The sequence below is a fragment of the Burkholderia sp. NRF60-BP8 genome, from assembly GCF_001522585.2.
Classification (GTDB): domain Bacteria; phylum Pseudomonadota; class Gammaproteobacteria; order Burkholderiales; family Burkholderiaceae; genus Burkholderia.
Genome location: NZ_CP013373.1, coordinates 3,176,078 through 3,402,645, shown reverse-complemented (window position 1 = coordinate 3,402,645; position 226,568 = coordinate 3,176,078). Strand labels below are relative to the sequence as shown.

The following is a 226,568-nucleotide window of genomic DNA, read 5'->3' as shown; positions in this document are numbered from 1 at the left end:
CGGGAAGCCCGTGACCGAACGATCCGACGGCCCGTTCCAGCTTGCCGTGATCGGCACGTCCGCGAGCGACGGGAAGAACGCGCGCAGGCTCCGTGTGAGCTGCGCCTCGTACGGCGAGCGGCGGTCGAACACCGGCGCGATGCGGCTGCGCCACGAGAACGTGTTGCCGCCCTTGCCGAGCATCAGGCGCCCGTCGGCCGTCGTTCGGTAGTAGTAGACGAAGATCCGCGAATCGAGCACCGACACGCCGTCCACGAGCCCGGTCCGATCGAGTAGCTCGGGGCATTTCTCCGTGATCACCATGTCGCTCGACACGACCGCGATCGTGCGTTCGAACTGCGGGAAACGGCTCGCCATCCACGCATTGATCGCGAACACGAGCTTGCCCGCCGTGACGCTGCCCGACGGCGTGCGCACGACGGCCGGCTGGCCGGGCGTGAAGTCGAGCATCGGCGTGCGTTCGTAGATGCGGATGCCCATCGCGCGCGCGACGCGGCGCAGCCCGCGTACGAGCTTGCCGGGATGCACGGTCGCGGCGATCGGCGAGTAGACGCCGTCGAGATTGCGCGCGGAGCCCGAGCGGCGCGCGACTTCGGCGGGCGGCAGCGGCTCGTAGCTGTGGATGCCGCACGCGGCGAGTGCGTCGAGCACCGGCGCGAGCGTGCCGACCTGCGCGTGGGACGTCGCGGTGTACAACGTGCCGTCGAGCCGCAATTCGGCATCGACGTCGTGCGCGCGGCAGAAATCGGCGATGTGCTGCACCGCCGCTTCCGACGCCTTCACGAGCCGGATCGCCTCGGCTTCGCCGAACAGACGCCGCAGCGTCAGGAATTTCGCGGACCAGGTGAGCAGGCAGCCGCCGTTGCGCCCGCTCGCGCCGGCGCCGCACAGGTCGGCTTCGAGGATCGCGATGTCGAGCGCGGGGTGCTGCTGCTTCGCCTGGATCGCGGTCCAGAGGCCCGTGTAGCCGCCGCCGACGATGCACACGTCGGCCTGCGTCGCGCCTTGCAGCGCGGGGGCGAGATCGCCGTCGTTGAACAGCGCTTGTTCGATCCAGAAGGGGCGCATCGGAAGGTTCGTCGATAAGGTAAGGGGCCGCGCGACGCACGGCCGGGAAAAACGGGCGGCCGCATGCGCGTGCGCACGCGGCCGGGTGCATCGCGTCACCTCGTCACGCCGCCGCTTCGGCCGATACGCGGCGCACGCCCATCGCTTTCAGCGTGTCGGCAATGGCCGCGACGGCGCCCGGAATCCCGGCTTCGCCGAAATGGCCGATGCAGCCGACGCGGAACGTCTCCACTTCGGTCAGCTTGCCCGGATACAGAATGTAGCCGCGCTTTTTGACCTCCTGATAAAACCGCTTGAAATCGTAGTTCGGATCGTCCGGCGCATGGAACGTGACGATGATCGGCGCCTGGATCGCCGGATCGAGGAACGGCCGGAAGCCGAGCGCGCGCATCCTGTCGATCAGCGCGCGACAGTTGCGCTGATAGCGGCCGCCGCGCGCGGCGAGTCCGCCTTCGTCGACGTATTGCGCGACGGCTGCGTCGAGCGCGGCGACCACGTGCGTCGGCGGCGTGAAGCGCCACTGCGTCGTGCGCTGCATGTAGACCCACTGGTCGTACAGGTCCATCGCGAGCGAGTGGCTGTTGCCTTCGCTGCGTTCGAGCGCGCTGCGCTTCGCGATCACGAAGCCGAGCCCCGGCACGCCTTCGAGGCACTTGCCGGACGCGGCGATCACCGCGTCGAACGGCGTCGTGCGCGCGTCGATGTCGATCGCGCCGAACGAGCTCATCGCATCGACGATCAGCGCGCGCCCGTGCTTTGCGACGGCCTGCGCGACGTCGTGCAGCGGGTTCAGCACGCCGGCGCCCGTTTCGCAGTGCACGAGCGCGACGTGCGTGATGGTCGGATCGGCGGCGAGCGCGCGCTCGACGTCGGCCGGATCGACGCGGCGATCCTCGCGGTAGTCGATCGTCGTCAGCCGGCGACCGAGCACGCGGCAGATCTTCGCGAGGCGCTGGCAGTACGCGCCGTTGTTCGGCACGAGCACGTGGCCGTCGCGCGGCACGAGCGTGCCGATCGCCGCCTCGACCGAGAACGTGCCGCTGCCCTGCAGCGGCACGCATTCGTGCGTGCCCTCGCCGTGCACGATCTGCAGCAGCCGTTCGCGCAGCCGCGCGGTGATCGCGTTGAAATCGCCGTCCCACGAGCCCCAGTCGCGCAGCATCGCGTCGCGCGTGCGGTCGGAGGTCGTCAGGGGGCCGGGGGTGAGCAGGATGGGCTGGGCGGCGAGCGTCATGGTGTCTCCTTGATGAAGTCGGGACGTCACGGGAATGCGGCGGGAATTCAACGGCGATGCGGATGGCGCCACGCCTGCGTACGGCGCAGCAGGCGATGCGAGATGCACGCGAACAGCACGCATGCGAACGACGAGGTCGCGAGCACGAGCGTGGCCATCGCGGCGGCCGGGCCCATCTGGCCCGCGTCGTCGAGGTTCAGGATCGCGACCGATGCGGGCTGCGTGTCCGGCGAGTACAGGAACGCGACGGCCGACACCGTCGCCATCCCGTTGACGAACAGGTAGCGCGCGATCAGCAGGATCGCGGGCAGGCACACGGGTACCGTCACCCGCAGGAAGGTCTTGTAGAACGGCACCTTCAGCGATGCGGATACGGCCTCGAACTCGCCGTCGATCTGCCTGAGCGCGGTGACGGCCGTGAGGTGGCTCGACGCGTAGTAGTGGACGACCGTGACGATCGCGAGCAGCCACAGCGATCCGTACAGCCCGTTCAGCGGATTGCCGGGCGCGTTGAACAGGAAGATGTAGCTGATGCCGAGCACGAGCCCCGGCACGCCCATCGGCAAGATCGCGCACAGGCTGATGAAGCCGCGCAGCCAGCGCGCGCCGCGGGTCTTCTCGATCAGGTACGCGGCGCCGAACACGACGATCGTGCCGCCGAGGGCCACCGTCGCGGCCATCCGCAAGCTGTTCTTGTACGCGTCGAAGATGCCGGCCGCGATCAATCCCATCCGGTAGTGCTGCAGCCCGAGACTCATCTGGTACGGCCAGAACTTCACGAACGACGCGACCACCGAGATGCCGACCACCGCGATGAAGAACGCGCACACGAGCGCGCAGTACGCGAGCATCGCGGCGTCGAAGCCGCGCGACGGCTTCGGCTGGTACGGCGTCGAGCGCGCGCCGAGCTGCGACTGCTGGCGACGGCGGACGAAGAAGTCGATGCCGAACGCGACGAGCGCCGGGCACAGCAGCATCAGGCTCACCACCGCGCTGCGGTTGAAATCCTGCAACCCGATGATCAGCTTGTAGATGTCGGTCGACAGCACGTTGTACGAGCCGCCGATCACGACCGGCACGCCGAAGTCGTTGATGCACATCGTGAACGCGACCATCGTCGCGCTGATCAGCCCGTACTTCGCGCCGGGCAGCGTGATCGTGAAGAACTTGCGCATGCGACCCGTGCCCATCGCGTCGGCGGCCTCGTAGAGCCGGCCGTCCGCGAGCGACAGCGCGGTGACGAGGATCATCAGCACGTGCGGGAACGACGCGTACACCATGCTCAGCACGATGCCCGGCAGCCCGTAGATCGAATGGCCGTGCAGCAGCGGCTTGAGCAGCCCCGCGTTGCCGAACCAGTAGATGAACGACACGGCCGACAGCAGCGTCGGCGCGAGCAGCGGCAGCAGCGCGATCGTGCGCGCGGCGTTCTTCAGCGGCATGCACGAGCGCGTCAGCGCATACGCGAACGTGAACGCCATCGGCACGACGATCGCCGTGACGAGCGCGCCGACCGTCAGCGAATGCAACATCGAGCGCAGCACGCCGCTGTCCTCGAGATACTCGACGAAGTTGTGCGCGCCGACGAAACGGCCGTCGGCGTCGACGAAGCATTTCTGCACGACGAGCGCGAGCGGCAGCAGCAGGAACAGCGACATCAGCGCGGCCATCGCGAAGAGCGCGAGCTGGGCGATGCGGTCGTGCCAGTGCGTGATCTGTCGCACGTCGGTGGGGGCGGACGTGCCGCGGCGGCGCTCGGTCAGGACGGTGCTCATTGCAGTCGCTCCTTCGCGCACGGGAACACGCGGACATGCTCGCGATCGAGCGCGAGGTCGATGCGCGCGCCGGCCTGCACGCCGGTGCGGTCGACGTCGCGATACGACAGGTCGGCGACGATCTCCTGGCCGTCGAGCCCGTCGATCCGGAAGCTCACGCGGCAGAACGCGCCGAGGAATTCGAGCTTCTCGACGCGGCCGGCCAGCACGTTGTCGGGCGTCTCGCCCGGCACGCGGATGCGCAGGTCCTCGGGCCGCACGTAGACCGACACCGCCGCGCCCTGCGCGGGGCGGGCCGCACCGTGGCGGCAATCGAGGCCGACCGCGCCCGCGCGCAGCGTGCCGTCGTGCGCGACTTCGGCGGGAATCGTGTTGACGCGGCCGATGAAATCCGCGACGAACGGCGATGCCGGCTGCCGGTAGATTTCGAGCGGGGTGCCGATCTGTTCGATCACGCCGTGGTTCATCACGACGATGCGATCGGCCATCGACAGCGCTTCTTCCTGGTCGTGCGTGACCATGATCGTCGTCACGCCGAGCCGCTGCTGCAGCGCGCGAATTTCCTGGCGCAGCCGCACGCGCACGCGCGCGTCGAGCGCCGACAGCGGCTCGTCGAGCAGCAGCAGGCCGGGCGACGTGGCGAGCGCACGCGCCAGCGCGATGCGCTGCTGCTGACCGCCGGACAATTGACCGGGGTGCTTGCGATGGCTGTCGGGCAAACCGACCAGCGCGAGCAGCGTATGCACGCGCTCGTGGATCGCGTCGCGCTTCATCTTGCGGTTCACGAGCCCGTACGCGACGTTGTCGTACACGGTGAGGTTCGGGAACAGCGCATACGACTGGAACACGATCCCGTAGTCGCGCAACTGCGGCGGCAGCCGCGAGATGTCGCGGCCGTCCTGCATGATGTGGCCGGCGTTCTGCGTCTCGAGCCCCGCGATGATCCGCAGCAGCGTGGTCTTCCCGCAGCCGGACGGCCCGAGAAAGCAGATCATCTCGCCCTTCATCACGCTCAGGTCGATGTCGGTGAGGACTTGCGTGTCGTTGTACCGCTTCTCGATGCGTTCCACGCTCAGATAAGGTGCCATGCGCGCCTCCATGGAGGGGCGGCCCGGGGGCCGGGTTCGACGACGGAAAGGGTGACGCGGGGCGGCGTGCGGCGCGACCCCGCCGCGGGCAGCGTCATTGCTGCGCTTTCGCCCCGTAACGCTTCTGCCACGTATCGAGAATCGACTGGCGGTTCTTGGCCGACCACACGAAGTCGTTCTTCACGAGCAGGTCCGGGTAGTTGTCGGGGATGCCGGCCAGCTTTCGCGCCACGCCCGGATACGCGACGATCGCCCACCAGCGCGCGGTGATCTGGTTCGCTTCCTTGCTCGCCATGAAGTCGGCGAGCTTCCTCGCGGCGTCGGGCTGCTTCGTCGTCTTCATGATCGCCGTGCCTTCCATGTCCCAGCCGAGCCCTTCCTTCGGGAACACGAGATCGATCGGCGCGCCCTGCGCCTGCAGTTCGTGGCCGCGGAACTCGAACGAGATGCCGATCGGGAATTCGCCGGTGCCGGCGAGCGTGCACGGCTTCGAGCCCGAATGCACGTACTGCGCGACGTTCTTGTCGAGCGCGTCCATGAATTTCCAGCCTTTGTCGTCGCCGAAGGTCTGCAGCCATGCGGTCACGTCGAGGTAGCCGGTGCCCGACGACACCGGGCTCGGCATCACGATCGCGCCTTTGTAGACCGGCTTCGTCAGGTCTTCCCACGACGTCGGCTTCGGGATGTTCTTCGCTTGCGCGGCGACGCGGTTGTAGCAGATCGTCGCGCCCCACACGTCCATGCCGACCCAGTGCGGCGGCGTGTTCGCGTCGCTGTACTTGCGCGTGAGCTGGTCGAAGCCCTTCGGCGCGTACGGCATCAGCATGCCTTGCAGGTCGAGCAGCGTGAGGCTCGACGCGGCGAGGCCGAGCACGACGTCCGCGCGCGGGTTGTTCTTCTCCGCGAGCAGCTTCGCGGTGACCGAGCCGGTCGAGTCGCGCACCCAGCGGATCTCGATATCGGGGTTCGCCTTCTCGAATGCGTCCTTGTAGGGCTTCATCGCCTCGTCTTCCAGCGCGGTGTAGACGAGCAGCGACGTCTTCGCGTGCGCCGCCTCAGCGGCGCCGAGCGCGACGGCCACGGCCACCGCGACACGGGCCGCGCCCGTCGCCCATGCATGGAAACGCTTGTGTACCGGCACTTCGTTCATCTTCAGACCCCTTGACTGTAGCGCCGCGGCGCGCGGCGGATGAGTGGAGACCAGCCCTCTTGCTGCACCGTTGTTTTGCTTTCTGTTCTCTGCATGTTGTTGACAATCTACAAATCATCAATTTTAATGTCAAGCATGGAAAACACCTCCCTTCGGCGCGGCGCGGGCGCCGACGGCTCACCCCTTCGACCTGAAAGGAATGAACGTCATGTCTGAAACGCCTGTATCCGTGGAAGTGAACGGCCGCCGCTACAACTGGATGAGCCGGCCCGTGGTGGTCGTCTGCGTCGACGGCTGCGCATACGAATATCTGGAAGAAGCCGCCGAGGCCGGCGTCGCGCCATTCCTGCGCACGTTGCTGAAGCCGGGCACGGCGCTCAAGGGCGAGTGCGTGGTGCCGAGCTTCACGAACCCGAACAACCTGTCGATTGTCACCGGCGTGCCGCCGGCGATCCACGGGATAAGCGGCAACTACTTCTACGATCGCGACACCGGCGCCGAGGTGTTGATGAACGATCCGAAGTACCTGGTCGCGCCCACCGTGCTCGCGACCTTCGCCGAACAGGGCGCGCGCGTCGCGGTCGTCACCGCGAAGGACAAGCTGCGCCGCCTGCTCGGCAAGGGGCTGAAGGGCATCTGCTTCTCGTCGGAGAAGGCCGACGAAGCGAGCATCGAGGAAAACGGCATCGACAACGTGCTCGAGTTGGTCGGCAAGCCGGTGCCGAGCGTGTACAGCGCGGACCTGTCGGAGTTCGTGTTCGCCGCCGGCGTGCGCCTGCTCGAGACGCGCCCGATCGACCTGATGTACCTGTCGACCACCGACTACGTGCAGCACAAGTGCGCGCCCGGCACGCCCGGCGCGAACGCGTTCTACGCGATGATGGACACGTACCTGCGGCGCCTCGACGAACTCGGCGCGATCGTCGCGATCACGGCCGATCACGGAATGAACGCGAAGCACGACGACGAGACCGGCGAGCCGAACGTGATCTACCTGCAGGAGCTGTTCGACGAATGGCTCGGCCACGATGCGGCGCGCGTGATCCTGCCGATCACCGATCCGTACGTCGTGCACCACGGTGCGCTCGGTTCGTTCGCGACCGTCTACGTGCCGGCGACGGCCGATGCCGATGCGCTGCGCGCGCGGCTCGCCGCGGTCGACGGCATCGAAGTCGTGCTGACGGGCGCCGAAGGCTGCGCGCGCTTCGAGCTGCCGCCCGCACGGATGGGCGACCTGATCGTGATCTCGAAGCAGGACGTCGTGCTCGGCACGCGCCGCATCAAGCACGACCTGTCGGGCCTCGACGTGCCGCTGCGCTCGCACGGTGGGATCTCCGAGCAGATCGTGCCGCTGATCTTCAGCAAGCCGGTCGCGACCGACGTCGCGGGCCGCGCGCGGCTGCGCAATTTCGACATCATCGACATCGCGCTCAACCACCTGCAGTGACGCGGACGCATCCGCCAGGAGACACTCATGAACGCCATTGCAGAATCGTCGGATGTCCGCACGCTTCGTCGTGAAGCACTGCGAATCGATGGTGAAAGGATCTACCGCGACGCGGTGATCGACGTGCGCAACCCGTACGACGGCGCGCTGGTCGGCACCGTGCCGAAGGCGACGCTCGACGACGTGCGCCGCGCGTTCGCGGTCGCGCATGCGTACCGGCCGACGCTCACGCGCCACGATCGCGCGGCGATCCTGCGCCGCGCAGCCGACATCGTGCGTGCGCGCACCGCGGAGATCGCGGCGCTGATCACGGCCGAGGCCGGGTTGTGCATCAAGGATTCGACGTACGAAGCCGGCCGCGTGGCCGACGTGCTGACGTTCGGCGCCGGCGAAGTGCTGAAGGACGACGGGCAGATCTTCTCGTGCGATCTGACGCCGCACGGCAAGAAGCGCCGCGTGTACACGCAGCGCGACCCGCTGCTCGGCGTGATTTCGGCGATCACCCCGTTCAATCACCCGATGAACCAGGTCGCGCACAAGATCGTGCCGTCGGTGGCGACCAACAACCGGATCGTCGTGAAGCCGTCGGAGAAGGTGCCGCTGTCGTGCTACCTGTTCGCGGACATCCTGTACGAAGCCGGCCTGCCGCCGCAGATGCTGCAGGTGATCACCGGCGACCCGAAGGAGATCGCCGACGAGCTGATCACGAACCCGGCGATCGATCTCATCACGTTCACCGGCGGCGTGTCGATCGGCAAGTCGATCGCCGCGCGGATGGGCTACCGGCGCGCGGTGCTCGAACTCGGCGGCAACGATCCGATCATCGTGATGGAAGACGCCGATCTCGACGAAGCGAGCACGCTCGCGGTGTCGGGCTCGTACAGGAATTCGGGGCAGCGCTGCACGGCGATCAAGCGGATGCTCGTGCACGAGGCGGTGGCCGATCGCTTCACGGAGCTGGTCGTCGAGAAAACGCGTGCGTGGTCGTACGGCAATCCGTCCGATCCGTCGATCGACATGGGCACCGTGATCGACGAAGCGGCCGCGAAGTTCTGCGAGCAGCAGGTGAACGACGCGATCGCGCGCGGTGCGCGGCTGCTGGTCGGCAACGTGCGCGACGGCGCGCTGTATTCGCCGACGATCGTCGATCGCGTGACGCCCGACATGCCGCTGGTGAAGCATGAAACCTTCGGCCCGGTGTCGCCGATCATGCGCTTTCGCGACATCGACGAAGCGATCCGGATGTCGAACAGCACCGACTACGCGCTGTCGTCGTCGGTGTGCACGAATCGCTTCGACCACATCACGCGCTTCATCACCGAGCTGGAAGTCGGCAGCGTGAACGTGCGCGAGGTGCCGGGCTATCGACTCGAACTGACGCCGTTCGGCGGCGTGAAGGATTCGGGGCTCGGCTACAAGGAGGGCGTGCAGGAGGCGATGAAGAGCTTCACGAATACGAAGACGTATTCGTTGCCGTGGTAAGCGACGTGTCACGCGCCCGCGCCGGCATCGCAGCCGGCGCGGGCGTGGTTCGATCGGCGCGTAGCGTCGGCCGATTCGCGTTTTTGCCGGGCCGCGACGCGTCGGTAGAATTCGCGGACCTCTCGAACGGCGCAGGCGTGCCGGTGTGGTGACGCGAGACGCGGTACCGGCTCAGCGCCGTGCGTACCCGTCGAGCACGGCCGCGACGATCGCTTCCGGCGCATCTTCCTGAACCAGGTGGCCCGCGCGAGGGACGCGGATCAGCTGGCCGTTCGCGATGCGATCGGCCAGGGCCTGTCCTTGCTCGAGCGGAATCCACGCGTCTTCCTCGCCCCACACGATGCGCACCGGAAAGTCCGGCGGCGCGTAGCGGGCCTCCGCTTCCTCGATGTAGCGCTGGCGCATCTGCGCGATCTGGCGATAGAACGCGGCCTGGCCGGCCGGCGTGAGCCACGGCGCACGGTAGATCGACAGCACGTCTTCGCTCAACGGCTGCGCGACCGCGTTGCCGAGATAGGCCGACAGGAGCGCACGATGCGCGTACGCGGGCAAGCCGGTGAACGCGGCTTCGTGCTGCGCGACGTGACGCACGAACGGCGAGCCTTGCGGCGCGATCGCGACCGGGTTCACGAGCGTGAGATCCGCATACGCGATGCCGTCGAGAAAATGCGCGCGCAGCACGGTTGCGCCGCCATAGTCGTGCGCGAGCACGCGCGGCCGCGCGAGTCGCCATTCGTTCAGCAGCGCGCCGAACAGCGCGTTCTGACGGCCCAGCGACACGTCCGCGTCCGGCATGTCGGACTGGCCGTAGCCGAGCAGGTCGTAGAAATACACGCGATGGCGTCGCGCGAGCCACGGCGCGATCCGGCGCCATACCTGCGACGAAAACGGCGTGCCGTGTACGAGCACGAGCGGCGGGCCTTCGCCGAGCGTGCCCCATGCAATCCGGTGGCCTTCGAAATTGAAGCGGTTCGGGAGTTCGAGCATCGGCTTCTCCGTGGTAACCTGTTTTGGTTGTTAACAGGTTACGCCGGATTTTCCGGATGTGAAACCGATAGGCGAGAATAAATGGTTACTCGATCCGACCCGGCGCGACACGGGCATGAATGGCGTGCGGCCGATTTCGTCGGCGGCCATCCGGCGCTCGATTTTCTGAACACCGTGGCCGACACCGGCAAGACGCGCGACGAGGACAAGCTCGTCGACTGGCCGGCCGTGCGCGCATGGGCCGCGAAAGCGGGGTTGCTGGCGCCCGACGATCTGGCGCGGCTGCTGCGTCATCCGCGCCAGGACGGCCCGGACGAGCTCGCGGCGCTGCACCGCTTTCGCGACGACGCGTACGTCGCGATCGCGCATCTGACGGACGCAGGCGGCGGCAGTGCAGGCGCGCGCGCAGCGGACCGGCTCGCGGCGGCGATCCGCGACGCGATCGGGCGCAGCGCGTTCGACGCCATCGGCGGCCGCTTCGCGTGGCGGCCCGACGCGCGCGCGGCGTCGCGCTGGATCGATGCGGTCGCGCTCGGTTTCGAGCATCTGATGCGCAGCGACGATTTCGCGCGCGTGCGGCAGTGCGACCGGTGTACGTGGTTCTTCGTCGATCGCGGCCGCGGCGTCGGGCGGCGGTGGTGCGACATGCGCACGTGCGGGAATCGCGCGAAGGTGGAGGCGTTCAGAGAGCGGTGACGCGTGCGTCGCGACGGTTGCCGCCCCGCGCGTGCGTCATCGGGCGGCTTCGTGCGGCCGGTGGTGGTCGGGCCATAACGTCGCAGCGACGAACAGCCCCGCTGCGAGGAACGGCGCGCCGATCGCGAACAGGATGGCCGTGAGGCCCCAGCGATCCCAGAAGCGGTCGACGAGCGCCCGCTCGGGGGTGACGGGATCGTACAGCACGCTGACCGCGTCGCCTTTGTGCAGGCCCGGCTGCGACGACGCCGAGCCTTGGGCGAACGTGATCAGCCGTCCGCTGTCGGTCGTGAACGCGACGATGGCCGAATACAGCGACGTGCGCGACCGCGACGATCGCCCGTTTTTCGCGATCTCGACCACATGGCCGGTCGAGCGCGCATAGTGGTGGACGATCTGCCACTGACGCAGGCCGGCCGCGCCGGCGCCGGCGAGGAAGCCCGTGCCGATCGCGATCGGAATCAGCACGATCGCGACATCCCAGCGGCGCCGTGCCGGCTTGCGTGCGACGCGGGGCCGCGCCGGCTCCGATTGCCGGCGGCGGCGCTCGCCGGCAATCAGCAGGCTGCCGATCGCGAACGACGCGACGGCGAGCAGCGCCGGCACGGCCACCGGAAACCAGCGTTGCGTGAAATCGTCGATCAGCGCCGGGCGTTCGGGGTGGTCGGGGTCGAGCAGGACGTCGACGTTTTCGCCGATGTCGTAGGCGGGGACCGTCGATGCGGTATTGCCGGCGACTTCGCGCCGCTGGCCGTCGTTCGCGAGGTACGCGACGATCGGCCGGTACGCGCGCATCGCATCGCTGTCCTGGACGATGCGCACGACCGTGCCCGGCACGCGGACCAGATGGCCGGGTTCCCGGCTTGCCGTGACGGCGAGTGCGCCGGTCAGCACGGACAGGACGACACCGATCGTCAGCGCGACCAGCGCGTTCTTACCCGGCATGACGCGATCCGGTTCGTGCGTCGCGCGGGTTCGGGTGTGCCCGGGTGAGCGGCCCGTCGCGACGGACAGGCCGATATTGGCGCGACCACGCCCTCTGAATGGTCGCGTCTCGTTCACATGCTTCCATGTCTGACGTCCCGTGTTCTCTCAGTGCCGGCGGCAGACGACGATACGTGCGCCGGTCGTGTGATTTTGTCGGACGATTCTAGCGGAAACGATGCGCGACGGGCGTGCGGTGACGTACCGCGAAAGGCGCGCGCCGCGAGTGCGGCGCGCCAGAACGAAAAAGGCCGGTCAGCTTTCGCTGACCGGCCTTTGGAATTCCTGGTGGGGCGTGAGTGACTCGAACACTCGACCTACGGATTAAGAGTCCGCTGCTCTACCAACTGAGCTAACGCCCCCAACAGAAGAAAGATTATGCGTGAGTATTTCAGGCTTGGCAAGCCTTTTCTGCAAATATCCTGAAAATATTTCGTCGAGACGGCGGCGGCCGTCGGCGCGATAACGAGCGGTCGCAGTTTGCGCGCTCCCGGTATGATGACGCCACACGCGTTGCGCGGCGGTCGCGCGACGTTTTCTGGACAGTCGAAGATGGACGAAAACGCAGTCCGCGAATTGCTGGATCGCCTGCTGGCCCCGTGGGTCCGCTCGCTGGGTCTGGTCCCCGTGTCGATCGGCGACGACAGCGTCACGCTGCGCCTGCCGTTTTCCGGCGAGTTCCGCCATTCGGGCGGCGTGATCTGCGGCCAGGTGTTCACGGCGGCCGCCGACACCGCGATGGTGGTCGCGATCTCGGCCGCGCTCGGCGAATTCCGGCCGATGACGACGGTGTCGCTGAACACGAACTTCATGCGTCCCGTGCGCAAGGGCGACGTACTCGTCACCGCGCGCGTGCTGCGGATGGGCCGCAATCTCGTGTTCGGCGAAGTCGAGCTGTTCGACGAGGACGGCAAGATGGCCGTCCACGCGACGTCGACCTACGCGCTCGTCGGCTGAGCGGCGCGATGTTCGACCAGATCGTCTTTGCGGGCGGCGGCAATCGGTGCTGGTGGCAGGCCGGCTTCTGGGACGTCGCGCAGCCGGCGCTCGACCTGCGCCCGCGCGTGATCACCGGCATTTCGGCCGGCGCGGCCACCGCGTGCATGCTGTATACGCGCGACGCCGCGTGGGTGATGCGCTATTACGAAGAGGCGCTGCGCCACAACCGGAAGAACGCGTACTGGGGCAACCTGTTTGGGCGCGAGCCGGTGTTTCCGCACTACCGGATCTACCGCCAGGCGTTGCTCGACATCTACGGCGAGCCGTTCGCGAAGCTCGCCGCGGCGCCGGAGATCCGCATCGGCGTGTCGCACGTGCCGCGCTGGCTCGGCGCGCGCAGCGCGGTCGCCGCCGGCCTCGTCGCGTACAACATCGAAAAGTACGTGCGCAAGACGCTGCATCCGACGCTCGGGCGCACACTCGGTTTCCGGCCCGAATTCGTGCGTGCGCAGGCCTGCACGCAAGTCGACGAACTCGCCGACCTGATCCTGCAGTCGTCCTGCACGCCGCCGTTCACGCCGGTGCTGCGGCGCGGCGGCCGGCCGGTGCTCGACGGCGGGATGGTCGACAACGTGCCGGTCGATGCGCTCGACCCGTCACCGGGCGACGTGCTGGTGCTCGTCACGCGCCTGTATCCGCGTCCGCAGATGTTCACGGTCGCGCATGGCGACCAGCGGCGGCTGTACGTGCAGCCGTCGAGCAAGGTACCGATTTCGAGCTGGGATTACACGAGCCCGTCGCAGATGCGGCATGCGTACGATCTCGGTCGGCGCGACGGCGAGCACTTCCTCACGCGTGTCGGCGCGATGACGGGCGGCCGCGTGGCCGCCTGACGATCGGGAATGGAGCAGCGGGGCCGCGCGGCGTGCGCAGCCCGTGCGATCAGCGCTTGCGGATCGGCGTCAGCGCTTCCGGATTCGCGACGCTCGACATGTCGCCGTCGTCGAACGCGAGAATGTTGCGGAATGCGGCACTGAAATACAGCTCGTAGCTTTCGCGTTCGACGTAGCCGATGTGCGGCGTGCAGATCACGTTTTCCATCCGCAGCAGGCTGTAGCCCTGCAGGATCGGCTCGCTTTCGAACACGTCGATCGCGACCATCCCCGGACGGTTGTGCGACAGCGCGTTGACGAGCGCGTTGTCCTCGAGCAACTCGGCGCGGCTCGTGTTGACGAGCAGCGACGTCGGCTTCATCCGCATCAGGTCTTCCTGCTTCACGATCCCGCGCGTGTCGTCGTGCAGGCGCAGGTGCAGCGACAGCACGTCGCTCTGCTCGAACAGCGCTTCGCGACTCTGCGCGGCCGTGTAGCCGTCGGCGCGCGCGGCTTCGAGCGAATGCTCGCGGCCCCAGATCAGCACGTTCATCCCGAACGCCTTGCCGTAGCCGGCGACGAGACGGCCGATCTTGCCGTAGCCCCAGATGCCGAGCGTCTGGCCGCGCAGCACCTGGCCGAGGCCGAAGTTCGGCGGCAGCGCCGACGTCTTCAGGCCCGACTGCTGCCAGGCGCCCTGCTTCAGGTTCGCGACGTACTGCGGAATGCGGCGCTGGGCGGCCATCACGAGCGCCCAGGTCAGCTCGGCCGGCGCGACCGGCGAACCGGTGCCTTCGAGCACTGCGATGCCGCGGTCGGTACACGCGTCGAGATCGATGTGGCTCGACACCCGGCCGGTCTGGCTGATCATGCGCAGGTTCGGCAGCTTCGAGAGCAACTGCGAAGTAATCGGGGTCCGTTCACGAATCAGCACGAGCGCCTCGACTTCCGCCAGACGGCTGGCGAGCTGTCCCAGGCCGCGCACCGTATTGTTGAAGACCTTTACGTCGTGGCCGGCGAGCATCTCGAAGCAGTTCAGCTTGCGGACGGCGTCCTGGTAATCGTCGAGGATGGCAATTTTCATGGTGAACGGGGTGTCGCGCGTTGAAAGCGGCACGGGCGGCGGCGCGCGTTGCGCGCCCGCTCTGCCCGGCCGGGGCCGACATGATGCTACGCCGGCCGCCTTCGTGGTGTCTTTTTAACAGGTTGTTACGCTCCGCCGCAATCGGCGCCAGTCACCCCCGGCGCCACTCGCGCGCCGTGCGAAGCGGTGCGCTGTTGTGTCGCATCAAACACGTCCTTTCTGATTCGGCCGCTTACACGCCGAGGTTCACCCAATTGTTGCTCCAAGCAGAATAATTGGATCAACTATCCGCGGAAGCCGAGGATTTTTGACTATTTTTATCGTCAACCGGCCCCTTGTTGAGCAACTCTGCATCATTTCCGCTGTCGTAGGAGAATTACGCATTTGCTTCATCTTTTTGAAGTTGTAACAGCGGCAGGAGTCGTTTATGGATCATTTGCAGTCGATGCGCGTGTTCGTCAAGGTTGCAGATCTCGGCAGTTTCGCGCGGGCCGCGAGCGCAATGGATATCTCCAACGCGGTCGCGACGCGCCACGTCGCCGATCTGGAAGGCCGGCTCGGCACGCGTTTGCTCAACCGCACCACGCGCAGCCTCTCCCTGACGGAGTCGGGTCAGGTCTATCTCGAGCGTGCCCGCCAGATCCTCGACGAGCTCGAGGACGTCGAGCAGATGGTCGTCGCACGCAATCACGAGCCGGTCGGCACGCTGCGCATCGTTGCGCCGGTCGTGTTCGGCCTGCACAACCTCGCTCCCGTGCTGCAGTCGTACACGGAGAATTTCCCCAAAGTGGTGCCGGATCTCACGCTGGTCGACCGGCAGGTCGATCTCGTCGAGGAAGGCTTCGACGTCGGCATCGTCGTCACGCGCCAGATGCGCAGCGCGAGCATCGTCACGCGGCGTCTCACCACCGGTTGCATGACCGTGTGCGCGACGCCGAGCTATCTGGAGAAGCACGGCGTGCCGATTCATCCGGAACAGCTCGCCGAGCACCCGGCCTTGAGCCTGCCGACCGAATACTGGGGCGACGAGCGCGTGTTCACGGGGCCGGACGGCGAAGTGCGTGTGCGCCCGACCAACGTGATCGTCGCGAACAACACCGCGATGCTGCGCCAGTTCGCGTTGCTCGGAATGGGCGTCGCGATCCTGCCGAGCTACCTGATCGGCAGCGACATCGCGCGCGGCGCGCTCGTGCGGCTGCTGCCGGAATTCCGGCTGCCGCAGGTCGAGATCAACATCGCCTACCCGAGCCGGCGCCACCTGCCGGCCAAGGTGCGCACGTTCATCGACCACCTCGTCGAACATTTCAGCCACTCGACCGACGCGATGATGGGCGAGCAGTGGGCCGCGCAGGGCGCGACGCCGCCGCCGATCGGCGTGGAGATGCGGGCCGAGCAGCCCGAGTCGACCGATCCGAACCTGCAGCCGCGTCTTGCGCGCTCGCCGCGCACGCGCGTGGCGGTGCCGTCGCCGCTGTAACGGCTCGGAGGCCGGCACGAAAAAAACGCGGATCGATCGATCCGCGTTTTTTTATGGCTGCGTACCGGCGCCGGACGCGCCGCAAGCGGCGCCCGGCGGCCGGGACGTCACGAACCCGTCTTGCGCGCCGTCGTCTTGCGTGCGGCGGTCTTGCGGGCCGGTGCCGGTTTCTCTTCGGCGCCTTCGGTCACGGTTTCGGCATCCTTCGCCGCCGATTTGGCCGTCTTCTTCGCGGCGGCCGCCTTCGGCTCCTTCTTCTCGAACTCGAAGCCGATCTTGCCGTCCGGCTGCTTCACGAGGAACGCCTTGAAGTTGCGGCCGGTACGCGACGACTTGAAGTTCGGCAGCAGATCCGTGCGACCGTCGGCAAGCAGCTTGCCCATCTGCTCGCGCGTGATTTCCTGCTGCAGGATCACCTTGCCCGAGCGGAAGTCGCAGGTCTTCGGGTTCGCCACCGAGTGCTCGCACACGTAGCTCATCCCGTGCTCGAACACGCGGCCCTTGCACTTCGGGCACGCGCCGACCGGTTCCTGCGCCGAGAAGTCGGGCGCTTCGCCTTCGTCACCGCCCTGATCCTGGCCGAAATCGAACTCGAGCTTGTAGTTCTTCGTCTCGTCGTCGAACGACAGCTTGAGGATCGCCGAGAACGGGCGGCCCATCTTGCTGCGGAACCCCGACAGCGGCCCGATTTCCTTCTTCTGCAGCAGCTCCTCGACTTCCGGGATCTCGAATTGCCGGCTGCCCGGAATCTTCGAGATCGAGAAATCGCACTTCGTGCACGCAAAGCGGCGGTAGTTTTCCTTCACCTGGCCACCGCAGTTCGGGCACGGTGTCTCGAGGGTCGCGTAGTCGCCGGGGATCGTGTCCGAATCGTATTCCTTCGCGCGCTTGACGATCTGCTGCGTCATGCGGGCGATTTCCTGCATGAACGCGTCGCGGCCGAGATTGCCGCGCTCCATCTGCGACAGCTTGTATTCCCATTCGCCGGTGAGCTCGGGCGCCGTGAGTTCCTTCACGCCGAGGCCGCGCAGCAGCGTCATCAACTGGAATGCCTTCGCGGTCGGAATCAGTTCGCGGCCTTCGCGCAGCAGATACTTCTCGCCGAGCAGGCCTTCGATGATCGCCGCGCGCGTCGCCGGCGTGCCGAGGCCCTTCGCGGCCATCGCCTCGCGCAGCTCGTCGTCCTCGACCAGCTTGCCCGCGCCTTCCATCGCCGACAGCAGCGTCGCTTCCGAGTAGCGTGCGGGCGGCTTCGTCACCAGCGCGACGGCGGCGATCTCGTCCGTCTTCACCTTCTCGTCCTTCTGTACCGGCACGAGGTTCGCGTCCGCGCCTTCGGCGTCGCGGCCGTACACCTGCAGCCAGCCCGGCTCGACGAGCACCTTGCCTTCGGTCTTGAAGTGATGGCCGGCGACTTCGGTGATCCGGGTCGTCACGCGGAATTCGGCTGCCGGGAAGAACACCGCGAGGAAGCGCTTCACGACCATGTCGTACAGCTTCTGCTCCGGCTCGGACAGCGACTTCGGCGCCTGCAGCGTCGGGATGATGGCAAAGTGGTCGCTGATCTTCGAGTTGTCGAAGATCCGCTTGTTCGGCTTCACCCAGCCCTTGTCGAGCACCTGCTTCGCATGCGGCAGATAGTTGTGGCTCTCCTTGAGCATCTCGAGCGTGGACTGGACCGTCGACAGATAGTCTTCCGGCAGCGCGCGCGCATCGGTACGCGGGTAGGTCAGCACCTTGTGCTTTTCATACAGCGCCTGGGCGAGGCCGAGCGTGTTCTTCGCGGAGAAGCCGAAGCGGCTGTTCGCCTCGCGCTGCAGGCTCGTCAGGTCGAACAGCAGCGGCGACAGTTGCGTCGACGGCTTCGATTCCTCGGACACCGTGCCGACCTGGTCGCGACAGGCGGCGACGATCGTTTCGGCGGCCGGCAGGCTCCACAGGCGTGAGTCGCGCTTTTCCGGATCGAATTCGTCGCGCTTGAATTTCGGGTCGAACCACTTGCCTTCGTAGAAGCCGGCCGCGCACGCGAATTCGGCCTTCACTTCCCAGTAGTCGCGCGGGACGAAGCGACGGATTTTCTCTTCACGTTCGACGACGATCGACAACGTTGGCGTCTGAACGCGGCCGACGGTGGTCAGGAAGAAGCCGCCGCCCTTGCTGTTGAACGCGGTCATCGCGCGGGTGCCGTTGATCCCGACGAGCCAGTCGGCTTCCGAGCGGCAGCGGGCGGCGTCGGCGAGCGGTTGCATGTCCGAGTCGCTGCGCAGGTTCGCGAACCCGTCGCGGATCGCCTGCGGCGTCATCGATTGCAGCCACAGACGCTGGACCGGCTGTTTCGCCTTCGCGTGCTGCGCGATCAGGCGGAAAATCAGCTCGCCTTCGCGCCCCGCGTCACATGCGTTGATCAGGCGGTCGACGTCCTTGCGCTTCATCAGTTTCGTGAGCACCTTGAGGCGCGACTCGCTTTTTGCGATCGGGTTCAGGTCGAAATGCGGGGGAATGACGGGCAGATGCGCGAAGCTCCATTTCCCGCGCTTGACCTCGTACTCCTCCGGGGCTGCGATTTCCAGCAGGTGGCCGACAGCGGACGAAAGGACGAAATCGTCGCTCTCGTAATACTCGTCATGCTTGGTAAAGCCGCCCAAAGCGCGTGCGATGTCGTTCGCGACAGAAGGCTTTTCCGCAATGATCAGTGCTTTGGACATGACAGGTGTGTGTTGGTAGACCGGGTTCGCCGGTTGTGGGTCCCTTTTACGACCGCTTTATAGCACACGCCGCAGCGACGGCGGCTCGGCGTGTAAAAAGCGGCTCATCATAGAGGGGGGCCGCAACGGCGGCAAGCGCCCGGCGCGGCGGGGCGCGCAAGCCTGCGCAAAAACTGCCGCTCCGGGCCGCGAATTCAGGCTTCGACGTTCAGGACGTCGCGCAATTTCGGTGCGTGCGGCGCACCGGGCACCGCGCTCAAGTCGGACAGCATGCGCTCGACGATCGCCGCGTGCGGCAGCACCGTGCCGAAGAAGCGTGCGGTGTGGGCGTCCTCGATCAGGATGGTCGGGAAGTTCTCGACGTCGAGATCGTCGAGCCGATCGGCATGGGTTTCGATGTCGATCCAGGCGAAGCAGGCGTCCGGATGCGCGTCGGCGAGCCGGTCGAAGGCGCTCCGGTAGTCGCGGCACGTGCCGCACCACTCGGCGCACAGGCAGGCGACCAGCAACGTGCCGGGATCGGCGAGGCGCTCGGCGATCCGATCCGCATCGGTGTCGAGATTCAGCGCGGGCATGGAATTCCTTGGATATCGTCGGCGGCCGGGCCGCCCCTATGGCGGGGAATGTAGCACGCCCCGCGCGGACGGGGTGGGCGCCGCGTCGAGCCGCGCGAAGCGGCCGCCGGCGACGCTCGCGATGCGGCCGGCCAGTTCCAGCGCGAGCAGCGCGCCATGCAGCACGTCGTCGGGCAGGCCACTGTGCTCGGCGAGCCATTCGTACGTCACGGGGCCGTATCCCAATGCGACGAGCACCGCTCGTTCCGACGGATCGTCCGGTGGCGGGGCTTCGGATCGGGGCGGCGCGGCAGCCGCTGCGGCGCGATCCGCTGGCGCGCTGCCGGCCGTGCCGGGCGCGCGGATTTCGCCGGCGTTCGCGCGCGGGTGGCCGGCGCGCGCCGCGCCGCCCGTGCTGTGCGCCGCCGGCTCGCCGAGCCCGTATTCCTCGAGCACGTCGAGCGGCGCCGCGGTGAGCTTTGCGCCGTCGCGGATCAGCGCGTGGCAGCCCTGCGCGAGCGGCGCGTGGATCGAGCCGGGTATCGCGAACACATCGCGCCCCAGTTCGTTTGCGAGCCGCGCGGTGATCAGCGAGCCCGAGCGCGGGGCGGCCTCGACGACGAGCACGCCGAGCGCGAGCGCGGCGATCAGCCGGTTGCGCTGCGGAAAATGCGCGGCACGGGCCGGCGTGCCGAGCGGCCATTCCGACACGATCGCGCCGTGCGCGGCGATTTCGTGGGCGAGCGCGCGGTGCCGCGCCGGATAGACGAGATCGGCGCCCGTCGCGATCACCGCGACGGTGCCCGACCGGCCGTCGAGCCCGCCGCGATGCGCGGCGCCGTCGATCCCGAGCGCGAGGCCCGAGACGATCGTGAGGCCCGCGTCGGACAACGCGTGGGCGAAATGCGTTGCGTCGGCGAGCCCCTGCGGCGTCGCATGGCGGCTGCCGACCACGGCGAGGCCGTGTGCGTGCAGCAGGTCGAGCCGCCCCTTTACATATAGCAGCGGCGGCGGATCGTGCAGGTCGCGCAGCCGCGGCGGGTAGGCCGGATCGCTCAGCGTGACGAGCACGTTGCCCGGCCCGTCGAGCCACGCGAGTGCGGCGTCGGTGCGCGTATCGAGATCGTCGCGCTCGCTCGCGCGCACGGCTTGCGCGGCGGCGGGGCTGCTCACGGCGGCGATGGCCTGGTCGGACGCGCACAGCACCGCCGCCGGCGAGCCGAATGCCGCGAGCAGCGCCTGCAACACGGCGGGCGAGAGACCGGGCGCATGCGCGAGCTGCAGCCATGCGCGCAGCGCGGAGGGCGTCAGCGCTTGCGGCGACATGAGGCTGCCCTCGAATGTGGCGGCCAGCGCAGCGCGTGGCGCCATGATAAAATTTTCATCATCCGAAATACTCGACAGGGCCGTGCGCGCAGGCGCCCGGCCGATTGCAGGAGGCGCGATCCGCGGCATTGATATGCCACGCATCCGCCTCATCTTGATTGCATCCCGGCGGCGGCGCCAGCCGGCCGGATGGCCGATGCGGCACGCCGCTCCACCGAATACCGAATACCGAACGCCATGGCTTTGCTCAATATTCTTCATTACCCCGACAAGCGGCTGCACAAGGTCGCCAAACCTGTCGACAAGGTCGACGACCGGATCCGCAAGCTCGTCGCCGACATGGCCGAGACCATGTACGCGGCGCCCGGCATCGGCCTGGCGGCCACGCAGGTCGACGTGCACGAGCGCGTGATCGTGATCGACGTCTCCGAGGAGAAGAACGAGCTGCGCGCGTTCATCAACCCGGAGATCGTGTGGTCGAGCGACGCGAAGCAGATCTACGAAGAGGGTTGCCTGTCGGTGCCCGGCATCTACGACGAAGTCGAACGCCCCGACCACGTGCGCGTGCGCGCGCTCAACGAGCAGGGCGAGACGTTCGAGCTCGACTGCGAAGGCCTGCTCGCCGTGTGCGTCCAGCACGAGATGGATCACCTGATGGGCCGCGTATTCGTCGAATACCTGTCGCCGCTCAAGCAGACGCGCATCAAGACGAAGATGAAGAAACTCGAACGCGCGATGTGATGCGCGTACGCCCAGCCCGACCCCGAACGCTGTCATGACCCATACGTTGCGCGTGATTTTTGCCGGCACGCCGGAATTCGCCGCGGCTGCCCTCGCCGCGATCCACGAGGCCGGTTTCCCGGTGCCGCTCGTGCTCACCCAGCCCGATCGCCCGGCCGGCCGCGGGATGAAACTCCAGGCGAGCGCGGTGAAGCGCTACGCCGTCGAGCACGGGATGACCGTCGCGCAGCCGCCGTCGCTGCGCCGCGCGGGCAAGTATCCGGCGGAGGCGGCCGACGCGATCGAGCTGCTGCGCACGACGCCGCACGACGTGATGGTGGTGGCCGCGTACGGCCTGCTGCTGCCGCAGGAGGTGCTCGACATCCCGCGCGCCGGCTGCATCAACATCCACGCGTCGCTGCTGCCGCGCTGGCGCGGCGCCGCACCGATCCATCGCGCGATCGAAGCGGGCGACGCCGAGACCGGCGTCACGCTGATGCAGATGGATGCCGGCCTCGACACCGGCGCGATGATCGACGAGGCGCGCATCGCGATCGCGCCCGACGATACGACCGCGACGCTGCACGACCGGCTCGCCGCCGACGGCGCGCGACTGATCGTCGACGCGCTCGTGCGGCTCGAGCGCGACGGCGCGCTGCCGGCGACGCCGCAGCCGGCCGACGGCGTGAGCTACGCGGAAAAGATCGGCAAGCACGAAGCGGCGCTCGACTGGCGCAAGCCCGCCGACGTGCTCGCGCGGCAGGTGCGTGCGTTCGATCCGTTCCCGGGCGGCGTCGCGACGCTCGACGGCGCGGCCATCAAGCTGTGGGCGGCCGAGCCCGTGGTGGCGCGCGGCGACGCGGCGCCCGGCACGATCGTCGAGGCCGCGCCGGAAGGCGTGGTGGTCGCATGCGGCAGCGGCGCGCTGCGCGTCACGCAGTTGCAGAAGCCGGGCGGCAAGCGGCTGCCCGCGCGCGAATTCCTCGCCGGTTCGCCGCTCGCCGCGGGCCAGCGTTTCGCGCTGCCCGACATCGACTGACACGGCCTGAGCGCCATTCGACCGGATTCGCCGGCCCCGCGCAACTGGCCGGACGGCCGAGTCGCGCGGGGCCGCAGGCACGCGTAGAATTTCCCTGCGCTTTCCGGTTTCGAGGTTTTCATGTTCGGCATCGTCCATTTCGGCTTCTTCGTGTTCGCGGTTTTCCTGCTGAACATCACGCCCGGCCCCGACACGGCCTACATCATCGGCCGCAGCGTCGCGCAGGGGCGCGGCGCGGGGCTGATGTCGGCGTTCGGTATTTCGGCCGGCTGCTGCGTCCACGCGCTCGCATGCGCATTCGGCCTGACGGCGCTGCTGGCGGCGTCGGCAACCGCGTTCACGGTGATCAAGCTGGTCGGCGCCGCGTATCTGATCTATCTCGGCGTGCGGATGATCGTCGCGAAGCAGGCCGCCGCGCCGTCGGATGCCGAAGCCACGCAGGCCGCGGCCGCCAGGCCGCTGCGGCAGCTGTTCATGCAGGGTTTCTGGACCAACGTGCTGAATCCGAAGGTCGTGCTGTTCTTCGTGTCGTTCTTCCCGCAGTTCGTGTCCGCCGACAGTCCGCACAAGGCGTGGGCATTCCTGACCCTCGGCGCGGTGTTCGTCGCGATGAGTACGGTCTGGACGAGTCTCGTTGCGTGGGTGGCGGGCAGCGTCACGCAGCGCTTCGCCGGCAAGCCGGGCGTCAAGAAGTGGCTCGACCGTACGGTCGGCAGCGCTTTCGTCGGCCTCGGCCTTCGTCTGGCGAGCGCGCAACGCTGAGATTGAATTTTTCCGGCGAGACCTTATCTAACAAATCGCTTACAATTTTCCGCCGTGCGCTGTCATGCGCGGCGGGTCCCCTGACGGATAAGGAGTGGGTATGTTCAATTGGGTCAAAACGGCGATGCTGATGGCCGCGATCACGGCCCTGTTCATCGTGATCGGCGGGATGATCGGCGGCTCGCGCGGCATGACGATCGCGCTGCTGTTCGCGCTCGGCATGAATTTCTTCTCGTACTGGTTCTCCGACAAGATGGTGCTGCGCATGTACAACGCGCAGGAAGTCGACGAGAACACGGCACCGCAGTTCTACCGGATGGTGCGCGAGCTGGCCACGCGCGCGAATCTGCCGATGCCGCGCGTCTACCTGATCAACGAGGACGCGCCGAACGCGTTCGCGACGGGCCGCAACCCCGAGCACGCGGCGGTCGCGGCGACGACGGGCATCCTGCGCGTGCTGTCGGAGCGCGAGATGCGCGGCGTGATGGCGCACGAGCTCGCGCACGTGAAGCACCGCGACATCCTGATCTCGACGATCACCGCGACGATGGCGGGCGCGATTTCGGCGCTCGCGAACTTCGCGATGTTCTTCGGCGGACGCGACGAGAACGGCCGGCCGGCCAACCCGATCGCGGGTATCGCGGTCGCGCTGCTCGCCCCGATCGCCGGCGCCTTGATCCAGATGGCGATTTCGCGGGCCCGCGAGTTCGAGGCCGACCGCGGCGGCGCGCAGATTTCCGGCGATCCGCAGTCGCTGGCCACCGCACTCGACAAGATCCATCGCTACGCGGCGGGCATCCCGTTCCAGGCGGCCGAGGCGCATCCGGCCACCGCGCAGATGATGATCATGAACCCGCTGCACGGCGGTGGCCTGCAGAACCTGTTCTCGACGCACCCGGCCACCGAGGAGCGCATCGCGCGCCTGATGGAGATGGCGCGCACCGGCCGCTTCGATTGATGCCCCGGCGTAGCGCGCGGCCGTTGCCGCGCGCAGGCCGCTCCGCCACCCCGCATGCTTCGCGCTGCGGGGTGTTTCATTTGTGCGCGCCGTAAAGGGGCCAAAGGGGGCGGCATGGTCGCACGCTACAATGCGCGGTTTGGGATCGCAGGGCCACTTGGCGGCCGCGATCCCGCCGTTTGCCGCCGCCGCTTGCCGCATTGGTTTGTCGCACCCGATTGTGGCGCTTGTTTGCCGATTCCGCACCGATGACACGACCCCGTTTTTCCGCTCCGACTTCTTCCGGCCGTCCGGCGCGCCTGTCCGCGCTGCACCTGGCGCCCGATTCGCTCGGCTTCGCGCTCGACGCGGCCGCGCAGGCGGTCGATGCGGTGCGACGCGGCACCGCGTTGCCGGCGGCGCTGTCGGCGGTGTTCGCGCAGATGCCGTCCGGTGCGCAGGCGCTCGCGCGCGGCGCGACGCAGGACGTCGCCTACCGGACGATGCGCCGCCTCGGCAGCGCGGACTGGCTGATCGGCAAGTTCGTCGGCAAGGCGCCGCCCGCGCACGTGCACGCGGTGCTCGCCGGCGCGTTCGCGCTGCTGCTCGACCCCGCGGACGAGGCCGCGTACCCGGCGTTCACGGTGGTCGACCAGGCCGTCACGGTCATCGGTGCGCGGCGCGAGTTCGCATTCGCGAAGGGGATGGTCAACGCGGTGCTGCGCCGTTTCCTGCGTGAGCGCGACGCACTCGCCGCGGCGATGCAGGACGACCCGGTCGCGCACTGGAACTACCGCGCGTGGTGGGTCGATGCGGTGAAGCGCGCATGGCCGGATGCGTGGCAGGCGATCCTCGCGGCCGGCGAGCGTCAGGGGCCGTTGACGCTGCGCGTGAATGCGCGTCGCGCGAGCGTCGATGCGTATCTCGACACGTTGCGCGCAAGCGGGATCGACGCGACCGCGATCGGCCGGCATGCGGTGCGGCTCGCATCGGCGCTGCCGGTGGATCGCATTCCGGGATTCGCCGACGGCGTGGTGTCGGTGCAGGACGCCGGCGCGCAGCTCGCGGCCGAATGGCTCGGCGCGCGCGACGGCATGCGCGTGCTCGACGCGTGCGCGGCGCCCGGCGGCAAGACCGGCCATATTCTCGAGCTCGCCGATGCGGACGTCGTGGCGCTCGAAAGCGACGCGACGCGCGCGGCGCGCATCGGCGAGAATCTCGTGCGCCTGTCGCTCGCAGCGAACGTGTGCGTCGGCGACGCGGGCACGCCGCACGCGTGGTACGACGGGCGCCCGTTCGATCGCATCCTGGCCGACGTGCCGTGCTCGGCGTCCGGTATCGTGCGGCGGCATCCCGACATCCGTTGGCTGCGCCGCGAGGCCGACATCCCGGCGCTCGTCGCTGAGCAGCGTCGCATCCTGTCGGCGCTGTGGCCGCTCGTGAAGCCGGGCGGCGAACTGCTTTACGTGACCTGTTCGATCTTTCCCGAGGAAGGCGAATGGCAGGCCCGCTGGTTTGAAGCGGCCTGCGAAGATGCGGTACGATTGGACGCCCCTGGCCAACTGCTGCCGGGCGGCGTGCAGGGGCGGGCGGCCGCCGGCGCACTCGACCAGAACATCGATCACGACGGATTTTTCTACGCGCGGTTTCAGAAACGGTGACGATCAAACACCTTTTTCCATTTCGGCTCGCGGCCGTCTTGCTGGTCGCGTTGACGCTGTGCCTGGCCGTCGTCCGGCCGGCGCATGCCGAATCGATCGCCGTGCAGCGCGCGTCGCTTCAGTCGGACGGAAGCGGCTGGAGCCTGGACGCGCGTTTCGACTTCGAACTGAATCCGAGCCTCGAGGATGCCGTCAACAAGGGCATCCCGCTTTACTTCACGACCGACTTCGAACTGAGCCGCGCGCGCTGGTACTGGTTCGACGAGCAGCCGGTGTCGGTCACGCAGACGATCCGCCTGTCGTTCCAGCCGCTCACGCGCGAGTATCGCGTGTCGACGGGCGGCCTGCAGCTCGGCTTCCCGTCGCTGAAGGATGCGCTCGCGGTGGTCCGCCACATCACGTCGTGGCACGTGATCGACCGCAACCAGGTGCGCGCGGGCGAAACCTACACGGCATCGGTGCGGATGCAGCTCGATACGGCGCTGATGCCGAAGCCGTTCCAGGTCGATGCCGTGAACAACCGCGACTGGACGCTCGGGTCGGACTGGAAGCGCTTCAACTTCACGGTGACCGAACGTGCTAAATAAAGTACGCCGCGCGGCCAGCGGGAAGAGCCTCCTCATCCGCGTGATCGTCTCGACCGTCGCGCTGACCGCGCTGCTGCTGCTCGTCCTGCTCGCGGCCGCGAGCGCGAACACCGAATTCTTCGACCGCTACTACTCGTGGCTGTACGCGACGAACATCGTCGTCGCGCTCGTGTTCCTGCTCGTGGTGCTCGGGCTGATCGGGATGATCGTCGTGCGCCTGCGCAAGGGCAAGTTCGGCACGCGGCTGCTCGCGAAGCTCGCGGTGTTCTTCGCGCTCGTCGGCGTGGTGCCGGGCGGGATCATCTACGTCGTGTCGTACCAGTTCGTGTCGCGCAGTATCGAGTCGTGGTTCGACGTGAACGTCGAGACGGCGCTGACGGCCGGGCTGAACCTCGGCCGCGGGATGCTCGATGCGTCGCTGTCCGATCTGCAGACGAAGGCGCGGCTGATGTCCGACCAGCTCGCGAGCGTCGATGCGAACACGAACGGCACGACGCTCACGCTGCTGCGGCTGCGCGACCAGTTCGGCGTGCAGGACGCGACGATCGTCGAGCCGAGCCGCGGCGGCTCGGGCGCGGCGCCCGACCTGCACATCGTCGCGCAGGCGTCGGGCAATTTCGCGGCGCTGATTCCGGACGACCTGCCGACGCCGCTGATGCTGAGCCAGGCGCGCGAACACGGCGCGTATGCGGCGATCGAGGGCGAAGTCGACGGCGACCCGCGCGCGCATGGCGCGAAGGGCGCGCTGCGGCTGCGCGTCGTGCGGCCGATTCCCGACGCGACGACGTCGCTGCTGCAGCCGGCGGAGCGGTTCCTGCAGCTCACGCAGCCGGTGCCGCCGACGCTCGCGCACAACGCGGACGCCGTGCAGCGCGCGTACCGCGAGTACCAGGAAAAGTCGCTCGGCCGCACGGGCCTGCGCAAGATGTACATCGGCACGCTGACGCTCGCGCTGTTCCTCGCGACCTTCATCGCGATGATGCTCGCGCTCGCGCTCGGCCAGCAGCTCGCGCGGCCGCTGTTCCTGCTCGCGCAGGGCACGAAGGAGATCACGGAAGGCGACTACACGCCGAAGCGCGAGATCAAGACGCGCGACGAACTCGGCTTCCTCACGCAGTCGTTCAACGCGATGACGCGCCAGTTGTCCGAGGCGCGGCTCGCGGTCGAGAAGAACCGCATCGCGCTCGAGCATTCGAAGACGTATCTCGAGAGCATCCTCGCGAACCTGACGGCCGGCGTGTTCGTGCTCGACCGCCAGTTCCGGCTGACGACGGCCAATCGCGGCGCCGAGCGGATCTTCCGGCAACCGTTCAACTCGCTGATCGGCACGACGCTCGACCGGATCGGCGTGGCCGCCGGGTTCGGCGCGATGGTGCGCAAGGCGTTCGCCGATCGCGAGGCGGCGTCCGACGGCGGCAGCGGCGACCGCGGCCACTGGCAGCAGCAGTTCGCGATCGAGGTACCGGGCGAAACCGAGCCGCTGACGCTGCTCGTGCGCGGCACGCGTCTCGTGTCGACGGTCGAGGGGCAGGCCGACGATCCGCAGACGTCCGGTTACGTCGTCGTGTTCGACGACATCTCCGACGTGATTTCCGGGCAGCGTTCGGTCGCGTGGGGCGAGGTCGCGCGGCGGCTCGCGCACGAGATCAAGAATCCGCTGACGCCGATCCAGCTGTCGGCCGAGCGGTTGCAGATGAAGCTGTCCGACAAGCTCGCCCCGCCCGACGCGGACGTGCTCAAGCGCGGCGCGACGATGATCGTGAACCAGGTGGCCGCGATGAAGCGGATGGTCGACGATTTCCGCGAATACGCGCGCACGCCGCCGGCGGTGCTCGCGAACCTGCAGTTGAACGAACTGGCGAGCGAGGTGCTCGGGCTGTACGGCGTCGGCGAAGGCAAGAGCGCGATCGTCGCCGAGCTCGCGCCGTCGCTGCCGGTGATTCGCGGCGACGCGACGCAATTGCGCCAGGTGATTCACAACCTGCTGCAGAATGCGCAGGATTCGGTCGCGGAGTCCGCGCATCCGCGTGTGTTGATCGAAACCAAGACAGTAGAATATGGCGACCCCGACGCCGAGGGCAAAACGCGCGTCGCGGTACGTCTGACCGTGTCCGACAACGGGCCCGGTTTTCCGGCACGCATCCTGACGCGCGCGTTCGAGCCTTACGTGACGACGAAGGCGAAGGGCACGGGGCTCGGGCTGGCCACGGTCAAGAAAATCGTTGACGAGCACGGCGCGCGGATCGATCTGCGCAATCGCATGCACGGCGAGACCGTCGAGGGTGCGCAGGTGTCGATCCTCTTCCTGCAGATGGCGAGCGATACGCCAGGCGCCGAATCCGGTGCACAGGACGGGGCGGCTTCCGCCAAGACAAAAGCAAGTGAGCAGACAAAGGCAGCGTAAATGGCAACCATCCTGGTGGTAGATGATGAAATGGGCATCCGGGAATTGCTCTCGGAGATCCTCAGCGATGAAGGACATGTCGTCGAGGCGGCGGAGAACGCGCAGGCCGCGCGGGAATACCGGCTGAATCAGGCGCCCGATCTCGTGCTGCTCGATATCTGGATGCCCGATACCGACGGCGTCACGCTGCTCAAGGAATGGGCGGCGCAGGGGCTGCTGACGATGCCCGTGATCATGATGTCCGGGCACGCGACGATCGATACCGCCGTCGAGGCGACCAAGATCGGCGCGCTCGATTTCCTCGAGAAACCGATTGCGCTGCAGAAGTTGCTGAAGGCCGTCGAGCACGGTCTCGCACGCGGCGCGGCGCCGGTGTCTGCGAACGCGGCGGCGAAGGCGGGCGGCGGGCAGGCCGCGGGGCCGGCGGCGGTCGCGTCGGCGGCAGCGCTGCCGACGCTCGGCGACGACATGGCGTCGGCGCTCGGCCTCGCGGGCCAGACGGCCGCGATCCCGTTCGACATCCCGTTGCGGGAAGCGCGCGATGCGTTCGAGCGCGCGTACTTCGAATATCACCTCGCGCGCGAGAACGGCAGCATGACGCGCGTCGCGGAGAAGACGGGCCTCGAGCGCACGCACCTGTATCGCAAGCTCAAGCAGCTCGGGGTCGAGCTCGGCAAGAAGCCGTCCGAAGGCGCGCTGTAAAATATTTTGCGAAAGCACTTGCTCGGGGGCCAATAGCTCGATATACTTTCATTCTTCGTTGGCCCGGTAGCTCAGTTGGTAGAGCAGCGGATTGAAAATCCGCGTGTCGATGGTTCGATTCCGTCCCAGGCCACCAGCATTTAAAACCCCAAGAATCGGAAGGTTCTTGGGGTTTTTCGTTTGTGGTGGGTATTGCGTGTCGTGGGCGGCGAGCCCGGCAGCATTCGCCGGAGCATGATAAAATCCGTGCCCGCTCAATGACTTAGCGCATCGCTTCATGCGCATGGCAGGCTGCCCGCGGTGCGCCTGCCGTGGCGCGCGGCAACGATGCCGCGCGATGAGCGGTATAAGCGCGCCGCCGCATTCGCGGCCGACCGCGCTGCCTATACTGGTCGAGCCGGCGCAGGCCGGCCGCGTCGGGCCGCCCGGCGGCAGCCGGCCTCGGGGCGCAGTGCGACGCGAGCCTACACATTCACGGAGTATCACGGTGATTCGGACAGACGCTAAAGACGGCGCGCTCGTGTTGTTTTCCGGCGGGCAGGACTCCGCCACGTGCGTGGCATGGGCCCTCGAGCGCTACCAGACGGTCGAGACGCTGGGCTTCGATTACGGCCAGCGCCATCGCGTCGAACTCGAGTGTCGCGAAGGCGTGCGCGAAGCGCTGAAGCGCAAGTTTCCCGCGTGGTCGGACCGGCTCGGCGACGATCACATGATCGACCTGTCGGTGCTCGGCGCGATCAGCGATACCGCGATGACGCGCACGATCGAGATCGAGACGGCGGCAAACGGCCTGCCGAACACGTTCGTGCCGGGCCGCAACCTGATGTTCATGACGATCGCCGCGGCGATCGCCTATCGCCGCGGGCTGCGCGTGCTGGTCGGCGGGATGTGCGAGACCGACTTTTCGGGCTATCCCGACTGCCGCGACGACACGATGAAGGCGCTGCAGGTCGCGCTGAATCTCGGGATGGATACGCGCATGGTGCTCGAGACGCCGCTGATGTGGCTCGACAAGGCGCAGACGTGGCAGCTCGCCGAACAGCTCGGCGGCGAGACGCTCGTCGAACTGATCCGCGTCGAGACGCACACGTGCTACGTGGGCGAGCGCGCGGAACTGCACGACTGGGGCTTCGGCTGCGGCGAATGCCCGGCCTGCAAGCTGCGCAAGCGCGGCTACGAGGCTTACCTGAAGGGCGAGCGCGTGACCGAAGCGCCGCTGTGACGCGGCTGCGCGGGCAGCGCTTGATGGACAACGGATTCTGATCGACAACGAGCGGCGCAAGCCGGACGAAGCACGATGACTTACGCGGTCAAGGAAATTTTCTACACGTTGCAGGGCGAGGGCGCGAATGCGGGCCGGCCGGCCGTGTTCTGCCGGTTCGCCGGCTGCAACCTGTGGTCGGGCCGCGAAGAGGATCGTGCGGAGGCCGTGTGCCGCTTCTGCGATACGGACTTCGTCGGCACCGACGGCGAGAACGGCGGCAAGTTCAAGGACGCCGCGGCGCTCGTCGCGACGATCGCCGGCCTGTGGCCGGAGGGCGAAGCGCACCGCTTCGTCGTCTGCACGGGCGGCGAGCCGATGTTGCAGCTCGACCAGCCGCTCGTCGACGCGCTGCACGCGGCCGGCTTCGAGATCGCGATCGAGACCAACGGTTCGCTGCCGGTGCTCGAATCGATCGACTGGATCTGCGTGAGCCCGAAGGCCGATGCGCCGCTCGTCGTCACGAAGGGCAACGAACTGAAGGTCGTCGTTCCGCAGGACAACCAGCGGCTGGCCGACTACGCGAAGCTCGATTTCGCGTATTTTCTCGTGCAGCCGATGGACGGCCCGTCGCGCGACCTCAATACGAAGCTCGCGATCGACTGGTGCAAGCGTCATCCGCAGTGGCGGCTGTCGATGCAGACCCATAAATATCTGAACATTCCCTGAGCCACGGCTTTTGACATCGTGCTGATTACCCGAAAACTCGAATTCGACGCGGGCCACCGCATTCCCGATCACCGCAGCCAGTGCAGGAACCTGCACGGCCATCGCTACGTGCTCGAAATCACGCTGCGCGGCGATCTCGTCGATACCGAGGGGGCGCCCGACCGCGGCATGGTGATGGATTTCGCCGACGTGAAGGCGCTCGCGGTCGAGCATCTCGTCAGCAAGTGGGATCACGCGTTCCTGGTCTATGCGCGCGACGAGGTCGTGCGCTCGTTCCTCGAGCAGATGGCCGACCACAAGACCGTCGTGCTCGATCGGATTCCGACCGTCGAGAACCTCGCGGCGATCGCGTTCGACCTCCTCGCGAACGTGTACGACGCGCACTACGGCGTGAACCTGCGCCTCGAGCGCGTGCGCCTGTACGAGACGCCGAACTGCTGGGCCGACGTCGAGCGCCAGCCAGGCCGCTGACCCTGCCCTCCCGCGAGGCAGCCCCGCCGTCCGGCGTGGGCCGCCTCGTCGCTGCCGCCGCCGGCTCGCCTTCCTCCGCGCCGTGCCGGTACGGCTTCCCCCGTCTGTTCCCGCATCGAGCACCCCGCCGCGCTATGATCGTCGTGCGGCACCGAAAAACGCTCGCGTGAGCGATTGCGCGGCCCGCGCTGTCAGATCGGCCGGCCCGGTCCGACTCACGTTCTCCGGCGCGCGATCCGCTGGCGCCGCCATGCTTCGATTGCCCGGCGCCGCGCGTTTCGCTTCGCCTGTTGCTTGTCCCGTTCGATTGCCGTTCCGTTCCGGAGGCCGTATCGATGAGCACGCTCACCAATTCCCTCAAACAACGCCTGCGCGACGGCGACGAGCCGCTGTACGGCCTGTGGCTGTCGCTCGGCAGCGACTCGGCCGCGGAGGCGCTCGCGCATGCCGGTTACGACTGGCTCTGCATCGACATGGAGCATGCGCCGAACGACAGTCGCGACGTGGCGTCGCAACTGTGCGCGATCGCCGCGGCGCACCTGCCGAGCGAGCCGGTCGTGCGCGTGCCGGCGCGGGAGCCGTGGCTCGTGAAGCGCGCGCTCGACGCCGGCGCGCGCACGCTGATGTTTCCGTGTATCGAGACGCCCGACGACGCCGCGCACGCGGTGCGGCTCACGCGCTTTCCGTCGCCGGAATCGCCCGACGGGCTGCGCGGGGTCGCAGGCATGGTGCGCGCGGCGGCGTTCGGCATGCGCCGCGACTATCTGCAGACGGCGAATGCGCAGGTCGCGGTGATCGTGCAGGTCGAATCGGCGCGCGGCGTCGACGAAGTCGAGCGGATCGCGGCGACGCCCGGCGTCGATTGCCTGTTCGTCGGCCCGGCCGATCTCGCGGCGAGCCTCGGGCATCTCGGCGATATCCGCCACCCGGACGTCGAAACCGCGATGGCGCGCGTGCTCGCGGCCGGCAAGCAGGCCGGCGTCGCGGTCGGCATCTTCGCCGGCGACACGGCAGCCGCGCGCCAGTATCGCGAGGCCGGTTACCGGATGATCACGGTGTCGGCCGACGTGAGCTGGCTGCTGCGCGCGACGCGGCAGGCGTTGCAGGAGGTACGGTCATGAACGGCACAGACGGTGCGTGCCGCCGGCGCGCGCGGATCGGGACGATGGTCGGCCTGTGGGCCGTGTGTGCGGCCGCCGCCGCGCAGGGCGCGCCGCAAGCGAAGCCCGATCCGTCGCACGAGACGCAATCGGCGGTCGCCGACTACAACGCCGGCGACTATCGCGCGGCGCTGGTGCAATTCCACGACGCGGCCGAGCGCGGCGATCGCCTTGCGCAGTTCAACTACGCGATGATGCTGCTGACGGGGGAAGGTGTGACGGCGAACGTCGACGAAGGGCTGCGCTGGCTGAAGCGGGCGGCGGACGCGAACATGTCGCATGCGCAGTACGTATACGGCCGGATGTTCGACGACGGCGAGTTCGTCGCGCGCAACCCGGCCGAAGCGCATCGCTGGTTCCTGCGGGCCGCGAAGCAGGGGCACGTGCAGGCCGAGCTGTCGCTCGCGAACCAGTTCCTCGACGGGCGCGGCACGCCGCGCGACAACCGGCAGGCATTCGCGTGGTACAAGCAGGCCGCCGACGCGGGCGAGCCCATCGCGCAGTACGTGACCGCGTCGTTCTACGAGCGCGGCGGCGACGGCGTCGCGCAGAACCTGAACATCGCACGCGCGTATTACGCGGCGGCGGCCGCGCAGGGCGACGAGACGGCCGAGCTGAAATTCAAGGAGTTGAGCGCGCGGCTGAAGGCGCCGACGCCGGCATCGGGCGCCGGCGCCGAGCAAGGCAAGCCGCACGCGCCGCCGCAGTAAGCGGCCCGCGCCCAAGCCATCCAGGCGGTTCATCGAAACACGCCCCAAAAGGTTGGATCGAGTCCAATCTCTGGGCGCGGCTCACGCCAGCATCGTCGTTTCCGAGCGCCGCGGTGCGGGCCGCGCGCTCAGCTTTTCATCAGCCGCCGCTGCCGCCCGACGCTCATGATCATCCCGATCGCGATGCCGAGCGTCGTGAGCGCGGTGCCGCCGTAACTCATGAACGGCAGCGGCACGCCGACGACCGGCAGCACGCCGCTCACCATCCCGATGTTGACGAACGCGTAGACGAAGAACGCGAGCGTGAGCGAGCCCGCGAGCAGCCGGCCGAACAGCGTCGCGCCCTGCGCGGCGATGTAGAGCCCGCGCGCGATCAGCGCCATGTACAGCGTCAGCAGCACGAGGCCGCCGGCGAGCCCCCATTCCTCGGAGAACACCGCGAAGATGAAGTCGGTGTGCTTCTCCGGAATGAATTCGAGGTGTGCCTGCGTGCCTTTCAGGTAACCCTTGCCGAGCACGCCGCCCGAGCCGATCGCGATCACGGCCTGGATCGTGTGGAAGCCCTTGCCGAGCGGGTCGGACGTCGGGTCGAGCAGCGTGCACACACGGTGCTTCTGGTAATCGTGCATCAGCGGCCACTGCACTTCGGGCTGGCAGATGCGCTCCTCGAACACGGCGATCGAGCCGACCGCGATCACGCCCGCGACGAGCACCGGCACGATCAGCTTGAACGACAGGCCGGCGAGGTAGATCACGAAGAAGCCGGCCGCGAACACGAGCAGGCCCGTGCCGAGGTCGGGCTGCTTCGCGATCAGCCCGACCGGCACCAGCAGGATCCCGAACGCGGCGACGAAGTCGTACCAGCGCAGCCCGCCTTCGCGACGCTGGTAGTACCACGCGAGCATCAGCGGCGTCGCGATCTTGAGGATTTCCGACGGCTGGATCACGACGCCGACGTTCAGCCAGCGCTTCGCGCCCTTCTTGGTCATCCCGAACAGCGCGACGGCGATCAGCAGCGTGACCCCGAACGTGTAGAGCGGGACCGCGAAGCGCATCAGCGTGGTCGGCGGGATGTTGGCGATCACCCACATCAGCACGAACGTCAGCAGGATGTTGCGCAACTGGTCCTCGACGCGGCCCGGCACGTCGATCGACGCGCTGTACAGCGTGACGATGCCGACGCACAGCAGCAGGAACACGATGAGCGCGAGCGGGCGGTCGAACCCCGCGAACATCTGCTTGATCTTGTCGAGCCAGGCGCGCTTGTCGAATTGCATGCCTTTCTCCGTCAATGAGCGGTGCCGGCGTCCGCCGCTTTCGCGGGGGCCGTCGCACGGTGGTTGTCGTCCCGCGGCGTGGCGACGAGCGGCTGCGCGTCGCTCGCGGGCCGGCGCGGCCGGTGCGGGCGCCGGATCGGCGGCAGGCTCGCGGCCATCGGCGCCGCGGCGCTCGCGTCGGCCGGCGGCGTGGCAGTGGCGCCGGCGTCGGCCGTGCCGGAGGCCGCCGATGCGGCCGATGCCGCCTCGGCCGCACTGGCCGCCGACGGCACGACCGGCTGCGGCAGCGCGGTGAAGCCGGCCGCGATGGTGGCGGGCTTCGAGGTGTCGCCGACCACGGGCGCGCTCACCGGCTCGGTGGCCGACGCCGCGGCGGCTACGGCCGCGGCCTCGTTCTTCGGGTTCTGGCGCTCGACCAGGTAGTAGTCGAGCACGCGACGCGCGATCGGGCCGGCGGCCTGGGCGCCCCAGCCGCCGTTTTCGACGACCAGCGCGACGGCGATTTGCGGGTGGTCGACCGGCGCGTACGCGATGAACAGCGCGTGGTCGCGCAGATGTTCGGCGAGCAGGTGCCCCTTGTAGTTCGAGCCCTGCAGCGAGAACACCTGCGCGGTGCCGGTCTTGCCGGCGGCGAGGTACGGCGCGCCGCGGAACACCTTGTACGCGGTGCCGGACGGGTTCTCGATCACGTTCTCCATCCCGCGCTTCACGACGTCGATGTCGGCCGCCTTCAGCGGGATCACGTCGCTTTCCTTCGGCACGGTCAGGTGGCGTGCACGCGAGATCGGATCCTCGACTTCCTTCACGAGGTGAGGCTTCATCACGACGCCGTTGTTCGCGAGCGTCGCGGTCGCGTGCGCGAGCTGCAGGATCGTGAACGAGTTGTAGCCCTGGCCGATCCCGAGGCTGATCGTCTCGCCGTCGAACCACTTCTGCTGCGCGGCCTTCTTGAATGCCTTCTTCTTCCAGTCGGTCGACGGCAGGATCCCGCGCGCCTCGCCCTGGATGTCGATACCGGTGATCTGGCCGAAGCCGAACGGTTTCATGAAGTTCGCGATCGCGTTCACGCCGAGGTCGCGCGCGAGCATGTAGAAGTAGGTGTCGTTCGACACCATGATCGCCTTGTTCATGTCGACCCAGCCCTGGCCCGAGCGCACGTCGTTGCGGAACGTGTGGCCGCCGAACGTGAAGTAGCCGGGATCCTGGAAGCCCCAGCCCGGCGTGCGCTTGCCGAGCGTCAGGCCGGCCAGCGCCATGAACGGCTTGTACGTCGAGCCGGGCGGGTAGGTGCCGTGCAGCGGGCGGTTCAGCAGCGGCTTGTCGGGCGAGTTGTTCAGCTCGTCCCAGGTCTGCTGGTCGATGCCGTCGACGAACGAATTCGGGTCGAAGCTCGGCGACGACACGAACGCGAGCACGTCGCCCGTCTTCGGCTCGATCGCGACGAGTGCGCCGCGCTTGCCCGCGAACGCCTGCTCGGCAACCTGCTGCAGCCCGATGTCGAGCGACAGCACGAGGTTGTTGCCGGGCGTCGCCTGCGTGCGCGACAGCGTGCGCACCGGCCGGCCGCCGGCCGTCACCTCGACTTCCTCGAAGCCGGTCAGCCCGTGCAGCTCGGTTTCGTAGCTCTGCTCGACGCCGATCTTGCCGATGTAGTCGGTGCCCTTGTAGTTGTTCGCGTCGCGGCGCGGATCGTAGTGTTCCTGGTCGCTGTCGTTGTCGTCGCTCATCGCGTCGATGCGATCCTGGTCGCGCTTCGAGATCCGGCCGATGTAGCCGATCACGTGCGCGGCCGTCATGCCGAGCGGGTACTGGCGGAACAGCCGCGCGCGCACGTCGACGCCGGGGAACCGGAAACGCTGCGCGGTGAAGCGCGCGACTTCGGCGTCGGTGAGCCGCGTGCGGATCGGCAGGCTCTCGAAGTTCTTCGAGTCTTCCTGCAGCTTCTTGAAGCGGCGGCGGTCGCGTGCGTCGATCGGGACGATCTCGGACAGCTTGTCGATCGTGTTGTCGAGCGTGTCGTCGAGCTTCGACGGCGTGATCTCGAGCGTGTACGCCGAGTAGTTCTTCGCGAGGATCACGCCGTTGCGATCGGTGATGATCCCGCGGTTCGGCACGATCGGCGCGACCGAGATGCGGTTTTCCTCGGCCTGCAGCGCGTATTTGCCGTGCTGCATCAGCTGCAGGTAGAAGAAGCGGCTCGCGAGCAGCCCGAAGCAGACGAACACGAACACGCCCGCCGCCGCGACGCGCAGGCGGAACCTCGAGAGCTGCTGTTGGGTGTCGTTGAATTCGGTCATTTAAGGGCAATCTGGCCCGCGCGCGGGCGCGGGCGAGGTGCCGCCCCGGAGCACGGCGCGCGGCGGGCGTGGGGGCGGCGGGTATTCAAGGTCGGTCCGGCTCAGATCGGGCGCGTATCGTCCGGGTCGACCGGGCGGCGTTGCGGCATCAGCAGCAGATGGCTCGCGATCGGCCACAGCGCGGCTTCGACGAAACCGTCGACCAGATAGCGCCAACCGGGGAACGCGGCGCCCATCAGCAGGCGGATCACGAACGGGACGAGCTGCGCGCCGACCAGCAGCGGCGTGACGTACAGCACCTGCACGCCGATCGGCATCCACAGCACGCGGCGATGGATCGTGATCGCGCCGTACGACAGCAGCGTATAGGCGAGCGCGTGCTCGCCGAGCAGCCCCGCGTCATGCACGTCCATCAGGATGCCGAGCGCGAACGCGACGCCCATCCCGACCTTGCGCGGCTGGTGGACGTTCCAGAACAGCAGCACGAGCGCGACGAAGTCGGGCACGCCGGGCAGGCGGCCCCACGGCATCAGGTTCAGCAGGAACGCGGCGGCGAGGCTGAAGACGATGAAGTACGGATTGACCGGCTGCAGGATGTATTGCGGGCGGTTCATCGCTGGGCTCCCGATTGCCCGGCGGCGGGCTTGGCCGGCGCGGCGGGGGCGGCCGGCGCCGGCTTTGCAACGGCCGGCTGGGCCGCGGCGGCCGGTTTCGCGTTCGCGTCGGCCTTCTCGGCCTTGTCGGCTTTCTCGGCCTTCGCGGCGGCTTTCGCGCCTTTCTTGCCCTTCGCGTTCTTGTCGGCGGCGGGATCGGGCTCGGCCGGGCGCGGCGGGATGTCGTTCCGGTAATGCAGCACGAGCATCTGGCGCGCGCCGCGCACGGCCGCGACCGGGGCGCAGGTCACGCGGGCGAACGCGGTATCGGCGAGCTTGTCGACGCGCACGACCTTCGCGACCGGCAGGCCGGGCGGATAGACGCCGTCGAGGCCGCTCGTGACGAGCTCGTCGCCGGCGACGAGATCCGCGCTCGTCGGCACGAAACGCAGGTCGAGCGAATCGCCCTTCGGCGTGCCGTAGATCACGCTGCGCAGGCCGGTGCGCAGCACCTGCACGGGAATCGCGAGATCGCGGTCGGTGACCAGCGTGACTTCGGATTGCAGCGGGAACACGCGCGTGACCTGGCCGACCACGCCGTCCTCGCTGACGACGGGCGAGCCGTCCTGGATGCCTTGCTGCGAGCCTTGCCCGACCACGATCTTCTGCGTGAACGGGTCGCTCGTGTCGTACTGGATCTCGACCGGCGTCGATTGCGTCGCGATGTGCTGGCGCAGCTCGAGCACCGCGCGCAGGTGCGCGTTTTCCTGCGCGAGCACGGCGGCCTGATTGGCCTGCGTGGACAGCTGCAGGTTGCGCTTGCGCAGGTCGTCGTTCTCGTGGCGCAGCGACGCGCCGGTGACGGCGATGTCGGCCGCGCCCATGAACAGGTCGCGCGGGACGAGCGCCGCGCGTTGCAGCGGATAGAGCACGGTGCCGAGCACGCCGCGGACGATTTCGAGCGTGCTGAAGCGCGCGTCCGACACGAGGAGCGCGATGGCGAGGGCGACGAAGAAGATGAGCCGCGCGAGCGCGGGCGGACCTTGCTTGAAGAGGGGCGGCGGACTGTATTCCATGGTCGGCGCCGGGCGCGTGTGATCGGTTAAATAATGCTCAGACGCGCAAACGGCGCGGCGGTTCGTTCTGAACGAGCGATCCGGCCACGCCGCGCGTGCGTCATATCAAACGGGACTGCCTAGGCGATCACTCGGCGATCACTCGTACGAGAAGATGCTGCCCAGCTTGTCCATGCGCTCGAGCGCCATGCCGGAGCCGCGCACGACGCAGGTCAGCGGATCTTCCGCGACGAGCACCGGCAGGCCGGTTTCTTCCGCGAGCAGGCGATCAAGGTCGCGCAGCAGCGCGCCGCCGCCCGTCAGCATCATCCCGCGTTCGGCGATGTCGGCGCCGAGTTCCGGCGGCGTCTGTTCGAGCGCGATCTTCACCGACGACACGATCTGGTTCAGCGGATCGGTCAGCGCTTCGAGGATTTCGTTGCTGGAGATCGTGAAGCTGCGCGGGATGCCTTCCGACAGGTTGCGGCCCTTCACTTCCATTTCCTTGACTTCGGAGCCCGGGAACGCGGAGCCGATTTCCTTCTTGATCGCCTCGGCGGTTTGCTCGCCGATCAGCATCCCGTAGTTGCGGCGAATGTAGTTGACGATCGCCTCGTCGAACTTGTCGCCGCCGACGCGCACCGAGCCCTTGTAGACGATGCCGCCGAGCGAGATCACGCCGACTTCGGTCGTGCCGCCGCCGATGTCGACGACCATCGAGCCGGTGGCTTCCGACACCGGCAGGCCCGCGCCGATCGCGGCCGCCATCGGCTCCTCGATCAGGTAGACCTGCGACGCGCCGGCGCCGTGCGCCGCTTCCTTGATCGCGCGGCGCTCGACCTGGGTCGAGCCGCACGGCACGCAGATGATGATGCGCGGCGACGGCGAGAACATGCGCGACTCGTGGGCCGTCTTGATGAACTGCTTGATCATCTGCTCGGTGACGGTGAAGTCGGCGATCACGCCGTCCTTCATCGGGCGGATCGCCTCGATGTTGCCCGGCACCTTGCCGAGCATCTGCTTGGCTTCCTTGCCGACCGCCTGGATCGTTTTCTTGCCGTTGGGGCCGCCTTCCTGGCGGATCGACACGACGGACGGCTCATCGAGCACGATGCCCTTGCCGCGCATGTAGATCAGGGTGTTTGCGGTGCCGAGGTCGATCGCGAGATCGTTGGAGAAGTAGCTGCGCAAAAAACCGAACATTCAGAATCCTGTTTCGCTCTGGGCCGGCCCTGCATAGCGAGCGCTGAGGGCGGCAGCGGAAAAAATAACAGCCTCGGGAAGCGTGGCGGAAGCGGCCGCCGCGGCGCACGAAGCTGCGAGTGATGTCTACCGGGGATCGCACGAAGCACGCACGGCTTGCCGAAGGGGGCGAAACGGTGCGGGAAAAGGCTGCCGGGTTTGGGTCGAACGCGTAATGATACCTTATAATTTCTCGGTATTTGAATCGAAACGGGCGGTATTTTTGCCGCTTCGGCCCCGATTTTTGAGGGTGGGATCGCACCCTCCAACCCCCCGCCGCAGTGCTGCTTTCGACGCACTGCGCAGCCTTGTTTTTCCGGTGATCGCATGGCCCTGACCCTGACCGATGTGAAACGCATCGCGCACCTGGCGCGACTCGAAATGGCCGACGCCGACGCCGAGCACATGCTCGGCCAGCTCAATGAATTCTTCGGCCTCGTCGAGCAGATGCAGGCGGTCGACACCGCCGGCATCGCGCCGCTCGCCCACCCGATCGAACAGATCCAGGAAGTCGCGCAGCGCCTGCGCGACGACGCCGTGACGGAAGTCGTCGATCGCGACGACAACCAGCGTCCGGCGCCGGCCGTCCAGGACGGCCTCTATCTCGTGCCGAAGGTGATCGAGTAAGCGTTCGATGACAAGCGCGCCGGCCGCTCGGCGCCGCGCGCCACCCAGAATTCCCAGGAAAACCACTCAATGCACGCAAAAAGCCTGACCGAACTGCGCGCCGCGCTCGCCGCCAAGGAATGCTCGGCCGTCGAGCTCGCGCAGCACTATCTGAAACGGATCGACGCCGCGCGCGACCTGAACGCGTTCATTCAAGTCGACGCCGACCTCACCCTCGCGCAGGCGAAAGCCGCCGACGCCGAACTCGCGCGCGGCGCGGGCGGCGCGTTGACCGGCCTGCCGATCGCGCACAAGGACGTCTTCGTCACGCGCGGCTGGCGCTCGACCGCCGGCTCGAAGATGCTCGCGAATTACGAGAGCCCGTTCGACGCGACCGTCGTCGCCCGCCTGCAGGCGGCCGGCATGGTCACGCTCGGCAAGACCAACATGGACGAGTTCGCGATGGGCTCGTCGAACGAGAATTCCGCGTTCGGTGCGGTGAAGAACCCGTGGGACACGAACGCGGTGCCGGGCGGCAGCTCGGGCGGCAGCTCGGCCGCCGTCGCCGCGCGCCTCGCGCCGGCCGCGACCGGCACCGATACCGGCGGCTCGATCCGCCAGCCCGCGTCGTTCGCGGGCGTGACCGGCATCAAGCCGACCTACGGCCGCGTGTCGCGCTACGGGATGATCGCGTTCGCGTCGTCGCTCGACCAGGGCGGCCCGATGGCGCAGAGCGCGTCCGACTGTGCGCTGCTGCTGAACGCGATGGCCGGCTTCGACGAGCGCGACTCGACGAGCCTCGAGCGCGACGACGAGGACTTCACGCGCCACCTCGGCCAGCCGTGGGCGCCTGGCAACGACGCGGGCAAGCCGCTCGCCGGCCTGCGCATCGGCCTGCCGAACGAGTATTTCGGCGCCGGCCTCGCCGACGACGTGCGCGCGGCGATCGACGCGGCGCTCAAGCAATACGAAGCGCTCGGCGCGACGCTCGTGCCGGTGTCGCTGCCGAAGACGGAACTGTCGATCCCCGTGTACTACGTGATCGCGCCGGCCGAGGCGTCGTCGAACCTGTCGCGTTTCGACGGCGTGCGCTTCGGCCATCGCGCCGCGCAGTACGGCGACCTGCTCGACATGTACAAGAAGTCGCGCGCCGAAGGCTTCGGGCCTGAAGTGAAGCGCCGGATCCTGGTCGGCACCTACGTGCTGTCGCACGGCTATTACGACGCGTACTACCTGCAGGCGCAGAAGATCCGCCGCATCATCGCGAACGATTTCCAGGAAGCGTTCAAGTCCTGCGACGTGATCATGGGCCCGGCGTCGCCGACGGTCGCATGGGATCTCGGCGCGAAGGGCGACGATCCGGTGCAGATGTATCTTGCGGATATCTACACGCTGTCGGTGAGCCTCGCCGGCCTGCCCGGCATGAGCGTGCCGTGCGGCTTCGGCGCCGGCGCGAACGCGAAGCGCCCGGTCGGTCTGCAGATCATCGGCAACTATTTCAACGAAGCCCGGATGCTGCAGGTCGCCGACGCGTTCCAGCGCGCGACCGACTGGCACAAGCAAGTACCGGCAGGGGTGTAAGCATATGGCTACTCAGTGGGAAGTCGTTATCGGTCTCGAGACGCACGCGCAACTGTCGACCGTCTCGAAGATTTTCTCGGGCGCGTCGACGCAGTTCGGCGCCGAGCCGAACACGCAGGCGTGCCCGGTCGACCTGGCGCTGCCGGGCGTGCTGCCGGTGCTGAACCGCGGCGCGGTCGAGCGGGCGATCCGCTTCGGCCTCGCGATCGGCTCGACCATCGCGCCGCGCAGCATCTTCGCGCGCAAGAATTATTTCTACCCCGATCTGCCGAAGGGCTATCAGATCAGCCAGTACGAGATTCCGGTCGTGCAGGGCGGCTCGATCACGATCCAGGTGCCCGCCAACGAGAAGGCCGGCAAGCCCGCGTATGAGAAGACGGTCAACCTGACCCGTGCGCACCTCGAGGAAGACGCAGGCAAGTCGCTGCATGAAGACTTCGCCGGGATGACCGGGATCGACCTGAACCGCGCCGGCACGCCGCTGCTCGAGATCGTCACCGAGCCGGAAATGCGCAGCGCGGCCGAGGCCGTCGCGTACGCGAAGGCGCTGCACGGGCTCGTCGTGTGGCTCGGCATCTGCGACGGCAACATGCAGGAAGGCTCGTTCCGCTGCGACGCGAACGTGTCGGTGCGCCCGGTCGGCCAGGAGAAGTTCGGCACGCGCGCGGAAATCAAGAACCTGAACTCGTTCCGGTTCCTCGAGGAAGCGATCAACTACGAAGTGCGTCGCCAGATCGAGCTGATCGAGGACGGCGGCGAAGTCGTGCAGGAAACGCGCCTGTACGATCCGGACAAGCGCGAGACGCGTTCGATGCGCAGCAAGGAAGACGCGCACGATTACCGCTACTTCCCGGACCCCGACCTGATGCCGCTCGTGATCGGCCAGGACTGGATCGAGCGCGTGCAGTCCGGCATGCCCGAGCTGCCGGCCGCGATGCAACGGCGCTTCGTCGACGAGTACGGGGTGTCCGCGTACGACGCGGGCGTGCTGACGTCGAGCAAGGCGATGGCCGCGTACTTCGAAGCGGTGGTCGCGAAGGCCGGCGCGGCGAACGCGAAGATCGCCGCGAACTGGCTGATGGGCGACGTGTCGTCGCAACTGAACCGCGACGGCATCGAGATCGACGCGATTCCGGTGTCGGCCGCGCAGCTCGCGCTGTTGCTGCAGCGCATCGCCGACGGCACGATCTCGAACAAGATCGCGAAGGAAATCTTCGCGACGATCTGGGACGAGAAGGCGACCGACGACGGCGCGGCCGATCGCATCATCGACGCGAAGGGGCTCAAGCAGATCTCCGACACCGGCGCGCTGGAAGCGATCATCGACGAAGTGCTCGCGGCGAACGCGAAGTCGGTCGAGGAATTCCGCGCGGGCAAGGAAAAGGCGTTCAACGCGCTGATCGGCCAGGCGATGAAGGCGACGAAGGGCAAGGCCAATCCGCAGCAGGTCAACGAACTGCTGAAGAAGAAGCTCGGCTGAGCATGCGCGCGCGCCTGAACCGCGCTTGACGACGGGCCGCTCCGAACCAGTTCGGGGCGGCCCGTTGCGTTTGGTGGATGCGTTATCGTATGCATCGCACCGTCCAACGGAGGAACGAATGGCGAAACAACCGTCGCTCGACGATTTTCGCGTGCCCTACAGCACGCGCGAGAAGGAAGCCGCCGCATTCAAGCTCGACGCGTTCGACCCGGCCGCGAAGCCGTTTTCGTCCGGCTCGAAGGAAGCCGATCGCGAACGGCTGTCGGTCGTGTCGACCGAGCTCGACGTCCAGCAGGAGCGCCTGCACACGCAGCAGAAGAAGCGCGTGCTGCTCGTGCTGCAGGGGATGGACACGAGCGGCAAGGACGGCACCGTGCGCGCGGTGTTTCGCGAGGTCGATCCGCTCGGCCTGCGCATCGTGCCGTTCAAGGCGCCAACGCCGATCGAGGCCGCGCACGACTTCCTGTGGCGCGTGCATGCGCAGGTGCCGGCGGCGGGCGAACTCGCGATCTTCAACCGCAGCCACTACGAAGACGTGCTGGTGCCGCGCGTGCTCGGCGCGATCGGCGACAAGGAGTGCGAGCGCCGCTACCGGCAGATCCGCGATTTCGAGACGATGCTGTTCGAGAACGGTACGACCATCGTCAAGTGCTTCCTGCACATCTCGAAGGACGAGCAGCGCGCGCGGTTGCAGGCGCGCATCGACGACCCGACCAAGCACTGGAAATTCGACATCTCCGATCTCGACGCGCGCAAGCACTGGGACGCTTACCAGTCCGCGTACCGCGACGCGCTCGCCGCGACGTCGGCCGAGCACGCGCCGTGGTACGTGATCCCGGCGAATTCGAAGACGCACCGCAACGTGATGATCGCCGAGCTGCTGCTGCGCACGATGACCGACATGAAGCTGGAATTCCCGCCGCCGAAGCCCGAGCTCGAAGGCGTGAAGATCCGTTAAGCTGCCACCCTGTAAAAACATCGAACTGAACGGAACCCGACATGATGCGAGTGATTACCGCCAACCTGAACGGCATCCGCTCCGCCGCGAAGAAGGGCTTCTTCGACTGGCTTGGCGAGCAGAACGCCGATTGCGTGTGCGTGCAGGAAATCAAGGTATCGGCCGACGACCTGCCGGCCGAATTCGTCGAGCCGCACGGCTTCAAGAGCTATTTCCACCACGCCGAGAAGAAGGGGTACAGCGGCGCGGGCGTGTACAGCCGCCGCGAGCCCGATGACGTGATCATCGGCTTCGGCAGCAGCGAGTTCGATCCCGAAGGGCGCTACGTCGAGGCGCGCTACGGCAAGCTGTCGATCGTGTCGGTGTACGTGCCGTCCGGATCGAGCGGCGAAGAGCGCCAGCAGGCGAAGTACCGCTTCATGGCCGAATTCATGCCGCACCTCGCCGCGCTGAAGAAGAAGCGCGAGGTGATCCTGTGCGGCGACGTGAACATCGTCCACAAGGAAATCGACATCAAGAACTGGAAGAGCAACCAGAAGAATTCGGGCTGCTTGCCGGAGGAGCGCGAGTGGCTCACGAAGCTGTTCGACGACGTCGGCTACGTCGACGTGTTCCGCACGCTCGACCCGCGTCCCGAGCAGTACACGTGGTGGAGCAACCGCGGCCAGGCGTACGCGAAGAACGTCGGGTGGCGGATCGATTACCAGATCGCGACCCCGGGTGTGGCCGGTACCGCGAAAAGCACGTCGATCTTCAAGGACATCAAGTTCAGCGATCATGCGCCGCTGACGGTCGACTACGACTACCAGAAGTGATGGCCGGCGCTGCGCCGCGCGCGCAGCCGCCGGGCGAGTGATCCCGGTCGCCGGATGAAAGACGGGCCGCCTGTTCCGACAGGCGGCCCGTTTCGCTTGGGGCGGCGCTTACTGCTTCAACGACGCCATGTCGATCACGAACCGGTACTTCACGTCGCTCTTCAGCATCCGCTCGTAGGCCGTGTTGATCTGCTGCATCGGAATCGTCTCGATGTCGGACGTGATCCCGTGTTCCGCGCAGAAGTCGAGCATTTCCTGCGTTTCCGCGATGCCGCCGATCAGCGAGCCCGCGAGGCGGCGCCGCTTGAAGATCAGGTTGAACACCTGCGGCGACGGGTGGTCATGCTCCGGCGCGCCGACCAGCGTCATCGTGCCGTCGCGCTTCAGCAGGTGCAGGAACGGATTCAGGTCGTGCTGCGCGGCGACCGTGTTCAGGATGAAGTCGAAGCTGTTCAGATGCGCGTTCATCTGCGCCTCGTCCTTCGAGATCACCACTTCGTGCGCGCCGAGCCGCTTGCCGTCCTCGATCTTCGACGGAGACGTCGTGAACAGCACGACGTGCGCGCCCATCGCGCGCGCGAGCTTCACGCCCATGTGGCCGAGGCCGCCGAGACCGACGATCCCGACCTTCTTGCCGGGGCCGACGTTCCACTGCCGCAGCGGCGAATAGGTCGTGATCCCCGCGCACAGCAGCGGCGCGGCGCCGGCCGGGTCGAGCGTGTCCGGCACGCGCAGCACGAAAGCCTCGTCGACGACGAGCTGCGTCGAATAGCCGCCGTACGTGATGTCGCCGGTGACGCGATCCTGGCCGTTGTAGGTGCCGACGAAGCCGTTCTCGCAATACTGTTCGAGACCTTCCGCGCAGCTCGCGCACGTGCGGCACGAATCGACGAGGCAGCCGACGCCGACCAGCTCGCCGACCTTGAAACGCGACACTTGCGGGCCGGTCGCGGTCACGCGGCCGACGATTTCATGGCCCGGCACGACCGGATAGATCGTGTTGCGCCATTCATTGCGCGCCTGATGAAGATCCGAGTGGCAGACGCCGCAATAGAGGACGTCGATCTGGACGTCGAGGTCGCGCAGCGCGCGACGCTGGAATTCGAACGGGGCGAGCGGCGACTGCGAATCCGTCGCCGCGTAGGCATAGGTTGTGCTCATGCGGTGGGCTCCTTGTCCGGAAAAGATCCGGCGAAACAGACTGCCGTCGCATCGTGTGGCGATGCGGCGAGACAGGTGCCTATCGTAAGGAGCGCACCGCCGCGGTGAAATACCCGAAGGTCTGGAAGATTTGCCTATTCCTCTCGAATTGCCTGCGAACAGCCGTCAAAATGCGTTCGCGGTGCTACATTGCGAGCCAGATTCTCTTGCACGACAGGACGACGCCGATGAGCTTCCAGCCCCTTTTCGACGACTCGGGCGACCGTGTGCGGCGCCGCATGATCGAGCTGCATTCACGCCTCGCGCCGAATGAAGGCGATACGCTGGCGGCGCTCGACGGCGTGCGCTTCATTCGCGTGAGCCGTCCGGTGCCGCGCATGCCGGTGCTGTACGAACCGAGCATCGTCGTCGTGTGCCAGGGCCGCAAGCTCGGTTATCTCGGCGATCGCTCGTTCGTCTACGACGCGCAGCAGTATCTGGTGCTGTCGGTGCCGCTGCCGTTCGAGTGCGAAACCTTCGCGACCATGGACGAGCCGTTTCTCGCGATCTCGATCCGCGTCGATCTCGCGGTGATCGCCGAACTCGCGATCCTGCTCGACGAGACGCTCGGCGCCGCGGTCAGCGAGCCGCACGGCGTCTATTCGACGCCGCTCGATGCGCCGCTCGCCGACGCGGTGGTGCGCCTGCTCGAAACACTCGCGTCGCCGCACGACACGCGCGTGCTCGGGCCCGCGATCATGCGCGAGATCGCGTACCGCGTGCTGACCGGCGCGCAGGGCGACGCGATTCGTGCGGCGCTCGTCCAGCAGCATCATTTCGGCCGCGTCGCGAAGGCGCTGCGCCGCATTCATGCGGACCTGAAGGCCGATCTCGACGTCGAGACGCTCGCGCGCGAGGCCGGGATGAGCGTCGCGGTGTTCCACGCGCAGTTCAAGCACGTGACGGCGACGTCGCCGATGCAGTACGTGAAGGCCGCGCGGCTGCACCAGGCGCGGCTGATGATGGTGCAGGACGGTGTCGGTGCGGGTGCGGCGGCCGCGCGGGTCGGCTATGCGAGCGCGTCGCAGTTCAGCCGCGAGTTCAAGCGGCTGTTCGGCCGCAGCCCCGGAGACGAAGTGCGCTGGATGCGCGACAGCGGCGTGCGCCCGGCGATGGCCGACGTGGACGCGTAGCGTTCGCCGTTTCGCTCGGCGGCTCAGCGCCGCACGATCTTGCGCCGCTGTGCGCTGATGCCCGCGTAGTCGGGCAGCGATTCGACGCGTTTGCCCGTCGCCTTCGCGTACAGCGGCATCAGGTCCGGCAGCCGATTCAGCAGATCCTGGCGGCGCGCGCTGCTGTACGGGTGCGTGTAGATGAAGCCCGACGCCTTGTTCGCGCGCGTCGCGACCGCGAGCTTGTCCCACAGCGTGATCGCCGCGCGCGGATCGAAGCCCGCGCGTGCGGCGATGTCGCCGCCGATCACGTCGGCCTCGGTCTCGTCGGTCGGATCGTAGTGGAGCGACTGCAGGCGCTCGCCGAGGTTCAGCGCCTGCGGCAGCGGATCGCCGACGCCGAACAGCGGCGGCAGCGCGGCCGCGCGCAGCGACGTCTGCGAGGTCATGCTGAAATTGCTGCGCGCGTGTTCGCGCAGCGCATGCGCGATGCCGTGCGCGAGCAGCACGCCGAGCTCGTCGTCGTTCAGGCGCACGCGCTCGAGCATGCCGCCGTACACGAGCACCTTGCCGCCCGGCAGGCAGGTCAGGCGGATGTCGCGCGAGCGAATCGCGTTGACGTCCCACGCCCAGCTTTTCACGCGGTCGTTCCACTTCACCGAATACGGCGCGAGCTTCGCGACGATCGCGCGCAGCCGCTTCACGCGCGGCTGGTTCGCGGGCAGCAGGCGATTGCTGTCGGCGGCCGTCTGCACGATCTGCGCATATTCGTTCGCGGTGAGTTGTTCGAGCAGCGGTGACGGGATCAGCGTGCGGAACGCGATCGCGTTGCCGTAGCGGACCTGCTGCGGCGTCGGCGTATAGGCTTTCGCCGGCACCGCGGCGCCGGTCGGCTGCGCGCCTTCCGCGGCGGACGGCGCAACGGGCGCGGCGGACGTGGCCGGGGCGGGCGGCGTCGCCTGCGCTGCGGCCGGCGCGGAACCCGCTGCCGTCGCGCCGGTGTCGGTCGCGTGCGCGAGCGTCGCGGCGAGCGCCGCGGCGCCGACGCTCAGCGAAGCCGCCGCGTGTGCGAGGCGATGCAGGCGGTTACCGCGCACGGCTGGCCTCGCCGTTGCGTGCGGTACCGTTCCACGGCGCGATCCTGAACAGCAGCAGCATGCCGGGAATCGCAAGCGCGGTACACACGATGAAGTAGTCGTACCAGCCGATCTTCGCGACGACGAAGCCGCTCGCGGCCGATGCGAGCGTGCGCGGCACCGACGCGAGGCTCGTGAACAGCGCGAATTGCGTGGCCGTATAGCGCGGGTCGGTCGTGCTCGCGATGTACGCGACGAACGCGGCCATCGTCAGGCCGGTCGTGAAGGTTTCGAAGCCGTAGACGAGCGCGAGCGCGACCGTCATCGGGCTGAATTGCGGCGCGACGGCGATGCCGAACACCGACAGCGCGGCCGCGATCGCATGGCTCGTCGACATCGTGAAGTCGTACAGCACCGCCAGCACCGGCGAGCCGGGGCCGAGCTGCGCGAGCCACGCGAAGCCGAGTGTCGACACCATCTGCAGCGCGCCGAAGATCCACAGCCCGCGGCCGATGCCGATCCTCACGAGCCAGATGCCGCCGATGATGCCGCCGGCGACGCTCGCGACGAGCGCGGTGGTCTTCGCGACGATGCCGATCTCGGTGCGCGTGAAGCCGATGTCGAGGAAGAACGACGTCGACAGCGTGGTGGCCATCGTGTCGCCGATCTTGAACAGGAAGATGAACGCGATGACGAGCAGCGCGCCGGCCCAGCCGTCGCGCTGGATGAATTCGCGGAACGGCAGCACGATCGCATCGCGCAGGTTGCGCGGCGGCGCGCCGACCACTTCCGGCTCGCGCACGACGAGCGTCATCAGGATGCCCGGCAGCATGAACGCGCCGGTGATCGCGAACACGGCGTCCCACGGCAGGTGGTCCGACAGGATCAGCGCGAGCGAGCCGGGGATCAGCGCGGCGAGCTTGTACGCGTTCACGTGCACCGCGTTGCCGAGCCCCTGCTCGGTGTCGCGCAGCAACTCGCGGCGATACGCGTCGATCACGACGTCGGCGCTCGCGCCGAAGAACGCGACGAGCGTCGTGAGCGCGGCGACCGTCCAGATCGAGTCGCGCGGCGACACGAAGCCGAGTGCGGCGATCGCGCCCGCGACCAGCAACTGCGTGAGCAGCAGCCAGCCGCGCCGACGGCCCGGCCGCCAGCCGGGCAGGTGCGGGACGTAGCGGTCCATCAGCGGCGCCCACAGGAACTTCCACGTATACGGGAACTGGATCAGCGCGAACAGGCCGATTTCCTTCAGGTTCACGCCCTCGGAGCGCAGCCATGCCTGCACGAGGTAGACGAGCGTGAAGAGGGGCAGCCCCGACGTGAAGCCCAGGAACACGCAGATCAGCATGTGCGTGTTCAGATAGGCGCGCCAGCCGGGGTGATCCTCGTGAGCGGTGAGTGCGGGCGCCTCGTGTGGCGTTTTCGACATGGAATGGAACTGGGTAGCGTTGACTGATGGCGGCGGCAGCGCAGGCGGCGCGGACGGCGCAGGAGGGGCGGCCGCGCACGCGGGCGGGCCGGATCTTCCGTCAACGGCTCCCCGGCTCAGCTGCGCTTGACGCGATAGACAGCAAGACTACCACGCCAGTTCGCTCCCCATCGAATCGGCTGGCCTTCGTGCAGCACGACGCGGTCGAGGATCGTGACGCCGACCTCGGGCGCGAGCGCCTCGAAATCCTTGATCGTCAGCACCCGCACGTTCGGCGTGTTGTGCCACTGGTACGGCAGCGATTTCGACACCGGCATGCGGCCCTGCAGCACCGACAGCCGGTGCGACCAGTAGCCGAAGTTCGGGAACGACACGATGCACTCGCGGCCGACGCGCGCCGTTTCGCGCAGGATCGCGGCCGTCTGGTGGATCGTCTGCAGCGTCTGCGACAGGATCGCGATGTCGAAGCTGTGATCCTCGAACAGGCGCAGGCCGTCCTCGAGGTTCTGCTGGATCACGTTGATGCCGTTCTTCGCGCTGGCGAGCACGCCCGCGTCGTTCAGCTCGATGCCGTAGCCGGTGACGTCCAGCTCCTCCATCAGCAGCGCCAGCAGCGAGCCGTCGCCGCAGCCGAGATCGAGCACGGTCGAGCGCGGCTCGACCCAGCGGGCGATCGTGCGGAAGTCCGCGCGCGCGGACAGGGAATTCAGCGCTTGCTGGTTCATGCTCCCACCTCGAGGGCGATTCGTTCGTAATACGCACGGATCAGGTTGTGATAGCGCGCGTCGTCGAGCAGGAACGCGTCGTGGCCGTGCGGCGCATCGATTTCCGCGTAGCTGACCGTGCGCTTGTTGTCGAGCAGCGCCTTCACGATCTCGCGCGAGCGCGCCGGCGCGAAACGCCAGTCGGTCGAGAAGCTCGCGATCAGGTATTTCGCCTGCGTGTGCGCGAGCGCGGCCGTCAGGTTGCCGTCGAACGCCTTCGCCGGGTCGAAGTAATCGAGCGCGCGCGTGATCAGCAGGTAGGTGTTCGCGTCGAAGTAGTCGGCGAACTTGTCGCCCTGGTAGCGCAGGTACGACTCGACCTCGAATTCGACGTCGAAGCTGAAGTTGTACGCATCGAGCGCGCCGTCCGCACGGCGCAGCGCACGGCCGAATTTCTCGGCCATGTCGTCGTCCGACAGGTAGGTGATGTGCCCGATCATCCGCGCGACGCGCAGGCCGCGCTTCGGCTTCACGTCGTGTGCGTAGTAGTCGCCGCCATGGAAATCGGGATCGGACAGGATCGCCGAGCGCGCGACTTCGTTGAACGCGATGTTCTGCGCGGACAGCTTCGGCGTCGACGCGATGTCGATGCAGTGCGCGACGCGCTCCGGATACATCAGGCTCCATGCGAGCGCCTGCATCCCGCCGAGGCTGCCGCCCATCACCGCGGCGAAGCGCTCGATGCCGAACGCATCGGCGACGCGCGCCTGCGCGTGCACCCAGTCCTCGACGGTGACGACCGGGAAGCGCGCGCCGTACGGCTTGCCGGTCGACGGATCGATGCTCATCGGGCCGGTCGAGCCGAAACACGAGCCGAGGTTGTTCACGCCGATCACGAAGAAGCGGTTGGTGTCGAGCGGTTTGCCCGGCCCGACCATGTTGTCCCACCAGCCGGTGCTGCGCGGATCGTCCGCGTAGACGCCGGCGACGTGATGCGACGCGTTCAGCGCGTGGCAGACGAGCACCGCGTTCGAGCGCGCGGCATTGAGCTCGCCGTACGTTTCGACGACGAGCTGATAGTTGCCGAGCGCGCTGCCGCTTTGCAAGCGCAGCGGTTCGGCGAAATGCATGGTCTGTGGAGCGACGATGCCGATCGATTCCATTCGTTCCGCCTTATGACTGGGCGGCTAAACGGTGTCGGCGAGGCGCGGAGTCGGAGATGCGCGGCTGACGACCTCTTTAGCCGCATTTGTAGTGAACCGCCGGGACGAAGACGAAACCTGGGCCCCGGCCGGTTCGCGCGCCCGCAATCGAGTCAGCAAATCGGCGCGCTTCCGACCTGCCGCCACCGGGCGGCAAGTCGGCAAAGTATAGCGGAAATTGCGCGGAACGCCGATTCGGGCGCGCGAGGGGCGCTCGTCGGCCCCGTGTCGACGCCGGGCCGGCGAGAGGCGGCGCCTGGCCGTCGTCGGCATGAAGCGGGAAGCCGGGACCGTGCCGCGTCACCAGCGGTACTTCGCCGCCAACTCGCCCTTGACCACCGCATAGTCGGACAGGTTCGCTTCCACGCCGAACCCGGCCGAGATCGCGAAGCGCTTCGACAACTGGCCTGTCGCACCGATGCGGAACGCCGCACGATCGCGCGGCACACTGAACGAGAACGCGTTGCGATCGAGCGTCAGTGATCGCGAGCCGGGGCCATGCCACCAGTTCGCCTCGACGAACGGCCGCAACTCGCGCCCGGACGGCATCGCGGTCACGCCGTGCACGCGCACGCCGAGCCGGGTCAGCACGTCGGTCGAGCCCTGCCCGTCGAGATGGCCGCCCGGTGTGTCGTGCGCGGCCGCGTGATAGTCGGACACGACGAGTTGCGCCTCGGGCTCGACGAAGAACCGCGTATCGCCGCGTTCGTAGAACGGGATCGAATAGCCGGTCTCCACCGATCCCGTCACGGTGCGAGAGCGGTACGAATCGCCGGCGAGGCTGCCGCCGACGCTGTTCGCGTACGCGCCGTACATGACCCACGTATCGACGTACGGGCCGGACAGGATGTCGCGATTGCCGTACCACGTGCCGTACAGCCCGACGTTGTAGCCCGCGACGCTGCCGCGCGCGGTGGCGTCGGCCATGCGGTGCGTCGCCGCGTTCCACAGCGGGCGGGTCGACCAGCTCGTCTGGCTGCCGTACATGCCCATCGCGCCGACGCGCAGGCTGCCGCCGCGGCCATCGTCGAAGCGGAACAGGTCGGCGCCCGCGTGGATCAGGCGGCCGTTGCCGGACACGCTGCGCGCGCCGCCGGACATCGACGTGAACTGGCCTTCGGCGCGCAGCCACACTGCGCCGTCGAGCGGGCCCGACGTCGAGCCGGCGGTGCGCAGCGTGCGGTCCTCGCGTTGATGCAGGCTGTGGATCGCCATCATCGCAGCCGCGTCGGCGTTCGCCAGATACGCGTCGGGTTCCGGCGCGACGGCGCGCGACGGAGGCGACGGGGGCGATGGGGGCGGCGTCGTCTCCGGCGAGTTGCCGTCGTTGCCCCCTGGCGGCAGCGGTGGCGCCGGCGGCCGGGGCGGTTCGGGCTTCGCGGCCGAAACGAGATACCAGTCTTCCGCTTGGCCGCCGTGCCCGCCGCGCGCGAGCATGTAGTCGTAGCCGCCGGCCGACAGCGTGCCGAAACCTTGACGGTAGCCGTCCGACGCCGCGTCGAGCGCGAATGCCGACGTATCCGTCGTGCCGCCATTGCGCGTTTCGACGACCGGAATGCCGATCGTGGTCTGCGCGCCGTCGCCGCCGGCGTGCTTGACGACGATGTTCGTGTTGCCCGACGCATGGCCGCCGTCGATCACGAGCTTGTCGGTCGGCGACGCATCGTCGCTCAACGTCGTATGGATCAGCAGCTTGCCGTTATGTGCCGCGTAGTCGCCGTTGACGACGAGCCTGCGTGGAGCGCCTGGGACATCCGGAGGCGTGAACGCGATCGTCGAGTCGTTCAGCGCGACGGACGCGACCGTGGAATTCGCGGTGACGAACCATAGACTGTCGGCGTCGAGCGACAGCGCGCGCACGGCGTCGGTTGCGCCGGCCCATACGGCGGCGCGAGACAGCGCGACGTCGGTGACCGCGTGCGTCGCGCTGCCGTCCTCGGTCGGAAGGTTCACGATGTCGCCCTCCGCCTGCGAGCCCGTATCGAGCGTCAGGCGTACGGGTGCGCCGGATTCCGCGTCTACCGCCAGCAGCGTGCCGTTGCCGCCTGCGATGCGCGTGCCGTTGCGCAGCGAAATGACGGCCTCGGACGCGTCGATCGCGCTGTGCTGCGTGCTGACGAGCGTGCTGCCGTCGGCCGTCAGCGTGCCGCCGTGGACGCTTGCGGCCGACGCGCCGGCGCCGGTCGCGAGCACGTCGGCGCGCTGCAGGTCGATCGTGCCATTGACGATGGCACGCAGCGCGGCGGCACGCTTGCCGTGGGTCTCGACGCTCGTGTCGGCGAGGGAGACGAGGGCGCCCGTACCGCCCGCGTACACGCCGAAGGCGCGCTCGCCGCTCGTCGCGATGCCGCCGCGCGTCATTGCGATCCGGCCGCCGTTGAGCGCGAGTACGCCCGCCGAGCGTTCGCCGGTTGTCGTCACGCGCGTATCGATCGCGTCCACGACCGGTGTGTCCGCATACTCCTTCGATGCGTAGAGTCCGTGCGAACTGGTGCCGTGGGTGACGACGTTCGTGCGCGCGAGTTCGACATGACCCTCGCGCGTATCCACGCCGAGCGCGGCATAGCCGTCGGTTTCCAGGTGCGAGTCGCCGAATGTGACCGAGGAAGCTCCCGGCAGGAACAGGGCCGACGCATAGTTTCCGGCGGTACGGATGTCGGTGCGGCTGAGGGTGGCGCGTGCGCCGTCATAGCTGATGCCGAGGCCGTAGGCGAAGTCGCCGCCGGTGCGGATCAGCGTGCGTGCGACGTCGATCGTGCCGCCCGGCACGCCGGTCGCGATGATGCCGTATGCTTCCTTGCCGCGCGTCACGATCACGCTGTCGTCGATGTCGAACCGGCTGTTGCGGTCGGCGAGGGAGACGCCGTGCCCGTAGGCTTGATCGGTATCGATGGAGATGCGTTCCGCGGACACGCTGGCGCCGACGCGGGCCTCGATACCGGCGCTGGAACTTCGCGTCCGGATTTCCGTGTCCCGCAGTTCGATGCGCGAGCCGGCCCCCCATGCCGAGGCACCCGGTGCGGCGTGGCCGGTCGAGAACAGGCGAGTTTTGCCGGTGGTGACCAGCAGGCCGCCGTTGATGGCCGTCAGTACGGGCTGGCCATGCCCGGTCGTCGAGTAGTCGCCCGGCACAAGTTCCAGCACGGTGCCGTCCGCCCTCTGCGGGCCGCCGCCGCTGACCTGGGCCGATGACGGCAAGGGCATCATCGCGCCGGCGAGCAGCGCGGAGTGCGCGATACGCCGGCGGGCGCGCGCTAGAAAAAATGGAAATCCGTCGTTCACCCGTTCACCTCGATTGCACTTGAATGGGTGAAAATTAAACCGATCAGGTGATGCGCGAAATTGGACGAGTTCGAATTTTGCAGTCTGTTCGATCGCACGACCTCATCGTCTTCGCCGGAAGTGCGGCGACGGGGCGGGATTCGTGCACAAGCATGAGCTCCGGTGGGAGGTAGCCAATGGGCCCATGCGACTACTGGTAGCTCGTCGTGAACGTCGCGACACAACCTTGACCGTTCCGGCGGAAACCGGGCCAGTCGCGATGTATTGCGCACGCAGTGGAATATTGGTCGTCGTCGACGCCCTGCCGACGTACCACTGGTTCGGATTGCCGGCCACGCGCGAATCGGGACCGTAGCCTACCGGCGAGCCGTTTCGGAGAATGCGCAGTTTTACGCCTTTTGCGGTGGAGGCGGGGGCCAGCGTCAACTGATCACTCGTGTTGGCGGGGGCGGTCAGGTCGGTGAGCGTCACATACAGGCTCGCGCCGGACTGACATTTCAGGCCGATGTTGAAGCCCGTGTCGCCTGTGGCGGCGCCGATGGAATCCAACTGACGCGTGACGGATCCCGTGGATTCGCGATTCGCGAAAAACAAGCGCGACGCGCGGGCCGCAGTGTGCCCGCGCGCCAGGAGACGATCCGGCGCGCATGGCGCGCGCCGGCGTGTCGATTACTGATACATGATCGAGTACATCACCGACGTATTCACCGTACCCGCCGATGCACCGCCACCCACGGCGACGTATTGCGCGTAGTAAGGCAGCGTGGCCGACCCATTCGCCAGATCAACGGGGATCGAGTTTTCCTGCGCCTTGCCGAGATTGATCTGGCTGTAATCGGAACCGTTGAGCAGGGTGATCTCGATGTTCTTCGCCGTACCCGACGCGTTGAACAGCTGGCCGGTCGTCGAGTTGACGGTCGTGCCTGCCTCGAAGTGGGTGTAGACCTTGCCCGAGGCCGGCGCGCAGTTCTTCAGGCCGATGTTGAATGCCGTGCGGCCTGCGGTCGAGCCGCCGACGCCGAGTGCACTCGTCGAGACCTTCGGCATCTGGACCGTGAAGTCCTTGCCGCCGCCGGCGCCGTTGCCCTCGATCGTGCACGTCTGCGTGCCGACCGCGCCGGTGACAGTGATCGTGCCGTCGGCTGCGTGTGCCATCGTCGGCAGTGCGGCGGCGGCGGCCACGGTCAGTGCTGCGATGCTGGAGAATGCGAGTTTCATATCAATTCCTGTAGGACGTGAGGCAATAAACAAACGGATTCCGTCTTCGCGGCACCTGCATGTCGTAGCCGACGATGCGGGGATACGGGACTTCCTCCAACGATTGTCTTTCGATCTTCAACTGCTCTGGACTGCGAATCGAAAGACGATTGAGGCCGGCGGCTAGGCGACGGCCTGTCGGAAAGCGGCCAGCATGCTCCTGGAATGGCAGGACGCTCTCCGCGATGCTTGTGTCGAGATCATTCGGCGGCTTCGCTCGACGAAGCCGTACGTGCACGTCGACGGCCCGACCTTGCGCTCAATCACCATCTGGCGCGGCCGCGGTAATCGGGCCATCCGATTGGCCGGCCTTCGGTACGCCGTAGTCGCAAACCGCCTCGGCCCGCTCGTACCCGAGCGCTTTGTTCGATGCCGTCGGCAGGCGGTAGGTGAGCGAGCAGACGTCGGTCGCGCGGTTACCCCATTTCGCGGTCAACGCACTGTCGTTCTCCAGACCGCGGACGAACAACGCGCCGCCCTGGCCGACCATCCCGATCGTCTTGCCTTGCGCATCGGTCACGACGCTCCCGAACGGCACGGTCGCGCCGTTGGGCTGACGAATGGTCAGCAGTGCCGCGCGCCCGCTCACCGTCGCAAACTTGATCTTCACCACGGAGTTGGCGCGCGGCGCGATCTGCTCGCTCGTCGATTGCATATCGACATCCAGCGGAATGCCCTTCGGGTCGAGCTCGATCGTGTTCATCTGGTACGGGGTGAGGTACGGCAATACCGCATAGCCGCGCCCGTCGATCTTCACGTCCGTACCGTTCATCACGCGTGCGCCCTTCGCGCCCTTGGCCTCGATGATCGCGACCGTGTCGCCGAGATCGTTCGCGAGCGTGACGCCGCCCGCGTGGGCGACCAGCGCGCCGGACATGCCCGCGGACACGCTCGAATAACCCTTGCCGCCGCTGGCGCTGCCAGAGAAGGAGGCATACGGGCTGCGGTACTGTGCGTTGCCGCCGCCGCTTGTCGAGCCGGACGCATGGCTCGCGTTGACACCGTAGGAGAACGCGTGGGTCTCGCCGAGCGTGCCGGTCAGCGACATCTGCTGGGACGTGCCGCTTTGGTTGTCGCGTGCGATGCTCGTACTCAAAGTCGGCGCGTGCGTGCGGCGGCCGAGCGGGACCGACAGGTTCGCGAACACCTGATTCGACAACTGGCCCGTGTAGCCGTCGCGTTGCCGTGAGACCGACACGTTGTAGCTCAGGTTGACCCCGAACACGCGCATGCTGTTGTTGTAGCCGAGCTGGAATTGCGTCGTCGTACCGTGACGGTTCCAGTAATTGACCGACGATCCCACCGCGTACACGCTGCCGCGCGCTTCGCCGAGATCCTGGTTCAGCGTCAGCTGGACCTGGTTGCGCTGGCGGTACACGTCGTTCGGATCGCGGTTCGACGCCGCTTCCTGGCGGGCGTACAGCGCGTCGCGCATTCCCCAGTAGCCGCTCGACGAGTAGCGGTAAGCCGCGACCGCGATGTTGGTGCCGGTCGTTTCAAGGAACTTGCTGTAGCTCACCCGAACGCTTTGCCCGCTCGTGGACCGCGCACCGGGAATATTTGCGTTGGCCTGCGTGACGTCGACCGCGATCGCGCCGATCCGAGTGTTGAACGCGGCGCCGACGAGGCCGGCGAGGTAGTTTTCCGCGACGATCGCGCCGACATAGCCGGTGATCAGGTTACTGATGCCGCGCTGATAGGTGCCCTGCACGAAATTCGGATGGCGATCCAGCTGGGATTCGCGTACCTGTCCGAGCGCGACGCTGTAGCGCGAGACGCCCGGGCGCAGCGACTGCGCGACCGCCGCATACGGCACCGTGAAGCTGTTCTTGTGCCCGTCGGCTTCGGTCACGGTGACGAGCAGGTCGCCGCCGTAGCCGGTCGGGTACAGGTCGTCGATCTGGAACGGCCCTGGCGCGACCGACGTTTCGTACAGCACGTTGCCGTGCTGCGATACCTGGACATGCGCATTGCTCGCCGCCACGCCGCGGATCAGCGGCGCGTAGCCGCGCATCGAATCCGGGAGCATCCGATCGTCGGTGGCAAGCGTGATGCCGCGCATGCCGATGCTGTCGAGCAGCGAGCCGTCGGTATACGCCTCGCCGATCTTCAACTGGCTGCGCCATGCCGGCAGATCGCGCTGAACGTACGTGTTCATGCTCTGGTAGCGATTGTCGCCACGCGATTGCGCGGTATAGGTGCCGTTGTGCCGGAAATGCCAGTTCCCGATGTTCACGCCGCCGACGAGGCCGAGGTACCCCTGCGTGCTTTCGTAGCCCGACGACGAATTGCGGAACACGTTCGCGTCGTAGCGCAGCGTCGCGGACGGCACGCCCGAGTCCCACAGCTCGGGGCTGACGTATCCGCGCGGATTGCGCAATACAGCCGCCTGCGGAATGCTCACGTTGAGGCGGAATTCGGACATGTCGAATTCATACGAGGCTTCGTCGACCAGCTTCGCGACGTCCGTGCATGTACCGTCTGCCTGCACGCGCGCCAGTTCGGCGCGCCCGGGGGCGGTCAGTGCCTGGTCGTCCAGGCCGAGCCGGGCGACCAGGCCGCGATCGAAGCACGGCTTGGCGCTCGCCACACCCGCTTCCGCGCTGAACCGCACGGTCGAACGGCCGCGCCAGTCCCCGTTCACATGGAGGTCGACCAGATAGTCGCCCGGCGGGACCGGATTGCCTTTGGAGAAGCGCTCGAGGTCGAGCTGCTGCCCGCGCGGCTTCATCATCAACGTGTCGTTGAAGTGAACCTGGGCGACCGTGTAGCCCCCCGCCGGGCCGGTTTGCGTGTCCGCCGCGCGGACCTCGACGCCCCAACTGGCAAGTGCCGCAAGCACGCACAGGTAGCCCGGCTTGAGCGCTACTCGCCCGATGGCCGGCAACGGCGCTATTCGATGATTCGCTCGCATGAATTAAACATTTTGATGCCGCATCGTCATAACGCGAGCGACGGTTTTCCTGCGGCGATGCGATCGCCGCTTCTTCGGTCCTTTCGGGATGTATCGGGCTAGGCGGCTGCCTCAGCGCGTTGGCTTCGGTGCGTAGCGGCCTTCGACGCCGGCGCCGTAATCGTTGAGAAATGTGTAATCGACCTGAATCGGCCCGGTGGGCGCCGACGGCACGTTGCCGACATCGAATTGCGCGGTCGATTTCGGATCGACCATGCCGCCCTGGTCGTTGGTCCAACTTGTGCTGCCGGCCTTGACGGCCAGCTTGCTGAACGTCACGTGGTACGGCGTCGGATTGTTCGCTTCCAGCACGTAGCCGCCACCGGGCTTCGGTGCGAAATGCCAGCTCACCTTTTCGGCCGATTCGTCGGCGACGCCCTGCAGCGAAGCTGGGCGGAAGAACAGCTTGATGCGCGAACGGAACGCGAGTTGCAACAGATTCGGCGCGTCGGGGTTGTCGGCCATCTGGGGTGGAACGTCGAGCACGTTCAGCCAGTACAGCGTCTCCCTGTCTTGCGCCAGCGGCTCTTGCGTATAGATCAGCCGCAGGCTCTGCCCTTTCTTCGGATCGAGGCGGAACAGCGGCGGCGTCACCGTGAACGGGACTTTCGTGTCGTCCGGCAGCGCATTTGCATTGCCGTCGTCCACCCAGCCCTGCACGAGCGACGGTCGATCGCCGTCATTGGTCAGCTTGACCGTGACTTCGCGTTCCTTTTCCGGATACACGACGCGCGTACCGCTGATCACGACGCTCGCATCCGCCGCCGCCGGGCCGAGCAGCGACGCGGCCAGCATCGCGCCGGTCGCACCGATGCGCCAGTTTTTCCGTCTGTTCATCGCTGATTTCTCCCTGGTTTGAACATCGAAGGCATGCGCTTGCATACCTCGTCGGCCCGGATCCGCGATCCGCCGCGAATCCGGGCTGCCGGACCGAGTCCGCGTTACTGGTAGGCGATCGAATACATGACCGACGTGTTCACGGTGCCAGCCGTGGCCGCGCCGCCCATTGCGACGTACTGCGCCGCGTATTCGAGTTCGGCCGAGCCGCCCGTGATCGCGACCACCTGCGAGTTTTGCTGAGCTTGTGCGGCGCCGAGCTTGATGCTCGAGCCGTTCTTGTTCAGCAGGCCGATCTCGACGTTCTTCGCCGTGCCCGTTGCATTCAGCAAATTGCCGGTGCCGGCGTTCACGGTCGTGCCCGGCTCGAAGTACACCGAGACGTTGCCCGAGCCGCCCGTGCAGTTGGTCAGAGAGAGCTTGAAGGGCTTGCGGCCGGCCGTCGTGCCCGTCGAGGACAGCGCGGACGTCGACACGGTGGGCAGGTCCACGGTGAAATCCTTGCCGCCGCCGTTGCCCGAGATCGAGCAGGTTTGCGACGTGATTTCACCCATGAACGTGATCGTGCCGTCTGCTGCGTGGGCCGACGACGCCGCGGTGACGAGACCCGCTGTTGCCAGCAAAATGGAGAGTGCTTTCTTGGACATGTAAGTACCTGTTTGAAATGGTCTTGCGTCGAAAGACGACGCACCGACGTTTCCTTCGCGCTGTCGCCGACCACTGGAGCGCGTGCCGAAAGCAGCGGTGGGAAACAGCCCACATTGTTTCCAAGTAAGCAGTTTGAAAAAATTGGACGATGCTGAAGGTGACGTGGAATTGACTAGTACGCGTACTAATTTTCTTCAGATAGCGTCAACCCGACGGAATACGATTGCAACCGTTACAAGGATTTGACGTTGTCGAATCCGTATGCGGCGTGATGTCCGGACGGGGCGATCGGCGCAAGTGATCCGGACTACGAAATGTTTGCCGTGCCCGGGCGTGGTACGGAAAAGGTATCGATGGTGCCTTCCATTAGCAGAACGTATCGTCTGCGACTGCGCCAAGGGCCCGGCGGCGAATCCGGCGTGGCTTTGCGTGGTGAATCGGCGATACAGGGCGCGGGCCGGGCGTGCCGACACCCGCCCGGAGGCGGCACGCCCGTCAATCTGCGCGCCGGCGGGCGCCGGCGCAGGCCGTGCGCGGGAACGTTACTGCAGAATCAGGCGCAGATGCGCATCGGCCTGTTCGCCGGGCGCGTGCGCGAAGCCGCTGCGCTCGAAGCGATGCCAGCAGCCGATCACGTAGCTGACGAGCAGGCTCGCCCGCACGGCCGGATCGTAATCGCCGGGCAGCGGCACCGCATGGGCGCCATCGCTGCCGCCGTCGCGGCGCGCGCGCGCGTCGAGCAGCGCGACGCGCAGGCTCTGCTTCACGGTCGCCTCGATCCGCTCGACTATCCGGTCGACCCGTTCGGCGAGCCGTTCGTGCTCGCCGACCAGCGCCTCGCCCGTCAGTACGCGTGTCATCCCGGGGTTCTTCGCGGCGAAACCGAGCAGCATCAACGCGATCGCGCGTGCCTGCATGACGCCGTCGGGCTCTTTCGCGGCGATCTGGTTGATCAGCCGGAAGACGGTTTCCTCGATGAATTCGATCAGGCCCTCGAACATCTGGGCCTTGCTGGAGAAGTGGCGATAGAGTGCCGCCTCCGACAGGTCGAGCCGCGCCGCGAGCGCGGCCGTCGTGATCTTCTCGCGCTTCGGCGCCTCGAGCATCGACGCGAGCGTCTGCAGGATGTGCACGCGGCGCTCGCCCGGTTTCGGGCGGGCGCGGCCGGCGACGGTGTGGTCTTCGGTTACGGCTTGGTCCTGCGGGTGAGTCGGCTGCATTTTTGTCGCCCCGATCGAGTGCCCAGTCGCAGCGATTTTAACGAACGAATGCGCTGGTCGACGTAATGCGGCCGGCCCGTGTTCGGCAAATGGCTCGGGAGGTGGCCCGTGATCCATACCGTGCCGACGCCGAGGCGCTTGTAGCGCTTGAGGTGGCTGCGCGTGTCCTCGACGAGAATCGCGTCTGCCAGCCGTGCGTGCGCGGCGCGCAGCGTCCGGCGCAGCATCGCGTGGTCGGGCTTCGCGCGCCACGTGCGGCGGTCGCGCATGTGCTCGATCGCGATCACGCGCTCGAACAGCCGCTCGATGCGCAGCTCGCGCAGCACCGCGCGCGCGTAGTTCTCCGGCGCGTTGGTCAGCACCAGCTTGCGACCCGGCAGCGCGGCGACGATGCGCGCGAGGCCGCGCTCGGCGCGCACCATCGCGGGCAGGTCGGAAAACGTGTGGACCACGCGCAGGAAGTCGTGCGGATCGATCGGGTGATGGCGCGTGAGGCCGAGCAGCGCGGCGCCGTAGCGCTCGGTGTAGCCGTTGCGCAGACGGTCGGCTTCGGCGCGCCCGACCTGCAGCGCGTCGACGATGTATTGCGTCATCGCACGGTTGATCTCGGGAAAGATCGCGTGCGACGCGTGATGAAGCGTGTTGTCGAGATCGAACAGCCAGACCGGCGCGCCAGCGCGCGGCCGGTGGCGCGAGATGCGCCGGCGCCGCAGCGGCGCCGGCAGGTCGGGGCCGGCAGGCGGGCGGCGCGCGCTCAATGCGAGCGGATCATCGTGCCGAACGGCTGCTCGGTCAGGATTTCCAGCAGCACCGAATGCTCGATCCGGCCGTCGACGATGTGCACCGACTTCACGCCGCTCTTCGCGGCGTCGAGCGCTGACGAGATCTTCGGCAGCATGCCGCCGGAGATCGTGCCGTCCTCGAACAGCGCATCGATCTCGCGCGCGGACAGATCGGTCAGCAGGTTGCCGTCCTTGTCCATCACGCCCGGGATGTTGGTCATCATCAGCAGCTTCTCGGCGTTCAGCACGGTCGCGAGCTTGCCCGCGACGAGATCGGCGTTGATGTTGTACGACAGGCCGTCTTCGCCGAAGCCGATCGGCGAGATCACCGGAATGAACGCGTCGTCCTGCAGCGCCTTCACGACCGCCGGGTTGATCGCTTCGACTTCGCCGACCTGGCCGATGTCGATGTACTGGCCCGGGTTGTCGCGGTCCGGCATCAGCAGCTTGCGCGCGTGGATCAGGCCGCCGTCCTTGCCCGTCAGGCCCACCGCATGGCCGCCGAAGTGGTTGATCAGCATCACGATGTCCTGCTGCACTTCGCCGCCGAGCACCCATTCGACGACTTCCATCGTCTCTTCGTCGGTGACGCGCATGCCCTGGATGAAGGTGCCGGCCTTGCCGATCTTCTTCAGCGCGTGATCGATCTGCGGGCCGCCGCCGTGGACGATCACCGGGTTGATGCCGACCAGTTTCAGCAGGATCACGTCGCGCGCGAAGCCCTGCTTGAGCCGCTCTTCCGTCATCGCGTTGCCGCCGTATTTGATGACCACGGTCTTGCCGTGGTAGCGACGGATGTACGGCAGCGCCTCCGCGAGGATTTCTGCTTTCAGCGTGGGGGCGATCTGCGAGAGGTCGATGGGCTCGGACATGGCGGCGGCTCTGGCTGGGAACGGTTGAAACAGGGCGAATTGTACAGGAGTGGCGCAGCGCAGCATCGGGTTTTTGGGCCGGCCGGAACACCGGCGGCGCGGCGCGGCATCGCACGCGGCGGCCCGCCGGCTATGGCGCGGCACGATTCGGGGCGCCGTCGCGCGGCGGGCGCCGGCGGACGGGCGCGCATGCGTTGACGGGCGACCGCGGCCGGGCGGCCGGCGTGCAAAATTCAGCCGCCGCGCTATGCTTGTCGCGTGGGGCGATGTCCCGCCCGCTTCCGCGATCGCGTCATGACCGATTCCGCCGCCGACGCCCGTTCCGTCCCGCGCCGTGCGCGCTGCCCGCACTGCGGGCGCGGCTTCGACTGCGGCGCGCACACGCAGCCGTTCGACTGCTGGTGCGCGTCGATGCCGATGCTGCCCGGCGGCACGCCGCCCGCGGCCGGTGCGCGGTGCCGATGCCCCGAGTGTCTGGCCGACGAGATCGCGCAGCGCATGGCCGGCGAGGCCGGTTGACGCGGCGCGCCGCGCACGCGTGCCGCCCGTTCGCACGCGCGGATCCGGCCCCGCTAGGGGCGCCGGGCGCTAAACGGGTAAACTGCCCGGATGCAACGAATCACCACCACCGGGCGCGTCAACCTCAGTCACCTGTTCTGGCTCCGCAATCTCGCGATCATCGGCCAGCTCGTGACGATCGGCGTCGTGCAGACCTATTTCGGCGTGCACCTGCCGCTGCCGGCGATGCTGATGGTCATCGCGCTCGAAATCGTTTTCAACGCGCTGACCTGGGTGCGCGTGCTGCGCGCGCGGCCCGAGACCAATTTCGAGCTGCTCGGCCAGCTGTGGGTCGACCTCGGCGCGCTGTCCGCGCTGCTGTTCCTGTCGGGCGGCACGACCAATCCGTTCGTGTCGCTGTACCTGCCGTCGCTCGCGATCGCGGCGGCCGTGCTGCCGTGGCACCTGATGATCTGGCTCGCGGCGTTCGCGGTCGCGTGCTACGCGGCGCTGGGCTTCGATTCGGTGCCGCTCAACATGGACAACCCGGCGAACCTGTTCGATTACTACCGGACCGGCATGTGGGCGAACTTCATGGTCAGCGTCGGGCTGATCGCGTGGTTCGTCGCGCGCATGTCGAATGCGCTGCGCCAGCGCGACGCGGCGCTCGGCGAGGCGCAGCAGCACCTGCTGCGTGACGAGCGGGCCGTCGCGCTCGGCGTGCAGGCCGCCACCGTCGCGCACGAAATGGGCACGCCGCTGTCGACGATCGCGATGCTCGCCGAGGAGTTGCGCGACGCGGCGCGCGCCGATCCGGGGCTGGCGCGCTACGAGGCCGACCTGAAGGTGCTCGAGGAACAGATGACGCTCTGCACGTCGGCGCTCGCGCGCCTGCGCAGCCGCGCGAGCGCGCCGGCGAGCCGCCAGCCGGTGGACGACTGGCTCGACACGTTCGTCGAGCACTGGCGTCTGCGGCATCCGCACGTGCAGTTCGAGCTGCTCGGCGCGCGCCCGTCGGGCGTCGCGCTCGACGATACGGTCGCGGCCGGCCAGATCCTGACGATCCTGCTCGACAACGCCGCGCGCGCGAGCCCGCAGCGCGTGACGCTCGCCGCGAAGGTCGCGCACGACCGCGCGACCGACGAAATCGAATTCGAGGTATGCGACGACGGGCCCGGCATTCCGGCCGCGCTGCGCGAATCGCTCGGCGCGATGCCGGTCGACAGCACGCAGGGCGGGCACGGCGTCGGCCTGTATCTCGCGTTCAGTGCGGCCGCGCGGCTGGGCGGCGAGATCGAACTGTCCGATGTCGCGCCGCGTGCGGCCGGCGGCAACGGCCGGGCGGCCGGTGCGGCGAATGGCCACGCGGCGGCCGCATCGGGACAACGCACGGGTGCACGCGCGGCCGAACGGCCAGCCGGCACGCCGGACGGCCGACCGGCCGGCGCCGCGGCCGGGCGCGGCACGCGGGCCGTGCTGCGCCTGCCGGTCGCGCGTGTCGCGATGCCGGCTGCCTCAACCAACACGTAGACGGAGAAACCCCATGAGCGAGAACAATTTCCTGGTGATCGACGACAACGAGGTGTTCGCGGGCACGCTCGCGCGCGGCCTCGAGCGCCGCGGTTACGCGGTCCAGCAGGCGCACGACAAGGAGGCGGCGCTCCGGCTCGCCGCAGGCGGCAAGTTCCAGTTCATCACCGTCGACCTGCATCTCGGCGAGGATTCGGGGCTGAGCCTGATCGCGCCGTTGTGCGACCTGCAGCCCGATGCGCGGATTCTGGTGCTGACCGGCTACGCGAGCATCGCGACCGCCGTGCAGGCCGTGAAGGAGGGCGCCGACAACTACCTCGCGAAGCCCGCGAACGTCGAGTCGATCCTGGCCGCGCTGCAGACCAACGCGAGCGAAGTCCAGGCCGAAGAGGCGCTCGAGAATCCGGTCGTGCTGTCGGTCGACCGGCTCGAATGGGAGCACATCCAGCGCGTGCTGGCCGAGAACAACAACAACATTTCGGCGACCGCGCGGGCGCTGAACATGCACCGCCGCACGCTGCAGCGCAAGCTCGCGAAGAAGCCGGTGCGGCAGTAAGCGGCGCGGCGCCGGCGCGCACGCACGCCGGGTGGCACGAGCGGCACGGGCGTTGCGCGATGCGATTCGGGAGCGACGCAACGCGACGCGCTACGGCGCAGCCGCGCGGCGCTGTCCGGCAGGAAGCCGCGAGCGCGGCCACGGGCGCGCGCCAACGAAAACGGGCGGCCCCGCTCACCCGCGGGGCCGCCCGTTTCGCTTTCGCCGCCGCGCGCGTTACAGCACGTAGCGCGACAGGTCTTCGTCCTGCGACACTTCGCCGAGCGCGCGGTCGACATACTGCGCGTCGATCGTCACGCGCTCGCCGGCGTGGTTGCCGGCCGAGAACGACACTTCCTCGAGCAGCTTCTCGATCACCGTGTACAGCCGGCGTGCGCCGATGTTCTCGGTTTTCTCGTTGACCGCGAACGCGATCTCGGCGAGGCGGCGGATGCCGTCTTCCGCGAATTCCAGTTCCACGTCTTCGGTGGCGAGCAGTGCCTGGTACTGCTTGACGAGGCTCGCGTCGGTCGCGACGAGGATCGCTTCGAAGTCTTCGACCGACAGCGAATCGAGCTCGACACGGATCGGGAAGCGCCCCTGCAGTTCGGGAATCAGGTCGCTCGGCTTCGCGAGGTGGAAGGCGCCGCTCGCGATGAACAGGATGTGATCGGTCTTCACCATCCCGTACTTCGTGTTGACCGTCGTGCCCTCGACGAGCGGCAGCAGGTCGCGCTGCACGCCCTGGCGCGACACTTCGCCGCCGCTGCCTTCGTTGTTGCGCGACGTGATCTTGTCGATCTCGTCGAGGAACACGATGCCGTTCTGCTCGACGTTCTGCACGGCCTTCGTCTTCACTTCCTCTTCGTTCAGCATCTTCGCCGCTTCCTCGTCGGTCAGCAGCTTCAGCGCTTCCTTGATCTTCACCTTGCGGCGCTGCTTCTTGCCGCTGCCGAGGTTCGAGAACATCGAGCGGATCTGCTCGGTCATCTCTTCCATCCCCGGCGGCGCCATGATGTCCATGCCGACGGTCGGCTGCTCGAGGTCGAGCTCGACTTCCTTGTCGTCGAGCTGGCCTTCGCGCAGGCGCTTGCGGAACGTCTGGCGCGTCGCGTTGTTGTCGTCGTTCGCGTGCTCGGCATTGCCGCCGAAGCCCACCGCGCGCGGTTGCGGCAGCAGGATGTCGAGGATGCGGTCCTCAGCCTGGTCGGTCGCCTTGCTGCGTACCTTGCGCATTTCGGATTCGCGCGTCTGCTTGACCGAGATCTCGATCAGGTCGCGCACGATGCTGTCGACGTCGCGGCCGACGTAGCCGACTTCGGTGAACTTGGTCGCCTCGATCTTGATGAACGGCGCATCGGCGAGCTTCGCGAGGCGTCGCGCGATTTCGGTCTTGCCGACGCCCGTCGGCCCGATCATCAGGATGTTCTTCGGGGTGATTTCCTGGCGCAGCGGGTCGGCGACCTGCTGGCGGCGCCAGCGGTTGCGCAGCGCGACGGCGACGGCCTTCTTCGCCTTCGCCTGGCCGATGATGTGCTTGTCGAGTTCCGAGACGATCTCGGCAGGGGTCATGGTGCTCATGGTGCGGTCCTTACTCGATCGTTTCGATGATGCGGTTGTGGTTCGTGTAGATGCACATGTCGCCGGCGATCTCGAGCGATTTCTCGACGATCTCGCGCGGCGACAGCTCGGTGTTCTCGGCGAGCGCGCGGGCCGCGGCCTGCGCGTACGCGCCGCCCGAGCCGATCGCGCAGATCCCGCCTTCCGGATCGAGCACGTCGCCGTTGCCGGTGATCACGAGCGTGGTGGTCGCATCGGCCGTGATCAGCATCGCCTCGAGGCGGCGCAGCATCCGGTCGGTGCGCCAGTCCTTCGCGAGCTCGACGGCCGCGCGGGTGAGATTGCCCTGGTGCTTCTCGAGCTTCGCCTCGAAGCGGTCGAGCAGCGAGAACGCATCGGCGGTGCCGCCCGCGAATCCGACCAGAACCTGGTTGTTGTAGATCCGCCGCACTTTCCGCGCGCCACCCTTCATGACGATGTTGCCGAGGGTTACCTGGCCGTCGCCGCCGAGCGCGACCTTGTCGCCGCGCCGGACCGAAACGATGGTCGTGCCGTGAAATTGCTCCATCTGCGTTCCTTGAGAAAAACGGGGAAGAGTCGGGCGGCGCGAGGGGCCGCCGCGTGAATCCGCGGTGCGCCGGGAAGCGGCCCGGCGCACGTCCGTTTCATTTTAGGGCGGGCGCCGGGATATCAAGAGGGGGAGGCAAATCGGCCGGCGGCCGGGAGCCGGCGCCGGAAAAACAAAAAGCGCGCGGCAGGCCGCGCGCTTCCGGGAAGCAGCGTGTCTGAGCGGAATGCCGCTCGATCAGTCGCCGAACAGCTTCTGGCGCAACTCGCGGCGCTCCTGCGCCTCGAGCGACAGCGTGGCGGTCGGACGCGCGAGCAGGCGCGGAATGCCGATCGGTTCGCCGGTTTCCTCACACCAGCCGTAATCGCCGGAATCGATGCGGGCGAGCGACTGCTGAACCTTCTTGAGGAGCTTGCGTTCGCGATCGCGCGTACGCAGCTCGAGCGCGTGCTCTTCCTCGATCGTCGCGCGGTCGGCGGGATCGGGGACGATCACCGTCTCGCGCAGGTTCTCGGTCGTCTGGCCTGCATTCTTGAGGATGTCCGCCTGCAACTGTTCGAGCCGATTTTTGAAGAAGGCGAGCTGATCCTCATTCATGTAATCCTTGTCGCTCATCTTCAGGATTTCGGCTTCGGTCAAGAGTTTCTTCGTCATCTGCTTGCTTCTTCAATGTGCGGCAAATCAAGAGATAGTGCCTGCACTTTGGGATTACCCGCAACCGCGCTTGCAATCATTTGCGATTTGCCGCCGCGGGGCCGAAAGCCTCTGGAAACCGGTTCTCAAATACCAGGGATAGGCCTGGCGCTGATTTGCGCGCGCTGCGAACCGGTGTGCTGCGCGGCAGATCGCATCGGCCGCGGCCGGGAGGCGGATGGGCGATCCGGCGCGGTTGCGATGCCCGGATATGGTTCAGCAAGAACCGGGCCTGTTTGTTGCCGTACTCCAGCGGGCACGTATTGTAACTGAATCGCAAGCGGGCGCCGTATCGGGTCGATCCCCGTCGGCCACGCCAATATCTTGAAAATATAACGCGCAAATCGCGAAAAAGCGATGACGACGAAACCCTGCCCGGAAAAGGCGCCGCGCGGCTGCCGCGGCCGCCTGCGAAGGCGGCCGGGCAACGGTGGCGGGCAGGCGCCCGCGCGGATCAGGCGAGGCAGGCGTCGAGGCCGTCGGTGATCAGGTCCTGCGGAAGGTCGACGCCGATGAACACCATCTTGTTGGTCTTCTTCTCGGCCGGCAGCCATTTGGCCGCGAGGTCGCTGCCCATCATCTGGTGCACGCCCTGGAACACGACCTTGCGGTCGACGCCCTTCATGTACAGCACGCCCTTGTAGCGCAGCATCCGCTCGCCGTAGATCTGCAGGATGCCGCCGAGGAAGTCTTCCAGCTTGTTCGGATCGAACGGGCGGTCGTTGCGGTACACGAACGACTTGATCTTGTCGTCATGGTGCGCGTGGTGGTGGTCGTGGTGGCCATGGCCGTGATCGTGCGCGCATTGGCCGTGATCGTGGTCGCAATCGGCGTGATCATGATCATGGTCGTGATCGTGGTGGGCGTGCGCGTGATCGTCCTCGGCGAGGAAATCGGGATCGATCTCGAGCTTCGCGTTCAGGTTGAAGCCGCGCAGGTCGAAGATTTCCTTGATGTCCGCTTCGCCGAAATTCACGATCTTGATCGCGGCCTTCGGGTTCATGTGCATCAGGCGGTGCTTGAGGCCGGCGACGGTCTCGCTGTCGACCAGGTCCGACTTCGTGATGAACAGGCGGTCGGCGAAGCCGACCTGGCGCTGCACCACTTCGTGTTCGTCGAGCTGCGCGTTCGCGTGCTTCGCGTCGACCAGCGTGATGACCGCGTCGAGCAGGAAATCGTCGGCGATTTCGCTGTCGATGAAGAAGGTCTGCGCGACGGGGCCCGGGTTCGCGAGGCCGGTCGTCTCGATCACGATGCGGTCGAAGTCGAGCTTGCCTTCGCGCTTTTTCGCGGCCAGATCGCCGAGCGCGCGGGCAAGGTCGCCGCGGATCGTGCAGCAGATGCAGCCGTTGCTCATCTGGATGATCTGCTCGTTCGAATCCTGCACGAGGATTTCGTTGTCGATGTTCTCTTCGCCGAACTCGTTCTCGATCACGGCGATCTTCATGCCGTGCTGTTCGTTCAGGATGCGCTTGAGCAGCGTCGTCTTGCCGCTGCCGAGGAAGCCGGTGAGGATGGTGACGGGAGTGGCCATGTCGGTCGCCTGTGGTTCGTGAATCGGGGTCAAAACCAGGATGTGCGTCGCGCCCTCGCGCTGCGAGCCGGGGCGCACAACCATCCATTGAAACATACCTGTCAAGCCCCCGCCCGTCGTCCGGACGACAGGCGAAAGCGCTGTGCCGCCAACCGGGCGGGGGCGGGCGCGGTCGTCCGCGCTAGATCGGGGCGATCAGACGATTTGCAACAGCAGGCCCTTCAGATATTCGCCCTCCGGGAACGCGGCGAGCAGCGGATGATCGATGCCCGCGCCGAGCCGCTTCAGGATGCGCGCGTCGACCTTCGCGTCGGCGGCCGCGCCCGCGACGATCTTCTGGAACAGGTCCATGTCGATCGCGCCCGAGCACGAGTACGTGAACAGCAGGCCGCCCGGGCGCAGCAGCCTGAAGCCGCTCAGGTTGATGTCCTTGTACGCGCGGGCCGCGCGGTCGACGCTGTCGCGCGTCGGCGCGAACTTCGGCGGATCGAGCACGATCAGGTCGAAACGCTCGCCTTCGTCGACGAGGCGGCGCAGCGTCTTGAACGCATCGGCATCGAGCCAGGTCGCGCGCGCCGCGTCGAAGCCGTTCGCCACGACGTTCTGCTGCGCGAGCGCGAGCGCGTCGCCCGACGAGTCGATCGACACCACGCGTTTCGCGCCGCCCTTGAGCGCCGCGAGCGAGAAGCCGCCGGTGTAGCAGAAGCAGTTCAGCACGTCGCGGCCGGCCGCGTACTGCGCGACGAGCGCGCGGTTGTCGCGCTGGTCGACGTAGAAGCCGGTCTTGTGGCCGTTCGGCACGTCGACGTGATAGCGCACGCCGTTTTCGTTCGCGATCAGCGTCGCGGGCGGCGCGTCGCCGGCCAGCACGCCGGTCGTCTGCTCGAGCCCTTCCTTGTCGCGGATCGACACGTCCGAGCGCTCGTACACGTTCGGGCAGCCGGTCGCGCCGACGAGCGCCGCGACGATCGCGTCCTTCCACGCTTCGACGCCGGCCGCCATGAACTGGCATACGAGCTGGCCGCGCGGCGTCGCGCCGGCTTCGGCGGTATCGGCGACGTAGTGGTCGACGATCAGCCCCGGCAGCCCGTCGGCTTCGCCGAACACGAGCCGCACCGCGCCCGTGCCCGACACCATCGTCGTGCGGTGCGCGACCGCGCGCTGCACGCGGCGCTTGAAGAACGCGTGATCGATCGGCTCGTTCTCGTCGAAGCTCCACACCCGCACGCGGATCTGCGACTGCGGGCTGTACGCGCCGCGCGCGAGAAAGCGGCCGTCGTGCGCGCGCACGAGCACGGTCGCGCCGGGGGCGGGCTTGCCGTCGACGCGGTCGATCGCATTGGCGTAGATCCACGGATGGCGGCGCAGCAGCGATTTTTCCTTGGACGGCTTGAGGGTGACGGTTTGCATGATGAGATCGAAAGGGGGCCGGGCACGACGCCGGCCGATGCCGGCCGCCGCGCGCGGCGGGTAACACGGGACGCGCGTCAGTCGCGCTTCTTCGCGCGCGGATGCGCGCTGTCGTAAATTTTCGCGAGATGCTGGAAGTCGAGCGACGTATAGATTTGCGTCGCGGCGACGCTCGCGTGGCCCAGCAGTTCCTGCACCGCGCGCAGGTCGCCGCTCGACTGCAGCACGTGCGTCGCGAACGAGTGGCGCAGCACGTGCGGGTGGACGTTGGCGGGAATGCCGGCGGCGAGCGCCGCGCGCTTCACGCGCTCGCGCACGACGCCCGGCGACATCCGGTTGCCGCGCACCGACACGAACAGCGGATGCGGATCGTGCTTCACGAATTCGCCGCGCACCGCGAGCCACGCGTTCAGCGCATCGATCGCCTTGCGGCCGACCGGCACCTTGCGCTCCTTGTTGCCCTTGCCGCGCACGGTGACTTCGGCTTCGGCGAGATCGAGCCAGCCGGCCGAGCGGTAGCCGTCGGCCTGCACGTACCCGACATCGAGCCCGACCAGTTCGGCGAGGCGCAGCCCCGACGAATAGAACAGCTCGAGGATCGCGTGGTCGCGGACGCCTTCGGTCGTCTCGGGCAGCGGCGTATCCATGAGGGCGACCGCATCGTCGACCGACAGCGCTTTGGGCAGCGATTTCTCGCGCTTGGGCGCGCGTACCCCGGCCACGGGATTCGCGGGCATCTCGATGCGCTGCGCGAACCAGCGATAGAACGCGCGCCATGCGGAAAGCCGGTGCGAGATCGAGCGCGCGGACAGCCCGGCCGCGTGCGCGCGCACGACCGCGCCGCGCATGTCGGCGGCGGTCAATGCTTCGAGCGGGCGGCCGGCCGCGAGCTTCTTCAGTTCGTCGAGTTCGTGCGCGTACCCGCGCAGCGTGTGTTCCGACAGCTGCCTGACGTGCTTCAGGTTCGACAGGTAGGCGGCGATCGGATCGTCGGTCATCGCGTGCGGCGAATCAGTGCGGCAGCAGGCGCGTGAGCGCGGCGCTCGCGAGCGTCGCGATCTGCGCGAGGAAGTCGGTGGCCATCCCGTCGTGGAAGCGGCGCGGATCGGGCGAACCGAGCACCAGCAGGCCGAACGCGGGCGCGTCGTTGCCGGCGAGCGGCGCACGCAGCGCGAGCAGCGCGACCGATGCGGCCGAGCCGTCGCCGGCCGGCGCGGCTTCGGCGCCCTCCGCCGCGCTCGCGGCCGGGGCGGCGAGCGCGGGCGCGAGCCACTGGGCGGCCTCGAAGCCCGTGTTCGCGCCGCAGTACGGCGTGGACAGGCCGTTCGTGAACAGGCGCACTTCCTCGCCGACCTGGCGTGCGAAGTCGGCTTGCGCGTAGGTGTCGGCCACATCCCACACGCGCACCGCCGTTTGCGGCACGTCGAACACGTCGGCGATGCCGTCGGCGATCGTGCGCGGCAGCGCGTACGGATCGCGCTCCGCGATCACGCGCGCGGTCCAGCGGCTGAACTTCGCGGACAGGCTGTCGTTCTCGTGCCCGTAGCGCACGAGCTCGGCGAGCCGGCGTTCGAGATGCTTGTTCTTGTCGCGCAGCATCTCCATCTGCCGCTCCTGCAGCGAGATCGCGGCCTTGCCGTGCGGGTTCGCGAGACGGATCGTCGCGAGCAGCTCGGCGTGCTGCGCGAAGAATTCGGGATTGGCGAGCAGGTAGTCGGCGACTTCGCGATCGTTCATGTGGCTGGAGCGTTCAGTGTTGTCAAGGACGTTGCAGGGTCAGGCGGTCAGGTCGATCTCGCCTTCGAACACGGTCGCGGCGGGGCCGGCCATCGTCAGCGCGGCGGCTTCGTCGCGCGCGCCGTCCCAGCCGATCGTCAGCGTGCCGCCGTGCGTGTGCACGGTCACGGGCGAATCGAGCAGGCCGCGCCGGATGCCGGCCGCGACCGCCGCGCACGCGCCGGTGCCGCACGCGAGCGTCTCGCCCGCGCCGCGTTCGTACACGCGCAGCTTCACTTCGCGGCGCGACACGATCTGCATGAAACCGGCGTTCACGCGCTGCGGGAAGCGCGCATGGCGCTCGATCAGCGGGCCTTCTTCCAGCACCGGATACGCTTCGGCGTCGTCGACGACCTGCACCGCGTGCGGGTTGCCCATCGATACCGTCGAGATCCAGCGCGTCGCGCCGCCGACGTCGAGCGGCCACAGCGTGTCGTTGCCGTCGGCCCGGCCGTCGAGGCCCGATGCATCGAACGGCACCTGCGCCGGCGCGAACACGGGCGCGCCCATGTCGACGACGACTTCGCCGTTGTCCTGCATCGTCAGCGTGATCAGGCCCTTCATGACCTGCACGCGCACGCTGCGCTTGTCGGTCAGGCCGCGGTCGCTGACGAACTTCACGAAACAGCGCGCGCCGTTGCCGCAGTGCTCGACCTCGCCGCCGTCGCAATTGAAGATCCGGTACTTGAAATCCGCGCCGTCGACGGTCGGTTTCTCGACCAGCAGCAACTGATCGGCGCCGATGCCGAAGTGGCGGTTGGCGAGCGCGCGCACCTGCGCATCGGTGAGCGGCGGCAGCGCGCGCGAATAGCCGTCGAGCACGACGAAGTCGTTGCCCGCGCCGTGCATCTTGGTGAACGAGAGTTTCACTGGGTCCGGAATTCCATGGCGAACGAGGCGGTCGGCACGGACGGCCGGCGGCCACGCCGGGGCGGCCTCGTTCGTCGTGCTGATCTCAACCGCAAATGATACATGCAGCCGACAGGGGCGTCCTGCGCGGGCGACCGGTTTGTACCGCGGGCGAAGGCGGGCAGGGAGCGGTATCTGCCGATCGGTCGACTGGTCGCATGCGAGGCGGGTGGGCAAATTGGTGCGGTGTGGCGAACCTGTCGCGGCGGGCGCAAGGCTCGGCGAAAACAGCGGATGAGCGGGACGCGCACTTTCGTACAGGTCAAATTGACAGCGCAATCAAGCGATTCGTATAGTGTGGCTATACGCATGGGCCATGCTGTCGGCATCGCGACTCGAATGTGGGAGATCCATGATCAAGTCGTGGCAGCACAAGGGGCTGGAAGCGTTTTTCACGAGCGGGAACAAGGCGGGCATCCGGCCCGACCATGCCCCGAGGTTACGGCGCCAGCTCGCACGTCTCGACGCTGCGAGCCGGCCGCTCGACATGAACGTGCCGGGCTGGCGCTTTCACGGCCTGGCCCGAGGGCTGGACGGCCATTACGCGGTGAGCGTGAGCAGCAACGGGCGTTTGACGTTCAGCTTCGACGGAGCCGATGCCGTCCTGGTCGATTACCAGGACTACCATTGAGGTGATTCAAGCCATGACTCGCATCTTCAATCCACCGCATCCGGGCGAAGCGTTGCGCGAGGACGTGCTACCGGCGCTGGGCCTGACTGTCACCGAGGCTGCCGCGCAACTTGGCGTCACGCGCGCGGCGCTGTCGCGCATCCTGCACGGCCATGCAGGAATCTCGCCGGAAATGGCGCTGCGCCTCGAGGCATGGCTCGGCGAGGAGAATGGCGGCCGTGCGGATCTGTGGCTCGCGCAGCAATCCGCCTACGATCTGTGGCAGGCACGCGCGAAAGGCGTGCCGAAGGTAACCCGAGCGCGGACGCGCGCCTGACCGTGCGCCCGCAGGCCGATGCTGCTCAGTCTCAGTAGAGGCTCGGCTCGCCGGGCGGGCGCGTCTTGAAGCGCTTGTGCACCCAGTAATACTGCTCGGGCATCAGCGGAATCTGTTCCTCGAGGAATTCGTTCATCCGCCGCGCGTCGAGATCGTCGTCGCCGGTCGGGTAGTTGTCCCACGGCTTGAACACCTTCAGCCGATAGCCCTTGTAGTTCGGCAGCACCTCGCCGATGAACGGCACGACCTGCGCGCGGCCCGTCTTCGCGAGCCGGCCGACGGCCGTCAGCGTGCACGCCGGCACGCCGAAGAACGGCACGAACGTCGAATTGCGCAGCCCGTAGTCCATGTCGGCGCCGAGCATCACCGGCTTGCGGTCGCGCAGCCAGCGCAGCACGACGCGCGCGCTGTCCGCGCGACCGACCATCTCGGCGTCGAAGCGCCCGCGCGCCTTCTTCGCCTCTTCCTCGAGCACCGCGTTCGAGAACGGCTGGTACAGCGATCCGCAGCGGCGCTGCAGCGACCGGTTGAGCCAGATCGAACCGGCTTCGATGCCGACGAAGTGCAGCCCGAGGAACAGCGTCGGCGGCAGGTCGGGATCGGTGAGATCGACCGCGCTGTCGACCTGGATCAGTTTCGCGAGCTTTTTCTCCGAGCCGAACCACTGCACGCTGCGCTCGACGTAGCTGCGGATCGCATGGCGGAAATGCCGGCCCGCCACGTCCTCGCGCCGCTCGTCGCTCCAGTCGGGGAAGCAGAGTTTCAGATTCGTATGTACGATGCGCTTTCGCCGGCTGGGGATCTGATACAGCAGCCAGCCGAGGCCGTCGCCGAACCGTGCGGTGAGACCGTACGGCAGCAGGGCGAGCAGCTTCAGCAAGCCGATGGCGAGGTGCGTGCCGAGGCGGCCTAGCATGCGGAAGCTCCGTAGGGCCGGCAGGCCGGCACGTTGCGAACAGGGTGGTGAGACAGCGGAAGATGCAGCACGGGCGGCGCTCTGTGACAATTCAGGAAAGCCGCTATAATACGGGCTTCGCCGAGTTAACTGACAACTTGCGGGGCGAAGCCGGCTGGCGCGACACACGCTGCCCGGTCCTGGTAATCCGCTAAAGCGTCGCCGCTTCAGGCCCAACGAAGCTGGCTACGTGAAACCAACCGTAACCACACAGGAGCCTGAAAAAGTGGCAAACGATTATCTCTTCACGTCCGAATCCGTCTCCGAAGGCCATCCGGACAAGGTCGCGGACCAAATCTCGGACGCGATTCTCGACGCCATCCTCGAGCAGGACAAATACTCCCGCGTTGCGGCGGAAACGCTGTGCAACACGGGTCTCGTCGTGCTGGCCGGTGAAATCACCACGACGGCCAACATCGATTACATCCAGATCGCGCGCGACACGATCAAGCGCATCGGCTACGACAACACCGACTACGGCATCGACTACAAGGGCTGCGCGGTGCTCGTCGCGTACGACAAGCAGTCGCCGGACATCGCGCAGGGCGTCGATCGCGCACACGACGACAACCTCGATCAAGGCGCGGGCGACCAGGGCCTGATGTTCGGCTATGCGTGCGACGAAACGCCGGAACTGATGCCGCTGCCGATCTACCTGTCGCATCGCCTCGTCGAGCGCCAGGCCAGCCTGCGCCGCGACGGTCGCCTGCGATGGCTGCGTCCGGACGCGAAGTCGCAGGTCACCGTCCGCTACGTGGACGGCAAGCCCGATTCGATCGACACCGTCGTGCTGTCGACGCAGCACGCACCGGACATCGAGCTGCCCGCGCTGCGCGAAGCCGTGATCGAGGAAATCATCAAGCCGACGCTGCCGGCCGATCTGATCAAGGGCGACATCAAGTTCCTCGTGAACCCGACCGGCCGGTTCGTGATCGGCGGCCCGCAGGGCGATTGCGGCCTGACCGGCCGCAAGATCATCGTCGACACGTACGGCGGTGCCGCACCGCACGGCGGCGGCGCGTTCTCGGGCAAGGATCCGTCGAAGGTCGACCGTTCGGCTGCCTATGCCGGCCGCTACGTCGCGAAGAACATCGTCGCCGCGGGCCTCGCGTCGCGCGCGCTGATCCAGGTGTCGTACGCGATCGGCGTGGCCGAGCCGACCTCGGTGATGGTCAACACGTTCGGCACGGGCCGCGTGTCGGATGCGGTGATCACGAAGCTCGTGCGCGAGCATTTCGACCTGCGTCCGAAGGGCATCATCAAGATGCTCGACCTGCTGCGCCCGATCTACGAGAAGACCGCGGCTTACGGCCACTTCGGCCGCGAAGAGCCGGAATTCTCGTGGGAAGCGACCGACAAGGCGCTCGCGCTGGCCGAAGCGGCCGGTGTGGAGCCGACGGCACGCGTCGCGTAAGCGTCGTTCGCCTGAAATGAAAAACCCCGGCCAGACCGGGGTTTTTTTATGGCTTTCGGTAGCCGATGCAATGGCGGCGATCGGTGCGGGCCATGCCCGCCAACCACTCGCTCAGCGTGCGCCGAACCCGAACCAGCCGTTGCTCGCCGCGAGGCGGCGCGGGCGGTTGACGCGGCGCTGCGGGCCGAGCGTGCGGCGCAGCGCGAGCGCGCGCAGCGACGACGGCTTCTGCAGCAGCGAGCGCAGGCCGGCGCGGCGCGCGAACGTCTGCGCGCTCATCATCGAGAAAAACGCGTGGAACCACGCACGGATGCCGTCCAGCCGGCTGTGCGTGTGCGTACGCTCGGCCAGCGCCTGCGTGCGTGCGCGGTGATGGCGCAGCGAGCGGGCGGGAGCGGACGGCACGACGCGCTTCGCAGCGCGGTTGAAACGGGAAGTCAGACGGAATGGCATGTGAACGATGCTTCGCTTGTATGGATGGCGCCCTGAAGAGCGCACTGGTATGAACGGCCTCGGATGGCACAACGGATCTTATCGGATCCCGCTGCGCGCCGCCCCCGCCAGAATTGACAGGCCGCGTCAGGCTACAGGGGTTTCGTGACGGGCAAAAGTCGCGATAAACCCTTGTGCCGCAACGCGTGTGCCGCATACCGCCTGTCGCTGAGGCAGGTGCCGCGTCGCACAGTTCCCTTGACCCGGATCAAAGCCGCGATTGGCATGCCCCTGCGCACGACAATGGTGCTGTTCGCGGTATCCGGCGTCGATTTACAATCGTCACATTCACACAATAAACGTCTGGCATCCCATGTCGTCTCCATTGCAGTCGGAATCGATCCGCGCGCAAGTCGCGGAATTGCGCGAGCGCGGCTTCGTCGTCGCGCGCGGCCTCGTCGGCGAGGCGCAGTGCGCGGCGCTCAGGCAGATCGCGGAGCGTCAGTTGCGGGAGGCCGCCGAGCCGATCGAGTTCGAGGCCGACCTGCGCTACCCGGGCGCGCCCGAATCGAAGCATGCGCCGGGCGGGCATACGGTGCGGCGGCTGCTCGACGCGTATTCGCGCGATCCGGCGTTTGCCGAGCGCGCGGTGGCCCCTGAAATCGGCGCGTGGATGCGCGAGTATTTCGGTGAAGAGCCCGTGCTGTCGCGCGCGCATCACAACTGCATGATGACGAAGCACCCGGCGTACGGCAGCCTGACCGGCTGGCATCGCGATTTCCGCTACTGGGCGTTCGAGCGCCCCGACATGGTGTCGGTGTGGCTCGCCCTCGGGCCGGAAACCAACGAGAACGGCGCGTTGTGGCTCGTGCCCGGTTCGCATACGGCCGAATTCGGGCCGGAAGCGTTCGACGACGCGAAATTCTTCCGCGGCGATCTGCCGGAAAACCGCAGGATGATCGACGCGGCCACGTGTCCGTCGCTGGGAACGGGCGATGTCGTGTTCTTCCACTGCAACACGCTGCATTCGGCCGGGCAGAACCGTTCCGACCAGGTGAAGTTCTCGCTCGTGTACACGTATCACGGCGCAAGCAACCGGCCGGTGCCCGGCACACGCTCGGCGTCGAAGCCGGAAGTGCAGTTCTAGGTCGGGATCGACGCGGCAGGGTGTTGCCGCTCCGATCACGCGATGCGGCGCGTCGCGGGCGAATGAAGCAACGGGTGGCGTGGCCGCCCGTTTCGTTTGGGGCCCGCGCGCGCGAGGCAGGGCGTGCGGGTGTCGCGATGCGCAGCGATCAGCGCTTGCTGCCCGGCATCGCGAGGCCGATCAGGCCGGCGAACGACGCGACGGCGCCGCCGACGATCAGCAGAATCGTCTTCGTCGCCGGCGAGCCGGTGAAGAAGCGCGACACGTTGTCGTTGATCGAATGGAACGACTGGCCGCCGAAATACAGCAGCACGATGCCGCCGACGAGCAGTGCAACCGAGATGACCCGGGACATACCAACCTCGCTGAAACGGTGATTCGAGACGCCGCAGTGTAGGCGACGGCCGCGGTCGCGTCCATCGCCGTGCCGCCGTGCGCGATCCGGCCGCTTTCGCTACCATAGTCGTCGTATGACTCCTTCGCCGCCGTCGCGCCACGTGCGCGGCCGGCGCGCGTCCCTTCCCCCGATGTCCTGACGGAACAGACTCATGGCCTACGAAGCAGCTTCCGAACGTTATGCCGACATGCAATACCGCACCTGCGGCAAATCCGGGCTCAAACTACCCGCCCTGTCGCTGGGTCTGTGGCACAACTTCGGCGACTCGACGCCGATCTCGACGCAGCGCGAGATCCTGCGCACCGCGTTCGACCTCGGCATCAACCACTTCGACCTCGCGAACAACTACGGGCCGCCGTACGGCAGCGCCGAAATCAATTTCGGCCGGCTGCTGAAGGAGGATTTCCGGCCGTATCGCGACGAGCTGCTGATCTCGACGAAGGCCGGCTGGGACATGTGGCCGGGGCCGTACGGCAGCGGCGGCGGATCGCGCAAGTACGTGCTCGCGAGTCTCGACCAGAGCCTGCAGCGGATGGGGCTCGACTACGTCGACATCTTCTATTCGCACCGATTCGACGCGCACACGCCGCTCGAGGAAACGGCGGGCGCACTCGCGTCGGCCGTGCAGCAGGGCAAGGCGCTCTACATCGGCATCTCGTCGTATTCGGCCGCGAAGACGCGCGAGATGGCCGAGCTGCTCGCGCAATACAAGGTGCCGCTGCTGATTCACCAGCCTTCGTACAACATGCTGAACCGCTGGATCGAGCGCGACCTGCTCGGCACGCTCGACGACGTCGGCGCGGGCAGCATCGCGTTCACGCCGCTCGCGCAGGGCTTGCTGACGTCGAAGTACCTGAATGGCGTGCCGGCCGACGCGCGCGTGAACAAGCCGGGCGGCGGCTCGCTGAAGCAGGAACACCTGAGCGCGGACAACCTCGAGCATGTGCGCAAGCTCAACACGATCGCCGAACGGCGCGGGCAGAGCCTGGCGCAGATGGCCCTGGCGTGGGTGCTGCGTCACGGTCGCGTGACGTCCGCGCTGATCGGCGCGAGCCGCGCGGAGCAGGTGCGCGAGAACGTCGGTGCGTTGAAGAACCTCGAATTCTCGGCGGAGGAGCTCGCGGAGATCGATCGTTACGCGACGGAAGGCGGCATCAATCTGTGGGAAAAGCCGTCCACCGATCAGGCGATCTGATCGCGAGTCGATACGGCATGCGAAACATCGCGTGCCGTGTCGCCGGCCCGCGGACCGTACGTCGCGTCGCGGCGATGCAGCGACGCACGTCGCGCACTGGCGGCGCGCTAGATCAGCGCAGGCAGGCCTTCAACGAGCAGCACCGCGACACCGACGCCGAGAATGACGCCGAGTACGCGCAGCAGGTTGTGACGGAATTGGGTCGCGCACGGCACCGCGCCGAGAAATAGCGCTCCGGCCAGCGCCATCGGAATCAACAGGATGAAGTCGCCGATCGTGAAATAGGTCGTCATGCGTGTCTCCAGTGTCGACCGAAGTGGGCGTTTCGGTGCTTGCCTGGGCTCCATCCTCGCGGGATGTCGGCCGAAGTCGGCATGCGTACGCTCACCCCGGTCCCATGCCGGGCGTTTCTAGTATGGGTCCGGCCCGTTACGTGCAGGCCGTCCATTCGAGTATAGGCAACCGGCGGCGTTTTTCGCTATCCGAACCATTAAAAATCAGCGGAAAGCCCCGAGAAGCACGCGTTTTTCGTGCAAGCAAGACGAACGCCTTGCACGCATCTTTCCCGTTCCTTTCGATTTTCGCGGAATCGTCGTATGTGTCCGATGCGGGCCGCCGCCCCCGCAGGCGCGGCGGCCCGCCCGCTCACGCGCGCTCGGGTTGCGGGCGGCCGGCCGGCGCGCGGAACACGAGCGCGAGCCCGGCGACGATCGCGCCCATGCCGGCGAGCGCGAGCGGCTCGGGCCGGTTGCCGAGCCACACGGCATCCATCAGCGTGGTGACGACGGGCACGAGATAGAACAGGCTCGTCACGTTCACGAGATCGCCGCGCTGCATCAATCGGTAGAACAGCAGTTGCGCGATCACCGAAATCACGATGCCGAGCCACAGCAGCGGCACGACGAACGCCCAGCTCGCGTCGAACGACACCGGCCGGAACGGCGCGATCGCGATGCACAGCGCGAGGCCGATCGCATTCTGCAGCGGCAGCACGTCGGCGGGCGCCGCGCGGACGCGCTTTTGCAGCAGCGAGCCGACGGTCAGCGCGACGAGCGCCGTGAGCGCGCACGCGATGCCGGCAGCCGACAGGCCGCCCTTCCCGCCGCTCATGTCGCTCACGCCACGCCCGACGACGAGCGCGAGGCCGGCGAGCGACAGCGCGAGTCCCGCGATGCGCACCGGCTGCCAGCGACGCTCGACGATCGCGAGCGTGAGGATCGGCTGCACGCCGAGGATCGTCGCGAGCACGCCGGGCGCGATGCCGCGCTCGAGCGCGAGCAGGTAGAAGATCGAATAGCCGCCCATCATCAGCAAGCCGGTCAGCGCGGCCATGCGCCGCTCGCCGCGCGGTGGCAGCCAGCGCCTGCGCACGAAGGCCAGCGCGAGCAGCACGAGCGATGCGAGCGCGAAACGGGCAGTGAGAAAGGCGAACGCGGATGCGTGACGCAGACCGAGTTCAGCGAAGATCGCCCCGCTGCTCCACAGCAGCACGAAGAGCGACGTCGCGCCATGCGCGGCAAGCGCGCGTTTGAACGGAACCATGTGAATCCACCTGTCGAACGGATCGAAACGTTCCATTCGCGCGCGCAGCAACATGCCGTGCGTCACGACGCACGCACCTGCAGCCAACGAGGCGAATGGAAGACGAAAACGGAAGCCGGCCGGTCAGCCGACGCGTGCCGCCGGCGGGGGCGGCGCAGCGCTGACGGGCGGCGGTGCGACAGGAGGGGGAAGGACCGACGGATGCGCGCACGCCTGCGGTCGCGAGTCGAACTGCGGCCGGGATTGGGCGAGGGCGGACGTGAGCGGATGCATCGTGTCGGAATGCGAGTGAACGCGAACGAAAGCCTAAGGTACCGCAAGACAACCGCCGAACGCAACGCCTGTCGGCGGCTGCCTGTCGCGAGCGACATGTTGCGTCGATACGGGCCGACGCCGGTGCGCCGGCCGCTGCGCACGCGAGCATGCGCAAACGGGTGAAAAGCGGTCGGCATGCGGCGCGCGCGACGCGAAGTCGGCGCCGATCGCGGCGCGTGTGCCGACGATCCCGCACGGAAGAAGCGAAGCGGTACGCGCATTGCGTCAATCCGTGCGCGCGGCGGCGCCGGGCGGTTTCGGCGGGCGGTCACATTCGACAGGGTATGATGGGGGTAACCGGGCGGACAAGTACGAGCCCGGCGCAGTGGTTGATTGGAGACATTCGACGAATTCGCGGCACTTCGCGTGCTTCTTCTTCTTTTCGTGCTTCGATAAACCGTGAACAATGGGATCACGCGCAACGCTCCGCCGAGAGCGGCGCGGATCGTGCATTTGCCGGCTCGCCAGCGGGCCGGGTTTCAAGATTCAAGAGTGGGGAACCATCATGCATATCGGGTCGATCGTCTGCACTACCCATATCGCGGTGCCGAAAGGCGCGCGCGGCATCGTCCAGCGCATCCTGGGCGACATGGCCATGGTGACCTGGTACGCGGGCGTGCCGGGCGAGTCGAAAGAACTCAACACCGAGCCCTTCTTTCTCGAGGATCTGATCGACACCGGCGAATCCGTCCTGCCGGCCGGCGCGGCGCTTCACTAGGGCCTGTTCGCGCTTGTAACGGGCTTGCGAACGCACCTTTGCACCCGTCCCCCAAGGGGACTTCCTTCTGGTGCGTGCAAGAAGAGAGGAGGCGCAATAGCCGTCGCCATTGCAACGACGAACGACGCCGCCATGCGGGCGGAAAGGCGCGTTCTCCCGTTTGGAGAAATTCATCCATGGGGCCGGCGCAAGTCCGTTATTAACGTGAACAGACCTTGGCGCATCGCACCGGACGCTCGTCTTTCGGTCCGGCTGACGGCACAATGCGGGGCATGACAGACGCCACTTCCGCTCCCGCTTCTCCCGCCAGCCCGCCGTTCGCCGGCCTCACGCCCGAATGCGTGCTCGACGCGCTCGACAGCGTGCTGATGCCGGCCGGCCTGCGCACCGACGGGCGCCTGCTCGCCCTCAACAGCTACGAAAACCGCGTCTACCAGGTCGGTATCGAAGACGGCCCGCCGGTCGTCGCGAAGTTCTATCGCCCGGCGCGCTGGTCGGACGACGCGATTCTCGAAGAACATGCGTTCGTCGCCGAACTCGCCGCGCGCGAGATTCCGGCGGTGCCCGCGCGATCGTTCGACGGCCGCACGCTGCACGCGTTCGACGGTTTCCGCTTCTCGATCTTCGAGCGGCGCGGCGGCCGCGCCCCCGATCTCGACCGCAGCGACACGCTCGAATGGCTCGGCCGCTTCATCGGCCGCATTCATGCGGTCGGCGCGACGCAGCCGTACGTTGCGCGTCCCGTGCTCGACATCGATACGTTCGGCTACGAGCCGCGCGACTATCTGCTCGCGCACGATTTCATTCCGGACGACGTAAGACCGGCGTACGCGAGCGCGGTCGCGCTCGCGCTCGAAGGCGTCGAGGCTGCGTTCGAGCGCGCCGGAGCGGTTCGCCTGCTGCGCACGCACGGCGACTGTCATCCGAGCAACGTGCTGTGGACCGATGCCGGCCCGCATTTCGTCGACTTCGACGACAGCCGGATGGCGCCGGCCGTCCAGGATCTGTGGCTGCTGCTGCCCGGCGATCGCGAAGGCGCGTCGCGCGCGCTGGCGGACCTGCTCGCCGGCTACGAGGATTTCTGCGAATTCGAGCCGCGCGAGCTGCATCTGGTCGAAGCGCTGCGCACGCTGCGGCTGATCCACTATGCGGCGTGGCTCGCGCGGCGCTGGGACGATCCCGCGTTTCCGGCCGCCTTCCCGTGGTTCAACACGCATCGTTACTGGGAAGCGCGTGTGCTCGAATTGCGCGAGCAAATCGGCGCGATGCAGGAAGGGCCGCTCTGGCCGGTGTGACGGCTGCGTGCGCGGCGTGGCGTGGTGCCGCGCATCAGGCACGCAAGGGCCGCGACGCGATGCGTGCGGCCCGGCCGGCTCAGAATTTCAGCATCAGCTTGATCAGCGCGGCAAAGCGTTTGCCGTACGGCGGCGCGAGCAGGTTGCGTGCGTTCAGCCGCGCCTGCGTGAGCACCGGCTTCATCTTCGAGAACGTCACGAAGCCGTCGTAGCCGTGATACGCGCCCATGCCGCTCGCACCGACGCCGCCGAACGGCAAGCTGCCGCACGCGATGTGCATCAGCGTTTCGTTGATCGATACGCCGCCCGACACCGTTTCGCGCATCACGCGGTCGATCGTGCCGCGATCCTCGTCGAACAGATACAGCGCGAGCGGACGCGGGCGCGCATTGACGTACGCGATCGCCTCGTCGAGCCGCTCGTACGGCACGAGCGGCAGCAGCGGCCCGAAGATCTCCTCCTGCATCAGCGACGACGCGGCCGGCGCCTGCGTGACCGCGCACGGCACGAAGCGGCGCGACACGGGATCGGACTGCGCGTCGGACAGCGGATGCAATTGCGCGCCGGCCGCCTGCGCGTCGCTCGCGAGTTGCTGCAAGCGTGCGTAGTGACGCGGCGACACGATCGTCGTGTAGTCGCCGTTGGCCGCCAGGTCCGGATACAGCTTCGCGAAGCGGGTCCGCGCGCGTTCGATGAACGCGCCTTCCATCCCGCGCGGCAGCAGCACGTAGTCGGGCGCGATGCAGGTCTGGCCGGCGTTCAGCGTCTTGCCGGCGACGATCGCGTCGACGGCCGCGTCGAAGCGCGCATTCGGACCGACGATCGCCGGCGACTTGCCGCCGAGCTCGAGCGTGACGGGCGTGAGGTTGTCGGCCGCCGCGCGCATCACGTGGCGACCGACGTGCGTCGAGCCGGTGAACAGCAGATGATCGAACGGCAACGCGCTGAATGCGGCGCCGACCTCCGCGTCGCCGTTCACGACCGCGACGTGGTCGCGCGCGAAGGTCTTGCCGACGAGCTGCTCGAACAGCGCCGACGTGCGCGGCGTCAGTTCGGACATCTTGACGATCGCGCGGTTGCCGGCGGCGAGCGCGCAGATCAGCGGGCCCGCCGCGAGCAGCACCGGGTAGTTCCACGGCACGACGATGCCGACCACGCCGAGCGGTTGCGGGATCACCTTCGCGCGCGCCGGGCGCAGCCACTTGTTCATCGGCTTGCGGATCGGCTTCATCCAGCGCTTGCCGTGCTTCAGCGCGTCGTCGATCTCTTCCTTCGCCATCCAGATTTCCGACAGCAGCACTTCCTGTTTCGCGCGATGGCCGAAATCGGCGCTGATCGCGTCGGCGAGCGCGTCCGCGTGGTCGATCAGCATCGTGCGCAGCGCGCGCAGGTGCTGCGCACGCGTGTCCCATGCCGGGTACGGTGCGCGCAGGTACGCCGCGCGCTGGTCGTGCAGCAGCGACGTCAGCGCATCGACCGACGGCAGTGCTTGCGGGGCCAGTTCGGGCAGGTCGTTCTTCATGTCGTCTCCTCCAGTTGGGCCTGGCCGATCGGCCGGCCGTCACGCCGCACGCGCACGCTCGGCGAGCGCGGCGACGCGGATCGGGTGATGCGTGTCGCGCGGCACGGGGCCGGATGCGACGGGTGCTCGAAAACCGGTGGCGGCACGCGGCAGGCGTCGTATCCGCGCGACGGTGCGCGCGCCCGAAAATCGTGCCGCACGGCCTGCGCGCGCGACTCGATACGGTGACGAGCGGGCACGCGATACCTTCTCGCGATCGTCTGCCCGCGCACCGCGACCGGGTAGCGCGACGCGTATGCGACCGCGCGCCGCCGTGCATCGTGCAGCGGCGCCGACTCACCGTCCAAACGGTCGACGACGACACGCGCCGTTCGATTTCGACCGACCGCACGCATGATGCCGAGCATCGTCGCGCGGGCCGTCGTTTGAAATGAAATACGGGCCGCGCGCGCGACCTCGTGATCACCCGGTCGACACGCGGCCTGCAGAATCCGGCGCTGCATCGTCGTTCCTCCCGTTTCGCGACGAATCGGCTTCTCGTGGCCGGTACATCGCGCGAAGCGTATCGGTACATCTTAAATTTAGTTCACGCGGGCGTTTAGAGGAATCGCTCTTGAATCCGCGCGCCGCGCACGCGACGGCCATTCCTACAATGCCCGAACACAAGAGGAGACGCGGTCGCGCGGCGGTGCCGGGCGCCTTCCATGACACGACGGAGACGTGACATGCAATACGACTACATCATCGTCGGCGGCGGTTCGGGCGGCTCGAGCCTCGCCGGCCGTCTCGCCGATGCCTGCCCCGATGCGACGATCGCGCTGATCGAGGCCGGCTCGCATACGGAGCGCAACCTGCTCGTCAACATGCCGGTCGGCATCGCGGCGCTGGTGCCGTTCAAGCTCGGCACCAACTACGGCTACGAGACGGTGCCGCAGCCGGGCCTCGGCGGGCGGCGCGGGTATCAACCGCGCGGGCGCGGGATGGGCGGCTCGAGCGCGATCAACGCGATGATCTACACGCGCGGCCACCCGGGCGACTACGACGAGTGGGCGCAACTCGGCGCGACGGGCTGGGGCTGGCAGGACGTGCTGCCGTATTTCCGCCGCGCGGAAGGCAACGAGCGCGGCGCCGACGCGTGGCACGGCGCGGACGGCCCGCTGTCGGTGTCGGATCTGCGCTTTCGCAATCCGTTCTCCGAACGATTCATCCAGGCCGCGCACGCGGCCGGCTATCCGCTGAACGACGACTTCAACGGCGCGAAGCAGGAAGGCGTCGGCTTCTATCAGGTCACGCATCGCGACGGCTCGCGCTGCAGCGTGGCGCGCGCGTACATCTACGGCCGCAACCGGCCGAACCTGCACGTGATCACCGATGCGACGGCGCTGCGCCTCGGGTTCGACGGCAAGCGCGCGGTCGGCGTCGTCGTGTCGCGCAACGGGCGGATCGAGACGCTCGGCGCGCGCGCGGAAGTGATCCTGTCGGCCGGCGCGTTCAATTCGCCGCAACTGCTGATGTGTTCCGGGATCGGCCCGGCGGAGCAATTGCGCCGGCACGGGATCGCGGTCGTGCAGGATGCGCCGGACGTCGGCACGAACCTGATCGACCACATCGACTTCATCATCAACACGCGCGTGAATTCGTCGGAGCTGGTCGGCGTGTGCCTGCGCGGCATCGCGAAGATGACGCCGGCGCTCGCGCGCTATTTCTCGAGCCGCACGGGGATGATGACGAGCAACGTCGCGGAGGCCGGCGGCTTCATCAAGAGCGATCCGTCGCTCGAGCGTCCCGACCTGCAACTGCATTTCTGCACGGCGCTCGTCGACGATCACAACCGCAAGATGCATTGGGGTTTCGGCTATTCGCTGCACGTGTGCGCATTGCGGCCGTTCAGCCGCGGCACGGTCGCGCTCGCGAGCGGCGATGCGCGCGACGCGCCGCTGATCGATCCGCGCTTCTTCAGCGATTCGCGCGATCTCGACCTGCTGGTGCGCGGCGCGCAGGCGATGCGGCGCATCCTGTCGCAGGCGCCGCTCGCGTCGCAGGGCGGGCGCGAGCTGTACACGCGGCCGGACCAGAGCGAAGCGGAACTGCGCGCGACGATCGTCGCGCATGCGGACACGATCTATCACCCGGTCGGCACCTGCCGGATGGGCTCGGATGCGCGCGCGGTCGTCGATCCGCAACTGCGCGTGCGCGGCGTGGACGCGCTGCGCGTGGTGGATGCGTCGGTGATGCCGACGCTGATCGGCGGGAACACGAATGCGCCGTCGGTGATGATCGGCGAACGCGCGGCCGACTTCATCGTCGCGGCGCGGCGCAGCGGCGTGCCGCGCGGCGAGGCGGCTGCCGCGGTGCACGGCCGCTAGACGCGGCGCGCACGGCGGCGGTCATGCTCAGGCAAACGTATCCACGAGGCCGGCGCGGCTCGCGCGTGCGGCGACCGGTGCGGATGGCGCGGCGTCGGCGGGTGCATCGACGGCTGACGGTCCGCCGGTCCCGCGTCGCGACGACTGGCCGCCGGCGAAGGTCTGCTGCGGGTTGGGCTGCTGTTGCTGCGAAGCGAGGCCGCCGTCGCTGACGGTCGCGCTGCCGAGCCCGAGCCCGCCGGCTTCCATCGCCTCGCGCAGCTTCGGCAGCGCGGCTTCGACCGCGTCGCGCACCTGCGCGTGCTGCGACACGAACAGCGCGTGCGCGTGATTGTCCGCGACGCGCAGCACGACCTGCAGCGGCCCGAGATCGGGCGGGTTGAGCGTCAGCTCGGCGCTCTGCTGGTGCGCATTCGACAGGAACACCACTTTCTGGCTCAGCGCATCCGTCCAGTCGGCCGTGCCGACGTGCGGCGCGAGCGCGTGCGCGTTGGCGGCGGCGATCGCGCCGGCGGCCGGCGACAGTTGCAGGTTCGCCTGCGCGGCGGCAGCAGCCGTTGCGCCGGCCGCGAGCGTCGCGCTGGCGGCCGGGTCCGTCGCGTTGCCGGCCGCCGCGAGCGCGTGCTGTGAGCCGGACTGCGCGTTCGCGTCGGCTTGCAGCGCTTGCGGCGTGAACTGAGTCGGCGTCTGCTGGGAGGCGAGCGCGCCTTTCGCATCGGCGAGCGTGCGGTCGAAGGTCGGCACTTTCGGTGTCGGCGGCGCGGCGGCGGTCGACGCGGTCGCTGCCGGCGCCGTCGGCGTGGTGGAGGCGGCCGCGCCGGTCACCGGCATCGCGATCGCGCCCGCGCCGCCCGTCAGCTTGGCGAGCGCCGCTTGCAGTGCGTCGCGGCTCGATGCCGGATCGCTCGGCTCGGCGGCCGCGTCCTGACTCGCGTGGTGGGCGAGCATAGCCGTGGCGTCCGGCTGGCCGGACACGGCCGTCTTTTGCGTCGTGGCAGCAGCGGCAGCGGCGCTCGCCGCGTCGGCCGGCGTCGCAGGGTCCGGGCGTGCCTGCAGTTGGGCCTGTACGGCGGCGGCGGCCGCGAGTGCTGCGGCATCGGGGTTGGCGGCGGCGTTCGCGGTCGTATCGTCGGTCGCGTCGTCGTCGTTCGTGCCGGACGGCTTCGCGCCGGCGGCCGGCTTCGACGAAACCTGTTGGGTCGACACGTCCGGCGTACCGGCGTTGGCCGTATCGCCGCGCGTGGCGACGCTTTGCTTCAGCGTCTGCGCGAACGGCACGGCGCTCGCGGCGGCCGACGCATCGCTGGCGGCGGACGCACTCGAGCCGCGGGCGGCCTTGAGTGCGGCGCCGGCGGTGTCGAGCAGCGCACCGAGCAGGGGCAGGGGAGGCATGGCGGTTCTCTCGTTCGAATGCGGTGGTCGGTTACGACGAACGGGCCGCGTCGGCCCGCATGCGCAGGATCTTCGCGGCATGTTCGTCGGCGTCGCGCTGTTCGCGCCGGGCGTCGCGCCGCGCTTCCTGCGCGATGCCGCGCGCCTGCAGGATTTCATACGAGCCGACGGTACGTTTCTTCTGCTGCCAGTTCGGGCGCGCCTCGTCGATGCGGACTTCGGCCGCGGCGAGCACGGTGCGTTGCTGCGCGATCGCCGCATCGAGCGTGTCGATGAACGCCTGGAAATTGCGCCAGTTGCCGGCCGGCATCCCGCTCTGCGCCGATTGCGCGAAGCGCGCGTGATATTCGTCGCGATAGCGCAGCAGCGCGTCGAGCTGTTCGGCCGCCGCGGTGCGGTCGCGCTGCGCGGTGCCGAGCTGCTTCGCGGCCGAATCGAGGTCTTCCTGCGCGCGGTCGAGCAGCAACTGAAGGGGAAAGCCGTGAGCCATCGGGATCAGCCTCCGTAAGCGTCGAACAGCGCATCGAGCGCGGCGAGGCTCGATGCGAACGGCGCGCATTCGCGAAAGCCCTGCTGCAGGAATGCCTCGATGCGCGGGTAGAGCGCGATCGCGCGGTCGAGCTGGGCGTCGCGGCCGGGTGCGTAGGCGCCGACCGCGATCAGGTCGCGATTGCGCTGGTAGCGCGACAGCATCTGCTTGAACTGCCGCACGTGGTCGAGATGCGTTTCGTCGATCAGCGCGGTCATCGCGCGGCTGATCGACGCCTCGATGTCGATCGCGGGATAGTGGCCGGCCTCGGCGAGCGCGCGCGACAGCACGATGTGGCCGTCGAGGATCGCGCGCGCCGAATCGGCGATCGGGTCCTGCTGGTCGTCGCCTTCGGTCAGCACCGTGTAGAACGCGGTGATCGAGCCGCCGCCTTCGGGCCCGTTGCCGGTGCGCTCGACGAGCGCGGGCAGCTTCGCGAACACCGACGGCGGATAGCCTTTCGTCGCGGGCGGCTCGCCGATCGCCAGCGCGATCTCGCGCTGCGCCATCGCGTAGCGCGTGAGCGAATCCATCAGCAGCAGCACGTGCTTGCCCTGGTCGCGGAAATACTCGGCGAGCGACGTCGCGTACGCGGCGCCCTGCATCCGCAAGAGCGGCGACACGTCGGCCGGCGCCGCGACGACGACCGAGCGCGCGAGCCCGTCCTCGCCGAGGATCTGTTCGATGAATTCCTTCACTTCGCGGCCGCGCTCGCCGATCAGGCCGATCACGATCACTTCCGCGCTCGTGTAGCGCGCCATCGTGCCGAGCAGCACCGACTTGCCGACGCCGGAGCCCGCGAACAGGCCCATCCGCTGGCCGCGGCCGACGGTGAGCAGCGCGTTGATCGCGCGCACGCCGACGTCGAGCACGTGATGGATCGGCTCGCGATCGAGCGGGTTGATCGACGGCGCCGACAGCGGCGCGTCGACCTTCGACGCGAGCGGGCCGAGGCCGTCGAGCGGGCGGCCCGACGCGTCGACGACGCGCCCGAGCATCTCCCAGCCGACCGGCAGCCGCTTCGCGCCCGCGAGCGGATCGGCGACGGGCGCGCTTTCGCGCGGCCACACGCGTGCGCCGGGCAGGACGCCGGCGACGTCGGTGGTCGGCATCAGGAACAGGCGGTCGCCGGCGAACCCGACGACTTCGGCTTCCGCGTGCGGCAGCGTGCTGCCGGGCGGCAGTTCGATCGTGCATTCGGCACCGACCGACAGGCGCAGCCCGATCGCCTCGAGCACGAGGCCGGCCGCGCGCGTGAGGCGTCCGCACGGCCGCAGCGGCAGCGCGTGGCGGCTGCGCGCGGCGAGCCCGTTCAGGTGCGTGCGCCAGTGTGCGAGATGCGGATTGTGCGGCGCGCGCGGGGCGACGGCCGAGGCCGCTGGATGCGGCGCGGTGTCGTGGGCGGGATCGTGCGCGGCCGCCGGCCCGAACGACGCGAGCGCGAGCTCGCGTTCGAGCGGCGTCATGCCGTCGTGCGCGAGCGCGTCGGGCACGCGCGTCACCACGCGCTCACCTTGCCGATCGCGGCGGCGACGCGCTGCCAGCGGGTGGGCAGCGTCGCGTCGACTTCGCCGGTCGCGGCGTGCGCGCGGCAGCCGCCGCGCTCGATCGACGCGTCGGTGCGCACGTTCCAGCCGAGCGTGTCGAGTTCGTCCTGCAGGTACGCTTCGACGACCGGCAGGTCGGCCGGATTCACCGCGAGATGCGGCGCGCCGGACAGCGCGGGCTCGGCCGCGAGCACGTCGCGCACGGCGGCGACCAGCGCGGCCGGGTCGTGTTTCACGTGCTGGCGCACGACCTGCTGCGCGATGTCGAGCGCGAGTTGCGCGAGGTCGGACGCGAGATCGTGTTCGACCGCCGATACGGCTTCGCGGAACGAAGCGGCGAGCGCCGCGAGCTGCGCGGCCTGTTCGCGGGCGTCGGCCCGGCCGGCCTCGAAACCCTGTTCGCGGCCCTGCTCGAAACCGGCCTGGTAGCCGAGCGCCTGGCCTTCGACGTGGCCGGCCGCATGGCCTTCGGCGTGCGCGGCGTCGCGCACGCGCTGCAGTTCCTCCGCGAGCGCGGCGGCGGCGGCGGCCGCGTCGTCGGGCGGCGGCGGGGGCGGCGGCGGGTCGAACGACGCCATCTCCCACCGCTGGTACGCGGTGAGGGTGCCCACGCGCTCGCTCGCCGAATCAGACATACGCGTCTTCCGCCTTGCCGCCGATCGCGATCTGGCCGCTCTCGGCGAGGTTGCGCACGATCTGCAGGATGCGGCGCTGCTGCGTCTCGACTTCGGACACGCGCACCGGGCCGCGCGCGTCGAGATCCTCGGCGAGCAGTTCGGCCGCGCGTTGCGACATGTTCGCCAGGAACTTCTGGCGCAGCGCCGGCGGCGCACCCTTGAGCGCGACGATCAGCGTTTCCGACTCGACTTCCTTCAACACCATCTGGATCGCGCGGTCCTCGAGGTCGAGCAGGTTCTCGAACACGAACATCTGGTCGATGATCTTCTGCGCGAGATCGGCGTCGTACTGGCGCACGCTTTCGAGCACGCCTTCCTCGTGCACGCTCGTCATGAAGTTCAGGATCTCGGCCGCGGTGCGGATGCCGCCCATCGGGCTGCGCTTCAGGTTGTCGCTGCCGGACAGCAGGCCCGTGAGCACGTCGTCGAGCTCGCGCAGCGCGGCCGGCTGGATGCCGTCGAGCGTTGCGATCCGCAGCAGCACGTCGTTACGCAGCCGTTCGGTGAAGCACGACGCGATTTCCGAGGCCTGGTCGCGATCGAGATGCACGAGGATCGTCGCGATGATCTGCGGATGCTCGTTCTTGATCAGTTCGGCCACCGCGCCCGAATCCATCCATTTGAGGCCTTCGATGCCGCTCGTGTCGCTGCCCTGCAGGATACGGTCGATCAGCACGCCGGCCTTGTCCTCGCCGAGCGCCTTCGTCAGCACCGAGCGGATGTACTCGCTCGAATCGAGCGACAGCGCGGTGTGCTGCTCGGCTTCCTTCACGAACTCCTGCAGCACGTCCTCGACCTGCTCGCGCGTGACGTTCTTCAGCGCGGCCATCGCGGCGCCGATCTTCTGGACCTCGCGCGGCGCGAGGAACTTGAATACCTGCGCGGCTTCTTCCTCGCCGATCGACATCAGCAGCAGCGCGCTCTTGGTCAAGCCTTCAGCGTTCATCGGACACCCAGTTCTTCACGACGGTGGCGACGATCTTCGGATCCTGGCGGGCGATCGTGCGCGCGTAGTCGAGGTTGCGTTCGTAGCGGTTCTTCTCGTTTTCGAAGCCGAGCAGCAGCGGATCGGCTTCCTCCGCCGCCTTTTCCGGCGCGGGCAGGCCGTCGAGCGCGACCGCTTCGTCCGGCGCCGCGAGCGCCGGCGCGGCCGGCTCGGGCGGCGGGAACGCGCGGCGCATCGCCGGGCGCACGAACATGAAGTAGAGCGCCGCCGCGGCCGCCGCGATGCCGAGCCACTTCGCGGCTTCCTTCGCCATCGCGATCATGTCGGGCTGGCGCCACCACGGCAGGTCGGCATACGGGTCGCTCGCGGTCGAGAACGCGCTGTTCACGACGTTGACCGAGTCGCCGCGCTTCGCGTCGTAGCCCATCGCGTCCTTCACGAGCTGTTCGACCTGCGCGAGCTTCGCGGGCGGCAGCGGCTGCATCGTCACGTGGCCCTTCGCGTCGGCGACCGGCTGGTAGTTGACGACGACCGCGACCGACAGCCGCTTCACGCTGCCCATCGGCTGTTCGGTATGGCGGATCGTCTTGTCGAGCTCGTAGTTGGTCGTCTGGTCCTTGCGGTCGCTGACCGGCGTCGTCTGCGGCGCGTTCTGGCCGTTGCCGGCGACGATCGGCGCGGAAGCCGGCTGCGGCGGCGTGTTCGACAGCGCGCCCGGCACGCCCGACGCGCCGCCTTGCGCGAGTTCGGTCGCACTGCTGGTCTGCTGGCTGCGGATCGCGGCCTGCTGCGGCGTGCCGTTCGGGCCGTAGCTTTCCGACGTCTGCTCGATCTTCGAGAAATCGAGATCCGCGCTGACCTGCGAACGCGCGTTGCCGGCGCCGAAGATCGGCGCGAGGATCGCGTCGATGCGCTTCTGCGTGTTGTGCTCGACCTGCTGCACGTACTTGAGCTGGCTCGCGTCGAGGCCGGAAGCGGATGCGGTCTGGGTCAGCAGGTTGCCGTCCTGGTCGACGATCGTCACGTTCTTCGCCGGCATGTCGGGCACGCCGGACGACACCATCCGCGTGATCGCCTGCACCTGGCCCTCGTCGAGCACGCGGCCCGGGTAGAGGTCGACGAACACCGACGCGCTCGGCGCTTCCTTGTCGCGCACGAACACCGACGGCTTCGGGATCGCGAGATGCACGCGCGCGCCGCGCACGGCGTTGATCGATTCGATGGTGCGCTGCAGCTCGCCTTCGAGCGCGCGCTGGTAGTTGATCTGCTCGGCGAACTGGCTGATGCCGAATTTCTGGTTGTCCATCAGCTCGAAGCCGACCGAGCCGCCCTTCGGCAGCCCCATCGCGGCGAGCTTCAGCCGCGTTTCGTGCACCTGGTTCGACGGCACGAGGATCGCGCCGCCGGCATCGGCGAACTTGTACGGCACGTTTGCCTGCTGGAGCGCGGCAATGATCGCGCCGCCGTCGCGGTCCGACAGGTTGCTGTACAGCACGCGGTAGTCGGGCGCCCGGCTCCACAGCACGAGCGCGGTGATCGCGGCGATCGCGAACGCGACGGCGATCACGAACGGCAGCTTCGGGTTGCCCTTCATCCGCGAGATGCCGGGAATGCGTTCGGCGAAGCCGCCCAGCCCGAAGTCCGCGCCTGCGCCGCCCGCGCCCGGCAACGCGGCGGCCGCGGCGGCGCCGGGCGCCGGGCTGAGGCCCGCGCGGGCGTCTGGGTTGATCAGCGAGTTGGCCTGCGAATCCATGCGTCGAGTTTCTCCGGAGCGGGGCGACTGAGCTCGCTCGGGCGAGCGGGCGGACAATGACACGATGCGATTATCGTGACCCGCGGCGCACTCCGATCGACCGAAAAGAGCGGGGTTTCCCCCGTACTTTCTCGGCTTTGACGCGCGCCGCGCTGCTATCCTTTTTCGCGATCCGGCATGGTGCGCGTGGTGCGGCGCCGGCGGAAACGCCCGGCGCGTCCGGGTCACTTCTCTAGGTCTGGGGACAGCATGACTGCGAACGTCAGCGGAATCGGTTCGGTGTTGCAACAGATGCAGTCGATGGCCGCGCAGGCGTCCGGCGGCGTCGCGAGCCCGACGGCGGCGCTGGCCGGCTCGGGCGCGGCGACGGCCGGCACGTTCGCGAGCGCGATGAAGGCGTCGCTCGACAAGATCAGCGGCGACCAGCAGCGCGCGCTCGGCGAGGCGAAGGCGTTCGAGGTCGGCGCGCCGAACATCTCGCTGAACGACGTGATGGTCGACATGCAGAAAGCCAATATCGGCTTCCAGTTCGGGCTCCAGGTCCGCAACAAGCTAGTGAGCGCTTACAACGACATCATGCAGATGTCGGTGTGAGGCGACGGGCATCCGGGGGCGGCTATCCGACGACGGGCATCCGGGGGCGGCCTTCCGACGACGGTCCGGCGCTTGCGGAACGGAGCCAACGGGCCGGCGACGCTGGCCCGCCGGCAGCCCCGGCGCACCTAAAGCTTTTCAAATCCCTTCCGATAACTCCGGTGAAGGCCGCGCCGTGCGACGCACGGCGGCGGCTCCCGCATAGCCAAGGCAAATAAAGGAGAAGCGCATGTTTTCCCCAGGACACGCTGGAGCCAGTGCGTACGCGCGTGTCGGCGTCGAGACCGGGGTGATGGGCGCCTCCCCGCATCGGCTGATCGCGATGCTGTACCAGGGGGCGCGGCAGGCGATCGCGCTGGCGCGCATGCATTTGCAGCAAGACAACGTAGCCGGCCGCGGCGAAGCGATCGGCAAGGCGATCCGGATCGTCGAGAGCGGCCTGCAGGCGTCGCTGAACCGCGACGCGGGCGGCGAGATCGCCGACCGGCTCCATGCGCTGTATGCGTATATCGGCCGGCGCCTGCTGGAAGCGAACGCGCAGGCGAGCGACGCGATGCTGGTCGAGGTCGACGGCTTGCTCGCGACGCTCGAGGAAGCATGGACGGGCATCGCCCCGGAAGTCGCGCGGATGGCCGCGCAACAGGCAGCGGAAGCATCACGATGAATCACAAGGCCGAATACTTCGCGCGTTACGAGGCGCTCGCCGCCGTGTCGAGCCGGATGCTCTGCGCCGCGCGCGGCGCCGACTGGAACGCGTTGCCGGAGTTGCAGGCCGAATTCATGCAGCTCGTGGACGGATTGAAGGAGGCCGATCCGGGCGTCGCGCTCGACGAATCGGATCTCGGCCGCAAGCTCGACCTGATCCGCCGCATCCTGGCCGACGACGCCGCGATCCGCGATCTCGTGAGCCCGGACGTCGCGCGGCTGTCCGCGCTGTTCGAGGCGCGGCGCTCGACCCAGGTATTGACCGATCTCTATCGCGCGCGCGGATAGGGCCGTCGTCCGGAAGACGGGCGCGAGGCGCCCGGGCCCGGTGCCGTACGCGGCGCGCGCCGTTCCCGCGGGCGGCGCCGGTGTGCCGCGCCGGATTCGCAACGATGTGTCGGTCCGTTTGCCCACGCAAACGGACCCCAAGGTGAGCAGGCTCCGATCATGACCGGTATCGACTCCGTTGCGGCCGCGCTGCTGGCGAGCCGCCTCGACAGCTTGCTGACCGGCACCGTATCGGCGCCCGCCGGCGGCGGCGCGACCTCGCAGGTCGGCACGCCGGGCGCCGGCGCGTCGTCCTCGCCGTCGGCCGGCAGTCCGCCCGCCGCGCCGCCGGCTTCCACGCAGACCGCGCTGTCCGAGGTCGGGCGCGCGCTCGACGCGATTTCGCGCTCGGGCGGCGATGCGACGCCGGCGATCGTCGGTCGGCTGCCGCTGCTGGCCGATCCCGCCGTGCTGCTCGCCGATACGCCCGCGCCGGCGCGCGTGCCGGCTGCGTCCAGTCCCGCGGCGTCCTCTACGCCCGCTTCCGCCGAAGCGTCGTCCACCGCGGCGGCGCGCGAGGCGGCCGCGCCGCCGCCGGTCGCGGCGTTGCGCGCGGCGCTCGCGCAGGCCGTGAGCGAAAGCGGCCTCTTCTACGAATCCCATCTCGCGCAGTGGCTGGCCGGCCAGCGTCCGCTCGCGGCGCTGTTGCGCGAGCCGCAGGCGCGCCTCGCGACCGCGCTCGCGCCGGCCGACCCGCAAGCCGTTCCGCACGAGCCGACCGACGTGCTCGACGAACTGCTCGCGCAGCGCCCGCCGCTGCCGGCCACCGCACGGGCCAGCGCGCCCCCGCCGCCCCAGGGCGGCGGCGCGCCTGCACGCGACCCGGCGCAGGCCGCGCCGGCGGCCGCCCGGCAGAACGCATCGTCGCCGCTCGACCCCGCCGATCCGCTGGCCGCGCACACCGATACGCGCTGGACGCCCGCGCGGGCCGAGCTGGCCGCCGCCTCGTCCGAGCCGCAGGCGCAGCCGCTCGCGACCGTGCATCCGGCCGCCGTGCCGCTCGTTCGGCAGCAACTCGACGCGCTCGCGACCGACCAGTTTCGCTGGACCGGGGAGGCGTGGCCGGGCGCGCGGCTCGACTGGACGATCGAACCCGACGAGCCGGGCCATCGCGCACCGCGCGGCGGCGACGACACGGGCGACGGCATCGCATGGCGCACGCGCCTGACGCTGACGCTGCCGTCGCTCGGCACGGTCGATGCCGAACTGGTGCTGAACGGCGCGCAGCTCGTCGCGCGGCTGCGCGCGAACCAGACGGGCGCCGACCGTCTCGCGCGCCACGAAGCCGCGCTGCGGCAGCGGCTCGAAGGATCGGGGCTCAGGGTGGGTGGGCTGTCGATCCGCGCGGTCGACGACGGGCCGGACGGCTTCGACCTGTTCGCCGCGCAGGCCGCCGCCGCCGCGTACGCGCGCGGCGCGGCCGGCGGCCCCGACGCGCGGGTGCCGGGCGACGATGACGAGGCGCTGCCATGAGCATGACGTCCCGCAAGCGCGCGGCCGCGCTCGTCTACGATCCGAAAGGCGGCGATGCGGCGCCGCGCGTGGTGGCGAAGGGCTACGGCGTGCTCGCCGAGATGATCGTCGCGCGCGCGCGCGATGCGGGGTTGTACGTGCATACGGCGCCGGAGATGGTGTCGCTGCTGATGCAGGTCGATCTCGACGACCGGATTCCGCCGCAGCTTTATCAGGCGGTCGCGGACCTGCTCGCGTGGCTGTATGCGCTCGATCGCGCCGACCCCGCGCCGGACGACGCCGCGCCGCGTTTTCCGCTGCCGCCGTTGCGCTGAGCGGTCTGCCGACGGGCGGGTTCTTACGAAAGGCTGTCCGTGGCTTGCGGGATCGTTCTGCCGGTATTTTCCATCCATCGTTCGCCTTCGGATTGCAACGTGTGCCTTTCGTCCGAATTTGCGCGTGCGCCGTGCCTCCCGCTCCGTATGCGCACGGATTGAGCCGGCTTCCGATTTATGTAATGATATCCATTCTCATTTTCATGCTGCCCGGGCGGCGCGCACACCCTGCGCGCCGCCCGTCGTTTTGAACGAATGGATACTTTCGCGTGAACGCGCCCGAAACGATCGACCCGCCCAAGACGGGCCTGCCGCTCGCCGGCGTCACCGTGCTGCACCCGGCGGGCCGCCCGCTGACCGACGACGAACTGGCCGCGCGCCGCCAGCGCTCGCGCCGCGCGACCTTCATCAAGTGGCTGCGCAAGGTGCACGGCTGGGTCGGGCTGTGGGGCGCGGTGCTCGGGCTGCTGTTCGGCGTGACGGGCGTGCTGCTGAATCACCGCGCGCCGCCGCTGAAGATTTCGACCGGCGAGCCGCAGGTCGAGGAAATGCAGATCGCGCTGCCGGATCCGGTGCCGAAGACGCCTGCCGCGATGACGAAGTGGCTGCAACAGGAGCTGCATTTCGACGGCAAGCCGGGCCGCATGCGCAAGGAGCCTGCGCAGGCCGTCGCGTGGGGCGACAAGCGCGTGATGCAGCCCGAACACTGGCAATTCGGCGTGTTCGGGCCGCACCAGAACCTGCAGGGCGAGTACTGGGTCGGCAACGGCTACGTGTCCGTGAAACGCACGGGCAACACGTTCCTGACGACGCTGAACAACCTGCATCGCGGCGTCGGGATGAATCTCGGCTGGGTGCTGCTGATGGACACGATCGCAGGCTCGCTGATCCTGCTGTCGCTGACGGGCGTGCTGCTGTGGACCGAGCTGAACAAGCGCCGTACGGTCGGCGTCGTGCTGGTGGTCGGTTCGGTTGCCGCCGCGCTGGCGGCCGGCCTGGCCTGACCGACGTTCGCGCCGGCCGGCGCCGGCGCCCCGCGCGAGCGCGGCCGCCCGCCGCCGTGGGTCAGAGGCCGCAGGCCGCGCCGCCGTTCGCCGCGATTTCGCGTGCGGCCTTCGCGCCTTCGACCTGCAGGATCGTCGGCAGCGACACGTTGTTCTTCGCGGCGGTGATCTCCGCGAGGATCGAGATCGCGATTTCCGGCGGCGTCCGGCTGCCGATGTAGATGCCGGCCGGGCCGTGCAGCCGGGCCAGCTCCGCTTCGCTCAGATCGAATTCGCGCAGCCGCTCGCGCCGCGCCGCGTTGTTGCGCCGCGAGCCGAGCGCGCCCACGTAGAACGCGGGCGTCTTCAGCGCTTCCATCAGCGCGAGATCGTCGAGCTTCGGGTCGTGCGTGAGCGCGATCACGGCCGAACGCGCGTCGAGCTTCATGTCGAGCACCGTATCGTCGGGCATCGTGCGCACGACGCGCGTGCCCGGCACGTCCCACGCATCCGTGTATTCCTCGCGCGGATCGCAGACCGTCACCTGGTAGTCGAGCCCGACCGCGATCTGGCACAGATAGCGCGACAACTGGCCGGCGCCGATCACGAGCATCCGGTAGCGCGGCCCGTGGATCGTCACGAGCCGTTCGCCGTCGAAGGCGAGCCCGTCGGTCGCCTGCGCGGGCGACAGCGACGCGCGGCCGGTCGCGAGCGTCATCGTGCGCGTGACGAGGCGGCCGGCCTCGACTTCCGCGCACAGCGCGGCGATCCCGCTGTCGCGCGTGAGCGGTTCGAGCACGAGCTGGATCGTGCCGCCGCAAGGCAGCCCGAAGCGGTGCGCTTCCTCGGCCGTCACGCCGTACTTGAGCGCTTCCGGGCGCGCATCGGCCGCGATCCCGCTCGCATGCACGCGGGCGATCAGGTCGTCCTCGATGCACCCGCCGGACACGGAGCCGACCACCAGGCCGTCCTCGCGCACCGCGAGCATCGCGCCTTCGGGGCGCGGCGACGAGCCCCACGTCTTCACGACCGTCACGAGCAGCACGCGCCGCCCTTCTTCGAGCCAGCGCGCGCTGGATTTCAGTACATCGAGATCGACGCTTTCCATCGTTTTTCCTGTTGCCGGACGGCCCGTCGTGCGGCGCCGTCGTTCGATGGCGGGATTATGAACCGCCCGGCGCGCGCGTGCAGGCGGCGCGCCGGCCGCGCAGGCAAATCCGGAGAATCGGGCAAGAGATCGCGACGATCGGACAGCGATCGCGCGGTGGCCGAGGGTTCGGGAGAGCGGGGCGGGAGCCGGTGCAGGCTCCGCGTGGGGTGCTCGCGATGGCGCACCGCGCAAGGCGCGCCATCGCGGATGCTCAGTGCGCGTCGGGGTGGCCGTGCGCGAGCTTCGAATGGCGTCGCGAGTACAGCGCGTAGATCGCGAGGCCGATCACGAGCCAGATGCCGAACGCGGCCCACGTGACGGGCTGCAGGTTCAGCATCAGGAACAGGCACGACGCGACCGCGAGGATCGGCACCACGGGCACGCCCGGGCAGCGGAACGCGCGCGGCAGTTCGGGATGCGTGCGGCGCAGCACGAGCACGGCGATCGACACCATCGAGAACGCCGCGAGCGTGCCGATGTTGATCAGCTCGGCGAGCACGTTGAGCGGCACCAGCGCGGCGATCAGCCCGAAGAACAGGCCGACCAGCCAGGTCGTCAGGAACGGCGTCGCGAAGCGCGGATGCACACGCGACAGCGCCGCCGGCAGCAGGCCGTCGCGCGACATCGCGAAGATGATGCGGGTCTGGCCGTAGCTCATCACGAGGATCACGGTCAGCATGCCGAGCACGGCGCCGAGGTCGATGAAGCCCGCGACCCACTTCTCGCCGGCGATCTGCAGCGCGTACGAGATCGGGTGCGAGATGCTCGCGTACTGCGCGGACGGCACGATGCCGGTCGCGACCGCGGCGACCGTCACGTACAGCACCGCGCACACCGCGAGCGACGCGATGATGCCGATCGGCAGGTCGCGCTTCGGGTTCTTCACTTCCTCGGCCGCCGACGACACCGCGTCGAAGCCGATGAACGCGAAGAACATCACGGCGGCCGCGCCGAACACGCCGCTCCAGCCGTGCGGCATGAACGGCTTCCAGTTCGCGGGCGTCACGTGGAACAGGCCGACCGCGATCACGAGCAGCACGACCGACACCTTGATGAACACCATGATGTTGTTGATGCGGGTCGATTCGCGGATGCCGATCGACAGCAGCGTCGTGATCGCGATCATCACGAGGAACGCGGGCAGGTTGAACCACGTGACGACGCCCGGCACCGCGCCGGGCGCGGCGGTGAGCACGGTCGGCAACGTGAGGCCGAAGCCCTGCAGCAGCGACTGCAGGTAGCCGGACCAGCCGACCGACACGGCCGACGACGCGAGGCCGTACTCGAGCATCAGGTCCCAGCCGATGATCCACGCGACGAGCTCGCCGAGCGTCGCGTACGAATACGTGTAAATCGAGCCGGCGACGGGGATCGTCGACGCGAACTCCGCGTACGACAGCGCGGCGAGGCCGCACGCGATCGCGGCGATCACGAACGACAGCATCAGCGCCGGCCCGGCCTGGACGGCGCCGGTGCCGGTCAGCACGAAGATGCCGGTGCCGATGATCGCGCCGATGCCGAGGAAGGTGAGGTCGATCGCGCCGAGCGCTTTCTTGAGCCCGGCGGCTTGCGCGCCGGCGATCATGCGATCGACGTTTTTCTTGCGGAAGAGAGACATTGCGGATGAATCGCCAGCACGCGCAGGCACGGCGCGCCAACTGAGTGAAAACCGATAATTTTAGCCGATTTGGCGTACAAGCCTCGCTGCGGCGCAGCGGGGCGCCGCGAAATCGTCCGATAAAACAAGCGTTTGTGCGCGGCGCGGCCTGCGCCGCGTCGCGGGATCGGACGAATTCGAGGGGGGCCGGGGATCGGATCAGGCGCCGGCCGTGGGCGCCATGTCGACGAGCCGGTTGCTCATCACGTAGAACGTGAGTTCCGCGTTGTTCGACAGCCGCATCTTCTCGAGCAGCCGCGACCGGTACACGCTCACCGTCTTCACCGACAGCGACAGCGTGTTCGCGATATCGGTGAGCCGCTTGCCCGACGCGAGCATGCAGAGCGTCTGGTATTCGCGATCGGACAGCTTCTCGTGCGGCAGCGGTTCGTTCTCGAACGACACGTATTCGGCGAGCGCCTCGGCCATCGCGGGGCTCACGTATTTGCGGCCGGCCGCGACCTGCTGGATCGCGCCGATCATCTGCGCGGCGTTGACCGTCTTCGACAGATAGCCAGCCGCGCCGGCCTTCAGCGCGCGCACCGCGTACTGGTCCTCGCGGTACATCGAGAACATCAGCACCGGCGTGCGCGTCAGCTTGCGCTTGAGCCGCTTGAGCACCTCGATGCCGTTCGTGTCGGGCAGCGAGATGTCGAGCAGGATCACGTCGAATTCCTGCTTGTCGACGGCGGCCATCGCGTCGCCGCCGCTCTCGGCCTCGGTCACGTCGCGTGCGACGCCGCGATCGATCAGCAACTGGCGGATCCCTTGCCGGACGATCGCGTGATCGTCCACGAGCAGGATGTTCAGGCTCATCGCGACCTCACGAAAGCGACGTGCGGCGTGCCGCGCCGGGCACCCCGAGCAGCGAAGCCCACGCGAAGCGCGCGGTGACGCGCGTGCCGCGCCCGGTCGCCGGCGTGGCCGTCTCGAAGCTGCCGCCGAACGCCTCGCAGCGGGCGCGCATGCCGGCCAGGCCGTAGCCGTTGCGGCGGTGCCGGGCGAAACCGGTCCCATCGTCGGCGACACTCAGCGACAGATGCGTGCCGTCGGTGACGATCCGGACGTCGACCGACGTCGCGCGCGCGTGTTTCGCGACGTTCGACAGCGCCTCCTGCGCGACGCGGAACACCGCGAGCGCGCCGGCGCCGGCGAGCTGCGTCAGGCGGGCGTCGGCCGCGCACACGAAGCTCGTGCGCAGGCCGGTGCGCGCCGCATGGGTGTCGATCCACGACGATAGCGCACCGACCATGCCGGCGTCGAGCGCCGGCGCGCCACGCTCGTCGATGAGCCGGCGATTCGCGTCGGTCGCGGCGTCGAGCGCCTGCTGCGCCAGCGCCAGCGCGCGCAGGCAGGCTTCCGGCGCGTCGGCCGGCAGCCATGTTTGAACGTTTGCGAGTGCGAAGCGGGCGGCGGTCAATTCGGCGCCGAGCCCGTCGTGCAGCTCGCCGGCCAAATGGCGGCGGGCCGCTTCGTCGGCGGCGAGAAGCTGGGCGGAAAGTGCCGCGATCCGCGCGGCGGACGCGTCGCGTCCCGACGCTTCGTCGGCGATGGGCGGAGTGGCAGCGCAGCCGGGCATGCGCTGCCGCGACGGGAACGGGGCGTGGGCGCCCAAGGGCGCGTTAAGCGACGTATCCATGACTCTCCCTGCTGTCAGAAAGCGGTTCAGATACCGGCTGGCTGCGTGGGCTGGCTGCCGTTTCGATGACGGTCGCCGCCACGGAATCGCTCCATGCCGAAGTAACAAAAGTTACGTCTTGTAACACTTGCATCCGACCCTTCCACGCTCATCCGCACGGCAACCACGCGCGCCGAATAATATCTCAAAATTTCCGGAAAGATCATGTCAGGCGGTCATTTAAGGGTAAATGTGAATAATCGGAATGAAGGTGTTGTAGGAAAAACACTGACGCCCGAGCACCCTGCGATGACGTATCAAAATGTAACTATTTGAGATGGAATGGTCCCAGTTTGTTACGAATTCGCCAAGTAGGGACGAAAAAAAACCGGAGCTTTCGCTCCGGTTCTTGATGACGCGCAAATTGGGGGATCGATCAGTCCACGAACGCGCGCTCGATCACGTAATGGCCCGGCGCGCTGTTCTTGCCTTCGACGAGGCCAGCCTGCTTCAGCAGCTCGGTCGTGTCCTTCAGCATCGCGGTGCTGCCGCACAGCATCACGCGGTCGTTTTCCGGCGAGAACGCCGGCACGCCGAGATCCGTGAACAGCTTGCCCGTCGCGATCAGGTCGGTGATCCGGCCTTCGTTGTCGAACGCTTCGCGCGTGACCGTCGGGTAGTAGACGAGCTTTTCCTTGATGATGTCGCCCAGGTACTCGTGGCCCGGCAGGTCGTGCTTGATGTAGTCCATGTACGCGAGCTCGCCCTTCAGGCGGCACGTGTGGGTCAGGATCACCTTGTCGAAGCGGTCGTAGATGTCCGGATCGCGGATGATCGACATGAACGGCGCGAGGCCCGTGCCCGTCGACAGCATCCACAGCGTCTTGCCCGGCAGCAGGTTGTCGGCCACCAGCGTGCCCGTCGGCTTCTTGCCGATCAGCACCTTGTCGCCCACCTTCAGATGTTGCAGGCGCGACGTCAGCGGGCCGTTCTGCACCTTGATGCTGAAGAATTCGAGATGCTCTTCGTAGTTCGGGCTGACGATCGAGTAGGCGCGCGCGAGCGGCTTGCCGTCGACTTCGAGGCCGACCATCGTGAATTCGCCGTTGTTGAAGCGCAGGCTCGGCTCGCGGGTGCAGGTGAAGCTGAAAAGCGTGTCGGTCCAGTGATGGACGGATTGGACGGTGGCGGTGTCGTATTTGCTCATGGCTTTGAAAACGGACGCGCGTAGCGGACGCGTGTAACGGGCCCAAAAACGGGCAAAAAACCGAGTGCGTCGGCCCGATCGCGGATCGGCCGGCCGGCGCGTCGGACACGCGCCTTCTCGATGACAGACGTTTGAGGAACTCGTTATTTTACCCTGTTGACGCGGATCGCGGGCTTGACCCCCGCGGCCGCGCGGATTTGGCGCAACATATCCTTTCAACCAACTTTCACCGGTCGGCCGCCCGTTTCGCGCCGAGGCCGACGCGTTCCGGCGGCGCGGCGGCCGGCAACGCGCCCGACCGGGCGACTTACTGCGGATCGAGGCGCAGGCGCGCGATGTACGGCAGGTGGTCCGACAGCCACGCGGCCTCGCCGGACGGCGCGCGCCATTCGAGCGGCGTCAGGCCGCGCACGAACATCTTGTCGAGCGCGAGCGCCGGCGAGAACGCCGGGAACGTGCGGCCCGATTCGCCGAGCAGCGTCGCGACCTCGGACAGCCCGATCTCGCCGAACAGCGCGACCGAATCGTTGCGCCAGTCGTTGAAGTCGCCGGCGAGCATCAGCGGGCCGTCGCCCGCGTTGCGCACGATCCAGTGCGCGATCCAGTGCATCTGGCGCAGCCGCGCGGCGCGCGTGAGCGCGAGATGCGCGCACAGCAGCGTGACCGGGCGTGCGCCCGCGAGCGTCGCGCGCGCGACCAGCAGCCCGCGCCGCTCGAAGCGGTGCGCGGAGATGTCCCAGCGGCCGCCGAGGTCGAGCGGATGCGGCGACAGGATCGCGTTGCCGTGCCGCCACGACGGCTTGAACACGTTGGGCCCTAGCGCGATCTGCCAGTCGAGCGCCTGCGCGATCTCGGTGGCCTGGCAATGCCATACATCGTCGACCGCGTCGTCCATCGGCGCGCCGAAGCCGGGGGCGAGCATCGGGCGCGGCATGCGGCGCGCCATCGCTTCCTGCAGGAAATACACGTCGGCGTGCGTCGACTGCATCCAGTCGCGCATCGCGTTCCACGCGGTGAAGCCGAGCGGCGAGCGGCCCTTGTGCAGGTTCCAGCTGACGGCGGTGATTTCGTCGGGCGCGGCGTGCGGTTCGGCGAACGGCAGCGAGAGGGCGTCGGCGGCCATGACGCTCAGTCCTTCGCGACGTGCGCGCGCACGCGGTAGACGAGATGCGGATGCTGCTCCACGAGCGTCCAGTCGGTCCAGGCGTCGCCGCCGACCGACAGGCCGGGGTGGCTCGCGACGATTTGCCGCGGCGACGCGGGCAGGCACGGATCGCCGCGCGCGCTTTCGTCGTCGAGCGTTTCCTGCACGTCGAGCCCGAGCGACACGGTGTTCGCGCTGGCGTCGACGGCGAGCGGGGCGACCGTCACCGAGCGCGAGCGCTCGGTCGGCACGACGCGCGCGGCATTGCCGCAGCCCACCGGCACGGCGGCCGGATAGCGATGAGTATCGGTGCGGGACTGGCCCACGGTGGTGTTTTGCTGGAACGTGTCGATCGTCTGACCGTCGCGCACCACCTGGATTTCCCATGCGACGACGGCCGGCGCGGGGCTCTGCGCATGGGCGGCGAGCACGACGCTCGCAAGCAGGACGGCCAGGCCGTGTTTCAGCATGAAACGTCTCCGGAAACGCGGGATAGCGGGGAACGGACGCACATCTTACGCCCGATCGATTTCGGTCGCGATGTGACGGGACGCGCCGCGGCAGGTTCGCAGCACGATGCGGTCCTGCTCGACAGGTAAGGCCGCGTCATGCGTTTTCAAGCAAAAAAGCGCGTGAATTCGGCGACGCTCGCGCGCTCGGTGACGAGACGGTTCTCGATCGCGTCGGGGTCGGCATGGCCGAGCGCCATCCCGCAGACGAACTGTTCGTTCGGCGGAATGCCGAGGTGGTCGGCGACGATCCGGTGAAACGGCACGAACGCGGCCTGCGGGCAGGTATCGAGGCCGCGGGCGCGCGCGGCCGTCATCACGCCTTGCAGGAACATCCCGCAATCGAGCCACGCGCCGTGTGTCATGACCCGGTCCAGCGTGAAGAACAGCGCGACCGGCGCATCGAAGAAACGGAAATTGCGCGCGTGCTGCGCGTGCATGCGCGCCTTCTCGTCGCGGCGGATGTTCAACAGGCCGTACAGATCCCAGCCGACCTTGCGGCGCCGGTCGATGTACGGCGACACCCATTCGCGCGGGTAGTAGTCGTATTCGGCGACGTATTTCTCGTCGCGCGCCGGATCGTCGTAGGCCGCGGTGAGCGCGGCGGCGAGTGCGTCGCGCGTGGCGCCCGTCGCGACGTACACGCGCCATGGCTGGATGTTGGTGCCCGACGGCGCGCGGCTCGCGGCTTCGAGGATCGCCTCGATCGTCTCGCGCGGCACGGGCGTCGGCAGGAACGCACGGACCGAACGACGCGACTTGAGCGCGGCGTCGACGGAACGGATCGCGTCGGCGTCGACGCGCGGAGAAGCAGCGGGGATGGACATCGGCAACCCTTCGGGCGAGGCGTCGGGCGAGGTGCGCGGCAGCGTGTGCGCGGCGCGCGGGCGCCATCGGCGAGCCCGGCGCGAGCCTCGTGGACTTTCGATCATACGCCGCGGCGCGCGGCCATGCAGCGTGCGCGCGCTGTTAGCAGCAGACGCGCCCGGCTGCTTGCTTGCATGGCGATGCGGGATCGCTACACTGAAATCGTAAGGGTCTGATGAGTATGTGACGGCAAGTGCAGCGAGGTAGGTATGACGACGGCGATGGTGAAACAGGAACTGGCGGTGGCGTCCTTCAGCACGGTGTACGACCTCGAGCAGGTCGAGACGGCGCTGGGCGACCTGAACGAGAGCGCAAGCGACGCACTGCGCTCGACCTACGAGAAGATGCTCAAGACGGGGAATCTGCGCTTCTGCGTGAAGCCGAACCGGATGCCGTCGTTCGACGCGCTCGGCGAAGCGTTGCCGAATTTCGGCGAGCCGCTCGACGACGTACGCAAGCAGATCGCGCTGTGTCTCGAAACGGACGACCGGCTCGAACTGATGCCGATCCTGCTGCTCGGGCCGCCCGGGATCGGCAAGACGCATTTCGCGAAGGCGCTCGCGCAACTGCTCGGCACCGCGTACCACTACGTGCCGATGAGTTCGCTGACGGCGGGCTGGATCCTGTCGGGCGCATCGTCGCAATGGAAGAACGCGAAGCCCGGCAAGGTGTTCGACGCGCTCGTGAACGGCAGCTACGCGAACCCGGTGATCGCGGTCGACGAGATCGACAAGGCCGGCAGCGATGCGCAATACGATCCGCTCGGCGCGCTGTATGCGTTGCTCGAGCACGACACCGCGCGCGCGTTCGTCGACGAATTCGCGGAAGTGCCGATCAACGCGGGCAACGTGATCTGGATCGCGACCGCGAACGACGCGCACGCGATTCCCGAGCCGCTGCTCAACCGGATGAACGTGTACGAGATCGCGCCGCCCGATGCGGCCGGCGCGCGACGGATCGCGCAGACGATCTACGACGAGATCCGGACGTCGCATGCGTGGGGGCGGCGCTTTCCCGATACGCTCGGCGACGACGCGCTCGACGTGCTGGCCGCGACGCCGCCGCGCACGATGCGCCGCGCGCTGCTGCACGCGTTCGGCGCCGCGCGGCTCGACGGCCGCGACGCGATCGCGCCGGCCGACATCCGCGCCGACGAAGGCGCGGCGAAGCGCCGGCCGATCGGCTTCTGACGCGGGCACGCGCGCACGGCTGCGGCGTGCGCGCGTGGCGCGGGGTGCGCGGTCGGCCGCAGCGTCGCGACACGATGTGCGCGCGTTCGGCAAGCGGGCGAACCGGGACGTACAATTCTTCCCTCTCCCTTCGATGCGCGAGCAGCGCGAAAAGCCATGGAGCAGACGGATTGTGTCGTGATCGGCGCGGGTGTCGTCGGTCTGGCGATCGCGCGCGAACTCGCCGCGCGCGGGCGTGAAACGATCGTGCTCGAGGCGGCCGACGCGATCGGCACGAGCACGAGTTCGCGCAACAGCGAGGTGATTCACGCGGGGCTCTACTATCCGCGCGGTTCGCTGAAGGCGGTGACGTGCGTGCACGGGCGCGACCTGCTGTACGAATTCTGCGACACCCATCACGTGCCGCACCGGCGCACGGGCAAGCTGCTCGTGGCGACCAGTGCCGCGCAGGTTAAGCAGTTGAAGGCGATCGCCGCGCGCGCGGCCGAAAACGGCGTGCTCGACCTGCTGCCGCTCACGCGTGCCGAGGCGCAGACGCTCGAGCCCGCGCTCGAATGCGTGGAGGCGCTGTTCTCGCCGTCGACGGGTATCGTCGACAGCCACCAGCTGATGCTCGCGCTGCTCGGCGATGCGGAACGCGACGGCGCCGTGTGCGCGCTGCAATCGCCGGTCGAAGCGATCGACGTGCTGCGCGGCGGGCGCTTCATCGTGCGCACCGGCGGCGCCGCGCCGACCGAGATCGACGCCGCCTGCGTGATCAATAGCGCGGGCCTCGGCGCGCAGGCGCTCGCACGCCGCACGCGCGGCCTCGACCCGCGCTGGGTGCCGCCGCTCTATCTCGCGCGCGGCAATTATTTCAGCCTGTCGCGTCGTGCGCCGTTCTCGCACCTGATCTATCCGATGCCCGATCGCGCGGGGCTCGGCGTGCACCTGACGCTCGATCTCGGCGGGCAGGCGCGCTTCGGCCCGGACGTCGAGTGGTGCGATGCGTTGCGCTACGACGTCGATCCGGCGCGCGCGGGCGCGTTCTACGCGTCGATTCGCGCATTCTGGCCGGGCCTGCCCGACGATGCGCTGCAGCCGGCGTACGCGGGCATCCGGCCGAAGGTCGCGGGGCCCGGCGAGCCGCCGGCCGACTTCATCGTGCAGGGCGCCGCGCAGCACGGCGTGCGCGGGCTCGTGAACCTGTTCGGCATCGAGTCGCCGGGGCTCACCGCCGCGCTCGCGCTCGCGCAGCGCGTCGGCGACATGGTGTCGCGCGCGTGACGCACGGCCCGCCGCCGCGCGGGCCGGCCGGACGAGCCCGTGTGAAATCCCTTATCTCCGGCATTTCGGCGCGCACATTTATCCGCTTGGGCGTTATTCTGTCGTACGCCGTCGCCAGAACGGCTTTCAAACCGATAACGTTGGAGCGAGTCCCCCATGAAAACATCCCGTCGGAGTTTCCTGATCACGAGCATTGGCGCCGTGTCCGCGCTGGCGCTGTCGCGCGAAGCGCTGGCCGATGCGCCGATGCTGTCGGAAACCGATCCGACCGCGACGGCGCTCGGCTACAAGGCCGATGCCACGAAGGTCGACAAGACGAAGTACCCGAAATACGCAGCGGGCCAGGATTGCGCGGCCTGCATGCTGTATCAGGGCAAGAAGGGCTCGGCTTCGGGCCCGTGCGGCGCGTTCCCCGGCAAGCAGGTGTCGGCGAAGGGCTGGTGCAGCGCGTTCTCGAAGATGGGTTGAGGCCCGGGCGGCATCGTGCGATGCCGCATTGTGGCGAAAACCGCAACACGCTCGCCGTCGTTCGATGGCGGGCGTTTTTTATTGCTTGAAAACGGTTCCGTCGCTTTCTACACTCGCTGCACACCAGCGCGCCGCGGCACGCCGCGCGCCGAACCGCCCGATACGACGTATTCACGAGGACGAGGCACGCATGGCGACGATTGCGAATTCAACGAAAGCGACCCGGCCCGAGCGTGCGCTGAACCGGCGCGCGGTGGTGGCCGCCGTGATCGGCAATGCGCTCGAGTGGTACGACTTCACGGTGTTCGGCTTCATGACGGTCGTGATCGCCGAGCTGTTCTTCCCGACCACCAGCGAATACTCGTCGCTGCTGCTCACCACCGCGACGTTCGGCGTCGCGTTCTTCATGCGCCCGATCGGCGGCATCGTGTTCGGGCTGTACGCGGACCGCGCGGGCCGCAAGGCCGCGCTGTCGCTCGTGATCCTGCTGATGACGGCCGGCATCTTCCTGCTCGCGATCGCGCCGCCCTATGCGGCGATCGGCATCGGCGGGCCGCTCCTGATCGTGCTCGGCCGCCTGCTGCAGGGCTTTTCCGCGGGCGGCGAATTCGGCAGCGCGACGGCGCTGCTGATCGAAGCCGCGCCGTTCTCGAAACGCGGTTTCTACGGCAGCTGGCAGATGGCGAGCCAGGCGGCCGCGCTATTGATCGGCGCGCTCGTCGGCGCGGCCGTCACGCGCGGGCTGTCGCACGACGCGCTGCGCAGCTGGGGCTGGCGCGTGCCGTTCATCCTCGGGCTCGTGATCGGCCCGATCGGCTTCTACATCCGCCGCCATCTCGCGGATTCCGAAGCATTCCTGCATGCGCAGCAAAGCGCGCGCCGCGCGACGCTCGGCGAAGTGTTCACGCGCCACCCGCGCGAGGTGCTGTGCGGGCTCGGCTCGGTGATCGCGCTCACGGTGACGATCTACGTGCTGATCAGCTATCTGCCGACCTTCGCGGTGAAGCAACTGAAGCTGCCTTATGCGGAATCGTTCTACGCGGTGATCGTCGGCAACCTGCTGCTGATGGTGCTGTCGCCGGTCGCCGGCGCGTGGTCGGACCGCATCGGCCGCAAGGGGCTGTCGCTGTGGTCGCTCGTGCTGACGCTCGCGCTGATGTATCCGCTGTTCGCGTGGCTCGACGCGGCGCCGAGCATCGGGCGGCTGATCGCGGTACAGGCCGTGCTGTCGGTGACGCTCGCGGGCTACTACGGACCGTTCGGCGCGATGATCGCCGAGCTGTTCCCGGCCAACGTGCGCTCGACCGGGCTGTCGATCGCGTACAACGTCGCGGTGATGCTGTTCGGCGGCTTCGGCCAGTTCATCGTCACGTGGCTGATCAAGGTCACGGGCACGCCGCTCGCGCCGACCTACTACGTGATGGCGGGGCTCGCGCTGTCGATCGTCGCGGTCGCGTTCGTGCCCGCGCGCAGCGCCGATCTCGATGCGCCGGCGTGACGACGTGACGATTCGAAGACGGTCATCGAATCGTTTCGCAAAACGCAATGATGTGCTGCGGAATGCGGAGGAAACGGGGCGTCGCCCCCTTCGTGTTCGCACCCGAATTGTTTAGTCGTCGAACGAAACATGCCGCGAAATGAACGGAATCGTCGCTCGCGCGCGTTGTCGCATTTTTTACCCACACTAAAAATCGGCAAAAACCCGGCGGGCATCCAGAAGAGTTTTTTCTCCAGCTTGTTGCCGCATCGTTAGCTCAAGTAATATCCGCGTACGCCGGCCCCTGGCGGGGCCGGTTCCGATCTGGAGACCTGGAGGAAACATGGAATACAACCGTCTGTTGCACACCCTGCGTGTTACCGCCATGGCAGGCGTGGCAGCGGCATCGCTCGGCGTCGCGGGCTCTGCATTCGCACAGATCCCGAACAAAACGCTCGTCTACTGCTCAGAAGGCAGCCCGGCGGGTTTCGATTCCGCGCAATTCACGACCGGCGTCGATTTCACCGCCGCCACGTTCACCGTCTACAACCGCCTCGTCGAATTCGAGCGCGGCGGTACGAAGGTCGAGCCCGGCCTCGCCGAGAAGTGGGACGTGTCGTCCGACGGCAAGGTGTACACGTTCCACCTGCGCCATGGCGTGAAGTTCCACACGACCGACTTCTTCAAGCCGACGCGCGAATTCAACGCGGACGACGTCGTGTTCTCGTTCGAGCGCATGCTCGATCCGAACAACGCGTTCCGCAAGGCATACCCGGTGTCGTTCCCGTACTTCACCGACATGGGCCTCGACAAGCTGATCACGAAGATCGAGAAGGTCGACCCGTACACCGTGAAGTTCACGCTGGCCGAGCCGAACGCGCCGTTCATCCAGAACATGGCGATGGAATTCGCGTCGATCCTGTCGGCCGAATACGGCGACCAGTTGATGAAGGCCGGCAAGGCCGCCGACATCAACCAGAAGCCGATCGGCACGGGCCCGTTCATCTTCCGCAGCTACACGAAGGACGCGACGATCCGCTTCGATGGCAATCCTGATTACTGGAAGAAGGGTGCGGTGAAGCTGTCGAAGCTGATCTTCTCGATCACGCCCGATCCGGGCGTGCGCGTGCAGAAGATCAAGCGCAACGAATGCCAGGTGATGAGCTATCCGCGCCCGGCCGACATCGCGACGCTGAAGGCCGATCCGAACGTCGACATGCCGTCGCAGGCCGGCTTCAACCTCGGCTACCTCGCGTACAACGTCGAGCACAAGCCGGTCGACAAGCTCGAAGTGCGTCAGGCGCTCGACATGGCGATCAACAAGAAGGCGATCCTCGAGTCCGTCTACCAGGGCGCCGGCCAGGCCGCGACCGCACCGATGCCGCCGACCCAATGGTCGTACGACAAGAACCTGAAGATGGCCGCGTACGACACCGCGAAGGCGAAGGCGCTGCTCGCGAAGGCGGGCTATCCGAACGGCTTCGAGATCACGCTGTGGGCGATGCCGGTGCAGCGCGCGTACAACCCGAACGCGCGCCTGATGGCCGAAATGATCCAGGCCGACTGGGCGAAGATCGGCGTGAAGGCGAAGATCGTCACGTACGAGTGGGGCGAGTACATCAAGCGCGCGCACGGCGGCGAGCAGGACACGATGCTGATCGGCTGGACGGGCGACAACGGCGATCCGGACAACTGGCTCGGCACGCTGCTCGGCTGCGAGGCGATCAAGGGCAACAACTTCTCGCACTGGTGCTACAAGCCGTTCGACGAGCTGGTCCAGAAGGGCCGCACGACGACGGGCCAGGACGCGCGCACGAAGCTCTACACGCAGGCGCAGCAGATCTTCGCGCAGCAGCTGCCGTTCTCGCCGATCGCGAACTCGACGGTCTATCAGCCGGTGCGCAAGAACGTGGTCGACATGCGTATCGAACCGCTCGGCTATGCCCGTTTCGACGGGGTGAGCGTGAAGTAACGCGCCTGTCGTAAGCTGTCGCGAAGACCGGCTAACTCATCCGGCGGCGGGAGGCCAAAAGCTTCCCGTCGCCGGTCGCACATTTCCCACAAGAAAATACGAGACGCATCATGTTCAGATTCGTGTTGCGCCGCGTGGGGATGGTGATCCCGACCTTCATCGGCATCACCATCCTGGCGTTTGCGCTGATTCACCTGATACCGGGCGACCCCATCGAAGTGATGATGGGCGAGCGCGGCGTCGATCCCGCGATGCACGCAGAGGCGATGAAGCGCCTCGGGCTCGACGAGCCGCTGCCGCTGCAGTACCTCCACTACGTCGGCCGGGCGCTGCATGGCGACCTCGGCATGTCGATCATCACCAACACCAGCGTCGCGGGCGAATTCTTCGCGCGCTTCCCGGCGACCGTCGAACTGTCGCTGTGCGCACTGGTGTTCGCGCTCGTGGTCGGACTGCCGGCCGGCGTGATCGCCGCGCTGCGGCGCGGCTCGGTCATCGATCACGGCGTGATGGGCACCGCGCTCACCGGCTACTCGATGCCGATCTTCTGGTGGGGGCTGATCCTCATCATGGTGTTTTCGTCGTACCTCGGCTGGACGCCCGTGTCGGGGCGCATCGCGGTCGAATACGATTTCCCGCATCCGACCGGCTTCATGCTGATCGACGCGCTGCTCGCGCCGGACGAAGGCTCGTTCAAGTCGGCGGTGAGCCACCTGATCCTGCCCGCGATCGTGCTCGGCACGATCCCGCTCGCGGTGATCGCGCGAATGACGCGCTCGTCGATGCTCGAAGTGCTGCGCGAGGACTACATCCGCACCGCCCGCGCGAAAGGGCTGTCGCCCGTGCGCGTGGTCGTCGTGCATGCGCTGCGCAATGCGCTGATCCCGGTCGTCACCGTGATCGGCCTGCAGATCGGCACGCTGCTTGCCGGCGCCGTGCTGACCGAGACGCTCTTTTCGTGGCCCGGCGTCGGCAAGTGGCTGATCGATGCGATCGGCCGCCGCGATTATCCGGTCGTCCAGGGCGGCATCCTGCTGATCGCGACGCTCGTGATCGTCGTGAACCTGGTCGTCGACCTGCTGTACGGCGTGCTGAATCCGCGCATCCGCCACACGAGGTAATTCCATGAGCAATCTGCAAAATACCCTGCCGAGCGAATCCGCGCCGGCCGGCGGCCGTGCGCTCGCGCTGCGCGAGTTCTGGGCCAATTTCTCGCGCAACCGCGGCGCCGTCGGCGCGGGCATCGTCGTGCTGCTGCTGATCCTGGTCGCGATCCTCGCGCCGCTGATCGCGCCGCACAGCCCGGTCGAGCAATACCGCGACTACGTGAAGATCCCGCCCGCGTGGCTCGCCGGCGGCAACTGGCAATTCATCCTCGGCACCGACGAAGCGGGCCGCGACATCCTTTCGCGGCTGATGTTCGGCGCGCAGATGTCGTTCTGGATCGGCTTCGTGTCGGTCGTGCTCGCGCTGATCCCCGGCATCGTGCTCGGCCTGATCGCCGCGTTCTTCCAGAAGTGGGCCGACACGCCGGTGATGCGGATCATGGACGTGCTGCTCGCGCTGCCGTCGCTGCTGCTCGCGGTCGCGGTCGTCGCGATCATCGGCCCGGGCCTCACCAACACGATGTTCGCGATCGCGATCGTCGCGCTGCCGGCCTACGTGCGCCTCACGCGCGCGTCGGCGCTCGGCGAGCTGCAGAAGGAATACGTGACCGCGTCGCGCGTGGCCGGCGCCGGCACGCTGCGCCTGATGTTCTCGCAGGTGCTGCCGAACTGCACGGCGCCGCTGATCGTGCAGGCAACGCTCGGCTTCTCGTCGGCGATCCTCGACGCGGCCGCGCTCGGCTTCCTCGGCCTCGGCGTGCAGCCGCCGACCGCCGAGTGGGGCGCGATGCTCGCGTCCGCGCGCGACTACATCGACAACGCGTGGTGGATCGTGACGATGCCCGGGCTGTCGATCCTGATTTCGGTGCTCGCGATCAACCTGCTCGGCGACGGGCTGCGCGACGCGCTCGATCCCAAACTGAAGCGGATGGCGTGATATGAAACGACCCCCACACTCTCTTCGTTCGTTGCCCCCCAAGGGGGCGGTCATCCTCCTTGGGGCGGCCCGGCGGAGGATGGCATGACCCAAAATCTACTGACTATCCGCAATCTCGCGGTGAACTTCAACGGCCTGCCCGCGGTCGACCGGATCAACCTGTCTGTCGCGCCGGGCGAGGTGGTGGGCGTCGTCGGCGAATCGGGCTCGGGCAAGAGCGTGACGATGATGGCGCTGATGGGCCTGATCGACGCGCCGGGCAAGGTGACGGCCGACGAGGTCACGTTCGACGGCGTCGACCTGCTGAAGGCGTCGCCGAAGGCGCGCCGCAGGATCGTCGGCAAGGACATCGCGATGGTGTTCCAGGACGCGCTGACGAGCCTGAATCCGAGCTACACGGTCGGCTACCAGATCAAGGAGGTGCTGAAGCTGCACGAAGGCTTGCGCGGCGACGCGCTGCACCGGCGCGCGCTCGAACTGCTCGACCAGGTCGGCATTCCCGATGCGAAGAACCGCATCGCGTCGTTCCCGCATCAGATGTCGGGCGGGATGAACCAGCGCGTGATGATCGCGATGGCGGTCGCGTGCAACCCGAAGCTGCTGATCGCCGACGAGCCGACCACCGCGCTCGACGTGACGATCCAGGCGCAGATCATGGATCTGCTCGTGAAGCTGCAGAAGGAGCGCGGGATGGCGCTCGTGCTGATCTCGCACGATCTGGCGGTGGTATCCGAGGTCGCGCATCGCGTCGCGGTGATGTACGCGGGCGAGATCATCGAGACCAACCGCGTGCCCGACATCTTCCGCGCGCCGCATCATCCGTACACCGAAGCGCTGCTCGCGGCGATTCCCGAGCACAATCAGGGGGCGCGTCGCCTTGCCGCATTGCCGGGCATGGTGCCGGGCCGCGATGATCGCCCGTCCGGCTGCCTGTTCGCGCCGCGCTGCAAGTACGTCGTCGACGATTGCCGCAAGGCGCGGCCGGCGCTCGACACGCTGGTGCCGGGCAACGATGCGATGCGCGCGCGCTGCATCAAGCCGCTCAATCTTTCCACCCTCGATCTGAACGGAGGCGCACGATGAATGCTGTCCACGAAACGCGCCACGCGTCTCGCGACGACGATACGGTGCTGGTCGCCGACGCGCTCGCGAAACACTATTCGGTGAAGCGCGGGATGTTCGGGCAGGGCACGGTGAAGGCGCTGAACGGCGTGTCGTTCTCGCTGAAGCGCGGCAAGACGCTCGCCGTCGTCGGCGAGTCGGGCTGCGGGAAGTCGACGCTCGCGCGCCAGCTCACGATGATCGAGACGCCCACGTCGGGCAGCCTGACGATCGACGGCAAGAACGTGGCCGGCGCGAGCCGCGACACGATCGCCGACCTGCGCCGCCGCGTGCAGATGGTGTTCCAGAACCCGTTCGCGTCGCTCAACCCGCGCAAGACCGTCGAGCAGACGCTCGCCGAGCCGCTCGAGATCAACGCGAACCTGAGCGCCGCCGAGCGCGCCGCCCGCATCGCGCAGATCATGCGCACGGTCGGCCTGCGGCCCGAGCACGCGAAGCGCTATCCGCACATGTTCTCGGGCGGCCAGCGCCAGCGGGTCGCGATCGCGCGCGCGATGATCCTCGATCCGCGCATCGTCGTCGCCGACGAGCCGGTGTCCGCGCTCGACGTGTCGATCCAGGCGCAGATCCTGAACCTGTTCATGGATCTGCAGGAGCAGTTCAAGACGAGCTACGTGTTCATCTCGCACAACCTGTCGGTGGTCGAGCACGTCGCCGACGACGTGATGGTGATGTATTTCGGCAGCGTCGCCGAGCTCGGCGACAAGGCGACGATCTACGCACGGCCGCGCCATCCGTACACGCGGGCGCTGATGTCGGCGACGCCGGCGATCTTCGAGGAAGACCGCCGCGTGCAGATCAAGCTGCAGGGCGAGCTGCCGTCGCCGCTCAATCCGCCGTCGGGCTGCGCGTTTCACCAGCGCTGCCCGTATGCGATCGAGCGGTGCCGTGTAGAGGAGCCGCAATTGCGTGAAGTGGACGGCCGGCGCGTGGCCTGCCATCGCGCTGAGGAGGTCGGGGAGGAGAATGCCTGAAGCGTTGGCGGCGCGCGTGTCCGGCGTGCGCCGTGCGGGGGCCGGCAGCGCGCGCGCGCTGCGCGCGTACCGCTACGCGCGGCGCTGGAGCGTGCGCACCGTCACGGGCGCGGCGCTGGCCGGTGCGTGCGTGGCGGCCAGCGTCGTGGTGCCCGTCGAGCCGGCGCGCGCCGAAGGGCGTGCGCCGGCGACTTCGCCGATTCATCCGTCGCAGGTTCCGCCGCCCGGCATGAGCCTGCCGGGCTTCCACGCGCCGGCCGGAGCGGACGGCACGGTATCGCGCGGCACCGTGCGCGTGCAGCCGGCGCGCATGCCTTTCTACGTCGCGACCAAGGGCAAGGTCACGCTCTACGTGCTCGGCACGCTGCACACGGGCGATCCGTCCGATTACCCGAGCGCGCAGCCATTCCGGCCGCGCATCCTCGCGGCGCTCGCCGCGTCGCCGACGCTCGCGCTCGAACTGTCGCCCGACGACCTGCTCGAATCGCAGGACGACGTGTCGAAGTACGGCGTGTGCCGCTACCCGTGCCTGCAGCGCCTGCTGCCCGAGCCGCTGTGGGAGCGGCTCGCGGCGCGCCTGCGCGGCAATCCGGCCGCGCTCGCCGAGATCCGCAAGATGCGGCCGTGGCTCGCGGCGCTCGTCGTCGAGACCTACGATTCGCTGTCGGCGGGCCTGCAGACCGAATACGGCACCGAGGCGCAACTGCAGAACGTGTTCCTGAAGAAGAAGGGCGGCCGCGTGATCGGACTCGAGACGCTCGCCGAGCAGATGCGCGCGTTCACCGGGCTGACGCTCGCCGAGCAGCGCGAGATGCTCGCGCAGGACATGGTGCAGACGCCCGCGCAGAACGCCGACGACATCAAGGCGCTGCACCGGCTGTGGCGAATTGGCGACGCCGATGCGATCTCCGCATGGGCCGTCGCGAAGAGCGAGCGGCTCGCGCGTTCGAAGGCGCTGTCGGCGTCGCTCGACAACAAGATCGTGTACGAGCGCAACCGGCGCTTCGTTGCACGGATGACGGCAATCGCCGCGCCGAACCGGCCGCTGTTCGTCGCGATCGGCGCGCTGCATCTGGGCGGCCCGCGCGGCGTGCTCGAATTGTTGCGCCAGCAAGGATACCGGGTCGACGCGAACTGATCGCGCCCGCCTGCCCGCATCGATCGTCCCCTGTTTGATCGACGTCGCGCGCACGGCCCACGGCGCCTGCGCGGTGGCGTCGCTCGATAAGGAAAACCCTTGAATCGTCGGAAAATAGCGTTTAAAACGATTGACATCCCGTTCGGCCGATATCTATTCTTCACCCCACAAGTTGAAAAAATGAAAAGAATAGATAAGTTCTACGGGGTAGCAGAAATAAAGCGCGGGGTGAGCGTCGCCGGCACGTGAAGCACGTGCCGGCCGCGGAGAGTCTGCATGCACGGCGGGGCCAATCGTCGTCGAACAACACATGCATGCGGGCCGACTTGCACATAAGCGACGTTCCGTCGTCTGACCGGGGAAGGCAGTGATCGGGCGGCGGCGGACGTTTTTTAATCCGGAATGGTTTTCCGGTCACCGTCGAAAGACGGTTTCGGGGGGCGAATCGACAGACGGCGAAGCCGCAGCGATTGCGCCAACGGAAAAGCGCCACGAGGGCGCTTTTTTCTTTGGTGCGGCCGACGTGTTCCGTTCGTGATCGTGCCCAACTCGATGTGCCGTATACCGCCTCGCGTGCCGGGCACGCCGGCACGTTCTCCTTCGCCTGCCATCTCGGCCGGGCGTCTCTTCCCAAGCTGAATCGAACCTGCCCGACGAGCCGGCGCCACCCGTCCGGGTTCAGCACAATGGACGCTATGCGATTGTGTCGAGATGCCCGAGATGGCACCGTCTACGTCCTACCACGGCGAACGAACAGGGGCGGACGGATGAACGGACGAGGACGGGAGCGCCTGCCGGTGCTGGTGGTCGATGCGCATCCGATCGTTGCGAATGCGATAGGCGGTGCGCTGGTGGACCTCGATGCCCGGCTCGACGTCACGATTTGTCACAGTGCGAGCGGCGCGATGGAAGTGTTTCATCGCGCGCCCGCGTGGTTCCGGATTCTTCTGGATCTTGAGGTGCCTGGCGGCGGGCTGCCGTTTGCGCGGCAGTTTCATGCGTCGGGTGTCGCCGATCGATGCGCGATCGTCACGGCGGGTGTGCGACCGTCGTGGATCGCCGAGGCGAAGCGCCTCGGCATGATCGCCTACCTTGCCAAGGGTGTGCCGCTCGGCGATTTCTCCGACGCACTGCAGTCAGTGCTCGACGGCCGCTCCGCGTATCCGGAGATCGCTGCGCACGCCGAGGCCGACGTGCGGTTGACGGGACGCCAGCGGGATGTGCTGCAGTTGCTCGGCGCCGGGTATTCGACGAAGGAAATCGCGACGGCGCTGACGCTGGCTGTCGGCACGGTCGACAATCACATCGCGAACGTGATGCGGATGCTTGGGGTCAGGAATCGCACGCATGCGATCACGCGAGCGATCGCGCTGGGGATGATCGATGCACGGCAGGGCTTGGGATGGGAAGGCGGGCAGGACGAACCGGTTGCCCGCCAGCGCGATGCGATGTCGCGATGAACGAGCACGTCAATGAGCAGTCGGCACCGTCATTGCCGGCTCAGGTCTATTTCAAGCAAGACCGAATACACGAGAAAACCGACGGTCCCCACGCTCCATTTGAACAGTTCCCATGTGCCGAGCATGTACAGCGCCAGTGCGGACAGTACGGAAAATACGAGGCCTCTGACTGCTCCGCCAGCCAGGATGCCGATCCATCCCCCTCCCAGGCGAGGAGCAAGCGGACCGAGAAAGATGCCGTGCCGAGCCAGTTTTTTCAGGGTTGCAGCGAGGGTTTTGCTTTTCATTGCCTGACGGACCGCGTGGTCGATTCGGACAGGGCCTGATTTCGGCGGTGCCGTCCAACCCGGGGCCGGTCGGTGCGTGTCGGGGTTAGCGTCGATGAACCCATTGGCCGAGCACTTCGCCTGCCAGCATGACGACAAACATCACGGCAGTGGAAGCGAGCCACGACGAAAGTGTTCCGATATCGGTGACGCCGAGTACGACGGCATGGATGATTGCGAACAGCGCGGTTTTTGCTGTGGCGGCCATGACGATTCCCGTGCACCCACCTCCGAAGCGGCGTGCAAGTGGATTGAAATGAATCCAGCGGATCATGAATCGTTTCACGGCATCCATTGCGATTGGGTTTTCGTCGGTTTTAGTCGATTCGAGCATTCTGACGGGGCGCGATGTCAGTGCCGATTTTTTGGGCTCGCGCGAAATTCCTGCCAGATCGAGTAAAGAAGTGCGGACGAGCTGACGATTAGCCATCCAAAGATATTTTCCGATGAGAATGCGTGGAACAGAATTGCATACGGTATCGAAACGATTGCCGACCGGATGATCGCGGCAAGGACGATACCTTTCCAGCCGCCTCCGAAACGGGGAGCCAGAGGGGCAAGAAAAACGCCATAGACCCAGTATCTCTTGAGGATATCGGTGACCGTGCTGAGTTTCATTGGATCGAGCGGTTTGGTTCAGGACACATCTGGCCGAGTACGCAAATCGCCCCGACCGGGTCGATCGGGGCTTCGATCTGGGTCAGAACCGGCAAATTCAGCTTTGGGAGAGGAAGTTGCCGCCGCCAGCGAGAATCGCCATTTGAGGGCCGGCCAGCGCCCCCAATGCCGTTGCGATCGCGAGGTCGGCGAGATTGATCGGATTCGGATTGAGCGTGCAGGTAATCGCGCCGCTGGCTTGGTTGATTTCGTCCTTCGTCAGAACCCGCATGAGTCAAGTTTCCTTTGAATGCGAGAAAACCGATCGGCCATTCCGATTGACTGTCTCGGCCTCAAACTTAACAGCGGCTCAATCGTCTGAAAATATGGAATTTCTCACGGTTTTTTCGAGATAATTCGGCGGAAGACGGGCTGTCTCTCGGGCGACGCGAGCGCCAGCCGCCCCGTCCGGCGAATCGATGCTTCGATGCAGGTCGAAGGAATCAAGGAGCCGACGTGCCGCGCTCTCGAAGGACGGAGCTTGCCGAAAAGAGCCTTCGATGTTGAGGGGAGCGAAATCCGGTGTATTCGTTCGACGATGCGACGAATCCGCAAACCGGCGAAGGCATGCCGCGCCGGATGCCCTTCCGATGCGACGCTCGCGGGTGACGCGGCCTTGCTCGAGAAGCGCTGCACGTAGGCGCAAGAGGCGCCAGTGGAAGTGGAACGACTTAAGCCCCTTCGTCGGCCTGCAGCGCGCCGGGCGCCACGACGTCGACGCCCGCCGCCTCGAGCGCCGCGCGAATCCTTTTCGCGAACGCCAGCGCATGCGGCCCGTCGCCATGCAGGCAGACGGTCTGCGCATTGAGCGGCACCCATTCGCCGCTCAATGCGCGCACCTGCCGGTTGCGCACCATGTCGAGCGTGCGTGCGAGCACCGCCTCTTCATCGTCGATTAACGCGCCGGGCAGGCTGCGCGGCACCAGCGAGCCGTCCGCGCGGTAGCCGCGATCGGCGAACACTTCCTCCACCGCCGCGAGCCCCGCATGTCGCGCGGCCGCGATGAACACGCTGTTCGCGAGCCCGAACACCGCGAGCGACGGATCGAAGTCGTGGATCGCGGACACCACCGCGTCGGCGATCATCGGATCGCGCGCGGCCTGGTTGTACAGCGCGCCATGTGGTTTCACGTGTGCGATGCGCCCGCCCTCGGCCTGCGCGATCGCCGACAGCGCGCCGAGCTGGTACAGCACGCCCGCGTAGATGTCGCCGGCCGGCAACTGCATTTCCTTGCGGCCGAAATTCTCCGGATCGTGAAAGCTCGGATGCGCGCCGATCGACACACCTTTCTGCACGGCCCAGCGCACGCAGTCGCGCATCGCATTCGCGCCGCCTGCATGCCATCCGCATGCGATGTTCGCCGACGTGACGAGGTCGAGCAGCGCCTCGTCCGATCCGCATCCTTCGCCGAGATCGGCATTCAGATCGATTTCCATGATGTTCCTCGTCCACTGGTTGCGTGGCGCGTCCTTCGTGCCGCTTCCGTCATTGTCACGCCGCGCGCGATTGGGCGCCGCGGCGCGCTTCCTCGCGCATCTCGATCGCGACGTCGATCTGCCGCAAGTACGCCCGTTCCGCGACGAGGGCGGCGCGCGCGGCGTCGAGCGTCGTGCGCACGAAGCGGATCGGCAGGTTGAGCCGCGCCTGCGCGAGCTTCCACAGGTCGGCGCGGATCACCGTGCCGATCTTCGGGTAGCCGCCGGTGGTCTGGGCGTCGTGCATCAGCACGATCGGCTGGCCGTTCGGCGGCACCTGGATCGTGCCGGGCAGCACCGCATGCGACAGCAGCTCGACCGGGCGCTCGCGCACGAGCTCGGCGCCGGCGAGCCGATAGCCCATCCGGTTGCTGTTCGCGGTGACGAGCCATTCCTCGTCCCAGAACGCCTGCTGCGAATCGGCCGCGAACGACCCGTAGTCGGGGCCCGGCAGCACGCGCACGGGCATCGCCCACGGCGCGTGCGCGGGGCGGTGGCGGCGCGGCGGCTCGTCGACGCGCACGAACGCGCACCACGCCGGCGCCTTCACGCCGAATTCGGGCGCATCGGCCGCGAGGCAGCCCGCGCCGGCCGGCGGCACGCCGACCGGGAGCCGGTCGCCGTCGCGCAGCGCGCGGCCGCCGAGGCCGCCGAAGCGCGACGCGAGATCGGTGCTGCGCGAGCCGAGCATCGGCAGCACGTCGATGCCGCCCGCGATGCACAGGTAGCCGCGCATGCCCCGTTTCGCGGCCGGCAGCACGAGCGTCTGCCCGGCGCTGACCGGCAGGCTCCACCATGAGTACACGGGCTTGCCGTCGAGCGTCGCGCCGAATTCGGTGCCGGTGATCGCGATGCGCGTGGCGCGCGTGAAGCGGAACGTGGCGGGGCCGATCGTGATTTCGACGGCCGCCGCGTCGGGGCGGTTGCCGACGAGCCGGTTGCCGACCTCGAGCGCGAGGCCGTCGAGCGCGCCGCCCTGCGCGACGCCGAGATGGCGCGTGCCGCGGCGCCCGAGATCCTGCACGGTCGACAGCGGGCCGGCCCGCACGACCTCGATGGTGCCCGGTGCGTGGCTCTGGGTCATCGTGGGTCGACTCCCGCAATGGTGAAGCGGACGCGGTCGCCGGGCAGCAGCAGCGTCGGCTGCGGCCGCGCCGGATCGAACAGCGACTGCGACGTGCGGCCGATCAGTTGCCAGCCGCCGGGCGACGTGGCCGGGTAGATGCCCGTCTGCGCGCCGCCGATGCCGACCGAGCCGGCCGGTACCTCGAGGCGCGGCGCCGCGCGGCGCGGCGTGTGCAGCGACGCGTCGAGGCCGCCGAGATACGCGAAGCCCGGCTGGAATCCGACGAAGAACACGACGTAGGTACCGGCCGCGTGGCGCGCGACGACCTCGTCGGCCGACAGGCCCGTGTGGGCGGCGACGGCGGCCAGGTCGGGGCCGGCGGCCCCGCCGTACTCGACCGGGATCTCGACCTCGCGGCCGTCCGCGTGCTCGATGTCGGCCGTCTCCCAAGCGTCGCGCAGCGCGGGCGTGAGCGAGTCGGCCGTCGCGGCGAGCGCGTCGAACACGATGGTCAGGTTGTTCATGCCGGGGACGACGTCGATCACGTCGGGCCACGCGCGCGCGGCCTCGGCCACGGCCCAGACGCGGCGCTGGCAATCGAGCGTGGCGGGCGGCGGCACCTCGCAGACGAGGGCGGCATCGCCGAGCGGATAAATGCGGGGTTGCGTCATCGGACTGGCACGGTTCGGACGGCAATGTTAGCGCACATTGTCGACAAAATATCGACAACTTATCAATAAGCGTTTTTGCCTAGCCCGTCGGCCGGGGCTTCTGGCGTACACTCGGGCACATCCTGTCATCCGGCTTGCGCCGCCTTTCCATGAAGCGTCCTGCGACCAAGATCGTGTCATCCGAACACCTCGTTTCCGATTCGAGCGCGGAGCTGTCGGAGCTCGAATACGGGCTCATCATGGCCGGCAACGCGTTCAACCGCTGGATGGTCCGCTGCATGTCGGCGGCGGGGGCGAAGGACATGACGGCGGTCGAGGTCTCGCTGCTGCATCACGTCAGCCATCGCGAACGCAAGAAGAAGCTCGCCGACATCTGCTTCGTGCTCAATATCGAGGATACGCACGTCGCGACCTATGCGCTGAAAAAACTGATCGCCCGCGGCTACGTGAAGAGCGAGAAAAGCGGCAAGGAAGTGTTCTTCTTCGCGACCGACGCGGGCCGCGACCTGTGCCTGAAGTACCGCGAGGTTCGCGAGCACTGCCTGATCGAAACGCTGAAGGACAGCGGCCTCACCAACGAGCAGATCGGCGACGCGGCGCAGTTGCTGCGTCATGCCTCGGGCCTCTACGACACGGCCGCGCGCGCGGCGGCATCGCTGTAAGCGTTGGCGGAAACGCTCGCGGAAACGCTCGGGCGCCGCGCCGCGCTCGCAGGCCGGCGGCGACGGTCGCTGCGGCCGCAGCGGCATTATCCGGCGGCCGGATAAAGCGCGCCGTCGGTGACGATCCAGTGCAGCGCGAGATCGTGCGCTTCGGCCGGCAGCGCATCGACTCGGCACGCTTCGTACGCGATGCCGACCGTCACGGGCAGCGCGTCGCCCGGCCACGCGGCGAGCGTGCGGTCGTAGTAGCCGCCGCCGTAGCCGAGCCGGTAGCGCTGCGGATCGAATCCCACGCACGGAATCAGCAAAAGATCGGGCACGACGACGATTCCCGACGCCGGTTCGGGAATCCGGTGATGGCCTTCGCGCATCGGCGTGTGCGTGTCCCACGCGTGGAACGCGAGCGGCGTGTGACGCTCGCCGATCACCGGCAACGCGGCGCACCGGCCGGCCCCCGCCGCGCACCAGGCGAGCACCGCGTCGCGCGCATCGAATTCGCCCGGCAGCGGCCAGTAGAACCCGACCGTGCGCGGCGCCAGACGGTCGAGCAGCGTGCGCAGCCGCGCGTCGAGCGCGGCGTTCGCGGCGGGCTGCGACGCGGCGTCGCGACGGGCGCCGGACAGCGTTTTGCGCAGCGCAACCTTCGGGTTCGGCACAGGGTTGCGTGCTATGCTTTCGCTCACTTCGTGCTCCATTCATAACGATGTCGAACAGCCTTTTTCGAGTATATCGCGCGGTCGCGCTGATGCTTTCGGCCGGCGCGCTCGTCGCGGGCACGGCCGCGTGCGCCGCACCGAACGACGACACGCTCCCCGGGGATGACCAGATCTTCGTGCAGCTTCGCGAAGCCGCACGCCGCAACGACGCCGCGAAGGCCGCGCAGCTCGCGTCGATGATCCCGAACTATCCGGTTCCGTCCTACGTCGAGTATTTCCAGATCAAGCCGCAGCTGTTCGATTCGACGGGCCGCGCGCGTGTCGATGCGCCGGACGCGCCCGTGCAGTCGTTCCTGCAGCGCTACGACGGCCAGGCGATCGCCGATCGGCTGCGCAACGACTACCTGCTCGTGCTCGGCGCGCGCCACGACTGGCGCAATTTCGACGATCAGTACAAGCGCTTCGTGCTCGACGACGACACGCAGGTCAAGTGCTATGCGCTCGAATCGCGCGCGGCGCGCAACGAGAACGTCGCCGACGCGGCGCGCGCGCTGCTCGTCGAGCCGAAGAACTACGGCGATGCGTGCGTCGACCTGATCACCGCGCTCGCCGTGAACCAGCAGTTCACGAGCGACGACGTGTGGCAGCAGGCGCGCCTCGCGTACGAGCAGAACTACACGACGCTCGGCGGCAAGATCGTCGATGCGCTCGGCCCGCGCCCGGCCGGTTTCGACCAGGCGACGAGCGCGCCGCCGCTGTACCTCGCGCGCGGCGTCGGCCCCGATGCCGCGTCGCATCAGCTCGCGCTGATCGCGCTCGGCCGCATGGCGCGCAACGATCCGGACGCCGCCGCCGGGATGCTGACGACGGTCGCGCCTTCGCTGACCAAGCAGGAACAGGCGATCGCGTGGGGCGCGATCGGCTACCAGGGCGCGATCAAGCGCTCGCCGATGGCATCGGTCTGGTATGCGAAATCGGCGAACGCGCCGCTGTCGAACCCGGGCTACGAATGGCGCACGCGCGCCGCGCTGCTCGCCGGCAACTGGCCGATGGTGCGCTGGTCGATCGAGCAGATGCCGCCGTCGCTGCGCAACGATCCGGCGTGGATCTACTGGCATGCGCGCGCGCTCAAGCAAAGCGGCGACACGCTGCAGGCGAACCAGGAATTCGAGCAGGTCGCCGGCCAGTTCAACTTCTACGGGCAGTTGGCCGGCGAAGAGCTCGGCCAGCGCACGACGATCCCGCCGCGCACGAAGGTGAGCGATGCCGAGATCGATGCGATGGGCAAGATCCCCGGCTTCGCGCTCGCGCAGCGTTTCTACGCGCTGAACCTGCGCCTCGAAGGCAATCGCGAATGGAACTGGCCGCTGCGCGGGATGACCGATCGCCAGCTGCTCGCGGCCGCCGAATACGGCAAGCGCGTCGAGCTGCTCGACCGCACGGTCAACACGGCCGACCGCACGAAGGCCGAGCACGACTTCACGCTGCGCTATCCGTCGCCGTACCGCACGACCGTCGAGCGCTACGCGCAATCGACGGGCCTCGACGTCGAGTGGGCGTACGGACTGATCCGCCAGGAATCGCGCTTCATCATCAGCGCGCGTTCGTCGGTGGGCGCGGGCGGCCTGATGCAGTTGATGCCGGCGACGGCCCAGATGGTCGCGAAGAAGCTCGGCCTGGGCACGATCTCGCGTGCGCAGATGCACGACATCGACACCAACATCCAGCTCGGCACCTGGTATCTGGCGGACATCTACAACAACTTCGACAGCTCGCCGGTGCTCGCCACCGCCGGCTACAACGCGGGCCCGGGCCGGCCGCGCCAGTGGCGCCAGGTGTTGACGCAGCCGGTCGAAGGCGCGATCTTCGCGGAGACGATTCCGTTCAACGAGACGCGCGACTACGTGAAGAACGTGCTGTCGAACACGGTCTACTACGCGGCGCTCTTCGAGGGCAAACCGCAGTCGTTGAAGAAACGTCTAGGCATGATCTCGCCCTGATAAGCAATCTTCACACTGCCGCGCGAGACGCGGCAGTGTTTAAGGGGCTGTTCACGCTAATAACGGGCTTGCGAACGAGCCTGGCCGGCTGCAGTGCAAGAAGCAAGGAGCGCCGATTGGCCGGGCCAAACAAGCGACGCGCGACGCCGCAATGCGGTCGGCCAGGTTCGTTCCCCTGACCTGGAAAAATCATGAATGGGGCTGGCCGCCAGAAGGGCCGCTCGCTGCGTCATGCTCCTTGCGAATACGTCGAGTATTCGCTTCGTCGCAATCCTTGCGCTCGGCCCTTCTGGCGGCCAGCGCAAGCCCGTTATTAGCGTGAACAGCCCCTCGGAGGTCCCGAACATGGATCGCCACACCGTCGCGCTGCTGGGCGGCACCGGCTTCATCGGCAGCCGGCTCGTCAATGCGCTGATCGAGGCCGGCAAGCACGTGCGGATCGGCACGCGGCGGCGCGACCACGCGCGCCACCTGCAGATGCTGCCGGTCGACATCGTCGAACTCGATGCGCTCGACACGCGCACGCTCGCGCGCTTCGTCGCCGGCGCGCACGCGGCGATCAACCTGATCGGCGTGCTGCACGGCGGCCGCGGCACGCCGTACGGGCCGGGCTTCGAGCGCGCGCACGTCGCGCTGCCGGCCGCGCTGGCCGCGGCATGCGTCGAGGTCGGCGTGCGGCGCGTGCTGCACATGAGCGCGCTCGGCGCCGATTCGCACGGCGCGAGCATGTACCAGCGCTCGAAGGGCGACGGCGAAGCCGCGCTGCATGCGGTTGCGGCCACCGATTCGCTCGCGCTGACGATCTTCCGTCCGTCGGTCGTGTTCGGCCCGGGCGACGCATTCCTCAACACGTTCGCGAACCTGCAGCGCACGGTGCCCGTGCTGCCGCTCGCGATGCCCGACGCGCGCTTTCAGCCGGTATTCGTCGGCGACGTCGTGCGCGCGTTCGTCAACACGCTCGATCTCGCGGCCGCGCACGGCAAGACTTACGAACTCGGCGGCCCGACTGTCTACACGCTCGAGCAACTGGTGCGCTATTGCGGCACGCTGGTCGGCCGGCAGGCACGCATCGTGCGGCTGCCCGACGCGCTTGCGCGGCTGCAGGCGAGCGTGTTCGAATGCCTGCCCGGCGAGCCGGTGCTCACGCGCGACAATCTCGCGACGATGTCGGTGCCGAACGTGCTGTCGGGGCCGCTCGCGCCGGAACTCGGGATCTCGCCCGCGAGTCTGGAAAGCATTGCGCCCGCGTATCTCGGCGAAGCGACCAGGCGCTCGCGGTTCGACTGGTTCCGCTCGCGTCGCTAGCGCCCGCGCGCGGCGCCGCGGGTCGGCCCTTTTCTTTGTTTGCGTTTTTCGGAACCCCATCATGAAGCTCGTCATCGGAGACAAGAACTATTCGTCGTGGTCGATGCGGCCGTGGCTGCTGCTCGCGCATTTCGGCATCCCGTTCGACGAGATCGTGGTCGAGCTGCGCCGCGACGACTCGGCCGCACGCATCCGCGAATACTCGCCGACCGGCAAGGTGCCGTGCCTGATCGACGATCACGGCATGGCGATCTGGGATTCGCTCGCGATCGCCGAGACGCTCGCCGAGCGCTATCCGCAATTCCCGATGTGGCCGGCCGACCCGCTCGCGCGTGCGCATGCGCGCTGCGTATCGGCCGAGATGCATTCGGGCTTCACGGCGCTGCGCACGCAGATGGGCATGAGCATCCGCGCGTCGATGCCGGGGCGCGGCGCGACGCCCGAGGCGCTCGCCGACGTCGCGCGCATCGACGCGCTGTGGAACGAATGCATCGCGGCATCGGGCGGGCCGTTCCTGTTCGGCGAATTCGGGATCGCCGATGCGATGTATGCGCCCGTCGTGATGCGCTTCAACACGTATGCGCCGGCGCTGTCGCCGGAGGCGGCCGGCTATGCGGCGCGCGTGACGGCGCTGCCGGCGGTGCAGCGCTGGATCGATGCCGCGCGCCGCGAAACCAACGTGATCGCCGAATACGAACCCCAGCCATGAACATCTACGCAGTAGGCGGAGCGATCCGCGACGAATTGCTCGGCGTGCCGGTGCAGGACCGCGACTACGTGGTGGTCGGCGCGACGCCCGAGCAGATGACCGCGCAGGGCTTCCGGCCGGTCGGCAAGGATTTCCCGGTGTTCCTGCATCCGCAGACGCAGGAGGAATACGCGCTGGCGCGTACCGAGCGCAAGACGGCGGCCGGCTATCACGGCTTCCAGTTCCATTACGCGCCGGACGTGACGCTCGACGAGGATCTCGCGCGGCGCGACCTGACGATCAACGCGATGGCGCGCGAGGTGAGCCCGGAGGGTGCGCTGGTCGGCCCGGTGATCGATCCGTTCGACGGGCAGGCCGACCTGCGCGCGCGCGTGTTCCGGCACGTGAGCGACGCGTTCGTCGAGGATCCGGTGCGGATCCTGCGCATTGCGCGCTTCGCCGCGCGGTTCGCGGATTTCACGGTCGCAAACGAAACGCTCGCGCTGATGCGGCGGATGGTCGACGCGGGCGAGGTCGACGCGCTCGTGCCCGAGCGCGTATGGCAGGAGATCGCGCGCGGGCTGATGGAGGCGAAGCCGTCGCGGATGTTCGCGGTGCTGCGCGACTGCGGCGCGCTCGCGCGCATCCTGCCCGAGGTCGACGCACTGTGGGGCGTGCCGCAGCGCCCCGATTACCACCCGGAAGTCGACACCGGCGTGCACGTGATGATGGTCGTCGACTACGCGGCGAAGCAGGGCTACTCGCTGGCGGTGCGCTTCGCGGCGCTCACGCACGATCTCGGCAAGGGGACGACGCCTGCGGACGTGCTGCCGCGCCACGTCGGCCACGAAAGCCGCAGCGTCGAGCTGCTCAAGCCGTTGTGCGAGCGGCTGCGCGTGCCGAACGAATGTCGCGATCTCGCGCTGGTGGTCGCGCGCGAGCACGGCAACCTGCATCGCGTGATGGAAATGGGCGCGGCCGCGCTGGTGCGGCTCTTCGAGCGCAGCGACGCGCTGCGCAAGCCGGCGCGCTTCGCCGAGCTGCTGCAGGCCTGCGAAGCGGATGCGCGCGGCCGGCTCGGGCTCGATGCGCAGCCGTATCCGCAGGCCGAGCGGTTGCGCGTCGCGCTCGCGGCCGCGCGCAGCGTCGATGCCGGCGCGATCGCACGCGGCGTCGGCGCCGACACGGAGAAGATCAAGGAAGCCGTGCATCGCGCGCGGATCCAGGCCGTCGCGCAGGCGCTCGCGATCGGCGAATAGTCGGCGCGCGACCGCGCGCGCGGCATGTGCGCCCGTCGGCCGTTACGGTTTCTTGTTGCGCGCCGGCGTCGCGGCCGCCGGGCGTTTGCCGGCGGCCACGCGCGGTTTCGCCGATACCTTCCTGTCGGCTGCGTCGACCTTGGACGGCCGTGCCGCGGCAGCGTCGCGATCATCCCGTTTGGGCGCCGGCGCGCGGCGGCTCGCGCGCGACTTGCCGGGCTTCGACTGCCTGATTTCCGCCGTCGCGGACACGGATTCCGCCGAACTGTCGTCGAACAGCGGCAGCGTGCTGACGGTGATCAGCTCGGCCGGCCCGTCGCCGACATTGGCCACGCGATGCCGCTTGCGCGCGTCGAAGTGCAGCGAATCGCCGGGCGCCAGCGGGTAATTCTTCTTGCCGACCGTGTAGCAGATGCGGCCGGCCAGCACGTACACGAATTCGTCGCCGCCGTGCGCGACCCATTCCGACCGGTAGCCTTCCATCATCTGCACTTTCAGTGCGTTGATCTGGCTGCCGTCGAACGTGGTGGACAGCCGCTCGTACCACTGCGACGCGGCGTCGAGCGCATACGGCTTGCGGCTGCCCTCGTGCGAATCGGGCTGCACTTGGCGCGGCTGCGCGATCAGCGTGCCGAGCGGCACGCCCAGCGCCTTCGCGACGTTGACGAGCGACGACAGCGAGATGCCCGTCAGATGGCGCTCGACTTGCGACAGGAACCCGACCGACAGGTTCGCCTCGGTCGCGACTTCCAGCAGCGTCTTCTTCGCTTCCCGGCGCAGGCGGCGAATGCGCTGGCCGATACGCATGAGGTCTGAATCCATGAATCTCTTTCGTGGCAACGAGTCGGGGCGCGGGCGCAGCGGCGGGGCGGTCGCCGGGGCGGAGGCCGGCGCATTGTACCGCGCGGCATCGCCGCGCGAATCGGGAATCGGCGTTGTGCCGGGATCCGCAGGCCACGCGCCGATTTTAGTCCTACGAAAATTTTGGCTTGACCTCGATTTCGGCCTGCTCTAGATTCTGTCGCGCATCAAACAAAGTTAAGTGAGACGAAAATTTCCCGAGGGCGGCCGCCGGAACCGCGGTGCGGCCCGGCCGCGCGTCGCGCCAGGCGCGACCTGGGCCGCGGCGACGTGCGCGGGCGGGCAGGCGCGATGCCGCGACGCGCCGCCGGCCGCCGACAACAATGAATAACGGGCATCCGATGATCGATCGACTGAAATACAGCTTTTCCGGCCTTCCCCCGTACGACGCGTCCGTCGCCGAGACCCAGGCCGGCCTGTCGCGCCTGCTCGATGCCGCGCGACTCGACGCGGTGGTGATCACGTCGCAGGACGAATACGTGACCGAGTACCTGCCGCGCAGCAACAACCCGCGCTACGCGGTGTCCGGCTTCGACGGCTCGGCCGGCTGCGGGATCTTCCTGAGCGCGGCGACCGCGCAGGCGCTCGGCGTGCCGCCGTTCGTGCTGTTCGTCGACGGCCGCTATCACTTCCAGGCCGACGAGCAGTGCGATCCGGCGCGCGTGCGGGTGGAGAAGCTCGGCATCGACGTGACGATCTGGCAGGCGATGGCCGACTGGCTGGTCGCGCATGCGAGCCGGCTCGCGCGGGTCGGCTACGACGCGCGGCGGATCAGCGTCGCGCAGCGCGACCGGCTGTTCGATGAGACGCAGGCCGCGTCGCTCGACTGGGCGAGCCTCGCCGATCGCGAGATCGATCGTGCGATCGCGCTGCCGGGCTGGAACGTCGAGCGGCCGATCTTCGAGATCCCTGCAACGGTGACCGGCGTGAGCGTCGCGCAGAACCTCGACGCGCTGAACTGCCGGCTCGCCGCGCATACCGGCGCGGCGGACGGCAAGACGGCGTTCTTCACCTGCGCGTCGGACGATCTCGCGTATCTGCTGAACAGCCGCGGCTATCACATCCCGAATACGTCGTCGCACCTCGGTTTCCTGTTCGCGATCGGCGATCAGGTGGCGCTGTTTTTGCCGGAAGGCTGCGACCGCTGCGAGGTCGCGCTCGATTCGTATCCGGCGCTGCACGTGATCCGCCGCGACGTCGCCGCGCTCGAGCGCTTCCTCGCGCAGTTCGCGGTCGAGCACGTGTGCTATGGCTTCGAATCGGTGAACTGCGCGCTCGTCGACGCGGTGAAACGGGTGTGGCCGCACGCGCGGCACGCCGATTTCAACCCGGTCGAGGCGATGCGCGCGAGCAAGACGTCGGCGGTGCTCGCGCACTTTCGCGACGCGTTCGCGCGCAGCTCCGCGGCGATCGCCGAGACGATGCGCTGGGCGAAGACCGGCGAGCCGGGCGTGCGCCACACCGAGTACGACCTTGCGCGCACGATCAACGACGCGTACGGCGCACGCTCGGCGGTCGCGCTGTCGTTTCCGTCGATCGCGGCGAACGGCGCGAACAGCGCGTTCGCGCATTACACGGCGGCGAGCGCCGACGTCGAGCTGACCGAAGGCGAACTCGTGCTGCTCGACAGCGGCGCGTACTACGAAGCCGGCTTCGCGACGGACTGCACGCGCGTGGTGCTGCGTCGCACGCGGCCGGACACGGTCGCGCAGCCGTGGCAGCGCGAGATATACACGGTCGCGCTGAAGGCCTGCATCAAGGGGCTCGTCGCGCGCTTTCCGGCAAGCGCGACGGGCGGCGACGTCGATGCGCTGGTGCGGCAGGTGTGTCGCGATCATGGCTACGATTTCGGCCACGGTACCGGGCACGGCGTCGGGATTCACGTCCACGAGGGCGGCGTGCGATTCGCGCCGGGCGCGCGGTACGGGCTGGTGCCGAATGCGGTGATTTCGGTCGAGCCGGGCATCTACCTTCCGGGCAAGGGCGGCGTGCGGATCGAGAACATCGTGATCGTGCGGCCGGACGACGCGCAGCCGGGCACCGTGACGTTCGAGAACGTCGTGACGGTCGGCTACGACTGGGATCTGATCGATCTCGACCTGCTGGACGACGCCGAGCGCGCGTATCTGCGCGACTACGAGCGGCTGTGCGCGGAGCGCGGCACGCAGGTCACCGCGTGTCCGCTGTTGTAACGACGGGGGAGGCAGGGGCGCGGCCGCCGGGCGGCCGCGCGGCGCGACGTCAGCGCGTCAGCGCCGAGACGCGTCCGTCGGGGCCGTACACGCCGGCCGGCGCGGGCGCCGAGCGCAGCACCGCGAGCGCGCGCTCGTTGTAGTCTATCCGGATCCGGATCAGCATCCCGTTGTTCGCATTGGCTTGGCGCGCGCGTTCGGCGGCCTGTTGCAGCAGTTGCCAGCGGCCCGCGAGGCGTGCATCGCGCTCGGCCGCCTGGTCCATGCCTTTCTTGCCGGCCGGAAAGCCGAGCGCGGAAAGCTGCGTGTCGCGCGTGCGTTCGAGCTGCGCGAGCCGGTCGATCAGCGCGCTTTTCTTCTCGACGATCCCGGGCAGCATCTCGAGCGGCTCGGCCGTCGTCAGCGCCTTTTCCTCGTAGACGAGCAGGGACGCGAACGCTTCGACCGTCGCGTGTTCGTCGTTGACCGTGGCCAGCAGCTCTTCTCTCATCGCGTCATGCTCGTCGCGCCGGTGCGTGCAGTGCTGCGCGCGCCGGCAAACCGGGTGAACCGGCCACGAGGCCGGGATTAGCTGCCCTGCGGGCGCTGCTGCTGCAGCAGTTCGCGGGCGGTGTTCAATACGCCGTCGGCAATCTTGTTCGCGTCGATCGTCAGCGTGCCGTTGTTCAGCGCGTCCTTGATCGACTGGACCAGGCCCGTGTCGATATCGGCGTCGCCCGACGCGGATACCGAACGCAGCTGGCCCGACAGACCCGACAGGTTCACGGTCGTGTCGCCGCCGGTCGATCCAGCGTCGGCTGCCTGCCCGGACGACTGGGCCGTGCCGGACTGCGCACGGGCCGCGCCGGTGCCGGTCGGCGCGAGGGGGCTCGGTTTCGGAGTGGAATCGATCTTCACGATGGGTTTCCTGTACGGTTTGACCCAGATAACGGCCGGGTCGGCCCGAACTTTAGCATCGCGCGCCCGAAATGCTCCGAATAAACAATTCTTTACATTCTTGCGGCAGATCCGTCCCTACAGCGGAATTTCGACGGTGCCGGCGTCCTTGACGATTGCCGTGACGATCTGCCCGGCCGCCATCCGCACCCGCACCGACTGGCCCGGCGCCGCATTCGCGAGCGCGCTGCCCTCCGCCGAAATCGTGAAGCCGGGGCCGGCCGCGACGACCCGCACCGTCTGGCCGGCCGACACCGACGCGGCGCTCTTCAGCATGTCCTGCCGCAGCGGCAGGCCGGCCGAGATGCGCGCGAGGGCGGTCGCGCCGATCGCCTGCGCCGGATCGGTGATCACCGCGAGCGGCAGCACCGTCAGGTCGCCGTCGCGCGCGACGAGGTCGGCCGCGGACAGCGGCTCGCCGGGCGCGATCTGGCGCGCGGCGACGTAATAGGTGGCCTGCACGGCGACCTTCGCCTGCAGGTAGACGGTCCACGGCCGCTCGCCCGCGCAGCGCACGCCGACCGTCGTGCGGCCCCACAGGCGCGCGCCGGTCGGCAGGAACGGTTCGAGCGTCGTGCACGCGGCGAGCCCGCGCGGAAAGGCGGTCGTGACGGTCGCGGTGGTCTTGCCGGGCAGGCCGGCGATCTGCTGCTGCAGGAACGCGAGCGCCGCGCGCCGGATCGTTTCGGGGTCTTGCCGGCCGGGCGGCGTCGGCTGTGCCGTGGGCTCGGCCGCCGCCGGTGCACGCGGGGCCGGCGCGGATGAAGCGGCGCGCGCCGCGGCGATGCGGGCGGCAAGCGCCTGCCGGGGGGGCGACGCGGATTCGGCGGTACCGGTGCCGGCAACGACGGTCGCGACACCGCCGGGATCGACGGCGCGCGGCGCGCCGTAAGCGGCGTTTGCGGCATTCGCGCGGGCTGCTGCGTAGACGGGGCGTGGTGCTGGCGCCGGTACCGGCGCAGGGGCCGGAACGCTCGTCACCGCCATCGATCCGGCCGGCTGCGCCGTGTAGCCGTTGGCGGTCATGCCGACGGCGCCGGGCATGCCGGAAGCGCCGCCGGCGGCCGCACCGGCCATGCCGATCAACCCGCCGGCACCGCCCGCCGCGACACCCGCCGCACCACCCATGGCCGCATCCGCGCCCGTACCCGCGCTCGTCCCCGCTTTCCCGCCGAACTGCCCGCCGCTCGCCGCATTGGCGTGCGCGAGCGCGGTCTCCGCCGTCTCGCCGCGGCCGGGAATCACGATCGTCCCGTCGTCCGCGTGCGCGGCCGGCACCGCGGCCCACAGCGCCGCGGCGAGCGCGAACGCACGGCGCAGGCGCGTGCCGCGTCCGGCGTATTCGCGAAATGCGCTGCGTGCCATTGCCGTGTCCTCGAAGCCGTTGATCCGATTCGCATTCTAGGGAGGCGAGCCGTCGCGCAAACGATGAATAGAGGGGGGCTTTGCCGCGTTATTCGTCCGATTGCCGGTTGCGTCCCGCGCCTACCATCGCTGTCATGGAAAAAAGCCTCTCGGGTCGCCATCCGGCGCGGGGGGCGTGCAGCGCTTCATACGGAGAGACGCACACATGCTGGACAAACTCGATGCGGAATTCGCGTTCGGCCGACAGGCGCTCGACGTGCGCGCCTACCGGCAGGAACTGCTGTCGTCGAACATCGCGAACGCCGACACGCCCGGCTACCAGGCCCGCGACGTCGATTTCGCGTCGACGCTCGCGCGCTCGCTGAAGCAGGCGAGCGGCGGCCTGGCGCCGAGCAATGCCGCGCAACTGCCGATGGCGCAGCCGGCCGGCGTGACGAGCGGCATGTCGATGGTGTCGACGGCGCCCGGCCACATGGCCGGCACCGCGAAGCTGATCCCGACCGGCGGCCCGTCGGACGACTACGGCCGCGCGCAATACCGGATGCCGTTGCAGCCGTCGCTCGACGGCAACACGGTCGATCTCGACGTCGAGCGCGTGCAGTTCGCGAACAACGCGCTGCACTACGAAACCGGGATGACCGTGATGACCCAGCAGATCAAGGCGATGATCGCCGCGATCACGACGAACTCGTAAGCGCCGTGTCCGAATCCGGACCCCGGCACAAGGAGCCTCCATGCCTTCGTTGATGAACATCTTCGGCGTCGCCGGTTCGGCGCTGTCCGCGCAATCGCAGCGCCTGAACGTCACCGCGTCGAACCTCGCGAACGCCGACAGCGCGACCGGCCCCGACGGCAAGCCGTACAAGGCCAAGCAGGTCGTGTTCGCGACCGATCCGCTCGGCGGCGCGCGCACCGCGTCGGGCCAGGGCGTGGGCGGCGTGCGCGTGACCAAGGTGATGGACGACCCGTCGCCGATGAAATCGACGTACGACCCCGCGAACCCGGCCGCCGACGCGAACGGCTACGTGCAGATGCCGAACGTCGATCCGGTGCAGGAGATGGTGAACATGATCTCGGCGTCGCGCTCGTACCAGGCCAACGTCGAGACGCTGAACACCGCGAAGACGCTGATGCTCAAGACGCTGACGATCGGCTCGTAAGCCGCGCGCCGCCCGACCTTTCCCTACCGAGACCCGGACCGACAGTTCCGACACAAGGCCACCCAGGATGACTTCCTCCAACACGACGATCGGCAGCAACGGCACCAGCGTGTCGACGCTGCCGACCGACACGATGAACACCAACAACGTGTCGTCGACCAACGGCACGTCGGCGAGCGACCTGCAGGCGACGTTCCTGAAGCTGCTCGTCACGCAGCTGCAGAACCAGGATCCGACGAGCCCGGTGGACAGCTCGCAGATGACGTCGCAGCTCGCGCAGATCAACACGGTGAGCGGCATCGCGCAACTGAACACGTCGCTCACGTCGCTGTCGACGCAGCTCGCGGCCGGCCAGCAGACGCAGGCCGCGCTGCTGATCGGCACGAACGTGCTCGCGCCGGGCAACGGCGTCGCGGTGAAGAGCGGCGCGGCGTCGCCGTTCGGCGTGTCGCTCACGAGCAACGTGTCGAACCTGACGATCACCGTGAAGAACTCGGCGGGCGTCGTCGTGAACACGATCAACGCGGGCGCGCAGTCGGCCGGCACCGTGCCGTTCAACTGGACGCCGACCGACGCGGCCGGCAACGCGCTGCCGGACGGCAACTACACGGTTAGCGCGCAGTACACCGGCACCGACGGCAAGACCTACGCGCCGACCGTGCTGGCCGCGTCGCAGGTGCAGAGCGTGATCAAGCAGGCGGACGGCACCGCGGGGCTGGTGCTGTCGAACGGCACGACGGTGGGGCTCACCCAGGTTGCGTCGATCTTCCCGAACACCAAGTCGTCCTCGTCCGGCGACACCACCACCAACTGATCGAGCTTTCTCGTAACGGAGACCGAAATGGGTTATCAACAGGGTCTGAGCGGCCTCGCCGGCGCATCGAACGCACTCGACGTGATCGGCAACAACATCGCGAACGCGAACACGGTCGGCTTCAAGTCGAGCACCGCGCAGTTCGCCGACATGTACGCGAACTCGGTCGCGACGTCGGTCAACACGCAGATCGGCATCGGCACGACGCTGAACTCGGTGCAGCAGCAGTTCGGCCAGGGCACGATCAATACGACGAACTCGTCGCTCGACGTCGCGATCAACGGCAACGGCTTCTTCCAGATGTCGAACAACGGCGTGACGACGTACTCGCGCGACGGCACGTTCCAGCGCGACAAGAACGGCTACATCGTCAACGCGCAGGGCATGAACCTGATGGGGTACATGGCCGACAAGAACGGCGTGATCAACACCGCGCAGACCGTGCCGCTGCAGGCGCCGACCACCAACATCGCGCCGACCGCGACGACCAGGATCACCGGCCAGTTCAACCTGAACTCGCAGGACACGGTGCCGACCAAGACGCCGTTCGACCCGAACGACCACACGACGTACAACTACTCGACTGCGATCCAGGTGTACGACTCGCTCGGCGGTTCGCAGGCGGTCAACATGTATTTCGTGAAGTCGGCGGCCGGCACGTGGGAAGCGTACGCGGGCGTGCAGGGCGGCGCGACGACCGATCTCGGCACGATCACGTTCAATTCGGCCGGGGCGATCTCGAGCACGACGACCGGCACGCCGGCCACGCCGACCGCATCGCTCGGCCAGTTCCAGTTCACCGTGCCGAACACCGACGGCTCGGCGACGCCGCAACAGCTCACGCTCGACCTGACCGGGACGACGCAGTACGGCGGCAAGGACGGCGTGAACAACCTCGCGCAGGACGGCTACGCGAGCGGCACGCTGACGACCTACTCGATCGGCGCCGACGGCAAGCTGACCGGCAACTACTCGAACGGCCAGACCGCCGTGCTCGGCCAGATCGCGCTCGCGAACTTCAACAACCCGAACGGGCTGGTGAACCTCGGCGGCAACCAGTACGCGGAATCCGCCGCGTCGGGCGTGCCGCAGATCTCGGCGCCGGGCAGCACGAACCACGGCACGCTGCAGGGCAGCGCGCTCGAGAACTCGAACGTCGACCTCACGTCGCAGCTCGTCAACCTGATCACCGCGCAGCGCAACTACCAGGCGAACGCGCAGACGATCAAGACGCAGCAGACCGTCGACCAGACGCTCATCAACCTGTAAGCGCGGACAACCGGCAGCCATGGACCGACTGATCTATACGGCGATGACGGGCGCGTCGCAGTCGCTCGACCAGCAGGCGATCGTCGCGAACAACCTCGCGAACGCGTCGACGACGGGTTTTCGCGCGCAGCTCGCGACGTATCGCGCGGTGCCGATGAATTTCGGCGACGGCAGCAACGTCGACCCGGCGACGACGCGCACCTACGTGCTGTCGTCCACGCCCGGCGCCGATTACGCGCCGGGTCCGATCACGCGCACCGGCAATCCGCTCGACGTCGCCGTGCAGGGTCCCGGCTGGCTGTCGGTGCAGACGGCCGACGGCAGCGAGGCGTACACGCGCGCCGGCAACCTGCACGTCGACGAAAACGGCCAGCTCGTCAACGCGAGCAACCTGCCGGTGGTCGGCAACGGCGGCCCGATCTCGGTGCCGCCCAACGCGGAAGTGACGATCGGCAAGGACGGCACGGTGTCCGCGCTGATGCCGGGCGACCCGCCGACGGCGGTCGCGATCGTCGACCAGCTGAAGCTCGTGAACCCCGATCCGGCCACGCTCACGCGCGGCAACGACGGGCTGTTCCGCACCGCCGACGGCAATCCGGCCGACGTCGACCCGAACGTGGTCGTCACGCCGAATTCGCTCGAAGGCAGCAACGTGAACCCGGTGACCGCGATGGTCGCGATGATCGACAACGCGCGCGCGTTCCAGCTTCAGTCGAAGCTGATCCAGACCGCCGACCAGAACGAGCAGACGGCGAACCAGCTGCTCAACTTCAGCTGAGCGCCCGCGCCAGCCTACGCAGGAGACCTGAAAAATGAACCGTTCGCTCTACATCGCCGCCACCGGCATGAATGCGCAGCAGGCGCAGATGGACGTGATTTCGAACAACCTCGCGAACACCAGCACGAACGGCTTCAAGGCGTCGCGCGCGGTGTTCGAGGATCTGCTGTACCAGACCATCCGCCAGCCCGGCGCGAATTCGACGCAGCAGACCGAGCTGCCGTCGGGCCTGCAGCTCGGCACCGGCGTGCAGCAGGTCGCGACCGAGCGCCTGTACACGCAGGGCGGCCTCACGCAGACCGGCAACTCGAAGGACGTCGCGATCAACGGCGCGGGCTTCTTCCAGGTGCTGATGCCGGACGGCACCAACGCGTACACGCGCGACGGGTCGTTCCAGACCAACGCGCAGGGCCAGCTCGTCACGTCGAGCGGCTACCAGGTGCTGCCGGCGATCACCGTGCCGCAGAACGCGCAGTCGCTGACGATCGGCAAGGACGGCGTCGTGTCGGTCACGCAGCCGGGCTCGAACAACGCGGTCCAGATCGGCTCGCTGCAGATCGCGACCTTCATCAACCCGGCCGGCCTCGAGGCGAAGGGCGAGAACCTGTTCGCGGAAACGACGTCGTCGGGCGCGCCGAACGTGTCGCAGCCGGGGCTGAACGGCGCGGGCGTGCTCAACCAGGGCTACGTCGAGGCGTCGAACGTGAACGTCGTGCAGGAACTCGTCAACATGATCCAGACCCAGCGTGCGTACGAGATCAACAGCAAGGCCGTGACGACGTCCGACCAGATGCTGCAGACCGTCACGCAGATGAAGAGCTAACCGGAACGTCCCGTCGTCGCCATGAAGCAGGTTCGCCTCCCCTCGTCAGCCACCGTCCGCGCCGCCTGCGCGGTCGCGGTGGCGGCGCTCGCCGGTTGCGCGCAGATCCCGCGCGATCCGATCATCCAGCAGCCGATGACGGCGCAGCCGCCGATGCCGATGTCGATGCAGGCGCCCGGCTCGATCTACAACCCCGGCTACGCGGGGCGGCCGCTGTTCGAGGATCAGCGGCCGCGCAACGTCGGCGACATCCTGACGATCATGATCGCGGAGAACATCAACGCGACCAAGTCGTCGGGCGCGAACACGAACCGGCAGGGCAACACCGACTTCAACGTGCCGACGGCCGGCTTCCTCGGCGGGCTGTTCGCGAAGGCGAACCTGTCGGCCACCGGCGCGAACAAGTTCGCGGCCACCGGCGGCGCGAGCGCGGCGAACACGTTCAACGGCACGATCACGGTGACCGTCACCAACGTGCTGCCGAACGGCAACCTCGTGGTGAGCGGCGAGAAGCAGATGCTGATCAACCAGGGCAACGAATTCGTGCGCTTCTCGGGGGTCGTCAACCCGAACACGATCTCGGGCGCGAACTCGGTCTATTCGACGCAGGTCGCCGACGCGAAGATCGAATACTCGTCGAAGGGCTACATCAACGAAGCCGAGACGATGGGCTGGCTGCAGCGCTTCTTCCTCAACATCGCGCCGTGGTGACGACGATGCAGACGACCCTGTTCAGCCGCCTGTCGGCCCGCGCGCAGACGGCCGCGCGGCTCGCCGTCGCGTTCGCGGCCGTAGCCGCGTGCGTGCTCGGCGCCGCGCCCGCGCACGCGGAGCGCCTGAAGGATCTCGCGCAGATCCAGGGCGTGCGCGACAACCCGCTGATCGGCTATGGCCTCGTCGTCGGCCTCGACGGCACGGGCGACCAGACGATGCAGACGCCGTTTACGACGCAGACGCTCGCGAACATGCTCGCGAACCTCGGCATCTCGATCAACAACGGTTCGGCCAACGGCGGCCCGTCGTCGCTGAACAACATGCAGTTGAAGAACGTCGCGGCCGTGATGGTGACGGCCACGCTGCCGCCGTTCGCGCGGCCGGGCGAGGCGCTCGACGTGACCGTGTCGTCGCTCGGCAACGCGAAGAGCCTGCGCGGCGGCACGCTGCTGCTCACGCCGCTGAAGGGCGCGGACGGGCAGGTGTACGCGCTTGCGCAGGGCAACATGGCGGTCGGCGGCGCGGGGGCCAGCGCGAACGGCAGCCGCGTGCAGGTGAACCAGCTCGCGGCCGGCCGGATCGTCGGCGGCGCGATCGTCGAGCGCGCGGTGCCGAACGCGGTCGCGCAGATGAACGGCATGCTGCAACTGCAACTGAACGACATGGATTACGGCACCGCGCAGCGGATCGTGTCCGCGGTCAATTCGAGCTTCGGCCCGGGCACCGCGACGGCGCTCGACGGCCGCACGATCCAGCTCGCGGCGCCGGCCGACTCCGCGCAGCAGGTCGCGTTCATGGCGCGGCTGCAGAACCTCGACGTGAGCCCGGACAAGGCCGCCGCGAAGGTGATCCTGAACGCGCGCACCGGCTCGATCGTGATGAACCAGATGGTCACGCTGCAAAGCTGCGCGGTCGCGCACGGCAACCTGTCGGTGGTCGTCAACACGCAGCCGGTGGTGTCGCAGCCGGGGCCGTTCTCGAACGGGCAGACGGTGGTGGCGCAGCAGTCGCAGATCCAGCTCAAGCAGGACAACGGCGCGCTGAAGATGGTGACGGCCGGCGCGAATCTCGCCGACGTCGTGAAGGCGCTGAACACGCTCGGCGCGACGCCCGCGGATCTGATGTCGATCCTGCAGGCGATGAAGGCGGCCGGCGCGCTGCGCGCCGACCTGGAGATCATCTAAATGGCAGCCACGCTCCCCAACGCAAACGACCTCACGCAGCGCTTCGCGCTCGACGTGCAGGGCTTCGATGCGCTGCGCGCGCAGGCGAAGCAGTCGCCGCAGGCCGGCGCGAAGGCGGTGGCCGGCCAGTTCGACGCGATGTTCACGCAGATGATGCTCAAGAGCATGCGCGACGCGTCGCCCGACGGCGGGCTGTTCGATTCGCATACGTCGAAGATGTACACGTCGATGCTCGACCAGCAGCTCGCGCAGCAGATGTCGACGCGCGGGATCGGCGTCGCCGACGCGCTGATGAAGCAGTTGCTGCGCAATGCAGGCGCCGGCGGCGACACGGCGGCCGACGTCGGCGCGGGCGGGCTGGGCGGTATGGGCGCCGGCGGCCTCGGCGCGGCCGGCAACGAAGGCAGCCTCGCCGCGATGAACGCGATGGCCAAGGCGTATGCGAACGCGGCGAACAACGGCGGGCTCGCCGGCGCGCGCGGCTATTCGGCCGGCAGCGCGCTGACGCCGCCGCTGAAGGGCGCGAGCGGCGTGCAGGACGCGGACGCGTTCGTCGACCGGCTCGCGGCCCCCGCGCAGGCGGCCAGTGCGACGACCGGCATCCCGGCGCGTTTCATCGTCGGCCAGGCCGCGCTCGAATCGGGCTGGGGCAAGCGCGAGATCCGCGCGGCGGACGGCTCGACCAGCTACAACGTGTTCGGCATCAAGGCGAACAAGGGCTGGACCGGCCGCACCGTGTCGGCGCTGACCACCGAATACGTGAACGGCACGCCGCGCCGCGTGGTCGCGAAGTTCCGCGCGTACGACTCGTACGAGCACGCGATGACCGATTACGCGAACCTGCTGAAGAACAATCCGCGCTACGCGGGCGTGCTGAGCGCGAGCCGCAGCGTCGAAGGCTTCGCGCACGGCATGCAGAAGGCCGGCTACGCAACCGACCCCAATTACGCGAAGAAGCTGATCTCGATCATGCAGCAGATCGGCTGACGGGCCGCCCGCCACCGCTTCGCCCGCCCTTTCGGACCGCGCCCGGCCCCCCGCCGCGCGCGGTTTCAACGTTTGCGCGAAATAAATCGCCGTTTCGATCTAAACTTTCGGTCAGCACTGCCGCTAAGTGTGAGAGACCTGCGACCGGGCCCCCGTTCTGGCCCGGTTTTATCGCGCACCGGTTGCCCCGGGCGCCCATGACAAGAAAGACCGGCTAGCCATGAATATCGAAACGTCGACGGACCCCAGCCTGGATGCAGGCCACTCCGGGCCCGACTATGCCCGCCGCAATCCGCTGGAAATCGGCGTGCAACTGCGCAACCTCGTGAATCGCGGCGATTTCCTGACCGTCCAGTACCCCGGCGGCCAGCTCGTCACGCGTCTGCTCGAGGTCGACGTCGGCGCGCGGACGTTCACGTTCGACTGGGGTGCGCTGTCCGAGCAGAACGCCGGCATCCTCGGCGCGTCGCACTGCACGTTCGCGGCCGCGCCGGAGGGCGTGCGCGTCGAATTCGCCACGGGCACGCCGCGCGAGACGCGCTACGAGGGGCTGCCCGCGTTCGTCGCCGATTTCCCCGACGTGCTGGTCTGCATCCAGCGCCGCGAATATTTCCGCGTCGACGCGCCGATCGTCGATCCGTTCCTGTGCCGCGGCAAGCTGCCGGACGGCGAAAGCTTCCTGTTCGAGGTGCACAACCTGTCGCTCGGCGGCGTGGGGCTGCGCACGGCCGACGAGCGCGTCGAGGCGCTCGAGGTCGGCACGCTGCTGCCGGACGTCGAGCTCGAGCTGACCGGCCACGGCAAGCTGTCGCTCGACCTGCAGCTGGTGTCGCAGCGTTCGACGCAGATGCCGAACGGGTCGCGACGCTACCAGCTCGGCTTTCGCTACATGTCGCTGCCGGGCAGCGCGGAGAACACGCTGCAGCGGCTGATCACGCAGCTCGAAATGAAGCGCCGCTCGCTCGCGCGGGCCTGACGCGCACCCGGCGGGCGGCCCGTCGCGGGCCGCCCGCGCAACGGCGCCGGCGCGCCCGCCGGCCGCTTCGAGCGGCGCCGCACGCCCGTGCGGCGCGCGTGCATTTTTTCCTCAATTTTTTCGATCCGCGGCCGTTATACCGGGAGTCACGCAACCCGGCGGCCGCAGCGCGGCCGGCTCATCAGGATCGCGCATGTCCAACACACTCATGAACCTCGGCGTCAGCGGCCTGAATGCCGCGCTCTGGGGCCTCACGACGACCGGCCAGAACATCAGCAACGCCGCGACGCCGGGCTATTCGGTCGAACGCCCCGTCTATGCCGAGGCAAGCGGGCAGTACACCAGCAGCGGCTACATGCCGCAGGGCGTGAGTACCGTCACCGTGCAGCGGCAGTACAGCCAGTACCTGAGCGACCAGCTGAACGGCGCGCAGACGCAGGGCGGCGCGCTGTCGACGTGGTATTCGCTCGTCACGCAGCTGAACAACTACATCGGCAGCCCGACGGCCGGCATCTCGACCGCGATCACGAACTACTTCACCGGGATGCAGAACGTCGCGAACAGCGCGTCCGACTCGTCGGTGCGGCAGACCGCGATGAGCAATGCGCAGACGCTCGCGAACCAGATCACGGCCGCCGGCCAGCAGTACGACGCGCTGCGCCAGAGCGTGAACACGCAGCTCACGAACACCGTCACGCAGATCAACGCGTACACCGCGCAGATCGCGCAACTGAACCAGCAGATCGCCGCGGCGAGCAGCCAGGGCCAGCCGCCGAACCAGCTGATGGACCAGCGCGACCTCGCGGTGTCGAACCTGTCGAATCTCGCGGGCGTGCAGGTGGTGCGCAACAGCGACGGCTACAGCGTGTTCATGTCGGGCGGCACGCCGCTCGTCGTCGCGGACAAGAGCTACCAGCTCGCGACCGTCACGTCGCCGTCCGACCCGAGCGAGCTGACCGTCGTGTCGCAGGGCATCGCCGGCGCGAACCCGCCGGGGCCGAACCAGTTCCTGTCCGACACGTCGCTGTCGGGCGGCACGCTCGGCGGCCTGCTCGCGTTCCGCAGCCAGACGCTCGACCCGGCCGAGGCCCAGCTCGGCGCGATCGCGACCAGCTTCGCCGCGCAGGTCAACGCGCAGAACGCGCTCGGCATCGACCTGTCGGGCAAGGTGGGCGGCAACCTGTTTTCGACCGGCGCGCCGATCACGTACGCGAACCAGGGCAATACCGGCAACGCGGCGCTGTCCGTGTCGTTCGCGAACGCCGCGCAGCCGACCACCGGCGACTACACGCTCGCGTACGACGGCACGAACTACACGCTGACCGACCGCGCGAGCGGCACGGTGGTCGGCACGTCGACGTCGATGCCGGCATCGATCGGCGGGCTGAACTTCTCGTTCTCGTCCGGCTCGATGAGCGCCGGCGACAAGTTCACCGTGCAGCCGACGCGCGGCGCGCTGAACGGCTTCGGCCTCGCGACGTCGAGCGGCTCCGCGATCGCGGCGGCTGCGCCGTACGTGCCGTCGGCCACGACGACCAACACCGGCAACGGCACGATCGGCGGGCTGTCGGTCACGAGCGCGACGGCCGCGGCCAACCCGCACAACTACACGATCACGATGGGCGGCACCGCGGCCGCGCCGACCTACACGGTCACCGACAACACGGCCGTGCCGCCGACGACCGGCGCCGCGCAGCCGTACCAGTCCGGCTCGCCGATCACGCTGACGGCGGGCGTCACGGTCACGGTGTCCGGCACGCCGGCGGTGGGCGACACGTTCAAGGTCGTGCCGAACACGGGCGGCACGAACGACGGCAGCAACGCGCTCGCGCTGGCGAAGCTCGTCAACTCGAAGGCGTTCGGCAACGGCTCGACCACGCTGACGGGCGCGTACGCGAACTACGTGAACGGCATCGGCAACACGGCGAGCCAGCTGAAGTCGTCGAGCGCCGCGCAGACCGCGCTGGTCGGCCAGATCACGCAGGCGCAGCAGTCGGTGTCGGGCGTGAACCAGAACGAGGAAGCGGCCAACCTGATGCAGTACCAGCAGCTCTACCAGGCGAACGCGAAGGTGATCCAGACCGCGTCGACGCTGTTCCAGACCGTGCTCGGCCTGTTCAACTGATTTCGGGGTTCCAAGCGATGCGGATTTCCACTGCGCAGTTCTACCAGATGAACGTCGCTCAAATGAGCGACCAGCAGGCGCAGCTCTCGCAGCTGTACCAGCAGATCTCGAGCGGCGTGAGCCTCGCGACGCCGGCCGACAACCCGCTCGGCGCGGCGCAGGCCGTGCAGCTGTCGATGACGTCGGCGACGCTGTCGCAGTACGCGTCGAACCAGAACGCCGCGCTGTCGTCGCTGCAGAAGGAAGACCAGACGCTCATCAGCGTCAACAACCTGCTCAACAGCATTCACACGGTCGTGATCCAGGCCGGCGACGGCTCGCTGTCGGACAGCGACCGCTCCGCGTTGTCGACGCAATTGCAGGGCTATCGCGACCAGTTGCTGACGCTCGCGAATTCGACCGACGGCTCGGGCAACTACCTGTTCGCGGGCTTCCAGTCGGCCACCGCGCCGTTCTCGAACGCGCCGGGCGGCGGCGTGACCTACAGCGGCGACACCGGCTCGCGCCAGGTGCAGATCGCCGACACGCGTTCGATCGCGCAGGGCGACAACGGCGCGAGCGTGTTCCTGTCGGTGCCGATGCTCGGCAGCCAGCCGGTGCCGCTCGCCGGCGCGGGCAACACGGGCACGGGCACGATCGGCGGCGTGACGATCACGAGCCCGTCGGCCGCGTCCAACGCGCACCAGTTCACGATCGCGTTCGGCGGCACGGCCGCGGCGCCCACTTACACGGTGACCGACAACACCGTCGTGCCGCCGACCACGACCCCCGCGCAGCCGTATTCGGACGGCGCCGGGATCGCGCTCGGCAACGGCCTGTCGGTGCCCGTGTCGGGCAAGCCGGCGCCGGGCGACACGTTCACGGTCACGCCCGCGCCGCAGGCCGGCACCGACGTGTTCGCGGCGCTCGACACGATGATCGCCGCGCTGAAGGTGCCGATCAGCAGCAACACGGCCGCCGCGACCGCGCTCGCGAACGCGATGACCACCGGCACGACGAAGCTGAACAACATGATGACGAACGTCCTCACCGTGCAGGCGTCGGTGGGCGGCCGCGAGCAGGAAATCAAGGCGATGCAGGCCGTGAACCAGACCAACACGCTGCAGGTCAGCAGCAACCTGGCCGACCTGACGAGCACCAACATGGTCGCGACGATCAGCCAGTTCCTGCAGATGCAGAACGCGCTGACGGGCTCGCAGAAGGCCTACGCGCAGTTGCAGAACCTGTCGCTGTTCCAGTACATCAACCCCTGATGCACGACGCGCCGGCCGCGATGTGAGCGCGCGCTTACTTCGCCGCCGGCGCGGGCCGCCGCGCGCTGCCCCGCGCGCCTCGCGCCCGGGCGGGCACTTCGCCGGGCCGCGCGGTCGCGCACCGGTTCTCTCACGTGGGCAGACGCTTGCGTACCTGGCCGCACCGCTTGCCGACTCCGCGTACCGGTCCGCTTGCCAGCCCCATTTCCGCTCCGTAAACTCGCGCCAGATTCCAGACCGGCGCATCCCTGGCAGCCGGCGACCGACGACCGACAGGAGCGCTTTCCCCATGTCCGATTCCTACTTCCCGCGCTGGCGGGTCCAACCGACCGGCGCGGCCTCGCGCGTGGTCGGCCCCGACGAGCGCCTCGCGTGGCCGCAGATGGTCGCGATGGGCGTGCAGCACGTCGTCGCGATGTTCGGCTCGACCGTGCTTGCGCCGCTGCTGATGGGCTTCGACCCGAACCTGTGCATCTTCATGTCGGGCATCGGCACGCTGCTGTTCTTCGTGCTGGTGGGCGGCCGCGTGCCGAGCTATCTCGGCTCGAGCTTCGCGTTCATCGGCCTCGTGATCGCGGTGACGGGCTACGGCGGCAGCGGGCCGAACCCGAACATTCCGGTCGCGCTCGGCGGGATCGTCGCGTGCGGCGTCGTGTACGTCGCGCTCGGCGCGCTGGTGCAGGCGATCGGCACGCGCTGGATCGAGACGCTGATGCCGCCGGTCGTGACCGGCGCGGTGGTCGCTGTGATCGGGCTGAACCTCGCGCCGATCGCGGTCAAGGGCGTGTCGGGCTCGACCTTCGAATCGGTGATGGCGCTCGTCACGGTGCTGTGCGTCGGCGGCGTCGCGGTGTTCGCGCGCGGGATGATGCAACGCCTGCTGATCCTCGTCGGGCTCGCGATCGCCTACGCGATCTACGCGATCGCGACCAACGGGATGGGCCTCGGCAAGCCGATCGATTTCGCGATCGTCGCGCAGGCCGCGTGGTTCGGCGTGCCGAGCTTCCGCGCACCGGTGTTCGATCCGCACGCGATGCTGATGCTCGCGCCGATCGCGGTGATCCTGGTCGCGGAGAACCTCGGCCACATCAAGGCCGTCAGCGCGATGACGGGCACCAACCTCGACCGCTACGTCGGCCGCGCGTTCATCGGCGACGGGCTCGCGACGATCGTGTCGGGCAGCGTCGGCGGCACGGGCGTGACCACCTATGCGGAGAACATCGGCGTGATGGCCGTCACGCGGATCTATTCGACGCTGGTGTTCGCGCTCGCCGCGCTGATCGCGATCGGGCTCGGCTTTTCGCCGAAGTTCGGCGCGGTGATCCAGACGATCCCCGGCCCCGTGCTCGGCGGCGTGTCGATCGTCGTGTTCGGGCTGATCGCGGTGACGGGCGCGCGGATCTGGGTCGTCAACAAGGTCGACTTCTCCGACAACCGCAACCTGATCGTCGCGGCCGTCACGCTGGTGCTCGGCGCCGGCGACTTCTCGCTGAAGTTCGGCGGCTTCGGGCTCGGCGGGATCGGCACCGCGACCTTCGGCGCGATCATCCTGTACGCGATCCTGCGCAAGGAAAAGGAACCGGGCCCGGTGGTGTGAGCCGACGGCGGGCGGTGCAGGGCCGCCCGCCGGCGCGCGTTCATGCGCCGGTATTCGACTGCCCCTGCAGCCACGCGCAGAATTGCGCGATGAGCGGATCGTCGGCCGGCGCGCCCGGCGTGATCCACCAGTAGCTGCGCGTCGCGATGCGCGGCCCGTCGAGCGGCATCACCAGGCGCCCGCTCGCGAGTTCGTCGTCGATCAGCGGCAACGGGCCGAGCGCGACGCCGAGCCCGTCGACGGCCGCCTGCAGCGCCAGGTAGAAGTGGTCGAACGACTGCCGCTTGCGCCCCTTCATCGCGACGCCGGCCGCCGCGAACCAGTCGCGCCAGCCTTCCGGCCGCGTATCCGAATGCAGCAGCACGTGCCGCGCGAGATCGTCCGCGCGGCCGATCGGCGCGCGCTTGAGCAGTGCCGGGCTGCACACCGGAATCACGCTTTCGTCGAGGAAGTGGCCGCTCGTGCAGTTCGGCCAGTGGCCGGGGCCACGGCGGATCGCGACGTCGAAGCCGTTCAGCGTGTCGAGCGGCGCGTTCGACGTCGACAGCTTCAGCTCGACGTTCGGCACGTCGCGCTGGAACCGCGACAGCCGCGGCAGCAGCCATTTCATCGCGAAGGTCGGCAGCGCGTTGATGCGCAGCACGCGTGCCGCGCCGGTGTGGCGCAACTGCTCGGTCGCGTGCGCGATGCTGTCGAACGCCGCGCGCACGGTGTCCAGGTAGCGGCGGCCCTCGTCGGTGAGCTTCACGCGCTTGCCGTAGCGGTGGAACACCGGCTTGCCGAGCCACGCCTCGAACCCGGCGATCTGCCGGCTGATGGCACCGTGAGTCACATGCAGCTCGTCGCCGGCGGCGCTGAAGCTTTCATGTCGTGCCGCGGCTTCAAAGGCCCGAAGCGCGGAAAAGGGCGGGAGATCGCGTGCCATGCTTGTGATTCTAGATCACAAGGGCGCGCCGATAAAATCGTTTTGCCGGAATCCCGAACGGCGGTAACCTCGATTCACCGTTTGATGAGGAGCCCCATGCAATCCGCTTTGCCGTCTGCCTCTCCGCCGCCTGCCTCCCCGCCGCCTGCCGCGTCCCCTCGCGGCGTCGGCCTCGCCGAGCTGTTCACCGGTTTCCTGTCGCTCGGCCTGATGTCGTTCGGCGGCGCGCTGCCGTTCGCGCGGCGCACGATCGTCGACGAGCGCAAGTGGCTCTCCGCCGACGAATTCACCGATCTGCTCGGCCTGTGCCAGTTCCTGCCGGGCGGCAACGTGATCAATCTGTCGGTCGCCGTCGGCATGCGATTTCGCGGCGTCGCCGGCGCGTTCGCCGGCATTCTCGGGCTGATCGCGGGCCCGACGCTCGTCGTCGTCGCGCTCGGCGTGCTGTACGCGAAGACCCAGAGCGATCCGCGCGTGCAGCACCTGTTCGCGGGGCTCGCCGCCGCGGCGGCCGGCCTGCTCGTCGCGATGGCCGTGAAGGTCGCGAAGCCGCTGCTGCGGGCGCCGCGCACGGTCGCTGCGATTGCGGTCGTCGCGTTCGTCGCGATCGCGGTGCTGCGCATACCGTTGCTGACCACGATGCTCGTGCTGACGCCCGTCAGCATCTGGCTCGCGTCGCGCCGCCGCGACGCGGGCACGCCGCGGCCGGCGCCGGCCGCCGCGCCCGGCACGTCCGACTCGCCCGATTCGCAACGGAAGGGCCGGCCATGAGCGACACGCTGATCGCCATCGCGACGATCTTCAGCCAGTTGTCGCTGCTCGCGTTCGGCGGCGGCAACACGATCCTGCCGGAGATGCAGCGGCAGGTCGTCGACGTGCATCACTGGATGAGCGCGCACGAGTTCACCGCGCTGTTCGCGCTGGCCCAGGCCGCACCGGGGCCGAACATGATGATCGTGTCGCTGGTCGGCTGGCACGTGGCCGGCTGGGCCGGGCTGCTCGTCGCGTCGCTCGCGAAGTTCGGGCCGTCGTCGATCGTCACCGTGCTCGCGCTGCATGCGTGGGAGCGCTTTCGCGACCGGCCGTGGCGCCGCTACGTGCAGCAGGGGATGATGCCGGTGACGGCCGGGCTCGTCGCGGCGAGCGCGGTGCTGATTTCCGAGGCGTCGAACCGCACCGCGATCCAGTGGGGTATCACGGCCGCGTGCGCGGTGCTGGCGTGGCGCACGCGCATCCATCCGCTGTGGCTGCTCGCGGGCGGCGCGCTGATCGGGCTCACGGGCATCGGGCAGTGAGCGGCTTCGCAAGCCTGCCGCCGCGCAACGCGTCGGCCACCTCGTGCTTCAGCTTCGGCGTGAACGACGGATACGCGGCCACCAGCGCCGCGTACTGGCGCGCATCGATCTCGGCCGATTCGCGGTTGAACTTCCACACGGCCACCAGCGCGATCGCGGCGAACGGGATGACCGTGTAGCGCAGGAAGAACTTCTCGAGTGTCATTCGACGGCCCTGCGAAGAAGGGTGGCGCGGCGCGCGTGGCCGCGCCGGCGCGGGCCGGCCCGGTATACTCGGCCGGTCTTGCGGCGCTGAAAGTCGCGCGGTCGACACGCTCCGGCCGGCTGCGATGCGCGGCGCTCGCCCGTATTCGACGGCAAACATCATATTGACGCGCGGCATGCGACGAAGCCCGGCCGCGCAGTGCCGGCGGCGCGCGTGCCGGCACGACCGACATTCGCACCGCCCGCCGTGCGCGGCGGTGCGGCGCGCACCACGGAGGATCGATGGATCTCGACGGCGCCAGCCGCAATCTCACTGTCGCCGCATTGCTGACGCTGTCCGGTGGCTATCTCGACGCGTATACGTACGTCGGCCACGGCCACGTGTTCGCGAACACGATGACCGGCAACGTCGCGCTGCTCGGCATCAACCTGTCGGCCGGCGAATGGGCCGCCGCGCTGCATCACGTGCCGCCGCTCGGCGGCTTCGTGATCGCGGTGTTCGTCGCGCACCTGCTCGGCCTCGCCGCGCAGCGCGGCTGGATGCGGCATACGGCGTTCGTGAGCCTCATCGTCGAAATCGCGTTCCTCGGCGTCGCCGCGAGCGGCCTCGTCGGCGCGTCGAGCGCGTGGCTGATTCCGGGCATCTCGTTCGTCGCGACATTGCAGACGCTGTCGTTCACCCATCTCGAGGAACTGTCGTACACGTCGGTGATGACGACCGGCAACCTGCGGCGCGCCGCGCAGAAGCTGTTCGTCGGGCTGATCCCGCGCTATGACGCGGGGGCGCTGCACGATTCGGCGCTGCTCGCGACGATCAGCTTCTGTTTCCTGGCCGGCGCGGTGATCGGCGGGCTCGTGACGCGGCTCGCGCCGGACATCGCGCTGTGGGGCGCCGTGCTGCTGCTCGTCGGTGCATTCGCGGAGATCGTGCGACGTGCATGGCGTCGCGCGGGGAACGGCGACGCGGGCAACGGCAGCGACGGGGCGACGCAAACGGCCTGACGGCAGGGCAGGCGGGGCAAGCGGCAGGCCGCAGGCCGCCGCACCGACCGCACCGACCGCACCGACCGCACCGACCGCACCGACCGCACCGACCGCACCGACCGCACCGACCGCACCGACCATTTCGCCGCGCTTCGCGTGAGCGCGCCGCGCCATCGACGAACCTTACAGCGCCGCGCGTGCCCGCCGGCGCCGTCGCGCCCCGTCCCGCCGCCGTGCGAGCGAGGCTCGGCGCGGGAAACGTTGTTCCCGGACGACAATCGCGCGATTGCCGCGTATTTCAATTTCTTTCAGCGTTCGCACTCGTCTTATGATTCAGCCCACATCGCGCTCGCCATGAACGTTCGCGATCGCCACCCGGCTGCGCACGCGGCCGGTCATGAATGGAGACACCTAAAAAAGGAAAGCTCATGAAGCAGACCACCCGACTCGCAGTCATCGCAGGGGGCGCGGCGCTGGCCTTCGCCAGCCAGTACGCATCGGCACAAAGCTCGGTCACGCTCTGGGGCGTCGCCGACGCCAGCATCCGTTACCTGACCAACGCCAACGCGAAGAACGACGGCCTGCTGTCGATGACCAACGGTGCGATCACGAACAGCCGCTTCGGCATCTACGGCACGGAAGACCTCGGCGGCGGCCTGAAGGCCGTGTTCAACCTCGAGAGCGGCGTGAACCTGCAGAACGGCGCGTTCGCCGACAGCGGCCGCCTGTTCAACCGCGCGGCGTACGTCGGCCTGCAGAGCCCGTACGGCACCGTGACCCTCGGCCGTCAGAAGACGCCGCTGTTCGACCTGCTGTCGGATACCTACGATCCGCTCACCGTCGGCAACTACCTCGAAAACGCATGGCTGCCGGTCGCACTCGGCGCCGGCCTGTATGCGGACAACCAGATCAAGTACACGGGCAAGTTCGAGGGCCTGACGGCGAAGGCGATGTACTCGACCGGCACCAACTACGAATCGACCGGCGCGGGCGGCTTCTCGGGCCAGATCCCGGGCTCGCTCGGCAAGGGCAATGCGTGGGGCGTGTCGCTGTCGTACGTGATGGGCCCGCTCAGCATCGCGGCCGGCGCACAGCAGAACAGCGACAACTCGGCGCGCAAGCAGACGATCTACCACGCGAACGTCGTGTACGCGTTCAGCAAGGCGAAGATCTACGCGGGCTACCTGCGCTCGAAGGACGACACGGGCTTCGTCGACAGCCTGCTCGCGCAGCAGACGATTCCGGTCGCGAAGGGCACGGGCCGCATCGACGACGGTCCGTTCGCGGGCGTGAGCTGGCAGGTCAGCACGCCGCTGACGCTGACGGGCGCGTTCTACTACGACCACATGCGCAACGCGATGACCACGAACGGCACGCTCGCGAGCGGCAACCGCTATGCGATCGTCGGCATCGCCGAATACGCGCTGAGCAAGCGCACCGAGATCTACGGCACCGTCGACTTCAACAAGACGAACGGCGCGGCGAACGTCGAGCTGCCCGGCCGCAGCAACCAGACGGGCATCGCGATCGGCCTGCGCAATATCTTCTGACGAACGTCGAAACCCCTGCGCCGGCTCCGTCCGGCGCGCATCGAAGAGGCTCCGCGAGGCGCCTCTTTTTTTTTCGTCGTGCGACCTTCATACGCGCACCCGACTATTCGGCAGGCGCTCCATTGCGGAAGTCGCGCACCGTAAGCGATCCGTCGGCATTCCAGAACATACTTTTACAGTGCGCGCGCACGCTTTCCGCTACGCTGCGTGCATCGCTCGCGGCATGCCGTCAGGCATGCGCGTGCGTCGTTCCGGTGGCGCGCGACGTGCGCTGCCGGCCTGATGCGTAACTTGTGTATCCGGCGATGACAAACGCGGTCGGCCGGTTTCTTTCGTGGGACGATGCGCTCACGATTTTCTTGAAAGGGGATGACGATGGGTATCCTGAACACCGTGGGTGAAATCGCCGGCGCGATCGCCGCCGTCGAAGGCGCGGAAAAGCTGGATCCGGACGCGGGCCTGCTGACCAAGGCGGCCGCGGCCGTCGCCGGTTTCAAGGGCGCCGAGGCGATCGAAGGCATGCTCGAGAAGAAGGAAGAGAAGCCCGAACAGGCGGCGGACGATACGCAGGCGACGGACGGCAGCGACACGTCGCAGGCATGAGCATGGCGGCCGGTCCGGCCGCGGGCGCGCCCTTCGCGCGTCCGGGCGGACCGGTGCCGCGCAATCGGCAGGTCGGGCATGCGGTCGATCGGTGACGCATGGCACAACCGCCGGCCGGTTTGACCGGCGAGAGGCATCGTCTCTCGCCGTTTTTTATTGGACGCGCGGCGCGCGCCATGCGCCGCACGAATTCCCGAATCTTGCTATCGTGCCTCCATTCGAACTGCGATGAGGGGATGCGATGGATTTCGACTACGACCTGTTCGTCATCGGCGCCGGCTCGGGCGGCGTGAGGCTCGCGCGCATGTCCGCGTCGTACGGCGCACGCGTCGGCATCGCGGAAGAAGAGCAGATCGGCGGCACCTGCGTGCTGCGCGGCTGCATCCCGAAGAAACTCCTCGTCTACGCATCGCACTACCCGCACGAAGTCGACGACGCGAAGGGCTTCGGCTGGACCTTCGGCGCCGGCACGCTCGACTGGCCCGCGCTGATCGCCGCGAAGGATCGCGAGATCAACCGGCTGAGCGACATCTACATCAACCTGCTGCTGCAATCGGGCGTCGACATGCACGCCGGTCGCGCGACGCTCGTCGATGCGCACACGGTCGCGGTCGGCGCGCGCACGTTCCGCGCGCGCCACATCGCGATCGCGACCGGCTCGCGGCCGTCGCTGCCGCCGCGGCCCGGCATCGAGCATGCGATCACGTCGCGCGAGGCGCTGTCGCTCGCGGCGCTGCCCAAACGGATCGCGGTGGTCGGCGGCGGCTATATCGCGGTCGAGTTCGCGGGCATCTTCAACGGCTTCGGCAGCCACGTCGACGTGTTCTATCGCGGCGACAAAATCCTGCGCGGCTTCGACGACGACGTGCGCCAGTTCCTGACCGACGAGATGACGAAGCAGGGCGTCGCGATTCATGCGCGCGCGGTGATCGAATCGATCGAGCGCGCGAGCGACGGCACGCTGTTCGTGCGCGTCGGCGACGAGCGGCACGGGCCGTACGATCAGGTGCTCTATGCGACGGGCCGCGTGCCGAACGTCGACGGGCTCGGGCTCGAGCAGGCGGGCATCCTGCTCGATGCGCGCGGCGCGATTGCCGTCGATGCGTATTCGGCGACGTCGGTGCCGTCGATCCATGCGATCGGCGACGTCACGTCGCGGCCGCAGCTCACGCCGGTCGCGACGCGCGACGCCGGGCTGCTCGCGCGCACGCTGTTCGGCGGCTCGCGCGTCGCGGTCGATCACGCGTACGTGCCGTCGGCCGTGTTCAGCCAGCCGGAGGTCGCGACGGTCGGCCTGAGCGAGGCCGATGCGCGGCACGCGCACGGCGACGTCGACATCTACCGCACGTCGTTCAAGGCGCTGCGCCACACGCTGTCGGGCCGCGACGAGCGCACGCTGATGAAGCTCGTCGTCGCGCGCGACAGTCAGCGCGTGGTCGGTGCGCACATGGTCGGCCGCGATGCGGGCGAGATCATCCAGGGCATCGCGATCGCGATCCGCGCGGGCGCGACGAAGGCGCAGTTCGACGACACGATCGGCATTCATCCGACCGCGGCCGAGGAATTCGTGACGATGCGGCAGAAAGTGGCCGATTAGCGGAAACCGTATGCGCGTGTGCGGCTGGAATGCCGGACGGCTTATTGTCGGGATATCGGCCGTTCGGATCGACGGCGCGAATGACGTGTGTCGATATCGCCGGATCGATCGTCAATCCGGCGATATCGCCACGGAAGACCGGCGCAGATCGGTCGCGTGCCGCGCGAGCCCACGCGTGCAACGCTTCGCGCACGAATAAGCGGCGTATTTAATATAAGTGCGAAAATCGTCAATTATTATCAAGATACCCCGTCTTGATAAACAGGCTTGATATGATCGCGAAAAATCATATACGGGGCCGACCATGCACGATCAACAGTGCAGTAACCAGAATAACGAAATCATTCGTGTGCGCGATCCAGGCGCGCATCGCATTCCCCATCCGCGTTTTTGCCGTAACGCATCCGTTGCGCCCCCTTCCCTGACTTACCGCGATCGCCGAACCGGCGATGAGCGCGTGCATGAGCCTCGCGCAGCGGCATCTTTTCCAGCAAGGAGACCAGCAGTGAACATTCAGACACGACGCACCGTCCTCGTGGCGGCAGCGGTCGTCGCGGCGCTGTCCGGCTGCGCGACCGAATCGTCGCGCACGCTCGACGTGCCGGCCGTCAGCAGCGCGCAGAAGCCGTACGCGGGCAAGCCCGTCGCGATCGCCGTCGGCAAGTTCGACAACCGCTCAAGCTACATGCGCGGCATCTTCTCCGACGGCATCGACCGCCTCGGCGGACAGGCGAAGACGATCCTCGTCACGCGCCTGCAGCAGAGCCGCCGCTTCAACGTGCTCGATCGCGAGAACCTCGACGAGATCAAGCAGGAAGCCGGCTTCATGAAGAAAGCGCAGGCCGTGAAGGGCGCGAACTACGTGGTGACGGGCGACGTGACCGAGTTCGGCCGCAAGGACGTCGGCGATCATCAATTGTTCGGCATTCTCGGCCGCGGCAAGACGCAGGTCGCGTACGCGAAGGTCAACCTGAACATCGTCGACACGACGACGTCGGAAGTGATCGCATCGAGCCAGGGCGCGGGCGAGTTCAGCCTGTCGAACCGCGAGGTGATCGGTTTCGGCGGCACGGCCGGCTACGACTCGACGCTCAACGGCAAGGTGCTGGACCTCGCGATCCAGGAAGCCGTGAACCATCTCGTCGACCAGGTCGACGCCGGCGCGCTGAAGGCGGCGCAGTAAATGCCGCGCGCGATACGACACGCACGAATCATTTCACCCACCAGAAGAGACAAGACCATGAAACGGGGAATCTGGCTGCCGGCGACGGCGGCCGCCTTGCTGCTCGCGGGCTGCGCGGCGCCGACCACGCCGCCGCTGTATCAGTGGACCGGCTATCAGCCGCAGGTGTACGAATACTTCAAGGGCCAGCAAGCGCCGCAGCAGCAGATCGATGCGCTCGAAAAGGCGCTGCAGGAAATTCGCGCGAAGGGCCACACGCCGCCGCCGGGTTTCCATGCGCATCTCGGGATGCTGTATGCGAGCGTCGGCAACGAGCAGCAGGCCGAGCAGGAACTGCAGGCCGAGAAGCAATTGTTCCCGGAATCCGCGGCGTATATGGACTTCCTGATGAAGAAGAAGCCCGGTGCATCGAAAGCCGCGCATCCGGCGGCCGCCGGCCAGACGGTTGCCGATCAGAAGCATGCCGATTCGAATCCCGCCAAACAGTGACGCCCTTGCCATGTTCAAGACACTTTCATTCAAGCTGCTGTCCGTGCTGTCGATCGCCGCGCTGCTGAGCGCGTGCGCGCAGCCGGTGCAACGTCCCGACTACACGGCGTTCAAGAAGAGCCAGCCGCGCTCGATCCTCGTGCTGCCGCCGGTCAACGACACCACCGACGTCGGCGCGACCTACGGCGTGCTGTCGCAAATGACGCTGCCGCTCGCCGAGTCCGGCTACTACGTGGTGCCCGTCGCGGTGATGGACGAGACGTTCAAGCAGAACGGCCTGACGAATGCGACCGACATCCAGGCGACGTCGCCGGCGAAGCTGCGCGAGATCTTCGGCGCGGACGCCGCGCTGTATTCGAAGGTCACGCAGTACGGCTCCGTCTACCAGGTGGTCGACAGCACGACGATCGTTTCCGCGTCGGCGAAACTCGTCGACCTGAAGAGCGGCGACGTGCTGTGGCAGGGCGAGGGCCGGGCGACCGGCAAGGAAGTCGGCAACAACATGAGCGTCAATGCGTTCGGGATCGTCGGGGCGCTCGTGCAGGCGGCCGTCAAGCAGGTCGCGCATTCGCTGACCGACGAAGCGCATGACGTCGCCGGGCTGACGAGCACGCGGCTGCTGTCGGCCGGCCCGCCGAACGGGCTGCTGTACGGGCCGCGCTCGCCGAAGTACGGCACCGACTGACGTGCGGCGGCGCCACGCCGCGCCTGTCGTCCGGACGGCCGCTCGAAACGAGCGGCCGTTCTGTTTGCGCGCGGCGATGCCGCGCGCCGGTCAATGCACGCCGAACGCGTCCAGCAGCCGGTACCAGCTCATCGCGAGCACCAGCGCCGGCGTGCGCAGCGTCGCGCCGCCGGGGAAGTCGCGATGCCGGATCCTGTCGAACAGGTCGAAGCGGCTCGCCTGGCCGTCGATCGCCTCGGCGATGAGCTTGCCCGCGAGCGCGGTCGTATTCACGCCGTGCCCCGAAAACCCCTGCGCGAAGTACGTCGTCGGCGTAATGCGGCCGAAATGCGGCGCGCGGTTCATCGTGATGTCGACGAAGCCGCCCCACGCATAGTCGACCTTCACGTCCGCGAGTTGCGGGAACGTCTTCAGCATGTCGGCGCGCATCGCCGCCGCGAGGTCGCGCGGCTCGCGCGTCGAATAGCTGACCTTGCCGCCCCAGACGAGCCGCGTGTCGGGCGCCGGCCGGAAATAGTCGAGCACGAAGCGGCTGTCGCAGATCGCCGCGCGCGCGGGCATCAGCGCGGCGGCGCGCGCTTCGCCGAGCGGTTCGGTCGCGATCACGTAGGTGCCGACCGGCATGATCTTCCTCGCCAGCGCAGGCGCGAGCGTGCCGACGTAGGTGTTGCAGGCGAGCACGACGAAGCGCGCACGCACGTTGCCGCCGCTCGTCTCGACGACGTGGCCGCCGGACACGTCGCGCACGCGCGTCACGCAACTGTCCTCGTGGATGCGCACGCCGGCGTCGACGGCCGCCCGCGCGAGGCCGAGCGTGTAGTTGAGCGGATGGAGATGGCCGCTGTCGGGATCGTACAGGCCGCCGCGATAGCGGGCCGACTGCACGTAGTCGCCGAGTTCGCCGGCTTCGACGAAGTGGAAGCGGTCGTAGCCGAAGCGCTTCGCGGCTTCGTCGCGCCACCGCTGCAGCGCATCGGCGTCGCGTTCGGTGTTGGCGGCGGTCAGGTAGCCGGGCACCAGCGCGCAGTCGATGTCGTGTTGAGCGATGCGCGACTTCACGAGCGACAGCGTTTCGAGCCCCATGTCCCAGATCCGCTTCACGTCGCCTTCGGGCATGAACTGCGCGAACGTGTCGATGTCGCACGCGAAGCCGCCGATCAGCTGGCCGCCGCTGCGGCCGCTCGCCGCCCATCCGACGCGCGACGCTTCGAGCACGGTCACCGAATGGCCGCGCTCGGCGAGATTGAGCGCGGCGGACAGGCCCGTGAGGCCCGCGCCGATCACGCACACGTCGGCGTCGGCCGTGCCGGCGAGCGGCGCGTGGCGGGTCGTATCGTTGGCGGTCGCCGCGTAGTACGACGCGACGTGCGGCTGGTTGGCGAAGGTCTGCATGTTCGGGAAGACGTATCGAGAAGGTTCAGAACAGCTCGCGAACGCGGTGGTACAGCATCCCGAGTTCGAGCGCGGGTTGCCGCCACGCGTCGCCGCCGGGAAAGCGCCGGTGACGCAAGCGCGCGAACAGGTCGAACGCGCGCGCGTCGCCTGCGATCGCGCCGGCGACTGCGCGCCCGGCGATTCCCGTGAGCGCGACGCCGTGTCCGCTGAAACCCTGGACGTAGAAGAAGTTCGGATCGATCGCGCCGAAGTCCGGCGCGCGGTTGCGCGTGACGTCGACGAAGCCGCCCCACGCGTGCTCGACGCGCACGTCGGCGAGCTGCGGAAACACGCCGACCATGCGCTGCCGGATCGCTTCGGCGAGCGCGGCGGGCGACGCGCCGGCCGAATTCGCGCGGCCGCCGAACAGCATCCGGTGGTCGGCCGACAGCCGGAAGTAGTCGAGGAAGAAGTTGTTGTCGCACACGGCCTCGCGCCGTGCGATCAGCGCGTCGGCGCGCGCGCGGCCGAGCGGCTCGGTCGCGATGATGTACGACGCGATCGGCGCGATGCGTGCGGCGGTCGCGGCCGGCAGCACGCCGCCGGGCCCCGCGTTGCAGCACGACACGACGAAACGGCAGCGCACTTCGCCCGACGGCGTGCGCACGACGGGCCGCGCGCCGCGCACGACGTCGAGCGCCGGCGTGTGCGCGTACAGCGCGACGCCTTCGCGGCGCGCGGCATCGGCGAGACCGAGACAGTACTTGAGCGGATGCAGATGGCCCGACAGCGGATCGTGCACGCCGGCCAGATAGCGCGTCGATGCAATGCGCGCCTGGATCTCGCCGGTGTCGAGCCACGCGAGCGACGGATGGCCCCAGCGCGACGTCGCGGCGTTCATCCACGCGCGCAGGTCGTCGATGCGGCGCGGCTTCGTCGCCACCGTCAGGTAGCCGCGCGCGAAGTCGCAATCGATCCCGTGGCGCGCGATGCGCTCGGCGATCAGCGCGACGCCGTCGAGCGACAGCGACCACGCGGCGCGCGCGCCGTCGGCGCCGAGCTGTTTCTCGATCACCTCGTCTTTCGCGAAGCCCGTGATCGCCTGGCCGCCGTTGCGGCCCGACGCGCCCCAGCCGGGCCGGTGCGCATCGAGCACGGCGACGGACAGCCCGTGCGCGCGACAGTCGAGCGCCGTCGACAGGCCCGCGAAGCCGGCGCCGATCACGCAGACGTCGACGTCGATCGCCGCGTCGAGCATCGGATCGTCGGCGACGGGCCGCGCGGCCGTGGCTTCGTAGTACGAGTCGCGCGCGAGCGCATCGGCGCGGCGGGTGAAAGACTGCGTCATCAAACCGACTCCTTCGACAAGGCTGCAACCAGCACGCAGCCGGAAAGCGGCGCGGGACGCCGTGCGTGCGGCACGGCGTCCCGCGCGTCCTGCATCAGAACGAATAGATGAACTGCGTCGCGAGCAGATCGTTGGACTTGCCGTACGACCCGTCGTTGCGCAGGAACACCTTGTTGTTCGCCCAGTCGTGCCGGTATTCGACCTTCACGGTGATCTGCTGGGTCGGATAGAACAGCAGGTCGAGCGCGACGTCCTGGCGCACCGCGCCCTTGCACTCGAAGCCCAGGCCGCCGCCGGCCTTCGACATCGCGAGGCAGTCCGCATCGACGCCGAAGCCGTTGCTCGGGTCCATCCCGTTGCCGTTCAGCGCGATGCCGCCGCCGCCGCCGCCGTTCTTCGAGTTCGCGAGCAGGTCGTAGCGCAGCGTCACGCCCATGCGGCCGACCACCGGCGCGTTGAACTTGCGGTGCGCGAGCAGCGACAGCCCGTACCACTGCGCGAGCCCGCCATTGAACGCCGCATGCTGCTGCCGGCCGTAGTCGACTTCGGCGTTGTACTGCACGTCGGCGAGCGTGTAGGTCGCGTCGAGTTCGCCGAAGAAGAACGAGCCGTAGCCGCTCGGCGCCGCGCCGCCCGGGCCGTAGTGGACGACGCCGTTCTCGTCGATCGCGCTCGACAGCGTCTGGCGGCCGATGTTGAACGAGCCGCCGAGATCGAGCGCGCTCGACCACGTGTAGTCCGCGCGCGCGGTGAAGGTCGGCACCTTGTTGCTGGTGGTGATCGGGTCGCCGAGCGCATTGGTGCCCGTCTGCGTGACCGAACCGTACGTGCGGTACTGCTCGTTGCCGAGGAAGAACTTCCACGCCCAGTTGCCCTTCGTGTAGTTCGCGCCGACACCGACGTAGCTGCCCGGATCGGAGAAATCGTACAGCAGGTTGTGCGTGAGCGTGAGCATCTGGTTCGACTGCTGGACTTCGTAGCCGCCGAAGCTCGGGATCAGGCCGGCGACCAGCGTCGTTTCCGCGGTGATCGGCACGTTGACGACCGCCGTGTTCAGCAGGTTGTCGGTGATCGAGCCGCGCGAGTTCTGCAGCAGCGTGATGCCGTTGCCGCGGTTCGGCATCAGCGTGATTTCGGCCGACGGCGCCATCGGGCCGACGCCGAACGTCTTCTTGATGTCGAGGTAGAGATCGCCGAACGTGCTGTTGAAATAGTTGTACGCGTTCTCGTGGTTCGCGAACAGGAACGACGACGTGCCGGCCGCGCGGTTGTAGATGTAGGTCGGATCGATGTAGCCGGTGACCGACAGGCCGGCGAGCGGGCCCGTGGTGGCCGCGTCGGTCAGCGAGTCGACCTTCAGCTGCTGGTTCGCGATCTGTTGCTTCATTTCGCTGACCTCGTCGTTGGTCAGCATCGCGCGTGCCTTGCCGTAATCCGGCGAGCCCGGGTCGGCGGCGACCGCGACGGCGCCGCCGCCCGCCATGCCGCCGCTCGCGCCGGACGTCGCGACCGCCGCGCCGCCCGGCTTCGCGGCGAGCTGCGCCTGCATCGCCTTCATCTGTTTCTGCAGCGCCGCGACCTGCGCCTGCAGCGCCTTGATTTCGGCGGAGGTGGAACCGGCCAGCGCGATGCCCGGCAACGCGCCGGCCACCAGCAGGCAGATCAGTTTCTTCTTCATTGCGGATTCTCCTAGTCGTGCGCCTGTCAAATCGGGATCGAATCGCGCGCCCCCCCTGAGGCCGCGCGTCATGCTTGTCTGCAGTGCTCGTTGTCTTCGAAGCGGAAGCGGGCCGTCACGCCGCCGCGAATGCCGCCTTCAAGTCGGCCATCCGGCGCCGCTCGCGCGCGATCATCGTCCGGTTCACGACGATCACGCCGATCGTCACGGCGGTGATGAACAGCGTCGCCAGCGCATTCATTTCCGGGTTCAGCCCCAGCCGCACGCGCGAGAACACCACCAGCGGCAGCGTCGTCGACCCCGGCCCGGACAGGAACGCCGACAGCACCAGATCGTCGATCGACAGCGTGAACGACAGCAGCCACCCCGACAGCAGCGCCTGCGAGATCAGCGGCAGCGTCACCACGAAGAACACCTTCAGCGGCGTCGCGCCCAGGTCGAGCGCGGCCTCCTCGAGCGACTTGTTCATCTCCTTCACGCGCGACTGCACGATGATCGCCACGTACGACACGCACAGCATCACGTGGCCGATCCAGATCGTCGCCATCCCGCGCCCCTTCGGCCAGCCGAACATCTGTTCCAGCGCGACGAACAGCAAGAGCAGCGAGATCCCCTGGATCACCTCCGGAATCACCAGCGGCGCGTTGATCATCCCCGTGTACAGCGTGAAGCCCTTGAAGCGGCCGAAGCGCGCGAGCACGAAGCCCGCCCACGTGCCGATCACGACCGACGCGGTGGCCGTCAACAGGCCGATCTTCAGCGACAGCCAGGCGGCGGTCAGCAGCTCGTCGTCGTCCAGCAGCGCCGCGTACCACTTCAGCGAGAAGCCGGACCACACCGTCACCAGCTTCGACTCGTTGAACGAGTACACGACGAGGCTGACGATCGGGATGTACAGGAACAGGAAGCCGAAGGCGAGAACGCCCGTCGACAGCGGTTTGCTCGGCTTGATCATTTCGCGTCCTCCAGTTCCTTGACCTGGTAGTACTGGAACAGCGCCATCGGCACCAGCAACAGCAGCACCATCGCGACCGTCACCGCGGACGCCATCGGCCAGTCCATGTTGTTGAAGAATTCATCCCACATCACGCGGCCGATCATCAGCGTGTCGGCGCCGCCGAGCAGCTCCGGGATCACGTACTCGCCCACCGCCGGGATGAACACCAGCAGGCTGCCGGCGATGATCCCGTTCTTCGACAGCGGCAGCGTGATGCGCGTGAACGCGACCCACGGCTTCGCGCCCAGGTCGTACGCGGCCTCGAGCAGCGTCAGGTCCATCTTCACGAGGTGCGCATAGAGCGGCATCACCATGAACGGCAGGTACGAATAGACCATCCCGATGTAGACGCCCGCATCGCTGTGATAGAGCCGCAGCGGCGTGTGGATGATGCCGAGCGCGATCAGCGTGTGGTTCAGGAGGCCGTCGTCCTTCAGGATGCCGATCCATGCGTACACGCGGATCAGGAACGACGTCCAGAACGGCAGCATCACGGCCATCATCAGCACGTTGCGGCGGTTCGGCTCCGAACGCGCGATGTAGTACGCCATCGGATAGCCGATCAGCAGGCACAGCACCGTCGACACGGCGGCCATCTTCAGCGAGCTGAGATAGGTCGCGATGTACAGGTCGTCCTGCAGCAGGAACGCGTAGTGCGACAGTTGCAACGCGAAGTGCACGACGCCGTCCTTGATCTCGACGAGCGACGTGTACGGCGGGATGCCCATCACCTGGTCGGCGAAGCTGATCTTCAGCACCAGCACGAACGGCAGCGCGAAGAACACGGTCAGCCACAGGAACGGCACGCCGATTGCGACGCTGCGGCCCGACGGCAGGAAGCGCGACAGCGCGGCGAAGCGATTGCCGCGCCGGGAAGCCGGCGTGGCGGCGGGCGCGCCGGTCGACACCGGCGCGGAAGGCGTGGAAGCGGAGGTTCTCATCGCGGCGTCCTCACTGCGTCAGCACGACGCCGCTGGCCGGCGACCACGACACGAACACGTCGTCGTTCCATGCCGGCGCGCCGTCGTTCATCAGGTGCGAGCTCGACAGGTTCGACACCACCGTCTTGCCGCTCGGCAGACGCACGTGGTACAGCGAATAGCTGCCCATGTACGCGATGTCGGTGACGACGCCGCGCGCCCAGTTGTGCTTCGAGCCCGGCTTCTCGCGCGACACGTGCACGCGCTCCGGGCGCACCGAGATACCGACCGGCATCCCGAGCGGGCCGGTCACGCCGTGGCTCACATACATGCGGGCTTCGAGGTCGTCGCTTTCGACGAAGATGTGATCGGGCTCGTCCTCGACGACGCGCCCCTCGAACAGGTTGGTCGAGCCGATGAATTCGGCCGAGAAGCGGCTGTTCGGGTATTCGTAGACTTCGCCGGGCGAGCCGATCTGCACGATCTTGCCTTCGCTCATCACCGCGAGGCGGCTCGCCATCGTCATCGCCTCTTCCTGATCGTGCGTGACCATCACGCAGGTCACGTCGACCTTCTCGATGATGTTCACGAGTTCGAGCTGGGTCTTCTGGCGAATCTTCTTGTCGAGCGCGGACATCGGCTCGTCGAGCAGCAGCAGCTTCGGGCGCTTCACCAGCGAGCGGGCCAGCGCGACGCGCTGCTGCTGGCCGCCCGACAGCTGATGCGGTTTGCGCTGCGCGTACTTGCTCATCTGCACGAGCGCGAGCGCGTCGGCCACGCGCTCCCTGATCTCGTGCTTCGGCGTGCCTTCCTGCTTCAGGCCGAATGCGACGTTCGATTCGACCGTCATGTGCGGGAACAGCGCGTACGACTGGAACATCATGTTGACGGGGCGGCGGTACGGCGGTAGCGACGCGAGGTCCTCGCCGTCGACGAAGATCTTGCCGGAGGTGGCCGTCTCCAGCCCGGCGAGCATGCGCAGCAGCGTGGACTTGCCGCAGCCCGAGCTGCCGAGCAGCGCGAACAGCTCGTTCTTCGCGATCGTCAGGTTCACGTTGTCGACGGCCGTGCTGTCGCCGAATTTCTTCACGACGTTTTCGATGCGCACGAACGCGTCGTTTTGCGTACGGGGCGCCGTGGCCGGTTGGGTCTGTCGTGCGGCAGCGGAAGAGGGTATCGATTGCATGGGAGTCACCATTCGTTCTTCACGGATTGCAGGCGTGAGCGTCCCCGCGCGAGGCGCGCAACGCGACTCGCGGACGACGGCTCGTGCCGGATGGAACAGCGCGCGCGGCGCGCGGGCGGACGGAGGTCCGCGAATGTCAGGCGGGCAGGCGTACCGCGATGCCTGCGCCGCCGCGATGCACGGCGATCAGTGGCCCGTCTTCAACTGGGCCCACAGACGGTTCTCGAGGCGCAGGATGTCGGCCGGCATCGGCTTCATCAGCACCATCTTCTTCAGCACGTCCTCGGGCGGGTAGACGGTCGGGTCCTGCGCGACGGCCGGCGTGACGAATTGATGCGCGGCCTTGTTCGCGGTCGGGTAGAACACCGTGTTGGTGATCGCCGCGTTGACCTTCGGATCGGACACGTAGTTGATCCACTTCATCGCGGCTTCCGGGTGCGGCGCATCCTTCGGGATCACCATCACGTCGAACCACAGCAGGCCGCCTTCCTTCGGGTTCGCGAACTTGATGTCGTACGAGCGTTTCGCTTCGGCCGAACGGCGGTGCGCGATGCCGACGTCGCCCGACCAGCCGAGCACGACGCACACGTCGTTGTTCGCGAGGTCGTTGATGTAGCCGGACGAGTTGAACTGGGTGATGTACGGGCGGACTTTCTTCAGGACTTCGAATGCAGCCTGGTAATCGCCCGGGTTCTTGCTGTTCGGATCCTTGCCCATGTATTGCAGCGTGGCGGCGAACACGTCGACGGCCTGGTCGAGGAACGACACGCCGCAGCTCTTCAGCTTCTCCATGTTGGCCGGATCGAACACCAGCGCCCAGCTGTCGACGGGCGCCTTGTCGCCGAGCGCCTTCTTCACCGCCTGGGCGTTGTAGCCGATGCCGTCCGTGCCGTACGCCCAGGGCACGCCGTACTGGTTGCCCGGATCGGCGTCGGCGATCATCTTCATCAGCAGCGGGTCGAGGTTCGCGAGGTTCGGAATCTTCGACTTGTCGAGCTTCTGGTACACGCCGGCCTGGATCTGCTTGGCCATGTAGTTCGACGTCGGCACGACGATGTCGTAGCCGGAGCTGCCGGCCAGCAGCTTCGCCTGAAGCGTGTCGTCGCTGTCGTAGTTGTCGTACTTGACGTGAATGCCCGTCTGCTTCTGGAAGTTCGGGATCGTGTCCGGCGCGATGTAGTCGGACCAGTTGTAGACGTTCAGCTCGTCGGCATGCGCCGACGGGCTGGCGACCGACGTGAGCGCGGCCGCGGCGGCGAGGGCGGCGACGGAGCAGGCTTGGCGAAGAATACAGGCACGCATGGTGGAGTTCCCCTGGTTATGGCGACGTGCGGCGCCCGCCGCACGCCTGTAGGCAAGGCCGTTACGAAATACCCAGTTGCTGGGCGGTTGCATCGACGGCCTTCTTCGCCTTCGACACGAGTTCATCGATTTCCTGGCGCGAGATCACGAGCGGCGGCGACAGCAGCATCCGGTCGCCGGTCGCGCGCATGATCAGGTTGCCGTTGAAGCAGAAGTCGCGGCAGATCGTGCCGACGTCGCCGCCGTTCGCGAAGCGGCGGCGTTCGGCCGGCGCTTCGGCCAGTTGCAGGCTCGCGACCATCCCGTGGCCGTGCACTTCGCCGACGATCGGATGACGCGCGAAGGTTTCGCGCATCAGCGCCTGGAAGTACGGGCCGGTGTCGGTCTTCACGCGCTCGACGATGCCTTCGTCGCGCAGCAGCTTCAGGTTCGCGACCGCGACGGCGGCCGCCACCGGGTGGCCCGAGTACGTGAGGCCGTGATTGAATTCGCCGTTGTCGATGATCGGGCGCGCGATGCGTTCGTGGATGCCCACCGCACCCATCGGCACGTAGCCCGACGTGAGGCCCTTCGCCATCGTGATCAGGTCCGGCTCGAAGCCGAAGTGCTGGTGCGCGAACCATTCGCCGGTGCGGCCGAACCCGCCGATCACTTCGTCGGCGACGAGCAGCACGTCGTACTTGCGGCAGATCCGCTGGATTTCCGGCCAGTACGTCGACGGCGGGAAGATCACGCCGCCGGCGCCCTGGAACGGCTCGCCGATGAATGCCGCGACGTTCTCCGCGCCGAGTTCGAGGATTTTCGCTTCGAGCTGCTGCGCCCGTGCGAGGCCGAATGCTTCGGGCGTCTCGCCTGCCTGCGCTTCGCCGAAGAAATACGGCTGGTCGATATGCACGATGTGCTCGACCTTCGACGGCATCTGCTCGTGCATGTAGCCCATCCCGCCGAGCGTGCCGCCGGCGATCGTCGAGCCGTGGTAGCCGTTCTTGCGCGAGATCACGTATTTCTTCTGCGGCTTGCCTTGCACGCGCCAGTACTGATGCACGACGCGCAGCACCGTGTCGTTGCCTTCCGAGCCGCTGTTGCAATAGAAGAAGTGGTTGAAGCCGGCGGGCGTCACTTCCGCGAGCATCGCGGAGAGTTCGATCACCGGCGGATGCGTGGTCTTGAAGAACGTGTTGTAGAACGGCAGCTCCTGCAGCTGGCGATACGCGGCGTCGGCGAGTTCCTTGCGGCCGTAGCCGACGTTCACGCACCAGAGGCCGGCCATCCCGTCGATCACCTTGTTGCCGTCCGAGTCCCACAGGTAGACGCCGTCGGCTTTGACGATCACGCGGCTGCCCGCGCGGTTGAGCGCGCCCATGTCCGAGAACGGGTGGATGTGGTGCGCGGCGTCGAGCGCGCGGTATTCGGCGGTCGAGCGTGCCTGCGTCGCGCGCGGCGCGGCGGCCGTCGCGGTCGGCGCGGCCGGCTGGATCCAGGCCGATTCGTTGCGGTAAGTCATGTTTCCTCCGTGATTCCGTATGCGGTTGGCACGCTTACACGTGCAGCAGCAGATGGCGGCGTTCCCACGAGCTGATCACGCGGAAGAACGCTTCGTATTCGGTTTCCTTCAGCGCGAAATACGCCTTCAGGAACTTGTGCCCGAGGATCTCGCCGAGCGGCTCGCACGCGGCCATCAGCGTCAGTCCTTCCTCGAGGTTGCGCGGCAACTGGTACGGCAGGCTGTAGCCGTCGCTGACGAGCGGCTCGGTCGGCTCCAGGCGCTGCGTCATGCCGAGATAGCCGGCCGCGAGCGTCGCCGCGAGCGCGAGGTACGGGTTGCAGTCGACGCCCGGGATGCGGTTTTCGATGCGGCGTGCGGCCGGGCCCGAATGCGGGATGCGGAACCCCACCGTGCGGTTGTCGTAACCCCACTGCACGTTGATCGGCGCGGCCATGAAGCGCGACAGGCGGCGATACGAGTTGATGTACGGCGCGAAGATCGGCATCAGCGCCGGCGTGTACTTCTGCAGCCCGGCGAGATAGTTGTAGAACATCGACGTCGCGCCGCCGGTTTCCGGCGACGTGAACAGGTTCTGGCCCGTTTCCTCGTCGACGATGCTCTGGTGCACGTGCATCGCCGAGCCCGGTTCGTCTTCCATCGGCTTGGCCATGAACGTCGCGTACATGTTGTGACGCAGCGCGGCCTCGCGCACCGTGCGCTTGAACAGGAACACCTGGTCGGCCAGCGACAGCGCGTCGCCGTGCATGAAGTTGATCTCCATCTGCGCGGCGCCGACTTCGTGGATCAGCGTATCGATGTCGAGGTTCTGCGATTCGCAGTACTCGTAGATGTCCTCGAACAGCGGATCGAATTCGTTGACGGCCTCGATCGAATACGACTGGCGGCCCGTTTCGGGGCGGCCCGTGCGGCCGACCGGCGGACGCAGCGGCAGGTCGGGGTCCTTGTTCATGTCGACCAGATAGAACTCGAGCTCGGGGGCGACGACCGGTTTCCAGCCCTTCGCCTTGTACAGGTCGAGCACGCGGCGCAGCACGTAGCGCGGCGAGATCTCGACCGGCGAGCCGTCGAAATGCACGCAATCGTGGATCACCTGCGCGGTCGGGTCGACGGCCCACGGGATCAGGCGGATGGTCGACGTGTCGGGCACGCACACCATGTCGGGGTCGGTCACGCCGGTCAGCGAGCCGTCTTCCGGATAGTCGCCGGTGACGGTCTGCACCATCACGGCCTGCGGCAGCCGCATCGATTCGCCGGACGTGAACTTGTTGCGCGGCGTGATCTTGCCGCGCGCGATGCCGGCCATGTCGGGAATGATCGCTTCGATCTCGGTGATCCGGTGCTGCTTCAGAAAGCCTTCGATGTCTTGCATGTCTGTTCTCGTTGTCTGGTTGGCGCGCTCAGGCGAGCGCGGCGGCGGCCATGGCGCGCGTGCGTTCGGCGCGGCGGGCGCGGCACGCATCGCCGAACGCGCGGAAGATCGCGCTCGACAGCGGGTCCTGCGCGTGTCGCCATTCCGGATGCCACTGCACGGCCAGCGCGAACGCCGGTGCGTCGACGACGCTCACGGCCTCGATCAGGCCATCCGGCGCGACGGCTTCGACGGCGAGGCCCGAGCCGAGCTGCGCGACGCCCTGCTTGTGGAGCGAGTTCACGTGCACTTCGTCGCGGCCGCCGGCGAGCGCATGCAGCTGGCCGCCGGGCGTCAGGCGCACGACGTGCGCGGGGCCGTATTGCGTATCCATCGGCGCGTCGTCGTCCTCGCGGTGATCGGCGAAGCCGGGCACTTCGTGCACGCGCTGGTGCAGCGTGCCGCCGCAAACGACGTTCAGCTCCTGGAAGCCGCGGCACACGGCGAGCACGGGCACGCCCGCGACGATGGCCGCGCGCAAGAGCGGCAGCGTCGTCGCGTCGCGGGCCGGGTCGTGCTTCGTGCCGGGCTCGCTCGGCTCGCCGCCGTACCGATGCGGCTCGACGTTCGAGTAACTGCCGGTAAACAGCAGCCCGTCCACGGCGTCGAGCACGTCGGCGGTCGACTGCCGTTCGCCGAGCGCCGGCAGCACCATCGCGAGCGCCTGCGCGCCGTCGACGATCGCGGCCACGTATTTGTCGCCGACCGTATGCGACGCGTGCGCGCCGATCTGGGTGAGGTCGGCGGTGATGCCGACGAGAGGTTTCCTTTCCATGACGTCAATCAGTAATCCGTAGGGACGTGACGCGCGTCGGCCCGAATGCGGCAAAACGCGGGCGCGACACGACCCCGCAGCCCGGCGCAGAGCGCAGGGCCGCTGGTGAATGGGCGCAACGGGATGGCGTGGCGATCCGCGCTGCGCGCGACGGTCAGGCCGTCGTTCGTTTCATCGCGATACGCGACGCCGCAACGAATGCGCGAACGCGTTCCGTCACCGCACGGACGATGCGGTTGGCGAATCGACGGATGAAACGAACGACGTGAAGAAAGGAGAGGCGCTACGGCAGCAGCGACGCCACTTCGTCGGTATCGACGGCAACGAATGCGCGTGCGGAAACGGCGTTGTGGCGCCGAACGGAACGACGGGACAGGATGGTGTAGATCGACAGGTGAAGCAGGCGAGGACTATGCCAGCCGCAACTGCCGTCGGAAGCGGGAACGGCGCTGCGCAAACTTCGCACATCGCCTCGATCCCACCTCACCAGAGGGCCACGGACTCTCACGATTACACTCGACTGGTTTGTTGAAAGTATTGAACACCTGATCGTTTCGACGCGCGGGGCGTTTAAAATAATCGAGGCGCCGGTCCTGCGTCATTTACGTTGACGGGCATCGATTGCTGCGTTGCGATAACGCTTTTCGAGGCCTGTGAAAGCCAGATGACGCTGACCTGAGAGCCAGCATATACGAGCCAATAACGGCGTCAAATGTTTTTTAATGGTCCTGCATCAGGGCTTTCCCGAGCAGTGCGAACAAAAGATTCGCTAAAGGAATGGTCGACGCGTCGTTCATTATTTCGAACGCCTTTCAGGGTTTTCCCCGCTGATGCGCGGCATAAAGTGATTAGAATATTCAACGGCTGTCCCATGCGTCGTTTCACTTTGTCATCGCACTTATCGTGTCCGAAACCGAATCGATGTCCACCGAAGTCGCCGAGCGCCTGCGTTTCGTGCGCAACAAGCATGGCCTGTCGCAGCGCGAACTCGCGAAACGCGCCGGCGTCACCAACGGCACGATCTCGCTGATCGAACAGGGCCGCGTGAGCCCGTCGGTCGGGTCGCTGAAGAAACTGCTCGAATGCATCCCGATGAGTCTCGCGGAGTTCTTTACGTTCGAGCTCGTCGAGTCGCGCGCGGTCGTGTCGCGTCGCGACGAGATGCCGAACCTCGGCAACGAGTCGCTCGCGTTTCAACTGGTCGGCGCGAACGTGAAGGATCGCAACATGTGCATCCTGCGCGAGATCTACCAGCCGCTGGCCGACACGGGGCCCGAGATGCTGGTGCATGCGGGGCACGAGGGCGGCGTCGTCGTGTCGGGCCGGCTCGAGTTGACCGTCGACGGCGCGACGTGGCTGCTCGACCCCGGAGACGGCTACTACTTCGAAAGCCGTTTGCCGCATCGTTTTCGCAATCCCAGCGCGGAACTGCTCTGCGAGGTTGTGTCGGCCAATTCGCCGGCGACCTTCTGACCGCGCGTCACCGCATTCGCCGCCGGCCGGCTGCGCGCCAGGCGCGCGGCGCGCCGCATCGCGAATGCCAAACCATTGAGGCATCCTGATGAACAAGTTGACTTTGGCTGACTGGCAACACAAGGCGGCGTCGCTCGAGATCGATGGGCGCGCATTCATCGATGGCGCGTCGCGCGACGCGCACGGCGGCAGGACGTTCGACTGCGTGAGCCCGATCGACAGCCGCGTGCTGGCGAAGGTCGCCGACTGCGGCGAAGCGGACGTGAACGCCGCCGTCGCGGCGGCCCGCCGCGCGTTCGACGCCGGGGTGTGGGCCGGCCTGAACCCGCGTGCGCGCAAGGCCGTGCTGCTGCGCTGGGCCACGCTGATGCGCGAGCATCTCGACGAACTGTCGCTGCTCGAAACGCTCGACGCGGGCAAGCCGATCGGCGACACGACGACGGTCGACGTGCCGGGCGCCGCCTACTGCGTCGAATGGTTCGCCGAGGCGATCGACAAGGTCGGCGGCGAGGTCGCGCCGGCCGATCATCATCTCGTCGGCCTCGTCACGCGCGAGCCGGTCGGCGTGGTGGCCGCCGTCGTGCCGTGGAACTTCCCGATCCTGATGGCCGCATGGAAATTCGGTCCCGCGCTCGCGGCCGGCAACAGCGTCGTGCTGAAGCCGTCCGAGAAATCGCCGCTGACCGCGATCCGCGTCGCGCAGCTCGCCTTCGAGGCCGGGATTCCGGCCGGCGTGTTCAACGTCGTGCCGGGCGCGGGCGAGCCGGGCAAGCTGCTCGCGCTGCATCGCGACGTCGACTGCATCGCGTTCACGGGCTCGACGGCGGTCGGCAAGCTGATCATGCAGTACGCGGCGCAGTCGAACCTGAAGCGCGCGTGGCTCGAGCTCGGCGGCAAGTCGCCGAACATCGTGTTGCCCGACTGCCCCGATCTCGACCGCGCAGCGCAAACGGCGGCCGGCGCGATCTTCTACAACATGGGCGAGATGTGCACGGCTGGCTCGCGGCTGCTCGTGCATCGCGACATCAAGGACGCGTTCATCGAGAAGCTCGTCGCGGCCGCGCGCGCGTACGTGCCGGGCAATCCGCTCGATCCGTCGGTATCGATGGGCGCGATCGTCGACGGCATCCAGCTCGAACGCGTGCTCGGTTATATCGAAGCGGGGCGCAGCGAAGGCCGGCTCGTCACCGGCGGTGCGCGCGTGAACGCGGAAACGGGCGGCTTCTACGTGGAGCCGACGGTGTTCGAGGTGAAGCCCGATGCGAAGATCGCGCGCGAGGAAATCTTCGGGCCGGTGTTGTCGGTGATCGTGTTCGACGACGTCGACGAGGCCGTGAGGATCGCGAACGATACCGAATACGGGCTGGCCGCGGCCGTGTGGACGTCGAACCTGACGACCGCGCACGACGTGTCGCGCCGGCTGCGTGCGGGCACCGTGTGGGTGAACTGCTATGACGAGGGCGGCGACATGAACTTCCCGTTCGGCGGCTACAAGCAGTCGGGCAACGGCCGCGACAAGTCGCTGCATGCGCTCGAGAAGTACACCGAACTGAAGTCGACGCTGATCCGGCTGCGTTGACAGGCCGCCGGGGGCGGGCGCGTCGCCGTCCGGTGCTGCGCCCGCAATTGCACCCGCGGCCTGCGGCGCGCGTTACGCGCTGCGCAGTGCGGGATGGAAGCCGGCGGCTTCGATGATCGACCGTACGCGCTCGGCGCCTTGCGCCGAGTCGACCTTGACGATCTTCGCCGCGACGTCGATGTCGAGCTTCGCGGCGGGGTCGGCGGCCGTCACCGCACGCGTGATCGCGTTGGCGCAGCCGCCGCAGGTCATGTCCTGGACTTCGAATTCCATCGTGTTTTCTCCGGTGAATGATTGACGCGTACGTTCAGCATGAAGCTTGCCACGGTGGGAAGGTCAAGCGTCGCATGCGGTGATGACATCGCATTGGCCATTTGTAATGCTGAGGTCTGACGAATCGTTATTTACGTGCGCCCGTCAGTCCGAATTTTTCCCGATTGACGACTGCACATTATCGGCGAAATCCGTCGGCGCCTTGCGCGACAACGCGCGTGCGGGATCGACGGCGCACGATTCCCATGAGCGCAGTGAGGGTACTCCGAGGTGAAAATGCGAATCGATCTTAGTATCGATTCCCTCCAATATTTCCGCTCATTACGCACATGACCCGTTTCGCTATCGGTTTCGCACTGGCCCTGCTGGGCGCCTCGGCCGCGTCCGCCTTCGCTGCCGACGACGTCGTCAACCTGACGTTGAAGGACCACAAGTTTTCGCCCGATGGCGTGACGATCCCCGCCGGCAAGAAGGTGAAGTTCGTCGTGAAGAACCTCGATGCGACGCCCGCGGAATTCGAAAGCGACGACTTCAAGGCGGAGAAGGTCGTGCCGGCCGGCAAGTCGGTCGAGATCCTGGTCGGGCCGCTGAAGGCCGGGACCTACGAGTTCCACGACGAGTATCACGAAGCGCAGTCGAAGACGCACCTGACCGTCAAGTAAGCCGATACCGACATGCTGTCTACTGCCCTGATCGTCTTTCGTGAAGTGCTCGAGGCCGCGCTGGTGGTCTCGATCGTGATGGCCGCCACGAAGGGCGTGCCGCGGCGCGGCTGGTGGGTGGGCGGCGGGCTGGTCGGCGGCGTGGTCGGCGCCGGCCTGATCGCGGCGTTCGCCGACGTGATCTCGCAATGGGCGTCCGGCATGGGCCAGGAAGTCTTCAACGCGGGCGTGATGTTCGTCGCGACGCTGATGCTCGCGTGGCACTGCATCTGGATGAGCCGGCACGGCCGCGAAATGGCGCTGCACATGGGCGAGGTCGGCCGGGCGGTCGCGGCCGGCAGCCGGCCGCTGACGGGGCTCGCGATCGTGGTCGGCGTCGCGGTGCTGCGCGAGGGGTCCGAGGCCGTGCTGTTCCTGTACGGGATCGCGGCGGGCGACCCGGGCCAGACGCCGCAGATGATCGCCGGCGGGCTGCTCGGCGTGCTCGGCGGCGCCGGGCTCGGCTACGCGATGTATGCGGGCCTGCTGCAGATTCCGTTGAAGCGCCTGTTCTCCGTCACCAACGGGCTGATCGTGCTGCTCGCCGCGGGCATGGCGAGCCAGTGCGTCGGCTTCCTGCTGGCCGCCGGCCTCGTGCCGTCGTGGGGCGATGCGGTCTGGGACACGTCGTGGCTGCTCAAGGAGTCGAGCATCGTCGGCAAGGCACTGCATACGCTGATCGGCTATACCGCGCGTCCGGCGGGCATCCAGATCGCCGCGTACGTCGCGACGCTCGCGGCGATCGTCGTGCTGGCACGGCTCGTCGGCCGGCCGCGGCAGACGGTGAGGCCGCCGCACGCCGCGGCTTGAATGTTGCCGAGCTTCCGGGTTCGAATGAAAGAAGGGGCGTCATGGACGCCCCTTCTTTCATTCGGGATGCATGCGCCGGTGTCGGTCAGCTGTGGTTGTCGATCCACGCGCGCGCCCATTCGAGCCCCGCATCGCGTGCTTCGTCCTCGGTGTCGAACACGCCGAGCACGCCCGACGCCTCGACGAGCCGGTTGTTCTGCGTGATCGTGCCGCTCGCCGCGAAGCGCTCGGGCTGCATGATCTCCTCCTGCTGCAGGATCGCATGCCCCCAGATCTGGTAGCCGCGGTAGGTCTGCGCTTCCATTATCGGGTCACCTTCGCGGAGCGGCCTTGCGTGCCGACCTGCAGCACGTTGCCGTCCGGCGTGTATTGACGCGGGATGTCGGAGAAGGTGAGCGCGCGCGTCGTGTCCGGCGCGGCGGGCTGCATCACCGTGAGACGCCCGGGCGCGGGTTGCGCAACGGGGCGCGGGGCGGCCGGGGTGTCGGGCGCGGCGGCGGCCGGGCGGTGCGAGCCGGCTTTCATGGCCTGCGCGACGCGACGCTTGTGCGGTTTCGCGGCGGCTTTCGGCGTGGCGCTCGCGTGCTTCTCCGCGCTCTTGCCGGTGCGCGCGTCGGCGCCCGGGCGGCCGGCCGGCGTGCGGGCATCAGGCGTCCGAGCCGCGGGCTGCCGCGCCTCGGGCGGGTTCCAGACCTCGACGTAGTGCTCGGCGGCCCAGCCCGTCGACGCGAACGTCAGCGCCAGCAATCCGCATCCAAACAGTCTTACCATTGTCTCTCCGTCATATTCGTTGCGGCGCGCCCTGCCGGGGCCGACCCTGTGCATTCGGGGAATGCCGGCTCAGGAGAACACCTCGAGCCCGTGTTTCTCGACGATCTGGAGCATGCGCGCGGCGATGCCGCTCGGCCGCTTGTCGCCCTGTTCCCATTGGCGGATCGTCGATGTCGTCGTGTTCAGGTAGAGCGCGAATACGCTCTGGCTGACGTTGACCGACTTGCGAATGCGGGCGATCGCTTCCGGATCGAATTGCGGCGCGGCTTCGATGCAGAGATCGTCGTATTCGCGCATCGTCTTCTTGTCAATCAATTGCGCACGATAAAGGCCCGACGCGGCGCTATGGATCGCCTCTGTCGCGTCGCTCTTGAATCGACTCTTAGCCATTGCAAATCTCCACCCATTCTTTCAGGGTAACCAACGTCGCGATGTCGCTGTCGGTGTGTCGGCCGACATCCGCGGCGAGCTTTCTGAAGGCGCGCAGTTCGCGTGCGTCGATGTTGTCGCGGTCGCATTTCGCGAACAGGAACACGAACACCCACGTGTGCCCGACCTTGCCCAGCACGATCCCGCGTTGCCGGTTGCCGTCGAGGCGCTTCTTCCAGACGTTGCCGCCGAGATCGACGCCCTGGCCACGGGCAAGCTCCCGCACCGCGCGGCAGAGCTCGTCATCGGCGATTCCCGCTTTTCCGGCTGCCTTGTGAAACCACTTCGTCTTGAAGACGCGTCGTACGGAAGCAGACATGTCGAGCCGGTCGAGTTAGCACAGGATTATATACCACTACGTGGTACATATTTCGACCTGGCCAAACGGCCTGCCTTGCGCCCGCACGCGATCGGGACGGCCCCGGCAAGGGGCCGTCCCGTCGCTCGGTATTACTCCACCGTCACCGATTTCGCGAGGTTGCGCGGCTTGTCGACGTCGGTGCCGCGCGCACACGCGGTGTGATACGCGAGCAGTTGCAGCGGCACGACGTGCAGGATCGGCGACAGTTGCCCGTAGTGCTCCGGCATCCGGATCACGTGCAGGCCGTCGTCGTTGACGATCTGCGTGTCGGCATCGGCGAACACGTACAGCTCGCCGCCGCGCGCGCGCACTTCCTGCATGTTCGACTTCAGCTTCTCGAGCAGCGTGTCGTTCGGCGCGACCGTGACGACCGGCATCGCTTCGGTGACGAGCGCGAGCGGCCCGTGCTTCAGTTCGCCGGCCGGATAAGCCTCGGCGTGGATGTACGAGATTTCCTTCAGCTTGAGCGCCCCTTCGAGCGCGATCGGGTAGTGCAGCCCGCGGCCGAGGAACAGCGCGTTTTCCTTGCGCGCGAATTCTTCCGACCACGCGATGATCTGCGGCTCGAGCGCGAGCACGCTGTTCAGCGCGGCCGGCAGGTGGCGCAGCTCCTTCAGGAATTGCGCTTCCTGCGCGGCGTCGACGTGCCCGCGCAGCTTGCCGAGCGTCGCGGCCAGCACGAACAGCGCGACGAGCTGCGTCGTGAACGCCTTCGTCGACGCGACGCCGATCTCGGTGCCCGCGTGCGTCAGGAACTGCATGTCGGTCAGGCGCACCATCGCGCTCGTCGCGACGTTGCACACGGCGAGCGTATGCGTGTGGCCGAGCGACTGCGCATGCTTGAGCGCCGCGAGCGTGTCGGCCGTCTCGCCGGACTGCGAGATCACCAGCACGAGCTGGCGCGGGTTCGGCACCGACTCGCGGTAGCGGTATTCGCTCGCGATCTCGACCTGGGTCGGGATCTTCGCGATCGATTCGAGCCAGTACTTCGCGGTGAGGCCCGAGTAGTAGCTCGTGCCGCACGCGAGGATCAGCAGGCTGTCGATCTGCGCGAACGCGGCGGGTGCGGCGTCGCCGAACAGCGTCGCGTCGAAGGCGTCCGTCTGCGGCACGGTGTCGCCGATCGCGCGCGGCTGCTCGAAGATTTCCTTCTGCATGAAGTGGCGATAAGGCCCGAGCTCGACCGCGCCGCCGTAGGCGCTGACGACGCGGATCTCGCGCTGCACGGTGGCGCCGTGGCGATCGACGATCGTCACGCCGTCGAGCGACAGCTCGCACACGTCGCCTTCCTCGAGGAACGTGAAGCGGTCGGTGCTGCCCGCGAGCGCGAGCGCATCGGACGCGAGGAAGTTCTCGCCGTCGCCGTGGCCGACGACGAGCGGCGAACCCTGGCGCGCGCCGACGACGGTGTGCGGCTGGTCCTTGTGGATCACGGCGATCGCATACGCGCCGTGCAACTGGTGCACGGCTTCGCGCACCGCGTCGAACAGGTTGCCGCGGTACAGGCTGTGCACGAGGTGCGCGATCACTTCGGTGTCGGTCTGCGACACGAATTCGTAGCCCTTCGCGCGCAGCGCGTCGCGTAGCGGCTCGAAGTTCTCGATGATGCCGTTGTGCACGAGCGCGAGCGCGTTCGACGAGAAGATCGGGTGCGCGTTGTGCGTGACGGGCGCGCCGTGCGTGGCCCAGCGCGTGTGCGCGACGCCGGTCGTGCCTTCGAGGTGCGATTCGCGCACCTGCGCGTCGAGATCGGCGACGCGCGCGACGCTGCGTGCGCGCTTCGGGGCGCCCGGCGTAGGGGCGCCCGGCGTAGGGGCGCCCGGCTCGAGCACGGCGACGCCGCACGAGTCGTAGCCGCGGTATTCGAGGCGCCGCAATCCCTCGATCAGCACCGGAACGATATTACGTTGCGCAACTGCGCCGACAATGCCGCACATGTATGGTCAATCCTGTCAGTCGACGCGGGCGCCGCGCGGGCGCCCGCAAAAGGTTCAGCTCTTCTTCTTGACCGGGCGGACGTAGCCGCTCTTCGCGGTCTGCGTCTTCTCGTTCAATGCGAGGACGCCTTCGGCGACGTCCTTCCAGATCGTCGTGCCGGCGGCGATCGTCACGCCGCGGCCGACGCGCACGGGCGCGACGAGCTGCGTGTCGGAGCCGACGAACACGTCGTCCTCGATCACGGTGCGGAACTTGTTCGCGCCGTCGTAGTTGCAGGTGATCGTGCCCGCGCCGATGTTCACGCGCGCGCCGATGTCGGCGTCGCCGATGTACGTGAGGTGATTCGCCTTCGAGCCGTGGCCGATCACCGCGTTCTTCACCTCGACGAAGTTGCCGACGTGCGCTTCGTCCGCGAGCTGCGCGCCAGGGCGCAGCCGCGCGTACGGGCCGATCACGGTGTGCGCGCCGAGCTCGGCGCCGTCGATGTGCGTGAACGCGTCGATGCGCGTGCCCGCGCCGATCGACGCGTTGCGGATCACGCAGTTCGCGCCGACGGTGACGTTGTCGGCGAGCGTCACGTTGCCTTCGAACACGCAGTTCACGTCGATCGACACGTCGCGGCCGCAGCGCAGCGTGCCGCGCACGTCGACGCGCGCCGGATCGGCGAGCGTGACGCCGTCGGCGAGCAGCGCATCGGCGACGTTACGCTGGTGAATGCGCTCGAGCTCCGCGAGCTGCGCCTTGCTGTTCACGCCGAGCGTTTCCCATTCGTCGTCGGGCTGCGACGTGACGACCTCGAAACCGGCCTCGATCGCGAGTTCGACGACGTCGGTCAGGTAGTACTCGCCCTGCGCGTTTTCGTTCTTCAGCGCGCCGAGCCACATCGACAGCTGGGCCGTCGGCGTGACGATGATGCCGGTGTTGATCTCGGCGATCTTCAGCTCGTCCGGCGACGCATCCTTCTGCTCGACGATGCGCGTGACGAAACCGGACGCGTCGCGCACGATGCGGCCGTAGCCGGTCGGATCGTCGAGCGTGACGGTCAGGATCCCGTAGCGGCCCTCGCGCGCGGCATCGACGAGGCGCCGCAGCGTCGACGCGCGCGTGAGCGGCACGTCGCCGTACAGCACGAGGGTCGGCTGGGCGGGATCGAGCAGCGGCAGCGCCTGACGGACCGCATGGCCGGTGCCGAGCTGCTCGGCCTGCACCGCGAACTGGACGTCGGGTGCGGCGACGGCGGCCTGGACCTGCTCGGCGCCGTGGCCGACGACGACGACGAGCCGGGACGGCTGCAGCGTGCGCGCGGTGTCGATGACGTGGGAGAGGAGCGGCCTGCCGGCCAGGGGGTGAAGCACTTTCGGCAGCGCGGAACGCATGCGCTTGCCGGTGCCTGCCGCCAAAATCACGATATTCATGGCGCGCGCTTGGTCAGGGAGTTCGAAGCCGTCCATTTTAGCATGCGGCCCCCGCCGTTCCGGGCCTGCCGCGGCGGGCGCGCCACGCCGGAAAGGGCGCTCGGCGCCCGCTTCCGGCGGGTGTTCGGGCCCTGCTTACAGGTCGTCGAACTGGATGATCGAGATCGGTTGCGCGGCGCCCGGCGCCGCCGAGTCGTCGCCCGACGCGCACGGCTCCTCGTCGAACGCGATGTCGCCTTGCGGGTCGGCTTCGCCCGTCGCGCGCAGCGACTGGAACGGGTACAGCGTCGTGTCCATCAGATGCGACGGCACGACCTTCGCGAGCGCGTTGAACATGTTGTCGACGCGGCCCGGGAAGCGCTTGTCCCATTCGCGGATCAGCGCCTTCATTTCCGCGCGCTTCAGATTCGGCTGGCTGCCGCACAGATTGCACGGGATGATCGGGAATTCGCGCAGCTCCGCGTATTTCTCGAGGTCGGTTTCCTTCACGTACGCGAGCGGGCGGATCACGATGTTCCTGCCGTCGTCCGACTGCAGCTTCGGCGGCATCCCCTTCAGCTTGCCGCCGTAGAACATGTTGAGCAGCAGCGTCTGCACGATGTCGTCGCGGTGATGGCCGAGCGCGATCTTGGTCGCGCCGAGCTCGCCGGCCACCCGGTACAGGATGCCGCGACGCAGCCGCGAGCACAGCGAGCAGGTCGTCTTGCCTTCCGGCACGAGCCGCTTGACGATGCTGTAGGTGTCCTGGTTCTCGATGTGGAACGGCACGCCGACCTGTTTCAGGTATTCGGGCAGCACGTGCTCGGGGAAGCCCGGCTGCTTCTGGTCGAGGTTCACCGCGACGATGTCGAACTCGATCGGCGCGCGCTCGCGCAGGCGCAGCAGCACGTCGAGCATCGCGTAACTGTCCTTGCCGCCCGACAGGCACACCATCACCTTGTCGCCGTGCTCGATCATGTTGTAGTCGCCGATCGCCTGGCCGACCTGGCGCACGATCCGCTTGAACAGCTTGTTGTTCTCGTACGCTTCCTTCTGCTCGCGGCGCGTCAGCGCCTGGCGGCCGGCCGGGGCGGCGGTTTCGTCCAGCGTGGCGGCGTCGGCCGCCGTGTCGTTCATGTGGGGGGCGTTCATGCGCGCTCCTCGTCCTTGATGCGAAAGACTTCGACGCCGACGGCGTCGCAGTCCGGATAGGCGTCCGGTTTCTCGGTACGGACGCGTACCGCGCGCACGGCGTCGTGCGCCAGCAGGTGCGCGGCGATCGAATCGCACAGCGTTTCCTGCAGGTGGATGTGGCCGCGCGCGAGGCACTGCGCGACGCTCTGCTTCATCAGATCGTAGTCGACGACTTCGTGCAGCCGGTCGTCGACGGGCGTCGACTGCGCGAGCGGCACGAACAGGTCGACGTTGATGACGACGCGCTGCTCGCCGCGCTTCTCGTGTTCGAAGGCCCCGATGTTGATGTGCACCTCGTAGTCGCGCAGGTAGAGCCTGCGGCAATCCGCGAGGCGGGGGTGCAGGAGAGCGGAAAACATGGTCGTCCCAGTCAAATTGGCGTGCGCGCACGCAAAGCGGCGCGGGCGGCGGCGGTCACGCCGCGCCCGCGCGGTTCATTCATTCGGGCCGGCGGCGGGCGGCACCAGGTGCTCGCCGCCGTCGACGGTCAGCGTCGCGCCCGTCACGCCGGGCGCGCTCGCGAGATAGCAGGCGGCCGCCGCGATGTCGTCCGCGTGCGGCGCGTGGCCGCGCACGAGCGCCGCGACCCGCACCTTCGGCGCGAGCGCGAGCGCGAGCGCCGACGTCGCGCGGTTCAACGCGGCCTGCATCAGCGCGTGCGACAGCTGCGCCGGTGCCGGGTGAAACAGGGCCTGATCCAGTACGTGGATCGCGCACGCGCGCAGCGCTTCGTGCTCGCGCGCGGCGTCGGGCGTCGCATCGGCGAGCGCGCGGGCCAGCGCGAGCGGCGCCGTCACGTTGCGCGCGAGCGCGGCGGCGAGCGACGCGGCGTCGACCGTGTGCGCGTCGTCGGCGCCTGCGCTGGCGCTGACGAACACCGCGCACGCGGGCCGGCCGAGCGCGTCGCCGCATGCGGCGACGAGGGCCGCGGCATCGGCTTCCAGGGCCGGATCGGCGTCGAGCACGGCCGCGCGGCGGCCGAGCGCCGCGACTTCGGCGACGAGCGCGTCGGCGGCCGCGCGCGGCGCGCCGTGGCTGCGCTGCAGCGCGACGTCCCAGCCGCGGCGTGCGAAACCCGTCGCGAGCGCGCGGCCGATCGACGCGGCGTCGGCCGTGCTGCCGAGGGCGCCCGTGACGAGCACCACGCGTGGGGTCGACGTATCGGCTGAAACGGTCATTTACAATGCCGGGATGAACCCGAAAGCTCACGAACCCGCTAGTTTACCTGCTCCCGGCCCCGACGCGCTCGCGCAGTCCGAAACCCTTGCCGCGCAACTGCGCGACGAAATCGCGGCGGCCGGCGGCTGGCTGCCGTTCGACCGCTTCATGGAGCGTGCGCTGTATGCGCCGGGGCTCGGCTATTACAGCGGCGGCGCGCGCAAGTTCGGGCGCCGCGCCGACGACGGCAGCGACTTCGTCACCGCCCCCGAGCTGTCGCCGCTGTTCGCGCAGACGCTCGCGCAACCGGTGGCCGAGGCGCTCGCGGCGAGCGGCACGCGCCGCGTGATGGAATTCGGCGCCGGCACCGGCAAGCTCGCGGCCGGGCTGCTGGCGGCGCTCGACTCGCTCGACGCGCCGGGCGTCGAACTCGACGAATACCTGATCGTCGACCTGTCCGGCGAGTTGCGCGAACGGCAGCGCGAGACGATCGAAGCCGCGGTGCCGGCGCTGGCCGCGAAGGTGCGCTGGCTCGACGCGCTGCCCGAGCGGTTCGACGGCGTCGTGGTCGGCAACGAAGTGCTCGACGCGATGCCGGTGCGGCTGTTCGCGAAGGCGGACGGCGCATGGCGCGAGCGCGGCGTCGCGCTCGACGCGCGGCAGGCGTTCGTGTTCGACGACCGGCCGGTCGGCGCAGCCGGCCTGCCGCCGGTGCTCGCGACGCTCGACGTCGACGACGGCTACGTGACCGAGACGCACGAAGCCGCGCTCGCGTTCACGCGCACCGTCTGCACGATGCTCGCGCGCGGCGCGGTGCTGCTGGTCGACTACGGCTTTCCCGCGCACGAGTACTACCACCCGCAGCGCGACCGCGGCACGCTGATGTGCCACTACCGTCATCACGCGCACGACGACCCGTTCGCGTACCCGGGCCTGCAGGACATCACCGCGCACGTCGAATTCACCGGCATCTACGACGCGGGCGTCGCGACCGGCGCCGACCTGCTCGGCTACACGTCGCAGGCGCGCTTCCTGTTGAACGCGGGCATCACCGACGCGCTGGCCGCGATCGACCCGTCCGACATCCGCGCGTTCCTGCCGGCCGCGAACGCGGTGCAGAAATTGATCTCGGAGGCCGAGATGGGCGAGCTGTTCAAGGTGATCGCGTTTTCGCGCGGGATCGACGGCACGCTCGACGCGTTCGCGCGCGGCGACCGCTCGCACGCGCTCTGACCGGAGGGGCGGATGCTGCGCTGGCTGATGGCGTCGTTCGTGGCGGTGATGATCCTGACGCGCTGCTGGCCGTGGCTCGGCAAGCTCGGCGTCGGGCGGATGCCGGGCGACGTCACGCTGACGCTCGGCGGGCGGCGCTATCCGTTCCCGTTCATGTCGACGCTGGTGCTGACGATGCTGGTATCGATGGTGGCGCGGCTGCTCTGAGCCGAAGGCGGCGGCGCGTCGCGGCCGGGCCGCGGCGCGCGCACGAGGGACGATCGATGACGGCGCGCGCGTGACGGCGCGCAGTGCAGTTCGCGCGTTACGGTTCACGCATTACAGTTCGCGCATCACAGTTCAATTTCGCCGAGGATCCGGTGCGCGAGCGCCTTCGCTTCCTCGAACGCTTCTTCCTCGCTCGAACTCGTCGTGTGGACGTCGTAGCGCATGTTCTCCGTCTCGTCGCCGTCGTCCCGCGCGAGGATCACGTAGCCCTGGAACTGGCCGTTGTCGGCGCGGTGCGTGTGCGCCTTGGCCGTGTAGATGCCTTTGGTGAACGTGTTCGTGTCCATCGTGCCTCTCCCGCAATAGGACACTTCATCGTAGCACTGCGGCGCAGCATGTACAGCGCCGCTTATCGGCGACCGATCACCGCGCCGCCCCTGTGCCCGTCACCGTTCCAGCAGCGCCACGACCTCGTCGAGCGTCGGCGCATGCGCGCCCGTGTGCCGGCACGCGGCGGCGCCGGCCGCCAGCGCGAACGCGAGATGCTCGCGCCAGCCGCGCTGCGGCGCGGCCATCAGGCTGAACAGCAGGCCGCCGATCGACGCGTCGCCCGCGCCGACGGTGTCGGCCACCTCGACGCGCGGCGGGCTGGCCTCGTGCACGTCGCCGTCCGCATGGAGCGTCGCTGCCTGCGCGCCGCGCGTGACGAGCACGGCCGCCCGCGGGTTCAGCGCGCGCACCGCCGCGATCGCGTCGGGGCCGTCGCCGCCGAACAGGTGCCGCAGGTCTTCGTCGGACACCTTGATCAGGTCGGCGAGCGCGGCCATCTTCTCCAGCGTCGGCCGGTAGGCGGCCGTCATCAGGTTGCGCACGTTCGGATCGAAGCTGATTTTCACGCCGCGCGCGTGCAGATCGGCCGCGAGCGCGGCCAGCGTGCCCGCGAGCGGCTCGCGCACGAGGCTGATGCAGCCGAAATGCGCCCATTTCACGTGATCGGTCCAGCCGGCCGGCAGCCGGGCGGGATCGAACGCGAGGTCGGCGCTCGCTTCGCCGATGAAGAAGTACGCGGGCGGACGCGTCTCGTGGACGATCGCGAGCAACGGCGGCCGCGCGACGCGCTGCAGGAAGCGCAGGTCGAGCCCGGCCGCTTCGCTCGCGCGCCACAGCACGTCGGAGAAGCAGTCTTCGCCGATCGCGCCGGCGAGCGCGCTCGGCACGCCGAGCCGCGCGACCGCGCGCGCGACGTTCCAGCCGGCGCCGCCCGGCACCGACGTCCACCGCGCGTCGCCCGCGCGCACCATGTCGGTCAGGATGTCGCCCGCCGACACGAAAGCCGGAAACGTGCCGCCGCTCATTGCGTCGGCTCGCTGCGTTGCGTGCGCGCGAGGGTCGCGAGCACGTCGTAGCATGCGCCCATCGTGTGATAGTCGGTCTTGCCGGCCGGGCTCTTCTCGTCGCTGTACTTGCGGTTGTCGCAAGTGAGGATCCGGTACCACGCGCCGTAGCGGTGATCGACGAAATGCGCCCAGCTGTAGCGCCAGATCTCGTCGTACCAGTCCCAGAAGCGCTCGCTGCCGGTGCGCGCGCCGAGCATCGCGGCCGCCGCGAAGGTTTCCGCCTGCACCCAGAAATACTTGTTGTGGTCGCAGATCGTGAAGTCGGGGCCGAAGCCGTAGCAGAGGCCGCCGTGATCGGCATCCCACGCATGCGTGAGCGCCGCGTCGAACAGTTCGGCCGCGCGCGGCGCGAGCCAGTCGAGCGGGCGGTGCCGCTCGAGGATCAGCAGCAGCTTCGCCCATTCGGTCTGATGCCCGGGCTGGAAGCCCCACGGACGGAAGATGTTCGAGCTGTCTTCCTTGTTGTAGTCCCAGTCGATCGACCAGTCCGCATGGTAGTGCTCCCACACGAGCCCGCCCGACAGCGCGGCCTGACGTTGCGTGATGTGGGAGGCGAGCTTTTCCGCGCGATCGAGGTACGTGAGGTGGCCGGTCGCCTCGTAGGCGGCGAGCAGCGCTTCCGTCATGTGCATGTTCGCGTTCTGGCCGCGATACGACGACACGTGCCAGTTCGGCGTCGCGTCGTCCGCATACAGGCCCGCGGCTGCATCCCAGAAGCGGTGCTCGGCGAGTTCGTAGGTGGCGGCGATCAGTGGGCGTGCTTCGTCGATGCCGGCCATCGTCGCGTGCGCGGCCGCGAGCAGCACGAACGCGAGCCCGTAGCAGTGGCGCGTGCCGTCGAGCGTCGCGTGCTTCGCGCCGTCGCGCCAGTCGAGTTCCCAGTCGTAGCCCTGCAGCGCGTCGTCCCAGTGCGCGTCGCGCAGGAAGCGCAGCCCGTGGCGCGCGTACTCGAGGTGGCGCGGGTCGCCGAAATGGCGGTACGCCATCGCGTAGTTGAAGACGAAGCGGCAGCTGCTGACGAGGTGGCGCGACGTGCGGTTGTAGACGCTGCCGTCGTCGCGGAAGTAATGGTGGAAGCCGCCCGTCGGGTCGAATGCGTGGGCCGCGTAGAAGCGCAGCGTGTCTTCGACGTGCGACAGCAGGAACGACGGGTCGCGGAAGCTCGCAACGAACGGCGCCGTTTGTGCGTGGCTGACCGGCGCGGCGGCGCGGGATTGGACCGGGGGCATGTTCATGATTCTTGGACCGTGGCGGGATCGAGTGCCGGGGAGCCGGCGGGCTGGCTGCTGGCCCGCACGATCAGCTCGACGGGCAGGGAAATCTCGGTGCGCTCGGGCGCTTCGGCGAGCAGCAGTTCGACGCCGCGGCGGCCGAGCGCTTCCTTGTCGACCGCGAGCGTCGTGAGCGGCGGGCTCGCGTGCGCGGCGGCCGGGATGTCGTCGAAGCCGACGATCGCGATGTCGTCCGGAATCCGCAGGCCGCGCGCGAGGCACACGCGCTGCGCGGCCAGCGCGGCCGCGTCGTTGTACGCGAACACGGCTTCCGGGCGCGGGCCGGGCGCGTCGAGCAGTTGCTCCATCGCACGTGCGGCGCCCGTGTCGGGGTCGAGCCCCGCGTCGATCGTCACTTCGTAGGCGGGGTCGAACAACCGCCCGGCTTCGAAGAACGCGCGCCGATAACCGATCGCGCGCTGCGCGATGCTGTAGTGCGCGGCCGAGCCGCCGATGAAGGCGATCCGCGAGCGGCCGGTGGCGAGCAGGTGGCGCATCGCGAGCGCCGCGCCCGTCGCGTTGTCGATGTTGACCGAGCGCAACCCGGGCGCCCACAGGTCGATCAGCACGAGCGGGCGGCCGGTCGCGGCGAGCGCCTCGATCGTCTCGGGCTCGATGAAGCCGGCGACCGCGATCGCGTCGGGCGCGTGCGGGCGCATCTGGCGCAGCACGTCGTCGTTCGGGCCGACCGTGAGCAGCGTCGGCACGATGCCGCGCTCGCGGCAGGCGTCCTCGACGCCGTGCAGCACGTGCGAGAAGAACGGGCTCGCGGGAAAGCGGTTGTGCTGGCGGTGCAGCAGGAAGGTGAGCCGGCGGATGCGCGGGCGCAACTGCGCGGAATCGTAGCCGAGCTGCCGCGCGATCTCGACGATGCGCGCACGCGTGGCTTCGGACAGGCCGGGCTGGTTTTTCAGCGCGCGCGACACGGTGCCGATCGAAACCTCTGCCGCCCGCGCCACATCGCGAATGGTCGTACCCATCGTTCGGGGTCCGGTTTGTTTAGGGTGGAAGCGATTGTATAGTAAAAATTATCGCGGAATTCGGGCCGGATAACCGGGGAATACCCGCGAATAACGGCTGTTTAGGCACTAATCTGCGAAAACGCCGTTACTAAAAATACTAAACAAAACGAGAAAAAGGCAAGGTGAGTGGGCGGGTGTCGGGCGGTGCAGCCCGAGCGCAGGAAAAAGCGGCGGCCGCGGGCGCGCGCCGCGGGCGCGTGCCGCGGACCGGCATGACGGTGCGGCGTGCCGCGGCCGTCGCATGCGACGGCGGCAAGCCGTGGCGCCACAGCCCGGCCTTGCGCGGGACGGGCGTCGGGCGGGTCGCCTGGTGCGCGGGCGTTTTCCGTGCGCAACCCGTGCGCCCCCGGGCCACCGTCCGCCGTTCAGCCCGTCGCCATCGCAACGGCCGGCGGTTCGCCGCGATGGCGCAGCGCCGCGCGGCCGGCATCGAGGTCGACGACCGCGAGCCCGTCCGGCCGCTGCTTCGCCCGCCGCTTCGCGAGCGCCGCGACCGACGCGATCTCGTCGCTCCCGTAACGTTTCGCGCCGTGCGCGCCGGCCGGCACGCCGACCGCGCCGATCGCCATCGTCACGAAGCCGAAGAACGCCGGGTTGCCGTGGCGGTCCTCGCCGCGCAGCCCGCCCGCCTGCCGGTCGGCCTGCGTGTAGAAGAGCTGCGCACCGTCGTTGAAGCGCGCGATCGCGTCGGCGGCGCGCTCGCGCCAGTCGTCGCGCTGAAACAGTACGAGGAAATCGTCGCCGCCGACGTGGCCGAGAAAGTCGCGCTGCGGATCGCACACGCCAGCCAGCACCGTCGCGGCGAACTTCAGCACTTCGTCGCCCTGCCAGTAGCCGTACTGGTCGTTGAACGGCTTGAACTGGTTCAGATCGACGTAGCACGCGTGAAAGCCGGCGTCGCGCTGGAGCAGCCGGTCGATGTGCGCGCTGATCGGGATGTTGCCGGGCAGGAACGTCAGCGGATTCGCGTAGCGCGCGGCCTCGATGCGCATCTCGGTCACGGCGCGCACGAGGCTCTCGCCGGTGCCGAGCCCGACATAGCGGCCGTGTTCGGTGATCACGAAGCCGTCCGCGAGATAGCGCTGGTCGTGGCTCGCGAGCAGCATCGCGAGTTGCTCGAAGGTGGTTGCGTTGTCGATCATCAGCGGCGCATCGTTCGCGAACTGCAGGCACGGCTTCTTCCCGAACACTTCGCGGTGATACGGCAGCGCGAAACGGTCGATGAAGCCGCGGCGATTCACGAGCGCGACGGGCCGCCCGCGCTCGACGAGCGCGACCGCGTGCAGGTCGGGCATCCGGTTGAACAGGTCGAGCACGTCGTTGCTGGTCGCGTCGCGCGGCAGCGCCGGGGCGGGCACGAGCATCTTCCCGGCGATCGTGCCGGCCGGCCGCACCGCGCGCGTCACGCCCGGAAACACCGCGATGTGCGGCGTGCGGATCGCGTCGCGCGCGGCCGGCGCGACCACCCGCGACGGCTGCGCGTCCGGCCGGCCGAGCAGAAAGCCCTGCACGCAGCAGATGCCCATGTCGCGCACGACGATCAGATCGCATTCGTTCTCGATGCCTTCCGCGATCAGCTTCGCGCCGCTCGCGTGCGCGAAGTGCTGCATCGCCTTCACGGCTTCGAACTTGAGCGGGTCGTGCGCGATGTCGTGGATGAAGAAGCGGTCGATCTTCACGACGTCCGGGTGCAGGCGCAGCCACAGGTTCATGCTCGCGTTCGCGGTGCCGTAGTCGTCGAGCGCGAACTGGATGCCGGCATCGCGCAGCGACGCGACCGCCGGCCCGATGTCCGCGAGATCGGGAATCGCGTGCTGCTCGGTGAGCTCGATCACGATGCGCTCGGCGCCGATCCGCGCGCGGCCGAGGAACTGGCGTGCGCGCTCGCGTTCGCCGGCGAGCGTGAGGATCGTGCCCGCGCTGAAATTGAGGAACAGCTTGCCGTCGCAGCCGAGCGCCGCGAACGCGTCGAGGCAGGTGAGCGCGGCGGCCCGTTCGAGCGCGATGGTTTCGCCTTCGCGCGCGGCCTGCGCGAACAGGGCGGCGGGCGGCTCGAGGTCGGTGCCCCGTGGCCCGCGGATCAGCCCTTCGTAACCGACGACCGTCCCCGAGCCGAGATCGACGATCGGCTGGAAAACGGCGGCGAGCGCGCGATCCGCGATCAGGCGCGTGGTGCGGGCGACAGCGGGATCGGAGTGGGGCGCGGGCATGGGCGAGGGCAGCCGAATCGACGGGACGCCCAGCTTAACGGCAGCGCTCGCGGAGAATTGAATGAAGATTTTGTGACGCGATGGGCGTTGCCGGTGCAACGTGCCCGGCGGGGCGAGGGTGGGACGGGAGAAGCGGGAGGCGGAAAACGGAAAACGGAAAGCGGAAAGCGGAAAGCGGAAAGCGGAAAGCGGAAAGCGGAAAGCGGAAAGCGGAAAGCGGAAAGCGGAAAGCGGAAAGCGGAAAGCGGAAAGCGGAAAGCGGAAAGCGGAAAGCGGAAGCGGAAGCGGAAGGCGGAAGGCGGAAGGCGGAAGGCGGAAGGCGGAAGGCGGAAGGCGGAAGGCGGAAGGCGGAAGGCGGAAGGCGGAAGGCGGAAGGCGGAAGGCGGAAGGCGGAAGGCGGAAGGCGGAAGGCGGAAGGCGGAAGGCGGAAGGCGGAAGGCGGAAGGCGGAAGGCGGAAGGCGGAAGGCGAGAGGCGAGAGGCGAGAGGCGAGAGGCGAGAGGCGAGAGGCGAGAGGCGAGAAGCCGCCGGCAGCGGCCATCGCGCCCCCGCGGACGCGTCAGCGTTTGCTCGTGCTCAGCGCGCCGGACGCGGCCGTCGCGTCGCCCTCGTCCTCGCCGCTCGTGTCGCGGGCGCCCCAGCGCTGCGCGAGCGCCGCGCACGCCATCAGCTGGATCTGGTGGAACAGCATCAGCGGCAGCACGATCGCGCCGACCGCGTTCGCCGAGAAGATCACCTTCGCCATCGGCACGCCGGCCGCGAGGCTCTTCTTCGATCCGCAGAAAATGATCGTGATCCGGTCGGCGCGGTTGAAGCCGAGCCGCTTGCCGACGAACGCGGTCAGCAGCAGCGCGATCGCGAGCAGCACGACGTTGACGACGAGCAGGCCGCCGAGCGCGCGCGGCGGAATCTGGTGCCACAGCCCCTCGTTGACCGCCTCGCTGAACGCGACGTAGACGACCAGCAGGATCGAGCCCTGGTCGACGAAGCGCAGCACGCCGCGATTGCGGTCGATCCAGCCGCCGATCACGGGCCGCAGCAACTGGCCGGCGATGAACGGCACGAGCAGTTGCATCACGATGCTGCCGACGGTGCTCCACGGCGACGCGGCCGCGGCCGATTGCGACGTGATCATCAGCCCGACGAGCGCCGGCGTGACGAAGATCCCGAGCAGGCTCGACGCCGATGCCGCGCACACGGCGGCCGGCACGTTGCCCTTCGCGATCGACGTGAATGCGATCGACGACTGGACCGTCGACGGCAGCGTGCACAGGAACAGCACGCCCGCATACAGCATCGGCGTGACGAGCGGCTGCAGCACGGGTTTCAGCGCGAGCCCGAGCAGCGGGAACAGCGCGAACGTGCTGAGCAGCACGACCGCGTGCAACCGCCAGTGCGTCGCGCCCGCGACGACGGCTTCGCGCGACAGTTTCGCGCCGTGCAGGAAAAACAGCAGGCCGACGGCGATGTTGGTCGCCCAGTTGAACGCATGGGCGGCCGGGCCGCGGCAAGGGAGCAGGCTCGCGAGCACGACGGTGCCCACGAGCGCGAGCGTGAAGTTGTCGGGAAGAAAACGGGGACGGGCCATCGGGGAAACTCGATTCGGACATGGCGAAGGCGCGCGTCGCGCGCGCGGATGGCGTCATTGTCGCGGTTGGCGATTCACTACACAAATTCATTGTGCGAATCGATTGATGAATCATGTGCATGAGACGCCGGCCGTCGCACCTGCCCGGCCAAGCGTGAAACCGCAGAACAATGTGCTGTCGCGACCGTGCGCCGAAGCGAAAAAACCTAGCAGTAACATGGTGTTACACCGATGCCGGCGACATAACACTTTTTGGCTCGACACACTTTCCGCCCGCTCATAAATTACTGCTGAAAGCCTTGGGTCGGCCGAAAGGAGCCGACGGCGGGCGTCGATGGGCACGGAACGATGACGGAACGGGTGAAACGGAAGATCGGACGATGGGCGGCAGGCGTGCTCGGCGCGCTGCTGATGCCGCTCGCGCTGGCCCAGCCGCCCCACGGCGGTCACGGGTTCGGCGGCGGCGACATGCGTGCGTACGGTCAGCCGGCCGGCGCCGCCGGCGGCGACCCGGTCTGGCGCCGCGTGCCTGCGCCTGCCGGCGTGCGTCCCGGCGGCGTGAGCGCGTCCGGTTCCCGCTGGGGGCTGCGCCCGACGCCGTCGTACGGCCATTACGCCGCGCAAAGCCCGTATCGGCCGATCAGCGCCGAAGTCCGCCAGATGCCGCGCCCGCCGGGCGGCGGCAACGTCCCGCTGCGGGCCGGCTCGATCCGCGCCGACGTCGCTCGCTACAACGAGGAGCGCGGCGGCCGCCCGATGCCGCCGCCCCGCTCGCAGGAAGAGTCCGCGCACTCGCCTTCTTTCTCTTCGTTCTACCGAAACTGAGCGCTGCGGCGCTCGTCCCGTTGCCGGCTGATGCGAATTCGCCACAGTCGCGCGCAGATTTCCGCTGATTTTCCCGCCGCATTGCGCTATCTTTCGCGCCCGGTACGCGCATGCCACGCCGCCGCCCGCCCGTGCGACCGCGTTCGCGCCGGGCCGCCGCGTGCGTCCGGCCATGGACACATTCCGCGAAGTTAATGCTGGCGCTATACCCGCAATAAGTGTGCGCAATTTTGGCCGGGCGAATGATCCGTAAAGATGGCTGCGCCCCACGACGCAAGCACTCGGCTCCAAACAACAACGCTCGCGCCACTCATCGACTATTCGACAAAACCCTGGAGATCCCATGAAAGCATTCGCCCGCCGTGCATCGCGCACGTCCGTCAAGCTGATCGCCGCAGCCGCCTGCGTGGCGGCCGCCGCACCCGTCCATGCGCAGTCGAGCGTCTCGCTCTACGGCCAGGTCGACGAGTGGGTCGGCGCCACCAAGTTTCCGGGCGGCGATCGGGCGTGGAACGTGTCGGGCGGCGGGATGTCGACCTCGTACTGGGGCCTGCACGGCGCCGAGGACCTCGGCAGCGGCTACAAGGCGATCTTCACGCTGGAGAGCTTCTTCCGGGCGCAGAACGGCCAGTACGGCCGCTTCCAGGGCGACACGTTCTTCGCGCGCAACGCGTACGTCGGCATCAGCTCGCCGTACGGCACGGTGACGGCAGGCCGCCTGACGACGCACCTGTTCCTGTCGACGATCCTGTTCAACCCGTTCTACGACTCGTACACCTTCTCGCCGATGGTGTACCACGTGTTCCTCGGCCTCGGCACGTTCCCCACCTATCCGAGCGACCAGGGCGCGGTCGGCGATTCGGGCTGGAACAACGCGGTGGGGTATACGTCGCCTTCGTTCGGTGGCCTGAATTTCGGCGCGATGTACGCACTCGGCAACCAGGCCGGCGACAACCGTTCGAAGAAGTGGAGCGCGCAGTTCAACTACGCGAACGGCCCGTTCGCGGCGACCGCGATGTATCAGTACGTGAACTTCAACAACGGCCCGCAGGATCTGAGCGCGCTCGTGACCGGGATGAAGAGCCAGGGTATCGCGCTGGTCGGCGCGACCTACGACCTGAAGCTCGTGAAGCTGTTCGGCCAGTACATGTATACGAAGAACGATCAGGTCGCGGGCAGCTGGCACGTGAACACCGCGCAAGGCGGCGTGTCGGTGCCGATCGGCGTGGGCAACGCGATGGCGTCGTATGCGTACTCGCGCGACGCGGGTGGCCTCGACCAGACGCGCCAGACCTGGGCCGTCGGCTACGACTATCCGCTGTCCAAGCGCACCGACGTCTACGCGGCGTACATGAACGACCACATCAGCGGCCTGTCGACCGGCAACACGTTCGGCGCCGGCATCCGCGCGAAGTTCTGACGCACCCGCGCGATCGGTGCGCCGGCCGCGCGCGTCGAACGCGCGTGCCGGATGCATGTTTTCCCGCCCGAAACGGCGCCGCCACCCGCGGCGCCGTTTTGCCTTTCTTGACCTTTCTGTTTCCTCGCCTTTGTTACCCTATCTCGTAATTGGTTGATTCCCCCGGGATTGCGAGCTAGTTCGATGGATACCCTCGTCAGCATGAATGTGTTTCGCTACGTCGTCGAAGTGGGCAGCTTCGTCGGCGCGGCCGAGCGCATGCAGATGTCGGCGGCGATGGCGAGCAAGCACGTGATGCACCTCGAGCAGCAGCTCGGCGCGCGGCTGCTGCATCGCACGACACGACGCGTCGCGCCGACCGAGGCGGGACGCGAATACTACGAGCGCCTCGTGCAGGCGCTGTCCGAACTCGACGAAGCCGGCCAGGCCGTCGGCGCCGCGAGCGTGGTGCCGCAGGGCAGGCTGCGCGTGACGTCGCTGTCCGCGTTCGGGCTGCGGCACGTGATGCAGGCCGTCACCGATTACGCGGGCCGCTTCCCGGACGTGACAGTCGACATGACGCTGTCCGATCGCGTGGTCGACCTGATCGAGGAAGGCTACGACGTCGCGGTGCGCGCGGCGCCGAACGGATTGAAGTCGTCGTCGCTGGTCGCGCGGCAGATCGCGACCGCGCACATCCTGCTGGTCGCGTCTCCCGACTATCTCGAGAAGCGCGGCACGCCGCAGACGATCCCCGATCTCGCGAACCACAACTACCTGCGGCGCGATTCGAATTCGACGATGCTCGATTCGCTGATGATCGACGCGGCCGCCGCGTCGCGCGTGAGCCTGAACGGCAACCTGATCGTGAACCATCTCGAAGGGCTGCGCGCGGCCGTGCTCGCCGGCGCGGGCATCGCGCTGCTCGGCACCGAAGTGGTCGGCGACGACATCGAAGCGGGCCGGCTCGTGCCGGTGCTGCTCGATTCGGTGCCGCCGCACGAGGCGCCGATCTATGCGGTGTACGCGAGCCGTCGTCACGTCTCCGCGAAAGTGCGCTCGTTCGTCGATTTCCTGGCTGCGCGTTTCGAAGGGCAGTCGCTGTGCCCGTCGATCGAATCGAGCCTGCGCGTGCTGCCGATCACGCGGATGAAGCGCGCGGTCTGACCCGCATCGTCCGCCGCGGCGGGACAATGAAAAAGCGCGAACCGCTGCGGTTCGCGCTTTTTTTTCGATTCGATGCGCTCGCACCGATGGCGGCCGCGACGGCCGCCGCATCCGTCAACGCGGGATGCCGAGCCGGGCCTTCGCGTCGTCGTACTCGCGCTTGAGCCGCTCGACGAGCGCGCCCACGCTCGGCAGATCGTCCATCAGGCCGACGCCCTGGCCGGCGCCCCAGATGTCCTTCCACGCCTTCGTCTTGTCGCTGCCGAAATTCATCTTGGTCTTGTCGGATTCCGGCAGCGCGTCCGGATCGAGGCCGGCCTTCTCGATGCTCTCGCGGATGTAGTTGCCGTGCACGCCCGTGAAGAGGTTCGTGTAGATGATGTCCGACGATTTCGCGTTCAGGATCGCGTGCTTGTAGTCGTCGATCGCATGCGCTTCCTGCGTCGCGATGAAACGCGTGCCCATGTACGCGAGGTCGGCGCCCATCGCCTGCGCGGCGAGGATCGAGCCGCCGTTCGCGATCGAGCCGGACAGCACGATCGGGCCGTCGAAGATCTTGCGCACTTCGCCGACCAGCGCGAACGGCGACGTCGTGCCCGCGTGGCCGCCCGCGCCGGCCGCGACGAGGATCAGCCCGTCGACGCCGGCTTCGAGCGCTTTCTGCGCGTGGCGCAGGTTGATCACGTCGTGCAGCACGATGCCGCCGTAGCCGTGCACCGCGTCGACGATCTCGCGCGCCGGCGCGCGCAGGCTCGTGATGAAGATCGGCACCTTGTGCTCGACGCACACGCGCACGTCGTGCTCGAGCCGCGCGTTCGACTGGTGGACGATCTGGTTGACCGCGATCGGGCCGATCGTCGCATCGGGGTGCTTCGCCTTGTGGTCGGCGAGTTCCGACTGGATCTGCGTGAGCCACGCGTCGAGCAGTTCGGCCGGACGCGCATTGAGCGCGGGGAACGAACCGACGATGCCCGCCTTGCATTGCGCGAGCACGAGTTCGGGATAGCTGACGATGAACATCGGCGACGCGATGACGGGCAGCGTCAGGTTCTGCAGGACGGTGGGCAATGCCATGTGATGTCTCCAGTCTCCGGGGGCGTTGCGGTCGGACGGTATTCGAGTGTAGCTGCGCGATCGGAAGTTCATATTAATACGAACGGTCGTGCGATTCTACGCGAGCTTAACAAACTCCGCGGTGGGCGGGCAATCGAGTGAGTGTTCTCTTTCTACGGTTTCGGGTGGCGACGCCGCCATGAAGACGCGCCGGCGCTTCTAAAATAGCCGCCATAACAAACCAACGAGAAACAAACCATGTCGTTTGAGGCGTTTGCACCGTTTCGCGTGACGGTGCAGGACACCGACATTTTCGGTGTCAAAGGAGGCGCGGGTCCGCCGCTGCTGTTGCTGCACGGACATCCGCAGACCCACATGATCTGGCATCGCGTTGCCGCGACGCTCGCGAATCACTTCACGGTGATCGTCACCGACCTGCGCGGCTACGGCGCATCGGGCCGGCCGCCGAGCGACGCGCGGCACACGCCGTATTCGAAACGGGCGATGGCGGCGGACCAGGTCGCCGTGATGCGGCATTTCGGCTTCGCGCATTTCCACGTGTGCGCGCACGATCGCGGCGCGCGGGTCGCGCACCGGCTCGCGCTCGATCACGCGGATGCCGTCGAGCGGATGATGCTGCTCGACATCGCGCCGACGCTCGCGATGTACGAGAAAACCGATCGCGCGTTCGCGACCGCGTATTTCCACTGGTTCTTCCTGATCCAGCCCGAGCCGCTGCCCGAGACGCTGATCGGCGCGCACACCGATGCGTACATCGAGCGCGTGATGGGCAACCGGTCGGCCGGGCTCGCGCCGTTCGCGCCGGAGGCGCTCGACGCGTACCGGGCGGCGCTCGCGCAGCCCGGCGCCGTGCATGCGATGTGCGAGGACTACCGCGCGTCGGCGACGATCGATCTCGAGCACGACCGTGCGGATCTCGAACGCGGCAACAAGGTCGCGTGTCCGCTGCGCGTGCTGTGGGGCGAGCACGGCGTCGTCGGCCGCTGCTTCGATCCGCTCGACGAGTGGCGGCGTGTCGCGCGCGACGTCAGCGGCCGCGCACTCGACTGCGGGCACTACATTCCGGAAGAGGCACCCGTCGCGCTGATCGACGAACTGCTCGCATTCTTCGACGCGCGCGAACCGGCCGCGTGACGGTGCGGGCGGCGGCGCGCGCCGTCCGAGGATGGTTGACTGCGCCGCCTGCGGTTGGCGAGGTGGGTCGCCTGCGGTTGGGGAGGTGGGGCGCTCGCGGCTGGGAGGCAGATCGTCTGCGGCTGACGAGGTGCGCCGACCACGGCTGGCGAGGCGAGTCGCCTTCGGCTCAGCGGTGCGCGTGGTCGTCTTCGACGAGCGGCGGCAGGCGCCGCGGCACGGGCGTCGATTTCACGATCGCGGTGCTCGTCTCCGCGCGTTCCGTCACCTTCGACAGGATGTCGTCGAGGTGCTCGATCGTGCGCAGGTAGAGCCGGCAGATGAAGCAATCGTCGCCGGTGACCTTGTCGCATTCGACGAATTCGGGAATCCGCCGCAGCAACTCCTCGACCAGATGCAACTGACCCGGCAGCGGCTTCACGCGGACGATCGCCTGCAGCGTGTAGCCGAGCGCGCGCGGATCGAGCTCGACGGTGAACGCGGCGATCACGCCCTGCGCCTCGAGCCGCCGCACGCGGTCGGCGGTCGCGGGCGCCGACAGCCCGATCTGCCGCGCGAGTTCGCTGGTCGCGATGCGTGCGTCGTCGGCCAGCGCGGCGAGGATCGCGCGGTCGGTCGCGTCGAGCGCCGCGACGACGGGCGGGGAAAGGCGTTTTGGCATGAGCGCTTTGCTTTCGAAGGTGAATCGGCTGATTCACTTCAGTTTAGCCATGGTCGCGGCGAAAGCAAGTTTCTAGAATCGAACTCATCCACTCTCTTGAACGGAGTTCCTGATGGCCTCGAATGAAATTCGCCGCGGCGCCGCCGAGATGATCGTCGCGATGCTGATGTCCGGCACGATCGGCTGGCTCGTGATGTCGTCGCAGCAGCCGCTGACCAATGTCGTGTTCTTCCGCTGCGTGTTCGGCGCCGCGACGCTCGCGATCGTCTGCGCGGCGTTCGGCTTCCTGCGCCGCTCGCTGTTCTCGCCGCGGATGCTCGTGCTCACGACGCTCGGCAGCCTCGCGATCGTCGCGAACTGGCTGCTGCTGTTCGCCGCCTATTCGCGCGCGTCGATCTCGATGGCGACGGCCGTCTACAACACCCAACCGTTCATGCTCGTCGCACTCGGCGCCATCGTGTTCCGCGAGCGGATCACCGCGTCGACGGTCGCATGGCTCACGCTTGCGTTTGCCGGGCTCGTGTTCGTGGTGCGCGTCGAACCGGCCGTGCTCGCGGTGCCCGGCGAGTATCTGGAAGGCGTCGCGCTGTCGCTCGGCGCCGCGTTCCTGTATGCGATCTCGTCGATCATCACGAAGCACCTGAAGGGCACGCCGCCGCATCTCCTCGCGCTGCTGCAGGTCGGCCTCGGCATCCTGCTGCTCGCGCCGTTCGCGCACTTCGACACCTTGCCGGCGACGGCCGGGCAATGGGCCGACCTGATCGTGCTGGGCATCGTCAACACGGGGCTGATGTACGTGCTGCTGTACGGCGCGGTCCAGAAGCTGCCGACCGCGATGACGGGCGCGCTGTCGTTCGTTTATCCGGTCGTCGCGATCGTTGTCGATCGCGTCGCGTTCGGACAGACGCTCGCGTGGACGCAGGTGTTCGGCGCGCTGCTGATCCTGCTCGCGGCGGCCGGCGTGAACCTCGGCTGGCGCATCGTGCCCACGCGTCGCGCGGCGGTCGGCCACTGAAACGGTCATACGATTCGGCGCGGTTGCGCGCGCGCCGCGTGCCGTCGAACGCGCGTGTCGGGAACGGACATTGCACGCCAAATGGCGTCACGCGCGCGTCGCGCGCGGCCGCAAAAAGCGCTGTAAGAAGTTGTAGGGAAACACCCGATGCGATGCGCTCGTATCGCTCGTATGATGCGGGCTGTGACGTTGATCACGTTCACAGGATTCCGATCTCGATGCCGTTCGCCCGTGAGGCTGAACGGCTTTTTTTTATGTCTCGCTGCCCGCGATCAGGCGCCGTCGCGCGTCCAGCCGCGCGAGCAGCGCGCGCCTCGCATCGTCGTCCGACGTACGCCATTCCTTGATCTCGCCGCGCGTGCGCAGGCAACCCGCGCACCAGTCGGTGCGCGGATCGATCCGGCAGACGTCGGTGCACGGCGACGCAACCGTGGCGACCGGCATCGTCGCGTCGCTCATGCGGGTTCCCGCAACGCGACGTCCGCGACCGGCGCGCCCGTCAGCGACACGAGTTCGTGCGGCGACAGGTTGAACACCGCGTGCGGATGGCCGGCGGCGGCCCACAGGCTGTCGAGCGCGAGCAGGTCGGCGTCGATCAGCGTGACGGGTTCGACCAGATGGCCGATCGGGCAGACGCCGCCGATCGCATAGCCGGTGTTGTCGCGCACGAACTTCGCGTCCGCGCGGCCGACCGGGCCGACCTGCGCGGCGACCTTCCTTTCGTCCACGCGGTTGACGCCGCTCGCGACGACCAGCACGGGCGCGCCGTCGGCCTGCCGGCGAAACAGGATCGACTTCGCGATCTGCGCGACCGAGCAGCCGAGCCCGGCCGCGGCCTCGGCCGACGTCTTGCCGGTTTCGGCGAGCATCACGATGCCTTTCGCGTGGCCGCGCTCGCGCAGCAGCAGCGCGACGCGTCGCGCGGAATCGGGGAGGGAATCGAATGAAGCGGGTGTCGTCATGTCGAGGAATCCGTGGAGCGAGGTGATCAGACGCAGTTCGCGGCGTCGGCCGCGCTCTGCGCCTTGGCGAGCAATGCACGACCGGCGCGCGACACGTTTGCGCGCCCGATCGCGTTCGAGATGAAATCGCCGGCCGCGACGACCTGCGCGAGATCGATGCCGGTATCGATGCCGAGGCCCTGCATCAGGTACAGCACGTCCTCGGTCGCGACGTTGCCGGTCGCGCCCTTCGCGTACGGGCAGCCGCCGAGGCCCGCGACCGACGCGTGGAAGATCTCGATGCCTTCGAACAGCGCCGCGTAGATGTTCGCGAGCGCCTGGCCGTAGGTATCGTGGAAGTGGCCCGACAGGCGTTCGCGCGGGAACACGCGCGTGACCGCCGACAGCACTTCGCGCGTACGCTTCGGCGTGCCGACGCCGATCGTGTCCGCGATGTCGATCTCGTCGCAGCCGAGCGCCGCGAAGCGGTCGACGACGTCGACGACCGACGCGACCGGCACCTCGCCCTGGTACGGGCAGCCGAGCGCGCACGACACGCTGCCGCGCAGCCGCAGGCCCGCGTCCTTCGCGGCCTTCGCGACGGGCTCGAAGCGTGCGATGCTCTCGGCGATGCTGCAGTTGATGTTCCGCTGCGAGAACGCCTCGCTCGCCGCGCCGAAGATCACGACTTCGTCCGCGCGTGCGGCGAGCGCATTCTCGAAGCCCTTCAGGTTCGGCGTGAGGACCGAATACACGGTGCCCGCGCGGCGCGCGATGCCGGCCATCACGTCGGCGCCGTCGGCCATCTGCGGCACCCATTTCGGCGACACGAACGACGCGGCCTCGACGTTGCGGAAGCCGGCGCGCGACAGCCGGTCGACGAGCGCGATCTTCACGTCGGTCGGCACGAAGGTCTTCTCGTTCTGCAGCCCGTCGCGCGGGCCGACTTCGACGATCTTGACGGCGGTGGGGAGCGTCATGGTTGTCTCCTGGTTGCTTTTTGTGCGGAATTCAGTAGCCGCGCGCGTAGTCGACGATGCCGCTCACGGGTGCGCCGCGCTCGAACGCGCGGATCTTGCCCGCGATCTGCTCGACGGCTTCCGCGCGCAGCGTCTCGGCCGAGCTGTGCGGCGTGATCGTGATGCGCGGCGCGTGCCAGAACGGATGGTCGTCCGGCAGCGGTTCGTGCTGGAACACGTCGAGCGTGGCCGCGGCGACCTGGCCGCTCGCGAGCGCGTCGAGCAGGTCGGCTTCGACGAGATGCGCGCCGCGCGCGACGTTGACCACGTACGCGCCGCGCGCGAGCCGAGCGAACGTGCGCGCCGACAGGATGCCGTCGGTGTCGCGCGTGCTCGGCAGCAGGTTGACGAGCACCTTCGCGCCGCCGATGCACGCGTCGAATGCGCCGTCGCCGGCGAAGGTCGCGACGCCGTCGAGCTGCTTCGCGCTGCGGCTGTAGCCGCGCACCGGCAGACCGAGCGCGGCGAGCGCGCGGGCGACCTCGGCGCCGAGCACGCCGAGGCCGAGGACCGCGACGGTGAAGCTCGCGCGCGCATGCGGTTCGAGCGGCTGCCAGCGGCGCTCGCGCTGCTGCAGGTCGTATTCGTCGAAACGGCGCAGGTAGCGCAGCACCGCGTGCGTCACGTATTCGACCATCTGCTGCGCCATGCCCGAGTCTTCGAGCCGCACCAACGGCACGTGCGCGGGCAGCGTGCCCGGATGCGCGCGCTCGAACGCGAGCAGCGCATCGACGCCCGCGCCGAGGTTGAAGATCGCGCGCAGGCCGTCGCGCGGTGCGAAGAACTCGCGCGGCGCGCGCCACACGAGCGCGTAGTCGGCGGCGGCCGTATCGCCCGGCTGCCATGCGCGCAGTTCGGCTTCCGGCAGCGCACGCGCGATCTCGTCGCGCCATGCGTCGGCATCCTGATGCGGAGAATGGAACAGGATCTTCATTGCGCGAGCGCGAGCGCGAGCGCGTGCACGCCGGCGCGGCGCGTCACGGGAATGGCGAGCGAAGCCGGGCGCGGCGCGCCGGCGGACGTAGCGGACATCGGGTGTCTCCTGACGACGGCCGGCGCGTCGCGCGCCCGGGCCGGTTCCGTGTGAAGCTGACGGGAAGCCCACATTCTACGGTTTCGCGGCACATTGCGCCGTCGCGGGGCCGTCGCCGGTCGCCGCCGCGCGCAAAAGCAAAGCACAAAATATTGGTTCGGTCGACGCGTACCCGACGCCACAATCGAACCTCGTCTTCAAGCAAGCGAGGGCAATCATGCGCGCATGCAGCAAATCGGCGTGGCCGCCGCGGCTCGTCACCGTTCCGGGCCTGCACGGCAGCGAAGGCGCTCACTGGCAGACGTGGCTCGAGCGGCAGTTCCCGCGCTCGTTGCGCGTCGAGCAGCACGACTGGGATGCGCCCGATCTCGCGGGCTGGGCGCAAGCGGTGCGCGCGCTGCTCGATCGCGAGCGCGGCCCGTTCGTGCTCGCCGCGCACAGCTTCGGCTGCCTCGCGGCCGCGCATGCGCTCGCGCAGTGGCCGCATGTGGGCGATGTGGCAGGCGTGCTGTTCGTCGCGCCGGCCAGCCCGAAGAAATTCACGTTTGCCGGGCCGTTCGACGCGCGCCGGCTCGCGGTGCCGTCGATCATGATCGGCAGCGAGACCGACCCGTGGATGCCGCTCGCCGACGCGCGCGCGCTCGCGCAGCGCCTGGGCAGCGCGTTCGTGAACCTCGGCGATGCCGGGCACATCAACACGGCGGCCGGCTTCGGGCCGTGGCCGCGCGCGAAATACTTCGTCGACACGCTGGTGCATTGCGCGGCGCCGCTGCGCTTTCGCGACGCGGACGACGGCTTCGAGGCCGCGCTCGTCGAGCGCGCGCTCGCGCACGCGGTCTGACGGGCGGGTTGCGCGGCGCATGCCGTGCCGTTGCGCTGGCGACGGCGCGCGGATGCGCCCGACGGCGGCCGGGTTCGACGCGCTCGGCCGGCTGTGCCCGACATGGCCCGCGAAGCGGCGCGACACCGCGCCGTTCGCGCCGTCGCGGATCGTTACGTCATGCCGGTGGCGGCTCGCCGCACGGGCCCGCCACTCTCCCCGGAGCGGTACCGACTCGTATCGCGCGATGGCGGGATCAGCCCGGCGACGACGCGGCGGCGCCCGACGCGGCCGCGTTCGTGGCGGACTTCGCATCGTCGTCGTCATCGGGCGGATAGTGCACGACGGGCGGCGCGAGCGGCGCGGCGTCGGATGCGGCGGCGTTCGCGGTCGCGTCGCTGTTGAACGCGCTGGCGGCGCCGCTCGATGCGCCGGCCTGCGGCGCGGTGTCGGTCGCGTTGGCGTCGTGCGGCGCGTCGTCGCTGCACGCGGCGACGAAAACGGCGGCACACAGAACGACGGCGACGGAAACGCGACGCATGACTTCTCTCCTGGCAGGCTGATCGGGAAACGTTTTCGAGTATGCCGCCGCGATGCGACGTTTCGGTGAATCGTTGGCGGGCGGGGCGCGATCGCGACATGTTTTCGTCAGGCTGACCGAATGCCCTCGCGGCGATCCGCCGGCACGCGTGGCGGAATTTTCCAGCGGCCGCGGATGCTGTGCGCATTTACACGGTGCGCGTCGCCGCGATCCGGCCACGGCGACGCGGGCGTCATGCGCGGCATCGCGCATGCTCCCGGCAACTTGCGACCGACGTGCGGCCGCTCACGCCCAAAAAACCGGTCGTTATTGCCGCTTCGTCAGCGAACGGCCAGCCGCGCGCCAGCGTGGCGTCATGTAGGCGCGCTTGCCGGCGACGCGGGCGGGCCGCCGCGCGTGCGCGCCGCGGACCGGCGCCGGCACCGTGCATCGGCGCGGCGCTCCGCGGGTTCGCGGCACTGGAATTGCTCGTTGCCGATGCGCATGCCGACCGCGCTGCCATCCGGGCGCGGGCGGCCCATCTGCGTCCATCAACCATGGAGCGAGCAGAAGCCATGTCCAGCGATCGATCCGATTCTCCGCCTGCCGAACCGGCGCGCGACGCCGCCCCGTCGCCGCTGGGGCCCGGTCGTTCGGCGGTGCCGCCGTTGCCGCACGATACGCCGTCCAGCGCCGCACGGCGGCGCTTCCTGCAATCCGCGGCGGCGGCAGCGACCGTCGGCGCCGCCCCGCACGTTCACGCGCAGCCGCCGCGCGCGGCATCCGCACCGGCTGCGCCCCGCCGCGATACGGTGCCCGCGCAGCCCGTGCATCTCGACATCAACGGGCGGGCGTACACGCTGCAGCTCGAACCGCGCGTCACGCTGCTCGACGCACTGCGCGAATACGCCGGGCTCACGGGCACGAAAAAGGGCTGCGATCGCGGGCAGTGCGGCGCGTGCACGGTGCTCGTCGACGGGCGGCGCATCAACGCATGCCTGACGCTCGCGGTGATGCACGAAGGCGAGCGAATCACGACCGTCGAAGGGCTGGCGCGCGACGGCGTGCTGAGCCCGGTGCAGCGCGCGTTCGTCGAGTGCGATGCATTCCAGTGCGGCTACTGCACGTCCGGCCAGCTCTGCTCGGCGACCGCGCTGCTCGACGAGTTCGCGGCGGGCGCCGGCAGCGCCGCCAGCGACGACGTGCGGCGCCCGCCCGCGAGCCTGTCGGACGACGAGATCCGCGAGCGCATGAGCGGCAACCTGTGCCGCTGCGGCGCGTACCCGAACATCGTCGCCGCCGTGCGCGCCGCGCATGCGGCGCACGGCTAGCCGACGGAGGGCAGCGCCATGGAAGCAATCTCCTACGAACGCGCGACCGACGTCGCCGGCGCCGTGCGCGCGGCGCAACGGCCCGGTGCGACGTTCATCGGCGGCGGCACGAACCTGCTGGACCTGATGAAAGGCGGCGTCGCGCGACCCGTCGCGCTCATCGACATCACGCGCATCGCCGGCCTCGATACGGTCGAGGCGCTGCCCGGCGGCGGGGTGCGCATCGGTGCGCTCGTGCGCAACAGCGATGCGGCCGATCATCCGCGCATCCGCGCCGACTATCCGCTGCTGTCGCAGGCGCTGCTCGCCGGCGCGTCCGCGCAATTGCGCAACATGGCGACCGTCGGCGGCAACCTGATGCAGCGCACGCGCTGCCCGTATTTCTACGATCCCGCGTTCGCGCAGTGCAACAAGCGCGAGCCGGGCAGCGGCTGCGCGGCGATCGGCGGCCACAACCGGATGCACGCGATCCTCGGCGCGAGCCCGCAGTGCGTGGCGGTGAACCCGTCGGACATGAGCGTCGCGCTCGCCGCGCTCGACGCCGTCGTGCAGGTGAGCGGCCCGCGCGGCGCACGGCAGATCCCGATCGCATCGTTTCACCGGCTGCCGGGCGATCGGCCCGATCTCGACACGACGCTCGAAGCGGGCGAGCTGATCACCGCGGTCGACTTGCCGCCGCCGCGCTTCGCCGACCATGCGCACTATCTGAAAGTGCGGGACCGCGCGAGCTACGCGTTCGCGCTGGTGTCGGTCGCGGCGGCCCTGCGGATGGACGGCCCGCGCGTCGCCGACGCGCGGATCGCGCTCGGCGGCGTCGCGCACAAGCCGTTGCGTGCGATGGAGGCGGAAGCGCATCTCGCGGGCCGCACACCGACCGACGCGACGCTGCGCGAGGCGGCCGCGCTGGCGTTGCGCGATGCGCGACCGCTCGACGGCAATGGATTCAAGGTCGCGCTCGCGCAGCGGGCGATCGTCCGTGCGGTCGAAACGGCCGCCGCGCCGACGGGAGGTGCCGCATGAACACGGTGACGGGACAGCCGCTCGACCGGGTCGACGGCGTGCTCAAGGTGACGGGCGGCGCGCGCTACGCGGCCGAGTTTCCCGATGCGCGGCTCGCGCATGCGGTGCTCGTGACGAGCACGATCGCGTCCGGCCGCATCGAATCGATCGATACGGCGCGCGCCCGCGCGATGCCGGGCGTGCTGATCGTGCTCACGCACGAGAACGCGATGCGGCTGCCCAACGGCGGCCGGCCGCCGCTGTCGCCGCCCGCCGGGCGCCGGCTCACGCTGCTGCAGGACGACACCGTGCGCTACGGCAACGAGCCCGTCGCGGTCGTCGTCGCCGAAACGCTCGAGCAGGCGACCGACGCCGCGGATGCCGTGCGCGTGCGCTATCGCGCGAACGATGCCGCGCTCGATTTCGCGCAGGCGAAGCGCGGCGCGCGCGTGCCGCCGAAGCAGCAGGGGCGCCCGATGGACACGCAGCGCGGCGACGTCGATGCCGGCCTGCGCGAAGGCGCGGTGCGCATCGACGCCACCTATACGACGCCGATGCAGCACCACAACCCGATCGAGCCGCACGCGACGATGGCGCACTGGGACGGCCCGACGCTCACGCTGCACGATGCGACGCAGGGCGTGTCGGGCGCGAGCGCGGCGGTGGCCGCCGTATTCGGCCTCGCGCCGGAACAGGTGCGCGTGATTTCGCCGTTCCTCGGCGGCGGCTTCGGTTGCAAGGGGTCGTCGTGGTCGCACGTGTCGTTGTGCGCGATGGCCGCGAAGCAGGTGGGGCGCCCGGTTCGCCTTGCGCTGACGCGGCCGCAGATGTTCGGCCCGGTCGGCGGTCGGCCGCTCACCGAACAGCGCGTCGTGTTGGCCGCACGCGGGGACGGAACGTTGACCGCGATGCGTCACGACTCGATCGTCACGACGTCGACGTTCGAGGACTGGACGGAAATGTGCGGGATGCCTGCGCGGATCATGTACGCGGTGCCGAACCAGGCGACCACGCACCGGATCGTGTCGCTGAACGTCGGCACGCCGACGTTCATGCGCGCACCCGGCGAGGCGTCCGGCTCGTTCGCGCTGGAATCGGCGATGGACGAGCTCGCGTGGCGGCTCGGCATTGACCCGGTCGCGCTGCGGCTCGCGAATTACGCGCAGGTCGATCCGCAGGACGGCAAGCCGTGGTCGAGCAACAAGCTGCGCGAGTGCTACGAGGTCGGCGCGCGGCGCTTCGGCTGGTCGCGCCGCACCGGCGCGCCGCGCACGATGCGAGACGGCCACACGCTGATCGGCCTCGGGATGGCGGCCGCCACCTATCCGGCGAACCGCAGCGAAGCGTCGGCGCGTGCGCGCATCTTGCCGGACGGCACGGCCGAAGTCGCGTCGGGCACGCAGGACATCGGCACCGGAACCTACACGGTGATGACGCAGGTCGCGGCCGACGCGCTCGGCTTCGCGCCGCAGAACGTGCGCTTCGTGCTCGGCGATTCCACCCTGCCGCGCGCGCCGGTGTCGGGCGGCTCGCAGTCGGCGGCGAGCGTGGCGCCTGCCGTGCGCGAGGCCGCGCGGCAGGCGCGCGCCAAACTGATTGCGCTGGCGATCGCCGATCCGGGCTCGCCGCTGCACGGCGCCACGGCCGACGACGTGACGATCGACGACGGCTGGGTCGTGCAGCGCGGCGACCCGTCGCGACGCGACCCGGCCGCGGCGGTGATCGCGCGCGCCGGCGGCCGGCCGATCGACGCGCAGGCGACGACGAAGCCGGGCGACGAGAAGTCGCGCTATGCGTCCCATTCGTTCGGCGCGGTGTTTGCCGAAGTGCACGTCGATGCCGCGCTCGGCACGCTTCGCGTACCGCGCATCGTCGGCGTCTACAGCGTCGGCAGCGTGCTCAACGCGAAGACGGCGCGCAGCCAATTGATCGGCGGGATGGTGTGGGGGCTCGGCACCGCGCTCGAGGAGGGCTCGCATCTCGACGTGCGGCACGGCCGCTTCACGAACGCGAATCTCGCCGAATATCACGTCCCCGTGAACGCGGACATCGGCGAGCTCGACGTGAGTTTCGTCGACGAAAGCGACACGCATTTCAATCCGCTCGGCATTCGCGGTATCGGCGAGATCGGCATCACCGGCGTGCCGGCCGCGATCGCGAATGCGGTTTATCACGCGACCGGCGTGCGGGTGCGCGATCTGCCGATCACGCTCGACAAGGTCGTGCCGCCGACGCGCGCGTGAGCGTGCCGGGAGGCGGCGTCAGCGTCGCGGCGTCCTGCGCCGCACTTCGCTGCGCAGCCAGTCGAGCCAGGTGCGGATCGCCGCTTCGTGCGGATGGCCGGGGCGCCACACGACGTAGTGCGCGTACACGTCGGTGATGCGCACCGTCGACACGCGCACGAGCGTGCCGGCCGCGAGCTCGGGCTCGATCAGCGAGCGGCGCGCGAGCGCGACGCCGCGCCCCTTCAGCGCAGCATCGATCAACGCGTTCGCATCGGTGAAGCGCGGCGCGCGCGCGGATTCAGTGAGGTCGAGCCGCGCGGCCTGGAACCACGGTTCCCACGGCTGCGCGGGATGGCGCAGCAGCGTCGCGCGCACGAGGTCGGCCGGCGTGCGCGGCACGATGCCGTCGCGATTACGGTAGGCGGGGCTCGCGACCGGAAAGATCGTCTCGTTCATCAGCTTCTCGGCGACGACGCCGGGCCACGTACCAGGCCCGTAGCGCAGCGCGACGTCGATGCGGTCGCGCTTGCGCAGCGGCGCGAGCGCCACGTCCGGATGCAGCGCGATCGAGATGTGCGGATGCGCGGCCGCGAAGCGCGGCAGGCGCGGCGCGAGCCAGCGCTCGGCGACGCTCGGCAGCACGCTCACGTTCAACGTCACGTCGCAGGTGCGCGGGCGGCGGCGCACCGCGAGCGTCGGCTCGAACGCGCGTTCGAGCACGCTCAGGCCCTGGCGCACCTGCAGCGCGAGCGCATGCGCGGCGTGCGTCGGCGTCGCGCCGTTGCGCTCGCGCGTGAAAAGCGGATAGCCGAGCTGCGCCTCCAGCGCGCGGATGTGCTGGCTGACCGCGCCCTGCGTGAGCGCGAGCGCGTCGGCCGCGCGCGTGAAGCTCTGCAGCCGCACGGCGGTCTCGAACGCGCGCAGCGTCTGCAGCGGAGGAAGGTGGATGCGTCGCATGCGGGTATTAGTAACACTAATGTCCGAGCACGACAATTCATCGTTTGCCGCGCATCGGCACGCGTTCCTACACTCGGCTCCGTCTTCCACAGCCCCGTCGGGGTCACACCGCCATGAACGCCTATCGTCTCTATCTTTCGCCGGGCGCCTGCTCGCTCGCCGCCCACATCGCGCTGGAGGAAACCGGCGCGCCGTTCGACATCGAGATCGTCTCGGTGAAGGAGCGGCAGAACCTCGAAGCGCGCTACCTCGCGATCAACGCGAAGGCGCGCGTGCCCGTGCTCGCGATTCCGGGCGAACCGCGTGTGCTGACCGAAACGCCGGCGATCCTCACGTATCTCGCGCGCCGTTACCCGGATGCGCAATTGCTGCCGCTCGGCGATCCGCTGCGCGAGGCGCGCTGCCACGAATGGCTCGCCTGGCTGGTCGGCTGGGTGCATGGCGTCGGCTACGGCGCGCTGTGGCGGCCGGGCCGCTTCATCGACGATCCGGCGCTGCACGGCGCGGTCAGCGCGCAGGGACGCAGCACGATCGAGGCCGCGAACGCGTCGATCGAAGCCTTGCTGGCCGACGGCCGCACGTGGGCCGAACCGGGCGCGCATTCGATCGTCGATCCGTTCCTGCTCGTGCTGTATCGCTGGGGCGTCGCGATCGGGCTCGACATGACGCGACATCCCGCATGGACTGCCCATGCGCAGCGCGAGGCCGAACGGCCGGCCGCGCGGCGTGCGCTGGCGCGCGAGGCGGTCTGACGGGGGCGCGGGCGCAGGGATCCGCGCCGCGCCGCCCGCGCGGAACGGGCGGCGGCTATCTCACCGCGAACAGCGGATAGGTCGCGCCCGCGATCAACGCCGCCGCGAGCCACACCACGCTCCACGAACTCGCGGCGAGCAGCGGCGGAATCGCGAGCGGCGTCGCGAACAGCCCGAGATAGACGATCGTGTTCGCCATCCCGAGCGCGGTGCCCGCGTGGTTCGCGCCCGCGAGCGTCGCCAGCTCCGTGTACGCGACGCCGTGCCATGCCGACACGCAGATGCCGGCGAACACGAGAATCGCGACGATCGCGGCGAGCGGCACCTGCGGGCTGCCGGCCGTCGCCGCCGCGAGCAGCGCGAACGACCCGGCCGCGACGAGCACGGAACCGCGCAGGTACGCGCGCCGGTTGCCGTGCCGGTCGGTATGGCGGCCGCTCCAGACGCGCATCGCCATCGCGCCGAGCTGCAGCGCGACCATCGCCGCGCTGATGCCGGCAAGACCGAGCCGGCCGAAGTCGTGCAGGAACACCGTCGCGAACGTGAGCACCGCGAATTGCGGCGCGCACAGCAGGCCGATGCCGAGCACGATGCGCCACACGGGCCCGCTCGCGAGCGGGTTGCGCGCGCGGCGCGCGGATGGATGCGCAGGCGATTGCGCGGCGGACTGCGACGGCGCCGACTGTCCGTGGGCCGCCTGCGTGAGGCGCGACTGCGTCGGGGTCGCCTGCGTCAGGGCCGCCTGCGCGAAGACCGGTTGCGCGACACGGGGCACGTCGGGCGGCTCGTGCAGCCAGCGCCACGTGAGCGCGGCCGAACCCGCGCACAGCAGCATCAGCGCGCCATAGACCGCAGCGAATCCCGCGTGCGATGCAAGCGACGGCAGCAGCGCCGCGCCGAGGCCGCCCCCGAGCGGCACGGCCGTCTGGCGGATGCTCATCGCGAGCCCGCGTTCGCGCTCGCCGAACCAGCGCATTACCGCGCGCCCGCTCGAGCCGTTCACGCTGCCGCCGAGCAGGCCGACGCAGGCCATCGCCGCGACGACGCGCATCAGCGGCGGCGCCGCGTGCGCGGTCGGGACGATCGTGCCCACCATCAGCGCGAGCATCGCGGCCGTCGCGACGAGCCCGGTCAGCAGCACGCGGCGGTCGCCGAAGCGGTCGGCGGCGATGCCCCACGGCAGCTCGGACAGCGCGACGCCGAAGCCGAGCGCGCCGAGCACGAGGCCGAGTGCGCCGTTGTCCAGATGGTAGGCGGCGCGCATCCACACGGCCGTGGTCGGAATGCCGGCCGCGGCGGCCGAAAAGCTCATGTTGGCGGCGACGCCGGCGGCCAGCACGCGCCAGCGATGGGCCGGCCCGCGCACGTCGCGGGCAGGCGAAGAGGGGGAAGCGATGCACGAGGTATCCATGACGGCAGGCCCGGTTCGAGGTTGACGTGCACAGTCTGGCGGCCTACATTCATCCTGAAAATCGGAAAGTTTTGGATGAATCGTTCGATGAAACAGGATGATTGAGATGCCCGGACAAGACATTCCGCGCGACGGCGGCGAGCCGCTCGCGATGGCCGATGCCGCGCTGGCGCGGCCCAACTTCGACGTCGCGGCGCTGCGCAGCCTCGTCGCGGGCGTGGATCTCGGCAGTTTCGCGAAGGCGGCGGACCGTGTCGCGCGCTCGTCGTCGGCGGTGAGCGCGCAGATCCGCAAGCTCGAGGAGCAGGCCGGCACGCCGCTGTTCGTGAAAGCGGGGCGCGGGCTCGCGCTGACCGATGCCGGCGACGCGATGCTGCGCTACGCGCGGCGGATGATCGAGCTGAACGACGAGGCGGCCGCGGCCGTGCGCGGCGTGAAGCTCGACGGCTGGGTACGCGTCGGGCTGCAGGAGGATTTCGGCGAGGCGATCCTGCCGGACGTGCTCGGGCGGTTCGCGCGTGCGCATCCGAAGGTGAAGATCGAGGCGCGCGTGGCGCGCAACGCCGATCTGCTCGACCGGCTCGATGCGAACCAGCTCGATCTGGCGCTCGTGTGGGGCGATCCGGCGTCGGCGGCGCTCGTGTCGCGGGCGGGGATCGACGGCGAAGCGATCGCGCAGGTGCCGATGCAGTGGATCGGCGCGGCGGCGGGCGGTGGTTTCGGTGTGCCGGATGGCGGGGGGGACGCGGGTGGGGAAGGCGGCGTCGACGAAACCGGCGGCCGTGCCGTGCGGGCGACGGACGAGCCGTTGCCGCTCGTCGTGTTCGACCGGCCGTGCCGGTTCTTCGGCGCGGCGACCGATGCGCTCGATCGTGCCGGCGTGCCGTGGCGCGTCGCGTTCACGACGCCGAGCCTGGCCGGGCTATGGGCGGCCGCGGCGGCGGGGCTCGGGCTGACGGTGCGCTCGCATTACGGGTTGCCGGCTTCGGTGCGCGTGCTCGATGCCGCGTCGTGCGGGCTGCCGGCGCTGCCGAGCTTGCCGCTGATCCTGCTGCGGCGCACGTCGTCGGCGACCCCGACGGTCGACCGGCTTGCACGGATCGTGACGCAGGCGGTGCGGGGCGCGACGGAGGAGGGCGGCGTAGCGCTCGCGGCGTGACGAGCCGCCGAGATCCGGCAGGCATCCCCCATTCGGCTGAATGGATCGTTCGGGCCGACTTGAATACAGTGGTGGCATCCAAAGCGGAGGTCATCATGCAACGCGCAAATATCCCCGGCACCACGGCCGATCCATCGCAACAAGTCGACGTTTCGATTTCCGGCAAGGAAACCGCGATCTCGAACCCGCCAGCATCCGGGGATCGGTCCGTATCCGTCAAACGGCCCGTTCGGTTCGGCCTCCTGCGAGGTCAGGTTCGGATTGCGGACGACTTCGACGCACCGCTGCCCGACGACTTGCTGGCTGCTTTCGAAGGGCGCTGATGCGGTTGCTGCTCGATACGCACATCTTCTTGTGGAGCGTGACCGATGACCCGAAGCTCAGCGCCCGAGCACGCAGGCTGATCGCGGATGCCGACGAGCGGTTCGTCAGCAGCGCGAGTATCTGGGAAGCCGCGATCAAGGCCGGCTTGGGGAAGCTCGATGTCGACGTGGATCGGCTAGTTCGCGTGCTTCGGGCGAGCGGGTTCCGCGAACTGCCGGTCCGGGCCGTACACGGGGCAGCCGTACGCAACTTGCCGAGCCATCATCGCGACCCGTTCGATCGGCTGCTCGTTGCGCAGGCCCAGCATGAACCCCTGCGGCTCGTCACCGCCGATGGGCATCTCGCCCGGTACGGCATGTCTGTGGTTCTGACAGTCTGAAACAATCTGCCAGGCGGGAAGCCGGCGGTCGCCGGCCCCCGATGCATGACCGGCCGTTCATACAGCCGCAGCGTGCGGTTCGATTTCCTCGAGCGCCGCACGGAGCCTGCCCAGCCTCTCCCGCAACCCGTCGCTCGCCGGCACGAACGGCAGCCGCAACCCGTCCTCGCACCACCCTTGCGCGGCGAGCACGGCCTTCACCGGTGCCGGGTTCGGTTCCGCGAACAGCGCTGCGACGAGCGGCTGCAGCGCGACCGACAGGCGCCGCGCGTCGGCGAGCCGCCCGTCGCGCAGCCACGCATGAATCCGCACATGCCATTCGGGCAGCACGTGCGCGCTGCTCGCGATCGCGCCGTGCGCGCCTGCGCACATCGCCGCGAAGTTCTGGTTGTCGTCGCCGGACAGGATCGCGAGCGGCGTGTCGTGCACGAGCCGGCTCATCCGGTCGAGCGTGCCGCCGCATTCCTTGATGCCCGCGACGCGCGGATCGCGGGCGAGCGCCTGCAGCGTGTCCAGTTCGACGTTCACGCCGGTGCGGTACGGGATGTTGTAGACGAGCACGGGCAGGTCGGCCGCGTCGACGATCGCCTCCACATGGCGGCGGATGCCGTCCTGCGTCGGCCGCACGTAGACGGGCGGCGTGACGAGCAGCCCGTCGGGGCGCAGCGCCGCGAGCTCCCGCGCGCGGGCAGCCGCGAAATGCGTCGCGCTCGCGGTCAGCCCGACGACGATCGGCAGCGCGGGCGCCGCGTCGCGCAGCGTCGCGAACACCGCGTCCTGTTCGCGCGCGTCGAGCAGCACGCCTTCGCCGGTCGTCGCGCCCGCGACGAAGCCTGCGATGCCGGCGGCCGCATAACGGCGTGCGAGCCGCGCGAGCGCCGCGTGATCGACCTCGCCGTGGTGGAACGGCGTGACGATCGGCAGCCAGATACCTTCGAAACGTGTGTTCATGCAAAGCCTCATGGTGGAAACGGAGTGGGAAGGAACCGTTCCGCCGGCGGGGGGCCGGAGCGAGGCGTGCGTGCAAGGAGAATGAAACGACCTGCGGGCATCCCGTCCGGCATTCGCCTGACGGGACGCGACGTCCCCGTCAGTCGAGGAGTCGTTTTTTCAGTTTCAGCCCGGCCGCGCGCGCACCTGCCGCGACGGCGGCGAGGATCGAGGGCGAGCGCAGGGTAGCGGACATGGATGAACCGTGAGTGGGCTGAGCGGCGATCTTAACACCGGGGCGGCAGGGCGCGCGAGCCCCGGCCGTCGTTTAGCAGGATTCGAGATTTGCTTTTCACGACTGATTGGAAGGCGCGCTGCGCCCGGCCGCTAGAATGCCCGCTTACGTTTCGATGACGGCGCGTACGCGTGCGGTCACGCACATTCACCACCACTGGAAACGGGGCATATCACGATGGCAAGCATCAAGGGGATCGGCCGCTGGCTGCACACGGGCGCGGCGGCGCTGGTCGTGGCGGCGACGGCCGCGCAGGCGGACACGTCGATCCTGAACGTGTCGTACGACGTGACGCGCGAGCTCTACAAGGACATCAACACGAGCTTTGCCGCCGCCTACAAGCAGAAGACCGGCGAGACGGTCACGATCAAGCAGTCGCACGGCGCGTCGAGCGCGCAGGCGCTGTCGGTGCTGCAGGGGCTGCAGGCCGACGTCGTGACGATGAACCAGCCGAACGACATCGACCTGCTCGCCGAGCGCGGCCAGTTGCTGCCGAAGGACTGGCGCGCGCGCTTCCCCGACAACAGTTCGCCGTACTCGACGACGATGGTGTTCCTCGTGCGCAAGGGCAACCCGAAGGCGATCAAGGACTGGAGCGATCTCGCGAAGCCGGGCGTCCAGGTGATCATCGCGAACCCGAAGACGTCGGGCAACGGCCGCTATGCGTATCTCGCCGCCTGGGGCTTCCAGAAGCAGAAGGGTGCGACCGACCAGCAGGCGCTCGACTTCGAGAAGGCGATCTTCCGCAACGTGCCGGTGCTCGATTCGGGCGGCCGCGGCGCGACGACGACGTTCACGCAGCGCGGCATCGGCGACGTGCTCGTCACGTTCGAGAACGAGGTCGCGCTGATGGACACGGGCGCGTCGGGCGCGCAGTTCGACGCCGTGTATCCGTCGGCGAGCATCCTCGCGGAGCCGCCCGTCGCCGTCGTCGACAAGGTGGTCGACAAGAAAGGCACGCGCAAGGTCGCGCAGGCGTATCTCGACTACCTGTACACGCCGCAAGCGCAGGAGATCATCGCGCAGCACCATCTGCGCCCGCGCGACGCGGCCGTGCTGAAGAAACATGCGGCCGAGTTCAAGCCGCTGAAGACGTTCAGCGTCGAGCAGGTCTTCGGCAGCTGGGCGAACGCGCAGAAGACCCATTTCGCCGACGGCGGCACGTTCGACCAGGTGATCGTCGACCGGAAGTGATCGCGGCGGGCGCCGCGCGCGAGCCCGCACGACGACCCAGCCGGCCGCTCGTGCGGCCGGCTTTTTTTCGCGGCTGCGCAGCGGGTTTCCGTTCCGAATCGCCCCGCATTCCCGGCCGCTGCCGCGCGTGCTACGCTCATCGCCTCCCTGCAACCGGCGCCGCGCGATGAACGTCGATTCGTCCTCCCCAGCCTCCCGCGGCCGTGGCCGCAAGATCTGGTCGGGCACCCGCCCGGTGATCGCGTACGGGATGCCGCCGCTCGGCTGGCGCGATTTCTATCACCGCGCGCTGACGGTGAGCTGGCCCGTGTTCTTCCTGTCGCTCGCGGTGCTGTTCCTGCTGCTCAACGGCGGCTTCGCGACGCTCTACCTGCTCGGCCATGCGCCGATCGCGAACCAGTCGCCGGCCGGCTTCGGCGGCGCGTTCTTCTTCAGCGTCGAGACGCTCGCGACCGTCGGCTACGGCGACATGCATCCGCAGACGGTTTATGCGCACCTCGTCGCGACGTTCGAGATCTTCGTCGGGATGTCGGGCATCGCGCTGGCCACGGGGCTCGTGTTCGCGCGGTTTTCGCGGCCGCAGGCGAAGATCCTGTTCGCGCGCTACGCGATCGTGCGGCCGCTGAACGGCCGGATGACGCTGATGGTGCGCGCCGCGAATGCCCGCCAGAACGTGATTGCCGAGGCACAGGCGAAGCTGCGGCTGATGCGCGTCGAAGGCACGCACGAGGGCTATTCGCTGCGCAAGATTCACGACCTGCCGCTCGTGCGCAACGAGCATCCGATCTTCCTGCTCGGCTGGAACCTGATGCACGTGATCGACGAGTCGAGCGCGCTGTTCGGCGAGACGCCCGAATCGCTCGCCGCGCGCGACGCGCAACTGTTGATCACGATCGAGGGCTCGGACGAGACCACCGCGCAGGTCATGCAGGCGCGTCATGCATGGGCGCATGGCGAGATCCGCTGGCGCCACCGCTATGTCGACCTGATGCACGACGAGGACGGCATCACGCACATCGATTACACGCATTTTCACGACGTCGTGCCGATCGACGTCGACACGGACGCGCGCGGTTCGCCGGGCGTGGCGATCGACGCGGACGCGTCGCCGCCGGGGCCGGCCGCGCAGACGTGACCGACGGCGGCGGGGCGCCGCCCCGGTGCGCGTCACGCGTGCAGCAGACGCGCCGCTTCGCGCCGTTCGATCGCGACCGCGCGGCGGAACGCGTCGCGGTCCTCGGCGCGCGCGACGTAGTCGCCGAGCACGCCTTCGTGCGGCAGCAGATGCGCGTCGAACGCGATCTTCAGCGTGCTCGCGAGCAGCAGGTCGGCCGCGGTGAAGCGCTCGCCGACGAGCCAGCGACTGTGGGCGAGCGCTTGCGCGAGGGCACGCTGCACGCGCGCGATGTTGCCCCAGCCGAACGCGACCGGATTGCCCGACGCGCCGGTGAATTTCTCGGCCATCGCCGGTTCGAGGCAGGTCGGCGTGAAGAACATCCATTGGAGGAAGCGGCCGCGCAGCAGATCGTCGGGGGCGATGCCGAGGCCGGCAGCGGGGCAGCGATCGGCGAGATAGAGCAGCACGGCGCCCGATTCGGCGAACGGGGCGCCGCCGTCGTCGAGCGCGGGCAGCTTGGCCATCGGGTTGACCTGCACGAAAGCATCGCTGCCCTGTTCGTGCGAGCGCAGATCGACCGGCACGAGTTCGTACACCACACCGATTTCCTCGAGCATCCACAGCGCCCGGAATGCCCGGGTCTTCGGCCAGTAGTAGAGCTTCATCGCGCCTCCGCGTTTGGGTGCAGGTGTCGATCCGGTGGAGGCTCAAGCGTACCCGAGCGCGGGAGGTTGGGACAGGGGCGCCCGGCTAGGGGCTTCAGAGTCGGTCGCACGCAGTGAAGCCGGCGCAAGACGCGATGAAATCCTTCTGTGACAGGGGTTCTATAAATAACTAGTTATACAAAAACTAGTTATTTGTAGAACTCCTTCAGAAAATCCCGGCGAAAAAGCGGCATCACTACAATGTGCCGGGCCCAATCCGCAGCCTCCGTTCACACGGCAACGCAATCGGCCGCTCGCCCGCGATTCGCCGACGCATCGCGCAACCCCGCATCTACTGGAGACCCGTCACGCATGGCAAACGACGATCGCACCACGATCATTCCGCGCAGGACACCCGAATCGGCGGCCATGGTGGCCGAGATCAAACGGGCGATGGCGATCACCGCGCGGCTCAACCGCCTGACGTTCGACGATGCGGCGGACGTGCGCGCATTGTTCGGCGAACTGATCGGCACGCAGGTGGACGACGGTTTCGTGCTGATCCCGCCGTTCCATGCGACGGGCGGCGCCGGCATGAAGCTCGGGCGCAACGTGTTCGTCAACCAGAACTGCACGTTCTACGACCTGGGCGGGCTTGAGATCGGCGACGACGTGATGATCGGCCCGAACGTCAGCCTCATCACGTCCGGTCATCCGGTCGAGCCGTCGCGGCGACGCGACGGCGTGGTCGCGAAGCCGATCGTGATCGGGCGGAACGTGTGGATCGGCGCAGGTGTGACGATCATCGGCGGCGTGACGATCGGCGAGAACGCGGTCGTCGCGGCCGCGGCTGTCGTCACGCGGGACGTGCCGCCGAATACGCTGGTCGGCGGCAATCCGGCGAAGATCATCCGGTCGATCGCGGAATAACGTCGCCCGGGCGTGCCGGCGCGACGAAGCAGCGTCGACGGGATGTGGACAACACGTCGCCAAGGCTACTCGAAACGCTGTGCAATCGAACGGTGAGTGTGCCGTCGAGGCCGTCCGGACAAGCCTTTGCGGCTTTTCCGGGATTTCGTGCGCCAAGGCGTCCGTCGATCGGCAGATGAAGATTCGGTCGCGCCTCCGATTGTGGATATCCGCGCGTCGAAACGACTCGGCGCCCTGTGGTTTTCACAGGTGAGGATGACCGGATGCTGCGCAAGACATGAAGCGGGGTGTGGACAACTCGCGTCCGGACGAAGCGAAATGCTGTGAAATTCAATGGTGAGTGTCGCGACCGATCCGGCTGCGCGCCCGCCCCGACGCGGGTTTCGAGCCAGTGTCGCCGTGCGGGGCGACGCGCATTCTAGCCGATGGCGCGCGTATGCGCCCCCGGGCATGCGGGCCGGGCGACGTCGATATCCGGCTCCGGCCCCCAATCGAACGGCTGTGCATTCTAACGGTGAGCGCCGGTGCGTGGTTCGCAACGCGCGGATTTCGACGCGCTTGGCCGCTTGCTTCAGCGACGCTGCGCGCTGTGCAATTCAATGGTGAGCGTGTGCCCGCGATCGGCGCGTCGCCCTTCAGGATGCGGCCGTTCGACCGCCGACGCCACGTGAAGCAATGTTCCTGTCAGGCCGAGGAGCCAGATTGCGAGCAACGGCTACGCGCATTGTCGTGTGGATATCCGTCCGCCGAAACGACTCTGGGCACTGTGTATCTCGACGGTGAGCATCGGTGCCTGATCGCGTGATGAGCCGCTTCCAGTATGGACCGCCGGTCGTTGGCGTCCCTCGAGAGGCGCGGCGGTTATCGATCGGAGAACGCTCGTCCATGTGGATATCCGGCCCGCTCCATCACTCGAAGCGCTGTGGTTTTCAACGGTGAGAGTGCCCGGATGGCCGGGAGGCAACGCGGATCCGCACGTGGACAACTGCCACCGCAGCCAGTCGAGTTCCTGTGTATATCAACGGTGAGCGTGAGTCGGCAATCGCATGGCCTGCGTGTTCAAGCGAGGGTATCCGGCCCGGTCGATCACTCGAAGCGCTGTGGTTTTCAACGGTGAGGGTGCGCGGATGGCCGGGAGGCAACGTGGATCCGCACATGGACAACTGCCATCACAGTCAGTCAAACCCCTGTGTATATCAATGGTGAGAGTGCGTCGGCAATCGCGTGGCCTGCGTGTTCAGGCGGGAGCATCCGTCCCGGTCAAGCACTCGAAGCGCTGTGTATTTCAACGGTGAATGCGATCCGGCAATCGCGCGGCATGCGGGATCCGGCGCGAGGACATTCGCCCTCCAAACCCACGCTCGACGCTGTGTATTCGAGCGGTGAGCGCAAGCAGAGGACCGACGAAACCCCGCGATTTCCGATGGGGATATCCATCGCCGCGACCCACTCGCCAAGCTGTGAATTTCAACGGTGAGCGCCGTTGCCCGAGCGTCCCGCATGTCGATTCCGGATGTGGACATCCCGGCTTCGACGCCACTCGAAATGCTGTGCAATCGAACGGTGAGCGCGCGAACCCGATCGGCCGAAGGGGGCGGCGTTGTGGACATCCGTCGCTTCCGGCCACTCGGAACGCTGTGCATTTCAATGGTGAGGGCGACGGCCTATGCCGCCGAAACCCTTGTCGGCCGAGGTTCGCGCGCCGATCGCCGGTCGGGCGGCGACCCTTGCGACCTGCGCCGGCTTTTCCGCCCGAGCGTCGACCGCCGCCGACGCATCACCCACCGCGCTCCTGCCGCCCGCGCGAAAACTCTCTCAAATGTCGGCCAAAAGCTGCGCAGTTTTTCTCGCTGCGCGCCGGTCCGAGCAAGATGAGGAAAAACATTCTCGGCGGCGCGCGAAAAAATAGAGCCATTCGCTGCCGGCACCGGCGCGTCATCCGACGCCCCGCCGCGCACGGCCCAGAACAGCACAATCCGGAGACTCCCCCCATGACCGCCCGCCTGCCCGTCGACGGCACGCCTGCCCTGTCCGACTACCGCCTGACCGACAACCTGACCGCGACGCGCGGCCGGATCTTCCTGACCGGCACGCAGGCGCTGATCCGCCTGCTGCTGATGCAGCGCGCGGCCGACGTCGAGCAGGGGCTGAACACAGCCGGCTTCGTCAGCGGCTACCGCGGCTCGCCGCTCGGCATGGTCGATCAGCAGCTGTGGAAGGCGAAGAAACTGCTCGACGCGAGCGGCGTGCGCTTCCTGCCCGCGATCAACGAGGAACTCGGCGGCACGGCCGTGCTCGGCACGCAGCGGGTCGAGGCCGACCCCGAGCGCACGGTCGAGGGCGTGTATGCGATGTGGTACGGCAAGGGCCCGGGCGTCGATCGCGCGGGCGACGCGCTGAAGCACGGCAACGCGTACGGTTCGTCGCCGCACGGCGGCGTGCTGGTCGTCGCGGGCGACGACCATGGCTGCGTGTCGTCGTCGATGCCGCACCAGAGCGACTTCGCGATGATGGCGTGGCACATGCCGGTCGTGAACCCGTCGAACATCGCCGACATGCTCGAATTCGGCCTGTACGGCTGGGCGCTGTCGCGCTACTCGGGTGCGTGGGTCGGCTTCAAGGCGATCTCGGAAACGGTCGAGTCGGGCTCGACCGTCGACCTCGATGCGTTGCAGACGCGCTGGCCGGCGCCGGCAGGATTCACGCCGCCCGCGGGCGGCCTGCACAACCGCTGGCCTGACCTGCCGAGCCTCACGATCGAGGCGCGCCTCGCGGCGAAGCTCGACGCGGTCCGCCACTTCGCGCGCGTCAACAGCATCGACAAGTGGATCGCGCCGAGCGCGCACGCGAACGTCGGGATCGTCACCTGCGGCAAGGCGCACCTCGACCTGATGGAAGCGCTGCGCCGCCTCGACCTGACGGTCGCCGATCTCGACGCGGCCGGCGTGCGGATCTACAAGGTCGGCCTGTCGTATCCGCTCGAAATGACGCGGCTCGAGACCTTCGTCGACGGGCTCGCCGAAGTGCTGGTGATCGAGGAGAAGGGCCCCGTCATCGAGCAGCAGATCAAGGACTACCTGTACAACCGTGCCGAAGGCGCGCGCCCGCGCGTGCTCGGCAAGCACGACGCGGCCGGCGCGTGCCTGCTGTCCGAGCTCGGCGAACTGCGTCCGTCGCGCATCCTGCCGGTGTTCGCCGACTGGCTCGCACGGCACAAGCCGGCGCTCGACCGCCGCGAACGGCTCGTCGATCTCGTCGCGCCGCAGATCCTGTCGAACGAGGCCGATGCGGTGAAGCGCACGCCGTACTTCTGCTCGGGCTGCCCGCACAACACGTCGACGAAGGTGCCGGAAGGCTCGATCGCGCAGGCCGGCATCGGCTGCCACTTCATGGCGTCGTGGATGGAACGCGACACGACCGGGCTGATCCAGATGGGCGGCGAGGGCGTCGACTGGGCCGCGCACGCGATGTTCACGAACACGAAGCACGTGTTCCAGAACCTCGGCGACGGCACCTACTTCCATTCGGGCATCCTCGCGATCCGCCAGGCGGTCGCCGCGAAAGCGAACATCACGTACAAGATCCTCTACAACGACGCGGTCGCGATGACGGGCGGCCAGCCGGTCGACGGCAGCATCTCGGTGCCGCAGATCGCGCGGCAGGTCGAGGCCGAAGGCGTGTCGCGCTTCGTCGTGGTGTCCGACGAGCCGCAGAAGTACGACGGCCATCACGGGCAGTTCCCGGCCGGCACGACGTTCCATCACCGCAGCGAACTCGACGCGGTGCAGCGCGAATTGCGCGAGACGCCGGGCGTCACCGTGCTGATCTACGACCAGACCTGCGCGGCCGAGAAGCGCCGCCGCCGCAAGAAAGGCGAATTCCCCGACCCGGACAAGCGCCTGTTCATCAACGACGCGGTGTGCGAAGGCTGCGGCGATTGCGGCGTGCAGTCGAACTGCCTGTCGGTCGAGCCGCTCGAAACGCCGCTCGGCCGCAAGCGCCGCATCGACCAGTCGTCGTGCAACAAGGACTATTCGTGCGTGAACGGCTTCTGCCCGAGCTTCGTGACGGTCGAAGGCGCGGCGCTGAAGAAGGCGGCCGGCGCCGCATTCGACGAAGCGGCGCTCGCCGCGCGCGTCGACGCGTTGCCGGTGCCGGCGACGCATCTCGACGCGGCGCCGTTCGACATGCTGGTGACGGGCGTCGGCGGCACCGGCGTCGTGACGGTCGGCGCGCTGATCAGCATGGCCGCGCACCTCGAAGGCAAGAGCGCCTCGGTGCTCGACTTCATGGGCTTCGCGCAGAAGGGCGGCTCGGTGCTGTCGTTCGTGCGGATCGCGTCCAGCGACCGCTGGCTGAACCAGGTGCGCATCGACACGCAGCAGGCCGACGTGCTGCTCGCGTGCGACATGGTCGTGGGCGCAAGCGCCGAAGCGCTGCAGACGGTGCGTCACGCGCGTTCGCGGATCGTCGTCAACACGCACCGGATCCCGAATGCGTCGTTCGTGCAGAACCCCGACGCGAACCTGCACGCGGATGCGCTGCTCGAGAAGATGCGCCACGCGGCCGGCGACGGCTACCTGTCGAGCTGCGACGCGCAGGCGCTCGCCGCGAAGTTCCTCGGCGATTCGATCGGCGCGAACATCCTGATGCTCGGCTACGCGTGGCAGCTCGGCCTCGTACCGGTGTCGCTCGCCGCGATGATGCGCGCGATCGAGCTGAACAACGTCGCGGTGCCGATGAACAAGCTCGCGTTCTCGATCGGCCGGATGGCGGCCGGCGACGCGGCGGGCCTCGATGCGTTGTGGAATGCGCGGCATGCGGTGGCCGCCCACGCCGCGCCGGAGACGCTCGCCGAGCTGATCGCCGATCGCGAAGCGCGCCTCGACGCATACGGCGGCGCGCGCTACGTCGAGCGCTACCGTGCGCTGGTGAACGCGGCGCGCGCGAAGGGCGACGACGCGCTCACGCGCGCGGTCGCGACGACGTTCTACCGGCTGCTCGCGGTAAAGGACGAATACGAAGTCGCGCGGCTGTACACGGACGACGCGTTCCGCTCGGCGCTCGAAGCGCAGTTCGAAGGCGTGCCGGGCCACGCGTACCGCGTGAAGTTCAACCTGGCGCCGCCGACGGTCGCGAAGGCCGGCAGCGACGGCGGCACGCCGAAGAAGCGCGTGTTCGGCCAGTGGATGTGGCCGGTGCTCGGCATGCTGGCGCGCGTGCGCAGCCTGCGCGGCACGTGGCTCGATCCGTTCGGCCGCACGGTCGAGCGCAGGATGGAGCGCGCGCTGGCCGACGACTACG

Annotated in this window: 213 protein-coding genes, 2 tRNA genes and 1 pseudogene (2 of these 216 running past the window's edge); 106 read left to right on the top strand and 110 right to left on the bottom strand. The window is 68.2% G+C overall.

The annotated features are described in order from the left end of the window. The 5 genes from WS54_RS29510 to WS54_RS29490 form a co-directional block, all read right to left on the bottom strand. Positions 1-1,068 carry the 5' portion of an FAD-dependent oxidoreductase gene (locus WS54_RS29510; RefSeq protein ID WP_059780737.1) on the bottom strand. Its footprint begins 321 nt before the window's first position, so the window shows 1,068 of its 1,389 coding nt (coding positions 1-1,068); its start codon is at positions 1,066-1,068; its stop codon lies beyond the left edge, outside the window. A 103-nt stretch (positions 1,069-1,171) separates the two neighbouring features. Beyond that, on the bottom strand, positions 1,172-2,302 hold the full coding sequence (locus WS54_RS29505; RefSeq protein WP_059780738.1) for a 2-aminoethylphosphonate--pyruvate transaminase: 1,131 nt from the start codon (positions 2,300-2,302) through the stop codon (positions 1,172-1,174). A gap of 47 nt (positions 2,303-2,349) precedes the next feature. Next, positions 2,350-4,077 carry a putative 2-aminoethylphosphonate ABC transporter permease subunit gene (locus WS54_RS29500; protein WP_059780739.1) on the bottom strand — a complete coding sequence of 576 codons (1,728 nt, stop codon included), beginning with the start codon at positions 4,075-4,077 and terminating at the stop codon, positions 2,350-2,352. Beyond that, complete coding sequence (locus tag WS54_RS29495; RefSeq protein WP_059780815.1) at positions 4,074-5,165, bottom strand: putative 2-aminoethylphosphonate ABC transporter ATP-binding protein; 1,092 nt, start codon at positions 5,163-5,165, stop codon at positions 4,074-4,076. Before WS54_RS29495 ends, WS54_RS29500 begins: the two co-directional genes overlap by 4 nt. A gap of 94 nt (positions 5,166-5,259) precedes the next feature. Then, entirely contained in the window at positions 5,260-6,315 is a 1,056-nt protein-coding gene (locus tag WS54_RS29490) for a putative 2-aminoethylphosphonate ABC transporter substrate-binding protein (RefSeq protein ID WP_059780740.1), read from the bottom strand. 208 nt (positions 6,316-6,523) lie between these two features. Between WS54_RS29490 and phnA the strand changes: the two genes are divergently transcribed. Together phnA and phnY are read left to right on the top strand one after the other, a co-directional pair. Continuing rightward, the gene (gene phnA / locus WS54_RS29485; protein ID WP_059780816.1) at positions 6,524-7,762 is read left to right on the top strand and encodes a phosphonoacetate hydrolase; all 1,239 of its coding nucleotides are present in this window, start codon (positions 6,524-6,526) and stop codon (positions 7,760-7,762) included. 27 nt (positions 7,763-7,789) lie between these two features. Continuing rightward, positions 7,790-9,244, top strand: coding sequence for a phosphonoacetaldehyde dehydrogenase (gene phnY / locus WS54_RS29480; protein ID WP_059780741.1), 1,455 nt, complete (start codon positions 7,790-7,792; stop codon positions 9,242-9,244). 171 nt (positions 9,245-9,415) lie between these two features. On the opposite strand, the gene WS54_RS29475 is transcribed toward phnY, so the two are convergent. Then, positions 9,416-10,231, bottom strand: a complete 816-nt coding sequence (locus WS54_RS29475) for an alpha/beta fold hydrolase (RefSeq protein WP_059780742.1) — start codon at positions 10,229-10,231, stop codon at positions 9,416-9,418. An 81-nt stretch (positions 10,232-10,312) separates the two neighbouring features. Here WS54_RS29475 and WS54_RS29470 point away from each other — a divergent pair, with 81 nt between their 5' ends. Continuing rightward, the gene (locus WS54_RS29470; protein WP_059780743.1) at positions 10,313-10,927 is read left to right on the top strand and encodes a CGNR zinc finger domain-containing protein; all 615 of its coding nucleotides are present in this window, start codon (positions 10,313-10,315) and stop codon (positions 10,925-10,927) included. 36 nt (positions 10,928-10,963) lie between these two features. On the opposite strand, the gene WS54_RS29465 is transcribed toward WS54_RS29470, so the two are convergent. Continuing rightward, entirely contained in the window at positions 10,964-11,872 is a 909-nt protein-coding gene (locus WS54_RS29465; protein ID WP_059780744.1) for a DUF3592 domain-containing protein, read from the bottom strand. Positions 11,873-12,197: 325 nt separating this feature from the next. Further along, positions 12,198-12,273, bottom strand: a tRNA-Lys gene (locus tag WS54_RS29460). Positions 12,274-12,463: 190 nt separating this feature from the next. Here WS54_RS29460 and WS54_RS29455 point away from each other — a divergent pair. Together WS54_RS29455 and WS54_RS29450 are read left to right on the top strand one after the other, a co-directional pair. Then, positions 12,464-12,868, top strand: a complete 405-nt coding sequence (locus tag WS54_RS29455) for a PaaI family thioesterase (RefSeq protein WP_031399646.1) — start codon at positions 12,464-12,466, stop codon at positions 12,866-12,868. Positions 12,869-12,876: 8 nt separating this feature from the next. After that, a complete protein-coding gene (locus WS54_RS29450; protein WP_034208704.1) occupies positions 12,877-13,743 on the top strand; it encodes a patatin-like phospholipase family protein in 867 nt (288 codons plus the stop codon). 49 nt (positions 13,744-13,792) lie between these two features. Here WS54_RS29450 and WS54_RS29445 read toward each other — a convergent pair whose 3' ends face one another. Continuing rightward, a complete protein-coding gene (locus tag WS54_RS29445) occupies positions 13,793-14,806 on the bottom strand; it encodes a D-2-hydroxyacid dehydrogenase family protein (protein ID WP_059780745.1) in 1,014 nt (337 codons plus the stop codon). Positions 14,807-15,233: 427 nt separating this feature from the next. On the opposite strand from WS54_RS29445, the gene WS54_RS29440 reads away from it, so the two are divergent. Next, positions 15,234-16,283, top strand: a complete 1,050-nt coding sequence (locus tag WS54_RS29440) for a LysR family transcriptional regulator (RefSeq protein WP_034208702.1) — start codon at positions 15,234-15,236, stop codon at positions 16,281-16,283. Positions 16,284-16,390: 107 nt separating this feature from the next. On the opposite strand, the gene WS54_RS29435 is transcribed toward WS54_RS29440, so the two are convergent. From WS54_RS29435 to dprA, 3 genes are all read right to left on the bottom strand, one after another. Further along, positions 16,391-18,988: a DNA topoisomerase III gene (locus WS54_RS29435; protein WP_059780746.1), complete on the bottom strand. Its 2,598-nt coding sequence runs from the start codon at positions 18,986-18,988 to the stop codon at positions 16,391-16,393. 194 nt (positions 18,989-19,182) lie between these two features. Next, positions 19,183-19,563, bottom strand: coding sequence for a thioredoxin family protein (locus WS54_RS29430; protein WP_034208700.1), 381 nt, complete (start codon positions 19,561-19,563; stop codon positions 19,183-19,185). Positions 19,564-19,599: 36 nt separating this feature from the next. Further along, positions 19,600-20,913, bottom strand: coding sequence for a DNA-processing protein DprA (dprA, locus tag WS54_RS29425; RefSeq protein WP_059780747.1), 1,314 nt, complete (start codon positions 20,911-20,913; stop codon positions 19,600-19,602). 192 nt (positions 20,914-21,105) lie between these two features. On the opposite strand from dprA, the gene def reads away from it, so the two are divergent. From def to WS54_RS29355, 14 genes are all read left to right on the top strand, one after another. Next, entirely contained in the window at positions 21,106-21,609 is a 504-nt protein-coding gene (gene def / locus WS54_RS29420) for a peptide deformylase (protein ID WP_006477461.1), read from the top strand. Positions 21,610-21,643: 34 nt separating this feature from the next. Continuing rightward, positions 21,644-22,627 (top strand): methionyl-tRNA formyltransferase, encoded by a 984-nt coding sequence (gene fmt, locus WS54_RS29415; protein ID WP_059780748.1) that lies wholly within the window; start codon positions 21,644-21,646, stop codon positions 22,625-22,627. Positions 22,628-22,747: 120 nt separating this feature from the next. Further along, positions 22,748-23,389 (top strand): LysE family translocator, encoded by a 642-nt coding sequence (locus tag WS54_RS29410; protein WP_059780749.1) that lies wholly within the window; start codon positions 22,748-22,750, stop codon positions 23,387-23,389. Between the two features lie 100 nt (positions 23,390-23,489). Continuing rightward, positions 23,490-24,347 carry a zinc metalloprotease HtpX gene (gene htpX / locus WS54_RS29405; protein ID WP_006485774.1) on the top strand — a complete coding sequence of 286 codons (858 nt, stop codon included), beginning with the start codon at positions 23,490-23,492 and terminating at the stop codon, positions 24,345-24,347. Between the two features lie 248 nt (positions 24,348-24,595). Next, the gene (rsmB, locus tag WS54_RS29400; protein ID WP_059780750.1) at positions 24,596-25,987 is read left to right on the top strand and encodes a 16S rRNA (cytosine(967)-C(5))-methyltransferase RsmB; all 1,392 of its coding nucleotides are present in this window, start codon (positions 24,596-24,598) and stop codon (positions 25,985-25,987) included. Then, positions 25,984-26,574: a DUF4390 domain-containing protein gene (locus WS54_RS29395; RefSeq protein WP_059780817.1), complete on the top strand. Its 591-nt coding sequence runs from the start codon at positions 25,984-25,986 to the stop codon at positions 26,572-26,574. Before rsmB ends, WS54_RS29395 begins: the two co-directional genes overlap by 4 nt. After that, positions 26,564-28,978, top strand: coding sequence for a sensor histidine kinase EsaS (gene esaS, locus WS54_RS29390; RefSeq protein ID WP_059780751.1), 2,415 nt, complete (start codon positions 26,564-26,566; stop codon positions 28,976-28,978). The genes WS54_RS29395 and esaS overlap by 11 nt, the downstream gene beginning before the upstream one ends. Further along, complete coding sequence (esaR, locus tag WS54_RS29385; protein ID WP_034208693.1) at positions 28,979-29,680, top strand: response regulator transcription factor EsaR; 702 nt, start codon at positions 28,979-28,981, stop codon at positions 29,678-29,680. Between the two features lie 60 nt (positions 29,681-29,740). Then, positions 29,741-29,816 (top strand) — tRNA-Phe (locus WS54_RS29380). A gap of 351 nt (positions 29,817-30,167) precedes the next feature. Then, the gene (gene queC, locus WS54_RS29375) at positions 30,168-30,902 is read left to right on the top strand and encodes a 7-cyano-7-deazaguanine synthase QueC (RefSeq protein ID WP_034208692.1); all 735 of its coding nucleotides are present in this window, start codon (positions 30,168-30,170) and stop codon (positions 30,900-30,902) included. Between the two features lie 75 nt (positions 30,903-30,977). Then, complete coding sequence (gene queE, locus WS54_RS29370) at positions 30,978-31,610, top strand: 7-carboxy-7-deazaguanine synthase (RefSeq protein ID WP_059780752.1); 633 nt, start codon at positions 30,978-30,980, stop codon at positions 31,608-31,610. 18 nt (positions 31,611-31,628) lie between these two features. Beyond that, the gene (gene queD / locus WS54_RS29365) at positions 31,629-32,081 is read left to right on the top strand and encodes a 6-carboxytetrahydropterin synthase QueD (RefSeq protein WP_027785754.1); all 453 of its coding nucleotides are present in this window, start codon (positions 31,629-31,631) and stop codon (positions 32,079-32,081) included. A gap of 335 nt (positions 32,082-32,416) precedes the next feature. Further along, positions 32,417-33,202, top strand: a complete 786-nt coding sequence (locus tag WS54_RS29360; RefSeq protein WP_059780753.1) for an HpcH/HpaI aldolase family protein — start codon at positions 32,417-32,419, stop codon at positions 33,200-33,202. Beyond that, positions 33,199-33,951, top strand: coding sequence for a tetratricopeptide repeat protein (locus WS54_RS29355; RefSeq protein ID WP_059780754.1), 753 nt, complete (start codon positions 33,199-33,201; stop codon positions 33,949-33,951). Before WS54_RS29360 ends, WS54_RS29355 begins: the two co-directional genes overlap by 4 nt. A gap of 128 nt (positions 33,952-34,079) precedes the next feature. Here WS54_RS29355 and rodA read toward each other — a convergent pair whose 3' ends face one another. The 5 genes from rodA to WS54_RS29330 all read right to left on the bottom strand — a co-directional run bounded on the left by rodA (position 34,080) and on the right by WS54_RS29330 (position 40,376). Then, positions 34,080-35,228 (bottom strand): rod shape-determining protein RodA, encoded by a 1,149-nt coding sequence (gene rodA, locus WS54_RS29350; RefSeq protein ID WP_034208688.1) that lies wholly within the window; start codon positions 35,226-35,228, stop codon positions 34,080-34,082. A gap of 11 nt (positions 35,229-35,239) precedes the next feature. Continuing rightward, on the bottom strand, positions 35,240-37,525 hold the full coding sequence (gene mrdA, locus WS54_RS29345) for a penicillin-binding protein 2 (RefSeq protein WP_034208687.1): 2,286 nt from the start codon (positions 37,523-37,525) through the stop codon (positions 35,240-35,242). A 101-nt stretch (positions 37,526-37,626) separates the two neighbouring features. Then, positions 37,627-38,139 carry a rod shape-determining protein MreD gene (gene mreD, locus WS54_RS29340; protein WP_059780755.1) on the bottom strand — a complete coding sequence of 171 codons (513 nt, stop codon included), beginning with the start codon at positions 38,137-38,139 and terminating at the stop codon, positions 37,627-37,629. Further along, complete coding sequence (gene mreC, locus WS54_RS29335; protein ID WP_059780756.1) at positions 38,136-39,194, bottom strand: rod shape-determining protein MreC; 1,059 nt, start codon at positions 39,192-39,194, stop codon at positions 38,136-38,138. Before mreC ends, mreD begins: the two co-directional genes overlap by 4 nt. Positions 39,195-39,332: 138 nt before the next feature. Next, positions 39,333-40,376: a rod shape-determining protein gene (locus tag WS54_RS29330; protein ID WP_004189550.1), complete on the bottom strand. Its 1,044-nt coding sequence runs from the start codon at positions 40,374-40,376 to the stop codon at positions 39,333-39,335. Between the two features lie 366 nt (positions 40,377-40,742). Between WS54_RS29330 and gatC the strand changes: the two genes are divergently transcribed. The 5 genes from gatC to WS54_RS29305 all read left to right on the top strand — a co-directional run bounded on the left by gatC (position 40,743) and on the right by WS54_RS29305 (position 45,855). Further along, positions 40,743-41,042: an Asp-tRNA(Asn)/Glu-tRNA(Gln) amidotransferase subunit GatC gene (gene gatC, locus WS54_RS29325; protein ID WP_006485929.1), complete on the top strand. Its 300-nt coding sequence runs from the start codon at positions 40,743-40,745 to the stop codon at positions 41,040-41,042. A gap of 69 nt (positions 41,043-41,111) precedes the next feature. Next, positions 41,112-42,602, top strand: coding sequence for an Asp-tRNA(Asn)/Glu-tRNA(Gln) amidotransferase subunit GatA (gene gatA / locus WS54_RS29320; RefSeq protein ID WP_059780757.1), 1,491 nt, complete (start codon positions 41,112-41,114; stop codon positions 42,600-42,602). Between the two features lie 4 nt (positions 42,603-42,606). Beyond that, entirely contained in the window at positions 42,607-44,082 is a 1,476-nt protein-coding gene (gatB, locus tag WS54_RS29315) for an Asp-tRNA(Asn)/Glu-tRNA(Gln) amidotransferase subunit GatB (RefSeq protein WP_059780758.1), read from the top strand. Positions 44,083-44,200: 118 nt separating this feature from the next. Next, positions 44,201-45,040, top strand: coding sequence for a polyphosphate kinase 2 family protein (locus tag WS54_RS29310; RefSeq protein WP_034208682.1), 840 nt, complete (start codon positions 44,201-44,203; stop codon positions 45,038-45,040). A gap of 41 nt (positions 45,041-45,081) precedes the next feature. After that, a complete protein-coding gene (locus WS54_RS29305) occupies positions 45,082-45,855 on the top strand; it encodes an exodeoxyribonuclease III (RefSeq protein ID WP_034208681.1) in 774 nt (257 codons plus the stop codon). Between the two features lie 108 nt (positions 45,856-45,963). Here the strand turns inward: WS54_RS29305 and WS54_RS29300 are convergent, their stop codons facing one another. Beyond that, positions 45,964-47,016: an NAD(P)-dependent alcohol dehydrogenase gene (locus WS54_RS29300; RefSeq protein ID WP_034208680.1), complete on the bottom strand. Its 1,053-nt coding sequence runs from the start codon at positions 47,014-47,016 to the stop codon at positions 45,964-45,966. 227 nt (positions 47,017-47,243) lie between these two features. Here WS54_RS29300 and WS54_RS29295 point away from each other — a divergent pair, with 227 nt between their 5' ends. Then, a complete protein-coding gene (locus WS54_RS29295) occupies positions 47,244-48,188 on the top strand; it encodes an AraC family transcriptional regulator (RefSeq protein ID WP_034208785.1) in 945 nt (314 codons plus the stop codon). A 23-nt stretch (positions 48,189-48,211) separates the two neighbouring features. Here WS54_RS29295 and WS54_RS29290 read toward each other — a convergent pair whose 3' ends face one another. From WS54_RS29290 to argB, 13 genes are all read right to left on the bottom strand, one after another. Further along, entirely contained in the window at positions 48,212-49,264 is a 1,053-nt protein-coding gene (locus WS54_RS29290) for a M48 family metallopeptidase (RefSeq protein ID WP_034208679.1), read from the bottom strand. Further along, on the bottom strand, positions 49,254-50,675 hold the full coding sequence (locus tag WS54_RS29285) for an AmpG family muropeptide MFS transporter (RefSeq protein ID WP_059780759.1): 1,422 nt from the start codon (positions 50,673-50,675) through the stop codon (positions 49,254-49,256). The genes WS54_RS29290 and WS54_RS29285 overlap by 11 nt, the downstream gene beginning before the upstream one ends. Positions 50,676-50,791: 116 nt before the next feature. Next, a complete protein-coding gene (gene metW / locus WS54_RS29280) occupies positions 50,792-51,400 on the bottom strand; it encodes a methionine biosynthesis protein MetW (protein WP_034208677.1) in 609 nt (202 codons plus the stop codon). Beyond that, a complete protein-coding gene (gene metX, locus WS54_RS29275) occupies positions 51,397-52,542 on the bottom strand; it encodes a homoserine O-succinyltransferase MetX (protein ID WP_034208676.1) in 1,146 nt (381 codons plus the stop codon). Before metX ends, metW begins: the two co-directional genes overlap by 4 nt. Before the next feature lie 339 nt (positions 52,543-52,881). Beyond that, on the bottom strand, positions 52,882-55,725 hold the full coding sequence (locus WS54_RS29265; RefSeq protein ID WP_236872778.1) for an autotransporter family protein: 2,844 nt from the start codon (positions 55,723-55,725) through the stop codon (positions 52,882-52,884). A gap of 240 nt (positions 55,726-55,965) precedes the next feature. Next, positions 55,966-56,412: a fimbrial protein gene (locus tag WS54_RS34310; RefSeq protein WP_236872819.1), complete on the bottom strand. Its 447-nt coding sequence runs from the start codon at positions 56,410-56,412 to the stop codon at positions 55,966-55,968. Between the two features lie 120 nt (positions 56,413-56,532). Continuing rightward, positions 56,533-57,081 carry a fimbrial protein gene (locus tag WS54_RS29255; protein ID WP_034208675.1) on the bottom strand — a complete coding sequence of 183 codons (549 nt, stop codon included), beginning with the start codon at positions 57,079-57,081 and terminating at the stop codon, positions 56,533-56,535. A gap of 298 nt (positions 57,082-57,379) precedes the next feature. Beyond that, positions 57,380-60,034 (bottom strand): fimbria/pilus outer membrane usher protein, encoded by a 2,655-nt coding sequence (locus WS54_RS29250; RefSeq protein ID WP_082725059.1) that lies wholly within the window; start codon positions 60,032-60,034, stop codon positions 57,380-57,382. A 111-nt stretch (positions 60,035-60,145) separates the two neighbouring features. Further along, positions 60,146-60,910: a fimbrial biogenesis chaperone gene (locus WS54_RS29245; protein ID WP_052100363.1), complete on the bottom strand. Its 765-nt coding sequence runs from the start codon at positions 60,908-60,910 to the stop codon at positions 60,146-60,148. Between the two features lie 104 nt (positions 60,911-61,014). After that, on the bottom strand, positions 61,015-61,557 hold the full coding sequence (locus WS54_RS29240; RefSeq protein WP_034208674.1) for a fimbrial protein: 543 nt from the start codon (positions 61,555-61,557) through the stop codon (positions 61,015-61,017). 543 nt (positions 61,558-62,100) lie between these two features. After that, positions 62,101-62,778: a nucleoid occlusion factor SlmA gene (slmA, locus tag WS54_RS29235; RefSeq protein ID WP_059780761.1), complete on the bottom strand. Its 678-nt coding sequence runs from the start codon at positions 62,776-62,778 to the stop codon at positions 62,101-62,103. Further along, positions 62,745-63,536 carry an HAD-IA family hydrolase gene (locus tag WS54_RS29230; protein ID WP_059780762.1) on the bottom strand — a complete coding sequence of 264 codons (792 nt, stop codon included), beginning with the start codon at positions 63,534-63,536 and terminating at the stop codon, positions 62,745-62,747. The genes slmA and WS54_RS29230 overlap by 34 nt, the downstream gene beginning before the upstream one ends. After that, on the bottom strand, positions 63,533-64,432 hold the full coding sequence (argB, locus tag WS54_RS29225; RefSeq protein WP_006490510.1) for an acetylglutamate kinase: 900 nt from the start codon (positions 64,430-64,432) through the stop codon (positions 63,533-63,535). The genes WS54_RS29230 and argB overlap by 4 nt, the downstream gene beginning before the upstream one ends. A 294-nt stretch (positions 64,433-64,726) precedes the next feature. Here argB and WS54_RS29215 point away from each other — a divergent pair, with 294 nt between their 5' ends. The 3 genes from WS54_RS29215 (at position 64,727) to WS54_RS29205 (ending at position 67,016) form a co-directional block, all read left to right on the top strand. Then, a complete protein-coding gene (locus WS54_RS29215; RefSeq protein WP_034208671.1) occupies positions 64,727-64,951 on the top strand; it encodes a cysteine-rich CWC family protein in 225 nt (74 codons plus the stop codon). A 90-nt stretch (positions 64,952-65,041) separates the two neighbouring features. Beyond that, entirely contained in the window at positions 65,042-66,460 is a 1,419-nt protein-coding gene (locus WS54_RS29210; protein ID WP_059500584.1) for an ATP-binding protein, read from the top strand. Positions 66,461-66,473: 13 nt separating this feature from the next. After that, entirely contained in the window at positions 66,474-67,016 is a 543-nt protein-coding gene (locus WS54_RS29205; protein ID WP_059780763.1) for a response regulator transcription factor, read from the top strand. 216 nt (positions 67,017-67,232) lie between these two features. Here the strand turns inward: WS54_RS29205 and hslU are convergent, their stop codons facing one another. The 8 genes from hslU to dapF form a co-directional block, all read right to left on the bottom strand. Further along, positions 67,233-68,576 carry an ATP-dependent protease ATPase subunit HslU gene (gene hslU / locus WS54_RS29200; protein WP_059780764.1) on the bottom strand — a complete coding sequence of 448 codons (1,344 nt, stop codon included), beginning with the start codon at positions 68,574-68,576 and terminating at the stop codon, positions 67,233-67,235. A 10-nt stretch (positions 68,577-68,586) separates the two neighbouring features. Continuing rightward, positions 68,587-69,123, bottom strand: coding sequence for an ATP-dependent protease subunit HslV (gene hslV / locus WS54_RS29195; protein WP_006760749.1), 537 nt, complete (start codon positions 69,121-69,123; stop codon positions 68,587-68,589). Positions 69,124-69,360: 237 nt separating this feature from the next. Beyond that, positions 69,361-69,777 carry an RNA polymerase-binding protein DksA gene (dksA, locus tag WS54_RS29190; RefSeq protein ID WP_006477498.1) on the bottom strand — a complete coding sequence of 139 codons (417 nt, stop codon included), beginning with the start codon at positions 69,775-69,777 and terminating at the stop codon, positions 69,361-69,363. Between the two features lie 493 nt (positions 69,778-70,270). Next, on the bottom strand, positions 70,271-71,350 hold the full coding sequence (locus tag WS54_RS29180) for a CobW family GTP-binding protein (protein ID WP_059780818.1): 1,080 nt from the start codon (positions 71,348-71,350) through the stop codon (positions 70,271-70,273). Between the two features lie 195 nt (positions 71,351-71,545). After that, positions 71,546-72,760: a class I SAM-dependent rRNA methyltransferase gene (locus WS54_RS29175; RefSeq protein WP_059780765.1), complete on the bottom strand. Its 1,215-nt coding sequence runs from the start codon at positions 72,758-72,760 to the stop codon at positions 71,546-71,548. Between the two features lie 77 nt (positions 72,761-72,837). Further along, the gene (xerC, locus tag WS54_RS29170; RefSeq protein WP_034208666.1) at positions 72,838-73,758 is read right to left on the bottom strand and encodes a tyrosine recombinase XerC; all 921 of its coding nucleotides are present in this window, start codon (positions 73,756-73,758) and stop codon (positions 72,838-72,840) included. A gap of 13 nt (positions 73,759-73,771) precedes the next feature. Continuing rightward, positions 73,772-74,497 (bottom strand): DUF484 family protein, encoded by a 726-nt coding sequence (locus WS54_RS29165; protein WP_034208665.1) that lies wholly within the window; start codon positions 74,495-74,497, stop codon positions 73,772-73,774. A 39-nt stretch (positions 74,498-74,536) separates the two neighbouring features. Further along, positions 74,537-75,406, bottom strand: coding sequence for a diaminopimelate epimerase (gene dapF, locus WS54_RS29160; RefSeq protein ID WP_059780766.1), 870 nt, complete (start codon positions 75,404-75,406; stop codon positions 74,537-74,539). A gap of 391 nt (positions 75,407-75,797) precedes the next feature. Between dapF and WS54_RS29155 the strand changes: the two genes are divergently transcribed. Further along, positions 75,798-76,076, top strand: coding sequence for a type II toxin-antitoxin system RelE/ParE family toxin (locus WS54_RS29155; protein ID WP_059780767.1), 279 nt, complete (start codon positions 75,798-75,800; stop codon positions 76,074-76,076). 13 nt (positions 76,077-76,089) lie between these two features. After that, complete coding sequence (locus WS54_RS29150) at positions 76,090-76,392, top strand: HigA family addiction module antitoxin (RefSeq protein ID WP_059780768.1); 303 nt, start codon at positions 76,090-76,092, stop codon at positions 76,390-76,392. 31 nt (positions 76,393-76,423) lie between these two features. Here WS54_RS29150 and lpxL read toward each other — a convergent pair whose 3' ends face one another. After that, the gene (lpxL, locus tag WS54_RS29145; RefSeq protein ID WP_034208661.1) at positions 76,424-77,308 is read right to left on the bottom strand and encodes a lauroyl acyltransferase LpxL; all 885 of its coding nucleotides are present in this window, start codon (positions 77,306-77,308) and stop codon (positions 76,424-76,426) included. 265 nt (positions 77,309-77,573) lie between these two features. Here lpxL and metK point away from each other — a divergent pair, with 265 nt between their 5' ends. After that, positions 77,574-78,761 (top strand): methionine adenosyltransferase, encoded by a 1,188-nt coding sequence (gene metK / locus WS54_RS29140; RefSeq protein WP_059780769.1) that lies wholly within the window; start codon positions 77,574-77,576, stop codon positions 78,759-78,761. A gap of 111 nt (positions 78,762-78,872) precedes the next feature. Here the strand turns inward: metK and WS54_RS29135 are convergent, their stop codons facing one another. After that, positions 78,873-79,214 carry a hypothetical protein gene (locus WS54_RS29135; RefSeq protein ID WP_034208660.1) on the bottom strand — a complete coding sequence of 114 codons (342 nt, stop codon included), beginning with the start codon at positions 79,212-79,214 and terminating at the stop codon, positions 78,873-78,875. A 352-nt stretch (positions 79,215-79,566) separates the two neighbouring features. Here WS54_RS29135 and WS54_RS29130 point away from each other — a divergent pair, with 352 nt between their 5' ends. Continuing rightward, positions 79,567-80,340 (top strand): phytanoyl-CoA dioxygenase family protein, encoded by a 774-nt coding sequence (locus WS54_RS29130; RefSeq protein ID WP_034208659.1) that lies wholly within the window; start codon positions 79,567-79,569, stop codon positions 80,338-80,340. Between the two features lie 148 nt (positions 80,341-80,488). Here WS54_RS29130 and WS54_RS29125 read toward each other — a convergent pair whose 3' ends face one another. Beyond that, a complete protein-coding gene (locus tag WS54_RS29125) occupies positions 80,489-80,695 on the bottom strand; it encodes a DUF3185 family protein (RefSeq protein ID WP_034208658.1) in 207 nt (68 codons plus the stop codon). 193 nt (positions 80,696-80,888) lie between these two features. Here WS54_RS29125 and mgrA point away from each other — a divergent pair, with 193 nt between their 5' ends. After that, positions 80,889-81,932, top strand: coding sequence for an L-glyceraldehyde 3-phosphate reductase (gene mgrA / locus WS54_RS29120; RefSeq protein ID WP_034208657.1), 1,044 nt, complete (start codon positions 80,889-80,891; stop codon positions 81,930-81,932). Positions 81,933-82,039: 107 nt separating this feature from the next. Here the strand turns inward: mgrA and WS54_RS29115 are convergent, their stop codons facing one another. Together WS54_RS29115 and WS54_RS29110 are read right to left on the bottom strand one after the other, a co-directional pair. Then, the gene (locus tag WS54_RS29115) at positions 82,040-82,225 is read right to left on the bottom strand and encodes a hypothetical protein (RefSeq protein ID WP_006482800.1); all 186 of its coding nucleotides are present in this window, start codon (positions 82,223-82,225) and stop codon (positions 82,040-82,042) included. Between the two features lie 352 nt (positions 82,226-82,577). Next, positions 82,578-83,474, bottom strand: coding sequence for a DMT family transporter (locus WS54_RS29110; RefSeq protein WP_059780819.1), 897 nt, complete (start codon positions 83,472-83,474; stop codon positions 82,578-82,580). Between the two features lie 820 nt (positions 83,475-84,294). Here WS54_RS29110 and WS54_RS29105 point away from each other — a divergent pair. Further along, entirely contained in the window at positions 84,295-84,507 is a 213-nt protein-coding gene (locus WS54_RS29105) for a hypothetical protein (RefSeq protein WP_006477514.1), read from the top strand. Between the two features lie 272 nt (positions 84,508-84,779). Continuing rightward, complete coding sequence (locus WS54_RS29100) at positions 84,780-85,802, top strand: serine/threonine protein kinase (RefSeq protein WP_080747826.1); 1,023 nt, start codon at positions 84,780-84,782, stop codon at positions 85,800-85,802. A 79-nt stretch (positions 85,803-85,881) separates the two neighbouring features. Here the strand turns inward: WS54_RS29100 and WS54_RS29095 are convergent, their stop codons facing one another. Then, on the bottom strand, positions 85,882-87,324 hold the full coding sequence (locus WS54_RS29095; RefSeq protein WP_034208655.1) for a coniferyl aldehyde dehydrogenase: 1,443 nt from the start codon (positions 87,322-87,324) through the stop codon (positions 85,882-85,884). A 725-nt stretch (positions 87,325-88,049) separates the two neighbouring features. Here WS54_RS29095 and WS54_RS29080 point away from each other — a divergent pair. Further along, the gene (locus tag WS54_RS29080; RefSeq protein WP_059780771.1) at positions 88,050-89,690 is read left to right on the top strand and encodes a GMC family oxidoreductase; all 1,641 of its coding nucleotides are present in this window, start codon (positions 88,050-88,052) and stop codon (positions 89,688-89,690) included. A 27-nt stretch (positions 89,691-89,717) separates the two neighbouring features. Here WS54_RS29080 and WS54_RS29075 read toward each other — a convergent pair whose 3' ends face one another. From WS54_RS29075 to fliF, 6 genes are read right to left on the bottom strand one after another with little or no spacing between them, the layout of a single operon-like run. Beyond that, complete coding sequence (locus WS54_RS29075) at positions 89,718-91,082, bottom strand: flagellar hook-length control protein FliK (RefSeq protein WP_059780772.1); 1,365 nt, start codon at positions 91,080-91,082, stop codon at positions 89,718-89,720. A gap of 31 nt (positions 91,083-91,113) precedes the next feature. Then, positions 91,114-91,572 (bottom strand): flagellar export protein FliJ, encoded by a 459-nt coding sequence (gene fliJ, locus WS54_RS29070; RefSeq protein WP_059780773.1) that lies wholly within the window; start codon positions 91,570-91,572, stop codon positions 91,114-91,116. Between the two features lie 5 nt (positions 91,573-91,577). Further along, positions 91,578-93,077: a flagellar protein export ATPase FliI gene (gene fliI / locus WS54_RS29065; protein WP_442861324.1), complete on the bottom strand. Its 1,500-nt coding sequence runs from the start codon at positions 93,075-93,077 to the stop codon at positions 91,578-91,580. A 32-nt stretch (positions 93,078-93,109) separates the two neighbouring features. After that, positions 93,110-93,793: a flagellar assembly protein FliH gene (gene fliH / locus WS54_RS29060; RefSeq protein ID WP_034208649.1), complete on the bottom strand. Its 684-nt coding sequence runs from the start codon at positions 93,791-93,793 to the stop codon at positions 93,110-93,112. After that, entirely contained in the window at positions 93,786-94,781 is a 996-nt protein-coding gene (gene fliG, locus WS54_RS29055) for a flagellar motor switch protein FliG (protein ID WP_034208648.1), read from the bottom strand. The genes fliH and fliG overlap by 8 nt, the downstream gene beginning before the upstream one ends. Further along, the gene (fliF, locus tag WS54_RS29050; protein WP_059780775.1) at positions 94,771-96,534 is read right to left on the bottom strand and encodes a flagellar basal-body MS-ring/collar protein FliF; all 1,764 of its coding nucleotides are present in this window, start codon (positions 96,532-96,534) and stop codon (positions 94,771-94,773) included. The genes fliG and fliF overlap by 11 nt, the downstream gene beginning before the upstream one ends. Positions 96,535-96,783: 249 nt before the next feature. Here fliF and fliE point away from each other — a divergent pair, with 249 nt between their 5' ends. The 6 genes from fliE to WS54_RS29015 all read left to right on the top strand — a co-directional run bounded on the left by fliE (position 96,784) and on the right by WS54_RS29015 (position 100,951). Next, a complete protein-coding gene (gene fliE / locus WS54_RS29040) occupies positions 96,784-97,128 on the top strand; it encodes a flagellar hook-basal body complex protein FliE (protein ID WP_034208646.1) in 345 nt (114 codons plus the stop codon). 229 nt (positions 97,129-97,357) lie between these two features. After that, positions 97,358-97,792, top strand: coding sequence for a flagellar export chaperone FliS (gene fliS, locus WS54_RS29035; protein ID WP_034208645.1), 435 nt, complete (start codon positions 97,358-97,360; stop codon positions 97,790-97,792). Continuing rightward, entirely contained in the window at positions 97,789-98,121 is a 333-nt protein-coding gene (locus WS54_RS29030) for a flagellar protein FliT (RefSeq protein WP_059780776.1), read from the top strand. Before fliS ends, WS54_RS29030 begins: the two co-directional genes overlap by 4 nt. Before the next feature lie 159 nt (positions 98,122-98,280). After that, on the top strand, positions 98,281-99,633 hold the full coding sequence (gene fliK / locus WS54_RS29025; protein ID WP_059780777.1) for a flagellar hook-length control protein FliK: 1,353 nt from the start codon (positions 98,281-98,283) through the stop codon (positions 99,631-99,633). Further along, positions 99,630-99,947: an EscU/YscU/HrcU family type III secretion system export apparatus switch protein gene (locus WS54_RS29020; RefSeq protein ID WP_059780778.1), complete on the top strand. Its 318-nt coding sequence runs from the start codon at positions 99,630-99,632 to the stop codon at positions 99,945-99,947. The genes fliK and WS54_RS29020 overlap by 4 nt, the downstream gene beginning before the upstream one ends. 269 nt (positions 99,948-100,216) lie before the next feature. Beyond that, positions 100,217-100,951: a PepSY-associated TM helix domain-containing protein gene (locus WS54_RS29015; RefSeq protein WP_059780779.1), complete on the top strand. Its 735-nt coding sequence runs from the start codon at positions 100,217-100,219 to the stop codon at positions 100,949-100,951. 61 nt (positions 100,952-101,012) lie between these two features. On the opposite strand, the gene WS54_RS29010 is transcribed toward WS54_RS29015, so the two are convergent. The 8 genes from WS54_RS29010 to WS54_RS28975 all read right to left on the bottom strand — a co-directional run bounded on the left by WS54_RS29010 (position 101,013) and on the right by WS54_RS28975 (position 109,042). Next, positions 101,013-102,038: an XdhC family protein gene (locus WS54_RS29010; protein WP_034208640.1), complete on the bottom strand. Its 1,026-nt coding sequence runs from the start codon at positions 102,036-102,038 to the stop codon at positions 101,013-101,015. 253 nt (positions 102,039-102,291) lie between these two features. After that, the gene (locus tag WS54_RS29005) at positions 102,292-103,698 is read right to left on the bottom strand and encodes an amino acid permease (protein WP_059780780.1); all 1,407 of its coding nucleotides are present in this window, start codon (positions 103,696-103,698) and stop codon (positions 102,292-102,294) included. Between the two features lie 198 nt (positions 103,699-103,896). Then, on the bottom strand, positions 103,897-104,553 hold the full coding sequence (rqpR, locus tag WS54_RS29000) for a response regulator transcription factor RqpR (RefSeq protein WP_034208638.1): 657 nt from the start codon (positions 104,551-104,553) through the stop codon (positions 103,897-103,899). A gap of 7 nt (positions 104,554-104,560) precedes the next feature. Then, the gene (rqpS, locus tag WS54_RS28995) at positions 104,561-105,376 is read right to left on the bottom strand and encodes a quorum system sensor histidine kinase RqpS (protein WP_059780781.1); all 816 of its coding nucleotides are present in this window, start codon (positions 105,374-105,376) and stop codon (positions 104,561-104,563) included. 415 nt (positions 105,377-105,791) lie between these two features. After that, positions 105,792-106,562: a ferredoxin--NADP reductase gene (locus WS54_RS28990; protein WP_059780782.1), complete on the bottom strand. Its 771-nt coding sequence runs from the start codon at positions 106,560-106,562 to the stop codon at positions 105,792-105,794. Between the two features lie 307 nt (positions 106,563-106,869). Then, positions 106,870-107,685, bottom strand: coding sequence for an endonuclease/exonuclease/phosphatase family protein (locus WS54_RS28985; RefSeq protein WP_059780783.1), 816 nt, complete (start codon positions 107,683-107,685; stop codon positions 106,870-106,872). Between the two features lie 5 nt (positions 107,686-107,690). Next, complete coding sequence (locus WS54_RS28980; RefSeq protein WP_059780784.1) at positions 107,691-108,176, bottom strand: hypothetical protein; 486 nt, start codon at positions 108,174-108,176, stop codon at positions 107,691-107,693. 146 nt (positions 108,177-108,322) lie between these two features. Then, positions 108,323-109,042 carry a nitroreductase gene (locus tag WS54_RS28975; RefSeq protein WP_034208633.1) on the bottom strand — a complete coding sequence of 240 codons (720 nt, stop codon included), beginning with the start codon at positions 109,040-109,042 and terminating at the stop codon, positions 108,323-108,325. Between the two features lie 249 nt (positions 109,043-109,291). On the opposite strand from WS54_RS28975, the gene WS54_RS28970 reads away from it, so the two are divergent. The 11 genes from WS54_RS28970 to WS54_RS28920 all read left to right on the top strand — a co-directional run bounded on the left by WS54_RS28970 (position 109,292) and on the right by WS54_RS28920 (position 122,192). Next, entirely contained in the window at positions 109,292-110,272 is a 981-nt protein-coding gene (locus tag WS54_RS28970) for an AAA family ATPase (RefSeq protein ID WP_034208632.1), read from the top strand. A 156-nt stretch (positions 110,273-110,428) separates the two neighbouring features. Then, on the top strand, positions 110,429-111,538 hold the full coding sequence (locus WS54_RS28965) for an NAD(P)/FAD-dependent oxidoreductase (protein WP_059780785.1): 1,110 nt from the start codon (positions 110,429-110,431) through the stop codon (positions 111,536-111,538). Positions 111,539-111,694: 156 nt separating this feature from the next. Continuing rightward, a complete protein-coding gene (locus WS54_RS28960; protein WP_059780786.1) occupies positions 111,695-112,006 on the top strand; it encodes a high-potential iron-sulfur protein in 312 nt (103 codons plus the stop codon). Positions 112,007-112,196: 190 nt separating this feature from the next. Then, positions 112,197-113,504, top strand: a complete 1,308-nt coding sequence (locus WS54_RS28955) for an MFS transporter (RefSeq protein ID WP_034208629.1) — start codon at positions 112,197-112,199, stop codon at positions 113,502-113,504. Between the two features lie 322 nt (positions 113,505-113,826). Further along, positions 113,827-115,455, top strand: a complete 1,629-nt coding sequence (locus WS54_RS28950) for an ABC transporter substrate-binding protein (protein ID WP_034208628.1) — start codon at positions 113,827-113,829, stop codon at positions 115,453-115,455. Positions 115,456-115,565: 110 nt separating this feature from the next. Next, the gene (locus WS54_RS28945) at positions 115,566-116,576 is read left to right on the top strand and encodes an ABC transporter permease subunit (RefSeq protein ID WP_034208627.1); all 1,011 of its coding nucleotides are present in this window, start codon (positions 115,566-115,568) and stop codon (positions 116,574-116,576) included. A 4-nt stretch (positions 116,577-116,580) separates the two neighbouring features. Next, entirely contained in the window at positions 116,581-117,498 is a 918-nt protein-coding gene (locus WS54_RS28940) for an ABC transporter permease subunit (RefSeq protein ID WP_059780787.1), read from the top strand. Positions 117,499-117,582: 84 nt separating this feature from the next. After that, a complete protein-coding gene (locus WS54_RS28935; protein WP_059780788.1) occupies positions 117,583-118,581 on the top strand; it encodes an ABC transporter ATP-binding protein in 999 nt (332 codons plus the stop codon). After that, positions 118,578-119,594: a peptide ABC transporter ATP-binding protein gene (locus WS54_RS28930; protein WP_059780789.1), complete on the top strand. Its 1,017-nt coding sequence runs from the start codon at positions 118,578-118,580 to the stop codon at positions 119,592-119,594. The genes WS54_RS28935 and WS54_RS28930 overlap by 4 nt, the downstream gene beginning before the upstream one ends. After that, positions 119,587-120,732 carry a TraB/GumN family protein gene (locus WS54_RS28925; protein ID WP_059780790.1) on the top strand — a complete coding sequence of 382 codons (1,146 nt, stop codon included), beginning with the start codon at positions 119,587-119,589 and terminating at the stop codon, positions 120,730-120,732. Before WS54_RS28930 ends, WS54_RS28925 begins: the two co-directional genes overlap by 8 nt. 686 nt (positions 120,733-121,418) lie before the next feature. Then, positions 121,419-122,192 carry a response regulator transcription factor gene (locus tag WS54_RS28920; RefSeq protein WP_236872777.1) on the top strand — a complete coding sequence of 258 codons (774 nt, stop codon included), beginning with the start codon at positions 121,419-121,421 and terminating at the stop codon, positions 122,190-122,192. A 29-nt stretch (positions 122,193-122,221) separates the two neighbouring features. On the opposite strand, the gene WS54_RS28915 is transcribed toward WS54_RS28920, so the two are convergent. From WS54_RS28915 to pxpB, 6 genes are all read right to left on the bottom strand, one after another. Further along, complete coding sequence (locus tag WS54_RS28915) at positions 122,222-122,479, bottom strand: hypothetical protein (protein WP_059780792.1); 258 nt, start codon at positions 122,477-122,479, stop codon at positions 122,222-122,224. An 85-nt stretch (positions 122,480-122,564) separates the two neighbouring features. Then, entirely contained in the window at positions 122,565-122,948 is a 384-nt protein-coding gene (locus tag WS54_RS33805) for a hypothetical protein (protein WP_159086712.1), read from the bottom strand. 285 nt (positions 122,949-123,233) lie between these two features. Next, positions 123,234-123,407, bottom strand: a complete 174-nt coding sequence (locus WS54_RS34050) for a hypothetical protein (protein WP_179955214.1) — start codon at positions 123,405-123,407, stop codon at positions 123,234-123,236. Positions 123,408-123,846: 439 nt separating this feature from the next. After that, positions 123,847-124,611: a 5-oxoprolinase subunit PxpA gene (gene pxpA, locus WS54_RS28905; protein WP_034208618.1), complete on the bottom strand. Its 765-nt coding sequence runs from the start codon at positions 124,609-124,611 to the stop codon at positions 123,847-123,849. Between the two features lie 55 nt (positions 124,612-124,666). Then, positions 124,667-125,734, bottom strand: coding sequence for a biotin-dependent carboxyltransferase family protein (locus WS54_RS28900; RefSeq protein ID WP_059780794.1), 1,068 nt, complete (start codon positions 125,732-125,734; stop codon positions 124,667-124,669). After that, the gene (gene pxpB, locus WS54_RS28895) at positions 125,731-126,387 is read right to left on the bottom strand and encodes a 5-oxoprolinase subunit PxpB (protein WP_059780795.1); all 657 of its coding nucleotides are present in this window, start codon (positions 126,385-126,387) and stop codon (positions 125,731-125,733) included. The genes WS54_RS28900 and pxpB overlap by 4 nt, the downstream gene beginning before the upstream one ends. Before the next feature lie 149 nt (positions 126,388-126,536). Here pxpB and WS54_RS28890 point away from each other — a divergent pair, with 149 nt between their 5' ends. Then, entirely contained in the window at positions 126,537-127,049 is a 513-nt protein-coding gene (locus WS54_RS28890; protein ID WP_011546427.1) for a winged helix DNA-binding protein, read from the top strand. Positions 127,050-127,135: 86 nt separating this feature from the next. Here the strand turns inward: WS54_RS28890 and WS54_RS28885 are convergent, their stop codons facing one another. Next, positions 127,136-127,744 carry a 5-formyltetrahydrofolate cyclo-ligase gene (locus tag WS54_RS28885; RefSeq protein ID WP_059780796.1) on the bottom strand — a complete coding sequence of 203 codons (609 nt, stop codon included), beginning with the start codon at positions 127,742-127,744 and terminating at the stop codon, positions 127,136-127,138. Between the two features lie 8 nt (positions 127,745-127,752). Between WS54_RS28885 and WS54_RS28880 the strand changes: the two genes are divergently transcribed. The 4 genes from WS54_RS28880 (at position 127,753) to WS54_RS28860 (ending at position 132,957) form a co-directional block, all read left to right on the top strand. Beyond that, positions 127,753-129,705: a lytic transglycosylase domain-containing protein gene (locus WS54_RS28880; RefSeq protein ID WP_059780797.1), complete on the top strand. Its 1,953-nt coding sequence runs from the start codon at positions 127,753-127,755 to the stop codon at positions 129,703-129,705. A gap of 345 nt (positions 129,706-130,050) precedes the next feature. Beyond that, positions 130,051-131,010 carry a complex I NDUFA9 subunit family protein gene (locus WS54_RS28870; RefSeq protein ID WP_059780798.1) on the top strand — a complete coding sequence of 320 codons (960 nt, stop codon included), beginning with the start codon at positions 130,051-130,053 and terminating at the stop codon, positions 131,008-131,010. A gap of 61 nt (positions 131,011-131,071) precedes the next feature. Continuing rightward, entirely contained in the window at positions 131,072-131,719 is a 648-nt protein-coding gene (locus WS54_RS28865) for a glutathione S-transferase family protein (RefSeq protein WP_034208612.1), read from the top strand. Next, complete coding sequence (locus tag WS54_RS28860) at positions 131,716-132,957, top strand: multifunctional CCA addition/repair protein (RefSeq protein ID WP_059780799.1); 1,242 nt, start codon at positions 131,716-131,718, stop codon at positions 132,955-132,957. The genes WS54_RS28865 and WS54_RS28860 overlap by 4 nt, the downstream gene beginning before the upstream one ends. A 42-nt stretch (positions 132,958-132,999) precedes the next feature. On the opposite strand, the gene WS54_RS28855 is transcribed toward WS54_RS28860, so the two are convergent. After that, positions 133,000-133,779, bottom strand: a complete 780-nt coding sequence (locus tag WS54_RS28855) for a helix-turn-helix domain-containing protein (protein WP_059780800.1) — start codon at positions 133,777-133,779, stop codon at positions 133,000-133,002. A 380-nt stretch (positions 133,780-134,159) separates the two neighbouring features. Between WS54_RS28855 and WS54_RS28850 the strand changes: the two genes are divergently transcribed. Further along, positions 134,160-136,010, top strand: a complete 1,851-nt coding sequence (locus tag WS54_RS28850; protein ID WP_034208609.1) for a M24 family metallopeptidase — start codon at positions 134,160-134,162, stop codon at positions 136,008-136,010. A gap of 49 nt (positions 136,011-136,059) precedes the next feature. Here WS54_RS28850 and WS54_RS28845 read toward each other — a convergent pair whose 3' ends face one another. From WS54_RS28845 to flgA, 3 genes are all read right to left on the bottom strand, one after another. Then, a complete protein-coding gene (locus tag WS54_RS28845) occupies positions 136,060-136,500 on the bottom strand; it encodes a flagella synthesis protein FlgN (RefSeq protein WP_059780801.1) in 441 nt (146 codons plus the stop codon). A gap of 77 nt (positions 136,501-136,577) precedes the next feature. Beyond that, positions 136,578-136,907: a flagellar biosynthesis anti-sigma factor FlgM gene (flgM, locus tag WS54_RS28840; RefSeq protein ID WP_027785676.1), complete on the bottom strand. Its 330-nt coding sequence runs from the start codon at positions 136,905-136,907 to the stop codon at positions 136,578-136,580. A 117-nt stretch (positions 136,908-137,024) separates the two neighbouring features. After that, complete coding sequence (gene flgA, locus WS54_RS28835; protein WP_059780802.1) at positions 137,025-138,311, bottom strand: flagellar basal body P-ring formation chaperone FlgA; 1,287 nt, start codon at positions 138,309-138,311, stop codon at positions 137,025-137,027. Positions 138,312-138,516: 205 nt separating this feature from the next. Here flgA and flgB point away from each other — a divergent pair, with 205 nt between their 5' ends. The 13 genes from flgB to WS54_RS28765 all read left to right on the top strand — a co-directional run bounded on the left by flgB (position 138,517) and on the right by WS54_RS28765 (position 151,991). Then, entirely contained in the window at positions 138,517-139,005 is a 489-nt protein-coding gene (gene flgB, locus WS54_RS28830; RefSeq protein ID WP_034208605.1) for a flagellar basal body rod protein FlgB, read from the top strand. A gap of 40 nt (positions 139,006-139,045) precedes the next feature. Beyond that, the gene (gene flgC, locus WS54_RS28825; protein WP_006477560.1) at positions 139,046-139,471 is read left to right on the top strand and encodes a flagellar basal body rod protein FlgC; all 426 of its coding nucleotides are present in this window, start codon (positions 139,046-139,048) and stop codon (positions 139,469-139,471) included. Positions 139,472-139,538: 67 nt separating this feature from the next. Continuing rightward, positions 139,539-140,285 carry a flagellar hook assembly protein FlgD gene (locus WS54_RS28820; RefSeq protein WP_034208604.1) on the top strand — a complete coding sequence of 249 codons (747 nt, stop codon included), beginning with the start codon at positions 139,539-139,541 and terminating at the stop codon, positions 140,283-140,285. 27 nt (positions 140,286-140,312) lie between these two features. After that, complete coding sequence (gene flgE / locus WS54_RS28815) at positions 140,313-141,554, top strand: flagellar hook protein FlgE (RefSeq protein WP_034208603.1); 1,242 nt, start codon at positions 140,313-140,315, stop codon at positions 141,552-141,554. A gap of 19 nt (positions 141,555-141,573) precedes the next feature. Further along, entirely contained in the window at positions 141,574-142,332 is a 759-nt protein-coding gene (gene flgF / locus WS54_RS28810; RefSeq protein WP_034208602.1) for a flagellar basal-body rod protein FlgF, read from the top strand. 34 nt (positions 142,333-142,366) lie between these two features. After that, positions 142,367-143,155, top strand: coding sequence for a flagellar basal-body rod protein FlgG (gene flgG, locus WS54_RS28805; RefSeq protein ID WP_034208601.1), 789 nt, complete (start codon positions 142,367-142,369; stop codon positions 143,153-143,155). A gap of 21 nt (positions 143,156-143,176) precedes the next feature. Beyond that, positions 143,177-143,866: a flagellar basal body L-ring protein FlgH gene (gene flgH, locus WS54_RS28800; RefSeq protein ID WP_034208600.1), complete on the top strand. Its 690-nt coding sequence runs from the start codon at positions 143,177-143,179 to the stop codon at positions 143,864-143,866. Between the two features lie 5 nt (positions 143,867-143,871). Next, positions 143,872-145,053, top strand: a complete 1,182-nt coding sequence (locus WS54_RS28795; RefSeq protein ID WP_059780820.1) for a flagellar basal body P-ring protein FlgI — start codon at positions 143,872-143,874, stop codon at positions 145,051-145,053. Then, positions 145,054-146,040: a flagellar assembly peptidoglycan hydrolase FlgJ gene (gene flgJ / locus WS54_RS28790; protein ID WP_034208599.1), complete on the top strand. Its 987-nt coding sequence runs from the start codon at positions 145,054-145,056 to the stop codon at positions 146,038-146,040. A gap of 220 nt (positions 146,041-146,260) precedes the next feature. Then, positions 146,261-147,016 (top strand): flagellar brake protein, encoded by a 756-nt coding sequence (locus tag WS54_RS28780; RefSeq protein WP_034208598.1) that lies wholly within the window; start codon positions 146,261-146,263, stop codon positions 147,014-147,016. A 193-nt stretch (positions 147,017-147,209) separates the two neighbouring features. Then, positions 147,210-149,141: a flagellar hook-associated protein FlgK gene (flgK, locus tag WS54_RS28775; protein WP_059780803.1), complete on the top strand. Its 1,932-nt coding sequence runs from the start codon at positions 147,210-147,212 to the stop codon at positions 149,139-149,141. Positions 149,142-149,158: 17 nt separating this feature from the next. Further along, entirely contained in the window at positions 149,159-150,394 is a 1,236-nt protein-coding gene (gene flgL / locus WS54_RS28770) for a flagellar hook-associated protein FlgL (RefSeq protein WP_034208596.1), read from the top strand. A gap of 289 nt (positions 150,395-150,683) precedes the next feature. After that, complete coding sequence (locus WS54_RS28765; protein ID WP_059780804.1) at positions 150,684-151,991, top strand: solute carrier family 23 protein; 1,308 nt, start codon at positions 150,684-150,686, stop codon at positions 151,989-151,991. A 40-nt stretch (positions 151,992-152,031) separates the two neighbouring features. On the opposite strand, the gene WS54_RS28760 is transcribed toward WS54_RS28765, so the two are convergent. Beyond that, the gene (locus tag WS54_RS28760) at positions 152,032-152,916 is read right to left on the bottom strand and encodes a transcriptional regulator GcvA (RefSeq protein ID WP_059780805.1); all 885 of its coding nucleotides are present in this window, start codon (positions 152,914-152,916) and stop codon (positions 152,032-152,034) included. A gap of 96 nt (positions 152,917-153,012) precedes the next feature. Between WS54_RS28760 and WS54_RS28755 the strand changes: the two genes are divergently transcribed. Beyond that, positions 153,013-153,687: a chromate transporter gene (locus WS54_RS28755; RefSeq protein WP_059780806.1), complete on the top strand. Its 675-nt coding sequence runs from the start codon at positions 153,013-153,015 to the stop codon at positions 153,685-153,687. Further along, the gene (locus WS54_RS28750) at positions 153,684-154,211 is read left to right on the top strand and encodes a chromate transporter (RefSeq protein WP_006477572.1); all 528 of its coding nucleotides are present in this window, start codon (positions 153,684-153,686) and stop codon (positions 154,209-154,211) included. Before WS54_RS28755 ends, WS54_RS28750 begins: the two co-directional genes overlap by 4 nt. A 4-nt stretch (positions 154,212-154,215) precedes the next feature. Here the strand turns inward: WS54_RS28750 and WS54_RS28745 are convergent. Further along, positions 154,216-154,416, bottom strand: a pseudogene (locus WS54_RS28745) (hypothetical protein); the annotation flags it as partial. A gap of 281 nt (positions 154,417-154,697) precedes the next feature. Here WS54_RS28745 and WS54_RS28740 point away from each other — a divergent pair. From WS54_RS28740 to WS54_RS28700, 7 genes are all read left to right on the top strand, one after another. Then, positions 154,698-155,417 (top strand): YoaK family protein, encoded by a 720-nt coding sequence (locus tag WS54_RS28740; protein ID WP_059780807.1) that lies wholly within the window; start codon positions 154,698-154,700, stop codon positions 155,415-155,417. 410 nt (positions 155,418-155,827) lie between these two features. Further along, complete coding sequence (locus WS54_RS28730) at positions 155,828-156,949, top strand: porin (RefSeq protein WP_034208591.1); 1,122 nt, start codon at positions 155,828-155,830, stop codon at positions 156,947-156,949. 375 nt (positions 156,950-157,324) lie between these two features. Continuing rightward, positions 157,325-157,552 carry a hypothetical protein gene (locus tag WS54_RS28725; protein ID WP_034208778.1) on the top strand — a complete coding sequence of 76 codons (228 nt, stop codon included), beginning with the start codon at positions 157,325-157,327 and terminating at the stop codon, positions 157,550-157,552. A gap of 241 nt (positions 157,553-157,793) precedes the next feature. Then, entirely contained in the window at positions 157,794-159,149 is a 1,356-nt protein-coding gene (gene gor, locus WS54_RS28720; protein ID WP_059780808.1) for a glutathione-disulfide reductase, read from the top strand. A gap of 511 nt (positions 159,150-159,660) precedes the next feature. After that, on the top strand, positions 159,661-160,332 hold the full coding sequence (locus tag WS54_RS28710) for a CsgG/HfaB family protein (protein ID WP_208449968.1): 672 nt from the start codon (positions 159,661-159,663) through the stop codon (positions 160,330-160,332). 57 nt (positions 160,333-160,389) lie between these two features. Continuing rightward, the gene (locus WS54_RS28705) at positions 160,390-160,821 is read left to right on the top strand and encodes a DUF4810 domain-containing protein (protein ID WP_034208588.1); all 432 of its coding nucleotides are present in this window, start codon (positions 160,390-160,392) and stop codon (positions 160,819-160,821) included. 10 nt (positions 160,822-160,831) lie between these two features. Continuing rightward, complete coding sequence (locus WS54_RS28700) at positions 160,832-161,506, top strand: DUF799 domain-containing protein (RefSeq protein ID WP_059780810.1); 675 nt, start codon at positions 160,832-160,834, stop codon at positions 161,504-161,506. 90 nt (positions 161,507-161,596) lie between these two features. On the opposite strand, the gene WS54_RS28695 is transcribed toward WS54_RS28700, so the two are convergent. The 11 genes from WS54_RS28695 to WS54_RS34305 all read right to left on the bottom strand — a co-directional run bounded on the left by WS54_RS28695 (position 161,597) and on the right by WS54_RS34305 (position 174,467). Continuing rightward, positions 161,597-162,898 carry an NAD(P)/FAD-dependent oxidoreductase gene (locus WS54_RS28695; RefSeq protein WP_059780811.1) on the bottom strand — a complete coding sequence of 434 codons (1,302 nt, stop codon included), beginning with the start codon at positions 162,896-162,898 and terminating at the stop codon, positions 161,597-161,599. 25 nt (positions 162,899-162,923) lie between these two features. Further along, complete coding sequence (locus WS54_RS28690; protein ID WP_059780812.1) at positions 162,924-164,228, bottom strand: NAD(P)/FAD-dependent oxidoreductase; 1,305 nt, start codon at positions 164,226-164,228, stop codon at positions 162,924-162,926. Positions 164,229-164,322: 94 nt separating this feature from the next. Continuing rightward, the gene (locus WS54_RS28685) at positions 164,323-165,906 is read right to left on the bottom strand and encodes a DUF3138 family protein (protein ID WP_034208584.1); all 1,584 of its coding nucleotides are present in this window, start codon (positions 165,904-165,906) and stop codon (positions 164,323-164,325) included. Positions 165,907-166,021: 115 nt separating this feature from the next. Then, positions 166,022-166,861: an ABC transporter permease subunit gene (locus WS54_RS28680; protein ID WP_034208583.1), complete on the bottom strand. Its 840-nt coding sequence runs from the start codon at positions 166,859-166,861 to the stop codon at positions 166,022-166,024. Next, a complete protein-coding gene (locus tag WS54_RS28675) occupies positions 166,858-167,844 on the bottom strand; it encodes an ABC transporter permease subunit (protein ID WP_059780813.1) in 987 nt (328 codons plus the stop codon). The genes WS54_RS28680 and WS54_RS28675 overlap by 4 nt, the downstream gene beginning before the upstream one ends. A 10-nt stretch (positions 167,845-167,854) precedes the next feature. After that, positions 167,855-169,009: an ABC transporter ATP-binding protein gene (locus tag WS54_RS28670; protein WP_034208581.1), complete on the bottom strand. Its 1,155-nt coding sequence runs from the start codon at positions 169,007-169,009 to the stop codon at positions 167,855-167,857. Positions 169,010-169,195: 186 nt separating this feature from the next. Further along, positions 169,196-170,311 (bottom strand): polyamine ABC transporter substrate-binding protein, encoded by a 1,116-nt coding sequence (locus WS54_RS28665; protein ID WP_059780814.1) that lies wholly within the window; start codon positions 170,309-170,311, stop codon positions 169,196-169,198. 61 nt (positions 170,312-170,372) lie between these two features. Then, positions 170,373-171,815, bottom strand: coding sequence for an aspartate aminotransferase family protein (locus tag WS54_RS28660; protein WP_108041991.1), 1,443 nt, complete (start codon positions 171,813-171,815; stop codon positions 170,373-170,375). Between the two features lie 34 nt (positions 171,816-171,849). After that, positions 171,850-173,187: a glutamine synthetase family protein gene (locus WS54_RS28655; RefSeq protein ID WP_034208577.1), complete on the bottom strand. Its 1,338-nt coding sequence runs from the start codon at positions 173,185-173,187 to the stop codon at positions 171,850-171,852. 28 nt (positions 173,188-173,215) lie between these two features. After that, positions 173,216-174,001 (bottom strand): gamma-glutamyl-gamma-aminobutyrate hydrolase family protein, encoded by a 786-nt coding sequence (locus tag WS54_RS28650; protein ID WP_059782445.1) that lies wholly within the window; start codon positions 173,999-174,001, stop codon positions 173,216-173,218. 283 nt (positions 174,002-174,284) lie between these two features. Then, positions 174,285-174,467, bottom strand: a complete 183-nt coding sequence (locus WS54_RS34305) for a hypothetical protein (RefSeq protein ID WP_006488040.1) — start codon at positions 174,465-174,467, stop codon at positions 174,285-174,287. Positions 174,468-174,922: 455 nt separating this feature from the next. Here WS54_RS34305 and WS54_RS28640 point away from each other — a divergent pair, with 455 nt between their 5' ends. Both WS54_RS28640 and WS54_RS28635 read left to right on the top strand, forming a co-directional pair. Next, on the top strand, positions 174,923-175,474 hold the full coding sequence (locus tag WS54_RS28640; protein ID WP_034208777.1) for a cupin domain-containing protein: 552 nt from the start codon (positions 174,923-174,925) through the stop codon (positions 175,472-175,474). A gap of 88 nt (positions 175,475-175,562) precedes the next feature. After that, on the top strand, positions 175,563-177,053 hold the full coding sequence (locus WS54_RS28635) for an aldehyde dehydrogenase (RefSeq protein WP_059782443.1): 1,491 nt from the start codon (positions 175,563-175,565) through the stop codon (positions 177,051-177,053). A 72-nt stretch (positions 177,054-177,125) separates the two neighbouring features. On the opposite strand, the gene WS54_RS28630 is transcribed toward WS54_RS28635, so the two are convergent. Next, entirely contained in the window at positions 177,126-177,326 is a 201-nt protein-coding gene (locus tag WS54_RS28630) for a heavy-metal-associated domain-containing protein (RefSeq protein ID WP_034208574.1), read from the bottom strand. Between the two features lie 329 nt (positions 177,327-177,655). On the opposite strand from WS54_RS28630, the gene WS54_RS28620 reads away from it, so the two are divergent. Both WS54_RS28620 and WS54_RS28615 read left to right on the top strand, forming a co-directional pair. After that, complete coding sequence (locus WS54_RS28620) at positions 177,656-177,988, top strand: cupredoxin domain-containing protein (protein ID WP_027785634.1); 333 nt, start codon at positions 177,656-177,658, stop codon at positions 177,986-177,988. 12 nt (positions 177,989-178,000) lie between these two features. Continuing rightward, entirely contained in the window at positions 178,001-178,837 is an 837-nt protein-coding gene (locus WS54_RS28615) for an FTR1 family iron permease (RefSeq protein WP_059782441.1), read from the top strand. Positions 178,838-178,922: 85 nt separating this feature from the next. On the opposite strand, the gene WS54_RS28610 is transcribed toward WS54_RS28615, so the two are convergent. The 9 genes from WS54_RS28610 to WS54_RS28570 form a co-directional block, all read right to left on the bottom strand. After that, complete coding sequence (locus tag WS54_RS28610) at positions 178,923-179,141, bottom strand: hypothetical protein (protein ID WP_034208572.1); 219 nt, start codon at positions 179,139-179,141, stop codon at positions 178,923-178,925. Then, positions 179,141-179,608 carry a hypothetical protein gene (locus WS54_RS28605; protein WP_034208571.1) on the bottom strand — a complete coding sequence of 156 codons (468 nt, stop codon included), beginning with the start codon at positions 179,606-179,608 and terminating at the stop codon, positions 179,141-179,143. Before WS54_RS28605 ends, WS54_RS28610 begins: the two co-directional genes overlap by 1 nt. Positions 179,609-179,677: 69 nt before the next feature. After that, positions 179,678-179,998 (bottom strand): helix-turn-helix domain-containing protein, encoded by a 321-nt coding sequence (locus WS54_RS28600; protein ID WP_006477596.1) that lies wholly within the window; start codon positions 179,996-179,998, stop codon positions 179,678-179,680. Then, a complete protein-coding gene (locus tag WS54_RS28595) occupies positions 179,991-180,356 on the bottom strand; it encodes a type II toxin-antitoxin system RelE/ParE family toxin (RefSeq protein WP_059782440.1) in 366 nt (121 codons plus the stop codon). Before WS54_RS28595 ends, WS54_RS28600 begins: the two co-directional genes overlap by 8 nt. 131 nt (positions 180,357-180,487) lie before the next feature. Beyond that, entirely contained in the window at positions 180,488-182,335 is a 1,848-nt protein-coding gene (gene glmS / locus WS54_RS28590) for a glutamine--fructose-6-phosphate transaminase (isomerizing) (protein ID WP_059782437.1), read from the bottom strand. 54 nt (positions 182,336-182,389) lie between these two features. After that, entirely contained in the window at positions 182,390-183,751 is a 1,362-nt protein-coding gene (glmU, locus tag WS54_RS28585; protein WP_059782436.1) for a bifunctional UDP-N-acetylglucosamine diphosphorylase/glucosamine-1-phosphate N-acetyltransferase GlmU, read from the bottom strand. 135 nt (positions 183,752-183,886) lie between these two features. Continuing rightward, positions 183,887-184,882, bottom strand: coding sequence for a tRNA 2-thiocytidine(32) synthetase TtcA (gene ttcA / locus WS54_RS28580; protein WP_059782434.1), 996 nt, complete (start codon positions 184,880-184,882; stop codon positions 183,887-183,889). After that, complete coding sequence (locus tag WS54_RS28575) at positions 184,879-185,283, bottom strand: dihydroneopterin aldolase (protein ID WP_027785625.1); 405 nt, start codon at positions 185,281-185,283, stop codon at positions 184,879-184,881. Before WS54_RS28575 ends, ttcA begins: the two co-directional genes overlap by 4 nt. A 75-nt stretch (positions 185,284-185,358) precedes the next feature. Next, on the bottom strand, positions 185,359-186,102 hold the full coding sequence (locus WS54_RS28570; protein WP_059782432.1) for an SDR family oxidoreductase: 744 nt from the start codon (positions 186,100-186,102) through the stop codon (positions 185,359-185,361). A gap of 13 nt (positions 186,103-186,115) precedes the next feature. Here WS54_RS28570 and WS54_RS28565 point away from each other — a divergent pair, with 13 nt between their 5' ends. Together WS54_RS28565 and WS54_RS28560 are read left to right on the top strand one after the other, a co-directional pair. Next, complete coding sequence (locus WS54_RS28565; protein ID WP_059782429.1) at positions 186,116-187,315, top strand: class I SAM-dependent methyltransferase; 1,200 nt, start codon at positions 186,116-186,118, stop codon at positions 187,313-187,315. 12 nt (positions 187,316-187,327) lie between these two features. Further along, positions 187,328-187,522: a DUF2905 domain-containing protein gene (locus WS54_RS28560; RefSeq protein WP_059782428.1), complete on the top strand. Its 195-nt coding sequence runs from the start codon at positions 187,328-187,330 to the stop codon at positions 187,520-187,522. Between the two features lie 125 nt (positions 187,523-187,647). Here WS54_RS28560 and WS54_RS28555 read toward each other — a convergent pair whose 3' ends face one another. The 6 genes from WS54_RS28555 to WS54_RS28520 form a co-directional block, all read right to left on the bottom strand. Further along, positions 187,648-187,869 (bottom strand): hypothetical protein, encoded by a 222-nt coding sequence (locus WS54_RS28555; protein ID WP_034208564.1) that lies wholly within the window; start codon positions 187,867-187,869, stop codon positions 187,648-187,650. A 99-nt stretch (positions 187,870-187,968) separates the two neighbouring features. After that, positions 187,969-188,877, bottom strand: coding sequence for a carbohydrate kinase family protein (locus WS54_RS28550; protein WP_059782426.1), 909 nt, complete (start codon positions 188,875-188,877; stop codon positions 187,969-187,971). Then, the gene (locus WS54_RS28545; protein WP_059782425.1) at positions 188,874-190,154 is read right to left on the bottom strand and encodes an AGE family epimerase/isomerase; all 1,281 of its coding nucleotides are present in this window, start codon (positions 190,152-190,154) and stop codon (positions 188,874-188,876) included. The genes WS54_RS28550 and WS54_RS28545 overlap by 4 nt, the downstream gene beginning before the upstream one ends. Then, complete coding sequence (locus tag WS54_RS28540; RefSeq protein ID WP_059782423.1) at positions 190,151-191,170, bottom strand: LacI family DNA-binding transcriptional regulator; 1,020 nt, start codon at positions 191,168-191,170, stop codon at positions 190,151-190,153. The genes WS54_RS28545 and WS54_RS28540 overlap by 4 nt, the downstream gene beginning before the upstream one ends. Before the next feature lie 407 nt (positions 191,171-191,577). Next, on the bottom strand, positions 191,578-193,422 hold the full coding sequence (locus WS54_RS28530; RefSeq protein WP_059782421.1) for an EAL domain-containing protein: 1,845 nt from the start codon (positions 193,420-193,422) through the stop codon (positions 191,578-191,580). Between the two features lie 558 nt (positions 193,423-193,980). Continuing rightward, a complete protein-coding gene (locus tag WS54_RS28520) occupies positions 193,981-195,009 on the bottom strand; it encodes a bile acid:sodium symporter family protein (RefSeq protein ID WP_059785407.1) in 1,029 nt (342 codons plus the stop codon). Between the two features lie 348 nt (positions 195,010-195,357). On the opposite strand from WS54_RS28520, the gene WS54_RS28515 reads away from it, so the two are divergent. From WS54_RS28515 to WS54_RS28505, 3 genes are all read left to right on the top strand, one after another. Next, positions 195,358-195,834 (top strand): hypothetical protein, encoded by a 477-nt coding sequence (locus tag WS54_RS28515; protein ID WP_059785404.1) that lies wholly within the window; start codon positions 195,358-195,360, stop codon positions 195,832-195,834. A gap of 343 nt (positions 195,835-196,177) precedes the next feature. Next, the gene (locus WS54_RS28510; protein ID WP_034208557.1) at positions 196,178-197,254 is read left to right on the top strand and encodes a porin; all 1,077 of its coding nucleotides are present in this window, start codon (positions 196,178-196,180) and stop codon (positions 197,252-197,254) included. 183 nt (positions 197,255-197,437) lie between these two features. After that, positions 197,438-198,400, top strand: coding sequence for a LysR family transcriptional regulator (locus tag WS54_RS28505; protein ID WP_059785402.1), 963 nt, complete (start codon positions 197,438-197,440; stop codon positions 198,398-198,400). A gap of 114 nt (positions 198,401-198,514) precedes the next feature. Here the strand turns inward: WS54_RS28505 and WS54_RS28500 are convergent, their stop codons facing one another. Continuing rightward, positions 198,515-199,474: an NAD(P)H-dependent flavin oxidoreductase gene (locus WS54_RS28500; protein ID WP_034208555.1), complete on the bottom strand. Its 960-nt coding sequence runs from the start codon at positions 199,472-199,474 to the stop codon at positions 198,515-198,517. 237 nt (positions 199,475-199,711) lie between these two features. Here WS54_RS28500 and WS54_RS28495 point away from each other — a divergent pair, with 237 nt between their 5' ends. Further along, positions 199,712-200,608, top strand: a complete 897-nt coding sequence (locus WS54_RS28495) for an alpha/beta fold hydrolase (RefSeq protein ID WP_059785399.1) — start codon at positions 199,712-199,714, stop codon at positions 200,606-200,608. A 169-nt stretch (positions 200,609-200,777) separates the two neighbouring features. Here the strand turns inward: WS54_RS28495 and WS54_RS28490 are convergent, their stop codons facing one another. Next, positions 200,778-201,269: an Lrp/AsnC family transcriptional regulator gene (locus WS54_RS28490; RefSeq protein WP_059506445.1), complete on the bottom strand. Its 492-nt coding sequence runs from the start codon at positions 201,267-201,269 to the stop codon at positions 200,778-200,780. Positions 201,270-201,381: 112 nt separating this feature from the next. Between WS54_RS28490 and WS54_RS28485 the strand changes: the two genes are divergently transcribed. Next, positions 201,382-202,284, top strand: a complete 903-nt coding sequence (locus WS54_RS28485; protein WP_059785396.1) for a DMT family transporter — start codon at positions 201,382-201,384, stop codon at positions 202,282-202,284. Between the two features lie 252 nt (positions 202,285-202,536). Here WS54_RS28485 and WS54_RS28480 read toward each other — a convergent pair whose 3' ends face one another. From WS54_RS28480 to WS54_RS28465, 4 genes are read right to left on the bottom strand one after another with little or no spacing between them, the layout of a single operon-like run. After that, entirely contained in the window at positions 202,537-202,743 is a 207-nt protein-coding gene (locus WS54_RS28480; RefSeq protein WP_034208551.1) for a DUF1289 domain-containing protein, read from the bottom strand. Continuing rightward, a complete protein-coding gene (locus WS54_RS28475) occupies positions 202,740-203,246 on the bottom strand; it encodes a YbaK/EbsC family protein (protein ID WP_034208550.1) in 507 nt (168 codons plus the stop codon). Before WS54_RS28475 ends, WS54_RS28480 begins: the two co-directional genes overlap by 4 nt. A gap of 26 nt (positions 203,247-203,272) precedes the next feature. Beyond that, a complete protein-coding gene (locus WS54_RS28470) occupies positions 203,273-204,205 on the bottom strand; it encodes a hydroxymethylglutaryl-CoA lyase (protein ID WP_034208549.1) in 933 nt (310 codons plus the stop codon). 31 nt (positions 204,206-204,236) lie between these two features. Next, positions 204,237-205,178, bottom strand: coding sequence for a 2-hydroxyacid dehydrogenase (locus WS54_RS28465; protein ID WP_059785395.1), 942 nt, complete (start codon positions 205,176-205,178; stop codon positions 204,237-204,239). Between the two features lie 316 nt (positions 205,179-205,494). On the opposite strand from WS54_RS28465, the gene WS54_RS28460 reads away from it, so the two are divergent. Then, a complete protein-coding gene (locus tag WS54_RS28460; protein WP_059785392.1) occupies positions 205,495-206,118 on the top strand; it encodes an RBBP9/YdeN family alpha/beta hydrolase in 624 nt (207 codons plus the stop codon). Positions 206,119-206,353: 235 nt separating this feature from the next. On the opposite strand, the gene WS54_RS28455 is transcribed toward WS54_RS28460, so the two are convergent. Next, the gene (locus WS54_RS28455; RefSeq protein ID WP_059785389.1) at positions 206,354-206,638 is read right to left on the bottom strand and encodes a hypothetical protein; all 285 of its coding nucleotides are present in this window, start codon (positions 206,636-206,638) and stop codon (positions 206,354-206,356) included. Positions 206,639-207,192: 554 nt separating this feature from the next. Between WS54_RS28455 and WS54_RS28445 the strand changes: the two genes are divergently transcribed. Genes WS54_RS28445 through WS54_RS28435 form a run of 3 tightly spaced genes read left to right on the top strand, consistent with a single transcriptional unit; the run spans position 207,193 to position 211,190 of the window. Continuing rightward, positions 207,193-207,948, top strand: a complete 756-nt coding sequence (locus tag WS54_RS28445; protein ID WP_059785386.1) for a (2Fe-2S)-binding protein — start codon at positions 207,193-207,195, stop codon at positions 207,946-207,948. Positions 207,949-207,966: 18 nt separating this feature from the next. Next, the gene (locus WS54_RS28440; RefSeq protein ID WP_059785383.1) at positions 207,967-208,968 is read left to right on the top strand and encodes an FAD binding domain-containing protein; all 1,002 of its coding nucleotides are present in this window, start codon (positions 207,967-207,969) and stop codon (positions 208,966-208,968) included. Beyond that, positions 208,965-211,190 (top strand): xanthine dehydrogenase family protein molybdopterin-binding subunit, encoded by a 2,226-nt coding sequence (locus WS54_RS28435; protein ID WP_059785381.1) that lies wholly within the window; start codon positions 208,965-208,967, stop codon positions 211,188-211,190. The genes WS54_RS28440 and WS54_RS28435 overlap by 4 nt, the downstream gene beginning before the upstream one ends. Positions 211,191-211,208: 18 nt before the next feature. Here the strand turns inward: WS54_RS28435 and WS54_RS28430 are convergent, their stop codons facing one another. Next, complete coding sequence (locus tag WS54_RS28430) at positions 211,209-212,129, bottom strand: LysR substrate-binding domain-containing protein (RefSeq protein ID WP_059785377.1); 921 nt, start codon at positions 212,127-212,129, stop codon at positions 211,209-211,211. Between the two features lie 113 nt (positions 212,130-212,242). On the opposite strand from WS54_RS28430, the gene WS54_RS28425 reads away from it, so the two are divergent. Then, positions 212,243-212,881, top strand: coding sequence for a glutathione S-transferase family protein (locus WS54_RS28425; protein WP_059785376.1), 639 nt, complete (start codon positions 212,243-212,245; stop codon positions 212,879-212,881). A gap of 55 nt (positions 212,882-212,936) precedes the next feature. Here the strand turns inward: WS54_RS28425 and WS54_RS28420 are convergent, their stop codons facing one another. Beyond that, positions 212,937-214,292 (bottom strand): MFS transporter, encoded by a 1,356-nt coding sequence (locus WS54_RS28420; RefSeq protein WP_059785373.1) that lies wholly within the window; start codon positions 214,290-214,292, stop codon positions 212,937-212,939. 106 nt (positions 214,293-214,398) lie between these two features. Here WS54_RS28420 and WS54_RS28415 point away from each other — a divergent pair, with 106 nt between their 5' ends. The 3 genes from WS54_RS28415 to WS54_RS28405 all read left to right on the top strand — a co-directional run bounded on the left by WS54_RS28415 (position 214,399) and on the right by WS54_RS28405 (position 216,154). Next, positions 214,399-215,451, top strand: coding sequence for a LysR substrate-binding domain-containing protein (locus WS54_RS28415; RefSeq protein ID WP_059785412.1), 1,053 nt, complete (start codon positions 214,399-214,401; stop codon positions 215,449-215,451). Between the two features lie 95 nt (positions 215,452-215,546). Beyond that, positions 215,547-215,774, top strand: coding sequence for a hypothetical protein (locus WS54_RS28410; RefSeq protein WP_082725181.1), 228 nt, complete (start codon positions 215,547-215,549; stop codon positions 215,772-215,774). Then, on the top strand, positions 215,774-216,154 hold the full coding sequence (locus WS54_RS28405) for a type II toxin-antitoxin system VapC family toxin (RefSeq protein WP_034208537.1): 381 nt from the start codon (positions 215,774-215,776) through the stop codon (positions 216,152-216,154). Before WS54_RS28410 ends, WS54_RS28405 begins: the two co-directional genes overlap by 1 nt. A 57-nt stretch (positions 216,155-216,211) precedes the next feature. Here WS54_RS28405 and dapA read toward each other — a convergent pair whose 3' ends face one another. Then, entirely contained in the window at positions 216,212-217,105 is an 894-nt protein-coding gene (dapA, locus tag WS54_RS28400) for a 4-hydroxy-tetrahydrodipicolinate synthase (RefSeq protein ID WP_059785370.1), read from the bottom strand. Positions 217,106-217,556: 451 nt separating this feature from the next. Here dapA and WS54_RS28390 point away from each other — a divergent pair, with 451 nt between their 5' ends. Further along, on the top strand, positions 217,557-218,573 hold the full coding sequence (locus tag WS54_RS28390) for a sulfate ABC transporter substrate-binding protein (protein WP_059785366.1): 1,017 nt from the start codon (positions 217,557-217,559) through the stop codon (positions 218,571-218,573). 166 nt (positions 218,574-218,739) lie between these two features. Continuing rightward, positions 218,740-219,708, top strand: a complete 969-nt coding sequence (locus WS54_RS28385) for an ion channel (RefSeq protein ID WP_034208534.1) — start codon at positions 218,740-218,742, stop codon at positions 219,706-219,708. Positions 219,709-219,740: 32 nt separating this feature from the next. Here the strand turns inward: WS54_RS28385 and WS54_RS28380 are convergent, their stop codons facing one another. Next, a complete protein-coding gene (locus tag WS54_RS28380) occupies positions 219,741-220,355 on the bottom strand; it encodes a glutathione S-transferase family protein (protein WP_059785363.1) in 615 nt (204 codons plus the stop codon). Positions 220,356-220,706: 351 nt separating this feature from the next. On the opposite strand from WS54_RS28380, the gene WS54_RS28375 reads away from it, so the two are divergent. From WS54_RS28375 to WS54_RS28360, 3 genes are all read left to right on the top strand, one after another. Continuing rightward, the gene (locus tag WS54_RS28375; RefSeq protein ID WP_059785359.1) at positions 220,707-221,264 is read left to right on the top strand and encodes a DapH/DapD/GlmU-related protein; all 558 of its coding nucleotides are present in this window, start codon (positions 220,707-220,709) and stop codon (positions 221,262-221,264) included. 1,500 nt (positions 221,265-222,764) lie between these two features. Continuing rightward, positions 222,765-223,139, top strand: a complete 375-nt coding sequence (locus WS54_RS33800; RefSeq protein ID WP_159086711.1) for a hypothetical protein — start codon at positions 222,765-222,767, stop codon at positions 223,137-223,139. 116 nt (positions 223,140-223,255) lie between these two features. Next, on the top strand, positions 223,256-226,568 hold the 5' portion of the coding sequence (locus WS54_RS28360; protein ID WP_059785355.1) for an indolepyruvate ferredoxin oxidoreductase family protein. The gene runs 260 nt beyond the window's last position; the window shows 3,313 of its 3,573 coding nt (coding positions 1-3,313); it begins with the start codon at positions 223,256-223,258; the stop codon falls past the right edge of the window.

Bases quoted from the DNA above. Each gene is read 5' to 3' on its own strand.
- WS54_RS29505 (WP_059780738.1), bottom strand. From the start codon at position 2,302: ATGACGCTCGCCGCCCAGCCCATCCTGCTCACCCCCGGCCCCCTGACG.
- WS54_RS29500 (WP_059780739.1), bottom strand. From the start codon at position 4,077: ATGAGCACCGTCCTGACCGAGCGCCGCCGCGGCACGTCCGCCCCCACC.
- WS54_RS29495 (WP_059780815.1), bottom strand. From the start codon at position 5,165: ATGGCACCTTATCTGAGCGTGGAACGCATCGAGAAGCGGTACAACGAC.
- WS54_RS29490 (WP_059780740.1), bottom strand. From the start codon at position 6,315: ATGAACGAAGTGCCGGTACACAAGCGTTTCCATGCATGGGCGACGGGC.
- phnA (WP_059780816.1), top strand. From the start codon at position 6,524: ATGTCTGAAACGCCTGTATCCGTGGAAGTGAACGGCCGCCGCTACAAC.
- phnY (WP_059780741.1), top strand. From the start codon at position 7,790: ATGAACGCCATTGCAGAATCGTCGGATGTCCGCACGCTTCGTCGTGAA.
- WS54_RS29475 (WP_059780742.1), bottom strand. From the start codon at position 10,231: ATGCTCGAACTCCCGAACCGCTTCAATTTCGAAGGCCACCGGATTGCA.
- WS54_RS29470 (WP_059780743.1), top strand. From the start codon at position 10,313: ATGGTTACTCGATCCGACCCGGCGCGACACGGGCATGAATGGCGTGCG.
- WS54_RS29465 (WP_059780744.1), bottom strand. From the start codon at position 11,872: ATGCCGGGTAAGAACGCGCTGGTCGCGCTGACGATCGGTGTCGTCCTG.
- WS54_RS29455 (WP_031399646.1), top strand. From the start codon at position 12,464: ATGGACGAAAACGCAGTCCGCGAATTGCTGGATCGCCTGCTGGCCCCG.
- WS54_RS29450 (WP_034208704.1), top strand. From the start codon at position 12,877: ATGTTCGACCAGATCGTCTTTGCGGGCGGCGGCAATCGGTGCTGGTGG.
- WS54_RS29445 (WP_059780745.1), bottom strand. From the start codon at position 14,806: ATGAAAATTGCCATCCTCGACGATTACCAGGACGCCGTCCGCAAGCTG.
- WS54_RS29440 (WP_034208702.1), top strand. From the start codon at position 15,234: ATGGATCATTTGCAGTCGATGCGCGTGTTCGTCAAGGTTGCAGATCTC.
- WS54_RS29435 (WP_059780746.1), bottom strand. From the start codon at position 18,988: ATGTCCAAAGCACTGATCATTGCGGAAAAGCCTTCTGTCGCGAACGAC.
- WS54_RS29430 (WP_034208700.1), bottom strand. From the start codon at position 19,563: ATGCCCGCGCTGAATCTCGACACCGATGCGGATCGGATCGCCGAGCGC.
- dprA (WP_059780747.1), bottom strand. From the start codon at position 20,913: ATGGCGCCACGCGCTGCGCTGGCCGCCACATTCGAGGGCAGCCTCATG.
- def (WP_006477461.1), top strand. From the start codon at position 21,106: ATGGCTTTGCTCAATATTCTTCATTACCCCGACAAGCGGCTGCACAAG.
- fmt (WP_059780748.1), top strand. From the start codon at position 21,644: ATGACCCATACGTTGCGCGTGATTTTTGCCGGCACGCCGGAATTCGCC.
- WS54_RS29410 (WP_059780749.1), top strand. From the start codon at position 22,748: ATGTTCGGCATCGTCCATTTCGGCTTCTTCGTGTTCGCGGTTTTCCTG.
- htpX (WP_006485774.1), top strand. From the start codon at position 23,490: ATGTTCAATTGGGTCAAAACGGCGATGCTGATGGCCGCGATCACGGCC.
- rsmB (WP_059780750.1), top strand. From the start codon at position 24,596: ATGACACGACCCCGTTTTTCCGCTCCGACTTCTTCCGGCCGTCCGGCG.
- esaR (WP_034208693.1), top strand. From the start codon at position 28,979: ATGGCAACCATCCTGGTGGTAGATGATGAAATGGGCATCCGGGAATTG.
- queE (WP_059780752.1), top strand. From the start codon at position 30,978: ATGACTTACGCGGTCAAGGAAATTTTCTACACGTTGCAGGGCGAGGGC.
- WS54_RS29360 (WP_059780753.1), top strand. From the start codon at position 32,417: ATGAGCACGCTCACCAATTCCCTCAAACAACGCCTGCGCGACGGCGAC.
- WS54_RS29355 (WP_059780754.1), top strand. From the start codon at position 33,199: ATGAACGGCACAGACGGTGCGTGCCGCCGGCGCGCGCGGATCGGGACG.
- rodA (WP_034208688.1), bottom strand. From the start codon at position 35,228: ATGCAATTCGACAAGCGCGCCTGGCTCGACAAGATCAAGCAGATGTTC.
- mrdA (WP_034208687.1), bottom strand. From the start codon at position 37,525: ATGACCGAATTCAACGACACCCAACAGCAGCTCTCGAGGTTCCGCCTG.
- mreD (WP_059780755.1), bottom strand. From the start codon at position 38,139: ATGAACCGCCCGCAATACATCCTGCAGCCGGTCAATCCGTACTTCATC.
- mreC (WP_059780756.1), bottom strand. From the start codon at position 39,194: ATGGAATACAGTCCGCCGCCCCTCTTCAAGCAAGGTCCGCCCGCGCTC.
- WS54_RS29330 (WP_004189550.1), bottom strand. From the start codon at position 40,376: ATGTTCGGTTTTTTGCGCAGCTACTTCTCCAACGATCTCGCGATCGAC.
- gatC (WP_006485929.1), top strand. From the start codon at position 40,743: ATGGCCCTGACCCTGACCGATGTGAAACGCATCGCGCACCTGGCGCGA.
- gatA (WP_059780757.1), top strand. From the start codon at position 41,112: ATGCACGCAAAAAGCCTGACCGAACTGCGCGCCGCGCTCGCCGCCAAG.
- gatB (WP_059780758.1), top strand. From the start codon at position 42,607: ATGGCTACTCAGTGGGAAGTCGTTATCGGTCTCGAGACGCACGCGCAA.
- WS54_RS29310 (WP_034208682.1), top strand. From the start codon at position 44,201: ATGGCGAAACAACCGTCGCTCGACGATTTTCGCGTGCCCTACAGCACG.
- WS54_RS29305 (WP_034208681.1), top strand. From the start codon at position 45,082: ATGATGCGAGTGATTACCGCCAACCTGAACGGCATCCGCTCCGCCGCG.
- WS54_RS29300 (WP_034208680.1), bottom strand. From the start codon at position 47,016: ATGAGCACAACCTATGCCTACGCGGCGACGGATTCGCAGTCGCCGCTC.
- WS54_RS29295 (WP_034208785.1), top strand. From the start codon at position 47,244: ATGAGCTTCCAGCCCCTTTTCGACGACTCGGGCGACCGTGTGCGGCGC.
- WS54_RS29285 (WP_059780759.1), bottom strand. From the start codon at position 50,675: ATGTCGAAAACGCCACACGAGGCGCCCGCACTCACCGCTCACGAGGAT.
- metW (WP_034208677.1), bottom strand. From the start codon at position 51,400: ATGAACCAGCAAGCGCTGAATTCCCTGTCCGCGCGCGCGGACTTCCGC.
- metX (WP_034208676.1), bottom strand. From the start codon at position 52,542: ATGGAATCGATCGGCATCGTCGCTCCACAGACCATGCATTTCGCCGAA.
- WS54_RS29255 (WP_034208675.1), bottom strand. From the start codon at position 57,081: ATGAAACTCGCATTCTCCAGCATCGCAGCACTGACCGTGGCCGCCGCC.
- WS54_RS29250 (WP_082725059.1), bottom strand. From the start codon at position 60,034: ATGCGAGCGAATCATCGAATAGCGCCGTTGCCGGCCATCGGGCGAGTA.
- WS54_RS29245 (WP_052100363.1), bottom strand. From the start codon at position 60,910: ATGAACAGACGGAAAAACTGGCGCATCGGTGCGACCGGCGCGATGCTG.
- WS54_RS29240 (WP_034208674.1), bottom strand. From the start codon at position 61,557: ATGTCCAAGAAAGCACTCTCCATTTTGCTGGCAACAGCGGGTCTCGTC.
- slmA (WP_059780761.1), bottom strand. From the start codon at position 62,778: ATGCAGCCGACTCACCCGCAGGACCAAGCCGTAACCGAAGACCACACC.
- argB (WP_006490510.1), bottom strand. From the start codon at position 64,432: ATGTCCGAGCCCATCGACCTCTCGCAGATCGCCCCCACGCTGAAAGCA.
- WS54_RS29215 (WP_034208671.1), top strand. From the start codon at position 64,727: ATGACCGATTCCGCCGCCGACGCCCGTTCCGTCCCGCGCCGTGCGCGC.
- WS54_RS29210 (WP_059500584.1), top strand. From the start codon at position 65,042: ATGCAACGAATCACCACCACCGGGCGCGTCAACCTCAGTCACCTGTTC.
- WS54_RS29205 (WP_059780763.1), top strand. From the start codon at position 66,474: ATGAGCGAGAACAATTTCCTGGTGATCGACGACAACGAGGTGTTCGCG.
- hslU (WP_059780764.1), bottom strand. From the start codon at position 68,576: ATGAGCACCATGACCCCTGCCGAGATCGTCTCGGAACTCGACAAGCAC.
- hslV (WP_006760749.1), bottom strand. From the start codon at position 69,123: ATGGAGCAATTTCACGGCACGACCATCGTTTCGGTCCGGCGCGGCGAC.
- dksA (WP_006477498.1), bottom strand. From the start codon at position 69,777: ATGACGAAGAAACTCTTGACCGAAGCCGAAATCCTGAAGATGAGCGAC.
- WS54_RS29180 (WP_059780818.1), bottom strand. From the start codon at position 71,350: ATGGCCACTCCCGTCACCATCCTCACCGGCTTCCTCGGCAGCGGCAAG.
- WS54_RS29175 (WP_059780765.1), bottom strand. From the start codon at position 72,760: ATGCAAACCGTCACCCTCAAGCCGTCCAAGGAAAAATCGCTGCTGCGC.
- xerC (WP_034208666.1), bottom strand. From the start codon at position 73,758: ATGACCGACGATCCGATCGCCGCCTACCTGTCGAACCTGAAGCACGTC.
- WS54_RS29165 (WP_034208665.1), bottom strand. From the start codon at position 74,497: ATGAACGATCGCGAAGTCGCCGACTACCTGCTCGCCAATCCCGAATTC.
- WS54_RS29155 (WP_059780767.1), top strand. From the start codon at position 75,798: ATGATCAAGTCGTGGCAGCACAAGGGGCTGGAAGCGTTTTTCACGAGC.
- WS54_RS29150 (WP_059780768.1), top strand. From the start codon at position 76,090: ATGACTCGCATCTTCAATCCACCGCATCCGGGCGAAGCGTTGCGCGAG.
- lpxL (WP_034208661.1), bottom strand. From the start codon at position 77,308: ATGCTAGGCCGCCTCGGCACGCACCTCGCCATCGGCTTGCTGAAGCTG.
- WS54_RS29135 (WP_034208660.1), bottom strand. From the start codon at position 79,214: ATGCCATTCCGTCTGACTTCCCGTTTCAACCGCGCTGCGAAGCGCGTC.
- WS54_RS29130 (WP_034208659.1), top strand. From the start codon at position 79,567: ATGTCGTCTCCATTGCAGTCGGAATCGATCCGCGCGCAAGTCGCGGAA.
- WS54_RS29125 (WP_034208658.1), bottom strand. From the start codon at position 80,695: ATGTCCCGGGTCATCTCGGTTGCACTGCTCGTCGGCGGCATCGTGCTG.
- mgrA (WP_034208657.1), top strand. From the start codon at position 80,889: ATGGCCTACGAAGCAGCTTCCGAACGTTATGCCGACATGCAATACCGC.
- WS54_RS29115 (WP_006482800.1), bottom strand. From the start codon at position 82,225: ATGACGACCTATTTCACGATCGGCGACTTCATCCTGTTGATTCCGATG.
- WS54_RS29110 (WP_059780819.1), bottom strand. From the start codon at position 83,474: ATGGTTCCGTTCAAACGCGCGCTTGCCGCGCATGGCGCGACGTCGCTC.
- WS54_RS29105 (WP_006477514.1), top strand. From the start codon at position 84,295: ATGCATATCGGGTCGATCGTCTGCACTACCCATATCGCGGTGCCGAAA.
- WS54_RS29100 (WP_080747826.1), top strand. From the start codon at position 84,780: ATGACAGACGCCACTTCCGCTCCCGCTTCTCCCGCCAGCCCGCCGTTC.
- WS54_RS29095 (WP_034208655.1), bottom strand. From the start codon at position 87,324: ATGAAGAACGACCTGCCCGAACTGGCCCCGCAAGCACTGCCGTCGGTC.
- WS54_RS29080 (WP_059780771.1), top strand. From the start codon at position 88,050: ATGCAATACGACTACATCATCGTCGGCGGCGGTTCGGGCGGCTCGAGC.
- WS54_RS29075 (WP_059780772.1), bottom strand. From the start codon at position 91,082: ATGCCTCCCCTGCCCCTGCTCGGTGCGCTGCTCGACACCGCCGGCGCC.
- fliJ (WP_059780773.1), bottom strand. From the start codon at position 91,572: ATGGCTCACGGCTTTCCCCTTCAGTTGCTGCTCGACCGCGCGCAGGAA.
- fliI (WP_442861324.1), bottom strand. From the start codon at position 93,077: ATGACGCCGCTCGAACGCGAGCTCGCGCTCGCGTCGTTCGGGCCGGCG.
- fliH (WP_034208649.1), bottom strand. From the start codon at position 93,793: ATGTCTGATTCGGCGAGCGAGCGCGTGGGCACCCTCACCGCGTACCAG.
- fliG (WP_034208648.1), bottom strand. From the start codon at position 94,781: ATGAACGCTGAAGGCTTGACCAAGAGCGCGCTGCTGCTGATGTCGATC.
- fliF (WP_059780775.1), bottom strand. From the start codon at position 96,534: ATGGATTCGCAGGCCAACTCGCTGATCAACCCAGACGCCCGCGCGGGC.
- fliE (WP_034208646.1), top strand. From the start codon at position 96,784: ATGACTGCGAACGTCAGCGGAATCGGTTCGGTGTTGCAACAGATGCAG.
- fliS (WP_034208645.1), top strand. From the start codon at position 97,358: ATGTTTTCCCCAGGACACGCTGGAGCCAGTGCGTACGCGCGTGTCGGC.
- WS54_RS29030 (WP_059780776.1), top strand. From the start codon at position 97,789: ATGAATCACAAGGCCGAATACTTCGCGCGTTACGAGGCGCTCGCCGCC.
- fliK (WP_059780777.1), top strand. From the start codon at position 98,281: ATGACCGGTATCGACTCCGTTGCGGCCGCGCTGCTGGCGAGCCGCCTC.
- WS54_RS29020 (WP_059780778.1), top strand. From the start codon at position 99,630: ATGAGCATGACGTCCCGCAAGCGCGCGGCCGCGCTCGTCTACGATCCG.
- WS54_RS29010 (WP_034208640.1), bottom strand. From the start codon at position 102,038: ATGGAAAGCGTCGATCTCGATGTACTGAAATCCAGCGCGCGCTGGCTC.
- WS54_RS29005 (WP_059780780.1), bottom strand. From the start codon at position 103,698: ATGTCTCTCTTCCGCAAGAAAAACGTCGATCGCATGATCGCCGGCGCG.
- rqpR (WP_034208638.1), bottom strand. From the start codon at position 104,553: ATGAGCCTGAACATCCTGCTCGTGGACGATCACGCGATCGTCCGGCAA.
- rqpS (WP_059780781.1), bottom strand. From the start codon at position 105,376: ATGGATACGTCGCTTAACGCGCCCTTGGGCGCCCACGCCCCGTTCCCG.
- WS54_RS28990 (WP_059780782.1), bottom strand. From the start codon at position 106,562: ATGAGCAAATACGACACCGCCACCGTCCAATCCGTCCATCACTGGACC.
- WS54_RS28985 (WP_059780783.1), bottom strand. From the start codon at position 107,685: ATGGCCGCCGACGCCCTCTCGCTGCCGTTCGCCGAACCGCACGCCGCG.
- WS54_RS28980 (WP_059780784.1), bottom strand. From the start codon at position 108,176: ATGCTGAAACACGGCCTGGCCGTCCTGCTTGCGAGCGTCGTGCTCGCC.
- WS54_RS28975 (WP_034208633.1), bottom strand. From the start codon at position 109,042: ATGTCCATCCCCGCTGCTTCTCCGCGCGTCGACGCCGACGCGATCCGT.
- WS54_RS28970 (WP_034208632.1), top strand. From the start codon at position 109,292: ATGACGACGGCGATGGTGAAACAGGAACTGGCGGTGGCGTCCTTCAGC.
- WS54_RS28965 (WP_059780785.1), top strand. From the start codon at position 110,429: ATGGAGCAGACGGATTGTGTCGTGATCGGCGCGGGTGTCGTCGGTCTG.
- WS54_RS28960 (WP_059780786.1), top strand. From the start codon at position 111,695: ATGAAAACATCCCGTCGGAGTTTCCTGATCACGAGCATTGGCGCCGTG.
- WS54_RS28955 (WP_034208629.1), top strand. From the start codon at position 112,197: ATGGCGACGATTGCGAATTCAACGAAAGCGACCCGGCCCGAGCGTGCG.
- WS54_RS28950 (WP_034208628.1), top strand. From the start codon at position 113,827: ATGGAATACAACCGTCTGTTGCACACCCTGCGTGTTACCGCCATGGCA.
- WS54_RS28945 (WP_034208627.1), top strand. From the start codon at position 115,566: ATGTTCAGATTCGTGTTGCGCCGCGTGGGGATGGTGATCCCGACCTTC.
- WS54_RS28940 (WP_059780787.1), top strand. From the start codon at position 116,581: ATGAGCAATCTGCAAAATACCCTGCCGAGCGAATCCGCGCCGGCCGGC.
- WS54_RS28935 (WP_059780788.1), top strand. From the start codon at position 117,583: ATGACCCAAAATCTACTGACTATCCGCAATCTCGCGGTGAACTTCAAC.
- WS54_RS28930 (WP_059780789.1), top strand. From the start codon at position 118,578: ATGAATGCTGTCCACGAAACGCGCCACGCGTCTCGCGACGACGATACG.
- WS54_RS28925 (WP_059780790.1), top strand. From the start codon at position 119,587: ATGCCTGAAGCGTTGGCGGCGCGCGTGTCCGGCGTGCGCCGTGCGGGG.
- WS54_RS28920 (WP_236872777.1), top strand. From the start codon at position 121,419: ATGGACGCTATGCGATTGTGTCGAGATGCCCGAGATGGCACCGTCTAC.
- WS54_RS28915 (WP_059780792.1), bottom strand. From the start codon at position 122,479: ATGAAAAGCAAAACCCTCGCTGCAACCCTGAAAAAACTGGCTCGGCAC.
- WS54_RS33805 (WP_159086712.1), bottom strand. From the start codon at position 122,948: ATGGCTAATCGTCAGCTCGTCCGCACTTCTTTACTCGATCTGGCAGGA.
- WS54_RS34050 (WP_179955214.1), bottom strand. From the start codon at position 123,407: ATGCGGGTTCTGACGAAGGACGAAATCAACCAAGCCAGCGGCGCGATT.
- pxpA (WP_034208618.1), bottom strand. From the start codon at position 124,611: ATGGAAATCGATCTGAATGCCGATCTCGGCGAAGGATGCGGATCGGAC.
- WS54_RS28900 (WP_059780794.1), bottom strand. From the start codon at position 125,734: ATGACCCAGAGCCACGCACCGGGCACCATCGAGGTCGTGCGGGCCGGC.
- pxpB (WP_059780795.1), bottom strand. From the start codon at position 126,387: ATGACGCAACCCCGCATTTATCCGCTCGGCGATGCCGCCCTCGTCTGC.
- WS54_RS28890 (WP_011546427.1), top strand. From the start codon at position 126,537: ATGAAGCGTCCTGCGACCAAGATCGTGTCATCCGAACACCTCGTTTCC.
- WS54_RS28885 (WP_059780796.1), bottom strand. From the start codon at position 127,744: ATGGAGCACGAAGTGAGCGAAAGCATAGCACGCAACCCTGTGCCGAAC.
- WS54_RS28880 (WP_059780797.1), top strand. From the start codon at position 127,753: ATGTCGAACAGCCTTTTTCGAGTATATCGCGCGGTCGCGCTGATGCTT.
- WS54_RS28870 (WP_059780798.1), top strand. From the start codon at position 130,051: ATGGATCGCCACACCGTCGCGCTGCTGGGCGGCACCGGCTTCATCGGC.
- WS54_RS28865 (WP_034208612.1), top strand. From the start codon at position 131,072: ATGAAGCTCGTCATCGGAGACAAGAACTATTCGTCGTGGTCGATGCGG.
- WS54_RS28860 (WP_059780799.1), top strand. From the start codon at position 131,716: ATGAACATCTACGCAGTAGGCGGAGCGATCCGCGACGAATTGCTCGGC.
- WS54_RS28855 (WP_059780800.1), bottom strand. From the start codon at position 133,779: ATGGATTCAGACCTCATGCGTATCGGCCAGCGCATTCGCCGCCTGCGC.
- WS54_RS28850 (WP_034208609.1), top strand. From the start codon at position 134,160: ATGATCGATCGACTGAAATACAGCTTTTCCGGCCTTCCCCCGTACGAC.
- WS54_RS28845 (WP_059780801.1), bottom strand. From the start codon at position 136,500: ATGAGAGAAGAGCTGCTGGCCACGGTCAACGACGAACACGCGACGGTC.
- flgA (WP_059780802.1), bottom strand. From the start codon at position 138,311: ATGGCACGCAGCGCATTTCGCGAATACGCCGGACGCGGCACGCGCCTG.
- flgB (WP_034208605.1), top strand. From the start codon at position 138,517: ATGCTGGACAAACTCGATGCGGAATTCGCGTTCGGCCGACAGGCGCTC.
- flgC (WP_006477560.1), top strand. From the start codon at position 139,046: ATGCCTTCGTTGATGAACATCTTCGGCGTCGCCGGTTCGGCGCTGTCC.
- WS54_RS28820 (WP_034208604.1), top strand. From the start codon at position 139,539: ATGACTTCCTCCAACACGACGATCGGCAGCAACGGCACCAGCGTGTCG.
- flgE (WP_034208603.1), top strand. From the start codon at position 140,313: ATGGGTTATCAACAGGGTCTGAGCGGCCTCGCCGGCGCATCGAACGCA.
- flgF (WP_034208602.1), top strand. From the start codon at position 141,574: ATGGACCGACTGATCTATACGGCGATGACGGGCGCGTCGCAGTCGCTC.
- flgG (WP_034208601.1), top strand. From the start codon at position 142,367: ATGAACCGTTCGCTCTACATCGCCGCCACCGGCATGAATGCGCAGCAG.
- flgH (WP_034208600.1), top strand. From the start codon at position 143,177: ATGAAGCAGGTTCGCCTCCCCTCGTCAGCCACCGTCCGCGCCGCCTGC.
- WS54_RS28795 (WP_059780820.1), top strand. From the start codon at position 143,872: ATGCAGACGACCCTGTTCAGCCGCCTGTCGGCCCGCGCGCAGACGGCC.
- flgJ (WP_034208599.1), top strand. From the start codon at position 145,054: ATGGCAGCCACGCTCCCCAACGCAAACGACCTCACGCAGCGCTTCGCG.
- WS54_RS28780 (WP_034208598.1), top strand. From the start codon at position 146,261: ATGAATATCGAAACGTCGACGGACCCCAGCCTGGATGCAGGCCACTCC.
- flgK (WP_059780803.1), top strand. From the start codon at position 147,210: ATGTCCAACACACTCATGAACCTCGGCGTCAGCGGCCTGAATGCCGCG.
- flgL (WP_034208596.1), top strand. From the start codon at position 149,159: ATGCGGATTTCCACTGCGCAGTTCTACCAGATGAACGTCGCTCAAATG.
- WS54_RS28765 (WP_059780804.1), top strand. From the start codon at position 150,684: ATGTCCGATTCCTACTTCCCGCGCTGGCGGGTCCAACCGACCGGCGCG.
- WS54_RS28760 (WP_059780805.1), bottom strand. From the start codon at position 152,916: ATGGCACGCGATCTCCCGCCCTTTTCCGCGCTTCGGGCCTTTGAAGCC.
- WS54_RS28755 (WP_059780806.1), top strand. From the start codon at position 153,013: ATGCAATCCGCTTTGCCGTCTGCCTCTCCGCCGCCTGCCTCCCCGCCG.
- WS54_RS28750 (WP_006477572.1), top strand. From the start codon at position 153,684: ATGAGCGACACGCTGATCGCCATCGCGACGATCTTCAGCCAGTTGTCG.
- WS54_RS28740 (WP_059780807.1), top strand. From the start codon at position 154,698: ATGGATCTCGACGGCGCCAGCCGCAATCTCACTGTCGCCGCATTGCTG.
- WS54_RS28730 (WP_034208591.1), top strand. From the start codon at position 155,828: ATGAAGCAGACCACCCGACTCGCAGTCATCGCAGGGGGCGCGGCGCTG.
- WS54_RS28725 (WP_034208778.1), top strand. From the start codon at position 157,325: ATGGGTATCCTGAACACCGTGGGTGAAATCGCCGGCGCGATCGCCGCC.
- gor (WP_059780808.1), top strand. From the start codon at position 157,794: ATGGATTTCGACTACGACCTGTTCGTCATCGGCGCCGGCTCGGGCGGC.
- WS54_RS28705 (WP_034208588.1), top strand. From the start codon at position 160,390: ATGAAACGGGGAATCTGGCTGCCGGCGACGGCGGCCGCCTTGCTGCTC.
- WS54_RS28700 (WP_059780810.1), top strand. From the start codon at position 160,832: ATGTTCAAGACACTTTCATTCAAGCTGCTGTCCGTGCTGTCGATCGCC.
- WS54_RS28695 (WP_059780811.1), bottom strand. From the start codon at position 162,898: ATGCAGACCTTCGCCAACCAGCCGCACGTCGCGTCGTACTACGCGGCG.
- WS54_RS28690 (WP_059780812.1), bottom strand. From the start codon at position 164,228: ATGACGCAGTCTTTCACCCGCCGCGCCGATGCGCTCGCGCGCGACTCG.
- WS54_RS28685 (WP_034208584.1), bottom strand. From the start codon at position 165,906: ATGAAGAAGAAACTGATCTGCCTGCTGGTGGCCGGCGCGTTGCCGGGC.
- WS54_RS28680 (WP_034208583.1), bottom strand. From the start codon at position 166,861: ATGATCAAGCCGAGCAAACCGCTGTCGACGGGCGTTCTCGCCTTCGGC.
- WS54_RS28675 (WP_059780813.1), bottom strand. From the start codon at position 167,844: ATGAGAACCTCCGCTTCCACGCCTTCCGCGCCGGTGTCGACCGGCGCG.
- WS54_RS28670 (WP_034208581.1), bottom strand. From the start codon at position 169,009: ATGCAATCGATACCCTCTTCCGCTGCCGCACGACAGACCCAACCGGCC.
- WS54_RS28665 (WP_059780814.1), bottom strand. From the start codon at position 170,311: ATGCGTGCCTGTATTCTTCGCCAAGCCTGCTCCGTCGCCGCCCTCGCC.
- WS54_RS28660 (WP_108041991.1), bottom strand. From the start codon at position 171,815: ATGACTTACCGCAACGAATCGGCCTGGATCCAGCCGGCCGCGCCGACC.
- WS54_RS28655 (WP_034208577.1), bottom strand. From the start codon at position 173,187: ATGCAAGACATCGAAGGCTTTCTGAAGCAGCACCGGATCACCGAGATC.
- WS54_RS28650 (WP_059782445.1), bottom strand. From the start codon at position 174,001: ATGGAAAGGAAACCTCTCGTCGGCATCACCGCCGACCTCACCCAGATC.
- WS54_RS28640 (WP_034208777.1), top strand. From the start codon at position 174,923: ATGTCCACCGAAGTCGCCGAGCGCCTGCGTTTCGTGCGCAACAAGCAT.
- WS54_RS28635 (WP_059782443.1), top strand. From the start codon at position 175,563: ATGAACAAGTTGACTTTGGCTGACTGGCAACACAAGGCGGCGTCGCTC.
- WS54_RS28630 (WP_034208574.1), bottom strand. From the start codon at position 177,326: ATGGAATTCGAAGTCCAGGACATGACCTGCGGCGGCTGCGCCAACGCG.
- WS54_RS28620 (WP_027785634.1), top strand. From the start codon at position 177,656: ATGACCCGTTTCGCTATCGGTTTCGCACTGGCCCTGCTGGGCGCCTCG.
- WS54_RS28615 (WP_059782441.1), top strand. From the start codon at position 178,001: ATGCTGTCTACTGCCCTGATCGTCTTTCGTGAAGTGCTCGAGGCCGCG.
- WS54_RS28610 (WP_034208572.1), bottom strand. From the start codon at position 179,141: ATGGAAGCGCAGACCTACCGCGGCTACCAGATCTGGGGGCATGCGATC.
- WS54_RS28605 (WP_034208571.1), bottom strand. From the start codon at position 179,608: ATGGTAAGACTGTTTGGATGCGGATTGCTGGCGCTGACGTTCGCGTCG.
- WS54_RS28600 (WP_006477596.1), bottom strand. From the start codon at position 179,998: ATGGCTAAGAGTCGATTCAAGAGCGACGCGACAGAGGCGATCCATAGC.
- WS54_RS28595 (WP_059782440.1), bottom strand. From the start codon at position 180,356: ATGTCTGCTTCCGTACGACGCGTCTTCAAGACGAAGTGGTTTCACAAG.
- glmS (WP_059782437.1), bottom strand. From the start codon at position 182,335: ATGTGCGGCATTGTCGGCGCAGTTGCGCAACGTAATATCGTTCCGGTG.
- glmU (WP_059782436.1), bottom strand. From the start codon at position 183,751: ATGAATATCGTGATTTTGGCGGCAGGCACCGGCAAGCGCATGCGTTCC.
- ttcA (WP_059782434.1), bottom strand. From the start codon at position 184,882: ATGAACGCCCCCCACATGAACGACACGGCGGCCGACGCCGCCACGCTG.
- WS54_RS28575 (WP_027785625.1), bottom strand. From the start codon at position 185,283: ATGTTTTCCGCTCTCCTGCACCCCCGCCTCGCGGATTGCCGCAGGCTC.
- WS54_RS28570 (WP_059782432.1), bottom strand. From the start codon at position 186,102: ATGACCGTTTCAGCCGATACGTCGACCCCACGCGTGGTGCTCGTCACG.
- WS54_RS28565 (WP_059782429.1), top strand. From the start codon at position 186,116: ATGAACCCGAAAGCTCACGAACCCGCTAGTTTACCTGCTCCCGGCCCC.
- WS54_RS28560 (WP_059782428.1), top strand. From the start codon at position 187,328: ATGCTGCGCTGGCTGATGGCGTCGTTCGTGGCGGTGATGATCCTGACG.
- WS54_RS28555 (WP_034208564.1), bottom strand. From the start codon at position 187,869: ATGGACACGAACACGTTCACCAAAGGCATCTACACGGCCAAGGCGCAC.
- WS54_RS28550 (WP_059782426.1), bottom strand. From the start codon at position 188,877: ATGAGCGGCGGCACGTTTCCGGCTTTCGTGTCGGCGGGCGACATCCTG.
- WS54_RS28545 (WP_059782425.1), bottom strand. From the start codon at position 190,154: ATGAACATGCCCCCGGTCCAATCCCGCGCCGCCGCGCCGGTCAGCCAC.
- WS54_RS28540 (WP_059782423.1), bottom strand. From the start codon at position 191,170: ATGGGTACGACCATTCGCGATGTGGCGCGGGCGGCAGAGGTTTCGATC.
- WS54_RS28530 (WP_059782421.1), bottom strand. From the start codon at position 193,422: ATGCCCGCGCCCCACTCCGATCCCGCTGTCGCCCGCACCACGCGCCTG.
- WS54_RS28520 (WP_059785407.1), bottom strand. From the start codon at position 195,009: ATGGCCCGTCCCCGTTTTCTTCCCGACAACTTCACGCTCGCGCTCGTG.
- WS54_RS28515 (WP_059785404.1), top strand. From the start codon at position 195,358: ATGACGGAACGGGTGAAACGGAAGATCGGACGATGGGCGGCAGGCGTG.
- WS54_RS28510 (WP_034208557.1), top strand. From the start codon at position 196,178: ATGAAAGCATTCGCCCGCCGTGCATCGCGCACGTCCGTCAAGCTGATC.
- WS54_RS28505 (WP_059785402.1), top strand. From the start codon at position 197,438: ATGGATACCCTCGTCAGCATGAATGTGTTTCGCTACGTCGTCGAAGTG.
- WS54_RS28500 (WP_034208555.1), bottom strand. From the start codon at position 199,474: ATGGCATTGCCCACCGTCCTGCAGAACCTGACGCTGCCCGTCATCGCG.
- WS54_RS28495 (WP_059785399.1), top strand. From the start codon at position 199,712: ATGTCGTTTGAGGCGTTTGCACCGTTTCGCGTGACGGTGCAGGACACC.
- WS54_RS28490 (WP_059506445.1), bottom strand. From the start codon at position 201,269: ATGCCAAAACGCCTTTCCCCGCCCGTCGTCGCGGCGCTCGACGCGACC.
- WS54_RS28485 (WP_059785396.1), top strand. From the start codon at position 201,382: ATGGCCTCGAATGAAATTCGCCGCGGCGCCGCCGAGATGATCGTCGCG.
- WS54_RS28480 (WP_034208551.1), bottom strand. From the start codon at position 202,743: ATGAGCGACGCGACGATGCCGGTCGCCACGGTTGCGTCGCCGTGCACC.
- WS54_RS28475 (WP_034208550.1), bottom strand. From the start codon at position 203,246: ATGACGACACCCGCTTCATTCGATTCCCTCCCCGATTCCGCGCGACGC.
- WS54_RS28470 (WP_034208549.1), bottom strand. From the start codon at position 204,205: ATGACGCTCCCCACCGCCGTCAAGATCGTCGAAGTCGGCCCGCGCGAC.
- WS54_RS28465 (WP_059785395.1), bottom strand. From the start codon at position 205,178: ATGAAGATCCTGTTCCATTCTCCGCATCAGGATGCCGACGCATGGCGC.
- WS54_RS28460 (WP_059785392.1), top strand. From the start codon at position 205,495: ATGCGCGCATGCAGCAAATCGGCGTGGCCGCCGCGGCTCGTCACCGTT.
- WS54_RS28455 (WP_059785389.1), bottom strand. From the start codon at position 206,638: ATGCGTCGCGTTTCCGTCGCCGTCGTTCTGTGTGCCGCCGTTTTCGTC.
- WS54_RS28445 (WP_059785386.1), top strand. From the start codon at position 207,193: ATGTCCAGCGATCGATCCGATTCTCCGCCTGCCGAACCGGCGCGCGAC.
- WS54_RS28440 (WP_059785383.1), top strand. From the start codon at position 207,967: ATGGAAGCAATCTCCTACGAACGCGCGACCGACGTCGCCGGCGCCGTG.
- WS54_RS28435 (WP_059785381.1), top strand. From the start codon at position 208,965: ATGAACACGGTGACGGGACAGCCGCTCGACCGGGTCGACGGCGTGCTC.
- WS54_RS28430 (WP_059785377.1), bottom strand. From the start codon at position 212,129: ATGCGACGCATCCACCTTCCTCCGCTGCAGACGCTGCGCGCGTTCGAG.
- WS54_RS28425 (WP_059785376.1), top strand. From the start codon at position 212,243: ATGAACGCCTATCGTCTCTATCTTTCGCCGGGCGCCTGCTCGCTCGCC.
- WS54_RS28420 (WP_059785373.1), bottom strand. From the start codon at position 214,292: ATGGATACCTCGTGCATCGCTTCCCCCTCTTCGCCTGCCCGCGACGTG.
- WS54_RS28415 (WP_059785412.1), top strand. From the start codon at position 214,399: ATGCCCGGACAAGACATTCCGCGCGACGGCGGCGAGCCGCTCGCGATG.
- WS54_RS28410 (WP_082725181.1), top strand. From the start codon at position 215,547: ATGCAACGCGCAAATATCCCCGGCACCACGGCCGATCCATCGCAACAA.
- WS54_RS28405 (WP_034208537.1), top strand. From the start codon at position 215,774: ATGCGGTTGCTGCTCGATACGCACATCTTCTTGTGGAGCGTGACCGAT.
- dapA (WP_059785370.1), bottom strand. From the start codon at position 217,105: ATGAACACACGTTTCGAAGGTATCTGGCTGCCGATCGTCACGCCGTTC.
- WS54_RS28390 (WP_059785366.1), top strand. From the start codon at position 217,557: ATGGCAAGCATCAAGGGGATCGGCCGCTGGCTGCACACGGGCGCGGCG.
- WS54_RS28385 (WP_034208534.1), top strand. From the start codon at position 218,740: ATGAACGTCGATTCGTCCTCCCCAGCCTCCCGCGGCCGTGGCCGCAAG.
- WS54_RS28380 (WP_059785363.1), bottom strand. From the start codon at position 220,355: ATGAAGCTCTACTACTGGCCGAAGACCCGGGCATTCCGGGCGCTGTGG.
- WS54_RS28375 (WP_059785359.1), top strand. From the start codon at position 220,707: ATGGCAAACGACGATCGCACCACGATCATTCCGCGCAGGACACCCGAA.
- WS54_RS33800 (WP_159086711.1), top strand. From the start codon at position 222,765: ATGTCGATTCCGGATGTGGACATCCCGGCTTCGACGCCACTCGAAATG.